Origin of the sequence: Pseudoponticoccus marisrubri (genome assembly GCF_001482405.1) — a bacterium.
Classification (GTDB): Bacteria; Pseudomonadota; Alphaproteobacteria; order Rhodobacterales; family Rhodobacteraceae; genus Pseudoponticoccus; species Pseudoponticoccus marisrubri.
Window position 1 is genome coordinate 109,763 of record NZ_LPXO01000004.1, and the last position, 221,140, is coordinate 330,902.

Below are 221,140 nucleotides of genomic sequence, written 5' to 3' on the forward strand. Positions count from 1 at the left end.
TGTCCAGCTCGTCCTCGGCCCCGGCCCGGTTCGCCAGCTCGCCCATGCGGCCGCCGCGATGCACTAGGTGGCCCCATTCCTCCTCGGTGAAAAAGGTGAAGGAGGCGTTCTGCGTGGCGCGCCGGTCGCCCGGGCGCAGGTGCAGCGAGGTCACGACCGAGGTCCAGGGGTTCACATCCGCCGGCAGCAGGTCGCGCCAGCCGGTCATGGCGTTGACCAGCGTGGTCTTGCCGGCCTTGACCTGCCCGATCATGGTTACGCCCGGCTCGAACGCGGCCAGCTTGCGGCGCAGCTGCCGGGCCTTGTCGGCGATGGCCGGAACCGGCGAGCCGGCGGCTTCGGCCAGGCGCGTGTCCAGCGCGGCCAGCTGCGCAGCCAGCGGGGCGAACCCGGCAAAGGTGGTCTCAAGAAGCGCGTTGGAACGGGTCTTGTCGGTCTGCATCTCGTTGCTCCTGCGGCCGGTGTCAGGCGGCCAGCTCGGTTTCCATCTCTCGGCGCAGCTGGGCCAGCAGCAGCGCCCCTTCGACCGCCTGTTCCGGGCGGGCCTCGATCTGCATCAGCAGGGCCAGCTCGGATGCCTCGGACAGCGCCGCGTCCAGGTCGGGCCAAGTGGCGGCGAAGGAATGTTCGGCCTCGGCCATGTCGCGCAGCCCGTCGAGCAGCCCCGGCAGCGCGTGGGGCAGGCTTTCGCCATCCTCGCGCGCGAGGTCCTCGGCGCCCTGCCGCAACTGCTGGAAAAGCCGCGCCAGCACGGCGCGCGCCTCGGGCGGCACGGGTGGCTCGACCGGAACGGCGGACGCTGGCGGAGGCGTCGGGTCGACCTCTGGCCGGCCCGTCGCTTCGGGCGGTGGAAATTGCGCCAATAGGACGGCTGCCGCATCCATGTCGGCGCCGCGCGCCTCGTCGATCATCGCCGCGACCTGCATTGCAAGCCGCGCCGCGGCCTCGGCGGTCAGCCCCGCGCCCGTGTCGGTCCGCGCCAGTGGGCAGAGCGGCAGCGGCTGCCCCGCCGGATCCCGTGCGGGCGCCTCCAGCGCCTCCGCCCCTTCGGTCGCGGCCAGCAGCGCATGGGTCTGCAGGTGATGCGGGGCCGCCCACCAGATGTCACGCTCGAGCGCCGTCCAGCGCCGGGTGCACCAGATCGCCATGTCGCAGCGCGCGGCGGCCCAGCCCAGCCCCGCGGCCATGTCATCGGGCGCGCCATCGGTGACCACGTCCAGCAGGGTGAAGCGCTCCAGCGCCGCCAGCGGCAGACCCAGCTCGGCAAAGAGCGTGTCCGGCGGCAGCTCCAGCGGGGTGGTCGCCGGGGCGTTACGGATCTGCCCGTCCGGTCCGGTCAGCTGCAACCCGGGCTGGCCTGCGTGACGCAGCAGCAGCGGCGCGCCCGGTCCCTGCGGTGGCAGCACCTCGGCCCCGGCCAGCGCATTCAGCACGGCCGCCTTGCCGCTGCCCGGCAGGCCGAACAACGCGATCCGCACCGGGGCGCCCAGCCGTGCAACCAGCGTCCGCGCGCGGCGCGCGGCGCGGGCCGGCAGCCCGCCGCCCTCCAGCTGCCGCAGCGCGTCGAGGATGGGCGCCGCGTCGGTCATAGCGCTGACCGCCCCGTCAGCACCGCTGCACCCCGGTGCAGCAGGCCCGAAAGCGCCGTGCCGCACAGGTCCGACAGCCGCGGCAGGACTGGCGCACGCGCAGCCAGTCCGGGCTTGATGACGATCAGCGAGACATTGTCCTGGTCCTCGGCCGCCGCCGCGTGCACGGCCTGCATCAGCTCGGCCGCGATGCGCTGGCTGGGTGCGCGGCGATGGCGCCGCAGCAGGCGCGCCAGTTGCGCCTCGGGCAGCACCTCGATCCCGTCGCTGGCCATCAGCACGATATCGCCGGGGCGCAGGGCAAAGGGCTTGGCCGGGCAGTCGACGCGCTGGATATCCGCGCCGACCAGTGCCGAGGTCAGGCAGCCGCGCTGGGGATGGCGGCGCGCGGTGTCGGCATCCATCTCGCCGCGCTGCACCATCAGGTCGATCTGGGGCGCCAGCGAATGCACCTCGTTCAGGCGCACCAGCCGCCCGTCGCGGAACAGCCAGAGGCCGGAATCACCCACCGAGATCCAGCTGAGCGCATCCCCCTGCACCACGCTGAGGATCACCGTGCCGCCCATCCCGACCTGACCCAAACCGGCCTCGACATGGTCGCGCAAGCCGCGATTGGCCGTGCGCACCGCGTGGCGCAGCCGGTCGGGCAGGGGCGGCCCGGGCGTCGTGTCGGAGCGCCCGGTCAGGCTGAAGGCGGCAAAGACCTGCGAGACGATGACCTGCGCGGCCAGGTCGCCATCGTCATGCCCGCCCATCCCGTCGGCCAGCACGGCGAACCCTCCGTCGCCACCATCGGGAAACTGGACGAGCACGGCATCCTCCTGCCGGTCGCGCCGCCCCAGCGCGATGGCCGAGGCCACGTCTGCCAGCGGGTCAGGCACGGTCGCCCGGCCCGTCATCGGGGGTGGTCCAGCTGAAATCCGGGCCGCAGAGCGCGACGAACCGGCAGGTGGTCTTGCCGATCCGGAACTCGTCACCCGAATGCAGCTCGGCCGAGGAGACCAGCGGCTTGCCGTTCACCCGAACGAGGTTGGACTTGCCGCCATGGCCGATCAGGATCGAGTTCTCCTCCTCGTCATAAGCGATCGAGGCATGGGTATCGCGAGAGATGCAGTCATCACCGAAATCCAGCGCGATGGTCTGCGAGGCGTCCCGCCCCAGCGTCGACAGCCCGGCCGACAGGGCAAAGCAGGTGCCACGCCCGGGCCCGTCCACGATCACCACCCAGCCCACCGGGCAGGTCACGTCCAGCCGTGCCGCGGGGGCCGGCGTGCCGTCGAAGACACCCGGCCCCTCGTCATCGGCATGAAAGCCCAGAAGCCGTGTCTTCACCCGCCCGCCTCGTGCGGCGGCCGGCATGCGGGTCTGCAGGGCGGGGGCGGGCTCTGCCGGCATGTCCGGGACGTGCCGCACGGGATCCGTGGCGGGTGTCCGCAGCGGCGGTTCGTCCGGCATGTCGGCGCGCGGCATGGGCGCGTCGGGCTCGAAGGACATGTCGGGGGCGACGCGCGGCACCGGATCGCTGTCGGGGGCAAGATCCCAGATCCGGGCGGCGGGGGTCGGGTCCGGTTCCTCGGCCGGTGCCTTCAGCTGCGCCTCGCCCATGGTGGGGCGGGGCGGCTCGAGCTCCCAGCGTGGCAGCTCCGGCGGGGGCGGCGGCGCATCGAGCAGCCGCGTATGGGCCGGCCGATCCGCGGCCGAGAGCAGCTCGTCCAGCGGCGGCACGGTCTCCTCCTCGGTCTCGGGCGCAGGGGCGCTGTCCTGCGGGGCGGGGCGGCGGCGGGCAATGATGCTTCGGAAACTGGACATGGTCACTCCTTCACGGGGTTCAGGGCGCCCGGCGTGGTCCGGGGGCTGCGCCCGGCAAACAGGGTGCGGACCCAGCCCAGCATGCCGGCCGGGTGGGGCGCGGCCTGCGCGGGGGCGCGCGTGCCGGCACGGTTGCGCGCCTCTTCCAGCGCCTGCTGGCGCTGCCGGGCTTGGTCGCGGTCGATCTCGCTGCGCAGCTCCTCGAGCTCGCGGTTGACCCGCGCCCAGTAGGCCTGTTCGGCCGCGCGCTGCGCCGCGACCGGATCGGGGGCGGCGGGTCGCGCCGGGGCAGGTGCCGGACCGCTGTCCTGCACATGGGCGGAAGTCTCGCTCACGATCTCCGAGATGCGGCGCTGCATCTCGGCGCTCAGCCCGTTCCCGACCGCCGCGGAGGGGGCCGAGATCGCGTCCAGCCAGTCATCGGCGGTGGCCAGCCGGTCCTTGGCAAACAGCGCAAGGCTGCGGTCGATCGCGGCCAGGAAAGCCTCGTCATAGCCCTGAACCTGCCCGGTCAGCGGCACGAACGGGTCGGGCATGTCCTGCGCCACGGCGGCCAGCCGCGCATTGCTGTTGGTTGGCGCCCGCCCGGTGATCAGGTGATACATCGTGGCGGCCAAGGCATAGAGATCGCTGGATTTCTGCTGCGAGCTGCCGGCGAGGTAGAATTCCTGCGGCGAATACCCGTCCTTGACCGTGTGGATCCGCGACAGCACCCGCGTCGCGCGCACCGCCCGTTCGCGAGCCGCCCCGAAATCGATCAGCACCGGCATGCTGCCGGGCGCCAGCAGGATGTTGTCGGGCGAGATGTCGCGATGCAGCATCCCGTTGCCATGCACGTAGGAGAGCGCCCCCAGAAGGTGGCGCAGAATGCGTTCCACCTCCTCGGGCGCGAACATCTCGGGCCGCGTCTCGAGCAGGTCGAACAGGTCGGGCCCGTCGACGAAATCCATTGCCATGTAGGCTGTGCCGTTATCGGTAAAGATCTGGTGCACGCCCACGATATTGGGGTGGTTCAGCTGCGCCAGCGCGCGGGCCTCGCGCTCGAACAGGGCGACCACGCGGTCAAAATCCATCCCGTGCGAGGCCGAGCGCAGCCGCACCGTCCCGCGCGTGCGACAGCACATGGCGCCCGGGAAACATTCCTTGATGACCACCTTCCGGCCAAGGCTGTCATGCGCCAGATAGGTGATCCCGAACCCGCCGGCATTCAGGTAGCGCTGCACCGTGTATTGCCCCTGGCAGAGCACCGTGCCCGGCGGCAGCTCGTCTCCCACCGGTTCGGGATTGGAGACCAACGCCTCGTCCATGATGTGCCGCCTCCTGTTCCTCGGGCCCCCGGGTCACGCCTCTGCGCCACCCCAGAAAGGCCCTCGCATTCGGGCGGAAAAGTGACGCCGGTCCGGCGGCAGGTCGACAAAAGGAGAGGGTTTTAACTGTCTGGATTTGCATAAAATCGTTACGACCGGCGCCGTCATTGCTCCCATGACGGTCTGCCCCGCCGGCAGGCAAACGAGCCGCGCGGTCGGGCGCGGCTCGTCCGGAGAGGCTCAGAGGTCGCCGATGGGGGTCGAGCGGATCTCGGGCCATTTGTCGAAGGCGCCGGAGATGATCGTCTCGGGGTCCTCGAGATACTTGTCGAAGATCGCGCGGTTGACGAAGAGGTAGAGCTTGCCGTCGACGATGTCGGCATAGCGCACGTCGCCGTCCAGCTTCTTGCCGGCATAGACGCCGAAGGCGCAGAAGCCGCCGAACTGGGGCAGCATCGCCGCCGGGTCGGCATCGAAGGCGGCCTTGGTTTCGGCCGTGGCGAAGTAGTAGTCCACGCCCTCATGTGCCGAGATGAACTGCGAGTCGCCGATCTGCGGCGCGTCGGCCTCGAACATCGAGACGGGGTCGAACCCGTGCAGGCCCAGCGGGTGGCCGCCCATGGTCAGCCCGTTGTTCACGTTGTGCTCGTCCGCGGCAAAGGCGGCCGGGGCCAGTGCGATCAGGGCGGCAGAGAGGGCGGCGGTCAGGGTCAGTCTGGTCATGATTTCAGTCCTTTCAGGTCGGGGTTGGGTGGTCTGGGTGCACGGGGCCGTCAGGCGCCGCGCGTGATCCGGGTGACGGCCTCGTCCGTCCACCAGACGGCATTGGCGATCATGCGGAAGTTGATGAGCGCAGCGAGATAGCCATCGCCTTCGGGCACCTTCGCGCCCGCGGTCGCATCGCGCACCACGGCGACCTCGAAGCCGGTCTCCAGCAGCTCGCGCATGTGGCTTTCGACGCAGAGATTGGCCGACATGCCGGCCAAGATGACCTTGTCGATGCCGATCTTGCGCAGCTGCAGCACCAGGTCGTTCTGCTCGGGGCCGTAGACCTTGTGGGGCGAGCAGACGATGGTCTCGCCATCCTCGATGTACTTCTTGTATTGCGGCATCCAGTCGGCGCCCGAGCCCTCGAACCCCTCGAGGTTCAGCGGACCGTTGCGGTCGAACATGTGGATCCCGTGCATGACGCGTTCGAGCGTGCCCTCGAACTGCCACTTGTGGTCCTGCGGATAGTAGTAATGCGGCGAGACGACGACCGGCATGCCGGTGGCCTTGGCCGCGATGAACAGCCGCTCGAGATTGTCGACGACGCCCTGTTCGCTGACGCTTTCGCCGACGACACCCCAGGCCACGCCGCCCTCGTCGAGGAAGTCGACCTGCGGGTCGACCACGACCAGCGCGGTGCGCGCGGGGTCGATCTCCATGTCGATGGCCGGCAGGCCGGGAGTCTCGGGGTCGGCATATTGCGCGCGCGCCTCGGGCGTGGCGGCGGCGGCCTGCGCGCCGGTCAGGGCGGCGGCCCCGGTGGCCGCGGCACCGGCCAGCAGGCGGCGGCGCGGCAGGTTCACCTGCTCGGGTGCGGCAGCGCAGCCGCGGCAGGCGTGATCGTCATGTTGCATGGTCTTTCTCCTTCAGGTCAGGGGTCGGGTCCTGGGGTGAGACAGCGCGGGCGCTGCCAGGGTGGCAGACCTGTCCATCCGGCACGGCCGGGTCCGTCGCGGACGCTAATGCGCCGCGTTGATTGGGACAGGTTGCGGTCCTCGGGGACCCGGGCCGGGCGGCCCGGGAATGGGTCAGTCGCCGTTATGGGCCGGCAGGGTGCAGGTGCAGACCGGCGGCAGTGACAGGGCGCGAAGGCCGGGCCACGGCGCGTCCGGCGGCGTGCCGGGACGGCTGGCATTGGGGCCGGCCGGGGTCTCTGCCCAGCTCTCCAGCCGCGCCTGCCGGGGCAGGAGCGGGGTCTCGGCCGGCTGGGTGGGCGAAGCGTGGACCGGGCCCGACATCATGATCAGCGTGGCCATGCCGCCGGTCAGCAGCGCGCCGGCCGCGGTGGCGATCAGAAGCGAGAGCATCTCGCCCCGGCCGGGCCGCGGGGTCGGCCCGGCGATGCGGCGGGGCGGCGCGCGGCGGATCCGGGCGGCCGGTCGCGTGAAGGTCGAGATCAGTTCCATGGCCATGCGCCTTTCCTCTGTCTGCTGTCGGGGGCGGGCCCCGGTCCCGAGCGCCCTTTGGTGATCGGCGCGTCGTCGTGATGAGAGCAGATTAGACCGCGCCGGCCCGGACCGTATCGGCCCCGCCTGCCATCGCCTTGGCCGAGCCTGCCAGCAGCGCGAGGTCCGGCGCATCCCCGCCCCCGGCATGGGCCGCGCGATACTGTGCCGGGGCCTGCCCGACCCAGCGCTTGAAGGCCCGGCCGAAAGTGCTCTGCTCGGCAAAGCCGGTCAGGAAGGCGACCTCGGCAATGCTGCACGTCGCGCCCTCCAGCAGCTCGCGGGCCAGCTGCATCTGCACCTCGCGGACCACGTCGCGATAGCTGGTCCCCTCTTCGGACAGGCGGCGGAAGAAGGTGCGCTCGCTCAGCCCCATCTCGCGCGCGAGGCTGGCGGCGGGCGGGATCCCGGTGCTGAGCGCCTCGGGCAGGCGCTGCGCCAGCGCGGCGCGCAGCGTGTCGGGGCGCGCGACCTCGTCGAACGCGGCCTGCAGGTGACCGGTCAGGAAGGCCGACAGGGCCGGGTCGCCCAGCCGGTTGGGTGCATCAAGCATGGCGGCCGGCAAGATCAGCGCATCCTGCGCCGCGCCGAATTGCACCGGGCAGCCGAAGAGGCGCGCATGGGCCGCCGGATCGCCCGTGGGGCCATGCCGGAAGCACACGGAGGAGACGACCAACTCGTCCCGGACAACGGCGCGGGCCTTGCGGACCAGCCCGGCCAGCGCGCATTCGTTGCGCAGCGCCAGCGCAGGATGCGCGCCGGTCCGTGCCACGATCCGGAACTGCGCCACGGGCCCCTGACGGTCCAGCCGGTAGACCGCGGTATCGGTCAGCAGGCGGAAATAGCGCTCCATCCGCGACAGCGAGGCGCCAAGCGTCGGTGCAGCCTTCAGCGCCAGCCCCAGCACGCCCAGGTCGTCGAGGTCGATCTCCCCGGCATAGCGCTCGATCAGACCGATCCGGTCGGGGTGATGCGCGGCCAGCCAGGCGATCAGGTCGAAGAACCCGCTGTCATCGACATGCCCGTCGCCGCGCGGGTCAAGACGGGCGATTCGGCGCCCCGAGGACAGGACATCGCCTTGCGGCGTCAGGGTCAGCCGGGCGGCGCGGATCATGGCCTGGGCAAAGGCTGCGGTCACGGTGGGCATGGCAGGCTCCAATTTGATGCGAGAAATTCGATGCGGAAAGAAAAGCGCCGCCCCCGGTGCATCGGGGGCGGCGCGGGGGGGGGTGTCAGCTCTGGCGTCCGAGCGTCTCTTCGAGTTCGGCAATCCGCGCGCGCAGCCGGGCGATCTCTTCGCCGTGCTCGGCCTCGGTGCGGCGCAGGGGGATGTGCTGCGAGCAGTTCCAGTCATGCGCCGCCACGCGGATGACCACGGCGCGCTCGGCCGGCGGCGTGTCAGGCCCCGCCAGCAGCGCGATGACCGAGGGGTCCTCGGTGATCCGAGCGCGGCCCAACAACTTGAGCCGCCGGCGCGCCGCGAAATCGATGGCGAGGATCGAGACGCGGTCATTGCCGCGCAGGTTGCCGGTGCTGATATATTGGCGGTTGCCGCGGTAATCGGCATAGGCGACGGTCTGCGGGTCGATCACCTTCAGGAACCCCGGCGCGCCGCCACGGAACTGGACATAGGGCCAGCCGGTCTCGCCGACCGTGGCCTGGAAGATCCCGTCGCGGGCCTCAAGGAAGGCAGCCTCGCGCGGGCCCAGCCGGGCGCCGTCATTGCGGTCCTTTCCAAGGACCCGGCCATAGATCCCGACCGAGCCGTGGGCGGCCTGCTCGGCGCGCACGGCGGGCGTGAAGGCGAGCGCTGCATAGGCATTGGCCATGGCGTCCTCCTACAGCCCAAGCGCGGTCAGGCCGGGATGCTCCGCGGGCCGGGCCCCCAGCGACCAGTGCATCAGCCGCGCCGCCTCGGTGATCGGCAGGTCGTTGATCGAGGCGATGCGCCGGCGCATCAACCCGTCGGGCGCGAACTCCCAGTTCTCGTTGCCATAGGCACGGAACCACGAACCGCTATCGTCGCGATATTCGTAGGCAAACCGCACTGCGATGCGGGCGCCTTCCTGCGCCCAGAGCTCCTTGATCAGGCGGTACTCATGCTCGCGGTCCCACTTGCGGGTCAGGAAGGCGATGATCGCCTCGCGCCCGGTGAATTGCTCGGCGCGGTTGCGCCATACGCTGTCGGCCGTATAGGCCAGCGCGACCTGCGCAGGCTGGCGACTGTTCCAGGCGTCTTCGGCTAGGCGGACCTTCTGCACCGCGCTGTTGCGGTCGAACGGGGGGATCGGCGGACGGGTCATAGGGGATCTCCTCGGAAAGGGGGGCGTCCCGACCGGCAGGGGAGGCAGCCGGGACGCCCCGGGGCGCGCGCGTCAGGCGACGTCGCGGGTCACGGCGGGGAAGTCGACCGGGGTGCCGAGCGCCTCGTTGAGGTAGTTGGTCAGCGTGTTCAGCGCGACATGGGCGATGATCTCGACGATTTGGGCGTCACTGTAGCCGGCCAGCTTGACGGCCGAGAGTTCGGCCTCGCTGACGCTGCCGCGCGCCTCGACAAGGGCCACGGCAAAGCGCACGGCGGCGGCCGCCTTGGGATCGGTCGAGCCGCCCTTGCGGTTGGCCATGATCTCGGCCTCGTCCAGCTTGGCCAAGTTCTGCGCGATGTAGCTGTGCGCAGACAGGCAGTAGGCGCAGCCATTGCGCTGCGCGACCGCCAGCGCGATCCGCTCGCGCGTGGCGGCCGGCAGCGTGCCCTTGGACAGCGCGCCGTTCAGCTCGAGATAGCCGGCCAGCGCGGCGGGGCTGTTGGCGGTGATGCGGAACAGGTTCGGCACCGAGCCGAGCGAGGTCTTGACCGCTTCAAGCAGCGGCCGGGACGCATCGGGTGCGTCATCGATGGTGGCAGGTAGGGCAATGCGTGTCATGGGTGTGATGTCCTTGTTCATGTCGGGCGCGGGTTTGCGTCCCCTCAATAAAACAGACAGGTCTGTATAAATGTCAAACCCCGATCACCGAAGGGTGACCGGTGCGGACGCAGCCTTGCCATTGTGCCGGCGCGGGATGTGGGTGAGGATGTAGACAGAACTGTCTGACCCGTGGAGCAGAATCCGTGACGACCCGCCGTGACCACCTGGTCGAAACCGCGCTGAAACTTTTTTACATGAACGGCTTCAACGCCACCGGGATCGACCGGATTCTCGCCGAATCAGGCGTGGCGAAGATGACGCTCTACAAGCATTTCCGCTCCAAGGACGAGCTGATCCTTGCCGCGCTGGAGCTGCGCGACCAGCGCTTCCGCACCTGGCTCGAGGCCGAGATCGAGCAGGCCACGGACGATCCCGAGGCGCGGCTTCTGGCGCTGTTCGACGCGCTCGAGACCTGGTTTCGCGGCGAGGCCTTCAAGGAACTGGGCTTTTCAGGCTGCGCCTTCATCAACGCCGCCAGCGAATTCGCCGACCAGTCCCACCCGGCCCACCAGCTTTCCGCGGAGCACAAGCAACGCGTGGTGGACTATCTTGAGCGGTTGTGCCGCGACGCCGGCCTCTCCGACCCCGTCGGCATGGCTGAACAGCTCGCCCTGCTCAAGGAAGGTGCCATCGCCACCGCCCACGTCCGCAACCACCCGGACGCCGCCCGCCGCGCCCGCCAGATGGCCCAGACCCTGATCGCGGCGGCGCGCAGCACATGAAAAACGCGCCCGCTAGGCCGGGCGCGTCACGATCGCTCTAACTGAATTTGGCGCGTCAGCCTCTGGTCCTGACGGTACGCGCAGGGCTCAATGCGTCCATGCTGCGCGGCGGTCGACGGCGAAGTTCTCGGCGTAGCCGCGGGGGCGGATGTTGGCCTTGCGCTTCTTGGGCTCGAAGACCTGCGCGTCGATGCCGTGTTCACGGGCATAGGCCTGCGCGGCCTCCTTGCTGTCGAAGCGCAGGCGGACCTGGCTTTGCGTGTCGTTCGACGAAGTCCAGCCCATCAGCGGGTCCACCTGACGTTTGGAGGCCGGGGCGAATTCGAGGATCCAGTGCTTGGTCTTGCCCTGGCCCGAGGACATGGCCGTCTTGGCCGGCTTGTAGATACGTGCGCGCATGTTCGTCTCCTCGACAGTCCTGCGGGGGCCTCGGGACGTACAGGACTATGTCCCGGGCGGGCCCGCAATCCCACTGATCGGGCATCGTTATCCCGGATTTGCAGCGCCGCGGCAAGCGTCCTCGCGCAGAGAAATTGTCACATCACAGGGGCCCTCGGGGGGATGCAAGCAGGCCGCCTTGCGGCCCGGGACGCGGGGAGCGAGGGGTGGGTGTTGCGTCCACGATCCCCAAGGGGCCTGCTTGCCAGAAAAAAGCTACATATCAGGGATTTGTTTTGGCAAGGATTCATTGTTGCACGGGGGCACCACCGGGGGCAGTCACGGTCCTGCTGATGGGTAAGCTATTGAAAAGCCTGACCGGGCCGATGCGTTGCGCGCGCGCCGGAATTTTGGGCATCGAAGCATTCCCCGCGCGCCGTGCGTCGTGTGACGACGGGGGATTCGCCCTGCCCGGCGCAGCAGGCCTTGCGGCATCGGCGGTCGGGCGCGCGTGGCGCGACTGGCGCGTTGCGGGGCAGGGCGCGGCTGGGCTAGCCTCGCGCCGGGCAGCAGGAGCGAAGCGGGCATGACACTGGATCGGCGGGCATTTTCACTGGGGATCGCGGCGCTTGTCGCCGGATGCGGCGGCACGCGCGGGCTGCCGCAAGTGCCGCGGCCGGATCCCGCGCTCGAACCCGGGCTGCGGCCACAGCCGAACCCGGCCTATGACGCCTGGGTGACCGCGTTCCGGGGCCGGGCCGAGGCGCGGGGCATCACGCGTGCCACGCTGGATGCGGCCTTCCGGGGTCAGGGCTTTCTGCCCGGCGTGATCGAGCGCGACCGCAACCAGACCGAGTTCAACCGCTCGCTCGAGGATTACCTCGCCATCGTCGCCCCCGAGGAAAAGGTCGTCTTCGGCCGGCGCGCCTTTGCCGCGCAGCGCCGTGCGCTGGACGCGGTGGCGGAACGCTACGGGGTGCCCGCCGACGTGCTGGGCGCGATTTGGGGGCTGGAGAGCTATTTCGGCACCAAACGCGGCCGCATCCCGGTGATCTCGGCCACCTCGACCCTGGCCTGGGAGGGGCGCCGGGGCCGCTTCTTCGAGGCCAACCTGATGGACGCGCTGCGCATCGTGCAATCGGGCGATGCGCGTCCCGCGCAGCTGGTGGGCAGCTGGGCGGGCGCGATGGGGCACACCCAGCTGATCCCCAATGCCTACCAGCGCCACGCGGTGGATTTCGACGGCGACGGCAAGCGCGACATCTGGACCGATGACCCGATCGACGCCTTCGCCACGACGGCCAATTTCCTGGCCGAGGCCGGCTGGCGCCGGGGGCAGGGCTGGGGGCTGGAGGTCATCCTGCCCGACGGCTTCGACCCGGGCCTGCTGGGCCGGGGCCGCAAGCGCTCGGTCGCGGACTGGCGGGCGCGGGGCGTGCGCGCGGCGAAAGGCGGCAATCTGCCCGATTTCGGCCCGGCCGCGGTGCTGGCCCCGATGGGGGTGAGCACGCCAGCCTTCCTGACCTTCCGCAACTTCGACATGATCCTGCGCTACAACCCGTCCGAGAATTACGGTCTGGGCGTGGGCTACCTCGCTGACCGGCTGGCCGGGGGCGGGCCGCTGCGCGGCCAATTCGGGCCTGACCGCAACGGGCTGGTGCTGGAGGATCGCAAGGCGCTGCAGCGCGGGCTGACGCGGGCCGGGTTCGACGCGGGGCCAGATGACGGGGTGATCGGCAAGAAGACCGAGGCCGCGATCCGCACCTACCAGCAGGCCAAGGGGCTGCCGGTCACCGGCACCCCGTCGCGCGACCTGCTCGACCGGCTGAGCTGAACGGTCTGGCGCTCAAAGCAGTGCCCGGATCGGCTCCAGCAGGCCCTTCTTGCGCAGAGTGCGCACCGGGTAGGTCTCGTCATTGACCAGCCGGTCGAGGCTGAAGCCCGGCTCGATCTTGCCCAGCTTGGTGGCGATGGCGCGGGCCTTGTCCAGCTGCCCCTCCAGCGCGTAGAGCGCCAGAAGGTGGCGATGCGCCGGGCGCGACAACGGCGCGGCACGCGCGGCGGCCTCGCCCGCCTCGATGGCGTCCTGCGGGCGGTTGCAGGCGATGGCGATGACGCAATGGCCCGTATCCCACCAATGCTTGAAGGGCGATGTGCGCGCGATGTTGCGCGCCCGGGCCGACAGCGCCAGCGCCTCCTGCGGGCGGCCCGCCATCATCAGCGCCTCGGCCATGGAGACCCAGGCATAGGCGCTCGCCGGGTTGGCCTCGACCGCGGTCTTGGCCATCTGGTAGCAGCCCTCGGGATCCTTCATCACGATGCCGCGCACCCGGCTGAGGATCGCGTGCACCAGCGGATTGTCGTTGGACAGCTCGATCGCCTTGAAATGCAGCTCTTCGGCCTCGGCGCGCAGCGCTTCGCGCTCGCGCTCGGCCATCTCGGTCAGCTGGATCATCCGCACGAGGCTGCTCCATGCCAGGTAGATCCCGTTCTCGTCGCGGTCATGGGCCTGTTTCATCAGCCCGTAGGCCTCGCGCAGCCCGTCACGCTCGAAGCTGAACATGCGGTACATGCCCAGCCGCGACAGCGCGGTGGCGCGGGCCTCGGGCCGGGTGGTGTCCAGCGCCTGTGGCAGCTTACCGATGATCTGGTCCGTCGCCTCGAAGATCGTCTTGGCGGTGGCCTCCTCGCTTTCCAGCACGTCTTCCAGTCGGTTCAGGTGGTGCAGCTTGGAATAGAGGATGCGCGCCGAGGGCTTGTGCACCGACTTGATGTAGACCGAATGGCCATCCGTCTCGCGCACCAGCTGGCAGTCGATCTGGATGTCGCTGTCGGGCAGGCTGGCCGCGGGATCGGTGCTGTCGGTGGATTGCCGCCACGCGCGGACCTGCTCGGCGATGCCCTCGCCGATCTGGTTGGCCAGCACCTCGCCCACCATGCGGCCACGCCCGGGCGCCTCGGCGAAGCTGCGGCAATGGATCAGCACGCCTTTCGCCTGTTGCGGGGTGGCGCGGGCGATGCGGCTCTGCAGCTCCTGGCGCTCGATGCGCAGCCAGTCCTCGAATTCCGGGTCGCGGATATCCATGCCCTGCAGCAGCTCGGTGCGCGGGTCCATGGGCACCTCGCCATCCAGCAGGTCGACCCAGATGCCCTCGGGGCCCAGCGTGATCGTGCTGCGGTCGGCCTGCAGCAGGTCGGCCGCCGCGCCCAGCCCGCCGCGCAGCTTGCTGAGCGCCTGGCGCAGGTTGGCACTGGCCTGTTCGGCGCCGAAGGTGCTCCAGAGCTTGTCCTCGATCCAGCGGCGCGGGCGGGTCATGCCGGGGCTGAGCGCCAGCAGCGCCATCAGCGCCTGGTTCTTGGCGCCCTTGGGCGTGACATCCGTCCCCGCGGCATCCGCGACCGAGAAGGGACCGAGCATGCTGATCCGAAGCCTGACTCGTTTTTCCGACATGCCCGCCATCACCAACTGACCCCGAGTGAGGCTAGCACCGCCCCGACGGCGCGACAACCGGCGTGAATTCTGCGTAAATGCCTGCGGGGGCCCGGTGAAAGCTTTGACGCAGGAACCGGCCGTCCCGCAAGAACTGGACAAGACCACGGACGACACGGGGGATGAGGGCATGCCGACATACGGTTGGGAGGGCTGGGAAGGCTGGGAAGGCTGGGAGGGGTGGGAAGGCTGGGAAAGCCGCCCGCGCCGCGCGCCCGCCGCCGCGCTCGGCTCGGCCCGCGACGGCACGGTGGGACATTGGGACGGCTCGGCCGATCGCAGCCCGGTGCAGGCCGGGCGCGACAGCTGGACCGCCTTCCGCAGCATGGGCGCCCGGCCCCGGCGCATCGTGACCGACCGCGCGCTCGGCGACCTCTTCGCCGTGGACCTGGGCGACACGGGGCTTGCCAATGCCGAGGGGCACGTGACCTGCCGGGCCCGGCGCATCGTGACGCTGACCCGGCCCGACGACGCGCTGCTGGCCGAGCACCAGTTGCACTACCTGCGCAGCTATGCCGACCTGCGCCCGGACCGGCTGGGCGAAATCAACAGCCAGATCGGTGATCTGCAATCCTTCTACGCCATGGTCGGCTACATGTCGCCCGAGGCCACACCCTGGACCATCGCGCTGAACCTCGCCGTACTGCGGCTTTGCGCGGCGATCGAGATGCCGCTCAAGCACGGGTTCGACGTGCCCCGCCCGATCGCGATGTCCTACAAGGTCCAGCCGGTGATCCAGACGCCGGGCCACGGGGCCTGGCCCTCGGGACACGCGACCGAGGCCTTCGCCACCGCCACGCTGCTGACACGGCTGTTCTACAATCGCGGCTTCGACCCGGTGGCCGAGATCCATGGCGAGAACGAGCTCTACCGCCACGCCGCGCGCATCGCGATGAACCGGACCGTGGCGGGCGTGCATTTCCCGACCGACAGCATGGCCGGGGCCGTGCTGGGCATCACCCTGGCCGAAGCGCTGGTGCGCCTGCTGGATGCCGAGCCCACGACCCCGGCGCGCCGCTTCCGCGGCGACAGCTATCAAGGGGATTTCAATCTTTTCCTGCTTTCCTCCGCGCTGGGCGATGACGCGGTGATCGAGACGACCAGCGCCCCGTGTGACGGGCCCGCCCTGCCGGCCTGGCTGCGCCGCATGTGGTCCGAGGCGCAGGGCGAATGGTGACAGGTTTAAACGGTGACATGGCGCCAGCCGGTGCCATGTAGGGTGTGAGTGGACCGGGGCCGCCGCGGCGCGCCCCGGCTTCCGTTTTTCTGCGTGGGTATTGCCACCAGAGGTTTCGGATCGCCTGCGCGATCCGACCGGCCGGGGGCTGCGCCCCCGGACCCCCGCTTGAGTATTTTCGGAAAGATGAAAGGGGCCGGGGACAATGACCCGACGTGCACTTTCATCTTTCCACAAATACTCGAAAGCGCGTTTTCCGGCTTGCCGTCCGGTTGGCGTGATGCGCGGCCGGCTGGGTTCTCCGGGTTGCCTCGTATCAGCAGGGCAGGCGCGTGGGGTCGTGGGCCGAGACGATCACGGCGCTCATCCGGTCTGACAGCTCTTGCGGCACGGGGATCAGGGTCACGACCTCCGGATCGAAATCCTCGAGGTGTCCGGAGCCGCCTCGGGGCTGCCCCGAGGTCGCGAGGGAGAGGGCGAGGGCGCGGCTGAGGCGGCCGGCAGCCGCGCTCGTGCCACCTTGGTGCCGCGCCGAGCCGGACAGGGTGCCGCTGCCGAGACTGCCCGGCCGGAAGGGCGGGCCTTCGGCGATGCAGGCGAGGGTGGGGCCTGGCACGGACCACGCCGCGCCCTGCGCGCTGTAGCGGGCGGGGCGAAGGTTCTCGGCAGACATGCCCACGGTGCGCGGAGACCACTGCGCGGCCCCGACGGAAAAGACCTGTCGCGCGGGTGCCGTGACAAGCGCGCTGTGCGAGCCGGCAGGCGTGACGGGGCAGCCGGCGGCATGGCCCGCATGGGACGCGGTCTCGTCCTCCCAGGCATGGGCGGCCGGGTCGTCGAAATAGGATTGGCGGGCCTGCAGGGAGCCACCGCCGCGGCTGTCGTCGCGCTGAATCTGCAACAGGACCTCTGCTGCGTCCGGAGAGGTCAGCCGGGTGTGCACCTGCCAGGCGCCATGCGGGGCGGTGGGCTCGCCCCGGCGCCGGCCAGCCGTGGGCGCGAGCGCCAAAACGTAATGCGCCGGTTGCTGGACGCCCGTGCCGAAATCCCGGGAGGGCACGTGGTAGATCCGCGCGACCGGGCTCTCTCCATCCAAAAGGCTGCGCATCTCGCCGGGCCGCAGAGCATGGAAGCCCGAGCCGGTCCCGTCCGGGGCGGTCAGCGCCACCTGAAGCTGGCCGCTCTCGGCGCCTCTGGGATGGATCTCGACGAAGCTCGCACTGTGGTCATCGGGCTGCACGCGCCATGTCACCTCGCGGTCGGTGGCATGGCGCGGCGCCGCGGCCTCGTAGGGGAAGGCGGCCACCAGCCTGCTGCGCCGGTTGTTGCCGAAGGCCCAGACCAGCCGCACGGGCTGGCCGGTCGCGGCCTCCCAGAGCGATGCCTCGCGGGCCATCTGGTATTCGATGAAGCGGCTGCCATCCTTGGGGCCTGCCACGATGCCGAGCGAGAGATTGACGATCACTGGCGCGGCGGGGTCGACCTTGCGGGCGGCCTGCAGAATCCAGCGCAGCCCCTGCAGCATGTAGCTTTCCAGCCGCGTGCCGGACGTGTCCTCGACCGCCTCGGGGGGCAGTTGCACGCCGAGCAGCGGCCAGCGGGCCGCCGGGGTGTCGGGTGTCTCGGCGTCGGCCCCGGCGGCGAGGTCCAGCACATGGGTGCCGTGGCTGGTGCCGAAATTCGTGGCCCGGCGCGTGCCGCAGGGGAAGAGACGCGCGTTCAGCGCCGCGTAGTGATCGCCCTCGGCGCCGGCCTGCAGCAGGACGTCGATCTCGGGCTTGCCCAGCACATCGCCGGCCAGAACGCGGCGCCTTGCATCATGGCCGCGCTCCTGCGCCTGCAGCCAGATCGCGTGAAAGCGGCTCTCATACCCGCCCGAGGGCAGGCGGCGGCGGAAGCGCGCGTTCAGGAAGCCGATCCCGTCGTCGATCAGCGCGACGATCGGCGCGCCGGGATGGGGGCTGGGCGGGATCTCGGCCGTCTCAACCGGGCCGGCGGGGGCCGTGTCCAGCCAGACCGGGCTGCCCGTGTCGAGAACGGTGAAGAGGTCATGGTGGTCGCTGTCCGGCGTGCCCATTGGCCGGTAGAGCGCGTATTCCTCGGCCAGACCGGGCAGCGGGGCTGGATCGGTCAGCCGCTCATGTTCATGGGCGTCCATCAGCAGCGGGCCTTCGGGATCCTCGACCGCCTGCCGCAGCCGCTGGCGCTGGGTGGCCGGGGCGTGATCCGTGGTCAGCCGGACAAAGATCGGCTCATACTCGATGCCGCGGACCGGTCGGGCCGGGGGCAGGGCGTCGCGCCGCCGCTGCAAGAGGCGCGCCCAGTCGAGATAGGCATCGCGGAAGCCGCCGGTCTCGGGGTCGGTCCAATGCATCGCCATCTCCATCCGCTGCGCGCCTTGGCCGCCAGCAGAGGCGAGGGGGCGCGCCGGGTCAAGCGCCTCGCGCGCCGGGCGGGTCCGATTCACGCTCTGTTTCATGCAAAGGGGCGGGCAGGGGCCGGGATTGACGCAAGTCTTGCGCGGGATTTGCGGCCGCTTTGCGCTGCACTCACGGGGGATGGGCATGGTGCCGTTAACCTATGGTCACTCTCCGCCGACGGGGCGGCACGGATCGGGAAGGGGGATGCATGCAACAGGATGCGAAAGACGGGATGGCCTGCCTGCGGGTCATCGAAGGCGGGGCCGCGGCGCCGGTGCCCGACCGGGCCCTGCCACGGCCCGAGACGCCACGGCCGGGCGCGGCCGAACTGGCCGGCAACATGGCCGAGATGTTCGCCGTGGCGCTGATGGCGCCAGTGCCGCTGGAGGCTTTGGGCGATCCGCATCACCGGATCACGGGACCCGGTCGGGCGCGGCCGGCCTTGTCCGAGGTTCTGGGCGCCCTGCGCAGCCTGGCCTGGTTCGACGGGGCGGCCCTGCCGGACGGGACGTTGGGGGCCGCCGAGACACGGCGGCGCCGGCTGGCCTGGAACGGGCAGGGGCAGTTGACCCTGTCCACTTTGCTGGCCTCGGGCGTGCGGGCGCACGCCTTGGGCGGGCCGGTCTCGCGACTGTGGCGGGTCGATCACGTCGTGGGCACGCCGCAGCCGGGCGCGGGCCGGCCCGGCGAGGATGCGCCCATGTCCGACTGGATCCGCTGGTGCGCCCGGCACAGCGGGGCGGGGCTTGCCCTGCCGGGACGCAGCGCGGCGGCGGCGCGTCCCGCAACGCTGGGCGCGCTCTCGGCCCATGCGCTGGCCGCCCCGCCATCTCGCCCCTTTCACAACGTGGCGCTTTCGGCGCTGGCCAAGGGCGTGCCGCTGGCACTGGAGGCCGCCGGGATCCGGGGCGGGGCGCGTCTGCTGGCGCTGATGGCCGAGGCAGAGGCCCGCGCGGCCCACGTCGCCTTCGGCGCGGCCGGGCGCGGCGACCGGCTGGCGCGCCCGGCGGTCACCGCCGCGCGGATGAGCGTCTGGCTGGCGCAGGGCGAGCGGGGGGCGGCGCCTGCGACCCATCGCGCCGCCGCGGCCGAACTGGCCGAGAGCGCCCCCGAACTGCTGGGATGGATGACCGCCGCGCATGACGGGCTGCGCCGCCGTCCGCGCTGCCGGCCGGCGCTGTTCCTGCCGCTGGCGCCGCGCGACGCGCTGCCGGCACATCCCGCGGATTGCGCCTCTCACGCGGTGGTGGCGGGGGCGCTGGCCACGCTGCTCAAGGCCATGCTGGACACGCGCGCCCCGGCGGTGCTCGAGCTTGGCCCGCGTCCCGGCCCGGCGCTCGACCTTGGCATCGAGCTCGACCGGCTGGCCGCCGACATCGCCCGCGCCCGGCTGAGCGCGGCGACCCATCGGCCGGCCGAGAACATCCATGATCTGCGCACCGGCGAAGCCATCGCGCTGCAGGTGCTGCGCGACGCGGTGGAGACCGGGAATCGCGATACGGTGCTGGAGCTGCGCGATTTCGACGGGCGGGCGCTGCGCCTTGTGGGTCATGCGCGGCATGTCGGCCGCGGGCGCGCGACGCTGCAGGTGGATCGCCAGGCCGCCTGCTGGCCGCAACAGGCCGCGCCCCCGGCGGCGCATCTGACGGCCGTGGTCTGAGCGGCTACTCGGCGCGGGCCATGCGGCGGGCCGGCTCGCGCCCCGAGATCTCGAGGATCAGCTTCCGCTTGACCGCCTCGGCAAAGGAGGCGCGGTTCTCGGCGGTGACGACGAAGGCGCCGGGCCCGCCGACGATCAGCTCTTCGTAGCGCGCCTCCAGCCCGCCATGCGCGCGGCCGGGATCGGTGGGGCGCAGGATGGGCAGGGCGTTGATCGTGACGCCGGCGGCCAGGACCTGGTCGCGCGCCTCGCGGATCGGCGGGCCGGAATAGGAATTGGCGCTGTCGCCCGAGAAATCGATCACCCGTCGCCAGCCGTCATGCGCATTGGTGTCCATCAGGCGCAGCGCGTCCAGCAGGGCCGACCCGATGGCGTTGCGCCCGTAGGCCTGTCGCGGCTTGTCCAGCAGGCTGGCGGCAAAGGCGGCTGCCGTCTCGGCGCTGTCGATCTTTTGCCAATCGGCGACCACCGCGGTATTGGCGGCCCACTCCACATAGGTCACCGCGATCGAGCCGTAAGCGGTGTTGGCGATGGCTGCCAGCACCTCGGGATCGGTGATCGCGCTGGCATAGCCCTGACGCTGAAAGGCGATCTCGGTCGCGTCGATGCTGCCCGAGGCATCGGCCAGCAGCACCAGTTCGAGATCCGTGTCCTGCGCCGCGGCCGTCCCGGCCCAGAGCCCCGCCGCCAAGATCATCCACCGCATGACACCCTCCTTGCTAGTATGCGCTTTACCTTAGGGCAGCGGCGGCGCGCTTCCAGCGATTGACGCGGATCAATGTTCCGGCAGGGTTTCCCTGCCACTCTGACATGCAGGGAAACCGCGGAGGATCCGATGCGCCTTGTTCTTGCCCTTTCACTGGCCGTGCTGGCCGCGCCGACGCTGGCGCAGGATGCCGATATCGGCCGGTCGCATTACCACACGCATTGCGCCACCTGCCATGGGCTGGAGGGGCGCGGCGACGGCCCCATGGCCGGCGTGCTGATGATCAAGCCGGTCAACCTGACCGAGCTGGCCGCCCAGAATGGCGGCACCTTCCCGCTGGAGCGCGTGATCAAGCGGATCGACGGGCGCGACCCGCTGGTCAGCCACGGCTCGCCCATGCCGGTCTACGGCGATTTCTTCGAGGGCAGCTACGACGTGCCGATGAAGGCACCCTCGGGCCAGCCGGTGCTGGCCTCGCAGCCGGTCGTGGACCTCGTGACCTACCTGCGCGAGATCCAGCGCCAGGAGTGAACGCGGGAACCTTGCCCCGCCCCCGACGGTTGGTCCGTTGAAGATCAACCGAACGGGAGAGATCACGATGAATTGGGACCAGATCGAAGGCAGATGGGAACAGCTCAAGGGCCGTGCCCGCGAACGCTGGGGCGAGATGACCGAGGACGAGGTGCAGAAGGCCCGCGGCGACCGCGAGCAGATGATCGGCCTCATCCAGGAGAAGTACGGCCGCACCCGCGAAGAGGCCGAGCAGGAGCTGGCCAAGTGGCAGAACGACGTTCTGTCCGACGAGAAGTCCCAGTGACAGAACCAGTGACACGACCGGCCCGGGCACGTCGCCCGGGCCGTTGTCTTATCGGCAGATGCCCTCGGTCTCGGCGCCGGCCCATGGCAGCCGCACGCGCGGCCGGGTGATTGCCGCATCCAGCCCCGCGATGGGCATTTCCTTCGAGATCATCGCCCGCAGCCGCGCCGTCCGCGGCGCCTCGGGGTCCAGCAACCGGCAGCAGACATATTCCTCGACGATGCTGCCCTGCTGTTCATACCCGTAATCCAAGAAATTGCCGGTCGTGTCGGGATCGAACAGGTAGGGATCGGGGCTGGCCCCGTGTTCTGCCAGCGCCTTCAGCGGGGTATAGCCCGTGCGATGCCGGTTCTGCCATTGCCAGACATGCACCGCCTCGTGCGCGAGCAGCATGGCCTGGAACAGGTCGATCCGGTCCGGCCAGCCGGCCATCATGTCGTCGCTGTAGATATCCTTGCGCAGCAGCACCGTGTTGAACACCACCGTGGCGGCGGGCGAGACCTCGACCGTCTTCGCCTCGTCCAGGGGCGGCCAGAGCCGTTCCTGGCAGGTCGTGCGCGGCCGTACCGGGATGTGATACCTGATCGAGCCGGCGAAATGCCCGTCATGCAGCCGCACCTTCGAGGCATCCAGCTGATCGCCCTTGAGCGCCTGCAGATAGGCGGTCTCGTTCGAGGTGAGCGGCCGGCCACAGGCCGCTGCGAGGACTAGGAAAGCAAGCAGGATCAGGCGCATGGGACGGACGATAGGCCGGAGCGTGGCACAAGGGAAGCGCTTCCCGGCAGGGTGCACCGTATCGGCGCATTAACCCTCTTGCCGATTCTTCTTGCCGCAACCGCCCCTGAAGGCCGAAACTGTTAACGCAGGGTTAATGCGCCGGCCGAGTCGCGAGATCGTGAGGCGCGTGGCCCGTTTACGGCAGTGCTGCCACTGGGGGTTGAAATGAAAGCTATTGTCTTGAGCCTGGCCTTGGCCGGGCTGGCCGCGCCGGCCTTTGCCTGGACCGCGGGCGAGGTGCATATCAGTTGTTTCCGCGGGCCGTGGAAAGAGGTCATCTGGGACCGTCCCAACCCGGAATTCATCGACAGCCTGGTGAATCAGGGCTACTCGCTGACCACCGCGACCGATCTCGCCCACCGCATCTGCCGCGACCCGGGCCTGGTGAACAACCGCGGCGCGCTCAGAAGCGAGACCGTCCGCATCATCAACCGCACCCCGCGCGATTCCGGCTACGGGTACTGAACAAGGCGGCTGAGGCGTGGCCCTGTGCTGAAGCGCAGGGCGGCGCGGCCAGCGCTTGCCGTGCGCCCAAGATCGGGGCAGCATGTCGCGTAGATCTGGTTGATGAATTACGGTTTCCCATGGGTTCTTTTCTGACGCGGTATTCTTCCGCTCTGCTCCCCGTTTGGTTCTGCTGGCTGTTCCAAGGCGTCGCATGGGCGCAGGAGCGCCCGGTGTTTCTCGATCCGAACTGGCACTTCGTTCAACGCGACATGCTGTTCGAGATCCGTAAATATGACGAGGTCACCAACGGCTGCTGGCGGAACACGCAGACCTCGGTGGACCGGGTGAGCCTCGAACTCGTGCGCAGCCAGGCCTCGATCGTCGAAGTTCAGTTGCGCGCGGCAACCGTTGTCATCACGGCGCTGGGCTACGAGATCAATTCCACCAACTGTGCCGTGACGGTCCGCACCGAGGTCTACGCGCCGCACCGGGTGGATGCCTCGGTCGACGGCTATCCGATCACCGCCGTCTTTCCATCCTTGCTGTGGGAGCAGACGGCCATCCTGACGGGCCCCAAGCGCACGATGAGTGGACGGGTCGCGGAGACCCATACCAAGCATATCCGCAAGTTCCTGATAGAGCTCAGCCAGAAGGCACGGGAGTTGCGGACGACCGCACTTGGCACCCGCTGAGGCTCAGACGTCCAGTTCCTCGACGAAGCGCGCGTTTTCCTGGATGTACTGGAAACGCAGCTCGGGTTTCTTGCCCATCAGGCGCTCGACCAGGTCGCCGGTCTCGCCCGGTTCGTCCTCGTCGATCGTGACCCGGATCAGGGTGCGCGTGGCCGGGTCCATTGTGGTTTCCTTGAGATCCTTGGCGTCCATCTCGCCCAGACCCTTGAAACGCTGCACGTCGATCTTGCCCTTGCCGCCAAGCCCCTTGGTCATGGCGGCCTCTTTGGCGGCGTCATCAGCCACGTAGATGCGGCGCGCGCCCTGCGTCAGCCGGTAGAGCGGCGGCTGTGCCAGGTAGAGATGGCCGCCGTCGATCAGCGGCCGCATCTGGGTGAAAAAGAAGGTCATCAGCAGCGAGGCAATATGTGCCCCGTCGACATCTGCGTCGGTCATGATGATGATCTTGTCATAGCGCAGGTCGTCGATATTGAACTTGCTGCCCAGCCCGACACCCAGCGCCTCGCACAGGTCGCGGATTTCGGCATTGGAGCCCAGCTTGGACGAGGCCGCGCCCAGAACGTTCAGGATCTTGCCCTTGAGCGGCAGCAGCGCCTGCGTCTCGCGCGAGCGGGCGCCCTTGGCCGAGCCGCCGGCCGAATCGCCCTCGACGATGAAGAGCTCTGTGCCCTCGCGCTCTTTCGAGGTGCAGTCGGTCAGCTTGCCCGGCAGGCGCAGCTTCTTGGTGGCCGACTTGCGCGCGGTTTCTTTTTCCTGCTTGCGGCGCAGCCGTTCCTCGGCGCGCAGCACGAGGAAGTCGAGGATCGCGCCGGCCGATTTCGTGTCCGAGGCCAGCCAGTTGTCGAAATGGTCTCGCACCGCGTTCTCGACCAGTTTCGCGGCCTCGGTCGTGGCCAGCCGGTCCTTGGTCTGGCCGACGAATTCCGGCTCGCGGATGAAACAGGAGACGAGCGCACACCCGCCCGCGGCCAGGTCGTCGCGGGTGATCTGCGCCGCCTTGCGGTTGCTGACCAACTCGCCATAGGCGCGGATGCCCTTGAGGATCGCCGCCCAGAACCCGGCTTCGTGCGTGCCGCCCTCTGGCGTGGGCACGGTGTTGCAATAGGACTGGATGAAGCCGTCGCGCGAGGGCGTCCAGTTGATCGCCCATTCCACCTTGCCCGGCGTGTTGAACTTCTCGCGGAAATCGACAGTGCCCGAGAAGGGCCGCTCGGCATAGGTGCTGGCCCCGCCCAGCGTCTCGGAGAGGTAATCCGCCAGCCCGCCGGGGAAATGGAAGCTGGCCTCCATCGGGGTTTCGCCATCCTCGATCTCGGACTTCCAGCGGATCTCGACCCCCGAGAAGAGATAGGCCTTGGAGCGGACCATCTTGAACAGCCGCGCCGGCTTGAACCGGTGATGGCCGAAGATCTGCTCGTCGGCATGGAAGGTGACCGAGGTGCCGCGCCGGTTGGGCGCCGCGCCCACCTTTTCCACCGGGCCGAGCGGCAGCCCGCGCGAGAAGCGCTGCTCGAACAGTTCCTTGTTGCGCGCCACTTGCACCACCATGCTGTCGGACAGCGCGTTCACCACCGAGGCGCCGACGCCGTGCAGGCCGCCCGAGGTCTCGTAGGCCTTGCCCGAGAACTTGCCGCCGGCATGCAGCGTGCACAGGATCACCTCGAGCGCGGATTTGTCCGGGAACTTGGGATGCGGGTCGATCGGGATGCCACGGCCGTTGTCGCGGATCTCGATGGCGTAATCGGCATGCAGGATGACCTCGATGCGGTTGGCATGGCCGGCCACCGCCTCGTCCATCGAGTTGTCCAGCACCTCGGCGACCAGGTGATGCAGCGCACGCTCGTCCGTGCCCCCGATATACATGCCGGGGCGCTTGCGCACCGGTTCCAACCCCTCCAGCACCTCGATGGAGGAAGCATCGTAGTCGCCGGGCTCGGTGGAGCTGAGAAGATCGTCGGCCATGGGTGGGTGCTCGGTTTGTTCTTGGTTGACCGTCAGTATGACAGAGCCACCCGATGGTGCAAGCCATGAGCCCGACGCGGCCGCGCCGGGGTGGTTCGACGGCCGTCAAAGTGCCTCCGCAAATTCCGTGTACGGAATTTGCAAATTTCATCCGATGAAATTTGCCGCCTCATTCCCCCGGGCGTTTGAGGGAGAACTTCTCGCGCACGACCGTGTAGTCGCGGTAGCCCATGCGGGAGAGGGGGTTGAAGCGCAGCACGTCGAACATCCCGTCCACGAGGCAGTCGTCGCGCATGTGCACGCCCGTCACCTCGCCCAGCACCAGGAAGTTGGCCGCGCCTTCCAGCGGCACGATCTGCGTCAGCCGGCATTCCAGGTTGGCGGGCGCGTTCGCCACGCGGGCGCAGTCGATCGTCTCGCAGGCGGCCTTCTCGATGTCGGCCAGGTCGAACTCGTCCACGTCCCTGTCCCAGGATCCCGAGGTCGTGTTCATCGCGTCGCGCATCGCGTATTCCACGATGTTTACGCAAAACACGCCCGTCTCGCGGATCTGCGCGACGCTGTCCTTGGTGTCGCCGCGGTCCGGCTTGGCCGAGGTCGAGGCGAACATCACCTGCGGCGGCACATAGGCGACCGCGTTGAAGAAGGAATAGGGCGCGAGATTGTCATGCCCGTCACTGCCCCGTGACGAGATCCAGCCGATCGGGCGCGGCGTGACGATGGCGTTGAACGGGTTGTGGGGCAGGCCGTGGCCGTTCTCGGGGCGGTAGAACATCGGGTCTTTCTCCGGTTTGCGCAGGCGTTTGCCGCGTGATAGGCGAAGCGGCGCGAATTTGCACGGGGGCGCAACTGTTCACGCTTGCACAGGAAACTGGCGCGGACTGGTGGGAGGTCGAGGCGCTGTTCGACACCGCCTTCGCGCCGGGGCGCGGCGCGCTGTCCTCGTACCGCCTGCGCGAGGGCGTGGCGCCTGTTGCCGCGCTCTGCCGCGTGGCGCGCGATTCCGAGGGCATCCTGGGCGGAGCGATCCGGTTCTGGCCGGTCTGCGTGGGCCCGCATCCAACGCTGCTTCTGGGGCCCGTGGCGGTGCACCCCACGGCACAGGGCGAGGGGCTGGGCGCCGCGCTGATCCGGGACACGCTGGCCCGCGCCGCCGAACTGGGCCATGCGCGCGTGCTGCTGGTGGGCGATGCACCCTATTACGCGCGGTTCGGCTTCCACCGGCTGGAGGGGGTCGAGATGCCGCCGCCGACCAATCCCGACCGCATCCTCGGGGCCGCTTTGCGTCCCGGGGCATGGGACGGTGTCACGGGGGTCGTGGCGCGGGCGGCTTGAAGCCATGCACCCGGGGACACATCTTTCCTCAAGGCCACCCGGAGGACACGCGATGACCCAGACCACCCTGCCCACTGCCTCGCTCGATGCCGAGATCGCGGCGCTCGGCGCGCGGCACCAGGCAGCGCACAATGTCGGGATGCAGGTTCTGAACCTGGTCGGCAGCCAGGCCGAGAACCTGCTGGAGCGCCTGCCCGACAGCGTCAAGGACCGGCTGGAAGAGACCACGCGCGGCGCGCTGGAACTGGCCTTCCGCGCGGCGCGCCAGTCGCGCGGCGTGGTGCCGGACCAGAAGGGCTGGCTGAACACCGCGGTTGCCACGGCGATGGGGGCGGCCGGCGGGGCCGGGGGGCTGCCCTCGGCGCTGGCCGAGCTGCCGGTGACCACCACGGTGCTGTTCCGCGCCATCCAGGGCATCGCCACTGAATACGGCTATGACCCGGCCGATCCGCAGATCGCCAAGGAATGCCTGACCGTCTTCGCCTCGGCCGGCCCGCTCAGCCAGGATGACGGGGCCGAGCTGGCCTTCCTGTCGGCGCGTGTCACGTTGACCGGGTCCACGGTGCACGGGGTGATCGCCAAGGTGGTGCCGCGCCTGTCCACCGTCTTGGGGCAGAAACTGGCCGCGCAGACCGTGCCTGTGATCGGCGCCGCGGCGGGGGCGGCCACCAACTATGCCTATACCAGCTATTACCAGCAGATGGCGCATGTGCATTTCGGCCTGATGGCGCTGGCCGAGCGGACGGGCCGGCCGCGCGCCGCGCTGGTCGAGGACCTTCGCGCGGCTTTGAAACAAAACCATTTCAATTAACCGCGGCTTAGGGCGAATCCCCTAGACAGGATCCCGGAACGGGCGGAAGCCCCGTCAACGGAAACCGGACCCGCCCGGATGTCGGAGACGACGCGCCTCGAACGGGCGCAGATGGGCGGGACACCCGGGAACAGGTGCGCAGAAGGTGCACCGGAATGCCTCTGGCCAGAACGGCGGGGGCCTTGGAACTGATCGCCATGGACCTTGTCCCGGCCGCGGCTGATTGCCGTGGCCGGGTTTTTTTGCGGGCCATCCTGCCCGGATCAGGCGGCGCTGTCGGTGCCGTCCAGCTGCTCGAGGCCCGGGCGCGGCACGCGGGACAGGATGCGGGCGACCTCGGCGCGGCATGCCTCGCCCGACCAGCCCTCGGGGTAGAACTCGCGCGGCACCTCGGGATGTTTCAGCACCAGCCGGCGCCAGTTATGCACCACCAGCATGCGCAAGGTCGCGGCCTCCAGCGGCGCCAGCACGGGCGCGGGGCCAAGGCTCTCGGCCACTTCGCGCAGCGCGTCGTGCAGCCGGTCATAGGCGGCGCGCAGATCGGCAGGGAAGACGCGCTCGCGCGCCCAGTCGGGCACCCCGAACCGCGCGGTGTCGAAGGACAGCAGGTCGGCGCAGCCCTCGGGCACGGGGCCCGGGCCCAGCGCGGCCTGCGGCGAGACCGAGATGTAGTCGCCGGTCAGCAGCACCGCGTCCAGCGCCTCGCGGGCGGCCTCCTCGCCGCCGGCGATCAGCACGTGCCAGCGGGCGGGCGGGTCGATTCGCTCGGCATAGATGCGCGGCGTCGCCTCGGCGCTGAGCGCGCGGCCGAAGGCGGTCAGCCGGTGATGGCTGAGCCGCCCGACCCGGGCGCTCTCGATCCAGCCATCCTTGCGCAAGCGGTGCAGCGCCACGCGCTGCGCCTCGGGCTTGATGCCGGCCAGCTCGGTGATCCGCGACAGCACGGCGCCCGAGATCGTGTCGCCGGGCGCCTGGGCCAGGTCGCCGAAGATCGTGATGATCACCGACCAGACCCGCGGCTGGCGCGGCCCGGCCAGCGCCGCGGCGCAGGCGGAAAAGACGGGGGAGGTCTCGCTGTGCATGTCTCCTTTTAGAAAAGAGGCGCGCCCGGCACCATCCCCCGCGTGGCCGACTAGTAGGCGTTCATGGTCAGCAGCTCGTATTCCGCGACCTGCGCGTCGTCCTGGTTGGTCAGGGTCACGTGCCAGCGCACCTCGCCATATTCCTCGGTGCGGCCGGTCTTGGCCTTGACGGTCAGGCGCACCTTGACGCGGTCGCCCGGCACGACCGGCTGCATGAAGCGCAGCCCGTCCAGCCCGGTATTGGCCAGCACCGGCCCCTCGTCCGGCATCACGAACTGGCCCGCGGCGAAGGAGAGCAGCAGGTAGCCATGCGCCACCCGGCCGGGGAAGAACGGGTTCCGGGCCGCGGCCTCCTCGTCCATGTGGGCATAGAAGGTGTCGCCGGTGAACTCGGCGAAATGCTCGATATCCTCCAGCGTGACCTCGCGCGGCTCGGTATGCAGCGTCTCGCCGATCTGCAGCTCGCCGAAGCGGCGGGTGAAGGGATGCGCGGGCGCGGGGATCTCGGTCGCGCCGGGCACCCAGCGATTGCCGATGGCCGAGAGCATGTCGGGGCTGCCCTGGATCGCGGTGCGCTGCATGTAATGCATCACGCCGCGCACGCCGCCCAGCTCCTCGCCGCCGCCGGCCCGGCCGGGGCCGCCATGCACCATGTGGGGCAGGGGAGAGCCGTGGCCGGTGCTTTCCTTCATCGACACGCGGTCATTGATGTAGATCCGCCCGTGATAGGCGCCCGACCCGATCGCCACGTGGCGCGCGACCTCGGGGTCATGGGTGATGACCGAGGCGACGAGGCTGCCCTCGCCGCGATTGGCCAGCGCGACGGCGTGGTCGAGATCGCGGTAGCCCAGCACGGTCGAGACCGGGCCGAAGGCCTCGGTGTCATGGACGCGCAGCGCGCTGTCGGGATCGGCGCAGTGGAACAACATGGGCGGCAGGAAGGCGCCCTTCTCGGCATCGGCGCCCTGTACCTCGAAGGCGTCGGGGTCACCGAAGACGCGGGTCGCCTCCTGCCCGAGGATGGCAGCCTTTTCCAGCACGTCGCGGCGCTGCGCGTCCGAGACCAGCGCGCCCATGCGCGTCGCCTCGTTGCGGGGATCACCGATCACCGTCTTGCCCAGCCGGGCCGAGAGCGCTTCGATCAGGTCGCCGGTGCGCTCGGCCGGGGCGATGACGCGGCGAATCGCCGTGCATTTCTGCCCCGCCTTGGCGGTCATCTCGCGGCAGACCTCCTTGACGAAAAGGTCGAATTCCGGCGTGCCGGGCACCGAGTCGGGGCCGAGGATCGAGGCGTTCAGGCTGTCCTGCTCGGCCACGAAGCGCACCGAGCGTTCCATCAGCAGGCGATTCGAGCGCAGCTTGAGCGCGGTGTCGGCCGAGCCGGTAAAGCTGACCACGTCCTGGCAGCCCAGGTGGTCCAGCATGTCGCCAAGCCCCCCGGTCACCAGTTGCAGCGCGCCCTCGGGCAGCAGGCCGCTCTCCAGCATCAGCCGCACGCAGGCCTCGGTCACGTAGCAGCTGGCCGTGGCCGGCTTGACGATGGCCGGCACGCCCGCCAGCAGGGTGGGGGCCAGCTTTTCCAGCATGCCCCAGACGGGGAAGTTGAAGGCGTTGATGTGCACAGCCACCCCCTGCAGCGGCGTGCAGATATGCTGGCCGAGGAACTGCCCGGTGCGGCCCAGCTGCTCGACCCCGCCATCGAGATAGACATGCCCGTCCGGCATCTCGCGCCGGCCCTTGGAGGCGATGACGAACATCGTGCCGATGCCGCCGTCGATGTCGATCAGGTTGTCGGCCTGCGTCGCGCCGGTGTCGAAGGACAGGTCATACATCGCCTGCCGGTTCTGGTGCAGATGCGTGGCCAGCGCCTTGAGCATCTTGGCACGCTGGTGGAACGTCATCTGCCGCAGCGCCGGGCCGCCTGTGTCGCGGGCAAAGCCCAGCATGGCCTGCACGTCCAGCGCGTCGTTGCCGGCGGTGGCGATCACCTCGCCGGTGATGGCGCTGGCGATCTGCCGTGCGCCGGCCCCCGGTGCCAGCCACTGGCCCGCGGCGAAACTGTGGATCTGTTGAACACTCATGCGCTCTCCCCCCGATTGGCAATCTTCCGGCCGCTGTGGCCGCCTGCATTAATAATTGACCGTCCGGTTGGTTTATGCAAGTTTAATCTTGGTTTGAGGAGGAGAGCCGCAGCGATGACCGACACGATTCTGGTGCAGGATCACGGGACCTGGACCGAGATCACGCTCAACCGGCCGGACCGGCTGAACAGCTTCAACGACGAGATGCACCTTGCGCTGCGGGCGGCGATCGAGGCGGCGCGCGAGGGCGGGGCGCGGGCGATCCTGCTGACCGGTGCCGGGCGCGGCTTCTGCGCGGGGCAGGACCTGGGCGACCGGGACCCGTCCAAGATGGACGGCCCGCCGGACCTGAGCCGCGCCCTGACCGAGTTCTACAACCCGCTGGTTCGGTTGATCCGCGGCCTCGATTTCCCGGTGGTCTGCGCGGTGAACGGCGTGGCGGCGGGGGCGGGGGCCAACGTGGCCTTCGGCAGCGACATCGTGCTGGCCGCGGAAAGCGCGAAGTTCATCCAGTCCTTCGCCAAGGTCGGGCTGGGCCCGGATGCCGGCGGCTCCTACCACCTGACACGGCTGCTGGGCGAGGCGCGCGCCAAGGCGCTGGCCCTGACGGCCGAGCCGCTGCCCGCAACGACCGCCGCCGAATGGGGCCTGATCTGGAAGGCGCTGCCCGATGATGCGCTGATGGACGAGGCCCGCGCCCTGACCGCGCGGCTGGCCGAGGGGCCGACGCTGGGGCTGGGCCGGATCAAGCACCTGATCCACGCCGCCGCGACAAACGATCTGGATACGCAGCTGGACGAAGAGGCGCGCTCGCAGAAGATCTGCGGCGAGAGCCCGGATTACGCCGAGGGCGTCAGCGCCTTTCTGAACAAGCGCGCGCCGCGCTTCACGGGGCGCAAGCCATGACCCCGAAGGAGCGCGCCGAGCGCAGCGCAGCGGCCATGTGGGACAGCGACGGCGCCTCGCAATGGCTGGGGATGGAGCTGGTCTCGGTCGACGAGGGGCAGGCCGAACTGCGCCTGACCGTGCAGCGCCACCATGCCAACGGTCACGGGGTCTGCCATGGTGGCATCACCTTCGCGCTGGCCGACAGTGCCTTTGCCTTTGCCTGCAACAGCCGCAACCGCTCGACGCTCGCCCAGCACAACCTGATCAGCTACCTCGCGCCGGGGCAGGTGGGCGACGTGCTGACCGCGACCGCGCGCGAGGTCTCGCTGACCGGGCGCAGCGGCATCTACGACGTGACAGTGACCAACCAGGACGGCCGCGCGATCGCCGAGTTCCGGGGCTTTTCCCGGCAGATCCAGGGCCAGCTTTTCGACGAGACGTGAGGGGAGGACATCATGAAAGACCTGACACCGCAGGCCGGGGACCTTGAGCCGATCGAGACCGCCTCGATCGACGAGATCCGCGCGCTGCAGCTGGACCGGCTGAAATGGTCGCTGCGCCATGCCTATGACAACGTGCCGATGTATCGCGAGCGCTTCGAGGCCGCCGGCGTGCATCCCGACGACGTGACCAGCCTGGCGGACCTGGCGAAATTCCCCTTCACCTACAAGAACGACCTGCGCGACCACTACCCGTTCGGCCTGTTCGCGGTGCCGCGCGATCAGATCCTGCGGGTGCATGCCTCCTCCGGCACCACCGGCAAGCCGACCGTGGTGGGCTATACCAAGGGCGATATCGACATGTGGGCCGACATGCTGGCGCGCAGCCTGCGCGCCTCGGGCCTGCGCGCCGGCGACATGGTGCACAATGCCTATGGCTACGGGCTGTTCACCGGCGGGCTGGGCGCGCATTACGGGATCGAGCGGCTGGGCGCCACGGTGGTGCCCATGGGCGGCGGGCAGACCGAGAAGCAGGTCGGGCTGATCACCGATTTCAAGCCCGACGGCATCATGGTCACGCCCTCCTACATGCTCAACATCCTCGAGCAGTTCCACAAGCAGGGGCTCGACCCGCGCGCGTGCTCGCTCAAGGTGGGGGTGTTCGGCGCCGAGCCCTGGACCGATGCCATGCGCCGCGAGATCGAGGCCGCTTTCGACATGCATGCGGTGGACATCTACGGGCTATCCGAGATCATGGGCCCGGGCGTCGCCAATGAATGCGTCGAGACCAAGGACGGGCTGCATGTCTGGGAGGATCACTTCTATCCCGAGATCATCGACCCCGAGACCGGCGAGGTGCTGCCCGATGGCGAGATGGGCGAGCTGGTCTTCACCACGCTGACCAAGGAAGGCCTGCCGATGATCCGCTACCGCACGCGCGACCTGACGCGGCTCTTGCCGGGCACGGCGCGCTCGATGCGGCGGATGGAGAAGATCACCGGACGCTCGGACGACATGATCATCCTGCGCGGCGTCAACGTCTTCCCGACCCAGATCGAGGAACAGGTGCTGGCCACCGGCGGGCTGGCCAACCATTTCCAGATCGAGCTCTACCGCGCCGGGCGGCTGGACGCGATGCGGGTGCACGTGGAATGCGCGCCCGATTCGACGGACGAGGCCTCCAAGACCGCGGCGGCACGCATGCTGACCAAGCGGATCAAGGACATCGTCGGCATCTCGACCGAGATCGACATCCGCGATCCCGGCGAGGTCGAGCGCAGCCAGGGCAAGGCCAAGCGCGTCGTCGACAACCGCCCCAAGGAGTGACGCTTGGCCCGGACCATCGCAAAGGACCATGACGCCAAGCGCGGTCAGATCGTCTCCTGCGCGGCAAAGATCTTTGCCGAGCAGGGGTTCGACCGCGCGTCGATGAACCAGGTCGCGCGGGAAGTCGGGATCTCGAAGGCCAATATCTATCACTATTACGGCAGCAAGGACGCGATCCTCTACGACCTGCTGGACGGCTACCTGCAGGATTTGCGCGACGAGATCTGCGGCAAGGACGACCCGGACCTGCCGCCCGAGACGCGGCTGCACCAGGCCGTGGCGCGGATCCTGCTGGCCTACCAGGGCGCCGATAACGAGCACAAGGTCCAGATCGGCGCCATGTCGGCCCTGCCCGAGGACCAGCAGCGCGTGCTGCGTGGCTACCAGCGGGACATGGTCACCCGGATGAGCGACATCCTCGCCGCCGTCGCGCCCGAGGTCTTCGCGCAGGACGCGGCCCGGCTGCGCGCCACGACCATGTCGGTCTTCGGCATGCTGAACTGGTACTACATGTGGAATGGCGGGGCCGGGACCCAAGCGCGCGAGGACTACGCGCGGCTGGTCACCGACCTGACGCTGAACGGGCTCCGGGGGCTCTAGCCCGCCGGAGCTGGCGGACCGGCGCGTCGCCGGTCCGGTCCTGTCTCAGGCCGCGCGGCGGCGGCGCGGGCGACGGCCCTTCGAGGGGGCGGCCGATGCCGGCTTGCCCTGGCCGCGATTGCCGCGGCGCTGGCCGCCCGGGCGGCGCCCGGTGCCGGCCCCGGCCTCGCCCTCGGGGAAGGTGCCGCTGGCCACCGGCACCTCAGTCTTCATGACCTTCTGGATCTGGCGCAGCAGATCGCCCTCGTCCGGGGCGCAGAAGGCGATCGCCTCGCCCTCGCGCCCGGCGCGCGCGGTCCGGCCGATCCGGTGCACGTAATTGTCGGGCGTGTCGGGCAGGTCATAGTTGATGACATAGGCCACGCCGGGAATGTCGATCCCGCGCGCCGCCACATCCGTCGCCACCAGCACCGAGATGTCGCCCGCACGGAAGCCCTTGATGGCGCGGTCACGCTGGCCCTGGCTCTTGTTGCCGTGGATCGAGGCGGCATTGTAGCCATCTGCCACCAGACCCTTCATCAGCTTCTCGGCCCCGTGCTTGGTGCGCGAAAAGACCAGCGTTAGCGCGCCGGGATCGCGGTCGAGAATCTCGCGCAGCTTGCCGGGCTTCTCGGCCTTGGGCAGGAAATGCACCGATTGCGTGATCTTGTCGGCCGCCTTGCCCGGCGGGGCGACCTGCACGCGCTTGGGATCCTTCAGATAGGCGCGCGACAGCTCTTCCATCTGCTTGGGCATGGTGGCCGAGAACAGCATGGTCTGGCGCGGCGTGCCCAGACGGGGCGCGATCTTCCGCAGCGCGTGGATGAAGCCCATGTCCAGCATCTGGTCGGCCTCGTCCAGCACGAGGTGACGCACCTCGCCCAAATCGACGGCGCGACGATCCATCAGGTCGATCAGCCGCCCCGGCGTGGCGACAAGGATGTCGGTGCCCCGGGCCAGCAGGTTGATCTGGCGGCCGATGGACTGCCCGCCCACCACGGTGGCGATGCGCAGCTTGGAGCCGGCGACCAGCGGGCGCAGGCTCTCGGCGATCTGGTTGACCAGCTCGCGCGTGGGCGCCAGCACCAGCGCCTTGGCGGTCTTGGGGGCAGGCTTGCCCGGCTCGGCCAGCAGGTGGTCGATCAGCGGCAGGCCGAAGGCCAGCGTCTTGCCGGTGCCGGTCTGGGCCAGGCCCATGATGTCGTGGCCCGCCAAGGCCAGCGGAACGGCCTGGTTCTGGATCGGCGTGGGCTGTGTGAAGTTTGCGTTCTGCAGCGCGGTATTCAGGCTTGGCGACAGGCCGAGCATATCGAAGTCGAACAAATTCTATCCTTTGCGGGGCGCGCCGGAGCTTCGGACGCGGCCGCGTGCTTGCCGCCCGGCGGGCAGCGGGTGAGGGTCCGCGCGGCCTCTGGACGGGCGGGCGTGTCCCGCGCCATCCGGCCGTCGCGTCAGGAACCCTGCGTGATGGGGAACTGAGATCGGTGTGCGCTGATGGCCCGGACCGGGCACGGCATGCTCACGCGGCAGCGCAGCGCTGCGGGACAGATGCATGTTCGGTGCGGCAATGTCAAGCCTTGGCACGGATCGCCCGCCCCGGCGGGGGCGGGCCGGGGGGATGGCTCAGCGCAGGATGTCCAGCGCCTCGCCCCCCATCGCGGTGTTCAGATCCTCGATGGAATCATAGAGCAGCTCCAGCGCATAGGGCGGGTTATGCGCGAAGTTGCCCGGATCGGCGGTCACCAGCTTCCAGTTATAGGCCGTGCGCAGGCTGCGCGGGGTCCAGGCGTCATAGGCCACCGGCTTGCCGTCGGTCATGTCGGCCCGGCCGTCGCCATTGGCGTCGGTGAAGAAATACGGATAGCGCCCGCCATCATAGACCACCGGCACGCCGGCCACCTCGGCGGTATAGGCCTCGATCAGGTCCATCAGCCGCGCCGCGTTGGCCGCGATGTCCGAGCGGATGCCGACCGAGGTGTTGCCGCTGCCGTCATAGCTTTGCCGGGCGATGCGGATCGCCTCGGGGCTGTCGGCCTGGTGACAGGTCAGGCAGGGCTCGAAGGCCACTTCCAGCGTGTGCGGCTCGTGGCAGGAATTGCAGGTCGAGACCGGTCGCGCGTGGAAGAACCGGCCTGAATAATCCTGCCCCTCGTACTGGTAGCCGGCCCCGCCATAGCCGCCCAGCCAGGTCGCCGCGGCGGTGGCGTAGTGCGGGTTGATGAAGCGCAGCGACGGGTCGGTCGTGTCCAGCGGCTTGTCCGCGATGGCCGCCATCACGTCGGTGCCGGCCGTGCGGCCCTGGTGGCAGGTCATGCACGAGGCCTCGACCCCGGTGACCGGATGGTTGAGCCCGCTGGGAAAGGTCACGGTCTCGATCTCGGCCAGCCCCGAATGGTGGCAGGTGCCGCAATCCACCACGCCGCCCGGCTCGATCGGGCCGTCGACCATGCCGGCCTGCGTGCCGTCCAGCCCGTGGAAATCGCGGAAGCCCTCGCCGGAATGGCAGGTGGCGCAGGCGGGGCGGATCTCTTCATCCTCGTCCCAGTGGCGGAACGCCTCGGCCGCCGCATCGGCATGGGCCGAGCGGAACCAGTCGCTGATCGCCTTGTTGTTGTCGATCGAGATCTCGGCCGGCGTGAAGGGCCCGGCCTGCGGCAGGGCAAAGGGAATCTCGGTCCCGTCCTCCGGCGCGTCGACGCTGTCCTGCGCCCGGGCCGGTTCGCTGCCCGTGAGCAGCACGAGACACGCGGCGGCGGTAATCGTGATCAAAGAAAATGCAGATTGTTTGCGCATGTTCCCACCCCTGATGAAAATGCGAAATGGACGCTTTCAAGAAAGCATATACATGCTAAGATTGCACGTAATTTCGGGCCGGAGCCGTGGTCCACAAATGTGATTGTAGCGTAACGGGGAAGGCATGATCAGTCTCGCGGTCCGCGCCGGTCTGAGCCCGGGGTTTTCGCCCACACCACCCGATGACAGCGCGATCGAGGAGGTCGTGACCGCCGAGGCCGGGCTGCGGCCGCCTGCACATGTGACGTTGCGCGTGACCCCGCTGGTCGAGGAAGACGCCTGCGTGCCCCGTGGCGCCCCGGTCGCCTGCCTGCGCGACGCACCCGACATCTGCCTTGTCGCGCCCATGCCGGCCCGGGTGGCCCGGATCACCCTGCAGCCCGGGCGCAAGCTGACGGAGATCGTTCTGTTCCACGACGAGGGCGGTGGCGTGCAGCGCCACGACGTCTCGGGCTCCAGCAGACCGGCCGGGCTGCGCGCGCTGATGCAGCGGGCCGGGCTCTGGCCCTGGCTGCGCCGGCGGCCCTTCGGCGGCATGCCCGCGGTGGACGAGGTGCCGGCGGCGATCCTCGTGATGGCGGTCGACACCCGCCCCGCGGCACCGGATCCGCTGGTCGCCATCGCCGGGCGCGAGGAGTCCTTCGAACGCGGGCTGCGGGCGCTGAAACGGCTGACCGAGGGGCCCGTGCTGGTCTGCCACGCTGCCGGCCGCGAGGACGCGATCCCGGCCATGGGCGTGCGCGTGCAGCCCGTGCCCGTCGGGCCGCGCCATCCGCAGGGCGCGGCCGGGATCCGGCTGCACGAGGCGTGGCCCGCCGGCCTGGACGCCCCGGTCTGGGACCTGCATGCCGAGGACGTGGCCGCGCTGGGACGACTGCTCGAGACCGGCACCCTGCCGATGAACCGGCTGGTCAGCGTTGCCGGTCCCGCCCTGCGCGCGCCGCGGCTGGTGCGCACGCAGCCGGGCGCCTCGCTGCGGGGGCTGAGTTTCCACGATCTGCACCCGGGCGCGCATGTCCTTTTGTCGGGCGATCCGCTGGGCGGGCACCCGGCCGAGTGGCTGGCCCCGCGCGACCGGCAGGTCAGCGCCTTGTCGCGGCCCGAGGCGGCCGCCCCGCCGCATTGGCTGATCCGCGCGCTGACCCGCTCGGCCCGGCCGCGCCCGGTCATCCCCACCGCCGCGCTGGACCAGGCCTTTGGCGCGCAGATCCCCGCCGCCGCCTTCGTGCGCGCGCTGAGTGCCGGCGATGACGAGATGGCGATGAAGCTGGGCGCCCTGTCGCTTCTGGAAGAGGACGTGGCGCTGGCCGATTACGTGCTGGGCGGCGAGGCCGACCTGCAGGGCATGCTGCGCGTCATGCTGGACCGCATCCGCACCGAGTTCGCGGCATGATCCGGGGGCTCTGGACGCGCGAGACCGTGGCTCTGATGCTGCTGGCCGCCTACCTGCCGCTGGCGGTATTCTGGCTGGGCCATGGCGGCGGCGCTGCGGCGCTGCGCCTGGCGCTGGCCGTGCTGGTCATCGCGGGCTGGAACCTCGTCTTCATGCTGGCCCGGGCGCAGCCGCCCTCGGCCGCGGCGCTGGTCACCGCGCTGGCCGTGGCCATGCTGGCACCCGAGGGGCTGAGCGTGGTGCAGATGGTGCTGGGGATCAGCTTCGGCACCGTCATGGGCGAGCTGGTCTTCGGCGGCTGGGGGCGCAACGTGGTCAACCCGGCCACGGTCACGCTGTCCTTCCTGGGCTTCGGCTTTCCCGGTGCGCCCTGGCCGGATTTCGTCGACCCGGTGGCCTGGGCCGCGATCCCCGCCGCGCTGATCGGCCTGGCCAGTGGCACGCTGCCGGGCGCGCTGCTGGTCTCGGCCGCGCTGGCCGGGGGCGGGCTGGCCTGGGCCGGGCTGCTCGACCCCGATGTGCTGCCGGCCGCGGGCATCGTGCTGGTGCTGCTGGTGGCCGACCCGGTGACCAGTGCCGCCACCACGCTGGGGCGCTGGCTGAACGGCGCGCTCTACGCGGGCCTGATGGCGCTTTTCGCCACCGGCTGGGCGGGCGCCGCGCCGGTGCAGATGGCCGTGGCCGCCGCGCTGCTGGCGGCGCTGGCCGCGCCGCTGCTGGACGAGACCGCCCTGACAATCTGGTTTGCCCGACGCAGGAGACGCCATGGCCGGCTCTGAGTGGAACCCCTGGCGGCGCTTCCTCGCGCTGCCCAATGACAGCCGCACCAAGACGATCGGCATGGCCTTCCTCGTCTCGGCGCTCTGCGCGGTGATGGTCAGCGGCGCGACGGTCGTCCTACGCCCGATCCAGGCCGCCAACCGCGCGCAAGAGGAACAGGCCAGGATCGAGGCGCTGGTGCGCGGCATTCCCGGCATGGCGCCGCTGCTCGAGGCCTCGGGCGGGGCGCTCAGCACCGTGGTGATCGACCTCGACACCGGGCGCGCGGCTGAGGATGTCAGCCCCGCCACGCTGTCCACCGCGCTGGACGATCCCGCGAATTGGACCGCGCTGGACCCCGGGGCCGACCCGGCCGGGCTGGGCCGGCGACCCGACCTTGCGCAGATCTTCCTGCTGCGCGAGGGCGACGCAGTGTCGCTGGCGCTGCTGCCGGTGACCGGCACGGGTTATGGCGGGCGCATCGACGCGATCCTTGCGCTGTCGGGCGACATGAACACCGTGGCGGGCATCGCCGTCACCAGCCATTCGGAGACGCCGGGCCTGGGCGGGCGCATCGACGAGCGCGCCTGGCAGCTGGATTTCGCGGGCACCGAGATCCGCGACGAGACCGGCGAGATCCGCTTCCAGGTGGCGCATGGCGCGGCCACCACGCCCTACGAGGTCGACGGCATCACCGGCGCCACGCGCACCGGGGGCGGCGTCACACGGATGGTGCGGTTCTGGCTGGGCCCCGAGGGCTACGGGCCGTTCCTGCGCGCGGTGCAGCGCGGGGAGTTCTGAGCCATGGCCACCGATTACCGCGCCATCCTGACCGACCCGCTGATCCGGCAGAACCCGGTGACGCTGCAGATCCTCGGCATCTGCTCGGCCTTGGCGGTGACCACCTCGCTGGCCACGGCGCTGACCATGTCGGTCTCGCTGACCGTGGTGCTGACGCTGGCCGCCGGCATCATCAGCGCGATCCGGCGCCACATCCCCGACAGCATCCGGCTGATCGTGCAGATCGTTATTGTCGCCTCGCTGGTCATCGTCATCGACGAGATCCTGCAGGCCTACCTGGCCGAGATCAGCCGCGCCCTGTCGGTCTATGTCGGGCTGATCACTACCAACTGCCTCGTGCTGGGCCGGACCGAGGCCTATGCCCGCCACAATGCCCCGCCCGCGGCGATGGTCGACGCCTTCGGCAACGGGCTGGGCTATTCGCTGGTGCTGATCGTGATCGGCGGGCTGCGCGAGCTCTTTGGCAAGGGCGAGCTGTTCGGCATCCAGGTGCTGCCGCTGGCCGAGGCAGGCGGCTGGTTCACGCCGCTCAGCCTGATGCTGCTGGCGCCCTCGGCCTTCTTCCTGCTGGGCGGGCTGGTCTGGGCGGTGCGCAGCCTCTGGCCCGCGCAGGCCGAGGCGCCCGAGCACACGCCGCCCCTGCGCAACGAGCCCGCGGAATGAGCGATCTGTGGTCCCTCTTCCTGTCGGCCGCCTTCGTCGACAACATGCCGCTGGCGCTGTTCCTCGGCCTGTGCACCTTTCTTGCCCTGTCGCGCCGCACCGAGAGCGCGCTGGGTCTCGGCATCGCGATGACCGGCGTGCTGGGCGTGACCGTGCCGCTGAACCAGCTGATCCATGACGGGCTGCTGGCCCCCGGCGCCTGGGCCTGGGCCGGGCTGCCGGATCTCGACCTGTCCTACCTCGCGCTCATCGCCTTCATCGGGGTGATCGCGGCCACGGTGCAGCTGCTGGAGATGGTGCTCGACCGCTTCTTCCCGGCGATCCACGCGGCTTTCGGGGTCTTCCTGCCGCTGCTGACGGTGCAATGCGCGATCCTCGCCGGCAGCCTCTTCATGGTCGAACGTGACTATACGCTGGCGCAATCGGCGGTGTTCGGGCTGGGCAGCGGGGCGGGCTTTGCCGTCGCGGTCGTCATGCTCAGCGCGATCCGGGCGCGGCTGGCCTATGCCGACCTGCCCGACGGGTTGCGGGGCCTCGGCATCGCCTTCGTGCTGGCCGGGCTGATGTCGCTGGGCTTTGCCGCCTTCGGCCAGATGGCGGCGGGCCAATGACCGAGGTGCTGGTCGGATGCGCCATCATCGCGGCGCTGGTGGTCGGGCTGACCGTGCTGTTGCTGCTGGCGCGGCGCGGGTTGATCCCGCAGGGCGGCATCATGGTGACGGTCAACCGCGCCATGCCCGTGGCGGCCAAGCGCGGTGACAAGCTCTTAGGCGTGCTGCACGGGGCGGGCGTGGCGATCCCGGCGGCCTGCGGCGGATCGGGCACCTGCGGGCTCTGCCGCGTTACCGCCACGGGCGAGGGGGCAGGTGCCCCCCAGGCGACCGAGCGCGGCGTGCTGTCACCGCGCGAACGCCGTGACCACGTGCGGCTGGCCTGCCAGACCACGCTGCGCGGCGATTGCGCGGTCGAGGTGCCCGATGACATCCTCAGCGCGGGCGGGGGGTATGTCGCCACCGTCGCCGCGACCCGGATGCTGGCGCCGCTGATCCGCGAGATTGTGCTGGACCTGCCGCCCGAGCGGCCCGCGACCTTCCATGCCGGCGACTTCATGCAGATCACCGCGCCGCCTTTCACGCTGGATTTCGCCGCGCTGGACCTGCCCGAGGCCTTCCGCGAGACATGGCACGCCAATGGCTGGCGCACGCTGCGCGCGCAGTCCGAGACCTCGGTCACCCGGGCCTATTCGCTGGCCACACGGCCGCAGGATACGGGGCGCGCAGTGTTCAACATCCGTCTCGCCGTGCCGCCCGCGGGGCATGAGCACGAGCTGCCGCCGGGCGTGGTGTCCTCGTGGCTCTTCTCGCTGCAGCCGGGCGATCCGGTCACCGTGTCCGGCCCGTTCGGAGAGTTCCACGTCCAGCCCACCGAGCGCGAGATGGTCTTTGTCGGCGGCGGGGTCGGCATGGCGCCGCTGCGCGCGATGATCCACCAGCAGCTGGACCGCGGGACCGGGAGGCGCATCCGCTATTTCTATGGCGCGCGCAGCGGCGCCGACCTGTTCTATGTCGAGGAGTTCGAGGCGCTGGCCCGGCAGCATGGGAATTTCACCTTCACCCCGGCCCTGTCGGACCCGGCGCCGGGCGACCAGTGGCGCGGGGCGACGGGCTTCATCCACCAGACGCTGCGCGCCGAGATGGCCGGCCACCCCGCGCCGGAGGAGTGCGAGTACTACCTCTGCGGGCCGCCGGTGATGATCTCGGCGGTGCTCTCGACGCTCGACCGGCTGGGGGTCGAGCCCAGCTCCATCTTCTACGACGATTTCGGGACCTGAGCCATGCGTGACCTTCCTCTCTCCCTCTCCCGACGCCGCGCGCTGGGCCTTGCTGGCGCTGCCGCGCTGTGCCCGAAGGCCGCGCTGGCCGAGGGGCTGGAGCATCTTTCCGGCCGGGCCTTCGGCACCTCCTGGCAGATCGTCGCGCCGCGGGGCGCCGGGCTGGCCCGGTTGCGGCCCGGGATCACGGCGCTGTTCGACGCGATCGATGCCGAGATGTCGCCCTGGCGGGCCGACAGCACCCTGTCGCGCTTCAACGCCGCACCGGTCGGCACACATGCCACGGGGCCGGGGCTGCGCGCGGTCACGGAGGCCGCGCTGCAGATCGCGCGGGCCAGCGACGGCGCTTTCGACCCCACGGTTGGCCCGCTCGTGGCGCGCTGGGGCTTCGGGCCGATCCCGGGTGCGGGGGCAGGCGACTGGCGCGCGCTGCACGTGGCGCCGGGCGGGCTGGCCAAGGGAGAGGGCGCGGGCACGCTGGATCTCTGCGGCATCGCCAAGGGCCACGCGCTGGACCGCGCGGTGGAATTGGCCGCGGCGGCGGGCGTGACCTCGGCGCTCTTCGATCTGGGGGGCGAGCTGAAGACGCTGGGCCATCACCCGTCCGGGCGCGACTGGCGCGTCGCGGTCGACACCCCGGCCGGTGCCGCGCGCATGGCACTACGCCTGCCCCCGGGCCGGGCCGTCGCCACCTCGGGGCAGGCGGCGCAGGGCTATGTGCTGAACGGTGTGCTCTACAGCCACATCATCGACCCCGCCGCCGGGCAGCCGGCCCGCAGCGCGCTGCACGGCGTCACCGTCACCGGACCGGACGCGATGGTGGCGGATGGCTGGGCCACGGCGCTCTTTGCCGCGGGGGCCGATCGCGGCACGGCGCTGGCCCGGTCGCTTGGGCTGGCCGCGCTCTTTGTGCCGGCCGATCCGGCGCGCGCACCGGTCGCCACCGGCGCCATGAAGGAGGTACTTCTGTGATCGAGATGCTCTTTGCCATCGGGATCTTCGCGCTGGGCGCCGCTGGGCTGGGCCTCGGGCTTGCGCTGGGGCGCGATGCGCCGCGCACCTCCTGCGGGGCGGCCGCGCGCCATGCCGGGGCGCGCTGCGCCGATTGCCCGCTGCGCCATGCGGGCGATGCGGAGCCGGGGTCATGAGCGCGATCCCCATCCAGTCCATCATGCGCCGTGACGTGCCCTTCGTGATGCCCGGTGACCCGATCCGCCGCGCCGTGGCCCAGCTGGTCGCGGCGGACAGCCCGGTCGCCGTGGTGCGCGACGCGGGCGGTGCGATGGTCGGCCTGCTGACGCAGAAGGACTGCTTCCGCCCTGTGCTGCATGCCGGCTATTATCAGGAATGGACGGGCCAGGTGGCCGATTTCATGTCGCCCGAGGTCGTCTCGGTCGCGGCCGACGAGGACCTGATGCACGTGGCCGAGATGTTCCAGGCGCACCCGCACCGGGTCTTCCCGGTCCTGTCCGCGGGGCAGGTCGTGGGGCTGGTCCATCGCTCCGACGTGCTGGCCCGCCTGCTGCGCGAGGGCTGAGCGCCCCTCTGGCCATTCCCGCGCGCCCGGTCGATACTGCCGCCAAGGGCAGGATGGGAGGACGACCCCGATGGAGAGCAGGAAAAGCGCGCTGGTGATCAGCGCCCATGCGGCCGATTTCGTCTGGCGCTGCGGCGGGGCCATCGCGCTGCATGCCGAGAAGGGCATGGATGTCACCGTGGTCTGCCTGTCCTTCGGCGAGCGTGGCGAAAGCGCCCGGCTGTGGAAGGAGGGCAGGACCCTGGACGAGGTCAAGGCGATCCGCCGGGCCGAGGCCGAGGCGGCCGCCGCGGCGCTGGGTGTGCATCGGCTGGACTGTTTCGACCTTGGCGACTACCCGCTGGAGCTGACCCGCGCCGACAAGGACCGCCTCGTCGCGCTGATCCGCGAGGTGCAGCCCGCCTTCATGCTCAGCCATTCGCAATACGATCCCTACAACACCGACCACATGTACACCACGCAGGTGGCGCTGGAATGCCGCATGATCGCGCAGGCCTGGGGGCACGAGCCCGGCCAGCAGGTGCTGGGCGCGCCGCAGCTCTACCTGTTCGAGCCGCACCAGACCGAGCAGATGGGCTGGAAGCCCGACACGTTCCTCGACATCACCCCGGTCTGGGAGCGCAAGCGCGCCGCGATGGAGGCGATGCAGGGGCAGGTCCACCTGTGGGACTACTACACCCGCGTGGCCGAGCAGCGCGCCAACCATTTCAAGCGCAATTCCGGCGGGCAGGCGGGCGGGCGCGACTGCCGCTATGCCGAGGCGTTCCAGTCTGTCTTTCCGCGCACCGTGGACGCGCTCTGACCTCGTCACGAAAGGAGATCCCATGGCCGTTGTCGTGCAGACCCCCGACCGCGCCGCACCCGATCTGGTCGCCCGGCTGGGCGCCGCGGGCGTGGCCACCGTGCACGAGGCGCAGGGCCGCACCGGGCTGATGTCGGCGCGCATGCGCCCGATCCAGCAGGATTTCGGCCTGGCCGGCACCGCCGTGACGATCAGCGCACCGCCCGGCGACAACTGGATGGTGCATGTGGCGATCGAGCAGCTGCGCGACGGCGACATCCTTGTCCTCGCGCCCACCGCGCCCTGCGACATGGGCTATTTCGGCGACCTGCTGGCCAGCTCGGCCATGGCGCGGGGCTGCCGGGGGCTGGTGATCGACGCGGGCGTGCGTGACACCCGCGAGTTGCGCGCTATGGGTTTTGCCGTCTGGTCCACCGCGATCTCGGCGCAGGGCACGGTCAAGGAGACGCCGGGCTCGGTCAACGTGCCGGTGGTCTGCGCGGGGGCGCTTGTGCATCCCGGTGACGTGATCGTGGCCGATGATGACGGGGTCTGCGTGGTCCCGCACGCGCAGGCCGCTACGGTGGCCGAGGCCGCCGAGGCGCGGCTGGACGCCGAGGCCGCCAAGCGCGCCCGACTGGAGGCGGGCGAGCTGGGGCTCGAACTCTATGACATGCGCGGAAGGCTGGCCGAGAAGGGCCTGCGCTATGAGTGACGGGGTCCGCTGCATGTGGATGCGCGGCGGCACCTCCAAGGGGGGCTATTTCCTGGCCGGTGACCTGCCGGCCGACCCGGCGGCGCGCGACGCGCTGCTGCTGGGGATCATGGGCTCGCCCGATCCGCGCCAGATCGACGGCATGGGCGGCGCCGATCCGCTGAGCTCCAAGGTGGCGGTGGTGCGCCCCTCTGCGCGGGAGGGGGTCGATCTGGACTATCTCTTCCTCCAGGTCTTCGTCGACCGGGCCGTGGTCTCGGACGCGCAGAACTGCGGCAACATTCTTGCCGGCGTCGCACCCTTCGGGATCGAGCGCGGGCTGGTCGTGGCGCGGGACGGCGAGACGCCCGTGACCATCCACATGGAAAACAGCGGCCAGACCGCCGTGGCGCGCGTGCAGACCCCGGGCGGACGGGTCAGCTATGATGGCACGGCCCGGATCGACGGCGTGCCGGGCCAGGCCGCGCCGGTGCCAATCGCCTTTCGCGACACGGCGGGCGCCAGCTGCGGCGCGCTCTTCCCCACGGGCCATGTCATCGACCGGATCGAGGGGGTGGAGGTCACGCTGATCGACAACGGCATGCCCTGCGTCCTGCTGCGTGCCGCGGATCTCGGGCTGCGCGGCGACGAGGCGCCGGAGGTGCTGGAGGGTGATGCCAAGCTGCGCGCCCGGCTCGAGGCGATCCGCCGTGCCGCTGGACCGATGATGGCCCTGGGCGATGTCACGGATGCCTCGGTGCCCAAGATGACGCTGGTCAGCCCGCCCCGCGCGGGCGGGGCGATCGCAACCCGGACCTTCATCCCGCATCGCTGCCACAAGGCGATCGGCGTGCTGGGCGCGGTCAGCGTGGCCACGGCCTGCCTGACACCGGGCGCCGTTGGCCACGACATGGCCGCGATCCCCGAGGGGCCGGTCAAGGCGCTGCCGATCGAGCATCCGACCGGGGAAATGACGGTGCTGGGCCACGTGGAGGACGGCGAGGTCCGGCTTGCGGAGGTGCTGCGCACGGCGCGCAAGCTGATGGACGGCGTGGTCTTTCCCGCGCCGCCGCGGTGAGACAGGGGGACAGGGACATGCGGATCGCGTTCATCGGGCTGGGCGAGGCGGCCAGCGCCTTCATCACCGGCTGGGGGCCGGAGCGCGCCGGGCAGATCACGGCGTTCGACCGCAAGACGGCCGATCCGGCCACGGCGGAGGAAATCACGGATCGGGCCGCGTCGCTGGGCGTGACCGCCTGCGCCAGCCCGGCCGAGGCGCTGGCAGGGGCCGAGCTGGTCTTCTCGACCGTCACCGCCGATCAGGCCATCGCCGCGGCCGAGGCCTGTGCCCCGCACCTGCCGGAGGGCGCGCAATGGTGCGACCTGAACAGCTGCGCGCCGGCCTCCAAGGTGCATGCGGCGGGGCTCATCACCCGAGCCGGCGGGCGGTATCTCGACGTGGCGGTCATGGCGCCGGTGCATCCCCGGCTGAACATGGTGCCCTGCCTCGTCTCGGGGCCCGAGGCGCGGGCCATGGCGCCGGTGCTGGACGGTTTGCCCATGGCGCTGCGCGTGGTGGGCGACGCGGTCGGGCGTGCGTCCTCGATCAAGATGGTGCGTTCGATCATGGTCAAGGGGCTGGAGGCGCTGACCGCGGAATGCACGCTGGCCGCGCAGGCCGCGGGGGTGGCGGACGAGGTGTTTCCCTCGCTGGCCGCCGCCTCGCCGCCCATCGACGTGCCCGCCCGCGCCGCCTACAATTTCGAACGCAGCCTGCGCCACGGCGCCCGGCGGGCCGCCGAGATGGACGAGGTCGCTCGGATGCTGCGCGACCTCGGCCTGCCCGATGCCATGGCGCGGGCCACCTCGGAGTGGCAGGCGCGGCTGGCCGCGACCGGCGTGACCCCGCCCGAGGGCGCGGATTTGCCTGACCATGACTGGTTTGCCGAGGCGATCCTGCAGGCCTTCGGACGAAAAGGCTGAGCGCCGGCTCAGCCGCTTAAGGCGCGCGAGACAAAGCCGTCCTGCAAGGCCTCGGCCACGAAGGCGTCCAGCGCGGTGATAGCCGGATTGTCCGGGCCGGGCAGGACCATGGCCTGCTCCACCCGGGTCAGCACGCCGGGCAGGATGCGGATCTCGGGACCCTCTGCGAAGAAACGGTCCAGCGAGGCGCGCACGCCAGCCACGACATCTGCCCGCCCGTCGCGGAAGGCGGCGAAGCTCTCGGGCGGGGTGCCGAAACGGTCCAGCGTCGCGTCGCGCAGGTTGGCGGTCAGGTACATGTCATAGGCCGAGCCGATCGAGGTCAGCACGCGCAGCCCGGGCCGGTCGATCTCGTCGACGTCGCGGATCGGTGCGTCGGCGCGCACCGCGCAGGTTGCCTCGATCACGTGGTAGGGGCGGGTGAAGCTGACACGCGCGGCTCGCAGCGGGTCGATGGCGAGGAAGGCCACGTCCCACCGGTCCTGCAGCGCATCGTCGAAGACGCGGCCCGCGCCGGGATAGACCACCGGCTCCAGCCGCGCGCCGATCCGCTCGGCCAGCCGCGCCGCCAGCGCCGGGCTGACGCCGCCCAGCTGCGCGCCCTCGACCCGGACCAGCGCCCGGTTCCCGGTGTTGATCGCGGCGCGCAACACGCCGTTGCGCGCGAGGCCGTGCAGGGCGCTCATGTGCCGCCCATCCGCGCCACGAGTCGCGCCGCAAAGCCCGAGGTCGTGCCTTGCCCGCCAAGGTCGGGCGTGCGCGCCTCCGGTTCGGCCAGCACCGAGTCCAGCGCCGCCGCGATCTCCTGCGCGGCCTCGTGAAAGCGGGCTTGTCCAGAGCGCGTGCCCAGCCAGTCCAGCAGCATCGCCGCCGAGCCGATCAGCGCCGCCGGGTTCGCCCGGTCCTGCCCGGCAATGTCAGGCGCCGAGCCGTGCTGGGCCTGCGCCATGGCGCGGGCTTCCCCGGCGTTCAAAGAGGAGGCCACCCCGAGGCTGCCCGACAGTTCCGAGGCGAGGTCGGACAGGATGTCGCCATACATGTTCGTGGTCACGATGACGTCGTAGCGCTCGGGCGCGCGCACCAGATGCGCGGCCATCGCATCGACCAGCACCTCGTCATAGGTGATGCCGGGACAGCGCGCGGCGACCTTGCGGGTCTCTTCCAGGAACAGCCCGTCGGACAGGCGCAGCACATTGGCCTTGTGCACCGCCGTCACATGGGCCGCCGGGCGGGTGGCCGCGGCGGCAAAGGCGGCCTCGGCAATCCGGGCCGAGGCGCGGCGGGTGATCTTGCGCAGGGCCAGCGCCATGTCCGGGTCGGGCATCACCTCGCCCGGGCCCGTGGCCATGTTGCGGTCGGCATAGAAGCCTTCGGTGTTCTCGCGGAAGATCACCAGGTCGAAATCCGTGCGCGCCGGGGCGGGCAGGGCGGCACGGGTGCGGGCGGGGCGGATATTGGCGAAGAGGTCCAGCCGGATGCGCAGCGCGCCCGAGGGGTTCACCCCGCCCTCGGCCACCGGCGGGTAGGCATTGTGAGAGACCGGCCCCAGCACCACGCCATCGGCCGCCAGGGCCTGCGCCACAACCGCGTCGGACAGGGTGGTGCCGTGGCGCTCCAGCGCGGCAAAGCCGATCGCTGCGGTCTCGAAACGCAGGCCAAGGCCGTGGCGCGCATCGGCTGCCTCCAGCACGGTGCGGGTGGCGGCGACGATCTCGGGGCCGATCCCGTCGCCGTCGAGCATCAAGAGCCGTGTCATGTGGCATCTCCCGTTCGCAATTGCCGCAGCCGCGCGCGATGCGCCGCCTCGATATGGGCGCGCATGCTGGCCTCGGCCCGGTCGCCGTCGCGGGCGCGCAGCGCGTCCAGAAGCGCCGCGTGCTCTTCCATGGCGCGCTCGGCGCGGTCGCCTTCCTCCATGGTCGAGGGGCCGAGGATCAGCATGGTCTTCTGCAGGCTGTCCACGGATTTCACCAGAAAGCGGTTGCGCGCGGCGTTCAGCAGCACCCGGTGAAACTGGCGGTTGGCCTCGTAGAGCTGCGCCGTGTCGCGCCCGGCGCGCATCTCGTCATTGATGGTGGCCAGCTCCGACAGCTCGATCTCGGAGGCCGCGCGGGCGGCAAAGCGCGCCGCCGTGCCCTCCAGCACCGAGCGCATCTCGTAGAGCTCGGTGATCTCGGCATAGTCCAGCCGCCGCACCGTGGCGCCCGAGCGGGGCTGGTGGCTGACCAGCCCGTCGGATTCCAGCTGGCGGATCGCCTCGCGGATCGGCGTGCGCGAGATGCCAAGCCGCTTGGCCAGCTCGGTCTCGATCAGCCGCGCGCCGGGCTTCAGCTCGCCCGCGCGGATCGCCTCGACCAGCCGGTCATGGGCATCCTGCCCCTGCCGCGTGACCCCCTTGTCCTGTCCGGCGGTCATTTTCGCCTCTCCCTCTTTCGTTTATGGATACACGTGTATACACTCGAATGCAATCCACCCGGACAGAGGAGGGCGACAGGATGGACCCTTGGCCGCGATGACGCCGCTTTCGACCGGTGCGAAACGCGCCATGACCGTTGCGCTGGCCGCGGCCGGCACCGCGCTGTTCTGGGCGCTGTCGCTGCCGCTGCCCTTCCTCTTCGGCCCGCTGGCCGCCTGCCTGATCGCCGCACTGGTGGGGGCGCCCTTGCGCGGGCTGGGGCAGGTCAGCACCGGGATGCGCACCATCCTCGGCGTGGCGGTGGGGGCCTCCTTCACGCCCGACGTCGTCAGCCAGCTTCCGCAGATGGCGGCCTCGGTCGCGCTGATCCCGCTCTATATCGGGGTGATCGGGCTGGTCGGCGTGCCCTATTTCCGGCGGGTCTGCGGGTTCGACTGGGCCACCTCGTGGTACGCGGCCATGCCCGGCGGGCTGCAGGACATGATCCTCTTCGGGCAGGAGGCCGGCGGCGACGTGCGTGCGCTGTCGCTGATCCATGCCACGCGCGTGCTGATCATCGTGACGCTGGCGCCGGTGATCCTGGTACAGGGCTTCGGCAGTTCGCTCGACAACCCGATCGGCGCCCCGGCGGCCGAGCTGCCCCCGGGCGAGCTGGTGCTGATGGTCGCCGCGGCGCTGATCGGCTGGAAGGGAGGCGAGCGGATCGGGCTGTTCGGCGCCTCGATCCTCGGGCCGATGATCCTGACCGGGGCGCTGGCGCAGCTGGGCCTGATCCATTTCCGCCCGCCGGCCGAGGCGATCCTTGCGGCGCAGTTCTTCATCGGGATCGGCATCGGCGTGGGCTATGTCGGCGTGACCCTGCACGAGATCCGCCGCGACGTACTGGCCGGTCTGGTCTTCGTGGTGATCCTCGCCGCGCTGGCCGCCGTCTTCACCGAGGTCGTCGTGGCCTTCGGCATGGCCGGCCCGGTCGAGGGGTTCCTGGCCTTCGCGCCGGGCGGGCAGGCGGAAATGACGGTGCTGGCGATTATCGTCGGCGCCGATCTGGGCTATGTCATCGTGCATCACCTTTCGCGCGTGCTGCTGGTGATCACCGGGGCGCCCATTGCGGCGCGGCTGCTGCGCGTCAAGACACGGACAGACGAGGAAGACAGATGACGTTCACGACCCGACCCGAGTTGCAGGGCACCTACGGCATGACGGCCTCGACCCATTGGATCGCCTCGGCCGTGGGGATGAAACTGCTGGAAGCGGGCGGCACCGCCAGCGACGCGGCCGTCGGCATGGCCTTCGTGCTGAACGTGGTGGAGCCGCATCTGAACGGGCCGCTGGGCGACATGCCGGCGCTGGTCTGGCCGGCCGGGGCCGAGGCGCCCACCGTCTATTGCGGGCAGGGCACCGCGCCGGCCGGCGCCACCATCGCGCATTACCGCGCCGAGGGGCTGGAGATCGTCCCGGGCTCGGGCCTGCTGGCCACCGTGGTTCCGGGGGCGTTCGATGCGCTGATGCTGATGCTGCGCGATCACGGGCGGCTGTCGCTGCGCGAGGTCATGGAGCCGGCGATCCACTATGCCGCGCATGGCCACCCGCTGCTGGCCCGCGTTGCCGCCGAGATCGACCAGCTGGCGCCGGTCTTCCGCGACGAATGGCCCAGCTCGGCGCCGGTCTGGCTGCCTGGCGGGTCCGTGCCGCAAGCGGGCGAGTTGTTCCGCAACCCCGACCTGGCCGCCTACTGGACCCGGCTGGTGGACGAGGCCGAGGCGGCCGAGGGTCGCGAGGCGCAGATCGAGGCCGCCCGGCGCACCTTCTACGAGGGGTTCGTGGCCGAGGCGATCGACGATTACCTGCGCGAGGCCTGCGTGATCGACGCTACGGGCGGGCATCGCAAGGGCGTGCTGACCGGGCAGGACATGGCCGCGTGGCGTGCCTCGACCGAGGATGCGCTGGCTGCCGACACCCATGGCGCGCGGGTATTCAAATGCGGGCCTTGGACGCAGGGCCCGGTGCTGATCCAGGCGCTGCGCATCCTCGAGGACGTGCCGCTGGGCGAGATGGACCCCGATGGCGATGCCTTCGTGCATCACGTGGTCGAGGCGCTGAAGCTCGCCTTTGCCGACCGCGAGGCCTATTACGGCGATCCCGATTTCGCGGAGATCCCGCTGGAGACGCTGCTGTCGTCGAAGTACGCGCAGGCGCGCCTTGCGCAGATCGGCGAAGAGGCCTCGCTCGACCAGCGGCCGGGCGCGCTGCCGGGTCTGGAGCATCTTGCGCAGGCCTTCCTGGAGCGCGCCGCGCGCACCGTCGCACCGGATGCCGGGATCGGCACGGGCGAGCCGACCATGGCGCACCTGACCAACCAGGACCGCGACACGGTGCATATCGACGTGGTCGACCGCTGGGGCAACGCGGTCTCGGCCACGCCCTCGGGCGGGTGGCTGAAATCCAACCCGGTGATCCCCGGTCTTGGCGTGCCGCTGAACAGCCGGGCGCAGATGTTCTGGCTGGACGAGGGGCTGCCCAGCTCGCTTGCGCCGGGGCGGCGGCCGCGCACCACGCTGTCGCCCTCGATGGCGCGGATGCCGGACGGCACGCGGCTGGCCTTCGGCACGCCGGGCGGTGACCAGCAGGACCAGTGGCAGCTGGCCTTCCTGCTGCGCCACCTGCATCACGGTCACAACCTGCAGGAGGCGATCGACGCGCCGTTGTTCCACACCGCGCATCTACAGGCCAGCTTCTTCCCGCGTGGCACGCGGCCGGGGCACCTGGCGATCGAGCCGGCCATCGGCGACGAGACCATCGCCCGGCTGCGCGCCCGCGGGCACCGGGTCGAGGTCACCGCGCCCTGGGCGGCCGGCCGGCTGAGCGCCGCCAGCCGTCGTCCCGACGGGCTGCTGCGCGCGGCGGCCACGCCGCGGCTGATGCAGGCCTACGCGGTCGGGCGCTGAGCCGCCGCGGGCAGGCGCAGCCGGACCGTCAGACCAGGACCCGCGGCATCGAGGTCCAGCGCGCCGCCATGGCGCCGGGCCACCGCCTCGGCGATGGACAGACCCAGCCCGCTGCCTTCGCCCGGGCTGGCCTGCCCGAAACGGGCCAGCACGACGGGCACCTGTTCCGGGGTCACGCCGGCGCCGTCATCGCTCACCGCGATCTCGACCACGCGGTTGCGGCGGCTGACCGAGACCGTAATCCGCGAAAGCTCCGGCCCGCCATGGCGCAGCGCGTTGTCCACGAGGTTGGCCAGCGCTTCGCGCAGCATCACCGCGTCACCGGGGATCACCGCCGGCATGCGGTCGAGACGGGCGCCCAGCGTCACGCCGCGCGCCGCGGCCGCCTGTTCGTGGCTGTCCACCACCTCGCGCACCACCCCGTCCAGCGCGACAGGGTCGGTGGGCAGGGCGTCGGGATCGGCGCGCAGCCGCTCCAGCGTCAGCAGCTTGTTGGCAAGGTCGGCGGCGTGGCGCGCGGTGCCCACCAGCTCGCCCGCGCGGCGCTGCGCGGCGGCCGGGCTGGGCGCGGCCTCCACCGCCTCGGCCATGGCCAGCACGCCGGCGATCGGGTTGCGCAGCTGGTGCGCGGCGTTCGAGATGAACTCGTTCTGCCGCTCCATCGCCTGTTCCACCTGCGCGAAGAGCGAATTCAGCCGGCTGACCAGCCCCATCGTCTCGGCCGGGACCTTGCGGCGGATCGGGCGGAGGTCGGTGGAACTGCGCGCCGAGATCGCGTCCTCGAGATCCAGCAGCGGGCGCAGGCCGCGATTGACGCCGAACCACACGACCAGCGCCACCGTGCCGATCAGCGCCGCCATCACCACCAGCGACCGGTTCGACAGGTCCTGCACGAAGGCCTCGCGCAGGGCGACATCCTGCCAGACCGTGTAGGTGAACTCGCCCGTGACACGGTCGATCGTGGTCACGTCGCGCAGGGTCAGCACCCGCACCTCGCGCCCGTAATAGAGCGCGTTGTAGACGGCGATCTCGGCATCGGGATCGGGTCGGGTGCCCACCGGCACTGGCGGGGTGGCATAGCCGGTGACAAAGACCCCGTCGGGCGCGTAGGCATGGTAGAAGACCGGCCCGCCCGAGGTATCGGCCAGCAGGTCGCGCGTCTCGATCGACAGCGCGTCCCCGTTCGAGCGCGCGACGTCGGCCGAGATCGCCAGCGCGATGGACAGCAGCGTGCGGTCGAAGAGATCCGCCGCCTGCCGGCGCGCGTCCTGCGCCTGCCAGATGCCCACGGCCACGGCGATCACCAGCAGAGGCACGAGGATGATCAGCGTCAGCCGCAGGCGCAGCGAGGCCGCGGTCATGGCGCGGGCTCCTCCGGGGACAGGCTGTAGCCCAGCCCGCGCTGCACGCGGATCGCCAGCCCGTGCGGCCGCAGCCGCTTGCGCAGCCGCGAGATCAGCACCTCGATGGCGCTTTCCTCGACATCGGCGCCCACGCCGTAGGTGTGATCCAGCAGATCGGCCTTCGAGACGGTGCGCCCCTCGGCCGAGAGCAGCAGCTCCAGCACGCTGACCTCGCGCCGTGGGAAAGTCTGGGGATCGCCGTCGATCTCGATCTGGCGCGAGCCGAGATCCAGCTCCAGCGGGCCGAGACGCAGGCTGTCGCGGATCTCGCGCGGCTTGCGCCGGGCCAGTGCGCGCACCCGCGCTTCCAGCTCGGCCATGGCGAAGGGCTTGGCAAGGTAGTCGTCGGCGCCGCTGTCCAGCCCCTGGACCAGTTCCTCGGTGCCCGAGCGCGCGGTCAGCAGGATCACCGGGCGCTGGTCGCCGCGCTCGCGCATCCGGCGCAACAGGCTCAGCCCGTCCAGCCCGGGCAGGTTGATGTCGAGGATCACCACGTCGCCGCCATCGCTTTGCAGATGGGCATCGGCCTGCAACCCGTCATCCAGGATGTCGACCGCGTGACCGGCATCCTCGAGCCGGTACGAGATGCCCTTTGCGAGCCCCGCGTTGTCCTCGACCAATACAATGCGCAAAACGACCCGCTCCGTGATAGGTTGCCGCAAGGTTCACAGCGTAACTGAACCTCACTCAACGGGGAATCCCCCCGATTTGTGTCGAACAGCGCGGAGGAGACCGCGCACATGGGAGGACAACATGACCGATATCGAAACCACGCGCCGCGCGGCGCTGGGTGTGCTTGGCGCATCCGCACTGGCCTTTGCCGCAGCCCCGGCCACCGCCGGTGGCCATGGCGGCGTCGACATGAGCGGCAAGACCGTCGAATGGGTGATCCCGTTCTCGGAATCGGGCGGCTCGGCCCGCTGGGCGAACTTCTACGCGCCGCTCCTGAGCGAGCAGCTGCCCGGAAACCCTACCGTGGTGGTGCGCTACCGTCCCGGCGCGGGCTCGACCGCCGGCGCCAACTGGTTCCAGGAGCAGGACACCGCGGATGGCACGCTGGTCTTCGGCACCTCCGGCTCGACCCAGTTCCCCTACCTGCTGGGCGATCCGCGCGTGCGCTACGAGTACAATGACTGGCAGGTCGTGCTGGCCTCGGGCGTGGGCGGTGTCGCCTACCTGCCGCCGGACCTGGCCGGCATGATGGACGGGCTGGACGCCACGCCGCTGCAGGACACCGATTTCCTGTGGGGCAGCCAGGGCGCAACGCGCCTGGACCTGGTGGCCAACCTGGCCTGGAAGATGCTGGGCATGACCGTCGACCCGATCTTCGGCATCGAGGGGCGCGGCGACGGCCGCCTGATGTTCGAGCGCGGTGAGGCCAATATCGACTACCAGACCTCGCCCGCCTACCTGCGCTCGGTCGTGCCGATGGTCGAGGACGGGCTGGCCGTGCCGATGATGACCTGGGGCGCGCTGGACGATGACGGCAACATCGTGCGCGACCCGACCTTCCCGGACATCCCGACCTTCAAGGAGGTCTGCGAGGCCACCCCGGCCTGCGAGACCGAGGGCGACGCATGGGATGCGTGGAAGGCGTTCTTCATCGCCGGCTTCCCGGCGCAGAAGATGGTCTTCCTGCCCGCCACGGCCGATGCGGACGTGGTCGCGACCTTCGACAAGGCGTTCAAGGACGTGATCGCGCAGCCCGACTTTGCCGAGAAGGCGGCCACCACGCTGGGGATCTACCCGCAGATGACCGGCCAGGCGGCCGAGAACGCCAAGTCGCTGGCCACCGAGGTACCGGACAGCGCCAAGGCCTTCGTGGTCGACTGGCTGCAGGAGGCCTACGGCGTCTCGCTGGACTGAACCGACCTGATCCCGAACATCGGTCCGGCGCCCACGGGCGCCGGACCCGCACAGCAGGAAGTCCCGTCTCATGGATATCATGGCCACCGCGCTGCCCGCCCTGGGTGAAGCGCTGTCCCTCATCTTCCAGCCCGCGCAGCTGATGTACCTCGTGATCGGGGTGCTGCTGGGCCTGTCGGTCGGGGTGTTCCCCGGGCTCGGCGGGATCGCCGGCCTGTCGCTGGTGCTGCCCTTCATGTTCGGCATGGACCCGGTCTCGGGCCTGGCCCTGATGGTCGGGCTGATCGCGGTGGTGCCGACCTCGGACACCTTCGCCTCGGTGATGCTGGGCATCCCCGGATCCACCGCCAGCCAGGCCACCGTGCTGGACGGGTTCCCGCTGTCCAAGAAGGGCGAGGCGGCGCGCGCGCTGTCGGCGGCCTTCATCTCGTCGCTGTTCGGCGGGTTGATGGGGGCGGTCATCCTGACCTTCTTCCTGCTGATCGCGCGGCCGCTGATCCTGGCCTTCGGTCTGCCCGAGATGCTGCTGATCACCGTCCTGGGCCTGTCCATGGTGGCGATCCTCGCCGGGCGCATCCCGCTCAAGGGTGTCGCCGCCGCGGGGCTTGGACTGATGATCGGCACGATCGGCGAATCCGACGCGTCGGGCAGCCTGCGCATGGCGACCTATGACATTCCCTATCTGGTCGACGGGCTGAAGCTGGTCATCGTCGGCCTCGGCATCTTCGCGGTGCCCGAGATCGTGGCGCTGCTGCGCCAGGACCGGGCGATCTCCAAGACCGGCGGTCTGGGCTCGGGCTGGCTGCGCGGCATCCGCGACTGGGCGGCCAATATCTGGCTGTCGATCCGTTCCGCCTGCATCGGCGTGATCGTCGGCGTGATCCCGGGCCTCGGCGGGTCGGTCGTGGACTGGATCACCTACGGCTTCACCGTGCAGGGCGCCAAGGACAAGTCCCAGTTCGGCCAGGGCGACATCCGCGGCGTGATCGGGCCGGAAAGCTCGAACAACGCCAAGGAGGGCGGGGGCCTCGTGCCGACGCTGATCTTCGGCATTCCCGGCTCGGGCTCCATGGCGGTCTTTCTCGGCGGCATCGCGCTGCTGGGCTATGATCCGGGCCCGCACATGGTGCGCCACAATCTCGACATCACCTACACGATCGTCTGGTCGCTGGCGCTGGCCAACGTGGTGGGCGCGGGGCTGTGCATCCTGCTGTCCAACCAGATCGCGCGGGTCACCACGATCCGCTTCACGCTGGTGGCGCCCTTCCTGTTCACCATCATCGCCTTCGCCGCCTTCCAGTCCAGCCAGACGCTGGAGGATCTCGCGGCGCTGATCGCGATCGGCATCATCGGCATCATGCTGCGCCGGTTCGAATGGTCGCGCCCCGCCTTCCTGATCGGCTTCGTGCTGTCCAGCCAGGCGGAATCCTTCGCCAACCAGGCGGTGCAGATCGCCACGGTGCGCTTCAACCGCGGCTTCTGGGACGGCATGGAATACATCGCCTCGCCGGTGAGCATCGGCATCCTCGCGCTGACCATCATCTCGATCGTGGTGGGCGTCCGGCAGGGCAAGCAGATCCTCGGTTCGGGCACGCCACCGGTGGCGGGACGCCGCGCGCCGCTGATCTTCCTGCTGGCGGTGACCGCCTATGTCGCCGTGGCCGTCTGGGACGCCTCGCAGATCTCGATCATGCGCGACAAGATCTTCCCCGTGACCATCGGGCTGGTGACCCTGGCCGCCTGCGCCCTGCTCTTGCTGCGCATGTCGCGCGCGCCGGCCGGCGATCCGGTCTATGCCGATCTCGAGGCCGGCGAGGAGGACGGGCAGGCGCCCCACGGGCTGTGGGGCACGCTGGGCTGGTTCGCCCTGCTGCTGGGGCTGTCGGCCCTTCTGGGCTTCATCCTGGCGCTGGGGATCTTCTTCATCCTGTTCCTGCGCGAACGCGCCGGGCTGGGCTGGACCCGGACCCTGATCCTGACCGCCGCGGCCATTGGCCTGATGTGCTTCCTCGGCGGCGTGCTCGGCCGCGACTTCCCGCCGGGCCTCCTGCAATCCTACTTCGACCTGCCATGGCCCCTGACATGACCCAGAGAGCAATCCCCTTCCACTTCATGCGCGGCGGAACCTCGCGCGGGCCCTATTTCCGGCGGAGCGATCTGCCGGAGGACCTCGACACCCTGTCGCGGGTGCTGTCCCACGCGGTGGGCGCCGGCCATCCCAACAATATCGACGGGCTGGGCGGCGGCGTGGCGGTGACCACCAAGGTGGCGATTCTGAACGCCTCCGAGGATGCGTCGGCCGATGTCGACTATTTCTTCGCGCAGGTCTCGGTCGACGAGGCAAAGGTCGACTACAAGCCCACCTGCGGCAACATCCTGGTGGGCGTCGGCCCGGCGGCGATCGAGATGGGGCTGGTCGAGGCGACCGACCCCGTCACCCGCGTGCGCATCCGCGCCGTGAACACCGGCGCGCTGGTCGAGGCCGAGGTCCAGACCCCGGGCGGGCGGGTCAGCTACGAGGGCGACGAGGCGATCGACGGCGTGGCGGGCACCGCCGCGCCGGTGGGGCTGAATTTCCTCGACGTGGTCGGCTCGCGCACCGGGGCGCTGTTTCCCACCGGCCAGCCGAAGGACGAGATCGAGGGGATCGAGGTCTCCTGCGTCGACGTGGCCATGCCGATGATGATCGCGCGGGCCGCGGATTTCGGCGTGACCGGCTATGAGAGCCGCGACGAGTTGGAGGCGAACAAAGCGCTGTTCGAGCGGATGGAGCGGATCCGGATCGAGGCCGGGCGCCGCATGGGGATGGGCGATGTCTCGGGCTCGGTCACGCCCAAGATCGGCTTGATCGCGCCGCCGCGCGCCGGTGGCCACTTCGCCACGCGCTACTTCATGCCCTGGTCGACGCATCCGACGCTGGCGGTGACCGGCTCGCAATGCCTCGCCGCCTGCGCCATGGCCCCCGGCACCGTGGCCGAGGGGCTGGTGGCCCCGGTCGACCCCTCGCCGGCGGTGATCCGCATCGAGCACCCGATCGGCCAGATGGAGGTGACGGTCACCTATGCGCAGGGCGCGGACGGCTTCGCCTTCCACTCGGCCGGGCTGGTGCGCACGGCGCGGCTGATCGCGCGGGGCGAACTGATGATCCCCGAGGCCGCCTTCTCATGAGCGGGCCCGGGCCCAAGGTCTTCGACATCCTCGCCCGGAGCGTCCGGCAGGAGGGAGTCGAGACCTGTTTCGCGCTGTTGGGCGACGCCAACATGAACTTCGCCACGCGGCTGGCCGAAACCGGCTGCCGCATGATCCACGTCCGGCACGAGCATTGCGCGGTGGCTGCCGCCATGGCCCATGCCCGCAAGGCCGGCACGGTCGGCATGGCCACGGTCACCTGCGGCCCGGGCCTGACCCAGCTGATGACGGCGCTGCCGGCGGCGGTGCGGGCGCATCTGCCGCTGGTGGTCTTCGCTGGCGAGGCGCCGCTGAAATCGGGCTGGTACAACCAGGCCATCGACCAGGCGCCCTTCGTCACCGCGACCGGGGCGGCCTATCACAGCCTGCACCACCCCGAGCGCATGCCCACGGCGCTTCGCGACGCCTTTCTGCAGGCGCGGGTGGAGCGGCGGCCGGTGGTGCTGGGCGTGCCTTTCGATCTGCAGAACCGCGACTGGACGGGCCCCGAGGCGCTGCCCGAGCCTTCGGCCGCGTTGTTGCCGCAGGTCTCGCCCCTGCCGCCCCATCCCGACGATCTCGCGCAGGCGGTGTCGCTGGTGCAGGGCGCGCGCCGCGTCGTTGTCATGGCCGGGCTTGGCGCCGTCGAGGCCGGCGCCGGGCCGGCCTGCCGCGCGCTGGCCGAGGCCTGCGATGGGCTGCTGGCGACCACCCTGCCGGCGCGGGGGCTGTTTCACGACGATCCCTACTCGATCGGGATCGCGGGGGGCTTTTCCACCGATCTCGCCCGCGCCTGCCTGGCCGAGGCGGACCTCGTCATCGCGGTGGGCGGCTCGCTGGCGCATCACAATTCCGATGCGGGCAAGCTCTGGCCCGGGGCGCAGGTCCTGCAGATCGACACGCACCCCGTTGCGGTCAGCCAGGGCCGGGTGGCCGCCCGGGCGCATCTGCGTGCCGATGCCCGGTTGGGGGTCGAGGCGCTGAGCGCCGCGCTGTCGCCCCGGCCCGCGGACTGGCGCAGCGCCGATCTGGCTCGGCGCATCGCGACCGAGCCGCCCTATGGCGCCGATTTCCCGGCCGAGCCCGGTGTGCATGACCCGCGCGAGGTGGTGGCCGCGCTCGAGGCCGCGCTGCCCGGTGACTGGGAGATGGTCAATTCCTCGGGGCATTGCTCGTTCTTCTTCGCGCAGATGCCCTCGCGCCCGCAGTCGCATTTCCTGACGATCCGCGAGTTCGGCGCGATCGGCAACGGCATCTCGTTCGCGATGGGCGTGGCCGCGGCGCGGCCCGACAGCACCGTGGTGCTGTTCGACGGCGATGGCAGCCTGCTGATGCATGTGCAGGAGTTGGAGACGATCCGGCGGACAGGCATGAACATCCTGATCGTGGCGATGAATGACGGCGCCTATGGCTCCGAGATCCACAAGCTGCGCGCCGAGGGGCTGGACGATGCGGGCGCGGTCTTTGGCCGGACGGACCTTGCGTCCATCGCGCGCGGCTTCGGCATCGGTGGCGAGACAATCACCGACCTGTCCGCCATCCCCGAGATGGTGGCGCGCTTTGCCGTGACGGGCGGGGCGGCGGTTTGGGACATCCCCGTCTCGGACCGCGTCTACTCCCCCGTCATCGCGCGGGCCCATCCCGAGATTGCCGACAGGGGCTGAGCTTTCGCTGGCCAGCGGGTGTCATGCTTGGTATGCAAAGGTATACAGGTATGAGGGTGAGCCATGGACAGCGTTGAGACGGCCCGCGGCAAAGACCACGTCACCGGGCACGGGGCCAGCGCATGATCGCCGGGCTGTCGGTGATCCCCGAGGGGCTGGACCAGTTGGTGGTGCTGACCCTGCTGGCCACCAGCTTTGCGTCCTCCTTCATTACCGTGGCCTTCGGGATCGGCGGCGGCGCACTGCTATTGGCGGTGATGGCCACGCTGGTGCCCATCGCCGCGCTGATCCCGGTGCACGGGCTGATCCAGCTGGGCTCCAATGCGGGGCGCATGGCGCTGCTGCTGCGCGCCGTCTCCTGGCCGGCGTTGCCGGGCTTTGCGGCCGGATCGGTGGCCGGCTGCCTGCTGGGCGGGGTGATGGTGGTGGAACTGCCCGCCGCCATCGTGCAGGTCGGCGTGGGCGCCTTCGTGATCTGGTCGGTCTTTGCGCGCCCGCCGCGCTGGCTGCGCAACATGCCCGTGGTGACAGGCGCGATCTCCAGCTTTCTGACCATGTTCTTCGGCGCCACGGGCCTGTTCGTCGCCAGCTATACCAAGTCGCTGTCCCTGCCGCGGCACGGCCATGTCGCGACCCACGCGGCGCTGATGACCCTGCAGCACGGGCTGAAGGTGGCGGTGTTCGGCCTGCTGGGCTTTGCCTTTGCCGAATGGGGCCTGTTCGTGCTGGCGATGATCCTGGCGGGGCTGGCGGGCACCGCCTCGGGGCGGCTGTTCCTCGACCGGCTGGACGATGCGCTGTTCCGGCGGGCGCTGGACGTGCTGCTTGTGCTGATCTCGTTGCGGCTGATCCTGGGCGGGCTGGGCGTGATCTAGCACTGCTGCGCGGTTCTGCGCGCTTGCCCCGGGTGACGGGCCCGCGCAACGATGGCGCGCAGGGCATCAGCAGGGGGCGCCGCCATGAGCAACCGCATCGACACGCTGCTGGCACGGATCGACGCGCTGACGGACGAGCTCGAGGACGAGATCGCACAGCGCCGCAAGGTCTTTGCCTACCGGATGGAGGGGCGACGCGCCCGGTTCGAGGCCGGCGTGCTGCAGCGCCACCGCGCGATCCGGCAGGGCTGGCTGAGCTTCCTCGCCCGGGCGCGCCTGTCCCATGTGATCACCGCGCCGGTGATCTACTCGCTGATCGTGCCTTTCGTGCTGCTGGATCTCTGGGTCAGCCTCTACCAGGCGATCTGTTTCCGCGCCTACGGCATCCCGCGCGTGCGGCGCGCCGATCACATCCGCATCGACCGGCACCGGCTGGCCTATCTGAACGCGTTGCAGAAGCTGAACTGCATCTATTGCGGCTATTGCAACGGGCTGATCTCTTACGTGCGCGAGATCGCCTCGCGGACCGAGGCCTTCTGGTGCCCGATCAAGCATGCCGGCCCGGTGCGCCACCCGCACCGGCGCTATGCGCAGTTCATGGATTACGGCGATGGCGAGGGGTTCCACGAAGGTCTGGCCGCCTCGCGCAAAGACGTCACGCGCCCCGACCCGCCCGGCGCAGCACGCGCGGGTGACGAGGGCTGAAGGGACCGAGTGTGCCTATTTGCGCCGCAGCCGGATCACCACCTCGACCGAGGCGATCTCGGTCCCCTCAGGCGGTTCGGGCACGCGCACGATCTGCAGCTCGTCCGAGGGCGCGTCGGTCAGGGCGTGATCGTCTTCCCAGAAGAAATGCGGGTGGTCATGGGTGTTGGTGTCGAAATAGCTTTTCGACCCGTCGACCGTGACCTCCTGCATCAGCCCGGCGTCGCAGAACGCCTTGAGCGTGTTGTAGACCGTCGCGAGCGAGACGGGCTCGCCCCGCTCCTTGGCGGCGGCAAAGAGGCTTTCTGCGGTCACGTGCCGGTTCTGGCCGTCGCCCACCAGAAGCGCGGCCAGCGCGATGCGCTGGCGGGTCGGGCGCAGATCGCTGCCGCCCAGCCAGTCCTTGCCACGGTCGATCGCTTCAGACTTGATCATTTGACTCTGCCATTGCGTAGTACCTGTCATATAATGCGTCCGGTGGGCGTTTTTCAAACGAATTTGCCGCGCGCGGGCCGCTGCGGCGGCGGGTGCGACCTCCTGACCCGACCCTTGCATGCCGCGAAGGCCGGGTGATAGAGGATTGCGGACCGCAACGGACAACAGCAAAGGGGCAGGGCTGCATGGCCGATTACCCGACCAGCTTCGGCAAGGACGACCTACTGAAATGCGCGCGCGGCGAGCTGTTCGGCCCGGGCAACGCGCAACTGCCCGAGCCGCCCATGCTGATGATGGACCGCATCACCGATATCTCGGGCGATGGCGGGGTGCATGGCAAGGGCCACGTGCTGGCCGAATTCGACATCCATCCCGACCTGTGGTTCTTCGAATGCCACTTTCCCGGCAACCCGATCATGCCGGGCTGCCTGGGCCTGGACGGGCTGTGGCAGCTGACCGGGTTCAACCTGGGCTGGCGCGGCTGGCAGGGCCGCGGCTATGCGCTGGGCGTGGGCGAGGTCAAGCTGAAGGGCATGGTGCGCCCCGACCGCAAGATGCTGACCTACAAGGTGGACTTCACCAAGGCCGTGCAGACCCGCCGGCTGACCATGGGCGTGGCCGACGGCATCGTCGAGGCCGATGGCGAGGTCATCTACGAGGTCAAGGACATGAAGGTCGCGCTGAGCGAAAGCTGAGCGCCGCCTCAGGGGGCAAACCCGCCCCGACAGTTGCGTCAACCGCGGAATCTCGCCGGTGCCGCTTGGCACCGCGGGGTTTCTGTCCGATATTGTGCAAGAGCGACAGGACACGAAACGCGCAAACCCTCCGGGCGCCGCTGCCATTAGATGCCGGCCCCGAACGGAGGGAAAGGACGGATACATGCGGAATGACCGCATCGCTGCGCCGGATCATCTGGATCTGGCCATCTTCATGGACTCCCTGCCGGACGAGGTTGCCATTCTTGATTCCGACGGGGTCGTCGTGGCCGCCAACGCGGCCTGGCGCCGGTTCAGTCAGGAGAACGGGGGCGATCCCTCGCATTACCTTGGCGTGAACTACATCGATGTCTGTCGTGGTGCGGCGGGCGAATCGAGCGTCGAGGCCGGGCTGATCCCCGACGGGCTGCTGGGCACGCTTCAGACGGGTGAGCCGTTCTTCTGCGAGTATCCCTGCGACAGCCCCTCGGTCAAACGCTGGTTCGAGATGAGCGCCACGCGCATCATGGTCAACGACCACGCCTACCTGACCGTCCAGCACCGCAACATCACCACGCGGCGCGTGAACCAGGACGCGGTGGAGCAGGCCTTCATCGACAACAGCGCCATGTCGGCGCTGGTGGCCGGCACCTCGGACGCGATCCTGACCTATGACCTGAACGGCTGCATCACCACATGGAACCCGGCGGCCGAGAAGCTCTACGGCTATCCCGCCGAGGAGATCATCGGCCAGAGCCTCGAGGTCCTCTACCCGCCGGACTGGCCGCACGGGGTGGCGCATTACCGCGACGAGATCGTGGCCGGCCGGCTGGAGCGGTTCGAGGCGACCCGCATGGCCCGTGATGGCCAGATGCACGAGGTCTGGATCAGCTGCGCCCCGATCCGGTCGTCGCGCGGCGACGTGGTGGCGATCTCGAACATCCACCGCGACGTGACCGATCTGCGCAAGGCCGAGAAGGCGCGCGAGACCATCGCCCGCGAGGTCATCCACCGCGCCAAGAACATGCTCAGCATCGTCTCGGCCATCCAGCGCCAGACCGCGCGCAGCGCCGGGTCGCTGGACGAGTTCAACCGTGCTTTCGGCGCGCGCATCAAGGCGCTGTCCAAGTCGACCGACATGCTGGTCGACGGCGCCTGGACCACGGTGCGGCTGGGGGATTTGCTGCGCGATCACCTGTCGCCCTTCATCCCCGAAGGCGACCCGCGGGTCGAGATCGCGGGTCCTTCGGTCGAGCTGGTGCCGCAGGCGGTGCAGACGCTGGGCATCGCGGTGCACGAGCTCGCCACCAACTCGGCCAAGTACGGCGCGTTGGCCCATCCGCACGGGCGCATCACGCTGCGCTGGCAGCTGGTCGCCAGCGATGCGGGCGGACGGGTGCTGGACCTCGTCTGGGACGAGCAGGGGCTGGCGACCATGCCCAGCACCGACCAGAGCGGGTTCGGCAGCACCGTGCTGATGTCGCTGGCGCCCTCGATGCTGGACACCAGCTCGGCGCTGGAGATCGGCGAGGATGCCGTGCGCTGGCAGATCGGCGTGCCCGAGTCGCATTTCGACCCCGCCCCCTGACGCGGCGGCGTCGGCCACCCCCTGTGGGGCGCCGCCTTGCGCCTGCCGCCCCGGATGCCCTAGTAAGGCAGGGCAACTTGAAGGGAGGCCGCATGCGCCGTGTCGTCGTTACAGGATTGGGGATCGTGTCCAGCATCGGCAACTCTGCCGACGAGGTGCTCGACAGCCTCAAGGCAGGCCGGTCGGGCATCACCGCAAACGAGGATATGAAGGAGCACGGGTTCCGCAGCCAGATCGCGGGCGCGATCGACCTCGACGTGAGCCAGCATATCGACAAGCGGACCCTGCGCTTCATGGGGCCGGGCGCGGCCTATGCGCATATCGCCATGCAGCAGGCCATCGCCGATAGCGGGCTGGAGGAATCCGACATCGTCAACCCGCGCACCGGGCTGGTCGCGGGATCGGGCGGGCCGTCCACCTCGGCCATGCTGGCCGCGCATCAGACCGTGCTGAAGACCGGCGGGACCAAGCGGGTCGGCCCCTTCGCGGTGCCGAAATGCATGTGCTCGACCGTCAGCGCCAACCTGTCCACCGCGTTCCGCATCAAGGGGATCAACTACTCGATCACCTCGGCCTGCTCGACCAGCCTGCATTGCATCGGCAACGCGGCCGAGCAGATCATGCTGGGCAAGCAGGACGTGATGTTCGCCGGCGGCGGGGAAGAGCTCGACTGGACGCTCTCCTGCCTGTTCGACGCGATGGGCGCGATGTCGTCCAAGTTCAATGACACGCCCGACAAGGCCAGCCGCGCCTTCGACGCGGCGCGGGACGGCTTCGTGATCTCGGGCGGCGGCGGCATCGTGGTGCTCGAGGATCTCGAGCACGCCAAGGCGCGGGGCGCCAAGATCTATGCCGAGGTCACGGGCTACGGCGCCACTTCGGACGGCGCCGACATGGTGGCCCCCTCGGGCGAGGGCGGCGAACGCGCCATGCGGCTGGCGCTGGGCACGCTGCCCGAGGGCCGCAAGGTCAGCTACATCAACGCGCATGGCACCTCGACCCCGGTGGGCGACGTGGGCGAGATCGAGGCCGTGCGCCGCGTCTTCGGCGAGGGCACGACCCCGCCGGTCAGCTCGACCAAGTCGATGACCGGCCACAGCCAGGGTGCGACCGGCGCGCAGGAGGCGATTTACTGCCTGCTGGCACTGCAGCATGATTTCATCATCCCCTCGATCAATGTCGAGACGCTCGACCCGGCGCTGAAGCCGGAGGAGATCGCCACCGCGCGCGTCGACGCGGCAGGGCTGGATTCTGTGATGACCAACTCCTTCGGTTTCGGCGGCACCAACGGGTCGATGGTGCTGTCGAAACATCGAGACTGAGACGCGCGGCTGATCGGCGCACGTATCGCTTGTGACCCCGTAAAGATCACAGGTTCTGCGTGATCGCGCCATCATACCCGGCGAAACTGAGCCCCGAAAGAGTTCTGAGGGGCCGTATCATGCGGAACACAAGGCCAATCACCTGGTTGGAGAGCAAGGCCATCGGATTTCTGGCGGTGGCCTTGCTGGCTGCCGACATGGGGGCCGCCGCGTCACACACCTCCCTGCGGCAGTATGCGGATACCTATACCGACTATCACTTTGTGGCCGAAACGCCGCTGACCGACCCGCAAGGACTGTCCCAAAGCCTGTGCGTCGTCTACGAGCGCTCGAACCTCGCCAACGGGTACACGGTCAAGGGCTATGCGCTTTCGTCCAATCGCTGCCGACCGGTGACCCGCCTGCTGGGGCTGTTGCACTACCCGGATCCGTCGATTGTGACCTTGTCGATGGCGGATGTGACACGCATGCAGGTGCGCGGCGAACTACCGGAAGACCTGTCTGGCAGCCCCGGGCTTTCGCTCAAAGCGCGGATCCGGGCGAATTTCGTGCTGTACATGACGGGTGCGTTCGTCGCTCTGATCCTGACCGGTGCGATCTGGGCCTCGTGGCGTGAGCGGCGTAACCGACGGCAGCCTTCGGCCCGGCAGAAACTGACGTTCCAAGCAGCGCGACAGGTTGCACATCAGCGCGAAGACGAGACGCGCCCATGAGGGAAAACGCCGTTGTCTGGGTCAGTGCCCTGTTGCACGACACACGCAATTTCGCGGCCTTCGAAGGGGTCGAGCCGGACAAGGACATGCCAGCTCTGATGCGGGTCAAGGCGTTGAATGAAAGCGGGCGCCCGCTTGTGGCCGACGCGTTCTTCACCACAACCCGGGCCAAGACACGGCGCGCTCCGAAACTGTCTGATCTGATGCTGATCACGGACGGGTTCGTTCTGGTCTCTGCAAGGCTGATGGCGGTGCTGTCCCGTTTTGACCTGGTCGATGGTGGGTTTCACGCCACACGCCTTTTGGCGGCCGAGGGTGATACCCAGTTGGCCAATGGCTACGCCTACTGGAATTTCGGAAACCACAAGAAGACCTTCGTTCCGGACCAAAGCCCGGCGGTCACGCCGAGTCTCAATGGTCCGGACAAGTCGCAGCCAACGTCATGGTTTCCGCCCGCGTCGATACGCGATCACGAAATTACCCTCTCGGCACAAGGCTGCGCCGGACCCGATGTCTGGACAGAATGGCGCCTGCGCGGATGCGTTTTTTTCTCGGACCCGCTGGTTCAGGCCCTGCGCGATGCGGACCTGGACGCACCGTTCGGTTTTCGGGCCTGCCGGATCGTCTGAGCGCTCCAGCTTGACCTCTTCCCGCATTCCAGTCAGTTAAGAACAAAACGCCGGAGAGGGTCAATGACGATTTCACTGAACGGCAAGCGCGGGCTTGTGATGGGCGTGGCCAATGAACGCTCGATCGCCTGGGGCATTGCCAAGGCCTGCGCCGAGGCGGGCGCAGAGCTGGCCTTCACCTACCAGGGCGAGGCCTTCGGCAAGCGGCTGGAGCCGCTGGCCGCCTCGGTGGGCAGCGATTTCATGGTCGACGTGGACGTTACCGACGATGCCTCGCTCGACGCTGCCTTCGAGGCTCTGGGCGCGCGCTGGGACAGCCTGGATTTCCTCGTCCATGCCATCGCCTATTCCGACAAGTCCGAGCTGCAGGGCCGGTTCATCAATACCAGCCGGGCGAATTTCAAGAACTCGCTCGACATCTCGGTCTACAGCTTCATCGAGGTGGCGCGCCGCGCGCATCCGCTGATGGTCGAGGGGGGCGGCACGCTGCTGACCCTGACCTACCAGGGGTCGAACCGCGTGGTGCCCAACTACAACGTCATGGGCGTGGCCAAGGCGGCGCTGGAATCGGCGACCCGCTACCTGGCCAATGACCTCGGCCCCGAGGGGATCCGCGTCAACGCGATCAGCCCGGGTCCGATGAAGACGCTGGCCGGGGCCGCGATCGGCGGCGCACGGCGCACCTACAAGCACACCGACATGAACGCGCCGCTGCGCGCCAATGCCACGCTCGAGGCGGTGGGTGGCACCGCGGTCTGGCTGGTCTCGGATGCCGGGTCCTGCACCACGGGCGAGGTAATTCTGGTCGATGGCGGGTATCACGTGCTAGGAATGCCTCAATACGATAATCTTTGAGGATATTTCCGATGCTGCGCCTGGTCCTGATCGCGTCCCTGGGGTTTTCGGTCGGAGGCTGCGGCATCGGCGGTGGGGGCGGGGACGGCTTCCAGCCCTTCGCCTTTCTGCGCGGCGGCGGCGGTGCGGCAGAACCCGCCTCGCCGGCCTCGATGGACAACCCGCCGCGGCGCACCGGCGACAATGTCGCCCGCAAGCTGACCCCCGGCGTGACCAAGCCCGAGGTGGACGTGGCGCTGGGCAACGATGCCGGCTATGAACGCAACCCCGCCGATTTCGACGAGGCCTGCGCCAGCTACAATTACGGCACCGCGGACAGCCCGAAATACGTGCACGCAGTGTTCCGCAACGGCCAGTTGCAGCGCGCCACGGACGGCCACCTTGTGCTGTGCAGCTATGACAGCGCCGCCGGGGCCGAGAGCTGAGCCTGACCGCGACCGCCATGCGACACGATTGCGACCGTTCCGACCGTGACGGGGGCCGCCCGTGATCGAAAGGCTGCGGGCCCGGATGCGCGCGCGGCCCTGGCTGAGCCTGGGCTTTGCGCTGGCCATCGGGCTGACGGCCTTCTTTGCCGGGCGGGCGGTGCTGCACAGCGTCTACTGGGCCGATGCGCGCCATCTCGACCAGCCGATCGAGGGCTGGATGACGCCGGGCTATGTCGCGCATTCCTGGCGGGTGCCCAAATCGGTGATGATCGAGGTGCTGGGCCCGCCCGAGGAGCCCGGTGACCGGCCGACCCTCAAGGAGATCGCCGCCGCGCGCGGCATCCCGCTGGAGCAGCTGGTGGCCGAGATCCGCGCCGCGATCGCGCTTCACCGGGCCGGGGCGTCATGACCGAGACGCTCTTTGCGCTTGTGCCGGTCTATGGCGGCTGGATTCTGCTGGTGGGCACCTACCTGTCCTGCCTTGCCCTGCCGATCCCCGCCTCGCTCTTCATGCTGACCGCGGGCGCCTTTGCCGCGGCCGGGGACCTGGCCCTGTCCAGCAGCGCCGGTGCGGCACTGGCCGGCGCCATCGCGGGCGACCAGACCGGTTTTGCCATCGGGCGGCGAGGCGGCACGCCGCTGGTGCGGCGGCTCAAGGCGCGGCGGCGTACGGGCAGCACCGTGCGGCAGGCCGAGGCGATGCTGGACCGGCACGGGGTCGCCGCCGTCTTCCTGACGCGCTGGCTGTTCAGCCCGCTGGGCCCCTGGGTCAATTTCATCGGCGGCGCGCTGTCGCTGGGCTGGGCCCGGTTCACGCTGGGCAGCGTCGCGGGCGAGACGGTCTGGGTCTGCGTCTATGTGGGCCTCGGCTTTGCCTTTGCCGGCCAGATCGCGCTGGTGGCCGAGCTGGCGGCCGATTTCGCCGGGCTGCTGGCGGCCGGGGCGGTGGCGGTCCTGCTGGGCCGGCTGCTGTTTCGTCGCAGCTGAGCCGCGGAACCTCTGTCCGGGCGGGGCGTTGGGCCGCGAAACCAGACGGAGAGACGATGACCCACCAGTTGACGCTGCACGCGATCGAGCCGGTGACGCATGACACGCATCACCTGATCTTCGACAAGCCCAAGGGCCTGTCCTTCACCCCCGGGCAGGCCGTGGACCTGGCGCTGGACCGCGACGGCTGGCGCGAGGCCAAGCGGCCCTTCACCTTCACTAGCCTGCCATCCGAGGATCAGCTGCATTTCGTCATCAAGTCCTATCCCGACCATGACGGCGTGACCGAGCAGATCGGGCAGATGCGCGCCGGCGACACGGTGCTGGTCGACGATCCCTGGGGCGCGATCGAGGACAAGGGCGACGGCGTCTTCATCGCCGGTGGCGCCGGGGTCACGCCCTTCATCGCCATCCTGCGCCAGAAGCTGCGCGACAAGGGCACGCTGAAGGGCAACACGCTGGTCTTTTCCAACAAGTCCGAGAAGGACATCATTCTGCGCGACCATTTCGAGGCGATGGCCGGGCTGTGCTGCATCTGGACCGTGACGGACGAGCCCGACAGCACGCTGGCGCGCGGCCAGATCGACGCGCAGATGCTGAAGGATGTCGTCGATCCTTCGCGCGACGTCTGCTACATCTGCGGCCCTGACCCGATGGTCGAGGAGATGCCGCGCGTGCTGGACGGGCTGGGCGTGCCCGAGGGTCGTATCGTCACCGAGGAATTCGACTGACCCGCGCGGGCCCGGTCAGAACCACTGACCGGGCTCCATCAGGCCCAGGTCCAGCAGCTGGCGCGAATGCCACTCGAACGGGGTGGAATTGTGCCAGCGAAAGCTGTGGATGTCGAAGGTGCTGCCCGGGTTGCGCTTGAGCGCCTTGGCCGTGCGGAAGGACGCGATGGCTGCCGTCAGGTTGTTGTGCCACGGGCAGGCATAGGTGTTGTATTCCTCGTCCGAGAAGGTGTGATCGGCCCGCAGGGTCAGGTCGGGCTTGGCCCGGAACAGCCCGATCCGGTCAATCTTGCGCCGGTCGCTGGGCACGTGTTCCTCGTGCCGCCAGCGCAGCCCGCCGAAGAAATCCAGCTGCCGCTCTTTTGGATAGTTGTGATTGTCCGGGTCGGGCCGGGCCAGCGCGTAATACCCCGAGCGATCCAGGTAAGCCGCGTCCAGCGACACCGCGTCGGGGTAGCGGTCCAGATCCCCGGCATAGAGATCCACCACGTAAGTCAGCATCGCGTCGCGCCGTTCCTCGGTGTGGAAGCCCAGCAGCTCGCCCACGGTGCGCGTCTCGCAGAACGGGTAGAACAGGTATTCCGCGTTGAAGCAGTAATAGAGCCAGGTGCCGGTCGCGGCCTCGATGATGCGGTTGACGGTGGTCTGTACCACCGCCTCCTGTGTCATGTCGGTGGTGATGCGGTGCACCTTGTCGTGCAGGTCGGCCGGCATGTCATAGCGGTCGTCGACAAAGCACAGCACCGCGCGAAAGCCCAGGTGCCGGTGATGGCGCAGGGTGGTGTCCAGCTCCACGTGATCCTCGGCAAAGACCAGCGCGACCGGGCCCTTGGCCAGCACGGCACGCCCGCGATCGAGGAAGTCCTTGAGTGTCCGGTACTGCATGCCGTGCCTCCCTCCGTGTTTTTGGCCGAGAATCGGTGAAAAACTCGTGCATTGCAAGACGCGGGCCGAATGCGGTATCTGCGGCGCCTGACACCGGGTCGGGGCATTGCCGGCCCAAGCGGAGGGCAGGGACCATGACCGGCACGAAAAAGCTCTACATCAAGACCTATGGCTGTCAGATGAACGTCTATGACAGCGAGCGCATGGCCGAGGCCATGGGCGGGCAGGGCTATGAAGAGGTGTCCTCGCCGGAAGAGGCGGACATGATCCTGCTCAACACCTGCCATATCCGCGAGAAGGCGGCCGAGAAAGTATATTCCGAGCTTGGCCGTTACAAGGGACTGAAGGCCGAGAAGCCCGACCTGACCATCGGCGTCGCGGGCTGTGTCGCGCAGGCCGAGGGGGCCGAGATCATGCGCCGCCAGCCCATGGTCGACCTCGTGGTCGGCCCGCAAAGCTATCACAAGCTGCCACAGCTTGAGGCGCGCGCCCGCGAGGGGCACAAGGCGCTGGACACCGATTTCCCCGAAGAGGACAAGTTCGACCATCTCAAGCGGCGCCCCAAGGCGCGGCGCGGGCCCACCGCCTTCCTGACCGTGCAGGAGGGCTGCGACAAGTTCTGCGCCTTCTGCGTGGTGCCCTATACCCGCGGCGCCGAGGTCTCGCGCCCGGCGGCGCGGATCATGGATGAGGCGCGCGACCTGGTCGAGCGGGGCGTGCGCGAGATCACGCTGCTGGGCCAGAACGTCAACGCCTATCACGGCCATGATGGCGGGCTGGCGGGGCTGATCCGCGAGCTGGCGACGATTGACGGGCTGGCGCGCATCCGCTTCACCACCAGCCACCCCAATGACATGGACGACGCGCTGATCGCCGCGCATGGCGAGGTGGACAAGCTGATGCCCTACCTGCACCTGCCCGTGCAGGCCGGCAGCGACCGCATCCTCAAGCGGATGAACCGCCAGCACACGGCCGAGCAGTATATCCGCCTGATCGAGCGGCTGCGCGACGCGCGCCCCGACCTGCACCTGTCGGGCGACTTCATCGTGGGCTTCCCCGAAGAGACCGAGGCCGATTTCCAGGCCACGCTCGACCTGATCGAGGCGGTGCGTTACGGCTCGGCCTTCTCCTTCAAGTATTCCGAGCGTCCCGGCACGCCGGCGGCCGAGCGCCCGCAGGTGGACGAGGCGGCCAAGGATGACCGGTTGCAGCGCCTGCAGGCGCTCCTGACCCGGCAGCAGCGCGAGTTGCAGGACGCCATGGTCGGCCGCGAGGTCGAGGTGCTGTTCGAAAAGCCCGGCCGACTGCCCGGCCAGATGGTCGGAAAGTCGGAATACCTGCACGCGGTGCATGTTCACGATGAGAGAATCGCTCCCGGAGATCTGGCGCGCGTGCGAATCGATCATTCGGGCCCGAACTCGCTCAGGGGCGTGGAAGCCGTGCTCCAAAAGCCTCAGTGAAGCCTTTGTTCGCAAAGGCAGTCCCGAATTATCCACATAAAACCAACGATCTTGCGGGAATTGTTTCCGATTTCGGCACAATGGCAGCTCCTTTTCGCTTCACACACGAACAGGAATTGCTAATGTGTTGATTATAGTAAATTTGCGCGCCCCGCTGCCAAACCGGGCGCGCACTGGGGGAAACATGAACCAAGGGACAGAGGCTGTGGCGAACCGCATCACCAAGGCCGTCGGCGCGATTGCGCTTGCTGCTCTCGCAGGTCTGTCGGCCATGTCGCCGGCCATGGCTGACGAGGCTGGACAGAACGCACCTTTCATCTCGACGCAGAACACGCGGACGATCGTGGGGGAGCAGTACATCCCCGGGATCTGGGTCGACCCCGACGGGTGCGAGCACTGGGTCATGGATGACGGGGTCGAGGGCTACATGACGCCGCATGTCGACCGCAAGGGCATCCCGGTCTGCAACCGCGGCAATGTCTGCGGGGTCATGAACACCGACCAGTTCTTTGCCACCGACAGCCACCGGATCTCCAAGCACGGCCGCCACCGGCTGGCCGAGTTCTTCCGCAGCGCCTCGGCCACGGCCTACATCATCGCCGGCCATACCGACAGCCGGGCCTCGGACGCCTATAACATGAAGCTCAGCTACAACCGCGCGCTGGCCGTGGCGGGCGTGGGCAAGTCGATCGGCGCCAATATCGTCGACGTGCGCGGCTATGGCGAACGCCAGCCCGTGGCCAGCAACGCCACCCATGACGGCATGGCCCGCAACCGCCGCGTCGAAATCATCTGCATCCGCTAAGGCCCGGGGGACATACCGATGCAATTTACCAAGATCTTCCTCGCCCTCGCCGCCGCGGGCAGCCTTGCCGGCTGCGTCGACGTGCCGATCGGCCCGGACAAGAGCCAGGACGTCAACCTGATCGACCGCGACGACCTGACCGGCATGAAGGCCGGCATCTGGGTCGACCCGAATGGCTGCGATCACTGGATCATCGATGACGGGGTCGAGGGCTATCTCTCGGCACGGCTCGACAAGTACGGCAAACCGGTCTGCTCGGGCACCGCGCCCCCGACCATCGCCACGGGCGATTTCAAGGGCGGCTCGACATCGGTGATCGGCGACCCGCTCTAGGCCCGGCCACAGGACATGACGGGACCGCGCCGGTGTGCTGCCGGCGCGGTCCTTTTTTGTCTCAGGCGGGTGACATTTTCGCGCCGAGCCTTGCGTGACCCCGCCCGGCTTGGCACCATATCTTGTAACAGCGCTGTCCGGTCGGATTCGACGCGTCGCGGTCTGCCCGGATCGGGCCGCGACAGCCGTGTCGGGCCGGGCAGGCGCGCACCGCTTCTTGCGCCGGAGACATGCGTGACCACAGGCACCCTGACCAATGCCGTTCTCGAATTTCCAGACAACCGACTGCTGATCGACCTGTGCGGCGAGTATGACCGCAACCTGACCGATATCGAAAGCCGCACCGGCGTGCAGATCCTGCGCCGCGGCAACCAGCTGGCGGTGCACGGAACCGAAGAGACCATCGCCGCCGCGACCGAGGTGTTGCAGGCGCTCTACGAACGGCTGGAGCAGGGCCGCGACGTGGATCCCGGCGATATCGACCGCGAGTTCCGCATGGGCGAGGAAGCGCAGCTTGACGACCAGCTCGAGATGTTCGGCGCCGGCCCGGTCGAGATCAAGACCCGCAAGAAGCTGATCGAGCCGCGCACCGACGCGCAGAAGGCCTATGTCACGGCGCTATTCGCCAACGAACTGGCCTTCGGCATCGGCCCGGCCGGCACCGGCAAGACCTACCTCGCCGTGGCGGTGGGGGTGAACATGCTGATCACCGGGCAGGTCGACAAGATCATCCTGTCGCGCCCCGCGGTCGAGGCCGGCGAGAAGCTGGGCTATCTACCGGGTGACATGAAGGACAAGGTCGATCCCTACATGCAGCCGCTCTACGATGCGCTGAACGATTTTCTGCCGGGCAAGCAACTGGCCCGCATGCTCGAGGAGAAGGTGATCGAGATCGCGCCGCTGGCCTTCATGCGCGGGCGCACCCTGTCCAATGCCTTCGTGGTGCTGGACGAGGCGCAGAACGCCACCTCGATGCAGATGAAGATGTTCCTGACCCGCCTGGGCGAGGGCTCGCGCATGGTGATCACCGGGGACCGCACGCAGGTCGACCTGCCGCGCGGCGTGCCCTCGGGGTTGGCGGACGCGGAACGGCTGCTCGACCGCATCAAGGGCATCTCGTTCAACTACTTCACCGGCAAGGACGTGGTCCGCCACCCGCTGGTCGCCGCCATCATCGAGGCCTACGAGGCCGATATCGCGCGCTCGTCCTGAGCGCGCGTCCCGCCGGCGGTGATTCGTCCCGCGGCTGCGCGGTTGTCGCGCCTTCGGTCACAATGTCCGCGGAAGCGCCCGGGCTGTTTCCGCAGGCGCAACGACCTCCGGGTATTCCGAATATCCCTGCCATGATCCCGCCGCCTTCGGGTTAACGTTGCGGCAGCCAGTACGCTGTCACGCGCGCGCAAGGGGACAGGACCATGCCGGAACTCTCGACGGGCGGAGCCCTTTCGATCGTCGCCCACCAGGACGATGACATCCTCTTCATGAACCCCGATATCGACGCCAGCATTGGCGCGGGCGAGGCCAACACCACGGTCTTCGTGACCGCAGGCGATGCCGGGCTTGGCGCTGCGTATTGGGGCGGGCGCGAGACCGGGGCCAAGGCCGCCTATTCGCTGATGACTGGTGTGGAGGACTGGGTCGACGAGCTGGTGCCGGTCGAGATCGGGGGCCGCACGGTGGAGCTGGCCAGCAGCCATCCCGAGGGGATGCCCGAGGTGCGGCTCTACTTCATGCGCCTGCCCGATGGCGGCGGCAACCTTGCCCCGGATGACCAGCAGCAGCTGGCCCGGCTCGAGGCCGGCACGCTTGAAACCGTCACCGCTGTGGATGGCAGTGCCAGCTATGACCGCGACGAGCTGGTCGAGACGATGACCGCGCTGCTTGACCTGCACGCGCCAAACGAGGTGCGCCTGCAGATCGCCGACGGCGCGAATGCCGCGGGCGAGCATACCGATCATGTCAGCGCCACCCGTCTGGCCGAGGAGGCGCTGGAGGATCACGCGGGCGAGTCCTTTACCGTCACGCAATACGTGCAATACGCCTCGCGCGACATGCCGGCCAATCTCGACCCGGCCGAGGCCGCCCGGTCGCTGGCGATCATGGAGGCTTATGCCGAACATGATCCCGGCGTCTTCGACAGCAGCGGTGCGATGGCGCAGGTCTATGTCGACTGGACGGCGCGCCAATATATCGACCGGGTGGTCGAGGTCGATCCCGACAACCCGTGGACCGTGGACGATACGGTGATCGACGCGCCGGAACTGCCCGAAGACGATGGCGCGGGGTTCGCGCTTTCCGGGCCCGACGGCTATCTTTTTGACGTGAACGGCAGCGGAGAGATCACGCCGAAGGACTGGTTCACGCCCTCGCTCGACGATGCCTGGGACCGGAACGACGATTACATCTACGAGGTCACGCGCATCCGCATCGACGAGGATGGCAGCCGCACCGAGGAGGCGCTGCGCTTCGACACGGTGGCAGAAGGCCGGCTGGCCCTGATGGACGGGGCGGAGGATGACGCCGATCCGGTGGAGCCCGATCCCGTCGATCCTGACCCGGTCGACCCCGTAGAGGCGGACCCGGTCGATCCGGACCCATTGCCGTTGTCCTACAGCCTTGACGGGCCCGATGCCTTCCTCTTCACCATTGATGGCACCAGCGGGCAGATCGCACCGCAGGACTGGTTCACGCCGTCGCTGGACGATGCCTGGGACGCGGACGAGGATCACGTCTACGAGCTGACCCGCATCGCCACCGCCGAGGATGGCAGCCGCTCTGAAACAGCGCTGTCCTTCGAGACCACCGCCGAGGGCGAACTGACGCTGCGGGGCGAGGCCGCGATCGATCCCGCGCTTGACCCCGATCCCACGCCCGAACCGGACCCGGACACCGACCCCGACCCGGGTGACAGCCCCGCGACCTACTCGCTGGACGGGCCGGATTCGCTGCTCTTCACCATTGCCGGGCAGACCGGCGAGATCGGCACCAAGGACTGGTTCATCCCCAGCTACGACGATGCCTGGGACCGGAACGAGGACCATGTCTACGAGATCGCGCGCGTGGCCACCTATGAGGACGGCGCGTCCACCGCGGAAGAGCTGCGCTTCGAGACGCTGCCGAATGGCCGCTTCGTGCCCCTGACGGACGGGGCAGGCGAAGAGGCGGCGGCCGCGCTGATGTCCCTGATCGCCCTGCCCGGGGAGGGCGACATGCCGCCCGAGGACGCGGAAGAGGCGGACGAGACCATGGACCTCGCGCTGTGAAGCGGGTACCGCACCGGCGCTGATCCCGTCCGGAGACCCGAATGCTGACCGAAACCCTCTGCGAGGACGACCGCTGGCAGGCGGCCGACCTGCCAAGGCTGGCCGAGACCGGCGCGCAGGCGGCGCTGCGCCATCTGGGCCTCGACCCCGCCGAATTCGAGATCGCCGTGCTGGGTTGCGATGACGCGCGCATTGCCGAGCTGAACGGCGATTTCCGGGACAAGCCGCGGGCCACCAACGTGCTCAGCTGGCCCTCCGAGGATCTGGCCCCCGACACGCCCGGCGCCGCGCCACACCCGCCCGAACCGGACGGGTTCGGATCGCATCATCTGGGCGATCTGGCGCTGGCCTTCGACACCTGTGCGCGGGAAGCCGCCGACCTGGGCTTGCCCCTGGGCGACCATGTCACACATTTGACGGTTCACGGGGTGTTACATCTTCTGGGTTACGACCATATGCGTGACGCGGAAGCCACGTTGATGGAACGGTTGGAGGGCGAGATACTTGGCAAATTGGGCCTCTCCGACCCATATAGGGACTAGAAGGGCCGGATGGCTCGTGATTGGTACGGATTGATGGGCGAAACGGACGGATCGTCTAACGCGGCGCAGGGCGCGCCGACCGATGACATCGAAAGCGAAGAGGCACGGCCTCCGGGTATGTTCCGGCGGTTCGTGGGGTTGTTCAACGGGGGCGACGGGAACGGCGCCGAGGGCGATGACGACGCCCCGCGGCTCGAGCGCCCCTCGCACGGGTTGATCAATCTGCGACGCATGCGGGTCGAAGACGTGGCCATCCCCAAGGCCGAGATCGTCGCCGTGCCCGACACCATCACCAAGGACGACCTGGTCAAGGTGTTCCGCGAAAGCGGGATGACCCGCCTGCCGGTCTATGACGGCACGCTCGACACGCCCGTGGGCATGGCGCATCTCAAGGATTTCGCGCTCAGCCACGGCTTCAACGGCACGTCCAGCCGATTCAACCTCAAGCGCATGGTGCGTCCGCTGCTCTTCGTGCCGCCCTCGATGCCGATCGGGGTGCTGCTGACCAAGATGCAGACCGAACGGCGGCACATGGCGCTGGTCATCGACGAATATGGCGGCGTGGACGGGCTGGTCACGATCGAGGACCTGATCGAACAGGTTATCGGCGAGATCGAGGACGAGCACGACACCGACGAGGGGGTGAACTGGACGCGCGAGCGGCCGGGCTGTTACCTCGCGCAGTCGATCACCCCGCTGGAAGAGTTCGAGGCCGAGCTTGGCATGGACCTGACCAGCCACGAGGAGATCGACGGCGAGGAGATCGACACGCTGGGCGGGCTGGTCTTCATGCTGGCCGGCCGCGTGCCCGCCCGGGGCGAGGTCGTGCCGCACCCGGCCGGGGTGGATTTCGAGGTGGTGGATGCCGATCCGCGCCGCATCAAGCGGCTGCGCGTGCGTCTGCCCGGCGCCGCCCGCCCGATGCTGGCCCCGCCGCAACCCTCGCGCGCGGAGCATGCCTGACAGCCTGCGCCTGCCGCGCCGCCTGACGGGCGCGGCCCTGTCGGGCTGGGCGCGTCTGCCGGTCGCAGTGCTCTGCGGTGTCGCCATGGGGCTGGGGCAGGCGCCCTATGATCTCTGGCCCGTCGCCTTTCTTGGATATGTCGCCTCCATCTGGCTGTTCCTGGTGACGCCGGGCGGCGTGCGCGCCGCGGGCACCGGCTGGGCCGTGGGGCTGGGCTATTTCGGCTTCGGGTTGGGCTGGATCGTCGAGCCGTTCTTCGTCGATGCCGCCGCGACTGGCTGGATGGCGCCCTTCGCGCTGGTGGGGCTGGGCGGCGGGCTGGGCCTGTTCTGGGCGCTGGCCTTCTGGGGCGCAGCGCAGGCGCGACGCTGGCCGCTGGCCGCGCTGGTCGTGGCGTGGAGCGCGGCGGAACTGGCCCGGGCCTACGTGCTGACCGGCTTCCCCTGGGCGCTCGTGTCCTATCTCTGGGCTCCGGTGCCGCCGATCCAGTGGGTCGCCCTGATCGGCCCGCACGGTCTGACCCTGCTGACGCTGACACTGGCGGCCACGGCCGCCCGCCTGCTGGTCCTGCCGGCGCGCCGCCCGGCATTGCTGGGGCTCTGGGGCGCGGCGATGGCGGGTTTCTGGGCCGTCGGGCTGGCCCTCGTGCCGCCCCTGCAGGAGCTCGAGGGCCGGCCCGTCGTGCGCCTGATCCAGCCCAACGCGGCGCAGCACGAGAAATGGGACCCCGCCAAGATCCCGCTCTTCTACCAGCGCCAGCTCTCCTTCACGCAGGCCCCGCCGCAGCGCGACGGTAATCCGCCCGCGCTGGTGGTCTGGCCCGAGACGGCGCTGCCCATGCTGCTGCACCGCGCCGGCGACGCGCTGGGTCAGGTCGCCCATGCGGCGGGCGAGGCCGGCGTGATCGTGGGTCTGCAGCGCAGCGACGGGGGGCGCTACTACAATTCTCTAGTGCAGCTCGATGCCAGTGGCGGGCTGGTGCAGGTCTATGACAAGCACCACCTCGTGCCCTTCGGCGAGTACATGCCCGCCGCCGCCGTCTTTGCGCGCTGGAACATCGCCGGGCTCGCCGCGCGGGCCGAGGGCGGCTACACGCCCGGGCCCGGCCCGCAGGTGCTCGATCTCGGCCCGCTGGGCCTCGCCCTGCCGCTGATCTGCTACGAGGCGGTCTTTCCGCAGGATGTCTACCGCGCACCGGTCCGGCCCGACATGCTGCTGCAGGTCACCAATGACGCGTGGTTCGGCCAGTTCTCGGGCCCGTTCCAGCATCTCGCCCAGGCGCGGATCCGGGCCATCGAACAGGGCCTGCCGCTGCTGCGCGCGGCCAATACCGGCGTGTCGGCGGTGATCGACGGGGGCGGGCGCATCCTGGCGCAACTGCCGCTGGGCGAGGCGGGCTATGTCGATGCCGCGCTGCCGCCGCCGCTGCGCCGGACGCCTTATGCGCGGGTCGGGGACCTGCCGGTGCTGGTGGTGCTGATGCTGAGCGGTTTGGCGCTTTTCGCGGCCGGCCGGGTGTTTCGCAATTGACGTGCCGCCTGCGCTTCCATAGGGCAGGTTGATCGAAAAATCCCGTCACAACGGCTTCCTGGCGTGGCGGCGAAACCCAATGGAGCGCTCATGTCCCGACAGAACTACATCTTCACCTCCGAGTCCGTGTCGGAAGGCCATCCGGACAAAGTCTGCGATCGCATCTCGGATGCCGTGCTCGACGCCCTTCTGGCCGAGGACCCGATGGCCCGCGTCGCCTGCGAGACCTTCGCCACCACCAACCGCGTGGTGATCGGCGGCGAGGTCGGGCTGACCGACCAGGACAAGCTGGCCGAGTACATGGAGCGCATCCCCGATATCGCGCGCGCCTGCATCAAGGATATCGGCTACGAGCAGGACAAGTTCCACCACGCCACCTGCAAGATCTCGAACCTGCTGCACGAGCAGTCGGCCCATATCGCGCAGGGCGTCGTGGGGCAGGGCAACCGTGACGAGGGCGCCGGCGACCAGGGCATCATGTTCGGCTATGCGACGGACGAGACCGACGCGCTGATGCCCGCGCCGATCCAGTTCAGCCACGCGATCCTGCGGCGGCTGGCCGAAGTGCGCAAGTCGGGCGCCGAGCCGCTGCTGCGCCCAGATGCCAAGTCGCAGATCTCGGTGCGCTACGAGGATGGCAAGCCGGTCGGCGTGACCTCGATCGTGCTGTCGACGCAGCACGAGAGCGAAGCACAAAGCTCGGACGACATCCGCGACATCGTGGAGCCCTATATCCGCGAGGTGCTGCCCGAGGGCTGGATCCTGCCCGAGACCGAATGGTGGGTGAACCCGACGGGCACCTTCGTGATCGGCGGGCCGGATGGCGATGCGGGGCTGACCGGGCGCAAGATCATCGTGGACACCTATGGCGGCGCGGCGCCGCATGGCGGCGGGGCCTTCTCCGGCAAGGATCCGACCAAGGTCGACCGCTCGGCGGCCTACGCGGCGCGCTACCTGGCCAAGAACGTGGTGGCTGCGGGGCTGGCCAAGCGCTGTACCGTGCAGCTGTCCTACGCGATCGGCGTGGCCAAGCCGCTGTCGATCTATGTCGACACGCACGGGACCGGCGATATCGAGGCGCGCGCCATCGAAGCGGCGATCCCGCAGGTGATGGATCTCAGCCCGCGCGGCATCCGCACCCACCTGGACCTGAACCGGCCGATCTATGCCCGCACGGCGGCCTATGGTCATTTCGGCCGCGCCCCCGAGGCCGATGGCGGCTTCTCCTGGGAGCGCACGGACCTGGTCGATGCGCTGAAGGGCGCCGTCTGACACCGGCACGCGGGCCGGGCTGGCCGCGCAACCGTGCCAAGGGGCAAGGCCGTTCGAACGGCCTTGCTGCACGCGATTTGCAAATCGCGTCCAAGCGGCTTTGAAGCCGCTTTAAGGAAGCCGCTTCGAAGCGGCTTCCCCCGCCAGGAGCCCACGGTCACGCTCGGCGCCGGGGCGGTCGGCCCCCTCCGATCCCACCTCTGCGCCTTTCCTTTTCCCCGTGCGGACTATTTGTCGCATATCCGGACAAGACAGGGAGACACGGGATGTTCCGCACTGCTTTCGCCATCGCCGCGCTGGGCGCGACCACCGCCGGCGCCGAGATCGTCGCCGATTACCATCGCTACACGGTCGGCGAGACCGAGTTCGAGGGCTATGTCGCCACGAATTCCGCCATCGAGTCCAAGGGCACCGTGCTGATCGTGCATGACTGGGACGGCATGACGGCCTACGAGGAGCGCCGCGCCGAGATGCTGGCGGCGCTGGGCTATACCGCCTTCGCGATCGACGTCTACGGGGCCGAAACCAATCCGCAATCGGTGGACGAGTACCGCGCGCTGTCGGGCGGGCTCTATGGCGACCGCGAGCTGTTCCGGGAACGCCTGATGGGCTCGATCGAGGCGGCGGCCGACATTCCCGGCGCCACCGACAACATGGTGATCCAGGGCTATTGCTTCGGCGGTGCGGCGGTGCTCGAGGCGGCCCGCGCAGGCGCCGAGCTCAACGGCTTTGTCAGCTTCCATGGCGGGCTGGGCACGCCCGAGGGGCAGGACTACGCCGCGGCGCAGGGGCCGATCATGCTGTTCCATGGCAGCGCCGACCCGGTCTCGGGCATGGCCGACCTGGCGTCGCTGCTGGACGAGCTGCAGGCGGCCGGCGTCGATCACGGGGCGCAGGTCTTTGGCGGGGCGCGGCACAGCTTCACCGTCTACGGCTCCAGCGACTACGACCTGGCCGCCGACCAGGGCAGCTGGAACGGCCTGCTGGAGTTCCTCGACGAGACGCTCTGAGATGTGGGCACGGCTCTGCCTGGTCCTCGGCCTGCTCTGGCCGGGGATCCTGGCGGCCGATGACTGGCAGGCCTTCGACACGCCCGGCGCCTTCGCGGTGATGCGTCACGCGCTGGCGCCGGGCACGGGCGATCCGGCCGGCTTCGATGTCGCCGACTGTGCCACGCAGCGCAATCTTGACGCGCGCGGACGGGCGCAGGCGGCGCGGATCGGGGCCGCCTTTCGCGACCGCGACATCGCCTTCGACCGGGTGCTGTCCAGCCAATGGTGCCGCTGTCTCGACACGGCGCGGCTGCTGGATCTCGGCCCGGTCGAAGAGGTGCCGGCGCTCAACTCCTTCTTCGGCAATTTCTCGGCGCGGGAGCGTCGCACGGAGGCGGCGCTGGCGCGGCTTGATGCGGCAGAGGGGCGGGTTTTCGTGGTCTCGCACCAGGTCAATATCCGCGCGCTGACCGGCCGGACGACCCGCTCGGGGGAGGTGTTGGTGGTCAGGCGCCGCGCCGAGGGGCTTGAGGTGCTGGGCAGCGTCCTGCTCGATCCCTGAGGCCCGGCGGAAAGGCTTGCCCGCCGGGCCCGCGCGCGCTTCCATGGCCTCGCGATTCCCGCGGGAGGCAGGGGCAGATGTGGCGGATGATACTGGTGGCGGCGCTGTCCCTGGCAGCCCCTGCCGCGTCAGAAGAGGACGGGGCCGGGCGCGAGAAGTTCCGGCTGGAGGGTCCTGTGCTGGTCTATGACACCGAGGCGGCGGAGGACGAACGGGAGCGCGAGATCCGCAACGCGGATCTGGACATCCTGATCGCGCTGCTGCGTGACACGCCCGGGATCACCACGCTGAAGCTCAACAGCAGCGGCGGCAGCGTCTTGGCGGGGCAGGAAATGGCCCGCGTGGTGATGGACTTCGAACTCGACACGATCGTGGATGGCGAATGCTCCAGCTCCTGCGTCACGGTCTTTCTGGGCGGGGCGCGGCGACAGCTGACCCGGGGTGGCAAGCTGGGCTTTCACCAGCTGAGCTGGTCGCCCGGGGCCATCGAATCCTATTACGAGACCTGGCGGGAGGAGCATGGCTGGCAGACGCCGTTCGATTTCGCCTCGTGGGTCTACAAGGACACGCAGACCGAGGTGCACAAGGAGCTGCGCTTCATGATCGCGCGCGGGGTCGATCCGGATTTCGCCATCGAGACCAAGCGGCTGCGCTCGGGCACGTGGTTTCCGCCGCGCGCGACACTGCTGGACGCGGGCGTGCTGACCGAGTGAGCGGGCGCATTGCGCGGGGCGCGGCACCGCGCTAAAGGGCGGCGCCATGACCACGTCGAACAAGCATCCCGGGGCGCCCTGGCGCAATTTCTACGGCCGGATCCGCGGCAAGGGCCTGCGCAAGGCGCAGGAGGCCTACCTGGACGAGGATCTGGGCCGGCTGTCGCCGGGCCCGGTGGGCTGGGACGTGAATCCCGAGCGCCACCCGCTGGACCTGCAGGCGCTGTTCGGCGGCGCGCCGGTCTGGCTGGAAGTGGGCTTTGGCGGCGGCGAGCACCTGGTGCACCAGGCCCGCTCCAATCCCGGGATCGGGATCATCGGCTGCGAGCCCTATATCAACGGCGTCGCCATGCTGCTGGGCAAGATCCGCGAGGCCGGCGTGACCAACCTGCGGGTCTTCCCGGGCGATGCGCGCGACCTGTTCGACGTGCTGCCGCCGGGCTCGGTCTCGAAGGCCTTCCTGCTCTATCCCGATCCCTGGCCGAAGAAGAAGCATCACCGGCGCCGCTTCGTCACGCCCGAGCATCTGGACCCGCTGGCCCGGGCCATGGCGCCGGGCGCGGCGTTCCGGCTGGCCACCGACATTCCCGACTATGTCCGGCAGGCGCTGATCGAGGTGCCGAAGGCCGGGTTCGACTGGGACGCCACGCGGCCCGGGGACTGGCGCGCGCCCTGGGCGGACTGGCTGTCCACGCGCTACGAGCAGAAGGCGCTGCGCGAGGGGCGCGTGCCGCATTACCTGAGCTTCACCCGGCGCTGAGCGCGCGGGGGGCCGGGACCGGCGCTCCTGCTGCGCAGATCGCCCCGCCCGCCGTCCCGCGGGGCGCGAGGCGGGGCCGTTTCGCGCGGGCTGGCCGGCCGGGCCGCCTCCGGCGGGAGTATTTGCCGGAAAGATGAAAGACATGCGGTCGCCCGGTGCATGGACAGGGGCCGGTTGTCGGGGTATCTGCGCTCACGACATTTGCAGGAGGTTCCCACATGTCCGGCCATGGTGCCCCCATCCCGATGACCGCGCGCCGGTCCGGCCCGCTGAGCGGCACGGCCGAGGTGCCGGGCGACAAGTCGATTTCGCATCGTGCGCTGATCCTGGGCGCGCTGGCGGTGGGCGAGACGCGGGTGACCGGGCTGCTCGAGGGGCAGGACGTGCTGGACACGGCCGGCGCGATGCGGGCTTTCGGCGCGTCGATCACCCAGCGTGACGGCACCTGGCATGTGCAGGGCGTGGGCGTGGGCGGGTTCGCCGAGCCCGACCAGGTGATCGATTGCGGCAATTCCGGCACCGGCGTGCGGCTGATCATGGGGGCCATGGCGACCACCGGGATCGCTGCGACCTTCACCGGCGATGCCAGCCTGAACAAGCGGCCCATGGCGCGGGTCACCGATCCGCTGGCGCTGTTCGGGGCGCGCGCGCATGGACGGTCGGGCGGGCGGCTGCCGCTGACGCTGATCGGTGCGGCTGATCCGCTGCCGGTGCGCTATGCCACGCCGGTGCCCTCGGCGCAGGTGAAATCGGCGGTGTTGCTTGCGGGGCTGAACGCGCCGGGCGAGACCGTGGTGATCGAGCGCGAGGCGACGCGCGACCATTCCGAGCGCATGCTGGCGGGGTTCGGCGCCGAGGTGGTGAGCGAGGACACGGAAGAGGGGCGGGTCATCACCCTGACCGGCCGGCCGGAGCTGCGTCCGCAGACCATCGTGGTGCCGCGCGACCCGTCCTCGGCAGCCTTCCCGGTCTGTGCCGCGCTGATCGTCGAGGGCTCGGACGTGCTGGTGCCGAATATCGGGCTCAACCCGACGCGGGCGGGGCTGTTCACCACGCTGCGCGAGATGGGCGCCGACCTGACCTATGAGAATGCCCGCGAGGAGGGCGGCGAGCCGGTGGCGGATCTGCGCGCCCGTTTCTCGCCCGATCTGAAGGGGATCGAGGTGCCGCCCGAGCGCGCCGCGAGCATGATCGACGAATACCCGGTGCTGTCGGTCGTGGCCGGCTTTGCCGAGGGCAAGACCCACATGCCGGGCGTCCGGGAGTTGCGCGTCAAGGAGAGCGACCGGATCGACGCCATGGCGCGCGGGCTGCGCGCGGCGGGGCTGCGTGTCGACGAGGGCGAGGATTGGTGGAGCGTGCATGGCGCGGGTCCTGGCGGGGTCGCCGGCGGCGCCACGGTGGAGAGCTTTCTCGATCACCGCATCGCCATGTCCTTCCTCGTGATGGGGCTGGCGGCCAATGCGCCCATGTCCGTCGATGATGGCGGGCCGATCGCGACCTCCTTCCCGATCTTCGAGCCGTTGATGGCCGGGTTGGGCGCGACGATCACGCGGGACGACGCCTGAGGCGCGTCAGGGCCAGACAGGGAGGGCCGGACATGAGTTTCACCATCGCCATCGACGGGCCGGCGGCCAGCGGCAAGGGCACGATCAGCCGGGCCGTGGCGCGCGCCTTCGGCTTCGAGCATCTCGACACCGGGCTGCTCTACCGGGCCGTGGGACGGCGCCTGCTGGACGGGGTGGAGCCGCTGGAGGCAGCGCAGACCCTGACCGTGGACGCGCTGGACGAAAGCGTGTTGCGCACGCCCGAGGTGGCCGAGGCGGCCTCCAAGGTGGCGGCCATCCCCGAGGTGCGCGCCGCGCTGCTGGATTTCCAGCGCGCCTTCGCGCAGCGCGCCGGCGGCGCGGTGCTGGACGGGCGCGACATCGGCACGGTGATCTGCCCCGAGGCGCATGTGAAGCTGTTCGTCATCGCCAGTGCCAAGGTGCGCGCCGAACGCCGCCACAAGGAATTGCGCGCGGCGGGCCATGATGTCAGCCTCGAGGAGGTGCTCGAGGATGTGCGTGCCCGCGATGCGCGCGACATGGGTCGCGCCGATGCGCCGTTGCGGCCCGCCGAGGATGCCGAGACGCTGGACACCACCGCGATGGACATTGCCGAGGCCGTGGCGCGCGCCGTGGCGCTGGTCGAGGCGCGGCTGCCTGCAGAGTGGCCGCGGCCCGCATCGCAATGACGGACAGCAGGCAAGGGGGCGGATCATGAGACAGATCAGGCTGGGCGGCACCGAGGTGTCCTGCATCGGGGTGGGGGCGATGTCCTTTTCGGATTTCTACGGGCCCACCACCGAAGAGAACTCTTTTGCCATCCTCGATGCCGCGCGCGAGCTGGGGGTGAGCCATGTGGACACCTCGAATGTCTACGGCATGGGGCGCTCGGAGACGGCGATCGGGCAATACCTGCGCGACCGCCCCGGGGCGCGCGACGCCTTCCACGTTGCGACCAAGGCCGGGATCACCCGTGATGCCGATGGCAACCGGGCCTTCGACAACAGCCCCGCGCATCTGGAGGCCGAGCTGGACGGCTCGCTGTCGCGCATGGGGATCGAGTGCGTCGACCTGTTCTATGTCCACCGGCGCGATGCCGCCGTGCCGATCGAGGAGGTGGCCGGCACGCTGGGCCGCCTCGTCGAGGCCGGAAAGTGCCGCAGCGTGGGCTTCTCGGAGATCGCGCCCGCCTCGCTGCGCCGCGCCCACGCGGTGCATCCCGTGGCCGCGGTGCAGTCGGAATACTCGCTGGCCACCCGCGCGCCCGAGCTGGGGCTGGTGCAGGCCTGTGCCGAGCTGGGCACCGCGCTGGTCGCCTTCTCGCCGGTCTTCCGTTCGATGCTGACCGATACGCCCGTCACGCCCGAGCGGCTGGGCGCGCTGAGCTTCCTGTCCGGCAATCCGCGCTTCCAAGAGCCGAATTACAGCGCCAACCGGCAGCAGGTCGAGCGGTTCCGCGCGCTGGCCGCGGGGATGGGCGTGCCCACCGCGGCGCTGGCCATCGCTTGGCTGCTGCATCGCGGCGCCCATGTCCTGCCGATCCCGGGCACCCGGTCGGTGGCGCATTTCCGCGAACTGGTCGCGGGGACCGAGATCCGGTTGACGCAGGACGACATGGCGCGGATCGAAGAGGTCCTTCCGGTGGGCTGGGCCCATGGCGACCGCTATTCCGACGCGCAGTGGATCGGGCCGGAACGGTTCTCGTAGGATCGGCCGAAACGCGGCGTCAGTCCGCCGGTGCCGCGGCGTCCGCCGGCTTGCGTCGGGCCGGGCTTGCCCGCACACTGCGCCGGCGAGCAGATGGGGAGGAGAGGCGCGCATGAGCTATGCGGGTATGGCGGATCGCGACGCGATCGAACAGGAAATGCCGTGGGCGGAGCGTGACCTGCCGGCGACGCTCTGGGCCCAGCTGAGCCGCACCGCCGAGCGTTTTCCCGACCGGCCCGCGATCAGCTACCAGCTGCTCTCGGGCGCCACGGACAAGGCCGAGACGCTGAGCTGGGCTGAGCTGCGCGACCGCACCGCGCAGGCGGCCAACCTGTTCCGCAGCCTCGGCATCGGCGAGAGGGATGTCGTCGCCTACGTGCTGCCCAATTGCAACGAAACGGTGGCCACGCTGCTGGGCGGGGCGGTGGCGGGAATCGTGAACCCGATCAACCCGCTGCTCGAGCCCGAGCAGATCGGCGCCATCCTGCGCGAGACCGGCGCCAAGGTCGTGGTCACGCTGAAACCCTTTCCCAAGACCGACGTGGCGCAGAAGGTGACCGAGGCGGTGCGCCACGCGCCCGCCGTGCACACCGTGCTCGAGGTCGACCTGAACCGTTACCTGACGCCGCCCAAGAAATGGCTGGTGCCCTTCCTGCGGCCCAAACTGACCGGCCCGCGCCATGCCGACTATCTCGATTTCACCGCCGAGGCGGCGAAACAGCCCCGAACCCTGCAATTCGCCGACAGCGCCGGTGACCGGGTCGCGGCCTATTTCCACACCGGCGGCACGACCGGCATGCCCAAGGTGGCGCAGCACACCTATGAAGGCATGCTCTACAATGGCTGGCTGGGCCACCGGCTGCTCTTCTCGGAAACCGACACGGTGATCTGCCCGCTGCCGCTGTTCCACGTCTTCGCCTGCCACGTGATCCTGATGTCCATGGTCTGCTCGGGCGCGCATGCGGTCTTCCCGACCCCGGCGGGCTATCGCGGCGAGGGCGTGTTCGACAATTTCTGGAAGCTCTGCGAGCGCTGGCGCGTGACCTTCATCATCACCGTGCCCACCGCCGTCTCGGCCCTGATGCAGCGCAAGGTCGATGCCGACATCTCCTCGGTCAGGACCGCCTTCTCGGGCTCGGCGCCGATGCCGCTGGAGCTGTTCAAGCGTTTCGAGAGCGCCTGCGGCGTCACCATCTGCGAGGGCTACGGGCTGACCGAGGCCACCTGCCTGGTCTCGGTGAACCCGGTGGACGGGCTCAAGAAGGTGGGCTCGATCGGCATTCCCTTCCCCTATACCGACGTCAAGGTGATGCGGCTCAAGGACGGCGCGCCGGTGGAATGCGCCACCGACGAGATCGGCGAGATCTGCGTGGCCAATCCCGGCGTGCATGCCGGCCACACCTATACTGAGGCCGACAAGAATGCCGAGCTGTTCCATTTCGGCACGCATCTGCGCACCGGCGATCTCGGACGGCTGGACGCGGATGGCTATCTGTGGATCACCGGCCGCGCCAAGGATCTCATCATCCGCGGCGGCCACAATATCGACCCCGCCGAGATCGAGGAGGCGCTGCTGGCCCACCCGGCCGTGGCCTTCGCTGGCGCGATCGGCCAGCCCGACGCCCATTCGGGCGAGCTGCCCTGCGCCTTCGTGGAACTCGTCGAAGGGGCCGAGGTGACCGAGGAGGCGCTGATGGAGCATGCCCGCGTGCATGTCCATGAACGCGCCGCGCATCCCAAGCACATGACCATACTGCCCGAACTGCCCAAGACCGCCGTCGGCAAGGTGTTCAAGCCCGAACTGCGCAAGCAGGCCATCACCCGGGTCTATAACGGCGCGCTGGAAAAGGACGGCTGCCCGGCCCGCGTGGTCTCGGTCATCGACGACAAGACGCGCGGCCTCGTCGCCCAGGTCGACCCCCACGGCGCGACCGAGGCCCAGGTCTCCGCCGTCCTCGGCGATTTCGTCCGCCCCTGGGAATGGGCCGACACCGAACAGGCCGCCTGACCCGTCTTGTCCCGCAGGGGCGCCGTCCCAGCCCTTGCTTTCATCTTTCCAGAACTACTCAAAAAATCGCCGGGGACGTCGTACGGCGCTTGTGCCTGCGGCACCTCGCCCCGCCCACCGTCCCGCGGCGCCCGGACCGGGCCGTCAGCCGAGGATGCCCGGCCAGTTCGCGCGGCCCTTCGCGATATTGCCGGGCACGTCGCGCAGCCAGAGCTCGCGTGCGCGTAGGCTGGCGTTCAGGAAGATCTGGCCGTCATGCAGCGTCCACGCCTTTGGGATGGTGGGGGCGAGATAGCCGCGCGAGGCGGCATAGGCGCAGTAGCCGCCGAACTGCGGTGCATAGCGGTCCGGCGCGGCGCGGAACGCCTCGGCGTTGGCCGCACTGGCAAACCGCCATTCCGCGCCGTTCCATGACAGGGCGTGCTCTGCCATGCCACGCACCGGGCCTTTTGCATCGAAATAGGCGACCGGGTCGGAGCCGTTGATGGCAAGACCATCCTCGGTATAGATTTCGGGCTCTTTCGCGGCGGCGCGCCGGGCAAAGCTGACAAGCGCGGGCGCAGAGAGAAGAAGGCCGAGGCTGGTGCGGCGGGTCAGGCGGGTCATGGGCTGGGCTCCCTCGGAGGTTTGCTGCGACGATGAGATGAGTATGCGAACGGCCGTGACGTTGCGGAAGCAGGGGTCAAGGCCCTGTGATCGCGCGTGTGCCGTGTTGCGGACCCGCATGAGCAGACCCTCAGACTATCTGGATCGGGCCGCGCCATGCCGCATGTGTCCCGCAAATGCCGACCCCGGCGGCCGCCTCAGCTCGGGGCCCACACGCTGATGCCCCCTCCTTGGGCAGCCCCCCCCACAAGCCGCCCGATCCGGCCCGTCGCGCACACCCCTGCTTTCATCTTTCCAAAAATACTCGAAAGACCCCGCCGCGGCCGGGCACCGGCACCTGGACTCGCGCGCCGACCTCGTCGCCCGTCCCGGCAGGCACCGGAAATCACGGCGAAATCCGGAAAGGTCCACACGAATAAATTGACTCGCCACGTCGCGCTGGTAGCTTGGCAAAAAAGCTTCCGCGTTTTGCATCACCTAGGGGGATACCATGCGTTTTGTGCTTCGAACGGCCGCTGCGGCGGCGCTTTGCCTTTCCGGGACGGCCGCCCTGGCCTGGGGCGACATGTACATGGGGGACGGCACGCATAACCCCAATTCCAACATGCTTGTCCATGCCTACCCGGCGCCGAACTACTGTCCGGCGGGGCTGCAGCCGGTGATGGCCGGGGGCGTGATCTGCTGCGGCGTGCCGAATGCGGGCCCCTATGTCGACCGGCCCGGCAAGGTGAAGAAGGTCCATCACCCGCGGCCCCGTCAGCACTACGCACCGCGCCGCCATGCGCCCGTGGGCGAAAAGGGCGTGGTCTACCGCTGATCCCCGCGCCGGCCGCGTCTCGCGGGTCTTGGCATTCCCGGTCGGGCCGCGTATACGCGCGGCCTGATCGCATTCCAGCCACCACCGCGGGGACTCTTTGCCATGCAGGGCAGCGCCAATCTCAACATCATGATGAAGGCCGCGCGCAAGGCGGCCCGGTCGCTCGTCAAGGATTTCCGCGAGGTCGAGAACCTGCAGGTCTCGATGAAAGGGGCGGGCGATTTCGTGAGCCGCGCCGATCTGGCTGCCGAGAAGATCCTGCGCGACGAGCTGCGCGGCGCCCGGCCGACCTATGGCTGGGTGGCAGAGGAGAGCGGGGAGGAGCCGGGCGAGGATCCGACCCGGCGCTGGATCGTCGATCCGCTGGATGGCACCACCAATTTCCTGCACGGGCTGCCGCATTGGGCGGTCTCGATCGCGCTGGAGCACAAGGGGCAGATCGTGGCAGGCGTGGTCTATGACGCGGCCAAGGATGAGATGTTCTATGCCGAGCGCGGCGCGGGCGCCTGGCTGAACGACAGCAAGCGGCTGCGCGTTTCGGGCCGCGCGCGCATGGTCGAGGCGGTCTTTGCCACGGGCGTGCCCTTTGCCGCCAAGCGCACCCTGCCGGCGACGCTGAAGGATTTTGCACGGCTGATGCCGGAATGTGCCGGCGTGCGGCGCTTCGGCTCGGCGGCGCTGGACCTGGCATACGTGGCCGCGGGCCGCTACGAGGGTTACTGGGAGCGCGAGTTGCATATCTGGGACATCGCCGCGGGCCTGCTGATCGCCAAGGAGGCCGGCGCGCTGGTCGAGGGCGTGCGCGTGGGGCAGGATCCGCTGGAGAGCGGCAGCATCCTCTGCGCCAACAACGCGATCTTCAACGGTTTCGCGAAGATCATCCGCGAGGGCTGACCCGCGGCCTCCGGCGGGAGTATTTTCGGAAAGATGAAAGGCAGGCCCCGTCTCAGCCGTCGGAAGGGTGGTTGATGCCGTCGACCCAGGGCACGGGCTCGACATCCCCGGGCAGCGCGCCGTCGATCGTGTAGAGGTTGACGCCGAATTCGTTCGGGTTCGACCGGCGCCGGTGGAACATGTAGATGCCGCAGATCCGGCAGAAGTGATGTCGGGCAGTGTGGGTGCCGAAGCTGTAGCGGGTCAGCGCGGCCTCGCCGCGCAGGATCTCGAGCCCGTCCAGCGGGGCCGAGACGGCGGGCGCGCCGCGGCGGCGGCAGAAGGAGCAGTCGCAGCGCCGGGCGGTGCGCAGCCCGTCCGAGAGGGTCACGCGCAGCGCGACGGCGCCGCAATGGCAGGTGGCGGTGACGGTCATCGGCGCGGGATCCTCGGGATGCGGGTGGTCGCGCGCTGGTAGCGGGCGGGGCGATGCGGCGGGTGGCCGTGATGGCGCCGCCAGAAGCGCGGCCCGCCCTGCCGGAGCCAGATCGGCACGGTCAGCAGCAGCCCGATCACGAAGCCGCCGGCATGGGCCCAGTAGGCGACCCCGCCCTCGTCCGGCGCGGCGCCCCAGCCCCCCAGCACCTGCATCCCGAACCAGAGCGCCAGCATCAGCCAGGCCGGGATCGGCAGGATCCGGATGATCACCACGAGGAAGATCAGGATGTCGACGCGGGCGCGCGGGAAGAGCAGCAGGTAGCCGCCCATGACCCCGGCAATGGCGCCCGAGGCGCCCACCGTGGGCACGACCGAGTAGGGCGCCGAGAACACGTGCACCAGACCCGCCCCGACCCCGGCGGCGAGGTAGAAGAGCGCGAAGCCCAGATGCCCCAGCTCGTCCTCGATATTGTCGCCGAAGATGAACAGGAACAGCATGTTGCCGCCCAGATGCAGCAGCCCGCCATGCAGGAACATCGAGGTGACCAGCCCCGAGAAGCCGTAGCCATCCGACAGGAAGGCCGGGACCAGCGCGAAATCGGCATAGAAGGCCAGCAGCGCGCGGGGCGACTGGCTGAGCTCCCACGTGGCGAAATAGATCGCGATATTGGCCGCGATCAGCGCGTAGGTCACGAAGGGCGTGCGGCCGGAGGGGTTGTGATCACGGATCGGGAACATGGACAGAAGCTTGGCATCGCGCGGCCCCGCGTCAAGGTCGCGCGGCGCATTGCCCTGCCCGGTACGGGGCCCGGGCGGCCCCGGGGCGGCGTCAAGGGGGAAGGCGGCGCGCGCTTTCCCCCTGGTGTTCCCCGGGCTCTCCGGCTCAGTCGCGCCCGGCCAGCAACGCGGCATTGCCGCCGGCCGCGGTGGTGTCGATGCAGACATGCCGCTCGGCGCGGACATGGCCGGCATCAGGGTGCCCGGTGATCAGCGGCAGGATCGGCCCGGCGCGCAGCGCCAGTTCCTGCCGCAGGGCGCGGGCCGTGTCGGCATCGCCCCACCAGATCGCCCCGGAGAAGCCCTGCAAGCTGACCAGCGCCTCGGGCGCCAGCCCCTGGGGGATCTCGCAGGGCTGGCCGCCCAGGGCGCGGACGGCCTCGGCCTGCGCGTTCGCAGCCGCCGTACCGGGGCCGAGGCAGAGCACCGGCGCGCGGGACAGGGTGCTGTACTGGTTGGCCTCGCCGGTCGGGCCGGGCAGGTCGCGGCGCTCGGGCGCGGGCGGCGGACCCATGCGCTTGAGCTTGTCGGCGGCGCTGCGGGCGGGCAGGGGCTGGGTCCCTTCGGGCGCGGCCTGCTGCACCGGGGCGGGATGGGCGCGGAACCGGTCGAGATAGAGCGGCCCGCCGGCCTTGGGCCCGGTGCCCGACAGCCCCTCGCCGCCGAAGGGCTGGCTGCCCACGATGGCACCGATCTGGTTGCGGTTCACGTAGACATTGCCGGCATGGATGCGGTCGGCCACGTGCTGGACCCGGTCGTCGATCCGGGTCTGCAGTCCTAAGGTCAGCCCGTAGCCGGTGCCGTTGACGGCGTCGATCACCGCGTCGATGCGCTCGGCCCGGAAGGTGGCCACGTGCAGCACCGGGCCGAAGATCTCGCGCTCGAGATCCTCGATCCCGTCGACGCGGATCAGGGTGGGGGGCACGAAATGGCCCGTCCCGGGCATGGGCGCGGTCTTGAGCACCCGGCCCTCGGCGCGGGCGGCCTCGATATGGGCCAGGATGCCGGCACGCGCCTCGGCGTCGATCACCGGCCCGAGGTCGCAGGCCGGGTCCCACGGGTCGCCCATGACCAGCGTGTCCATGGCGCCGGTCAGCATGGTCAGGAACTCGTCGGCGATGTCCTGCTGCACGTAGAGGCAGCGCAGCGCCGAGCAGCGCTGGCCGGCCGACTGGAAGGCCGATTCGAGGATCGCCTGCACGGCCTGTTCGGGCAGTGCGGTGCTGTCGACGATCATCGCGTTCAGCCCGCCGGTCTCGGCGATCAGGGGCGCGCCGGGGTCGAGATGCGCGGCCATGGCGCGATGGATGATCTGCGCCGTCTCGGTCGAGCCGGTGAAGGCCACCCCGTCCACGCCCGGGTTCGAGGTCAGCGCGGCACCGACCTCGCCCGCGCCGGGCAACAGCTGCAGCGCGGTGGCGGGCACCCCGGCTTCGTGCAGCAGCTGCACCGCGCGATGCGCGATCAGCGGGGTCTGCTCGGCCGGCTTGGCCAGCACCGCGTTGCCGGCGGCCAGCGCGGCCGAGACCTGCCCGGTGAAGATCGCCAGCGGGAAGTTCCAGGGCGAGATGCAGGCGAAGGTGCCGCGCGGCCCGGCGGGGCTGTCGCCATGGGCGGCGTAGTAGCGCAGGAAATCCACCGCCTCGCGCAGCTCGGCCACGGCATCCATCAGCGACTTGCCGGCCTCGCGGTGCAGCAGGGCGAAGAGCTCGCCGAAATGCGCCTCGTAGAGATCGGCGGCCCGGTTCAGGGTCTCGGCCCGGGCGGGGGCGGGGGCGTCCCAGCGTTCTGCCGCCGCGACGGCGGCCGCCACGGTGTCGGGCGTGGCCCAGGTGACGCGGCCCACCACGTCGCGGGGATGCGCGGGGTTGATCAGCTCGGCACTGTCGCCCTTGGCTGCCGCGCTGTCGGCCACCAGCGGCGCCGCGGTCCAGGAATGGGTCTTGTAGGCGCCGCGGGCGCTGTCGATCGCCGCCAGCTCGGGCCGGTCGCGCAGGTCGAAGCCGCGGGAATTGGGCCGCTCGGGGCGGAACAGCTCGGTGCCGGGGGTGAGCCGCGCGGGCAGGGGCATCTGGAACGGGTCGGCGGCCACGGTTTCGGGCGCGACTTCCTCGTCGACGATCTGGTTCACGAAAGAGGAGTTGGCCCCGTTCTCCAGCAGGCGCCGCACCAGGTAGGCCAGCAGGTCGCGATGCGCGCCCACCGGCGCGTAGATGCGGCAGCGCGTGCCGTGCGTGTCCTTGACCAGCCCGTGCAGCGTCTCGCCCATGCCGTGCAGGCGCTGGAACTCGAAACTATCCGTGTCATTGCCGGCCATGTGCAGGATCGCCGCCACCGTATGCGCGTTATGCGTGGCGAATTGCGGGTAGATCCGGTCGGTCATGCCCAGGAGCTTGCGCGCATTGGCGATGTAGGAGATGTCGGTCGCCGATTTCGAGGTGAAGACCGGGAAGCCGGGCACGCCCATGACCTGCGCCTTCTTGATCTCGCTGTCCCAGTAGGCGCCCTTGACCAGCCGCACCATGATGCGGCGATCCAGCCGCCCGGCCAGCGCGTAGAGCCAGTCCAGCACCGCGCCGGCGCGCTGGCCATAGGCCTGCACCACCACGCCGAACCCGTCCCAGTCGCGCAGCGCGGGATCGGCCAGCACCTCGGCGATCACGTCCAGCGAGAGCGACAGGCGGTCGGCCTCCTCGGCGTCGATGTTCAGCCCGATCCCGGCGCTGCGCGCCAGCCCGCACAGCGTGCGCAGGCGCGGCACCAGAACGGCCCGCGCGGCCTCGGCCTGCAGCTCGTCATAGCGCGGGTGCAGCGCCGAGAGCTTGACCGAGATGCCGGGATTGTCGCGGATGTCCGACGAGGTCGCGGCCTCGGAAATCGCAGAGATCGCCTTGGAATAGGACAGGTGGTAGCGGCGGGCATCCGCCTCGGTGCGCGCGGCCTCGCCCAGCATGTCGTAGCTGTAGGCATAGCCCTTGGCCTCCATCTTGGCGCCGCGCTTCATCGCCGCCTCGATGGTCTCGCCCAGCACGAATTGCGCGCCCATCTCGCGCATGGCCCGGCCCACCGCCTTGCGGATCACCGGCTCGCCCAGCCGCTTGAGCGCTCCGCGCAGGTGCGTCACCGGGCCGGGCGGCGTGTCCTCCAGCACCTTGCCGGTCAGCATCAGCGCCCAGGTCGAGGCATTGACCAGCGGCGAGGTCGAATGGCCCAGGTGCCGGCCCCAGTCGGAGGGCGCGATCTTGTCCTCGATCAGCGCGTCGATCGTGCCGGGATCGGGCACGCGCAGCAGCGCCTCGGCCAGGCACATCAGCGCGATGCCCTCGTCGGTGGACAGCCCGTACTCGGCCAGGAAGACCTCCATCAGCCCGGGCCGGGTCGCGCCGCGGATGTCGCGCACCAGCGTCGCCGCATCCGCCGAGATCCGCTGGCGGTCCGCCTCGGACAGGGCCGCCTCGGCGCGCAGCGCCTCCAGCACCGCCTCCTCGTCCGCATAGGTCTGGCGGTCGATCCGGGCGCGCAGGTCGCTCAGCGTGTCATGATGCATCGGTGCAATCCCCGTCTGGTGCGTTTCGGGCAGTCTACACGCAAGGCAACAGGCAAATTGACCGAATGACGCCCGCCATGTTACCGTTCGTCTTGAATAACCGGGGTGCGGCCATGCAAAACGAACAGTCCGGCCTCGACCGGTTCGACCAGGCGATTCTCACCGTGCTGGCCGCCGAAGGGCGGATCTCGATCACCGAGCTGGCCCGCCGCATCGGGCTGTCGAAATCGCCGACCCAGGCGCGGCTGCGCCGGCTGGAGGAGGACGGCGTGATCGTGGGCTACCGCGCGCTGCTCGACCCGATCCGGCTGGGCATGGATCACGTGGCCTTTGTCGAGGTGCGCATGGTCGACACACGCGAGGACACGCTGGCCGCCTTCAACGCCGCCGTCGTGCAGATTCCCGAGATCGAGCAGGCCCACCTGATCGCGGGGAATTTCGACTACCTGCTCAAGGTGCGCACGCAGGACATGCCCAGCTATCGCCGCGTGCTGGCCGAGCATGTCTCGACCCTGCCGGGCGTGGCCTCGACCTCGACCTACGTGGCGATGGAGGCGGTCAAGGAGATGGGTCTCGCAGACGTGACTTGATCGGGCGGGGCGCTCGGGCAGAGTGGAGCCATGCGACATCTCGTGACCGTGCTGCCCGTTGCCCTGTCCGTTGGCTCGCCGTTGCAGGCGGATGGCTGCCCCGAGGCGCCCGACATCTCGGGTCAGATGGCGCCGCTCTACCAGCAGCTGCGCAACGCGCCCGACGCGATGGCCGCGCGCCAGATCACCGCGCAGATGTGGGCGCTGTGGGATGACGCGCCGGACGAACCCAGCCAGGCGATGCTGGACGAGGGGATGCGCGCCCGGGCCCAGTTCGACTTCCTGCGCGCGCTCGACCGGTTCGACGCGCTGGTCGGCTACTGCCCGTTCTATGCCGAGGGCTACAACCAGCGCGCCTTCGTCAACTACCTGCGGCAGGACTATGCCGCGGCGCTGCCCGATCTGGACCGCGCGCTGGAACTGCGCCCGCGCCACGTGGGCGCGCTGTCGGGCCGCGCGCTGACGCTCCTGGCGCTCGGGCGCGAGGCCGAGGGGCAGGCCGCCCTGCGCGCCGCGCTCGAGATCAACCCGTGGCTTTCCGAACGCGCCCTGCTCAAGCCGCTGCCGGGTGAAGAGCTCTAGGCGCGCAAACACCTCCGTTTGACACTGTCTTGCCCCGGACCGCCGGGATCTTGCCGCTTTTTGCGGCAGCAGCGGCCTGTGGCGCAAGAATCCGGCATCTTCCGAAATTTTACCGATTGATAAAATTTTCAGACGTGGCACTCTTTCTTCAAAACCGCTGAAGGGAGGCGTGATGACCAGCCCGTTGACACCAGGGATCGCCGCAGGGCGGCTGCCGGCCGAGGAGATCGCCCGGAATTTTGCCGATCTGCACCCCGCCTATGACGATCACGAGGCGCAGGTCGCCGCGGATCGCTGCTATTTCTGCCACGATGCGCCCTGCATCACGGCCTGTCCCACCGATATCGACATCCCGCTCTTCATCCGGCAGATCCAGACCGGCATGCCCGAGGCGGCGGCGCGCACGATCCTCGAGCAGAACATCCTCGGCGGCATGTGCGCCCGGGTCTGCCCGACCGAGACGCTCTGCGAAGAGGCCTGCGTGCGCGAGCTGGCCGAGGGCAAGCCGGTCGAGATCGGCCGGCTGCAGCGCCACGCCACCGACAGCCTGATGGCGCGGCAGGGACACCCCTTCACCCGCGCGCCCGAGACGGGCAAGCGCGTCGCCGTGGTCGGGGCCGGCCCGGCGGGTCTGGCCTGTGCGCACCGGCTGGCGATGAAGGGTCATGCGGTCGACCTCTACGATGCGCGCGACAAGCCCGGCGGGCTGAACGAATACGGCATCGCCGCCTACAAGACGCCGCAGGATTTCGCCGCGCGCGAGGTCGAGTGGCTGATGGGGATCGGCGGCATCACCTGGAAGGGCGGGCAGTCGCTGGGCCGCGAGCTGGCGCTGGAGACGCTGCGCGCTGAGTATGACGCGGTCTTCCTGGGCGTGGGCCTTGGCGGCGTGAACGACCTCGGCGTCGAGGGGGCCGAGCGTGACGGGGTGACCGACGCCGTGGGCTTCATCGCTGATCTGCGACAGGCCGACGACCTGTCCGCGCTGCCCGTCGGGCGCAACGTGGTGGTGATCGGCGGCGGCATGACCGCGGTGGACGTGGCCGTGCAATCCCGCCTGCTGGGCGCCGAGAACGTGACCATCGCCTATCGCCGCGGCCGCGACCGCATGGGCGCCAGCCGGTTCGAGCAGGATCTCGCGACCTCCAAGGGGGTGCGGATCATCGACAATGTCATGCCGGTCGCCGTGCATGGCAACGGCGCGGCCGTCGAGATCGAGCTGGAATACACCGCCGAGCGCGACGGGCGGCTCGAGGGCACGGGCGAGCGCCTGCGCCTTCCCGCCGACCAGGTCTTCCGCGCCATCGGGCAAAGCCTCGTGCCGGTGGAGGGCCCCGAGATGGACGGGCGCAAGATCGCCGTGACCGGCCCGGGGCGCACCTCGCTCGACGGGGTCTGGGCCGGGGGCGACTGCACCGCCGGCGAGGACCTGACCGTGGTCGCCGTGGCCGAGGGGCGCGATGCGGCCGAGGACATCCATGCGCGCCTGACCGCGTGACGGGCCCGGGGCGCGCGCGCGCCGCCCCCGGCCCCACCAGCTGCGGCGGACCGATCCGGGCCCCGCGCATCACATTTTTCCGGAGGAGAGCTGAAAATGGCCGACCTGACGACCGACTTCCTGGGCATCAAGAGCCCCAACCCGTTCTGGCTGGCCTCGGCGCCGCCCACCGACAAGGAATACAATGTGCGCCGCGCCTTCGAGGCGGGCTGGGGCGGCGTCGTCTGGAAGACGCTGGGCGCCGAGGGCCCGCCCGTGGTCAACGTGAACGGGCCGCGCTACGGCGCGCTCTACGGGGCCGACCGGCGGCTCTTGGGGCTCAACAATATCGAGCTGATCACCGACCGCCCGCTCGAGGTGAACCTCGAGGAGATCGCGCGGGTCAAGGCGGATTACCCCGACCGGGCGATGATCGTGTCGATCATGGTGCCCTGCGAGGAGGCGGCCTGGAAGGCGATCCTGCCGCGCGTGGCCGAGACCGGCGCCGACGGGATCGAGCTGAATTTCGGCTGCCCGCACGGGATGAGCGAGCGCGGCATGGGCTCGGCCGTGGGTCAGGTGCCGGAATATATCGAGATGGTCACCCGCTGGTGCAAGACGTATTACGACCGCCCCGTGATCGTGAAGCTGACGCCCAACATCACCGATATCCGCAAGCCGGCCGCGGCGGCAAAGAACGGCGGGGCCGACGCGGTCAGCCTGATCAACACGATCAACTCGATCACCGCGGTCGATCTCGACAGTTTCGCGCCCGAGCCGACCATCGACGGCAAGGGCAGCCATGGCGGCTATTGCGGCCCGGCAGTCAAGCCCATCGCGCTGTCCATGGTGTCGGAGATCGCCCGCGATCCCCAGACGCATGGCCTGCCGATCTCGGGGATCGGCGGCGTGACCACGTGGCGCGACGCGGCCGAGTTCATGGCGCTGGGCTGCGGCACCGTGCAGGTCTGTACCGCAGCGATGACCTACGGCTTCAAGGTGGTGGAAGAGATGAAGCGCGGCCTGTCGGGCTGGATGGACGAGAAGGGCTATCGCGCGGTGTCGGATTTCGTGGGCCGTGCGGTGCCCAACGTGACCGACTGGCAGTATCTCAACCTCAACTACGTGACCAAGGCGCGCATCGACCAGGATGCCTGCATCAAGTGCGGGCGCTGCTACGCGGCCTGCGAGGATACCAGCCACCAGGCCATCGACATGTCGCCCGAGCGGGTCTTTACCGTGAAGGATGATGAATGCGTGGCCTGCAACCTCTGCGTGGATGTCTGCCCGGTCGAGGATTGCATCACCATGGAGCGGCTGCCCGAGGGAGCGGTCGACCCGCGCACCGGCCGGACCGTGTCCGACGAATATGCCAACTGGACGACCCATCCCAACAACCCGATGGCGCAGGCGGCCGAGTAGGGCGCGCTGCTTTCACACGGGGCCAAGCCCGTTCGAACGGGCTTGGTCAACGCGGTTGCAACCGCGTTCGGAAAGCGCCTTGCAAGGCGCTTGGACCAAGCCGCTTCGAAGCGGCTTTCACCGCGGGGCCAGCAGCCGGGTGAAGACCGTCTCCAGGTGCGTGGCGGCACCGTCGAACGGGTCGTCGCCGCCCAGCACCGCGCAGATCTGCACGTCGAAATCCGCATAGTGCTGGGTCAGTGCCCAGATCGAGAAGATCGTGTGTTTGGGATCGACCGGGGCCAGCCGCCCCTCCGCGATCCAGCCGCGCAAGACGGCGGCGGTCTGGTCCACCAGCGCGCGCAGATCCCCCGACAGAAGATCGCCCAGGTTCGGCGCGCCGCGCAGGATCTCGTTGGCGAAGAGCCGGCTTTCGCGGGGAAAGTCGCGTGACAGGTCCAGCTTGCGCCGCACATAGGCCAGCATCTCGTCCAGCGGCTCGCCCTCGGGGTCGATCGCACGGAGCGGGTCCAGCCAGGTCGACAGAAGACCGGTCAGCAGCTCGGCATAGATCGCCTCTTTCGACGGGAAGTAATAGAGCAGGTTCGGCTTGGACAGGCCCGCCGCCGTGGCGATCCGGTCCAGCGTCGCACCGCGGAACCCGTCCTGCGAAAAGACATCCAGCGCCGCCTCGAGAATGGCCTGCCGCTTGGCCTTCTGGATGCGGGTGCGCCCGCGCCCCGATTGCGGCTCTGCCGGGATTTCAGCCATGCGCGTCCTTTCCTGCCCGCATCTTGTGCAATCGCCCAGCCTTGCAGCGCATCGCTTGACTGACCCCGCGCCTCTGGTAGCGTGTCTTTGACCGATTGGTCAAATGAATGCTGCGACGCATCCGCGCGTCGCGCCGGCACGGTGGAGAGACAGGCGTGGCCCGACCCGAAGACGACCAGCACGCGACGCCCCGCGCAGGGCAGGCGGGTCTGTCCCGCTCCGGCGCGGGCCGTGTGCCGGGACGGGTGGGCGCGCCGGCCTCTGGCATCGCAGCCCGACAGAGATAGGAGAGATCATGGCAGCCCCCGGCGAGAACCTGAGGATCAACAGCGAGCGGCTGTGGGACAGCCTGATGGAGATGGCCAGGATCGGCCCCGGTGTCGCGGGGGGCAACAACCGCCAGACCCTGACCGATGCCGATGCCGAGGGCCGCGCGCTGTTCCAGAGCTGGTGCGAGGCGGCGGGCTGCACCATGGGGCTCGACACGATGGGCAACATGTTCGCCCGCCGCGAGGGCACCGATCCGGATGCGCTGCCGGTCTATGTGGGCAGCCATCTCGACACCCAGCCCACCGGCGGCAAGTATGACGGGGTGCTGGGCGTGCTGGGCGGGCTGGAGATCCTGCGCTCGCTAAACGACCTGAACATCCGCACGAAGCATCCGATCGTGGTCACCAACTGGACCAACGAGGAAGGCACCCGCTATGCGCCGGCGATGCTCTCCTCGGGCGTCTTTGCGGGCGTGCATGCGCAGGACTGGGCCTATGACCGGGTCGATGCCGAGGGCAAGCGTTTCGGCGACGAGCTGGAGCGCATCGGCTGGAAGGGCGAGGAAGAGGTCGGCGCGCGCAAGATGCATGCCTTCTTCGAGCTGCATATCGAGCAGGGCCCGATCCTCGAGGCCGAGGGCGTCGATATCGGCGTCGTGACCCATGGCCAGGGCCTGTCCTGGACGCAGGTCACCGTGACCGGCAAGGACAGCCATACCGGCTCCACCCCCATGCCGATGCGCCGCAATGCCGGGCTGGGCATGGCGCGGATCCTCGACAAGGTCGACGAGATCGCCTGGAGCCACAAGCCCCACGCGGTGGGCGCGGCGGGCCATATCGAGGTCCATCCCAACTCGCGCAACGTGATCCCGGGCAAGGCCGTGTTCACGGTCGATTTCCGGTCGCCCGAGCTGGCGGTGATCGAGGACATGGAGGCCCGGTTGCGCACCGAGGCACAGGCGATCTGCGACGAGATGGGGCTGGAGGTCGCCTTCGAGAAGGTGGGCGGGTTCGACCCGGTCGCCTTCGACGAGGGCTGCGTGGCCGCGGTGCGCGCCGCCGCCGAGCGGCTGGGCTATTCGCATCGCAACATCATCTCGGGCGCGGGGCACGACGCCTGCTGGATCAACCAGGTGGCGCCCACGGCGATGGTGATGTGCCCCTGCGTCGACGGGTTGAGCCACAACGAGGCCGAGGAGATCAGCAAGGACTGGGCGCGGGCCGGCGCCGACGTGCTGTTCCACGCCGTGGTCGAGACGGCGGAGATCGTGGAGTAGGGGGCGCTGCCCCCTCGCCCTGCGGGCTCACCCCCGGGATATTTCCCGACCAAAGATGGGGGAGCCGGGGGCGCTTCGGCAGGTCGGGCGGGGGCAGGGACACGGCGAGGATATTGCCGGCGCAAGACCGGCGCGCCCGAGGGGCGAGACAAGGGAGACAAGACCATGACCACAGTGATCAAGAACGGCACCGTCACGACGCATGACCGCAGCTACAAGGCGGATGTGCTGATCGACGGCGGCAGGATCATCGAGATCGGCGAGGGCCTGACGGGTGACGAGGAGCTGGACGCCACCGGCTGTTACGTGATGCCGGGCGGGATCGACCCGCATACGCACCTGGAGATGCCCTTCATGGGCACCTATTCCACGGATGATTTCGACAGCGGCACGCGGGCGGCGCTGGCCGGCGGCACGACGATGGTGGTGGATTTTGCGCTGCCCGCGCCCGACGGGCAGGGGCTGCTGGATGCGCTGCAGATGTGGGACAACAAGTCCGGCCGGGCGCATTGCGACTATTCCTACCACATGGCGGTGACCTGGTGGGGCGAGCAGGTCTTCGACGAGATGAAGACCGTGATCGAAGAGCGCGGCATCAACACCTTCAAGCATTTCATGGCCTACAAGGGCGCGCTGATGGTGAATGATGACGAGATGTTCTCGTCCTTCAAGCGGTTGGGGGAGCTGGGCGGCATCGCCATGGTGCATGCCGAGAACGGCGACGTGGTGGCCGAGCTGCAGGCCAAGCTGATGGCCGAGGGCAATACCGGCCCCGAGGCGCATGCCTATTCGCGCCCCACCCAGGTCGAGGGCGAGGCGGCGAATCGCGCCATCATGATCGCCGACATGGCGGGCGTGCCGCTCTATATCGTGCATGTCAGCTGCGAGGAGGCGCATGAGGCGATCCGGCGAGCGCGCCAGCAGGGCAAGCGGGTCTGGGGCGAGCCGCTGATCCAGCACCTGACGCTGGACGAGAGCGAGTACATGAACAAGGACTGGGACCACGCCGCGCGGCGCGTGATGTCGCCGCCCTTCCGTAACCTCAAGCACCAGGAGAGCCTCTGGGCCGGGCTGCAGGCGGGCTCGTTGTCGGTGGTTGCCACCGATCACTGCGCCTTCACCACGGAACAGAAGCGCTATGGCGTGGGCGATTTCACCAAGATCCCCAACGGGACCGGCGGGCTCGAGGACCGGATGCCGATGCTCTGGACCCACGGGGTGGAGACCGGGCGGCTGACGCCCGAGGAATTCGTCGCGATGACCTCGACCAATATCGCCAAGATCCTGAACTGCTACCCGAGGAAGGGGGCGATCCTGCCCGGGGCGGATGCCGATATCGTGGTCTGGGATCCGCAGAAGGAGAAGACCATCACCGCCGCCACGCAGGTCTCGGCCATCGATTACAACGTCTTCGAGGGCAAGACGGTGAAGGGCCTGCCGCGCTTCACCCTGACCCGCGGCCATGTTGCCGTGCATGATGGCGAGCTGCGCTCGCGCGAGGGGCATGGCGAATTCGTCAAGCGCGCCGGCAACACGCCGACCAACAAGGCGCTGTCCAAGTGGAAGGACCTGACCGCGCCGCGCCCGGTGCAGCGCTCGGGCATTCCGGCCAGCGGGGTCTGAGATGACGGAAGGGGCGCTCGGGACGGAAGGCCGTTCGAACGGCCTTGGTCACGCGCTGTGCACAGCGCGTGGCAAGCGGGTTGCAACCCGCTTGGCGCAAGGCGCTTCGAAGCGGCTTGGCCCCCGGCGCCCCGGCCGTGTGACAGGGTCGGAGGGGGCGTCATGATCGCCCCGACCGGCGTGCTGGAGGCAGCGCTCTATGTCGATGACCTCGACGCGGCCGAGGCCTTCTATGGTGGCGTGATCGGCTTGGACCGGATCACGCGGGTCGACGGGCGTCACGTGTTTTTCCGCTGCGGCGAGGGGGTCCTGCTGACCTTCATCGCCGCCGCCACCGAAGTGCCGCCCGATCCCGACGCGCTGCCCGTCCCGCCGCATGGCGCCCGCGGGCCGGGTCACGTCTGTTTCGCGGTCCCCGCCGAGCGCCTCGATGCGTTGGCCCGTCACCTCGCGGCGCATGACGTCGCCATCGAAAGCGATTTCCACTGGCCGCATGGCCCCCGTTCGATCTACGTGCGCGACCCGGCGGGCAATTCCGTCGAATTCGCCGATCCCGCCCTCTGGAGCTCCACCGCATGACAGCACGCCCGGTCATCCAGGCCAGCCAACTCGATCTCACCTTCGTGACCGCCGACGGTCCGGTCCACGCGCTGCAGGATGTCAGCCTCGACGTCCCGCCCGGCGCCTTCGTCAGCTTCATCGGCCCCTCGGGCTGCGGCAAGACCACGCTTTTGCGCTGCATCGCGGCGCTCGAGACGCCGACCGGCGGCAAGCTCAGCGTCAACGGCATGACCGCGGATGAGGCGCGCCGCGCCCGCGCCTATGGCTATGTCTTCCAGGCGGCCGGGCTCTACCCCTGGCGCACGATCGGGCGCAACGTTGCCCTGCCGCTCGAGATCATGGGCTACTCGAAACGCGACCAGGCCGAGCGCGTGGCGCGCGTGCTGGAGCTGGTCGAGCTGGCGGGGTTCGAGCAGAAATACCCCTGGCAGCTGTCGGGCGGCATGCAGCAGCGTGCCTCGATCGCCCGGGCGCTGGCCTTCGACGCCGACATCCTGCTGATGGACGAGCCCTTCGGCGCGCTGGACGAGATCGTGCGCGACCGGCTGAACGAGGAGTTGCTGCGGCTCTGGGCCCGCACGCAGAAGACCATCTGCTTCGTCACCCATTCGATCCCCGAGGCCGTCTACCTGTCCACCCATATCGTGGTGATGAGCCCGCGCCCGGGCCGGATCACCGACGTGATCGAAAGCCCGCTGCCCGCCGAGCGCCCGCTCGACATCCGGGACACGCCCGAGTTCATCGAGATCGCGCACCGGGTGCGCGAAGGCCTGCGCGCGGGGTACGAGGAATGAGCCGACCCATGCGCTTCCCCCTGCTGCCCGGCCGGGTCGGCCTGCCATCCGGTGCGGCCCGCCGGACATCGGGCGCCCTCTGCCCGGCGGGACCGTCCCTTGCTTTGGGGAGAGACAAGGGCACCTCTTTCACCTTTCGCGGTCATCGGCTCTCCAGCCTGTACCGCGGGAGAAGGACACCACGAAATCCTTTCATCTTTCCTAAAATACTCGAAATCCTGCGCCATCCGCTGGCGGGGCGCCATGAGTATTTGGAGAAAGATGAAAGCAGGGTCGGGGGATGAGCATGCGACGTCTGTCTCCGGTTCTTGTCATGGTCGCTGGCCTGATCGGGCTGTGGTACCTCGCGGCGGTTCCGATGAACGTGCACGAGGTGCTGACCGCGGCCGAGCGCGGCGGGGCCGAGGTGTCGCCGCCGAGCGCCATGGAGCGGCGCGACATGGGCAACTGGGCGCTGGTGCTGCGCAATCCCGAGCATCTGGGCGCGAGCTGGAGCAGCCAGCGGCCGCGCCTGCCGGCACCGCATGTGGTGCTGGTCGAGCTCTACGAGTCTACCATCGACGAGGAGTTGAACGGCCGGCGCGGTCTCGTCCGCTCGGGCAGCCTGTCGAACCGCAGCCTTGTCTATCACGGGCTGGTCACGCTGAACGCGACCTTCGTGGGCTTCCTGATCGGGGCGGGGCTCGGGATCCTGTTGGCGGTGGGGATCGTGCACAGCCGGGTCATGGACATGAGCGTCATGCCCTGGGCGATCGTCAGCCAGACCATCCCCATCGTCGCGCTGGCGCCGATGATCATCGTGGTGCTCTATTCCATCGGAGTGCAGGGGCTGCTGCCCAAGGCGGTGATCTCGGCCTACCTGTCCTTCTTCCCGGTGGTCGTGGGCATGGTGAAGGGGCTGCGCAGCCCCGACGGGATGCAGCTGGACCTGATGCGCACCTATAATGCCGATGCGGCCACGGTATTGTGGAAGCTGCGCCTGCCAGCCTCGGTGCCCTATCTCTTCGCCTCGCTGAAGATCGCCATCGCGGCGAGCCTGGTGGGGGCGATCGTGGGTGAATTGCCGGTGCAGCAGGGCGGGCTGGGCGCGCGCATGCTGGCGGGCAGCTATTACGGGCAGACGGCGCAGATCTGGGCCGCGCTTCTGGTGGCCGCCGCCCTGGCGGCGGTGCTGGTCTGGGCGATCGGTGCCGCCGAGCGGCGCGCCCTGCGGCGGATGGGGATGATGGCATGAGCGGCGTGGTTGCAGCACTCGGGGTCTGGGCGGCCGGGTTCGGGCTGAACCTCTGGCTGGCCAACGGGCCGGTGCGCGAGGCGCGGGCCACGCGTCTGGCGGTGCCCCTGATCTTCGGCCTGACGCTGCTGGCCATGTGGGAGCTGCTGGTGCGCGGGCTGGGCGTGCCTGCGGTGATCCTGCCGCCGCCCAGCCAGATCGCGGCGACCTTTGCCGGGAACCTGCCGCTGCTCTGGCGCGATTTCGTGCAGACCATCCTGAAAGGGGCGCTGGGCGGCTACGTGATCGGCTGCAGCGCGGCCTTCCTGACGGCCCTGCTGGTCGACCGCTACGACTACCTGCGCCGGGGCCTGCTGCCCCTGGGCAATTTCATGGCGGCCCTGCCCATCGTGGGCACCGCGCCGATCCTGGTGATGTGGTTCGGCTTCGGCTGGCAGTCTAAGGCGGCGGTGGTGGTGCTGATGGTGTTCTTCCCGATGCTGGTCAACACGGTGGCCGGGCTGTCGGAGACCAGCGCCATGCAGCGCGACCTGATGCGCACCTACGCGGCCGGCTGGGGCCAGACCCTGCGGCACCTGCGCCTGCCCGCCGCCATGCCCTTCGTCTTCAACGGTTTGAAGATCTGCACCACGCTGGCGCTGATCGGGGCGATCGTTGCCGAGTTCTTCGGCTCTCCGACGCTGGGGCTGGGCTTTCGCATCTCGACCTCGATCGGACAGCTTGACCTTGGCATGGTCTGGTCGGCCATTCTGGTCGCGGCGCTGGCGGGGACCTTCTTCTACGGGCTCGTGTCGCTGATCGAGCGGCGCGTCACCTTCTGGCATGCCTCGCAGCGGGGCCACTGAATCCAAGACCGGCGGCGCAGACCGCCCAACATCGACAGGGAGACTGGAGACATGAAACAGACCGGATACGCATTGGCCGCAAGCCTTGCCATGGCCACCCCGGCGCTGGCCGCCGACGAGGTGACGCTGCAGCTGAAATGGGTCACGCAGGCGCAGTTCGCGGGCTATTACGTGGCGCTGGAGAACGGCTATTACGACGAGGCCGACCTGGACGTGACGATCCTGCCGGGCGGGCCCGACATCGCGCCGACGCAGGTGATCGCGGGCGGTGGGGCCGACGTCATCGTCGAGTGGATGCCGGCGGCGCTGTCGGCGCGCGAGAACGGGCTGCCGCTGGTCAACATTGCCCAGCCCTTCAAGTCCTCGGGCATGATGCTGACCTGCTGGAAGGATGCCGGCATCTCGGAGCCGGCCGACCTGGACAACCGCACGCTGGGGGTCTGGTTCTTCGGCAACGAGTTTCCCTTCCTGGCCTGGATGAGCCAGCTGGACATCGCCACCGATGGCAAGGCCGAGGGCTCGGTCGAGGTGCTCAAGCAGGGGTTCAACGTCGATCCGCTGCTGCAGCGCCAGGCGGATTGCATCAGCACCATGACCTATAACGAGTACTGGCAGGTGATCGATGCCGGCGTCTCGGCCGAGGAGCTGGTGACCTTCAAATACGAGGACCAGGGCGTGGCGATGCTCGAGGACGGGCTCTACGTGCTGGAGGGCGATCTGGAGGATCCGGCCTTCGTCGACAAGATGGAGCGCTTCGTGGCCGCCTCGATGCAGGGCTGGAAATGGGCCGAGGAGAACCCCGAGGAGGCCGCGATGATCGTGCTCGACTATGATGAGACCGGCGCGCAGACCGAGGGGCACCAGATCCGCATGATGGGCGAGGTGGCCAAGCTGACCGCCGGCTCGAACGGGGCGCTGGACCCGGACGACTACCAGCGCACGGTGGACACGCTGCTGGCCGGCGGCTCGGACCCGGTGATCACCCGCGAGCCCGAAGGGGCCTGGACCCACGTGATCAGCGATGCCGCGCTGAACTGAGGACTTCGGGGCCGGGGGTGGAAGGGGGCGCTGCCCCCTCGGCCTTCGGCCTCACCCCCGGAGTATTTCCCGGAAAGATGAAAGAGCGCCACGGGCGGTCCGGGCCTGTTCCGCTGGCCCGGGGTCGGGCCCGTCGGCAGCAGGGGGAGGCGGATGACGCCCGAGGAATTCGAGACATGGTCGCGCCGCGCGGCGGAGTGGGGCGTGGCCTATCGCCGGAGCCTGGCGGAGCGGCCGGTGCGCGCGCAGACCGCACCGGGCGAGATCTACCACGCCGTGCCGGAGGCGGCGCCCGAGCAGGGCGAGGCGATGGAGGCGATCTTTGCCGATTTCGAGCGGCTGATCCTGCCCGGCATGACCCATTGGCAGCATCCCCGCTTCTTTGCCTATTTCCCGGCCAATGCCGCGCCGGTCTCGGTCGTGGCCGAGCACCTGGTCAATGCCATGGCCGCGCAATGCATGCTGTGGCAGACCTCTCCGGCGGCGACCGAGCTTGAGACGCGGGTGATGGAGTGGCTGCGCGATGCGCTGGGCCTGCCGGCCGGGATGTCCGGCGTGATCCAGGACAGCGCTTCTTCGGCGACCTTGGCGGCGGTGCTGGTGATGCGCGAGCGCGCGCTGGACTGGCAGGGCAACACGGCCGGGCTGAAACCCGGGCCGCAGCTGCGGATCTACTGCTCGGGCGAGGTGCATACATCCATCGACCGGGCGCTCTGGGTGTCGGGGATCGGCACGGACAACCTGGTGCGCATTCCCGTGACCGGGCCGCTCAGGGGCATGGACGCGCAGGCGTTGCGCGCGGCCATCGCGGCGGACCGGGCGGCGGGGCACCTGCCGGCGGGGGTGATCGCCTGCACGGGCGGCACCTCGACCGGGGGCAGCGACGATCTGCGCGCCGTGCTGGGGGTGGCCCGGGACGAGGGGTTGTTCTCGCATGTGGATGCGGCCTGGGCGGGGGCGGCGATGATCTGCCCCGAGTTCCGGGATCTCTGGGACGGGGTCGCGCTGGCGGATTCGGTGGTCTTCAACCCGCACAAGTGGCTGGGCGCGCAGTTCGACTGTTCGGCGCATTTCCTGCGCGATCCCGAGGCGCTGGTGAAGACGCTGGCGATCCAGCCCGAGTACCTGCGCACCCATGGCGCGGACGGGGTGATCAACTACTCGGAATGGTCGATCCCGCTGGGCCGGCGGTTCCGGGCGCTCAAGCTGTGGTTCCTGCTGCGCTTTCACGGGCTCGAGGGGCTGCGCGGGATGATCCGCGACCATGTACGCTGGAGCCGGGGGCTTTGCGAGCGGCTGCGCGAGACTCTTGGCTTCGAGATCGTGACCGAGCCGGTGCTGTCGCTCTTCACCTTCCGCCACGGGCCGGAGGATGCGCACAACCTCGCGCTGGTCGAGGCGATCAATGCCGACGGGCGCATCTACCTGACCCAGACCCGGGTCGACGGCCGCGTCGCGATCCGTTTCCAGGCGGGCCAGTTCGAGATGACCGAGCGTGATGCCGAGACCGCCTACGAGGTGATCACCGAGATCGCCGCGCGGGTGTGAAGCGGCTCATGGCGCGGGGGCGATCTGCAGGGTCTGGCGCAGCTTGCCGGTGGCGCGATCGAAGATCAGGATCTCGTCCGTGGCGGTGACCACGGCATACCAGTCGGGGCCTTGGGTATAGGCCGTGGCCTCGGCGCCCGAGGGCAGGGTGATGACCTCTGGCAGCGGCGCGCGCGCATTGCTATAGCGGTGCCAGATCAGGCCGAGGATCCCCGTGATCCCGGCGATCATCACGGCCGTGAGCACCGTCACCAGCACGCGCAGCAGGCGCAGCGAGGGCGGCTCGGGCAGGTCCTCGGGCTCGGGAGCGGACATGTCGATCCTTCGTGTCATCATCGCGGCCGATCCGCCGCCGCGTCTTGATAAGGCGCTGGCGCGCGATGTGCCAGAGGCGGCGGCCCTGTCGCGCACGCGGCTGGCGCGGCTGATCGCCGAGGGCGCGGTGTCGCGCGCGGGTGTCGTGCTGGCCGATCCCAAGGCGCGCGTGGCCGAGGGGGACGCAATCGAGATCGCCGTGCCCGCGGCGCAATCCTATGACGTGACGGCGCAGGACATCCCGCTGGCGGTGGTCTTCGAGGATGACGACCTGATCGTGATCGACAAGCCGGCGGGCATGGTGGTGCATCCCGCGCCGGGCTCGCCCGACGGGACACTGGTCAACGCGCTGCTGCACCATTTCGGCGGCCGGCTGTCGGGCATCGGCGGCGAGAAGCGGCCCGGCATCGTGCACCGCATCGACAAGGACACCTCGGGCCTGCTGGTGGTGGCCAAGTCCGACCGGGCGCATCACGGGCTGGCCGCCCAGTTCGAGGCGCACAGCGCGCGGCGCGCCTATCGGGCCGTGGTGCATGGCGTGCCCGACCGCGCCGATCCGCGGCTGATGGGCACGCGCGGCGTGTCCTCGCGCGGGGCGGGCGAGATCACGATCACCTCGGGGCTGGCGCGGCACAAGACCGACCGGCAGCGGCAGGCAGTCTATTTCGACGGGCAGGGGCGGCACGCGATCACCCATGTCAAGCTGCTGGAGCGTTTCGGCACGCCGCCCTGCCTGTCGCTGGTCGAATGCCGGCTGGAGACCGGGCGCACCCACCAGATCCGCGTGCACATGGCGCATGCCGGCCATGCACTGGTGGGCGACGCGGTCTATGGCGGGCGGCGCAAGCTGCCCGGCTCGGCGCTGCGGCCGCAGGCGGCCGCGGCGGTGCAGGGCTTCGGCCGGCAGGCGCTGCACGCGGCCGAGCTGGGCTTCGACCACCCGGTGACGGGCGCCGCGCTGCTGTTCGAGGCGCCGCTGCCCGCCGACATGGCCGCGCTGCTGGAGGCCCTGCAGGGCGGGGCCTGAGGCGTTCGTCCCGCCCGCGGGACCGGCGGGGTGCGCTGGCGCACAGGCGGGTCGGCCTTGACAAACTTCAATGCAAATGTGTATACACCCCTCCCGGTTCTTGAAGGAGGGCTGCGGATATGCATGGACACACGCCGGCTGACACATGCCGCACATGGATGTGAGAGCGCTGTAATCCGGGTTTCGCCGACGGGAAGAAACCTTAGCTTCGTATCAACGGTTGACTGTCAGAGGACTTGAAACCTGCCCGGGCTGCAACCATCTGGATGTTAAGCCCCGTAACATTGGAGGGACAGGGACGTGAGCAATTATGCAAACCTGCCGGCGCCGTCGCCGGAAGCGGGGTTGAGCCGCTACTTGCAGGAGATCCGGAAGTTCCCGCTTCTGGAACCCGAAGAGGAATACATGCTGGCCAAGCGCTGGGTCGAGGATGGCGATACCGAGGCCGCGCATCGCATGGTCACCAGCCACCTGCGCCTGGCCGCCAAGATTGCCATGGGCTATCGCGGCTACGGCCTGCCGCAGGCCGAGGTGATCTCGGAGGCGAATGTGGGCCTGATGCAGGCGGTCAAGCGCTTCGACCCCGAAAAGGGGTTCCGGCTGGCCACCTATGCCATGTGGTGGATCCGCGCCTCGATCCAGGAATACATCCTGCGCTCCTGGTCGCTGGTCAAGCTGGGCACGACCTCGGCGCAGAAGAAGCTGTTTTTCAACCTGCGCAAGGCCAAGAGCCGGATCGGCGCGCTCGAGGATGGTGACCTGCGGCCCGAGCACGTGCACAAGATCGCCACCGATCTCGGCGTGACCGAGGACGAGGTAATCAGCATGAACCGGCGCCTGTCGGGTGGCGACGCCTCGCTGAACGCGACCGTCGGCTCCGAGGGCGAGGGCACGATGCAATGGCAGGACTGGCTCGAGGATGAGGATGCCGACCAGGCCGAGGATTATGCCGAGCGTGACGAGCTGCAGGCCCGCCGGGCCCTGCTGGCCGAGGCGATGGACGTGCTGAACGACCGCGAGAAGGACATCCTGACCCAGCGCCGCCTGTCGGACAAGCCGGTCACGCTGGAGGATCTGTCGGCCGTCTACGATGTCAGCCGCGAGCGGATCCGCCAGATCGAGGTGCGCGCCTTCGAGAAGTTGCAGAAGCGCATGCGCGATCTGGCGCGCGACCAGGGCCTGCTGACCCGCGCCTGAGCGGGCTTGCTTCAGGGCGCGGCGGGAGGGCCCTGCCGCGCCTGTCCCCGGGCGTCAGGCCGGAAGGCACGGGTCCGGAAAGCGGTTGCGCCGCGGGATCGGTCCGATAGGCTTTCCCCAAACCAAGAACGGGGGAGAGACGCATGACCGATCATCTGCGATGGGGCATCCTGGGCGCGGCGCAATTCGCGCAGAACCACATGGGGCCCGCCATCCACATGGCGCGGCGGGGCCGGTTGGCCGCGCTGGCCACCTCCAGCGCCGACAAGGCCGCGCCTTTCGCGGCCTTCGCCCCCGGGCTGCAGGTCTTCGACAGCTACGAGGCGCTGCTGGCCGATCCCGATATCGATGCCGTCTACATCCCGCTGCCCAATCACCTGCACGTGGAATGGGCGGTCAAGGCGCTGGAGGCCGGCAAGCACGTCTTGGTGGAAAAGCCGCTGGCGATGCAGGCCGACGGGTTCGACCCGGTGATCCGGGCGCGCGATGCCTCGGGCAAGCTGGCGGCCGAGGCCTACATGATCGTGCATCACCCGCAATGGCAGAGGGCGCGCGCGCTTGTGTCCGAGGGCGCGATCGGCAAGCTGGTCCGCGTCTCGGCCGCCTTTTCCTTTGACAACCGCGATGGCGACAACATCCGAAACCGGCCCGAGACGGGTGGCGGCGCGATCCCGGATATCGGCGTCTACATCTACGGTGCGACGCGTTTCGTGACGGGAGAGGAGCCGGAAGCGATCCTGTCGACCGAAATCCGGCGCGAGAACGACGTGGATGTCTGGTCGCACGTGACCGCGCGCTTCCCGTCGTTCCACTATACCGGCGTGGTCTCGATGCGCATGGCGCCCTGGCAGGAAGTGGTCTTCCACGGCGAGGGCGGGGTGCTGCGCCTGACGACCCCGTTCAACGCGCAGGTCTATGGCGAGGCGCGGGTCGAGTTGCAGGCCGCCGACCTGACCGTGACCAGCTGGCGCTTCCCGAGCGTGAACCACTACGTGCAGCAGGTCGAGAATTTCAATGCGAGCGTGCTGGACGGCGCGGCCTATCCCTGCCCGCTGGAGTTCAGCCGCGGCACGCAGGAGATGATCGACATGGTCTGGGCGAAGGACGCGGGCTGACGCGCGCCTCCGGACGCCCCGGCTGTCCCCGGCCGTCCCCTCTGCGGGGGACACCCGCGGACAGCGGCCCGCCCTCCAGCCCGCGCCCGCGCGTCAGGGATCGGCGATGGTGATCACGACCTTGCCGGTGGACTTGCGGTCCTTGAGCAGGGCCATGCCCTCCAGCGCGCGGTCGAGCGGCAGGTCGTGGCTGATATGCGGGCGGATGCGGCCCTGCGCGTGCCAAGCCATCAGCTGCGACAGCGAGCCGGTCAGCACCTCGGGGCGGAACCCGAGGTAGCCGCCCCAGTAGAGCCCCATCACGGTCAGGTTCTTGACCAGCAGGTGGTTGGCCTTGATCTGCGGCACCTCCCCGCTGGCAAAGCCGATGGTCAGGATCCGCCCCTCGGGCCGGCAGGCGCGGAAGGCGGCAGTGAACTGCGCCCCGCCCACCGGATCATAGACCACGTCCGCGCCCCCCAGCGCCTTCACCTCGGCGCGGATGTCCTGTGTCGACGCGTCGATCAGGTGATCGGCGCCGGCCGCCTGCGCGGCGGCCAGCTTGTCGGCCCCGCGCGCGCAGGCGACGACGCGGGCGCCCATCAGCTTGCCGATCTCGACCGCGGTCAGCCCGACGCCGCCGGCCGCACCCAGCACCAGCAGCGTCTCGCCCGGGGCCAGCCGCGCGCGGTGGTCGAGCGCGAGGTGGCTGGTGCCGTAGGCGATCTGGAAGGCCGCGGCGTCCTGCCAGCCCATGGTCTCGGGCAGGCGCACGGCGCGATCGGCCGGAAAGCAGCCCATCTCGGCCAGCCCGCCCTGGCCGCCATAGACCGCCACGCGGTCGCCCACGGACAGGCCGGTCACGCCGGGGCCGACCGCGTCGATGCGGCCCGACACTTCCAGCCCCAGCACGAAGGGCGGCTCCGGTGTGTCCTGGTACGTGCCCTTCGCCATCAGCAGATCGGCGAAGTTCAGGCCGCAGGCAGCGATGCGCAACCGGATCTCGCCCGGGGCCGGGACGGGCTCGGGACGGTCGGCCAGGGCCGGCGGCGCGTCGAAGGAGGAGAGGAGCAAGGCGCGCATGGGAAAGATCTCCGTTATTTCCCCGGCATCTGCGCAAAACGCGGCGCGGCTGTCAAACGCTGCCGGGCGGCCTTGTTTTGTTGGGGGAATCGAGGACAGTCTTGAAGTTTACTCAACTCTGTGTTGTTTTTGGAAATGGTTTACCATCATTGATTGGTTGAATCACTTGATTTTAAGTCTCGATATGATGTAGCTATCCAAGCTATATTACGTGGAGGACGCGCTTCGGCCAGACCGGAAGATCCGTCCGGCTACGGCACATGAGAACAGGAATGGATCAGATGGCGCACCCCGTGGATGTTCACGTCGGCAAGAGAATCCGTCACCGCCGCTGGCTGGTAGGCATGACGCAACAACAACTGGCGGAACGGGTCGGCATCAAGTTTCAGCAGATCCAGAAATACGAGACCGGCGCCAACCGCGTCAGCGCCTCGCGGCTTTGGGACATTGCTGATGCGCTGGATGTCCCGGTCAGCTTCTTCTTCGAAGGGATCGAGACCGAGGGCGAGGACCAGCCCAAGGCCGAGAACGTGCCCGCCGACATCCTTGGCGACAAGGAGGCGCTGGACCTCGTGCGCTCCTATTACGCGATCCCAGAGAACCAGCGCCGGCGTCTCTTCGAACTGGCCCGGGTGCTGTCCGACGTCGCCTGAAAGCGCTGACGGCTGCGGGCCGAGCAGAGCGGGGAACGCTTGCACGATATCGATGCGGAACTGGCTGCCGATCTCTGGCAGACGGCCGAGGCCATGGCCGATGCGGCGGGGCAGGCGATCCTGCCCCATTTCCGTGCGCCCGGCCTGTCGGCCGACAACAAGGATGCGGGCGGGTTCGACCCTGTTACCGTGGCCGATCGCGCGGCCGAGGCCGCGATGCGCGAGATCCTGGCCGTGCGGCGCCCGCAGGATGCCATCCTGGGCGAGGAATACGGCACGCAAGCCGGGCAGAGCGGGCTGACATGGGTGTTGGACCCGATCGACGGCACGCGCGGCTTCCTCTCGGGCACGCCGACCTGGGGCGTGCTGATCGCCCTGTCCGATGAGACCGGCCCGCGCATGGGCCTGATCGACCAGCCCTATACCGGAGAGCGGTTTCGCGGCGGGCTTGGCACGGCCCGCTGGCAGGGGCCGCAGGGCGCGGCGGCGCTGCAGGTCCGCGCCACCGATGCGCTGGAGCAGGCGATCCTCTTCACCACCTTCCCAGAGATCGGCAGCGCGGCCGAGCAGGCGGCCTTCCGGCGCGTGGCCGGGCAGGTCAAGCTGGTCCGCTACGGGATGGATTGCTACGCCTACGCGCTGCTGGCCGCCGGCCAGATCGACCTGGTGATCGAGGCCGGGCTACAGGCCTATGACATCCAGGCGCCCATCGCGGTGATCGAGGCCGCGGGCGGCCTCGTGACCGACTGGCAGGGCGGGCCCGTCCATGACGGGGGCAACGCGCTGGCCGCCGCAACGCCCGCGCTGCACGCCGCGGCGCTGGCCTTGCTGGGGCAGGCAGGCTAGCCCGCCGGGGACAGCCGCGCGCACTTCCCTTTTCCGGCGCGGTTGACCGTCCTTGACCGAAAAGGGTGTCGCGAGGAGGCCGCGCATGACGCGATCCGACATCCTGATCCGCAATGCACGCAACGTGCTGACCATGAACGATGCCGGTGACGAGCTGGCCGGCACCGATATCCGCCTCAAGGACGGGGTCATCGCCGAGATCGGCCCGAACCTGCCCGCCTCGGGCGAAGTGATCGAGGCCGAGACCTGCGTGGTGACGCCGGGGCTGGTGAACACGCATCATCATCTCTACCAGACGTTGACCCGGGCCGTGCCGGGCGGTCAGGACGCGCTGCTCTTCGGCTGGCTCCAGACGCTCTACCCGATCTGGGCGCGCTTCGGCCCGGAAGAGATCTTCACCTCGGCCCAGATCGGCCTGGCGGAGCTTGCGCTGTCGGGCTGCACCACCAGCGCCGACCATCTCTACCTGTTTCCCAACGGTGCGCGGCTCGAGGACACGATCCATGCCGCGGCCGAGGTGGGCCTGCGCTTTCATCCCACCCGCGGCGCGATGAGCATCGGCGTCTCGCAGGGCGGGCTGCCGCCCGACAGCCTGGTCGAGGCCGAGGCCGCGATCCTCGAGGATTCCATCCGCGTGGTCGACGCCTTCCACGACCCGGGCGAGGGCGCGATGGTGCGGGTCGGGCTGGCGCCCTGTTCGCCCTTCTCGGTCAGCCGCGAGCTGATGCGCGATGCCGCGCTTCTCGCCCGCGACAAGGGGGTGATGCTGCACACGCACCTGGCCGAGAATGACGAGGATATCGCCTATTCGCTGGAAACCTTCGGCTGCCGCCCCGGACAATATGCCGAAGACCTCGGCTGGACCGGGCCGGATGTCTGGCACGCCCATTGCGTCAAGCTGGATGCGCCCGAGATCGCGCTGTTTGCCCGCTCGCGCACCGGCGTGGCGCATTGCCCCTGTTCCAACTGCCGTCTGGGCAGTGGCATCGCCCCGGTGCGCGCCATGCGCGATGCGGGCGTGCCGGTGGGGCTTGGCGTCGACGGCTCGGCCAGCAATGACAGCGGCAACCTCATGGCCGAGGCGCGGCAGGCCATGCTGCTGCAGCGGGTCACACGCGGGGCCGACGCAATGAGCGCGCGCGAGGCACTGCGCCTCGCCACCCGGGGTGGGGCCGAGGTGCTCGGCCGCGACGATTGCGGCCAGATCGCGGTGGGCAAGCGCGCCGATCTGGCGCTCTGGGATGTCTCGGGGATCGAGAGCGCGGGCAGCTGGGATCCCGCAGCGCTGCTGCTGGCCGGGCCCATGCAGGTGCGGCACCTGCTGGTTGAGGGGCGGCAGGTGGTGTGCGACGGGCAGATCGTGACTTTCGACTTGCCAAAGGCCGTCGTTAAGCAGAATCAGCTAGCACGGGCCTTGGCCGACAATTTCTGACCTTGATTAATCCGGGGGATCTTCATGCGCGCCATGACGAGCGTCCTGCTCCTGTTTTTCCTGATGGCCCCACAGGTGGGCGAGGCGCAGCAGGTGCGCCAGTTGCTGAACGGGCTGCGCGGCGAGGCGGGGCTGGGCCCCGTCACGCCCTCGCCGCGGCTGGAAGAGGCCGCCATGGCCCATGCGCTGGACATGGCGCGCAATGATTTCCTCGCGCATGAGGGGTCGGATGGCAGCCTCGTGGCCGATCGGGTGCAGCGGGCGGGCTACGGCGCCTGCGTCGTGGCCGAGAACATCGCCCGCGGCCCGGGCGACCCGCGCGAGATTCTGGGTGACTGGGCCCGAACGCAGGACAGCCGGCGCAACATGCTGATGGCAGAGATCACCGATTACGGCCTGGTGCGCGCCCGCGGCGGGTTCTGGGTGCTGGTGCTGGGCCGCGACGGCTGCTAGGCGGGCGCGGCCCGCGCGCCGGCCACGTAGGTCGCCGCGATGGCCCGGTCGTCGCCCAGCATGATCGTGGCAAAGAGCGCCTCCCAGATGTCCCCGGCCCGCGCGCTGCGCTGCGCGATGGCGGGGGTGGAGGCAAGATCCAGCACGGTGAAATCGGCCTCCAGCCCGGGGGCGAGATTGCCGATCCGATCCGCTGCATGCAGCGCGCGGGCCGAGCCCTGCGTGCCCAGCCAGAGCAGTTCCGCCGCGTGCAGCGCCCGGCCGCGCAGCTGGCCGATCTCGTAGGCCGCCGCCATCGTGCGCAGCATCGAGAAGCTCGACCCGCCGCCGGTATCGGTGGCCAGCGCCACGCGCTGCCCCTCGGCCATCAGCCCGTCCATGTCGAACAGGCCCGAGCCGATGAAGGTGTTCGAGGTCGGACAATGCACCAGCGCCGCCCCGGTCTCGCGCAGCCAGTCGCGCTCGCGCGGCTCAAGGTGGATGGCATGGCCGTACAGCCCGCGCGCGCCCAGGAGCCCGTGCTGCTCGTAGGTGTCCAGATAGTCGCGCGCCTCGGGGAACAGGTCCCGCACCCAGGCGATCTCGTCGGTCTGCTCGCTCAGATGGGTCTGCATCAGGCAGTCGGGATGCGCCGCCCAGAGCGCCCCCAGCGCCTCCAACTGCTCCGGCGTCGAGGTGGGGGAAAAGCGCGGCGTGATCACGTAGCCCGCGCGCCCCCGCCCGTGCCAGCGCTCCAGCAGCGCAAGGCTGTCGTCATGCGCGCTTTGTACCGTGTCGCGCAGGCCGTCGGGCGCGTTGCGGTCCATGCAGGTCTTGCCCGCGAAGACCCGCATGTTGCGCGCCGCCGCCGCGTCGAACAGCGCATCGACCGAGGCGGGGTGGATCGTGCAGTAGCTGCAGACGCTGGTCGTGCCATTGGCCAGCAGCAGGTCCAGATAGGCGCTCGCCACCTCGGCCGCATAGGCCGGGTCGCCAAAGCGCATCTCCTCGGGGAAGGTGTAGCTGTTCAGCCAGTCGATCAGCCGCTTGCCCCAGCTCGCGATGATGCGGGTCTGCGGGTAATGCGCATGGGCATCTATGAGGCCGGGCACGATCAGCGCCGTGCCGTGATCGACCCGGTCGGCCTGCGGATGCGCCGCCTTCAGCGTCTCGGCCGGGCCGATCGCGGCGATGTGCCCGTCCTGCACCAGCAGCGCGCCGTGCCGGTCGTGCCGCACCGCGCCCAGCCCGTCCTCGAAGGGCGATCCGTCAAAGGACAGGGTCTGTCCCAGGTGCAGGCGGGCGGTGGTCATGGGCGCGGTCCGTCTTGTGTCGCGGCCAACCTAGGTGGCGTGCGGGCAAAGGTAAATCACCTCTCCCCCCTGTTGCTGCCCGGGCGCTTGTCCTAGTCTCCGACACGGGCAGACGGAGGGCAGGCATGGCAAACGAATCCGACACCGTCGTCGCGGAGGCCGAGCGCGACGACGCCTACGTGCTGGACCGCAAGGCGGTCAGCCAGATCCTCTATGCCGTCGATGTCGAGGACCGCGACCAGCTGGTCACGTTGATGGAGCCGCTGCACGCGGCCGACATCGCCGACCTGCTGGAACAGGTGAACGCCTTCGACCGGATGCGGCTGATCCGGCTCTACGGGCAGGAATTCGACGGCGACATCCTCTCCGAGCTGGACGAGACGCTGCGCGAGGAGGTGATCGGCATCCTGCGCCCCGAGGTGCTGGCCGAGGCCGTGCGCGAGCTGGACAGCGACGACGTGGTCGACCTGATCGAGGATCTGGGCGACACCGAGCGCGACGCAATCCTCGGCGCGCTCGAGGCCGGCGACCGGGCCGCGGTGCAGCAATCGCTCTCTTACCCAGAGTTCTCGGCCGGCCGCCTGATGCAGCGCGAGGTGGTGATGGCGCCCGAGCACTGGAACGTGGGCGATGCCATCGACTACATGCGCAATGCCGACCACCTGCCCGAGCAGTTCTACCACATCGTGCTGGTCGACCCGAAACTGCGCCCGGTGGCCAATGTCACGCTGGGCCGGCTGATGGCCTCGCGCCGTGACGTGCTGTTGCGCAGCATCGCCGAGGAGACGTTCCACACCATCCCGGCCACCCGCGACGAGGGCGAGGTGGCCTATGCGTTCAACCAGTACCACCTGATCTCGGCCCCCGTGGTGGACGAGAACGAGCGGCTGGTCGGCATGATCACCATCGACGACGCCATGGCCGTTCTGGACGAGGAGAACGAGGAGGACATCCTGCGCCTTGCCGGCGTGGACGAGGAAAGCCGCCTGTCCGACACGGTGGTCGACACGACCAAGCGCCGCTTTCCGTGGCTGGCGGTGAACCTCGTGACGGCCGTCATGGCCAGCCTTGTCATCGCCCAGTTCGAGGCGGCGATCGCGCAGGTCGTGGCACTGGCCGTGCTGATGCCGATCGTGGCCTCGATGGGCGGCAATGCCGGCACGCAGAGCCTGACCGTCGCGGTGCGCGCGCTGGCCACCAAGGACCTGACCGGCGCCAATGTCTGGCGCGTGGTCCGGCGCGAGGTCGCGGTGGGACTGGTCAACGGCATCGCCTTTGCCATCATCATGTCCATCGTCGGCATCGTCTGGTTCGGCTCGCTCGCGCTGGGCGGGGTGATCGCGGCGGCGATGATCATCAACCTCGTGGTGGCCGGGCTGGCCGGCATCGTCATCCCCGTCGCGCTGGAGAAGCTGGGCGTCGACCCGGCGCTGGCCTCGGGGGCCTTCGTGACCACGGTGACCGACGTGGTGGGCTTCTTCGCCTTCCTCGGCCTCGCCGTGATCGTCCTGCTGTAGGGGAGGGGCAGATGGAGCTGGCAGAGCGCAAGACCGCGGCGCGCAAGGCGGCCTTCGAGCGGCGCAAGACGGCATTCGACGCGCAGGCGCCCGGCGCGGCCGGCAAGCTGAGCGAGATCCTCGCCGGCCATCGCGGTGTGCCCTGTTCGGGCTTCCTGCCGATCCGGACCGAGATCGACCCCCGTCCCGCCATGGAAGAGGCGGCGGCGCATGGCCCGGTCGGCGTGCCGGTGATCCAGGGCCGCGGCCAGCCGCTGCGCTTTGCCCGGTGGGAGCCGGGCATGGCGCTGGTCGATGGCCCGTTCGGCGCGCGCATCCCCGAGGCGCCCGAGTATTTCGAGCCCGAGCTGCTGATCGTGCCGCTGGTGGCCTTCACCCGGGCCGGCGCGCGGCTGGGCTATGGCGGCGGGTTCTACGACCGCACGCTGCAGCAGCTGCGCGCCCGCCGCCGCACCCTGGCGGTGGGCTTTGCCTTCGCCGCGCAGGAGGCGGAGGCGCTGCCGCTCGAACCGACCGACCAGCCGCTCGACATGATCGTGACCGAGCGCGAGGTGATCCTGCCCGCCTGAGGAACCCTTTCCCTGTCCGGGCCGTTGCGTCTGCGCGGACAAGGGGATGTCATGAAGCCATCGCAGGATCACAGGTTGCACGAACGCGGCGGGCTGCTGCTGGCCTGTGGTGCGTTGGGCTGCGTCGGCACGCTGGCCCCGATCGTTGCCATGGCGCTGGCCCTGACGACGGCCGAGCATGACATCATCGCCGACACGATTTCGGATCTCGGACGTGGTCCGCATCACGAGATCATGGATACCGGCTTCTACATGGCCGCCTGCGGGCTGATCGGCCTCGCCATCGGGGCGGCGCATGCGCATCTGGGCCGCTGGGCGTGGTCGCTGGGCCTGTTCTGCCTCGCCGCGCTGGCGCTGATCGTCACGCTGCTGGGGATCTGGGACGCGTTTCACGACACGCTCGACGGCGAGAAGTCGATGACCGTGCACACGCGGCTGACCTTTGCGCTGGGCCCGCTCTACCTGGCCGGCCCGTTGCTGATGGCGCAGGGGGCGGCCAACATGAACGGGCTGTACCGGCGGCTCTTCATCCTGTCTGCCGGGCTCTGGACGGTGTTTGCCGTGGCCTTCAAGCTGGCGCCGGACGGCTATGACGGGCTGCTCGAGAAGATCGCTGTCACGGCCACGCTGCTCTGGACCCTGCCGCTGGGCTGGATGCTGCTGCGCCGCGGGCAGGCGCGTCTGCCGCACCCGGCGCCGGAGACCGGCGGGGACTGACCGTCGCGCCTAGGCGTCGTCCCACCGCGCCAGCCGTGCCGGCAGCTCTGTCGCCGTGCAGGCGGGGCGCGCGGCCCAAGGCACGGTGGTCGCCATCACGGCGCCGCCGAACAGCACCAGCAGCCCCACGGGGATGGCCGCGCCGATCAGCCGGTCGGTCGAGACGCCGCTGGCCAGCGCACCGAAAAAGATCGCCAGCGCGATCAGCACCGAGACGGCGCCCATCCCGAACATCACCCAGCGCACCCGCCCGCCCTCGCCAAGATGAACGGGCAACTGGGGCTGGTGCTTGGCCAGCTGCGCGGCGATGGCCCGGCAGAGCGCGAGATGCGCCCTGCGGTCGGGCTGCTCCGGCCCGGCGCTGCGGGGCACGTTGATCGCGATGCGCGTACGCCCCTCGGGAAAGGACAGGTCCAGCCGGCGCAGCAGGATCCCGCGCACCGTGCTCTGCACCAGCCGGGCGCCCTGCAGGGTCGAGAGGTCGCGCCAGCCCTCCGGCGTCAGCAGCCGATCCCCCTCCAGCCGCCAGTCGACGGCGCCGCGCAGGCTGGCCGGGCGGAAGGAGAAGACCTCAGCCAAGCGCGCGCCATCCGATGTCGCGGCGGTAGACGCCCTGCGGCCAGTCCACCGAGTCCGCCATGGCATAGGCCCGGTCGCGCGCCTGCTGCAGCGAGGCACCGCGCGCGGTGGCGTTCAGCACGCGCCCGCCACTGGCCACGACCGCGCCGCCCTGCCGCGCCGTGCCGGCATGGAACATCATGTGGAAACTGTCCTCGGGCAGGCTGTCCAATCCGCGGATTTCGGTGCCCTTTTCGTACGAACCGGGATAGCCCTCGGCGGCCAGCACCACGGTCATGGCGTGATCCCCGGCCCAGGTCACCTGCGCCTCGTCCAGCCGCCCTTCGGCGCAGGCATGGATCAGGTCGAGCGCCTGCGCGCCCAGCCGCAGCATCAGCACCTGGCATTCGGGATCGCCGAAGCGGGCATTGTATTCGACCAGCCGCGGCGCGCCGTCCTCGATCATCAGCCCGGCATAAAGCACCCCCTGGTAAGGCGTGCCGCGCCGCGCCATCTCGGCCATGGTGGGGCGGATGATCTCGTCCATCGCGCGGGCCGCCACGGCTTCGGTCATCACCGGGGCGGGGGAATAGGCGCCCATGCCGCCGGTATTGGGGCCTGTGTCGCCCTCGCCGATGCGCTTGTGGTCCTGCGCGGTGCCGATGGGCAGGCAGGTCTCGCCATCGACCAGCACGAAGAAGCTGGCCTCCTCGCCGGTCATGAACTCCTCGATCACCACCTCGGCGCCGGCCCCGCCGAAGGCGCCGCCGAACATGTCGTCGATCGCCGCGCAGGCCTGCTCGACCGTCTCGGCGATGATGACCCCCTTGCCGGCGGCCAGCCCGTCGGCCTTGACCACGATGGGCGCGCCTTGGGCGCGGACATGGGCCTTGGCGGCCTCGGCCTCGGTGAAATGGCCATAGCCGGCCGTGGGCGCGCCGGCCGCGTCGCAGATCTGCTTGGTGAAGCTTTTCGACGCCTCCAGCCGCGCCGCCGCGGCCGAGGGGCCGAAGACAAGGAAGCCCGCCTCGCGCAGCCGGTCGGCCACGCCCGCGGCCAGCGGCGCCTCGGGTCCGATGATGACGAGGTCGATGGCATGCTCGCCGGCAAACTCGACCACCGCGCCGCGATCCTCGATGTCGAGGCGGGCGCATTCCGCGATCTCGGCGATGCCGGCATTGCCGGGCGCCACGATCAGCTTGTCGCATTTGGGGTTCTGCAAGGTGGCCCAGGCCAGGGCATGCTCGCGCCCGCCGCCGCCGAGAATGAGGATGTTCATGTCTGGTCTCCTGTGCCGCCGGCGTCGCGGGGGCCGGTCCGTCGCCATTGTCGCTCGGACCAATTGCGCGTCAATGGCAACTCCGGGGATATTTCCGGACCAAAGACGGGCGTGGTTTCGCTTTGCCTTGGCGCCGTTTAAGGTCGGCGCGTGGCAAGGGCAAGAGAGGCGGCATGGACCTTCTTGATGACGAACCGGGCAACACGCCGGAATTCACGGTGTCCGAGCTGTCGGGCGCGGTCAAACGCACCATCGAGGGCGAGTTCGGCTTCGTCCGCGTCAAGGGCGAGATCGGGCGCGTCAGCCGGCCGCGTTCGGGGCATGTCTATCTCGACCTCAAGGATGACCGCGCGGTGATCTCGGGCGTGATGTGGAAGGGCGTCGCCGCCCGCCAGCAGACCCAGCCCGAGGAAGGGATGGAGGTGGTGGCCACCGGGCGCATGACCACTTTCCCCGGTCAGTCCAAGTACCAGATCGTGATCGAGGACATCCGCCCGGCCGGCATGGGCGCGCTGATGGCCATGCTGGAGAAGCGCAAGGCGCAGCTGCAGGCCGAGGGGCTGTTCGACCCCGCGCGCAAGCAGCCCTTGCCCTACCTGCCCGAGATCATCGGTGTGGTCACCTCGCCCTCGGGCGCGGTGATCCGCGACATCCTGCACCGCCTGCGCGAGCGGTTTCCCCGCAAGGTGCTGATCTGGCCCGTGGCCGTGCAGGGGGCTGCCTGCGCGCCCGAGGTCGCCCGCGCCATCGAGGGGTTCAACCGCCTGACTCCGGGCGGCGCGCTGCCCCGACCCGACCTGCTGATCGTGGCGCGCGGCGGTGGCTCGGTCGAGGATCTGTGGGGCTTCAACGAAGAGGTGGTGGCGCGGGCGGCGGCGGCCTCGCAGATCCCGCTGATCTCGGCCGTGGGGCACGAGACCGACACCACGCTGATCGATTTCGTCTCGGACCGGCGGGCGCCGACGCCCACCGCTGCGGCCGAGCTGGCCGTGCCGGTCCGCGTCGACCTGATGGCGCAGGTGGCCGACCAGGGCGCCCGGATGACGCGGGCCATGTCGCAGCGCCTCGAGACGCGCGGGCAGCGGCTGCGCGATCTGGCCCGTGTCCTGCCGCGCCCCGAGGAGCTGCTGGACGGGCCGCGCCAAAGGCTCGACGTGCTGGGCGAAAGGCTGCCGCAGGCGCTGGTCCGCTTGGTGGACCGCAAGCGGCTGCGGCTGAGCGAACAGGCGGGCAGCCTGCGCCCGACGCTGCTGTCGCGGGCCATCGCGGCTGAGCGGGCCCGCGTGGCCGATCGCGGCGCGCGGCTGGCCCCGGCGCTGCAACGGCTGGTCGAGACCCGGCAGGTGGCGCTGGCGCATCGCGCCGAACGCCTGTCGCTGCGCCCCATCCGGCGCGAGATCACCACCGCGCGCGAGCGGCTGGAGGCGCTGTCGCACCGGCTGGACGAGGCGCAATCGGCCCGCGTCTCCGAGGCGCGCCGCCGGCTGGACGCGCTGGAGCGGCTGCGCGAGACGCTGGGCTACCGCGAGACGCTGCGCCGCGGCTATGCGGTGGTGCGCGGCGACGGGCATCTGGTCTCGACCAAGACCGCCGCCGAGGATGCCACCGGGCTGGAGATCGAGTTCGCCGACGGGCGGCTGAAACTGGGCGGCGGCAAGGCCCGGAAGACGTCGAAACCCGCCAAGCCGGAACAGGGCTCGCTCTTCTGATCGGGCGGGTGCAGGTGCAGAATGCTGCGCTTTCGCTGCGCAGCATTGCACGGGTTCCCTTTTCTTCTGCACTCGCATAAGCTTTGCTGCATTGCATCATGACCAGGGGAGGGGAGCCTTTGGCCGAACCGGAAAAGCCGCTGCTGATCAAGCGCTACGCAAGTCGCCGGCTCTACAATACCGAGACCTCGGATTACGTGACGATGGAGGACATCGCCGGGTTCATCCGGGACGGCCGCGAGGTGCAGATCGTCGACCTGAAATCGGGCGACGACCTGACGCGGCAATACCTTCTGCAGATCGTGGCCGAGCATGAGAGCAAGGGCGAAAGCGTCCTGCCGATCAACGTGCTGACCGATCTGGTGCGGTCCTACACGACCCATGCCACCAGCGCCGTGCCGCAATTCCTGGCCGCCAGTTTCGAGATGTTCCGCGACAGCCAGTCCAAGTGGCTGGAGAACGTGAACTCGATGAACCCGATGGCCAAGAGTTTCGAGGCGATGCAGGCGCAGCAGGAAGCGTTCCTCAAGGCGATGTCGGGCCGCATGGCCGGCACCGGGCCGGACACGCCCGGGCAGGAGGACGAGAGCGAGGATTTGGACGCGATAAAGCGCCAGGTCGCCGAGCTTCAGCAGAAGCTCGCCAAGCTGGAAAAGTAAGCCGGAGGGGCGGCGCGGGCCGCCCCCTGGTCGGGCGCGGGGCCTCAGGTGCCGTAGGCGCGCGGACGGCCCATCACCGCATCCATCGCCCGCAGCAGGGCGTCGGCGACAAGATCGCACTCCGCCACCGTCAGCCGGGCGGGCAGGCGGGTGTCGCAGGCCCGCATCAGCATCGCCCGCGTGGCCGGCAGGTCGCGGGCCTCGGGCAGGAACTTCCAGTTCCAGAAGGCCCGCGCATTGTCGCGGCTCAGCCCGAAGACCTGTACCTTGACGCCTTCATCGGCGGCCGCTGCCACGAACGCGGTCACCTCGTCCTCCGTCAGCCCGTCAAGGTTGAACTGCAACGAATCCGGGGCGCGCTGCTCGGGCGGCAGGGGGGAGGGCACCGAGATCCACGGGCTCTGCGCGATGCGCGCGGCCACGTGGTCGTGGTTGCGCCGGCCATCCGCCACGCGGCGCGGGATCTGCGCGATCTGCGGCCGGATCACCGCCGCCGAGAGGTTGGACATGCGCAGGTTGTAGAGCGGCAGCCGGTTCTGCCAGCGAGCAAAGGCCTGTTCCAGCGCGGCATCCGCGCCGGCCACGTGGCCGCGCCAGTTGTGTTCATAGGCGCCCGAGAGGATCACCGCGCGGGCCACGATCTCGGGGTCGTCGGTGATCAGGATGCCGCCCTCGCCGGCATTGAGCAGCTTGTAGCTCTGGAAGCTGAAACAGCCCACCGCGCCCAGCGTGCCGATCTGCCGGCCGCTCCAGGTCGTGCCCAGCGAATGGGCCGCATCCTCGACCACCGGCAGGCCCCGCGCGGTGCAGAGCGCCAGGATCCGGTCCATGTCCGAGGTGTGGCCGCGCATGTGGCTGACGATCACCGCCTGCACGCCGTCCAGCTGCGCCTCGAAATCGGCCATGTCGATGCGGTAATCGGCGCCGACCTCGCAGAGCACGGGCACGCAATCGGCATGGATCACCGCCGAGGGCACGGCGGCGAAGGTGAAGCCCGGCACCAGCACGCGCGCATCGCGGGGCAGGCCGAGCGCCTTGAGCGACAAAAACAGCGCGGCCGAACAGCTGGACACCGCCAGCGCGTAGGCGACCCCCATATGCGCCGCGAATTCCCGCTCCAGCAGGGTGACCGGCGAGCGGTCGGGCGTGGTGTAGCGAAAGAGGTCACCCGACTGCAGAAGGCGGTCGATCTCTTCGCGGGCCTGCTCGGGGATCGGCTCGGCATCATGCATGTTTGGCAGCATTGATTTCATCTTTCTGAAAGCGGCGTTTCGGAAAAGGTAAAACAAGGGGGTCGGCAAGGCAAAAGAAACCTGTGCCCTGCGGGGCGCGTGGAGGGGCGGCCTGTGGCCGCGGCGCGACAGGATGGGGCGCCGTCCGGCGGCGTGGCCGGGTGTCGGATCGAGTATTTATGGAAAGATGAAAGAGCGGGTCAGAACCCCAGCCGGTCGCGCAGGGCGAACCAGCTCATTGCGAGGACGAGCAGGGGGGTGCGCAGCGCGCCACCGCCGGGGAAGGGGGCGGCGGGCAGGGCGCGGAACGTGTCGAACCCGTCGGACTGGCCGCGCAGCGCCTCGGCCATCAGCTTGCCCGCCTGCACCGCGTTGCCGACGCCATGGCCGGAATAGCCCGAGGCGCTGAGCACGTTCGGGGCGAGCCGCGCGAGATAGGGCATGCGCGCGCGGGTGATGGCCAGCGTTCCGCCCCAGGCATAGTCGAGCGGCGTGTCGGCGAGATGCGGGAAGACGCGCAGCATGGGCTTGCGCACCGCCGCGCGGATGTCCGAGGGAAAGCGGTAGCCATAGCTTTCGCCGCCGCCGAAGAGCAGCCGCCCGTCGCGGCTCAGCCGGAAATAATTGACCACGAAACGGTCATCGCTGACGGCGATGTCGCGGGTCAGCACGCGGGCGGCCTCGGCGCCCAGGGGCTGGGTCGCGACGATGAAATTGTTGATCGGCATGACCTTCGCGGCCACCTGTCGGTCGAGCCCGCCGAGATAGCCGTTGCAGGCGAGGATCAGCTGGTCTGCCTCGACGCGGCCGGCATCGGTCTGCACCACCAGTTTCGATCCGTGCCGGACGTGGTGCACATGGCTGCCCTCGAAGAGCTGCGCGCCGGCAGCCTCGGCGGCGCGGGCGAGGCCCAGGGCCAGTTGCAGCGGATGCAGGTGGCCGGCGCCGGGGTCGAAGAGCCCGCCGCGATAGGCGGGCGAAGGGCAGAGCGCGGCAAAGGCGTCGCGGTCGAGCGCCTCGAGCGGGTAGTCGTAGTGCTCGGCCATATGCGCAGCATAGGCGTGCAGGTCGCGCACCGAGGCGTCAGAGCCGCCCGCCCAGGCCAGCCCATGGGTGAGGTCGCAGGGGATGTCGTGCCGCGCCACGAGATCGGCGACCAGCGCCTTGGCCTCCTGTCCCAGCGCCCAGAGCCGCTGCGCGGTCTCGCGCCCGTGCCGTTTCTCGAGCGTGACCTGGTCCTGCCGCTGGCCCGAGCCCAGCTGCCCGCCATTGCGCCCCGAGGCGCCGAACCCGGCCCGATGCGCCTCGAGCAGCACGACCGAGCGGCCGGCCTCGGCCAGGTGCAGCGCGGCGGAGAGCCCGGTATAGCCGCCGCCCACCACGCAGATATCGGCCTTTGCCGTCCCCCTGAGCGGCGGGCGCGGCGCGGGCGGATTGGACGTCGCGGCATACCAGCTGTCGGGATAGCTGCCGCGGCGGTCGTTGGAAAAGAGCAGGTCCATGGCCAAGCCTCGCCCGGGTCCGTGTCGGTTGGGCCCTTGCGGGCGATCAGACGTTGAGCAGCAGGTGTTCGCGTTCCCAGGGCGAGATCACCTGCAGGAACTCCTCGTACTCGGCGCGTTTCACGATGGCGAAGACGCGGGCGAATTCGGGGCCCAGCACCTCGTGCAGGGCGGTGGCATCCTCGAAAAGGTCCAGCGCCTGGCCCAGCACGCGGGGGAAATCGCCCTCGCCCTCGTAGGCGTCGCCGCGGAACTGGCGTGTGGGGCGGCGTTCCTCCATCAGGCCGAGATAGCCGCAGGCCAGCGAGGCGGCGATACCGAGATAGGGGTTGCAATCCATGCCGGCCAGCCGGTTCTCGACCCGCCGTGCCTGCGGCTCGGAGAGCGGGATGCGGATGCCGGTGGTGCGGTTGTCGCGGCCCCATTCGAGATTGATCGGCGCGGCGTGATCCTTGACGTAGCGGCGGTAGGAATTGACGTAGGGCGCCAGCACCGCGATGGCCGAGGGCAGGTGGTGCTGCAGCCCGCCGATGAAATGGTAGAAGGCATCCGTCTCGCCGCCCTGCGGGCCGGAGAAGAGGTTCTCGCCCGTCTTCGCATCCAGCATCGAGTGATGGATATGCATGGCGCTGCCCGGCTCGTCGGCGATGGGCTTGGCCATGAAGGTGGCAAAGCAGTCATGGCGCAGTGCCGCCTCGCGGATCAGCCGCTTGAAGTAGAACACCTCGTCGGCCAGCTTGACCGGGTTGCCATGGCGCAGGTTGATCTCCAGCTGCCCGGCGCCGCCTTCCTGGGTGATGCCGTCGATCTCGAAGCCCTGCGCCTCGGCGAAATCGTAGATGTCGTCGATCACCGGGCCGAACTCGTCCACGGCGGTCATGGAATAGGCCTGGCGCGCGGCGGCCGGACGGCCCGAGCGGCCGACCATGGGCTCGATATCCTTGGCCGGGTCGAGGTTGCGGGCGATCAGGAAGAATTCCATCTCGGGCGCCACCACCGGCTTCCAGCCCTGCGCCTCGTAAAGCGCGACCACGCGTTTCAGCACGTTGCGCGGCGCATAGGCGATCGGCGCCTCGCGCCGGTCGAAGGCGTCATGGATCACCTGCAGCGTCCAGTCCCCGGTCCAGGGGGCGGCGGTCGCGGTGGTCATGTCGGGGCGCAGGATCATGTCCTTCTCGATGAAGCCGTCCTCGTCCGCGGCCTCGCCCCAGTCGCCGGTGATGGTCTGGAAGAAGATCGAATCGGGCAGGTGGAAATGCTTCTGCCGGGCGAACTTGGAGGCCGGTACCGCCTTGCCCCGGGCGATGCCAGGCAGGTCGGCGATGACGCATTCGACCTCGTCGAGGCGCCGCCCCTCGAGATAGCCGCGTGCCGCGTCGGGCAGGGTGTCGAGCCAGTCGGTCATGATATCCGCCTTTCGCGAAAGAAGCGTTCGAACTGGTCGGCCAGCAGGGCGCTGTCGAGCGGCTGGCCCAGCCCGGCCCGGGCGGCGTCCAGCTGATCATCGGGCACCACGCCGGGGCCGCGTTTCTCGATCAGCCCGCCGACAGTGGCATCGTCGAACTCGGGATGGGGCTGCACCGAGTAGGCGCGCCCGGGATAGAGCAGCGCCGCATGGGCACAGAAATCGCTGCGGGCCACGGTCTGCGCGCCCTCGGGCGGCGTGATGACCTGGTCCTGGTGCCAGGCCTGCAGCCGGCGGCGCCCCCCGGGGAAATCGTAATCCTGCGGGCCCACGGACCAGCCGCCGGCGAATTTCTCGACCCGGCCGCCCAGGGCCTGGGCGATCACCTGGTGGCCGAAGCAGACCCCGACCAGCGGGCGCCCGGCGGCGGTGATGTCGCGGATCAGCTGCTCCAGCGGGGGCAGCCACGGGTGGTCCTCGTAGACCCCGTGGCGCGAGCCGGTGATCAGCCAGCCCTCGGCCGCCTCGGGGCCGTTGGGGAACTGCTCCTGCACCACCGACCATGTCTCGAAGTCAAAGCCGCGCCCGGCCAGCAGCCGTTCGAACATCTGCGGATAGGTTCCGTGTCTCTCGGCCAGTTCGGGCACCAGCAGCCCGGTTTCCAGAATGCCGATCTTCATGTCTCACCCTTCTGCGGCGACCTGCCTGTCGCGCCGCGCCTGCAGTTCAGACCGTATCGAGATAGATGTCGACCCGCTCGCTGTCGGTCAGCTCGGCCATGTCGCGGATTTCCTGCCGCTTGGTCAGCAGCAGGTTGTCGATCAGCTGCCGCGGGAAGATGCGCGGCATCACCTGCGAGCTGGCAAAGGCGTCGATCGCCCCCTGCCAGTCGGTCGGGATGCGCGGCAGCTCCAGCGCATAGGCATTACCGGTGATCGGCTCGGGCGGGTCGATGCCGTCCTCGATCCCGTTCAGCGCGGCGCCCAGGATCGCGGCGAGCGCGAGATAGGGGTTCACGTCGCCGCCCGAGACACGGTGCTCGATCCGCCGTGCCGCCGGCGCCCCCGAGGGCACGCGGATCGCCGCGGTGCGGTTCTCGTAGGCCCAGCACAGCCCCGAGGGGGCGTGCGCCTCGGGCACCAGCCGGTCATAGGAATTCAGATGCGGCGCGAAGATCAGCGTGCTGTCATGCATCGCGCCCAGGCAGCCGGCGATGGCGTGGCGCAGCGTGTCGGTGCCGCGCGGGCCGCCATCGTCGAAGATGTTTCGCCCGGCCTCGTCCAGCACCGAGAAATGCGCATGCATCCCGCTGCCGGCGTAATCCTCGTAGGGTTTCGCCATGAAGGAGGCGGCAAAGCCGTGCCGCCGCGCCAGCCCCTTGACCAGCATCTTGAACAGCCACGCATCGTCGGCTGCCTTCAGCGCGTCATCCACGTGGTTCAGGTTGATCTCGAACTGGCCCAGCCCGGCCTCGGAGATGGCGGTGTCGGCGGGGATCTCCATCGCCTCGCAGCCATCGTAGAGATCGGTGAAGAACGTGTCGAAGGCGTCCAGCGCACGGATCGACAGGATCTCGGCCGCCTTGCGCCGCTTGCGCGAGCGCGGGCTGATCGGCACCTGCAGGTTGCGGCCGCTGTCGTCGATCAGGAAGAATTCCAGCTCGACCGCCACCACGGGGCGCAGGCCGCGCGCGGCGTAGCGCGCCACCACTTGCGCCAGCGCGTGGCGCGGATCGCCGTCATAGGGCCGGCCGTCCTCGTGATACATCCACAGCGGCAGCAGCGCGGTCGGCGCCTCCAGCCAGGGCATCGGGGTGAAGCCGCGCTCGGTCGGCAGCAGCAGTCCGTCGCGATCGCCGGTCTCGAAGACCAGCGGGCTGTCCTCGATATCCTCGCCCCAGATGTCGAGGTTGAGCACCGACATGGGAAAGCGCGTGCCATCGGTCAGTACCTTGCGGGCCGAGGGGATGGGCATGCGCTTGCCGCGGGCCACCCCGTTCAGGTCGCAGGCGGCGGCGCGAATGGTGCGGACAAGCGGATGGGCGGGAAGCCAGTCGGCGCTGGGGGCGGGCATGGAAGCGACTCTTTCGGAATTTGATCAAATTGATGCCCGAAGCCGCGCCCGCGCGCAAGGGGATCTCAGCGCAGCAAGGTCGGCCGGAAGACCAGTTTGCGGCGCCGCTCCTGCGGCAGGTGCCGGTTCAGCCGCCGGTTGACCAGCCCAAAGAGCCCGATGATGACCAGCGTCAGCGCGATGAAATAGCCCGCGAGGATCGGGTAGGGGATGAACGGGTTGAAGGTCTTGTCGGCAAAGTAATTGGCGTAATACAGCGCGTCGCCGCGCTGCTGCCAGGCCGGAAAGCCCGAGAAATAGACCAGCGTGGTGGCGTGGAACAGAAAGATCGCCTCGTTGGTATAGGCCGGCCAGGCCAGCCGCAGCATGGTGGGCCAGGTGATCTTGCGGAACTTGGTCCAGCCGGCAAAACCATAGGCATCCGCCGCTTCCAGGTCGCCGCGCGGCACCGATTGCAGCGCACCGTAGAAGATCTCGCCGGAATAGGCGGCGGTGTTCAGGAACAGCACGATCAGCGCGCCCAGCCAGGCCGCGGTGAACGGATCGAAGAAGGGCGCCACGGATTTCAGCGACAGGAAGGCGAAATAGGCAAAGAAGAACTGGATGAAGAGCGGCGAGCCCCGGAACACAAAGATGAACCACGTGCTGGCCTTGCGCAGGACCGGGCTCTGCGCCGCCTTGCCCAGGGCCACGGCGGTGGCCAGGAAGAACCCCGACAACAGCGCCAGCGTGCCGAAATAGATGTTCCAGATCATGCCCGAGCCGATCAGCGTGAACTGCTGGCACAGGGTGAAATTGTCCCGCGGCAGCAGCCGCTCGCCGATCCCGACCGAGCGCAGCCCGTAATCGATCACCGTCTCCCAGCAGCTCATGACGCCCTCCGGGCGGGCCATGCCCCCTGTTTCATCTTTCCGAAAATACTCCGGGGGTGAGGCCGCAGGCCGAGGGGGCAGCGCCCCCTGACAGGGGATGTCACGCTCATGGCGCCGCCCCCTGCGTGCCGCCCAGCGTGGCCTGCCCGCGGGTCAGCCGGGCCATGATCCGGTCCAGCACCAGCTCGGACACGCGCGTGAAGGCCAGGTAGAAGATCAGCAGGACCAGGAAATACCACATGCGCCAGTCGCCATGCGGGTAATCGGTGAAGCGCGGCGTCTTGGCCCCGCCCAACTCGCGCGCCCAGAAGACGATATCCTCGACCCCCAGCAGGAACAGCAGCGGCGTGGCCTTGATCAGCACCATCCACAGGTTGGACAGGCCCGGCAGCGCATAGACCCACATCTGCGGCACGAGGATCCGCCAGAAGGTCTGGCGCGGGCTCATGCCATAGGCCTCGGCGGTCTCCAGCTGCGCGCGCGGCACGGCGCGCATGGCGCCGAACAGCACGTTGGCCGCGAAGGCGCCGAAGACGATGGCGAAGGTCAGCACCGCCAGCGAGAAGCCATAGGTCTCGTGCACCCATTGCGGCGCATTGCCCAGCGGCAGCTTGGCGGCGGTGCAGACCACGAAATCGTTGCCTTGCCGGATCGGGTCCTCCCAGTCGGGGCATTTCAGCTGGTGGCGCAGCCACTCGAACCCCTGGTCCAGCGCGATGACGAAGAACAGGAAGAAGGCGATGTCGGGCACGCCGCGCACGATGGCGATATAGCCGCGCCCGAACCAGCGCAGCGGCAGGATGCGCGAGCGCGCCGCGATGGCGCCGCCGAAACCGAAGGCCAGCGCCACGGGCGCGGTGATCGCCAGCAGCAGCAGCACCGTGCCGAACGAGACGTAGAAGGCCATGTGCTTGCCCGTGGTCAGGTAGCACGACAGCCAGGCCAGGCCGTTCAGCGTCTCGGGATCAGCGCAGTAGGAGAAAATCGTTCTTGCCTCCGGCGCGGCAGGGCAGGCCCCGCCGCGCCAAAAGGGCGGGGATCACCCCGCCGAAACCGCTCAGAAGCGCGGCGAATCCTCGCCCAGCCACTCGATGATGAGCTCGTTCAGCGAACCGTCATCCTTCATCGACTGGATCGCGGCGTCAAATTTCTCGCGCATCTCGGGATCGGATTCGCGGAATGCCATGCCGATGCCGCCGCCCAGCGGGATGTCCTCGCCCACGAACATCATCTCGCCGCCCGATTCCTCGACCACCGGGATCAGGAAGTCCTTGTCGGCCAGCACCGCGTCGGCCTCGCCGGCGCGCACGGCGGCAACGGTCTCGTCGGGGTTCGGGAACTCGACCAGCACCGCATCCTCCATCGAGGCGATGTGGGCCGCCTGGATGGTGCCGGTCTGCGCCGCGACGATGGCGGTCTCGAGGTCGATGCCGTCGCTCATGGCGACATAGGCCGAGGGCGAGGGCGGGGTGTAGTTCTGGGTGAAGTCCACCACCTCGTCCCGCTCGGGCGTGATCGACATGCCGGCGATGATCGCGTCGTAATTGCCGCTGACGAGGTTCGGAATGATCGAATCCCAGTCATTGGTGACCCATTCGCAGGTCAGCTCGGCGCGGGCGCAAAGCTCGTCGCCCAGCACGCGCTCGAACCCGGCGACCTCGCCCGAATCGTCGAGATAGTTGTACGGAGGGTAGGCGCCCTCGGTGCCCAGGCGGACGACCGAGTGGCTTTCGGCCAGTGCGGCCGAGGCAAGGGCCGTCGCGGCGGCAGCGCAGATCAGGATCTTGTTCATCTGTTTACTCCCTGTGTCTTGTGGCGGGGATCCCCGCCTATGTGCGGGCAGGATGGTCTGCCATCCTACGCGTGCACGGTCGACTGCAGGAACCCCTGCAGCCGCTCCGATTTCGGCGCGCCGAACAGCGTCTCCGGCGCGCCCTCTTCTTCGACCAGGCCCTTGTGCAGGAACACGACGTGGTCGCTGACGTCATGGGCCATCTTCATGTCATGGGTCACGATCAGCATGGTGCGCCCCTCGGCGGCGAGGTCCTTGATGACGCGCACCACCTCCTGCTCCAGCTCGGGGTCCAGCGCGCTGGTGGGCTCGTCGAATAGCAGCGCCTCGGGCTCCATGCAGAGCGCGCGCGCGATGGCGGCGCGCTGCTGCTGGCCGCCCGACAGCTGCGCGGGATAGGCGTCGCACTTGTCGCCAATCCCCACCTTGTCGAGATAGCCGCGCGCGGCGTCTTCGACCGCGGCACGCTCGCGCCCCAGCACGGTGAGGGGCGCCTCCATCACGTTCTGCAGGATGGTCATGTGGGCCCACAGGTTGAACTGCTGGAATACCATGGACAGGTTCGTGCGGATGCGCAGCACCTGCTTGGGATCGCCCGGCCGGCGGCCATGCCCGGTGCCCTTCCAGTGCACCGGCTCGCCCTTGAACAGGATCTCGCCCTGCTGGCTGTCCTCGAGCAGGTTGCAGCAGCGCAGCAGCGTTGACTTGCCCGAGCCCGAGGAGCCGATGAGCGAGACCACGTCGCCCCGGCGCGCCATGATGTCGACGCCCTGCAGCACTTCGAGCGACCCGTAGGCCTTGTGCAGGTTGCGGATCTCGATCACGGGGTCTCGGTCAGACACGTCTCACCAGCGCGTTGCTCATACTGGCGCGCAGGATGGCGCGAAACGCGCGGACGATGCAATGCGCAATCCGCCCGCACCGCCCTGCAAATCGGCAGCGTGACGAAAGGTCAGCCTGTTTCCGCGGCAACCGGGCCGGTGTCGGCGCGCAGCATGTCGAACGCGTCGGCTGCCAGCTGCACCAGCGCGACCGGCCCTCCCATGTCGGCGCGGGCCGCCTCGGGCAGCGTGGTCAGCGCATTGGCCAGCGCGGCGCGCATCGGCGCGGGGTCGGTGCCGCGTGCGGCGATCAGCGGCAGGCCGGGGGTCGGCACGCTGTGGCCGTGCACCTGCAGCCCGGCGACCAGATCCGGCAGAACGCGGGTCAGGATGCGCAGCGTAACCGCGTCGATGAAGGCGATGTCGGCCCGCCCCTCGATAATGGCACGTGCCGAGTTCACATGCGCGCCCGTGGCCAGCGTGGCGGTGAACCCGGCCGGGTGGGTCATCCGCGCGGCGCCCCAGCCGGATTGGCTGTCATCGGAATTATAGGCCAGCGTCAGCTCGGACCAGGGGGGCTGCTCGCCTTGTCGGGTCACGATGGCCGAGCGGTAATAGCCCGGCGGCGTGCCCGGCAGGTCGAAATCGAAATGGCCCACATAGGTGACGTCCTCCGACAACCCGCGCGCATAGGGCAGGCCGCAGAGATGCGACAGCGCAAGATCGGGCGCGCGCCAATGCCTGTACCAGTCGGCCGGCAGGTCCTCGGCTGCGGTCAGGTCGGGCAGCTGCGGCAGCTGCGCCTGCACCGCGCGCCAGAACAGGCGCCAGGACGCGGCCGTTTCGGGCCGCCAGTACATCGGCAGTGCGGCGATCACGTCTCGCGCTCCACCCGTTGACGGGCCAGCGCGCTGTCGCGGTCGCTGATGCCCAGCAGGTTCGAGACCAGCCGCAGCAGCGCATCCTCCTGCGCGTCACGCGCGCCGTCGGCCAGCGCCACCTGCCAGAGCGATTCGATCACCGCGATCCGGTCCTCGTAGCGCACGGCGTCCTTGATGGCGCGGGTGAAGCGCACCGTGTCGGGCGCCTCGGCTTCCAGCTGCTCGGCATCGGCGCGCAGCCGTGCCCCCTCGAAGGGCGAGAGCCCGTAGCGGGTGCAGACGATCCGGTCGATCCGGGTCGATTCGTACTCGTCATAGACCCCGTCCGAGCGCGCCACGCGCACCAGCAGCGCGGTCAGCGCCAGCCGGGCATCGGCATCGGGCAGGGTTTCGGGCTCGGGCGCGGTCAGCCGCTTCAGGAAATCTGCAAACATGGGGTGGATATAGGGCCGGGGGCCGCGCCGCTCAATCGCAAAGCGCGACGGCGCCGGTCAGGGGATCACGGCGGCGGCGCGCGCGGCCTCGGAATCGCGGCGCTCCACGCCCAGCACCTCCTCGACCAGTTCGACCAGCGCCGCCTCGCGGTCATCGGTCACGCCATCGGCCAGCGAGACGCGCCAGAGCGCCTGCACCTTCTCGCGGCGGTGGTCGTACTCGACCGACTCGCGCACCAGCGCGGCCAGCTTCTGGTCGTCGGTGACCTTCGTGGCCAGCTTCTCGCAAGTGGCGCGCATCTTGGCCGCCTCGATCGGGTTCAGGTCATAGGCCGCGGCGAGGATGCGGTCGATCTGCTCGATCTCCTCGAAGAGATAGGCCTTGTCCGCCATGGCGACCCGCACCAGCAGGGTGCCAAGCGCCAGCCGTGCATCGGGCTCGGGCAGGGGGGTCTCGGTCGGGGTCTTGCGGTGGAAGAACGCGGTCAGCCGTTCCAGCATGGCGGGCTCCGGGATGGGTCTGTCGCGCTGTCCCTAGCATGGCCGGCCGGCCGCGGGAAACGGGGAAAGCGCCACGCCCGGGCTCAGCCGCGCAGCGCCTTGAAATGGCCGTCCAGCTCGGTGGCGGCCCGGTCCAGCCCCCAGGGCGGGTTCAGCACGAACAGCCCCGATCCGACCATCCGGTGCCCCTTGCGCACCGGCGGAAAGCGCACCTCGTGGCGCAGCGCGTCGGGGTGGTCGCGCATCAGCGCCGCCAGCATGGGCGCGTGGGGCGCATCCGCCAGCAGCGGGTACCACAGCATGACGATGCCCACGTTCCACTTGCGCGCCAGCGCCGTGATCACGCGGGGCAGGGTGGCATATTCGGATTTCACCTCCCAGCTGGGATCGAGCAGGATCAGCCCGCGGCGCGGCTCGGGCGGGCAGAGGCTCTGCGCCATCTCCAGCCCGTCCTGCCGGTAGAGCCGCAGCTCGCGCCCGCGCACGGCCGTGCGCAGCGCCGCGTGTTCCTGCGGGTGCAGCTCGGCGAGGTGCATCCGGTCGCCGGGGCGCAGCAGCGTCTGCGCGATCAGCGGCGAGCCGGGATAGGCCGTGTCGCCATGCTGCGCGCGCACGGCGGCCAGCGCCCTCGCATAGGGGTGATCGGACCCGAACCAGGCCTCGGCCCGCGCGATCCCCTGCGCCGCCTCGCCGGTCTTGCGCGCCGGCGCGTCCGACAGGTCATAGAGCCCGCGCCCGGCATGGGTCTCGAGATAGCTGAGCGGCTTGTCCTTGCGCGTCAGGTAGTCGAGCGCGACGGCCAGCAGCGCGTGCTTGTGCACGTCGGCAAGGTTCCCGGCATGGTAGGCGTGTTGATAGGACAGCATGGCAATTCCGGCAGCGCGAAGGAGCAGGATGCCCCTAGCAGCCCCGCCCGGCAAGGTCACGCCTTGCGACCCCGGCCCGTTCCGCTAGTCTGACAGCGATTTTCAGCGACCGCGATCGAGACCCGTTTCATGACTGCCCTCACCGACCGCGACGCGCGCGAGAAGGAGCTGCTGGAATACCTGCGGGTCTTCGTCATGGTCTGGCAGAAGATCGACTTCATCTGGGGGATGTTCGTCACCTCCTACATCCCGCTCTTCGGCTTCCTGCATTTCTACCAGGGCCAGATCGACGGCTCGTTCGGAATGCTCTTCGCCGTGGCCATCGCGGCCTTCACCTGGATCAACGGCACCGCCTTGGTGACCCATTACGACATCGCCGCCACGATGAGCCGCGAGTACCGCCGGCTGAACAAGGCCTTCCCCGATCTGAACGCGGCGCTGAGCCGGCGCGGGATCGAACGGCGCGGCCGGCTGGTCTATTTCACCCACACGCTGGCCTTCGCGGGCTTCCTCTACATGATGGGCGAGCGCGTGGGCGAGACGCTCTGCTCCGATCGTTCGGGCTGGGGCTGTCTCTGGGCGGTCCTGGTCGGCTGAGGGGCGTGTCTCAGGCCGGGCGCAGGCGCCGCGCGCGCCGGAACCACAGCTCCAGCGCGGCCAGGTAGGGCAGGTAGAAGGCCCAGACCATCGCGCGGTCGAAAGCGCCGTGGAAGTCTTCGACGCCGATCCCGCCGGTGGCCATGAACCACAGCCCGTAATGCACCCGGTAGAGGAACGAGGCCACGGCCAGCACCATCAGGCGCAGCGCCCAGCGGCGGTGGCGTGCAAAATCGCGGTTGCGGGCATGCCGGACCGTGGCAACCGCGGCAAGGATCATCAACAGGCCGTAGAGCCCGAACCAGAACGACATCCACGGCCCGCCGATCGTGCCTTTCAAGGCAATATAGACCAGCCCCGCGATGCCGGTCACCAGCGCGAGCCCCGCAAGGAGGTAACCCGAGACCCGATGCAGCCGCGGCGCCCGCCGGCGGATCACCGGCAACAACTGCAACGGCACCAGCAGCGTGATCACCCCGCCGCTCAGCATGTGGCCATAGATCGCCCCGTTCGCGAGCCACGCCCCGGGATGAAACAACCGCCCCAACGCCTCCGCCTCCCCCGCCAGCGCCAGGACCGGCCGGCTGAGCGCATGCGCCACGAAGGGCAACGTCAGCAAGGCCAGAAGCACCAGCAAGGCAGAGGGGGCGAGACGGCGTATCATACCGGCAAGGGTAGGGCGGTTCCGTCCGTGCGGGAAGGGGACGCGGGACCGCGGTTGGTCGTCGGGCGGCATCCGGACCTTGCCATCAAACCGCCATGACCCTCACTTCGACAGGTCGGACAACCGCCTCGGCCCGTTCGATGGCAAGAAAGCGAAGAGCGTCCGGTGCAGGGCCCGAAGAGTCGCTCGGGCATCCCAGATCGGCCGCCGGTGAGGGCGGAGCGACACGCGGAGCAAGCCCCCGCGTCACACCAACCGCGACACTTCTTTCGCCGCGCGGACGAAGTCCCGAAATAGCCGGCCCCCACCCTGACAGCGGCGTGATCGCGTGTGAAGCCTCTGCTGCGCCGGTATTTCGGGCGTCAGCTCAGGGGCTTGCCGCATGTGCGAAGATGCTTCTGGCCCTGACTTGATCCTCCGCTGCCGCGTCGTGCCGGAGATTTTTCTTGCGGTATATGATATATCATATACCAATGTGCCGATGGAGCAAGACATGACGCAACCCACAGCACAGAACGATGGCCATGCGCGCAAGAAGCTTTCGGAGCAGGCGCGCGACTGGATCCGGGACAGGATCATGTCCGATGCCTTTGCCTTCGGGCGGACGCTGCGCGAGGCCGAGCTGTCGGTAATGCTGGACATGAGCAAGAGCCCGATCCGAGAGGCTCTGGTCGAGCTGGCGCAGGAAGGTCTGGTGGTCATGTCGCCCAACCGCTCGGCCCGGGTCATCTCGCTGTCGAGCGAGGATGTCTCGGACCTGGGCCACCTGCGCGAGATCCTCGAGACGCAGGGTGTCCGGCTGGCCATCGCGCGTGATGCGACCGGGCTGGCCCGGGCGCTCGAGGTCTTCACCCAGCGCGGGGCCGAGGCGCTGGAGGCCAATGACATCGACGCCTTCGCCCGGGCCGACCACCAGTTCCATCTCGAGATCTTCCGCCGCTGCGGCAACCGCTATCTCGAGAAATCCTTTGTCACCATCGCCTCGCGCATCCAGTCCATCCGCACGCGACTGACCGGCGACCGGGGGCGCATCACCCGCTCGCATGCCACGCATCTGGCCCTGGTCGAGGCGGTGCGTGACGCCGATCCCGATCGCGCGGCCGATCTTCTGGGCCAGCACATCCGCAGCAATGTGGCGGATTACGCGGCGTTGCAAACCAGCCGCAGCAGTGCCGGCGGGCGCCGCCGCGTGCCGCTGGAGGAGATGGAGCGCTTTGCCCGCGCCGCGCTGCAGGCGGTTCAGGCCGATGCCGAAACGGTGGAGGCGGTCACCCGCGCGCTCAGCCATGCCTCGCTGCACGGGGTGGACAGCCACGGTTATCGCCTGCTGCCGCATTACCTGTCAGGGCTGGAGCGCGGCCGCCTGAACCCCCGCCCCGAGATGAAACTGGTGCATGACACCGGCTCGGCCGCGGTGCTGGACGCCAATGACGCGCATGGCGCGCGCGCCACCTATGCCGCGGCCGAACGCGCCATCGAGATGGCGCGCAAAATGGGCGTGGGCGTGGTGGCGATCCGCAACTCCTCGCATTTCGGGGCCGCGGGGGCCTATGCCAAGGCCATCGCCGAGGCCGGCATGGCCGGGCTCTGCGTCTGCAATTCCGACCCGTTCGTGCGGCTGCATGGCGGGGCCGAACGCTTCCACGGCACCAACCCGATCGCCTTCGCCGCCAGCGCCGGCCCGGACGAGCCGGTCTGGCTGTTCGACATGGCGACCAGCGCGATCCCCTTCAACAAGGTCCAGCTGGCGCGGTCGCTGGGACTGACCCTGCCACCGGGCACCGCGTCGGACGTGGACGGGATCGACACCACCGCGCCCGCGCATTGCGAGATGCTGGCCCCTCTGGGGGGCGATTTCGGCTACAAGGGCGCGGGCCTCGCCGGCATCCCCGAGATCCTGTCCACCGCGCTGTCGGACGCACCGCTCAGCCGCGAGATCGCGCCGATGATCTCGGACGACATGGAGACGCCGCGCGGCATGGGGGCCTTCGTGCTGGCGCTCGACCCCGAGGCCTTCATGGGCCGCGCGATCTTCGAGGGCGTGATCCGGCGCTACCGCGACGGCATCCGCGCCTCGGCCGCGGCGCCGTCGGATTCGGTCATGGCCGCGGGCGACCGCGAATGGGCCGAGGCGGACCGGCGCCGCCGGGACGGGCTGGTGCTCGACCAGACCACCGTCACGGCCCTGGACGCCTTTGCCGAGGGCCGGGACATCCCGCCGCTTGCCTGCCTGGAGGAGGCGGCCGAGCGGTAAGGGAAAGACTTCAACCAAGGGAGGACGTACGAGTGACTATCGACAAGACTTTCAAGATCGCACTGGCGGCAACCACGGCCATGGGCCTCGCCCTGCCGGCGGCGGCGCAGGAGGCCGACCGCGTGCTGAAATGGGCGCATGTCTACGAATCCAGCGAGCCCTACCACACCTGCGCGGTCGAAGCCGGCGACAAGCTGGCCGAGGCGACAGACAACCGGCTGGGCATCGAGGTGTTCCCGGCCTCGTCGCTGGGCAAGGAGGTCGACATCAACGAGGGGCTCGGCCTCGGCACGGTGGACATCATCTGGACGGGCCAGCTTTTCGCGGGCCGCTCCTACGGTCCCATCGCCATCGGCGGCGCGCCCTTCATGTTCCGCGACTACGACCACTGGGACGCCTATCGCAACAGCGACCTGTTCCAGGAGATGCTGGACGGCTACGAGAACGCGACCGGCAACCACCCGGTGACGCTGGCCTATTACGGCGCGCGCCACACCACCTCGAACGAGACCATCTCGGAGCCCGCCGACATGGAGGGCATGAAGCTGCGCGTGCCGAATGCGCCGCTCTACATGATGTTCCCGCGCGCGGTCGGCGCCAACCCCACGCCCATCGCCTTTGCCGAGGTCTACCTGGCACTGCAGCAGGGCACGGTGGACGGGCAGGAGAACCCGCTGCCCACGATCCAGGCCAAGAAGTTCTACGAGGTGCAGTCCGACATCAACCTGACCGGGCACATCGTCGACTCGCTTCTGGGCATCGTCGGCGGGCCGACCTGGAACAGCCTCGACGAAGGTGACCAGGAGACGCTGGCCACCGTGATCGAAGAGACCTCGGATTGCGTCACCACGCAGATCCGCCAGTCCGAGGCCGAGCTGGCCGACTGGTTCCGCGAGCAGGGCGTGAACGTCAACGAGGTCGACATCACCCCGTTCCGCGAGGCGGTGATGGAGATGCATAACGGCGACATGGCGACCTGGGACCAGGAAACCTATGACCGCCTGCAGGCGATCGGCGCCGACGGCTGATCCCGCTTTCCCTGTCGAACGAAACGAGGCCGCGCGGTTGCGCGCGGCCTCCCCGCATGCCTTGGCCTGACCACTCGAAAAGGACCTGTCGATGTCGAAGATCCAGGACGAACTCCAGACGGCCAAGATCGAGGTCGAGGATGACGAGGATTACGACCTGTCGGACGTGTCGGCGACCGACATCCCCGTGCTCGTCATCTTCTGGATCCTCGCCTTCGTGGTCTTCCTGCAATTCTTCACCCGCTACGTGCTGAACAATTCGCTGGGCTGGACCGAGGAGATCGCGCGCTTCCTGCTGATCGCGGTCACCTTCACGGGCGCCGTCATGGCGACCCGCAAGAATTCGCATATCGCGGTCGAGTTCATCTATCGCTACCTTCCCCGCCCGGTGCGCCGCGTGGCGCAGCTGCTGATCGACGTGCTGTCGACCGCCTTCTATGCCGGCATGGTCTACCTGACGCTGCAGCTGGCGGGACGGACCGGGCAGCTGATGGTCTCGATCGAGGTGCCCAAGTCGTATCTCTACTACTACGTCGCCATCTGCTTCGCGGCGATGACGCTCTACGGGCTGTGGAACACCGTGAAGCATCTTCGCACGGGCACCAGCCGCCTGATCGATCCCGATGATCACGGCGATCTCAAAGGAGCGGACTGATCCCATGACCATCGCATTGCTCTTCCTCATCCTCGGGCTGATGCTGCTCTTCGGTGTGCCCGTGGCCATCGCGCTGGCCGGCGCCTCGGCGCTGTTCATCATGACCGGCCACGTGCCGCCGATGGTGGTGGCCCACCGGGTCATCAACGGCGTGGACAGCTTCCCGCTGCTGGCGGTGCCCTTCTTCATCCTTGCCGGCAACCTGATGAACAGTGCCGGCATCACCGAACGGATCTTCAGTTTCGCCCTCGCCCTCGTGGGCTGGATGCGCGGCGGGCTGGGCCATGTGAATGTCGGCGCCTCGGTCATCTTCGCGGGCATGTCGGGTGCCGCGGTGGCCGATGCCGGCGGGCTGGGCTCGATCGAGATCAAGGCGATGCGCGATGCCGGCTACGACCCGGGCTTTGCCGTGGGCGTCACCGCCGCCTCCTCGACCATCGGCCCGATCATCCCGCCCTCGCTGCCGATGGTGATCTACGGCGTCGTCTCGGGCGCCTCGATCGGCCAGCTCTTCGCGGCGGGCTTTCTGCCGGGGCTCGTCATGGCGGCCTCTCTGATGCTGATGATCGCCTATTTCGCCCGGGTGCGCGGTTTCAAGCGTGACCAGCCCTTCGCGCTCAAGCTGCTGCAAGTGACCTTCGCGCGCGCCTTCCTGTCGCTGCTGACCCCGGTCATCATCGTGGGCGGCATCCTGTCGGGCGCCTTCACCCCGACCGAGGCGGCCGTCGCGGCCTGTGCCTACGCGCTGTTCCTGGGGCTCGTGGTCTACCGCACCCTGTCGCTCAAGCGGTTCCTGCGGGTCAGCTACGATACGATCGAGACCACTGCCGTGGTGCTCTTCGTGGTCGCCGCCGCTTCGATCTTTGCCTGGATCCTCACCTCGAACCGCGTGCCCGAGGCCGCCGCCACGCTGCTGCTGTCGCTCTCGGACCGGCCCTGGGTCATCCTGCTGCTGATGAACGTCGTGCTTCTGGTGGTGGGCTGCTTCATGGAGACGGTCGCTGCGATCACCATCCTCGTGCCGGTGCTGCTGCCCGTCGCGGTCGAGCTGGGCGTCGACCCGGTGCATTTCGGCGTGATCATGGTGCTCAACCTGATGCTGGGGCTGCTGACACCACCGGTGGGCATGGTGCTCTACGTGCTCAGCCGGGTCTCCGGCGTCCCGTTCGAGCGCTGCGTCGTCGCCACCGCCCCTTTCCTGATCCCGCTGGTGCTGTGCCTGCTGCTGATGACCTTCATCCCGGGCATCGCCATGTGGCTGCCGACGCTGATCTACCGCTAGGGCTCCGGCCCCGCTTCCCGAACCGGCCCCCGCGTGTCGTCGCGGGGGCCGGATTGTGTTTTGCGCTGGTCAAGCGGCTGCAGCGACGCCCGACCGAGCGGTCATGAAAAGCGGTTTGCGAAGCGCCTGGGGAGACGTTCGGGATGACCATGCTGACAGGATACAGCCCGATGGAAGCCCGGGGACGCGGTCGCGGGCGATCGACCTGTACGCGAAAGCAATCGGTCCAAGCGTCCGCAGCAATTGGCATCAGTCTATGCATCGATCCGAAGAGTCGCGCGGGCATCCCAGATCGGCCGCCGGTGAGGGCGGCGTGACACGCGGAGCACGCTCCCGTGTCACACCAGCCGCGACACCTCTTTCGCCGCCCTGACAAAATCCCTGAACAAGGGATGCGGGTCGAAGGGTTTGGACTTCAGCTCGGGGTGGAACTGGACGCCGATGAACCAGGGGTGGTCGGGCCATTCGATGATCTCGGGCAGCTTGCCGTCCGGCGACATGCCCGAGAAGCACAGGCCTTTTTCCTCGAGCGTCTTGCGATAGGTGATGTCCACCTCGTAGCGGTGGCGGTGGCGTTCGTCGATGGCGGTGCGGCCGTAGATCTCGGCCACGCGCGAGCCCTTGGACAGCACCGCGTCATAGGCGCCCAGCCGCATCGTGCCGCCCTTGGCGTCATCGGGGCGGCGGTTGACCTTCTCGTTGCCCTGCACCCATTCCTTGAGGTGGTAGACCACCGGCTCGAAGCGCTTCTCGCCGGCCTCGTGGTCGAACTCTTCCGAGCCCGCCTTGGCGACGCCGGCCACGTTGCGCGCCGCCTCGATCACCGCCATCTGCATGCCGAGGCAGATGCCGAGATAGGGGATGTCGTTCTCGCGCGCGTATTGCGCGGCCTTGATCTTGCCCTCGGTGCCGCGCTCGCCAAAGCCGCCGGGCACGAGGATCGCATCGTATTGCTCGAGATAGGGGGCCGGGTCCTCGCGCTCGAAGAGCTCGGCATCGACCCATTCCACCCGCACCTTGACGCGGTTGGCCATGCCGCCATGGGTCAGCGCCTCGGCGATGGACTTGTAGGCGTCTTCCAGCTGGGTGTACTTGCCCACGATGGCCACGGTGACCTCGCCCTCGGGGTTGAAGATGCGGTCGTTCACATCCTCCCACTTGTCGAGGATCGGCTTGGGCGCGGGATGGATCTGGAAGGCGTCCAGCACGGCCTGGTCCAGCCCTTCGCGGTGATAGGCCAGCGGCGCCTCGTAGATCGAGCGCAGGTCCTGCGCGGCGATCACGCTGTCGGGGCGCACGTTGCAGAACAGCGCCAGCTTCTCGCGCTCCTTCTGGGGGATCGGCCCCTCGGAGCGACAGACGAGGATGTCGGGCGCAAGGCCGATCGAGCGCAGTTCCTTGACCGAGTGCTGGGTGGGCTTGGTCTTGAGCTCTCCGCTGGCCTTGATCCAGGGCAGCAGGGTGAGATGCATGAAGATGCACTGCCCGCGCGGCTTGTCCTGGCTGAACTGACGGATCGCCTCGAAGAAGGGCAGCCCCTCGATGTCGCCCACCGTGCCGCCGATCTCGCAGAGCATGAAATCGACCTCGTCCTCGCCGATCGAGATGAAATCCTTGATCTCGTTCGTGACGTGCGGAATCACCTGGATCGTCTTGCCCAGATAGTCGCCGCGGCGCTCCTTCTCGAGCACGTTGGTGTAGATCCGCCCCGACGAGACGGAATCGGTGCGCCGCGCCGGCACGCCGGTGAAGCGCTCGTAATGGCCGAGATCGAGATCGGTCTCGGCGCCATCGTCGGTGACGAAGACCTCGCCATGCTCGAACGGGGACATGGTGCCGGGATCGACGTTCAGGTAGGGGTCGAGCTTGCGCAGCCGAACCGAGAAGCCGCGCGCCTGCAGCAGCGCGCCGAGCGCCGCCGAGGCCAGCCCCTTGCCGAGCGACGAGACCACACCGCCGGTGATGAAGATGAAACGTGCCATGTGGCCAAACCCCGTGAATTGTCCTGAAAGCCAGCCTGCCGGCGGCCGGTCCAAAGCTGTCCCGCCGCCCTGACGGACGGCAGCATCACGGGATTCAAGCCTTAGCGGATTCGCATGAAATTGTCCAGCCGACCGCAAGATGCTGTTGCGGTCGGTTGCATCTCTGCAAGTTCTTGTAGGTGTGTCAGTCGGCGCGCGGCACGAGCGGCGCATCCTCGGCGGCGCCGTCGGTAGCCGAGGGCGGGGGCAGCAGCGCATCGGTGTCGATGCCGCCGGTGCCCGGCGTCTCGGTCTCGGCCGCCGGGGTCGAGCCGCCCAGCCGGTCGAGGATCGAGCTGCCCGAGGCGTTCTGCGCGGCGATCACCGTCAGCGTCATCGAGGTACAGATGAAGGCGATCGCGACCGCCCAGGTCAGCTTGCCCAGGGCCGTGGCCGCCGACCGCTGGCTCATGGCGCCACCGCCGCCGCCGCCCATGCCCAGCCCGCCGCCTTCGGAGCGCTGCAGGAGCACGATCCCGATCAGCGTGAGCGCGAGAAGAAGATGGATGATCAGGATGACGTTTTCCATGGGCCCTGCAACGTGTCGGTGTTTGCGACCATGTAGGGGATGCGTCGCGCCGGTGCAAGCAGGATGGCCGGCGGGTCGGCGCTCGTCTGCGACCTCGCCCCGCCCACCGTCCCGTGGGGCGCGCGATCAGCCGTGACGCGTGGGCCGGAGAAGGGGGGCATTGCGGCCTGCGGTGGACCCGGGGGCTCGGCTCGTTCGCGGCGTGATCTCTCCCCCGGAGAGATCATCCGGCTTTGCCGGACCCGGGGGCTCCGCCCGTGATCGGGACACTCGCTCCCCCGGCGGGCCCGCCGCTCACTCCTCGACATCGTCCATGTCGACCTGGCCCGACAGGCGCCGGCGGATGATCGACCAGCTCAGCCCCACGCCCAGCACGAGCGATAGCGCGAAGATCCCCACCCAGGTGGCCAGCTTGGGATCGCTCAGATCCATCAGCCCGAGATCGCGCAGCACCCAGAGGATCGCGCCGACCAGCGCCAGCACCAGCAGCATGCCGAACCCGCCGATCGAGCGCAGCGTCGCGCGCAGGTAGATGACATAGCCGATCAGCAGCACCAGCCCCAGCAGCACCACCACCGAGAGCCGCGTCTCGTAATGGGCCATGCTCCAGCGGATGAAGTTCCACTGGGTCGGGTTGTAGGTGGCGGCAAGCAGAAGGAAGGCGAACAGCCAGCGCAGGACGAAACTCATGGGACCTCCGGAACGGACATGCCCTGCACCTGCCCGCAAACCCCGCCCCTGTCCAGCGCCCAGATGCGCAGTTTGCGGTTTCGCGCCCGCCATGGCAGCGATATACCGGCACGGGTTTGACGACGTGAGAGGACCGAGATGGCGAACGTGGTGGTCGTGGGCGCCCAGTGGGGCGACGAGGGCAAGGGCAAGATCGTGGACTGGCTGTCCAGCCGGGCCGACGTGATCTGCCGCTTCCAGGGGGGCCACAATGCGGGGCACACGCTGGTCGTGGAGGGCGAGGTCTACAAGCTGCACGCGCTGCCTTCGGGCGTGGTGCGGCGCGGCAAGCTGTCGGTGATCGGCAACGGGGTCGTGCTGGACCCCTGGCACCTCGTGGACGAAATCGAGACGGTGCGCGCGCAGGGCGTGGAGATCACGCCCGAGACGCTGATGATCGCCGAGAACACGCCGCTGATCCTGCCGATCCATGGCGAACTGGACCGCGCGCGCGAGGCCGCGGCCTCTTCGGGCACCAAGATCGGCACCACCGGGCGTGGCATCGGCCCGGCCTATGAGGACAAGGTCGGCCGGCGCGTCGTGCGCGTGGCCGACCTGGCCGATGACGCCACGCTGGAGGCGCGGGTCGACCGGGCGTTGCTGCATCACGACGCGCTGCGCCGCGGGCTGGGGCTCGAGCCGGTGGACCGCGACGCGCTGCTGGCGGCTCTGCGCGAGGTGGCGCCCAAGATCCTGCCCTATGCCGGGCCGGTCTGGAAGGTGCTGAACGAGCGCCGCCGCGCCGGCGAGCGGATCCTGTTCGAGGGCGCGCAAGGCGCGCTTCTGGACATCGATTTCGGCACCTATCCCTTCGTCACCTCCTCGAACGTGATCGCGGGGCAGGCGGCCACGGGCACCGGCGTCGGCCCCGAGGCGGTGGGCTTCGTGCTGGGCATCGTGAAGGCCTATACCACCCGCGTGGGCGAGGGGCCCTTCCCGACCGAGCTGGAGGATGCCGACGGCCAGCGGCTGGGAGAGCGCGGGCATGAATTCGGCACCACCACCGGGCGCAAGCGGCGCTGCGGCTGGTTCGACGCGGTGCTGGTGCGCCAGACCTGCGCGACCTCGGGGGTGAACGGCATCTCGCTGACCAAGCTGGACGTGCTGGACGGGTTCGAGACGCTGAGGATCTGCGTCGGCTACGAGCTGGACGGCGTGCGCATGGATTACCTGCCCACCGCGGCGGATGCGCAGGCGCGCTGCACGCCCATCTACGAGGAAATGGAGGGCTGGTCGGCCTCGACCGAGGGGGCGCGCAGCTGGGCGGACCTGCCGGCCGCGGCCATCAAGTACGTGCGCCGTGTCGAGGAACTGATCGGCTGCCCCGTGGCGCTGCTCTCGACCTCGCCGGAACGCGAGGACACGATCCTTGTCACCGACCCGTTCGCGGACTAACTGCGCCTCATGGCACTGAGTTACAAAGCACGGCGACGCTGGTCGCTGGTCATCCTCCTGGTCGGTCTGCCGGTCTATGTCGTGGTCTGCGTCAGCGTGATCAACTGGCTGGGGCGCCCGCCGCTCTGGGTGGAATTCCTCGTCTACGTCGTGCTGGGTTTCCTCTGGGCCTTGCCGTTCAAGTTCATCTTTCGCGGGGTCGGCCAGCCCGATCCCGACGAGAAGGGATGAAGGCCGGGCTTGCCTGTCGTCCCCCGTGCATCTGACACATGAAAACGGCGCCCCCGGGGCGCCGTCTTTTCATTGGTCCGGATCTCAGCCGGCCGCCTTGTCGGGCTTGAAGCTGATCCGGGGCGAGGCGGTGAAGCGGCCGCCGCTGGTCTTCTCGATCTTGCCCTCGCGCAACAGTTGGCCGAAGCTTCGCAGCCGGTCCTCGCGGCTGCTTTCGGTCTGCTCGGCCTGCCGCACGGTGGTCATCAGCTGGGGGCGCGAAAACTGGTCCCGGCCTTCCACGAACGACATGTAGGCCGCGGCGGCCTCGAGAAGCTCGGGGAGCTGCGTCGCGCCCATCTCGGCGGCATAGGCGGCGAAGCCCTCGCCATCGGCCTCGGGCTCGGGCGTCGGGGTGTCGCGCGTGGGCAGTTCCGACGCGGTGGCGCGGCGCACACGGCGCGGGCGGACCGGCGTCACGCGGGGCAGGTCGGCCTGCGGCGCGGCCTCTGCCGGGGCACCGGCCACCCGCTGTTCGGCCACCAGCTTGAGCGGCGCGGGGCGTGCCGGCTCGGTCACGGGGCGTTCGGTCCGGGGGGCGCCGGATTGCGGGCGGCGCGGGCGCACCACGTCGGCCAGGTCCTCGCGATAGGCCTCGGTGCCGTCCTCCTCGCCGGTCTTGCGGCTGAGCAGGCGGTCGGCCTTGGTGGCGGCGACCGCGGCGCGCAGATGGGCGATGGCCGAGCGGCGACGGTTGCCCTCGGGCTCGTTCATCTCGGTATCGGCCTTGTCGATCAGGCGCGAGGTGTCATCGTCCACGTTGCTCTGTTCGGTCAGCATGGCGCGGGCCGGGCTGGCCATCTTGACGGTCTTGCGGGCGGTATCCTCGACCAGCGCATCGACGGGGTCCTCTTCGCCGCGCGGCGCCGAGACCGGGTTGTCGAGCCGGAACGGTGCGTCTTCCTCGGCCGTGTCGTCCTCGGCCGTGTCGTCCTCGTCGTCGTCCCAGTCGAAATCCTCGGCCAGCTCGGCCTTGACGGCGGCCAGCTCGCGGGCCAGCTCGTCCTCCTCTTCGGGAGAGAGGCTGCTGTCGGTGGCCAGCGGCACGCGCGGCGCGACGGGCTCCGGGGCCGGCGGGGGCGTGTCCTCGACCTCTTCGAGCCGGCCTTCCTCGACCGCCTTGTCGAAGACGGCGCGCTTGACCTTGACCACGCGGGCACGCACCGGGGTGGGGGCGGGACGCTCGGACGGGATCTCGGCGGGCTCGGCCGTGGCTGCGGGCTGCTCGTCAAGCTCCGGCGCGTCGGACGCGGCGCCGAGGTCGATCTCGTCGCTGCGGGGATCGTGCTCGGGCGCGGCCAGGGGGGCGGCCTCTGCGATCGGCTCGGGCGCCTCTGCGCCTTGTTCCGATCCGGGCAGGACCGTCTCGGCGGCCACAAGGCTCGCGATCGTGTCGCTGAAGAGGTTGTCCTCGTCCCCCGACATGTCCTCGTCGAGATCGTCCACGACGGGCTCGGCCGGCGTCATTTCCGGCGCCTCGTCCCGGCCGAAAGCAGCAAGCATGGCGTCGAGCGCGGTATCGTCCAGCTCGTCGGCCTCCGTCTCGGCGACGGGGGTGTCCTCTTCGGGCTCCGCCACCTCTTCGGACAGGCTGTCGGACAGGGCGGCGATCGGGTCGGCGGGCTCGGGCTGGGCGGCATTGTCGGCCACGACGGCGCGGATCCGTTCCAGCTTGTCGGCCACGCTGGAAGAGGGTGCGGCGGGACGTGGAGCAGGCACGTCACCGGCCGCGTCGAACGCGGACATGGCAGTGTCCGCCTCGATCTCGTCGCCGGTCTCGGGCTCGGGGGCGGCGTATGCTGCCCCGGCCAACGGCTCCGGCGTCTCTGCCGTGTCCGGTGTTGCGGCGTCGAGGTCAAGGCCGGAAAGGTCGATCTCGGGCGCATCCGGGGTGACGGGGTTCTCATCGGCAACAGGTGCCTCGGCCATCGGCAGGTCGGGCATATCGGCGTCGTCTTCCGCCGCTTCGGCCGGGGCGTCCGCGACCTCTGTCGCCATCTCCTGCTCGGCCTGCGCTTGGCGCGCGGCCTCGGCCGCCTCTTCCAGCGCGGCGGCCTGGGCGGCGGCGTCGAGCACGTCGTCATCGGGCAGGTCGCGGGCCGGCTCCTCCGCCCGGGGGCGGGCGGGGCCGGCCTCCAGCGCGGCGGCCAGCGCCCCGGAGGAGGATGCGGCCGTGGCGCCGGGCACTCCGAAGCTCAGCCTGGCATCGCTTTCCTCGGCGGCCAGCCGGTCGCGCAGCATCTCGGAGGCAAGCTCGGCATCGAATTGCGGCGGTTCGGCGCCGAAGAAACGATCCTCGTTGACCACATGTCGGAAGAAATGCGTCGTCTCCTTCATCACCGCCAGCGGATCCTCGAACCCTTCGGCGGTGCAAGAGAACGTGCCATACGAGACCGTCAGAATCTTGCTGGAACTCACCATCGTGCTGCTCACTTTCATTCGTCCTGCAAGGAGATGTTTACCATGCCCCCCGCGACGAAAGCTGACCGAATCTGTGCCGGTCAGCGTATCATTTCGTGACCTGATTGTGATCTGTTTCGCAAACGGCCATTAATCCGACATGAATACTAAAATTGTTGAGAGCTCGGGGCCGGTTCTGCTGGTTGGCGGCGGCGATTGTGCACCGGACGTGCTGCGCGCGGCGCTGGCCGAGGCGGATCGTGTCGTGGCCGCGGACAGTGGCGCCGAGAAGCTGCTGGCGCTGGGGCGGGTGCCCGATGCCGTGATCGGTGACATGGACTCGCTGTCCCGGGCGGCGCAGGCGCAGCTGCCCGCGGGTGTCATCCACCGGATCGCGGAACAGGACAGCACGGATTTCGACAAGGGGCTGCGCCATATCGCGGCGCCGCTGGTGCTGGCCTACGGCTTTCTGGGCGACCGAGTGGATCATCAGCTGGCCGCGATGCATGTGCTGGTGACCCGGCCCGACCGGGCCTGCGTGCTGGTCGGCCCCGAGGACGTGGTCGCGCTGGTCCCGCCCGAGCTGTCGCTGGAGCTGGCGCCGGGCACGCGCTTCTCGCTCTTTCCCTTCGGGCCGGTCACCGGGCGCTCCACCGGGCTGCGCTGGCCGATCGACGGGATGTCCTTCGCGCCCGACCTGCGGATCGGCACCTCGAACATCGTGGACGGGCCGGTGCGGCTGTCCGTCGACCGGCCGGCGATGCTGGTCATGTTGCCGGTGGCGTGCCGGAATGCGTTGCTTGCGGGGCTGGCGGCGGCACCGCGCCGATGGCCCGCTCGCGCATGACGATGTAGAGCCCCGAGCCCATGGTGATCGCGATGCCGAGCGCGGCCAGAGGCCCGGGCAGGTCGGCGAAGATCAGGTAGCCCACCAGCGTGGCGAAGGGGATTTCCAGGTATTGCATCGGGGCGAGCGTGGCCGCGGGCGCATAGCGCAGCGACCATGTCATCAGCAGGTGTGCCGCGGTTCCTGCGCAGCCCATCAGGGTGATCAGCCACCAGCCGCGCGCACTGGGCGCCACCCAGTCAAACGCCCCGACGCTGCCGGCTGGGGTCAATGCCATGACCGGGATCATCAGCGCCAGCGCCATCAGGGCCGAGACCGCCTGCATGCCCACCGGGTCGGTCACATGGGCGATGCGCCGCGTGACCAGCATGAACAGCGCGAAGACCAGCGCCACGCCCAGCGGCAGAAGCGCGGGCCAGCCGACATCCTCGAAGGCGGGCTGGATCACCAGCAGCGTGCCACCGAAGCCCACGGCGCAGGCCGCCAGCCGCCGCCAGCCGACCTCTTCGTCGAGAAAGAGCTTGCCCAGCAGCAGCAGGATGAACGGCATGACATAGGCGATGGCGATGGCATCGGCGAGCGGCAGGTAGAGCAGCGCGGTGAAGACCAGCGTGATTCCCGCGATGTGCAGCAGCGTGCGCAGCGCCACGAAGACCAGAACGCGCCCGTCCATCCGCCAGGCCCGCCCGGTGGCCAGGGTCAGCGGCACCAGGATCAGCGCCTGGAAGGCAAAGCGCAGCGTGACCAGCTGGCCCACGGCCATCTCGGGGCCGAGCAGCTTGGCCAGCGCATCCGCGAAGGGCGCCAGCAGGCAGAAGCCGAGCATCAGCGTGATGCCGAGAAGGGGACGATCCTGGGACATGGGGGCACCCTAGCGGCGCGGCGCCGCGCGTGAAACCGCGAAACGGTGCGGTCTCGGGGCGGTGGTATCAGGGCGGCGGGGCGGGGGCCTTGGCCCGCGCCTCGAGCCGCCGCTCGCGTTCGAAGACATAGAGCCCCGCGGCCACGATGATCGCGATCCCGACCCAGGTCAGCGGCGTGGGGAAATCGCCGAAGGCGAGGTAGCCGATCAGCGTGGCGCCGACGATCTCGAGATATTGCAGCGGCGCGATGGTCCCCGCCGGCGCCAGCCGCAGCGCGAAGGTCAGGAACAGGTGCGAGATCGTGGCCACCACCCCCACGCCCAGCAGCGTCCAGCGGGCGCGGCCCTCGGGCCAGACCGGGTCGAACAGCGTCGCACCGCTGCCGTCCAGCCAGATCAGCGGCGGGATCACCAGCACGCAGGCCGCCAGCGCCGTGTGGCCCTGCAGCACCAGAGGCGACAGGCGCTGCGACATGCTGCGCGTCATCAGCATATAGACGGCAAAGAGCGCGGCGGTGGCCAGCGGCAGCAGGCTGACCGCGCCCAGATCGGCAAAGCTGGGCCGGATCACCAGCAGCGCGCCGCCGAACCCCACCGCGCAGGCGGTCAGGCGGCGCCAGCCCACCGGCTCGGACAGGAAGAGCGCGCCGAGCAGCGTCAGGATGAAGGGCTCGACGAAGAAGATCGAGATCGCGTCGGCGATCGGCATGTAGCGCAGCGCCGTGAAGAAGAAGCCCGTGGCCACCAGCACCGTGCCCGCGCGGGCCAGGTGCAGCGCCGCGTCGCGCCATGTGACCCGCAGCGCCAGCCCCATCGCGGCGGCCAGCGGCAGCAGGATCACCACCTGGATGGCAAAGCGGAAGGCGAGGATCTGCGGCACCGGCACGATCTCGGGCGTGGCCTTGGCAAAGGCGTCCATCACCGGGGCAAGGATGCAGAAGCCCAGCATCAGGACAATGCCGAGTGTCGTCTGGTCGGTGCGGGTGGTCATGCGGGCCTCGTGTCGTGTCGCGCCCCATCTGTGTCAGGTCGCGCGCCGGATGGCGACCCGGAAATGCCCCGCTCAGGGCAGCAGCGACAGCCAGACCCAGGCGGTCAGCACCGACAGCGCCGTGGCAAACAGCACGCCCGAGGCGGCGACCCGCTTGGCTCGGCCATACATGTTGGCAAAGACATAGGTGTTGATCCCCGGCGCCATGGCGGCGGTCAGCACGGCCGAGCGGAACTCGGCCACGCTCAGCCCGGTCAGGCTGCCCAGCGTCCAGGTGATCGTGGGGTGCAGCAGCAGCGAGACGGCGCAGATATAGGCGATCACGCGCCCGTCGCCCTGCGGCCGATAGCGGCAGAGCACGCCGCCCATGCCGAACAGCGCCGCCGGCAGCGCCGTGCGCACCAGCATGTCCAGCGCGTCGGTCACCGTCTCGGGCAGGCTGAGGTTCAGCAGGTTGGCCACCAGCCCCAGCCCGATGCCGATTACCAGCGCGTTGCGGAACATGGCGCCGCCCACCTTGGCCGGTAGGGTCGCGGCCGGAGCGCCAGAGGCGCGGGCGCGGGCGATCTCCATCGCGGTGATGCCGATGCCGTAGCAGAAGGGCGAATGCAGCGCGACGATGACGTAATTGGCCTGCAGCGCATCGGCGCCGTAGGCCCGTTCGGTGATCGCGAGCCCGATCATCACCGAGTTGGCGAAGAGACAGCAGAAGCCGATCGCCACCGAATCCTCCCAGTCGCGGCCGAAGAGGTGGCGCGCGCCCAAGAGCCCCGCGGCGAAGCCGCAGGCCGAGCCGGTATAGAAGGAGACGAGCAGCCACGGGTTGAACTCGGCGCCCAGTTCCAGCGTCCAGATCGCGCGGAAGAGCAGGGCGGGCACGGCGATGTTCTGCGTGAAGGCCATCAGCCCGTCGACGCCGGTCTCGGAGATCCAGCCCCGCCAGGTCGCGAGGTAGCCCGCGCCGATCACCAGGAAGACCGGCAGGATGACGTCGAGCAGCGCCTGCATCTCAGGCCATGCGGGACATGTGGGGGCGGGCGGGCCCTGGCCCGGCGCTGCACAGGTGGCGCCGCCGGACGCCTTCGGCGAGAGTATTTGGGGAAAGATGAAAGAGGGGGTGTCTCGCCGTCCGGGGCAGGGACGCCTCAGAGTTCATAGCGCAGCACGAGCCCGTCATGGGCCGGCACGATGTGATCCGGTGTCTCGGCGGCCACGGTCGCGTAGTCGAGGTCGATATGCATGTTGGTCAGCACCGCGCGGCGCGGCGCGGCGCGGGCGATCCAGTCCAGTGCAAGGTCCAGATGCGCGTGGGTCGGGTGCGGCGTGCGGCGCAGCGCGTCGAGGATCCAGCAGTCCAGCCCCTGCAGGTGCTGCCAGGCGTCCTCGGGCATCTGCGCCACGTCGGGCAGGTAGGCGAGGTCGGCGATGCGGAATCCCAGCGCATCGATGGCGCCGTGATTGACCCGGAAGGGCGTGAAGGGGATGGCGCCGCCGGGGCCCGTGATCTCGAAGGGGCCGTCGATCGTGTGCAGGTTCAGGATCGGCGGGTAGGGCGAACCCTCGGGCTGGACGAAGGCATAGCCGAAGCGCGAGAGCAGGTCGGACTGGGTGTCGCCATCGGCCCAGACATCCAGCCGCTGGCGCGTGTTGAAGACGATCTGGCGCAGGTCGTCCAGCCCGTGCAGGTGGTCGGCATGGGCATGGGTCCAGACCACCGCGTCGAGCCGGCCGATCCCGGCATCGAGCAGCTGCGCGCGCATGTCGGGCGAGGTGTCGATCAGCACGCTTGTCGTGCCCTCGGTGCTTTCGCGTTCGACCAGCAGGGAACAGCGCCGGCGGCGGTTCTTGGGGTTGTCCGGGTCGCACTCGCCCCAATGGCCGCCGAGGCGCGGCACGCCGCCGGAGGAGCCGCAGCCGAGGATCGTGAAACGCAGCTCGGAGTTCATGCGGCAGGTGTCCATTGCGCGGCCTTGGTGAAGAGCCGGTCGAAATTGGCCTCGGTCGCGTCGGCGAACTCGGCCTGCGACAGGCCGAAGATCTCGGCCCCCTTGGCGGCGGTATGCACCACGTAGGAGGGTTCGTTGCGCTTGCCGCGATAGGGCGGCGGGGCGAGATAGGGGCTGTCGGTCTCGACGAGGATGCGGTCGAGCGGGGCGGCGGCGAAGATCTCGCGCAGCGCGTGCGATTTCGGGAAGGCGGCGATGCCCGACATGGACAGGTAGAAGCCCAGGTCCAGCGCGGCGCGGGCCAGCCCGGCCCCGGAGGAGAAGCAATGCATGACGCAGGTATAGGGCCCGGCGCGGTAGCCCTCGGTCAGGATGCGGGCCATGTCCTCGTCCGCGTCGCGGGCATGGATGATCAGCGGCAGGCCGGTCTCCTGCGCCGCCTCGATATGGGTGCGCAGCGAGCGTTGCTGCACCTCCGCGCTGTCGGCGGTGTAATGGTAGTCCAGCCCGGTCTCGCCGATGCCGACCATCTTGGGGTGGCGGGCGAGCGCGACCAGCGCGTCGGTGGTGGCCAGCGGCTCATCGGCGGCGCTCATCGGGTGGGTGCCGGCGGCGTAGAAGACCGGGTCATGCGCCTCGGCGATGGCGCGAACCTGCGGCTCCTGCCGCAGCCGGGTGCAGATCGTCACCATGCGGTGCACGCCGGCCTCGACCGCGCGGGCGATCACCTCGGCGCGGGTCTCGTCGAAATCCGGGAAGTCGAGGTGGCAATGGCTGTCGGTGATGGGGCTGTGGGACATGTCGCCTCCTTTGCTGGGAGGTATAGGGATGGTGTGGCGGGGGTCAAGCAACTGGCCCGGCGGCTCAGCGGACGCGGACCTGCACCTGCAGGGTCAGTGCGCGCAGGTCCAGCCCGGCGGGAGCGGCGGGAAAGCGAGCCTCGCGGAGCTGTGCCAGCGCCTGCGCGTCGAGCGCGGGATTGCCCGAAGAACGCACGATTTCGGCCCGGGCGAGGCTGCCGCTGGCCGAGACGGTCAGGCGCAGCAGGATCGGCCGGTCGGCGCTGCTGGCGCGCCGGAGGCGCAGGGCGGATTGCACGGCGCCGATGATGTCCCGCGCCCAGCGATCCTGCGCGCCGGGATCGACCGGTGCGGTCGTGGCGGCCGGCGCGGGGCGGCGCGCGGCGGGGGTGGGGGCCAGGCCTTCGGGTCGCAAGCGCGGGCGCAGCGAGGCGGTGGGCGCGTAAGGCGAGAGCGAGCGGTCGGTCGGGCGCGCACGGGGCCGCAGCGAATGCAGCGGGGGCAGCACGCTGTCCGGCATCGTGGTCAGGAAGGCGCGGGACAGGGCGACCGGCGCGCCGCGGAGGCTGCGCGTGCGCTGCGGGCGGGTCGCGGGCGCTTGGTCGATCTCGGGCAACGCGTCGGCGCGCGCGGCGGGTGGTGCCGGGCGCTGGAGGGCTGTGCGGCGCGGCGCGGGATCTGTTTTCGGGAGCGACGTTATGGCGCTACCAATGCCGGGCGCGGAGAATTGCCCGGGCACTGTCGTTTGGTCGGGGCGTTGCAGCGTGACGGTGTCGGGCTGCGGTGCCGTGACCGGGTCGGCGGGCTGTCCGGGCCGCTCCGGGCGCGCCCGTGCGACCGACCTGTCCGGTGTGGTCTGCAGGGACGGCGCGCGGTCCTGCCCGGCCGTGAAGGCCGGGGCGCCGGGCGCGGCGGCGCGCACGCCTTCGGGTGCGGGCAGGCGGTTCGTCGCTGCGGGAGAATGGTCGGGCCCGGGCGCGGTCATCGCGGCCGGTGACTGGCGGTCCGGTGGGGACGCGCCATGCGGGGCCGCGGTGATGTCGCGCGTGTCGGAGGGGGCAGGCGGGTCCGGCTGGCGCGGCGTGTCATCCTCGATCCCGTCCGGGGCGGGCAGAGCTGCGTCGCGCCGGTAGGGCCTGTCGGGCGATGGCAGTGCAAGCGCCGTCGGGCGGGCCGGGCGCGCGGCGGGGCGGGACAAGGCCTGCGGGAGGCGCGCGCCGGAGGACGGGGCCGGGGCAGAAAGGCCGGAGGGCGCGCGGACGGTCACGCTCGGGCTGGGCGTCGTGGCGTTGATCCCCTGCGGCAGGGCGGGGGAGCTGGTGTCCGGCCGGGCCAGTGCCTCGCTTCGATGCGCGCGCTGGTGGCGGCGCTCGGCCCCGGGGCGCCTTGGCGCAGGATCGGCCGACAGGGGCGCCGGCGCGGCCGGGGCCGGGCCGGTCTGCGGGCTGCTTTGCCAGCGTGCCACGAGATCCTGCAGGCTGGCATCCGGCGGGCGCAGCGCCACCGGGGTGGCGCGCTCCGGCGGGGCGGGTTGCGGCGTGGGCAGGGGCAGCATGGCCAGCAGGGCCAGGTGCACGCCTCCGGCCAGCGCGAGGAAGAAACTGCCCTCGAGCAGTCTCATGGCCGCCGCTCCAGCGAGATCAGCGCGACCTCCTGCGCGCCCGCGGCCGCCAGCCGGGCAAGCACTTGCGCCAGCAATGCGGCCTCGGCCCGCGCGTCGGCCTGCAGGCGGACCGGACCGGCGGCCACGGCGGCGGTCAGCGCTTCCTCTCCGCGGGTGGTACCGAAGGCCAGCGCGCCGTCACGCGACAGGTAGAGCGCGGCGCCTTCGGGCGCGACGCGGCCTTCCTCGGTATCGGGCAGGGCGAGGCTGAACGGGTCCGGCGGGGCCAGCCGCGCGGTCATCACGAAGAAGATCAGGAGCAGGAGCGCGACGTTGATCATCGGCACGACCGGCTCGGTGATCGAAGGGCGCCGTGCGGGCGGCAAGACGCGCCAGCGGGCCTGCGACGCGCGCATGGCCTATTCCACCAGCGCGATCCGGGTCAGCCCGGCCGCGCTGAGCAGGTCGATCACGTCGGAGAGGCGCTGCACGTCGGCCCCGTCGCGGGCGCGCAGCACGACGATGTCGCGGTTGTCCCGCATCAGCTCGGCCAGCGCGGCGGGCAGGTCGGTGACCGGGCGCCCGTTCAGCTGCAGGCTGTCGGGGCCGATCTCGACCAGCCGGGGCGGTCCGCGATAATCAGACGCGCTGCCGGCCTCGGGCAGGGTCAGCGGCTGGGACAGGGGCAGGCCGAAGCGGGCGGCCAGCATGAAGAAGACCAGCAGCAGGAAGACCACGTCGATCATCGGCGTCAGCGAGGGGCGCCGGCGGCGCGGGCTGGCGGGCAGGTCCAGCATCACGCGGCGTCCAGCCCGGCGCTCTGGGCGCGGGCCACGGGCGCGGTAAAGACCTGTGCGGCGAGATCCTCGAGGTCGTGACCCAGCGCCTCGGCCACCCCGTCGAAGGCGGTCAGCGCGATCGAGGCGGGGATCGCCACACCCATGCCCGCGGCGGTGGTCAGCAGCGCCTCCCAGATGCCGCCGGCCAGGGCCGAGGCCTCGGCCCGATTGCCGGTGGCCTGCAGCGCCTGGAAGGCGTCGATCATGCCCAGCACGGTGCCCAGCAGGCCCAGCAGCGGCGCGATGGTGACGATCAGTTCCAGCGCGCGCAGCCCCTCGCGGGTCTGCAGCACTGCAGCGCGGGCGTGGCGGGCGGTCTCTTCGCGCGCCTCCTCGTCGCCCAGCGACATGCGGGCCTGCATGGTGTTGAGCAACACGTGGGCGCGCAGGCTGCGCGTGCCGAGCGACAGCTCGGACATGGCCTGGGTGGGCTGGCCCGCGACCCAGTGGGACAGCGCGATCTCGACCTGGCGCCGGCGCCAGACCCCGTGCCGGACCAGCCGCCACAGCTTCCACAGGATCAGTGCCAGTGTCAGGACCGACAGCGCCGCGATGGCCCAGAGCGCCGGGCCGCCACGGTTCAGGAACTCGGGTATCTCGCTCAAAAGGGTTCCTCCGCGACGATCCTTTGTCGTGAAAGGTGAGGGTGCGGGGGCGCCACGTCAATGTCTCAGGTCGGGAGATCTTCCCGAAATCGGACGCATTGCGGGTATCCAGTCGGGGCGGGTGGGCCAGCCTTTGTGCCGGTTTCCATGATTTATGGAGATTTTTCAGTAAATTGCCGGAAGCCGGCTTTCCGGCGGCACCGCTGTCATGCGGAGCCCGCCTTGCGGCGGGCGCCGGATCTCTCGCCCACCGCCTCTGGCGGCAGGCTCGCAGCCCCGTGGCCGGCGTGACGCGCCGGACAAATGGCGCGCATGTGGGGTGTGGCGGTCCCGGGGGCGGCCCCCGGGACCGCCACGGGTCAGGCCGCGTCCTGCGCGCCCGGGGCGAAGCGGCGGTAGAAGCTTTGCGTCTTCGCCGCCATGTCGCGTAGCAGGTCGGGGCAGGCGAAGCGCGGGCCGTAGCGCTCGGCCAGCTGGTCGCAGCGCTCGGCCGCGTAGGGCGTGCCGATCATGTCGAGCCAGGACAGCGGGCCGCCCGACCACGGCGCGAAACCCCAGCCGAGGATCGCGCCGACATCGCCCTCGCGGATATCCATCAGCACGCCCTCTTCCAGCGCGCGCACGGCCTCGAGGCTTTGCACGAAGAGCAGGCGGTGCTGCACATCCGTCAGATCGGGCTGCGCCTCGGCCTGCGGGTAGCGGTCCTTGACCACCTGGGACAAGCCCTGCCGCTTGCCCTTGTCGTCATAGTCGTAGAAGCCCGCGCTGGCCTTGCGGCCCAGCCGGCCCTGCTCTTCCATCCAGAAGATCACCTCGTCCACGTCGCCATCGGGATAGGCCTCGCCCATGGCCGCGCGGGTGGCGCGGGCGATGCGCGCGCCGAGGTCGATCGAGGTCTCGTCCACCAGCTGCAGCGGGCCCAGCGGCATGCCGACCATCTTGGCGGCGTTCTCGATCAGGGCCGGGCTGACCCCCTCGGCGACCATGCGGATGCCTTCGTTGATGTAAGGGATGATGCAGCGGTTGGCGTAGAAGAACCGCGCGTCATTGACCACGATCGGCGTCTTGCGGATTTGGCGCACGAAATCCAGCGCCTTGGCCACGGCCCGGTCGCCGGTCTGCTTGCCGCGGATGATCTCGACCAGCATCATCTTCTCGACGGGCGAGAAGAAGTGGATGCCGATGAACTGCTCGGCATTCTTGGAGGCCTTGGCCAGCTCGGTGATCGGCAGGGTCGAGGTGTTGGTGGCAAAGATCGTGTCGGCATCGGTGACCGCGTCGACCTGGGCGGTGACCTCGGCCTTGATCGCGGGATCCTCGAACACCGCCTCGACGATCAGGTCGCAGCCCTTCAGCGCGGCATAGTCGGTGCTGGGCGTGATCCGCGCCAGCATGGCGTCGGCGGCCTCCTGCGTGGTCTTCTTGCGCGCGACGCCCTTGGCGGCGTAGTCGGCCGCATGTGCCTTGCCCTTCTCGGCGGCGGCCATCTCGCGGTCGAGCAGCACGACCTCGATCCCGGCCTGCGCCGAGACCAGCGCGATGCCCGCGCCCATCATGCCGGCGCCCAGCACGCCGATTTTGCGCACCTTCTGGTCGGGCATGTCGGGGCGGTTGGCGCCCTTCTCCAACGCCTCCTTGTTGATGAAGAGCGACCGGATCATCGCCGACGAGGAGGGGTTGACCAGAACGCTGGTGAACCAGCGCGCCTCGATCTTGAGCGCGGTGTCGAAGGGCACCAGCGCGCCCTCGTAGACCGCGCTGAGCAGCGCCTTGGCGGCCGGGTAGACGCCCTTGGTCTTGCCGTTCACCATGGCCGAGGCTCCGACGAAGGTCATGAAACCGGCGGGGTGATAGGGCGCGCCGCCGGGCATCTTGTAGCCCTTCTGGTCCCAGGGTTTCACGAGATCCGCGTCCTTGGCCTCCAGCACCCAGGCCTTGGCCGTCGCCAGCGGGTCGTCGACCACCTCGTCCACGAGGCCGGCGCTCTTGGCCTTTTTCGGATCGGAGAGCTTGCCCTCGAGCAGGAAGGGCGAGGCCGCCATGGCGCCCATCTTGCGCACCAGCCGGGTGGTGCCGCCGGCGCCGGGGAAGATGCCGACCATGATCTCGGGCAGGCCGATCTTGGCCTTGGGCGCATCGGCGACAAAGATCCGGTGCGTGGCCAGCGGCAGTTCCAGACCGATCCCCAGCGCGGTGCCGGGCAGGGCGCTGGCGATGGGCTTGCCGCCCTTGTTGGTCTTGGGGTCCATGCCGGCGCGCTCGATCTTGCGCAGGAGCCCGTGCACCCGCATGATCCAGTCGAACACCGCCGCCTCGGGCGCATCGCCGCCGCGTTCCTTGACGGCGGCCAGCTCGTTCAGGTCGGCCCCCGCGGCAAAGGTTTCCTTCCCCGAGGTGATCACGATGCCCTTGACCGCGTCATCGGCCAGTGCGGCATCGATCAGCCCGTCCAGCGCCTCGACGCCTTCGGAGCGCAGCACGTTCATCGACTTGCCGTCGACATTCCAGGTGATGACCGCGACGCCGTCGGCATCGGTCTGGCAGGTGAAATCGGTCATGTCTTGGCTCCTTTCAGATAGGGGTGCAGGCCGGTCCAGTGATGGTGGCCCAAAGCATTGAGAATGGCCGACATCTTCCAGCGCCCGTCGCGATGGTGCAGCAGGGCCGAGGCCGTGTAGGGCGGCACCACGCGCGTGCCCCGGCGCAGGAGGTCGGTCTTGTAGGTGGCGATGACGGAATTGTCGTCGCAGCGTTCGAAGCCCAGAGGCACGCGCGACACCAGGTCCAGCTGCATCGCGTCGCGCGCCTCGAGGTAGAGGTGGAAATTCGTCTCGACCGCGGCATCGCTGTCCAGCGTCACTGGCCCGGTCTGCGTGATCAGCGAGAAGGGCAGCAGGATGCGGCGCCGCCACCGCGTGATGTCGCCGGTCATGAACGGCTCGGAGATGTCCTCGAGGAACCGCTCGAACGTGGACTGGTCGAAAGGAACCTCGGTCATGGGCTGCCCAGCGCGGTGCCGTTGCGGCGGGTGTAGCGCATCTCTCCCCCGGTGACCTCGACCTTCATGTCGAGATCGGAGTACCAGCCGGTCTCGTCCGGCGTCCGCGTGCCCACCACGACAAAGGCGGCCTCGGTCTCGCCACGGTTGACCAGGTGATGCCCGTTCGCATCGCCCGCCGGGAAGGCGCAGCAATCACCGGGGGCGAGCGGCGTCTCGCCCGTGTCGTCGACCAGCGTCGGCTGGCCCGCGGTGACCACCAGGAACTCGTCCTGCCGCTCGTGCCAGTGGCGCAGCGAGGACATGGCCCCCGGCGCCAGCCGCACGAGGTTGACGCCGAACTGGGTCAGCCCGGCCGCATCGCCCAGCCGCTGCTGGCGCCGTCCGGCCATGGCCGCCCCGTGCGGCGCGGGGTAGGAGGATCCCGTCCGGATCTCGACGGCCTCGATATCGATCTTCGGCATTTTGGTCATCCCTTTCCCGTGCTCCCGGCGGCGGGCCGTCAGGCCCCGTCGCCCAGTTTCTCGCGCATGATCCGGGCCAGCGTCAGCCGCCCCAGCGGATGCATCAGCGTCGTGGCCCGCCATTCCAGGTCCGCGCCCTGTTCCAGCGACATGGTGCTGACATAGCCGGGCAGGACGAGGCGCGTCCCGCTCAGGATATGGGTGCGGTAGCGGCCATAGATCCGCCGCGTGCCCACCATGTCGGCCCCCTTGACCTGCCGCACCAGGTCAGTGACGCCCAGCACCTCGAACTCGGTCATCGAGCGCGCGAATTCGCGTTCCAGCTCGTCCTCCTCGACGAGGACCGAGGTCGATTCCGAGCCCTGCATGAAGAAGGGTAGGGCGATACCGGCGCGGAACGCTGCGTAGTCCTGCGCCAGCAGCGCCTCGGTCATCCGGTCGAGCGCGCTCTGGAACACGGTCTGGACCGCGTCCATCCGGTCCGCCCCCTCGTCCGGCTCGCCAGGCTCTCCTGTCACGCCTGCCTTGAGCACGGCGGCGCTGTGGGCGCTGGCCTCGCGCAGCGCATATTGGCTGTCCACCACGCGCCAGCCCTCGTCCAGCCGGGCGATCACCGAGCAGCTGGTATAGGGCGCGCGGATCGGGCCCTCGGCCCCGTGCAGCAGGGTGACATGCGCAAAACGGATGATCTCGGGCCCGTCGAACAGCGCCGCCTCCACCTGTCGATCCAGCCGCGTGACACCGCTCTCGGCATAGTGGTCGCAGGCATTGTCGAAGGCCGCGCGCAGGTCCGCCGTGTTCCGCAACAGCCGGATGCCGTCCTCGGTGGCCAGCGTCTTGGGCAGGCGGAAAAAGGCGGCGAAGCTGTCGAAATCGCGCGCGATCAGTGCCGCACCGGTGCGGTCCAGCATGTCCTGCGCGATCCGCGCGGCCTCCTCCGCCTGTCGCTCCACCGGCCCCATGCCGCGCCCCGTCAGACCCGCTCGATGATGGTCGCCGCGCCCATGCCGGAGGCGATGCAGAGCGTGGCCAGCCCCGTGCCCTTGCCCGAGCGTTCCAGCTCGTCCAGCAGGGTGCCGAGGATGATCGCCCCGGTCGCGCCCAGCGGATGGCCCATGGCGATCGCCCCGCCATTCACGTTGACCCGGTCATGATCCACCTCGAAGGCCTGCATGAAGCGCAGCACGACGCTGGAAAAGGCCTCGTTGACCTCGAACAGGTCGATATCGCCGATCTCCATGCCGCTCTCGGCCAGGATCTTCTGCGTCGCGGGCACCGGCCCGGTCAGCATGATGGTCGGATCCGTGCCGATCTTGGCCGTGGCCCGGATGCGCGCCCGCGGGGTCAGCCCGTGCGCCTCGCCAAAGGCCTTGTTGCCGATCAGCAGCGCGCCCGCGCCGTCCACGATCCCCGAGGAATTGCCGGCATGGTGGATGTGGTTCACACGCTCGAGATGCGGGTATTTCATCAGCGCGATCTTGTCGAAGCCGGGCATGGCCTCGCCCATCTCCTTGAAGGAGGGCTTGAGCGCCCCCAGCGCCTGCATGTCCGTGCCCGGGCGCATGTACTCGTCATGATCGAGGATCGGCAGCCCGTTCACGTCGCGCACCGTCAGCATCGACTGCGCGAAGCGGTTGTCCTCCCACGCGGCGGCGGCGCGCTTCTGGCTCTCCACCGCGAAGGCATCGGCATCGTCGCGCGAAAACCCGTACTCGGTCGCGATGATGTCGGCGCTGATGCCCTGGGGGACGAAATAGCTCTCCATGGCCAGGCTGGGATCGACGGCGATCGCCGCCCCGTCCGAGCCCATGGCCACGCGGCCCATCATCTCGACCCCGCCGGCGATATAGCCCGCGCCGGCGCCGCCGCGCACCTGGTTGGCGGCAAGGTTCACCGCCTCCAGCCCGCTGGCGCAGAACCGGTTGATGGCAAGCCCGGGAATGGATTCGTCGAGATCGCTGGCCAGCACGGCCGAGCGCGCAAGGCAGCCGCCCTGCTCACCCACCTGGGTGACATTGCCCCAGATCACGTCCTCGACCGCGTGGCCCTCCAGCCCGCTGCGGTCCTTGATGGCGTTCAGCACCTGCGCCGAGAGCCTCAGCGAGGTCACCTCGTGCAGCGCGCCGTCCTTGCGGCCTTTGCCGCGCGGCGTGCGGACGGCGTCGTAGATATAGGCGTCGGTCATGAGGCCTCCTTTGCGTGTCTCAGGCCCGGTCCGAGGGGTTGCCGGGCATCAGGTCGTATGGGTGTTTCCAGCCGTCCAGCGCCTGGATGTTGGACAGCCAGCGGTCGATCTGCGGAAAGGCCGCGCGGTCAAAGCCGAAGGGCTCGTCGTAGAACAGGTAGCCGCAGCAGGTCAGGTCGGCATTGGTCGGCGCATCGCCGACGATCCAGTCACGCCCCTCGAGATGGGCATCGAGGATCGCATAGGTGCCCTTGAGCCGGCCCTGCATGAAGGCGATCACCTCGGCCGGGCGCTTCTTCTCGGGCAGGAAGTTCATCAGGAAGCGGCAGGGACCGGCCATGCCCGAGAGTTTCTGGTTGTCCCAGATCACCCAGCGCAGGATCTCGTAGCGCTGCGCCTCCGTGCCGCCGAAATGGCCGTAGGTATCGCTGAGATATTGCTGGATCACGCCGGACTGGGTCAGCGTCATCGCGCCATCCACCAGCACCGGGCATTCGCCCATGGCGTTGACCTCGGCGCGGTACTCCGGCGCGCGGGTCGCTCCGTTGAAGAAATCCACCTTGACCGGTTTCCAGTCCAGCCCGGCCAGTTCCAGCGCCAGCGCCGCCTTGTAGGAATGTCCCGATTCACCGAAGCAGTACAGTTTGATGGTCATCGCGTCGCACCTTTCGCTGCGTGTCGTGTCGAGGCCGGAAGCGGGGGCCAGCCCCCGCACCCCCGGAGTATTTCCAAAGAGAAGAAACAGCGGGGGCGTCTCATCCCGGGTAACCGCGCGTTAACGTTAATGCGCGCAAGATGGGGGCGCGGTACAGGCTGGAGAGCCGATGACCGCAAGAGGAGAAGCCCTCGCCCGGCAGAGGCGCAGGCAGGGCAGGAAGGTCGACTGCTGCCCGGATCATGGGTCCGATGTGCGACCTTCCTGCTTCTTCTCTTTGGCAAATACTCATATCCGTCCCGTGCCAGTCGCGCTGCCGTCAGAGGCTGCGCGCGATCAGTTCCTTCATGATCTCGTTGGTGCCGCCATAGATGCGCTGGACGCGGGCATCGGTCCACATCTCGGCGACGGCATATTCCTGCATGTAGCCATAGCCACCATGCAGCTGGAGGCACGCGTCCAGCACCTCTCCCTGCGTGTCGGTCAGCCAGTATTTCGCCATGGCGGCCCTCTCGACGCTGAGCGCGCCCTGCAGATGCGCCTCGATGCAGCTGTCGAGGAAGGCGCGGGCCACGGTGGTCTTGGTCCGGCATTCGGCCAGCTGGAAGCGGGTGTTCTGGAACTGGGTGAGCGGGCCGCCAAAGGCCTCGCGTGTCTTGCAATAGGCGATGGTGCGCTCGACCGCGCCTTCCATGGCACCCACCGCGCCGCAGCCGATGATCAGCCGCTCCTGCGGCAACTGCGCCATCATCTGGTAAAAGCCCTGTCCCTCCTGCTGGCCGAGGATGTTTTCGGGCGGGATCTCGACATCGTCGAAGAAGAGCTCGGAGGTGTCGGCGGCGTGGCAGCCGATCTTCTCGAGGTTGCGGCCGCGCTGGAAGCCCTCGGCACCGTCAGTCTCGACCACGACGAGGCTCACGCCGCGTGCGCCCGCGGCGGGATCGGTCTTGGCGGCCACCACGATCAGGTTGGCGTGCTGGCCATTGGTGATGAAGGTCTTCTGGCCCGACAGCCGGTAGGCATTGCCCTCGCGGATCGCGCGGGTGCGGATCGCCTGCAGGTCCGAGCCGGTGGAGGGTTCGGTCATGGCCAGCGCGCCCACCAGCTCGCCCGAGACCATGCGGGGCAGCCAGCGGCGTTTCTGGTCCTCCGTCCCATAGGCCAGCACGTAATGGGCCACGATGCCGGAATGGATGCCGTGCCCCCAGGAGGCGAGGTTGGCGCGCGCCGCTTCCATCAGGATCACCGCCTCATGGCCGAAATCGCCGCCCGCGCCGCCATATTCCTCGGGGATCGAGGGGCAGAGCAGGCCAAGCGCGCCGGCCTGCGCCCAGGTTTCGCGATCCATCATGCCCTGTTTGCGCCAGCGGTCGAATTGCGGCGCCCACTCGGTCTCGATGAACCGGGCGACGGTTTCGCCCAGCATCGCGTGTTCGTCACTCATCCAGCCCATGCGTGCGGCCTCCCTACCGCTTGCGGTCGTCCAGCTCGGCATTGAACAGGCGCAGCCTATGCGCCAGCGCGTCGCTGTCGGTGACGCTGTCGAAATGCTCGAACAGGAAGGACAGCGCCTCGCCCTCGTCGAGCCCGGCCTCCTGCGCGAAGCGCCGCAGGTTGCGGTAGCCGTCCTCGGTCATGGCGACCGGGAAGCGCCGCGTCAGGCGAAAGCGTTTGGGCATGGCGGGCTCCTGTCCTTTTGGTCCGGTGCGCCCAGCTTCGCTTCAGAACTGCGCCGCCTCAAGCGCCATCACGGGCTCGGCCCCGGATTCGATGCGCTTCAGATGGGTGCCCGTCATCGGCAGCTGGCGCGCCATGTAGTAGCGCCCGGTGGCGATCTTGGTCTCGTAGAAGGCGGTGTCACCATCGCCCGCATCCAGCCGGGCCTGCGCGGCCAGCGCCATGCGCGACCACATCAGGCCAAGGCAGACATGGCCGAAGAGATGCATGAAATCATAGGAGCCGGAGAGCGCGTTGTTGGGGTTCTTCATGCCGTTCTGCATGAAATACATGCCCGCCGCCTGCAGGTCCTTGGAGGCCTGTTTCAGCGGCTCGAGGAACTGCGCGTCGAACGCCTCGTCCCGGCCCTTGTGCTCGGCGATGAAGCCCTTGACCATGTCGAAGAAGCGCATGACATGCTTGCCGCCATCGGCGCCCAGCTTGCGCCCCACCAGGTCGAGCGACTGCACCCCGTTGGTGCCCTCGTAGATCATGGTGATGCGGGCATCGCGCACGAACTGCTCCAGCCCCCATTCACGGGTGAAGCCCGAGCCACCCAGCGTCTGCTGCGCCAGCACCGTGGTCTCGAACCCCTTGTCGGTCAGGAAGCCCTTGATGACCGGCGTCATGAGCGAGATCAGCCCCTCGGCCTTGGCATCCTGGTTGCGATGGGCGCGGTCGATCAGCGCGGCACCCCAGTAGGTGAAGGCGCGGGCGCCTTCGACAAAGGCCTTCTGGTCCATCAGGTTGCGGCGCACATCGGGGTGCACGATGATCGGGTCGGCGGGACCGTCGGGGTTCTTCGTGCCGGTCACGTCGCGGCCCTGAAGCCGGTCCTGCGCGAAGCCCAGCGCGTTCTGGTAGGCCACCGCCCCTTGCGCGAAGCCCTGCAGGCCCACGCCCAGCCGCGCCTCGTTCATCATGGTGAACATGGCGCGCATGCCCTTGTGCTTCTCGCCGACGAGAAAGCCGGTGGCGCCGTCATAGTTCATCACGCAGGTGGCGTTGCCGTGGATGCCCATCTTGCTCTCCAGCCCGCCGCAGCTGACCGCGTTGCGCGCGCCGAGGCTGCCATCCTCGTTGACGAGGAACTTGGGCACGATGAAGAGCGAGATCCCCTTCACGCCCTCGGGCGCGTCCGGCAGCTTGGCCAGCACGAGGTGGATGATGTTGTCGCACATGTCGTGCTCGCCGGCCGAGATCCAGATCTTCTGGCCGGTGATGGCATAGCTGCCGTCGTCCTGCGGCTCGGCCTTGGTGCGGATCAGGCCCAGATCCGTGCCGCAATGCGGCTCGGTCAGGTTCATGGTGCCGCCCCATTCGCAGGTCACCATCTTCGGCAGGTAGGTCTGCTTCTGGTCGTCCGAGCCATGCGCATGAATCGCGTTATAGGCGCCATGGGTCAGGCCGGGATACATGTTGAAGGCCATGTTGGCGGCCGAGAACATCTCGCCCACCGCGGTGGCCACGACGTAGGGCAGGCCCTGACCGCCGTAGTCGGGATCGCAGTCCAGTGCGGTCCAGCCACCCTCGCGCAGCTGGTCGAACGCGTCCTTGAAGCCGGTCGGCGTGCGCACCACGCCGTTCTCCAGCGTGCAGCCCTCGGCATCGCCCACCGGGTTCAGCGGCGCCAGCACGTTCTCGGCCAGCTTCGCGGCCTCGTCGAGGATCGCCTGAAGCGTGTCGCGATCCAGCTCGTCATAGCCGGGAACGTCATCGGCGGACAGCTTCAGCACGTCGTCGAGCACGAAGATCTGGTCCTTCACGGGCGCCGTGTAGATGGGCATGCGGGTCTCCCTGGGGTGGTCGGCGGTCGGGTTACTCGGCCGCGTTCTTCTGGTTCATCGAGGCCAGCACGCGCTCGCCCCATGTCATCTGTTCCTTCAACTCGTCGATCGCGGCGGTCAGCTCGTCGCGCTGGCGTTCCATCTCGGCGAGTCGCTGCCCGGCGATCTCGTAGGTCTTCTGGATCTGCGTGCGCTGCTGGTCGCCCTGGTCGTACAGGTCCAGCAGCTGGCGGATCTCTTCCAGGCTGAAGCCGAAGCGCTTGCCGCGCAGGATCAGCTTGAGCCGCGCGCGGTCGCGCCGGGTGAACAGCCGTCTCTGTCCTTCGCGGATCGGGAAAAGCAGCTCTTTCTGTTCGTAGAACCGCAGCGTGCGCGGCGTCACCTCGAACATGTCGCACATTTCCCGGATGGTCATCAGTTGGTCGTCGCTCATTCGTGTTTCCCCTCGGTCACCGTAGACTAGACGGTCGACTTGCGGGTTCTGTTCCCTGCATACAATGGGAATTTCGGTTGACGTAACTCAGACGCCGCGTCACTTCTTTGTTGACGTAAGATAAGGCAAGGTCAACCCGGGCAATCGGCAACTTTGTTACAAGCGCTTTGGCCGGGTAGCGCGCGGTCTGCGGCCCCCCGGCCAGTGGTGCAACTTTGGCGAGAGTGTGCGGGATCAGGCGAGGCCGAATCCGCTGCGCAGCGCGGGCGACAACTGCAACGCCAGGTAGCCGATATAGAGCGCGAGAAAGATGGCGCCCTCGCGCCGGGACAGACGCCAGCCGGTCACCGCGAAAACCACCAGCAGCGCGGCGGCCAGCAGCATGGCCCAGACGTCCAGAACGATGATCTGGCGCGGCACCTCGATCGGCGAGACCAGCGCCGTGACGCCGCCGATGCCGAGGATGTTGAAGATGTTGCTGCCCACCACGTTGCCGAAGGCCACGTCGGAATGGCGGCGCAGCGCGGCCATGACCGAGGTCACGAGCTCGGGCAGCGAGGTGCCCACCGCGACCAGCGTCAGGCCGATCACCGCCTCGGACAGGCCGAAGCCGCGCGCCAGCACGATCGCCGAGTCGACGAGGAACCCCGCGCCGAAGACCACGCCGGCGATACCGCCGGCGGTCAGGGCCAGCCCGGTCAGCACGCCCATATGGGCCGGGGCGGCGTCATCCGCCTCGGCGCTGCGCCGCTCGGCCGAGGCCGCACCGGCCCGCTCGGCCAGATAGGTCGAGACCGTGTAAGCCCCCAGCAGGGCGATGAAAATGCCCCCGGCCAGCCGGCCCAGCGTGCCGATCAGCGCGACGGCGACCAGCAGCAGGCTGACCGCGATCAGCACGCTGCCATCGCGGCGAAAGGCGTTCCGGCTGGTGGCCATCGGGTAGATCACCGCAGAGGTGCCGAGGATCAGCAGGATGTTGGCGATGTTGGAGCCCACGATATTGCCCACGGCCAGCCCCGGCGCGCCGGCGGAGGCGGCCTGCACGCTGGCCACCAGTTCGGGCATCGAGGTGCCGAAGCCGACCAGTGTCAGCCCGATCACCAGCGGTGACACGCCCAGCCGCGTGGCCACGCCGACGCTGCCGCGGACCAGCGCCTCGCCGCCGGCCAGCAGCAGGACGAGGCCGCCAAGAAGTTCCAACCAGACCATGTCGTCTCCCGTTCTGCGCACCTGCACGACCGGACCGGCCCGCTGCGCCCGCGCTCAGATGGGACGCGGCTGACCCGCGCACAAGGGCGCCGCCTGCAAATCTTGTCGCAACCATGGGGCGAGCCATGCGACCCAAGCGCCGAGACCCTTAAGCGTCGTTGGTCTCCGGGCTCAGCCCCTTCGCCTCAAGCGTCGCCGCGGTCTCGTCCCGAAGCGCCTTGAGCTCGTCCATGGCGTCCTGCAACTGGCACTGCTGCTCGGCCAGTTCCAGCAGCTGGCGGTCGGCCATCTTGATCCAGGCCTGCATCTGGGCGTCGGTGCCGTGCTTCTCGTAGATCAGCAGCCATTGCCGGATCTCTTCCAGCTGGAAGCCGAACTTGCGGCCGCGCAGGATCAGCGTCGTGCGGGCGATCTCGCGCGGGCCGTAGAATCGCGCGCGCCCCTCGCGCTCGGGGGCGAGCAGCTCGATATACTCGTAATAGCGCAGGGTCCGCGGCGTGACGTCGAACCTTGCGCACATCTCCTTGAAGCTCAGACGGGTCTCGGCCATCGTCCCACCCCTGTTACGTGTGCCCCGGCGCTGTATACCAAGGTATGTAACCAGCCGCGCGCTGTCCACCAACCCCCCGGCGAATTGGCGGGTTGCAGCGGATCGGGCCGGTGCCCATAACTGGACCGGTCCGAGGCGCCGCAGGAAGACAGCATGACAGCCGAGAAAGCCCGCATCGCGCGCGAATTCATCGAGAAGATCCCGCATTGCGCGGCGCTCAACATGTCGATCACGCAGATCGGCGAGGGCATGGCGCAGATCGAGATGCCCTATGACGCGCGCTTCATCGGCGATCCCGACACCGGCGTGATCCATGGCGGCGCGGTCTCGGCGCTGATGGACACCTGCAGCGGGGCGGCGGTGATGAGCCATCCGAGATCGCCCGCGGCCACCGCCACGATCGACCTGCGCATCGACTACATGCGCCCGGCCACGCCGGGACAGACCATCGTGGCCCGGGCCGAGTGCTATCACATCACCCGCTCCGTCGCCTTCGTGCGCGCCACGGCGATGGATGACGACGTCGAGCGCCCGGTGGCCACGGCAACCGGCACCTTCACCGTGGAGCAGCGTTCATGAGCCGCGCAGCCCCCGATCCGGTGCAAGTGGTCAAGCAGCGGCGCGACGCGGCGCTGGGCTCGCTCGTCTCGGGCGTGCCCTATATCCAGTACCTGGGCATCCGCTTCGACCGGCGCGGTGACGAGCTGACCGCGATCCTCGCCTATGACGACAAGCTGATCGGCAACCCGGCCCTGCCGGCGATCCATGGTGGCGTGACGGCGGCCTTTCTCGAGATCACCGCGATGATGACGCTGAACTGGACCTGGCTCTGGCCGGATATCGAGTCGGGCGCGCTGGACCCCGATGCGCTGGCCGCGGGCAACCTGCCGCGCCTGCCCAAGACCATCGACTTCACGGTGGACTACCTGCGCTCGGGCCTGCCGCGCGACGCCTATGGCCGGGCGCGGGTGACGCGGCTGGGCCGGCGCTATGCCAGCGTGCAGGCCGAGGCCTGGCAGGACAATCGCGACCGCCCCATAGCGCAGGCCACGGCGCATTTCCTGATGCCCCGCAAGGAGGGCTGAGCCCGGCTTGACGCCCCGGCCGATCCGGTGTCCTGTCCGGCCGACCGCGCCCCGCGCGGGGAGCCGGCCCGACGGGCCGCGGAAAGGACGACCATGAGCACCAGCGAAGCGCCGGAGACGCCGCGCGCCGTCACCCATCGCCGGGTTCTGCGCATCGCGCTGCCCGTCGTCATCTCGAATGCCACCGTGCCGCTGCTGGGCGCGGTGGATACCGGCGTGGTGGGCCAGATGGGGCAGGCGGCCCCGATCGGGGCCGTGGGCATCGGGGCCATCGTGCTGACCGCGGTCTACTGGGTGTTCGGCTTCCTGCGCATGGGCACGACCGGGCTGGCGGCGCAGGCGCGCGGGCAGGGCGACCGGGCCGAGGTCGCGGCGCTGCTGTCGCGGGTGCTGATGATCGGCCTCTCGGCCGGGCTGGCGCTGATCCTCCTGCAGAAACCGCTCTTCTGGGCGGCCTTCACCGTCTCGCCCGCCTCGGACGAGGTCGAGGGGCTGGCGCAGCACTACATGGCGATCCGCATCTGGTCCGCCCCGGCGGCGATCGCGATCTTCGGCATCCTCGGCTGGTTGATCGCGGCCGAGCGCACCGCCGCGGTGCTGGCGATCCAGGTCTGGATGAACTGCATCAACATCGCGCTGGACGTGGTCTTCGTGATCGGGCTGGGCTGGGGCGTGGGCGGTGTGGCCATCGCCACCTTCATCGCGGAGTGGTCGGGGCTGGGGCTGGGGCTGTGGCTCTGCCGCAGCGCCTTCCGCCACCCGTCCTGGCGCGACTGGCCGCGGGTCTTCGACCGTGCCCGGCTGGTGGGCATGGCGCGGGTCAATACCGACATCCTGATCCGCTCGCTGCTGCTCGAGGCGGTGTTCCTGTCCTTCATGTTCCTCGGCTCGGATTTCGGCGATGTCACGCTGGCCGCGAACCAGGTGCTGGTGCAGTTCCTGCATATCACCGCCTATGCGCTGGACGGCTTCGCCTTTTCCGCCGAGGCGCTGGTCGGGCAGGCCTATGGCGCGCGGGCGCTCTCCGGCTTTCGCCGCGCGGCGCTCTTGTCCTCGGCCTGGGGGCTGATGCTGAACCTCGGCCTGGCGCTGGGCTTCTGGGCGCTGGGCCCGGGGATCATCGACCTGATGGCCAAGGATCCGCAGGTGCAGGCGGCGGCGCGGGACTTCCTGCCCTGGATCGTCGCGGCGCCGGTGCTGGGCTTGGGTGCCTGGATGCTGGACGGCATCTTCATCGGCGCCACGCGTACCGGCGACATGCGCAACATGATGCTGGTCTCGGCGCTGATCTACGCGGCCGCCGTGCTGCTGCTGGTCACGCCCTTCGGCAATCACGGGCTCTGGGCGGCGCTGTTGATCTCCTTCGTGGCGCGCGGCGTCACGCTGGGGCTGCGCTACCCGGCGCTGGAGCGCAGCGTGGCCTGAGGTCTTAGGGCGGTATTAACCGGGAATCGGCTGTGATGCGCCCATGGCACAGATACCCGATTACCTCACACCCGAGAAATGGCTGGAGCAGATCACCTCCTGCGGCGAGGCGCACAAGGGCGGCGTCATCAAGCGGCAGATCCGCGACGTGGAGCGTCTGGCGGGGCGCGGGGCCTTTCTCGACATGCTCGACCGCAAGGGCTTCCAGGCGGTGGAGAACGGTCGCCACTTCGTGATCTTCTGCAATGATCTGCCGATCCGGCGGGTCCGGTGAGGAAGGGCCTTCAAAGGCCCTTCCGTCAAGCCGTTTGCAAACGGCTTGGTGACGCGGTTTGGAAACCGCGTGTCGAAGGCGCTTCGAAGCGCCTTCCGCCCGGCCCCGGCGCAGTGCCGCAGCCCCCGGATTCGCTCTGGCCATTGCCGCCGCAAATGCCGTATCCAGTCCCTCAGACTTGGGGAGACACGCGCGATGGACGATCTGGTGAACAGCTTCATGACCGGTCCCGACGAACAGGGCCGGTTCGGCATCTATGGCGGGCGTTTCGTGTCCGAGACGCTGATGCCGCTCATCCTGGAACTGCAGGAGCAATACGAGCGCGCCAAGACCGACCAGTCCTTCTGGGACGAGATGGACTATCTCTGGAAGCACTATGTCGGCCGGCCGAGCCCGCTCTACCACGCCGAGCGCCTGTCCGAGCGGCTGGGCGGTGCAAAGATCTACATGAAGCGCGACGAGCTGAACCATACCGGCGCGCACAAGATCAATAACGTGCTGGGCCAGATCATCCTTGCGCGCCGCATGGGCAAGACCCGCATCATCGCCGAGACGGGGGCCGGCCAGCACGGCGTGGCCACCGCAACGGTCTGCGCCAAGTTCGGCCTGAAATGCGTGGTCTACATGGGCGCCCACGACGTGGAGCGCCAGCAGCCCAACGTCTTCCGAATGAAACTGCTGGGCGCCGAGGTCGTGCCGGTCACATCGGGACGCGGCACGCTCAAGGACGCGATGAACGATGCGCTGCGCGACTGGGTGACCAATGTGCGCGACACGTTCTACTGCATCGGCACCGTCGCCGGCCCGCACCCGTACCCGGCCATGGTCCGCGATTTCCAGTCGATCATCGGCAAGGAGACCCGCGAGCAGATGGAGGAGGCCGAGGGTCGTCTGCCCGACACGATCATCGCCGCGATCGGCGGCGGGTCGAACGCGATGGGGCTGTTCTACCCATTCCTCGACGACAAGGAGGTCAGCATCATCGGGGTCGAGGCCGGCGGCAAGGGCGTCAATGACAAGATGGAGCATTGCGCCAGCCTGACCGGCGGCCGGCCCGGCGTGCTGCATGGCAACCGGACCTACCTGCTGCAGGACGACGACGGGCAGATCCTCGAGGGGTTCTCGATCTCGGCCGGGCTCGACTATCCCGGCATCGGGCCCGAGCACAGCTGGCTGCACGATACCGGCCGCGCGCAATATGTCTCGATCACCGATGCCGAGGCGCTCGAGGCGTTCCAGCTCTGCTGCGAGACCGAGGGCATCATCCCCGCGCTGGAGCCCAGCCACGCGCTGGCCCATGTCATGAAGATCGCGCCGCAGCTGCCCGCCGATCACATCATCTGCATGAACATGTGCGGGCGGGGCGACAAGGACATCTATACCGTTGCCAAGCACCTGGGCGCCGACATGACCGGCACCGAGGGGCGCGAGATGGACTGACCGCCGGCCCGCCGGTCACGGAGAGACAGAACGCCCCGCGGATCCCGGTCCGCGGGGCGTTTTTTCCTTCGTCGTGCGGACCGGGCCTATTCGGTCATGCGGGCGTCATGCTCCTGCAGCACGCTCAGCGGCACGATATCCAGCGCGCGTTTATGCGTCGCGGCCAGGTGCACGCGCGGGGCGCAGCCCTCTTCATGCGCCTGCAGGAAGCGCGAGGCGCAGAGGCACCACTGGTCCCCGGGCTTCAGACCGGCAAAACCGAATTCCGGCCGTGGCGTCGACAGGTCGTTGCCCACGTATTTCGAGAAGGCGAGGAACTCGGCGGTCATGACGGCGCAGACCGTGTGGCTGCCCTGGTCCTGCGCGCAGGTGTTGCAATGTCCGTCGCGGAAGAACCCGGTCACCGGATCCTGCGAGCACAGCGCCAGCGGCGCGTCCAGCACGTTGATTTCCGGTTCTTTCTGGATCATGGCGTCTCTCCGTTCCTTGCGGCGATGGCGCGCAGCATGCCCAGCGCGTCGCCATACGCTCCGGCCTCGCGAAAGGCACGATCGGCGGCGTTGACCGCCACGACCGTACCGCTCTGCCGGCCGATATAGACGTATTGGCCGTAAACGCCACGCGCGAGAAACTCGCCCGTCCGCGCATCGGCCGGGATCCACCATTGATAGCCATAGCGGATCGCGCCGGGATCCGTGGGGGCCGAGGGCGCGGTGCTGGCCGCGACCCAGTCCGCCGGCACGATCTGGCGCCCGTCGAACCGGCCGCCCTGCCGGAATAGCTCGCCCATGCGGGCATAATCGCGGGTGGTCAGGTTCAACCCGCCAAGCGCAAAGGCCACCCCGTCACCATCGGTGACGTAATAGGGCGCGGCGCGGGTGCCCAGCGGGCCCAGCAGATGCGTGCCCATCAGCTCGGTCAGGCTCTGCCCCGTCGCACCGCGCAGCACCATGGCCAACACATGCGTGTCGATCGAGACATAGGCCCAGTCCTGCCCCGGCGGGCCGGTGCGCGCCTCCAGTCCTGCGGCAAAGGCGTCCATCGATCCGCCCAGCGCCAGAACGCGACCCATCTTGTTGATGTCGCTCCAGAAATCGAGGTAGTCCTCGTCGAACTCCACGCCCGAGGCCATCTGCAGCACGTGGCGGATGCTGACCCCGTCATAGGCGCTGCCGGCGAGGTCGGGCGCGTATTTCGTGACCGGGTCGTCGAGGCTGTCGATATGGCCCTGCTGCATCAGGATGCCGAACAGGCCCGACAGGTAGGACTTGGCGACGGACCACGAGATCCGCAGGTCCTCGGGCCCGGTGCCCAGACGATACGCCTCATGTACCACGGCGCCGTCGCGCAGCACCACGATGCCGGTCACTGCGCGCCGGGCCAGCCAGGCGTCATAGCCCCGCGGCATGGGCAGGGGGTTGCCCGCGGGCAGCGGATCGGCCGGGGCGCCGACGGGGATGGGCGCGGTTTCGAACAGCGTGCCCATATGGCTGAAATTGTGGACGATCCGGTCCTCGGCAAAGAGCGTGTTGACCGCGTTCAGGCGCAGCAGCGCTTCGCGCTGCCACAGCGCCAGCGCGGCCAGCACGACCAGAAGCCCCAGCAGCGCCAGGCCGAGACGGCGCAGCCGTGGTGTCACCGGAACTTGTCCACGAGCTTCTGCAAGGGATTGCGGCTGTCCTCTTCGGGCGGAGCCGCAGCCGCGGGGGCCTCGGCCTTGGGCGGGGGCGCGGGTTTCGACGGGCGTGCCGGGGCCATGCGCTGCGCCACCGCGTTCTGAAAGCGCGACTGGTCGCCCTCTGCCAGGTGCGGCGCACCATCGGCCAGCCCGCGCATCAGGTCGTCCAGCCACTCGGCATCGCCACGCGCGAAATCATGCAGCACGTAGCCCGCGACCAGCTCCTTGCGGCCCGGATGGCCGATTCCCAGCCGCACCCGGCGATAGGCCTCGCCGATATGGGCATGGATCGAGCGCAGCCCGTTATGGCCCGCATGGCCGCCGCCCGTCTTGACCCGGCACTTGCCGGGCGCGAGGTCCAGCTCGTCGTGAAAGACGGTCACGTCGCCCGGCGCCAGCTTGTAGAAGCGCATCGCCTCGCCCACCGACTGGCCGGAGAGGTTCATGAAGGTCTCGGGCTTGAGCAGCAGCACCTTGTCGCCGCCCAGCCGTCCCTCCGAGATCGCGCCCTGGAACTTGGATTTCCACGGGCCGAACCCGTGCGCCTCGGCGATCCGCTCCACGGCCATGAAGCCGATATTGTGCCTGTTCTGCGCGTATTTGGCCCCGGGATTGCCGAGCCCGACGAAAATCTGCACCTTCGCCTCCATGACTGGGGTTCTGCGCCTATGTAGCGTGACAGAAGACAGGATCACAACGGGAGAGGGCGATGTACCTGACGATGAACCGGTTCCGCGTGGTAAAGGACCAGGCCGCGGCCTTCGAGGAGCTCTGGACCAGCCGCGACAGCCATCTCAAGGAGGTGCCGGGCTTCCGCAGCTTCGCGCTGATGAAGGGGCCGGAGCGGGACGACCACATCCTCTATGCCTCGCACACGATCTGGGAGGACGAGGCGAGCTTTGTCGCCTGGACGAAATCCGAGGCCTTCCGCAAGGCGCATGGCGGCGCGAAATCCTCGGCCGACATGTACCAGGGCGCGCCGGAACTCGAGATCTTCGAGGCGGTGCAGGTGCTGGACTGACGCCGCGGTCCAACGCAAAAGGCCCTGACACGCAGGTCAGGGCCTTCCGGAAACGGTATGGACCGGTCTTCAGACCGTGTCGTCGTTCTGGTTGATGACCTCGGTCTCGGTCTCTTCCTCGTCGTCCTTCTGCGAGGCAAGGCCCGAGGGGGCCGAGATGTTGCAGATCACGAAGTCGCGGTCGATCGTCGGCTTGGTGCCGGCCGGCAGGGTGACGTCCGAGATGTGGATGATGTCACCGATATTCATGCCGCCCAGGTCCACGACAACCTTCTCGGGGATGTCGCCGGCGGTCACGACCAGCTCGATCTCGGGGCGGACCACGGTCAGCACGCCACCCTTCTTGATGCCCGGTGCGGTGGTCTCGTTCAGGAACTCGACCGGGATGAAGAGGTTGATCTTGGTCGTGCGGCGCAGGCGCAGCAGGTCCACATGGGTCGGAAGGTCCTTGACCACGTCGCGCTGCACGTCACGGCAGATCACGCGCACGTCTTCATGACCGTCGACCTTCAGGTTGAAGAGCGTCGACTTGAAGCGGCCGGCCTTCAGGCGCTGCATCAGCTTGTTGAAGGGAAGATTGATCGGCAGAGGGTCTTTGTCGCCACCGAACACAATCCCCGGAACCATCCCGTCGCGGCGGGCCTGACGAGCGGCGCCCTTGCCTGTCCCCGTCCGTTCCAGGGCTTCGAGATCAGGAATCTCACCAGCCATTTGATATCTCCATGTAATCGGGCAGGGTGCCTCCAAGGCTGTCACCCCGCGTGAAGCGTGGCCTTTAGGACGGATCGCCGGCCTTGGCAAGGGGATTCGCGCCCGGCTCGGCGGCTGTGTCGCGCCGCGCGCCCCACCACGTGCGATGGGCGAATTGCGGGCTGTTGATCCGGGCGAAGATGGTGCCGCCCTGTACCGCCACGAACACGGCATAGGCCAGCCAGTCCGGCTCGGTCAGCAGGAAGGTGAGGACCGAGACCCCCTCGGGCGCGTCACGCCATGCCAGCGCGAGGACCAGCAGGGTGGGGCAGAACATGCCGGCCATGTAGAGCGGCACGGCCAGCGGTCCCACGCGGTCAAGAACCCAGCCCTCGCCGATCTCGTAATATTCGCCCAGCACCGGCACGATGCGCGCCCAGAAGGCCGCCACGCCCGAGCAGATCACCAGCGCGCCGAGGAAGGCCGGCAGCTGCGCAAGGTTGCGGCCCAGCGTGTCATTGGCCGAGCCGGGCGCGGGGATGAACTCGCCCATCAGGATGTAGAACACGCCCTGCGTGGCAGCGGCAAAGACCAGCATCCCGGCATACCAGGTGAACAACCCGATCAGCAGAGCCGCCACGGGGCGGATGATGAAAGTGCCGAACAGGCTGCCAGCCAGCTTGGGATAGCCCATGCAGGCCTGGATCAGCCAGAAGGTCAGCCCCGTCGCCGCCCCGAGGGCCGCGTCGAAATCGCGATCGTCCTGGTATTGCCGCCGGGCATCGGCGCGCGCATTCTGCTCGGCCTCGGCCCGGGTCGCGCCGTAACCGACGCCTCTGTATTCCGCCATGTCGGGAATCCTCACTTGAAATATGAGGCTCCCGGATCGCGCCCGGATACGGCCCCTTCGCGGCCGCTCCGTGTCATTTCAGGGGCACCCGACCCGACCGGCCGGGCGCTTTCTGCGCGTGGCGCCGCTCAGGCCCAGTTGCCCGAGAAATCCTTGGGAACCATCAGGATGTCGCGGTCGACCTTTTCGATATCGGTGTGCCCGCAGAGCGCCATGGAGGTGTCGAGCTCCTTCTGGATGATCTCCAGCGCCTGTTTCACGCCCTTCTGACCCATCGCCCCCAGCGCGTAGATATAGGCGCGGCCGATCCAGGCTGCCTTGGCGCCCATGGCCCGCGCCTTGAGCACGTCCTGGCCCGAGCGGATGCCGCTGTCGATATGCACCTCGATCTTGTCGCCCACCGCGTCGAGGATCGGCTCCAGCGCGCGGATCGAGCTGAGCGCGCCGTCCAGCTGCCGCCCGCCATGGTTCGACACCACGATGGCGTCCGCGCCAACGTTGCAGGCCTCCAGCGCGTCGCGCGGGTCCATGATGCCCTTGATGATCAGCGGGCCGTCCCACATCTTGCGGAACTCGCGGATCCGGTCCCAGTTCAGCGACTGGTCGAAGGCCTGCGCGGTCCAGGTGGACAGCGAGGACGGGTCGCTGACGCCCTTGGCATGGCCCACGATATTGCCGAAGAAGCGCCGCTTGGTCGACAGCATGCCCATGCCCCAGCCGATCTTGGTCATCATGTTTGCGACCGAGGCCGGGGTCAGTTTCGGCGGGGCCGACAGGCCGTTCTTGAGATCGCGATGACGCTGGCCCAGCACCTGCAGGTCCACGGTGATCACAGCGGCGGAACATTTCGCCTCTTTCGCGCGGTCGAAGAGGTTCTTCATGAACGCGTCGTCCTTGAGCGTATAGACCTGCATCCAGAACGGCTTGGAGGTGTTGCGCGCCACGTCCTCGATCGAGCAGATCGACATGGTCGACAGGCAGTAGGGCACGCCGAAACGCTCGGCCGCGCGGGCGGCCAGGATCTCGCCGTCATAGTGCTGCATGCCGGTCATGCCGACCGGGGCCAGCGCCACGGGCATCGCCACGTCCTGCCCGATCATCTGGCTTTTCGTCGAGCGGCCGGCCATGTCCACGGCAACGCGCTGGCGCAGGTAGATCTCGTCGAAATCCGAGGAATTCTCGCGGAAGGTCTGTTCGGTCCAGCTGCCCGACTCGCAGTAGTCGTAGAACATCTTGGGAACCCGCCGGCGATACAGGCGCTTGAAGTCCTCGATTTCGGTGATGACGGGCATGGCGGTCTCGCTGCTGACTGGATTGGTAAGATGTGATTACCAATACAGTGATTTCCTCGCAATGCGACGGTTTTTCTGCCCGCGCATTAAGCCGTCTTTCACGGCTGTGGCCTAGCGCTGGGGGCGGGCAACGTGCTGGAGGGCCGCGTGAAGGGAATGGTGTTTACCGAGTTGCTGGACATGGCCGAACGCGTCATCGGCGAGGACGGCGTGGACGAGGTTCTGGACAGCCTGGACCTGGACAGCGGCGGTGCCTATTCGGCGGTGGGCAATTATCCCTGCCGCGAGCTGATGCAGATCGTGGGCGCGCTCAGCGACCGCACCGGGCTGGCCGGCGACGATCTGCAGCGCCAGTTCGGCGGCTGGATGCTGCAGCGCTTCTCGCGCTCCTACCCGCAGTTCTTCGCCGACAAGACCTGCCCGCTGCAGATGCTGGACGCGATCGACAACGAGGTTCATGTCGAGGTGCGCAAGCTCTACCCCGACGCCGAACTGCCGCGCTTCGTGACCGAGTGGCTGGGCCCCGAACACATGCGCATGACCTACCGGTCGGAACGGCCGCTGATGGCCTTCTGCCACGGGCTGATCGAGGCCTGCATGGCCCATTTCGACGCGCGGGCGCGCATCGAGGTGCTGGCCGCTGAGACCGGCAAAGCGGCCGTGTTCGATATCCGTCTGGAGCGATGAGCCGTGGCCGATGCCGCGGTGCCACGCAGGGAGGACCATGTCTCGCGCCGGCGCTACGAGCGTGAACGCCGCGCCCGGGAAGAGGCCGAAACCCTGCTGGAACAGAAGAGCCGCGAGCTTTACGACGCCAATATCGCGCTGACCATGCAGGCCTCGGAACTGGAGAAATCGGTCGAACGGCGTACCGCCGAGCTGCAGCGCGCCAAGACCGAGGCCGAGCGCGCCAATGCCGCCAAGAGCGATTTCCTTGCCATGATCAGCCACGAGATCCGCACCCCCCTGAACGGGGTGCTGGGCATGGCCACGGCCCTGTCCGAGACCGAGCTTGCCGCCGACCAGCGCGAGATGGCCGACACGATCCTGTCCTCGGGCAACGCGCTCCTGGGGCTGCTGAACGACATCCTCGACCTCGCCAAGATCGAGGCGCAGCAGATGGAAATCGACGAGGTTGATTTCGACCTGGCCGCGTTGGTCGGCGACGTGGTGCGCGTCTACTCGGTGCAGGCGCGCGACCGGGGGTTGACCTTCGATGCGCGGGTCGCGCCAGAGGCCTCGGGCCCGGTACGGGGCGATCCGACGCGGCTGCGACAGGTGATGTTCAACCTGCTCTCCAACGCGCTGAAATTCACCGAGCGGGGCGGCGTGACGCTGGAGGTGACCCGGCAGGCCGGGCTGTGGCACCTGCGCGTGCGCGACACCGGCGTCGGCGTGCCGCCCGACAAGCAGGCGCGGCTGTTCAAGGCCTTCTCGCAGACCGACGTGTCCGTGACGCGCAATTACGGCGGCACCGGGCTGGGCCTGGCCATCGCGCGGCGCATGTGCCGGCTGATGGGCGGCGACCTGGTGTTCGCGCCGGCGCCCGGCGGCGGGTCGGATTTCACCGCCTCGGTCCGGCTGCACGCCGCCGCGCCGGGGCACAAGCGGCCCCGCCCGCAGCGCGACGAGGCGCTGGGCGTGTTGCAGGCCCGGCCCTGGCGCGTGCTGGTGGCCGAGGATTCCGAGACCAACCAGAAGGTGCTGCGCCTGCTGCTGCGCGGGCTCGGCCTGCGGCTGGAGCTGGTGTCCAATGGCGAGCGCGCGGTCGAGCGGCATTGTCACGACCCGTTCGACATCATCCTGATGGATGTCAACATGCCGGTGATGGACGGGATGGAGGCGGCGGGCCTGATCCGGCAGGCCGAATGCGCCCATGGCCTGCCGCGCGTGCCCATCGTGGCGCTGACCGCCAACGCCATGACCCACCAGGTGGCCGATTACCTGAGGCAGGGCATCGATGCCCATGTCGCCAAGCCGGTCCGCAAGGAGGACCTCGTCTCGGTGATGGCCGAGCTGCTCTCGGATCAGGCGGCGTGAGCGCCCTCGGCCAGGGCGCGGACGAAGCCCAGCACCTCTTCGACCGGCTTGCCCGAGGCCAGATCGCCCACGATGGCCGAGCCCACGACGCAGCCATCGGCCACGCCCGCGATCGCCTGCGCGCTGTCGCGCGTGCGGATGCCGAAGCCCACGATCACGGGCAGGTCGGTGGCCGCCTTGATGCGCGCGACCTCGGGCGCCACGTCGCCGGCCTCGGCCGCGGCCGACCCGGTGATGCCGGTGATCGAGACGTAGTAGACGAAGCCCGAGGTGTTCTGCAGCACGCGCGGCAGCCGCTTGTCATCGGTGGTCGGCGTGGCCAGCCGGATGAAGTTCAGCCCGGCCTTCTGCGCGGGGATGCAGAGCTCGTCATCCTCCTCGGGCGGCAGGTCGACGATGATCAGCCCGTCGATCCCGGCCGCCTTGGCCTGCTCGAGGAACCGGTCGACCCCGCGCGAATAGATCGGGTTGTAATAGCCCATCAGCACGATCGGCGTGCTGTCGTCACCCTCGCGGAAGTCGCGGACCATCTGCAGCGTGCGGTCCAGCGTCATGCCGCCCTCCAGCGCGCGCTGCCCGGCGGCCTGGATGGTCGGGCCGTCGGCCATGGGGTCGGTGAAGGGCAGGCCCAGCTCGATCACGTCGACGCCGGCCTCGGGCAGGCCGCGCATCAACTCGAGCGAGGTGTCCACGTCCGGGTCGCCCGCCATGATATAGGCCACGAAGGCTTTCTTTTCTTCCTTTGCCAGTTGGGCGAAGGTGCTCTCGATGCGAGTCATGGCGGTCTCCGGTCAGCGTTCACGCTCTGTTGCCGGAAGCGCCGCGGAAAATCAATGGGAGGTGATCATGCGCATTCTGTTCACGGGCGGCGCCGGCAAGGCCGGGCGCCATGTCGTGCCCCAGCTGGTGGCGCAGGGCCATCGGGTCCTCAACCTCGACCTCGTCCCGCTGGAGGCCGAGGGGGTCGACAACCTGATCGTGGACCTGGCCGATGCGGGGCAGGTGTTCAGCGCGATGCAATCCTATGCCGGGTTCGACGAGCTGGAGCCGGGCACCGGCCTGCCCGCCTTCGACGCGGTGGTGCATTTCGCCGCGGTGCCGCGCATCCTGATCAAGCCGGATTCCGAGACCTTCCGGATCAACACGCTGTCGACCTACAACGTGATGGAGGCGGCGATGAAGGCGGGGATCCGCAAGGTGATCTTCGCCTCGTCCGAGACCACCTATGGCGTCTGCTTTGCCGATGGCACGCGCAAGCCCGATTACCTGCCCGTGGACGAGGACCACCCCACTGTGCCCGAGGATGCCTATGCCTGTTCCAAGACCTGCAACGAGGCGACGGGCCGCTCCTTCCACGCGCGCTGGGGGGCGGATATCTACGGGCTGCGGATCAACAACGTGATCGAGCCGCATGAATATGCCGAGATGTTCCCGGCCTTTCTCGAGAATCCCGCCCTGCGCGAGCGCAACATCTTTGCCTATATCGACGTGCGCGACCTGGGCCAGATGGTCGAGCGCTGCCTCGCCACGGACGGGCTGGGCTACGAGGTGTTCAACGTCTCCAATGACGACCTGTCGGTGGGGCTGAGCAATGCCGAGGTTCGTGCGCGGTTCTATGAGGGCGTGCCGGTCAAGCGCGAGATGGGCGCCAACGAGACCTTCTATGCCAATGCCAAGGCAAGGGAGATGCTGGGCTTCCGCCCTGCGCATTCGTGGCGCGACGTGCTGGAGGGCTAAGCGCCGGGGGGCGGACGGGCGTGCAGGCGCGGATCGCCCCGGCCACCGTTTTTTTTGCCGCGGGGCGCGATTGGTAACGGTTTCTTGACACGGCTCAAGGACAAGGGGGGTGCAAGGCGGGCAGAGTCGGGGCGACCCGCGAGAGACAGGAGACCGCATGACTTCGCTTCCCCCCGCCGCCAAGACCGAGACCGCAACCAGTGCCGTGACCGAGGACGTGGTCGAACTGCCCGTGCCCGGCCCCGACGCCGGGCCGCAGCCCGAGGCGCCCCGGCGCGCCCCGGCCCGCGCCCATCCCGGCCCGGACGAGATCCGCCGCGCCTTCGAGACCGGTGAATACCCCTATGACACCAAGCTGTCGCGCCGCGCCTACGAGCGTCAGAAGGCACGGCTGCAGGCCGAGCTTCTGAAGGTGCAGCTCTGGGCGCAGGAGACGGGCCGCAAGTTCGTGCTGCTCTTCGAAGGGCGCGACGCGGCTGGAAAAGGCGGCACGATCAAGCGCTTCACCGAGCATCTCAACCCGCGCACGGCCCGGGTGGTGGCGTTGAACAAGCCCACCGAGGAAGAGCGCGGCCAGTGGTATTTCCAGCGCTACATCCAGCATCTGCCCACGGCGGGCGAGATCGTGCTTTACGACCGGTCCTGGTACAACCGCGCCGGGGTGGAGCGGGTCATGGGGTTCTGCGAGCCCAATGACTACCTGGAGTTCATGCGCCAGACGCCCGAGATGGAGCGGATGCTGGTGCGCTCGGGCATCCATCTCTACAAGTACTGGTTCTCGGTCACCTGCGAGGAGCAGAAGCGGCGGTTCCAGAGCCGCGAGACCGACCCGCTGAAACAGTGGAAACTGTCACCGATCGACAAGGCGAGCCTGTCGAAATGGGATGATTACACCGAGGCGAAGGAGGCGATGTTCTTCTACACCGACACGGCCGACGCGCCCTGGACGGTGGTGAAATCCGACGACAAGAAGCGCGCGCGGCTGAACTGCATGCGCCATTTCCTGTCGACGCTGGACTACCCGGGCAAGGACCCGCGCATCGCCACGCCGCCGGACCCGCTGATCGTGGGCGGGGCGAGCCACGTGATCCACCGCTCGGACCATATCCTGGGTACTGCGCTGCATCCCGGTACGCGTCACGTGGGCGACACCCCCGAGTGAGCGGCGGGACGGGGGCGGACGCTCGTGCATGCGCACATCGCCCCGCCCACCGTCCCGTGGCCGCCCCTGCCCGGCGACGCGCCGGGGCGGTCAGATCATCTGCGCCAGCCAGCGCGCCAGCGGCGACAGCCGGTCGAAGGCGCGTTCGAGCGCGCGGCGCGGATCCTCCTGCAGCGCCGCGTCGAGATCGTCCTGCCAGGCCACGAAGCCCTTGTAGCGCAGCAGGTGCTCGCGCGGGTGATCGGCCGGGTAGGGCGGCGGCACGCGCTTGAGCGCGGGCGGATCGACGCGCCAGTCCGACGCGTCGAGCATCTCGGCCAGCGCCTCGCCCGGCGCGCCATCGACCGCCGCGCGCCAGGCTTCGACCTGGCGGCGGTCGAAGCTCATGATGCCCATGCCTGCCGTGGCATAGTCGGGCGCGAGGCCGAAGAACCAGCCGCGCCCGTCGGGCAGCGACCACAGCAGGTGCAGATGGGTGTGATACGGGGTCTTGTCCTCGGAAAAGCGCACGTCGCGATGCGGACGGAAGAGCTTGGTGCGCGGCGCCTCGCCGGTCTCGGCCTCGATCCACGGCGCCATGTCGGCCAATAGCCGCTCGCCGGGGCGTTTCAGCTGACTGTCATAGCGCGCCTTGTGGGCATTGAACCACGCGCGCGTGTTGTTCTGCGACAGCGCCTCGAGGAACGCCCGGGCGTCGGGCAAGAGGCGGGAAAGATCGACCGGTTCGGCCATGTCATGTCTCCGGCGCCACGGCGCGTATGCCCGGCACTCTAGCACGGTTCCGGCAAAAAAGCGCGGCTGCTCTTTCGTCGCGGCGCTTGCCAGCCGCGGGGGGCGCGCATAAGGGCAGGGGATGAGCGCCGCGACCATGACATATGCCGCCCATGCCCGGGCGATCCTGAGCCTCGGCCTGCCGCTGGTCGGCGGCCATCTTGCGCAATTCGCCATCGGGCTGACCGACACGGTGATGATCGGCTGGTACGGGGTCGAGGAACTGGCGGCGCTGACCATCGCCGCGATGTATTTCTTCACCCTGTTCCTGTTCGGCTCGGGCTTTGCCTGGGCAGTGATGCCCATGGTGGCCGCCTTCGCCGCGCAGCAGGACGAGGTGCTGATCCGCCGCGCCACGCGCATGGCGCTGTGGTGGTCGATCCTGTACTCGGCGCTGGTGCTGCCGATCCTGTGGTTCTCGGGGCCGATCCTGCTGTGGCTGGGCCAGACCGAGGCCGTGGCCGGGCTGTCGCAGGCCTACCTGCGTGTCGCCGGCTGGGGCATGCTGCCCGCGCTCTGGGTGATGGTGCTCAAGAACTACCTGGCCGGGCTGGAGCACACGCGCGTGGTGCTGTGGATCACCTTGGTGGCCGCGCTGGCCAACGCGGCGGCGAATTACGTGTTGGTCTTCGGTCATTTCGGCGCGCCCGAGCTGGGCATCATCGGTGCGGCGCTGGCCTCGCTGCTGGTGCAGATCGTGTCGATCATCCTTGTCGTGCTCTACGCGCTGCGCAAGCTGCCCGAGCACCAGCTTTTCGTGCGCTTCTGGAAACCCGATGCCGAGATGTTCCGCCGGGTCTTTGCGCTGGGCCTGCCGATCGGGCTGACCACGCTGGCCGAGGTGGCGCTCTTCGCGGGCTCCTCGGTAATGATGGGCTGGCTGGGCACGATCCCGCTGGCCGCCCATGGCATCGCGATCCAGATCTCGACCGCGACCTTCATGGTGCAGCTGGGCCTGTCCAACGCCGCCACCGTGCGGGCGGGCACGGCGCTGGGCCGGCGCGATGCCGATCACCTGCTGCGTGGGGCCCGCGTGGTGGTGGCGCTGGGCGGGGCAGGGGTGGCGGTGTCGATCCTCGCCTTCCTCGCCGTGCCGGACCTGCTGATGACCGGTTTCCTCGACCCCGAGGATCCCGCCCGCGCGGCGATCCTGCAGGCCGGGCGGGGATTCCTTGCCATGGCGGCGCTGTTCCAGCTGGTGGACGCGGCGCAGGTGTTGCACCTGGGCCTGCTGCGCGGGCTGCAGGACACGCGGGTGCCGATGCTGATGGCGGCGCTGTCCTACTGGGGCGTGGGCATGCCGGCGGCCTGGGTCTTCGGCTTTCCGCTGGGCTGGGGCGGCATGGGCGTGTGGTTCGGCCTCGCGCTGGGGCTGGCCGTGGCGGCGGCGCTGATGATGGCGCGGTTCTGGCGGCACGGCGCCGCCATGGTGCCGGGCGATGCGGCGGGCAGCCGCCGCGCGGCCTGAGCGGGTCTGCGCGGGCTGGAGGAATACCCGACCCCGGCGCGGCCACTTTGCCATTGCGGGCCGGGGCCGCGGGATGTTTCCTTGGGCGCAGGGGCCGCGCCCGAGGGCCGGCCCGGTTCACGCATCACCTTTGACCGGAGACAGGAATTATGAGCGCAATGGATATGGAGGCCTCGTCGGGCTATCGCCGCGATGTCGGCTACGGCGAAGCCGTTCAGTTATTCTTTAGCAATTACATCAATTTCGAGGGCCGCTCGAATCGCGGTGAATACTGGAAGGCGGTGCTCTGCCTGATCGGGGTCTCGATCCTGCTGAGCCTGATCGACGCGATGCTGTTCTCGAACATGCAGCTGCTCAGCAGCCTCTTCTCGCTGGCGACGCTGGTGCCCGGTATCGCCATCGGCGTGCGCCGGCTGCACGATATCGGCAAGTCGGGCTGGTGGTACCTGCTGATCCTCGTGCCGGTGATCGGCGTGATCGTGCTGATCGTCTGGTTCGCCAAGACGCCCGAGCCGGGCCCCAACCAGTACGGCTGAGCCGACCGGCCCGTGGCGGGGCGCTGTCTTGCGTTCCGCCGCGCCCCTGCCTATAGGGCGCGGGACGCAAGGAAAGGGGCTGTCGGATGGGATTTCGCATGGGGATCGTGGGGCTGCCGAATGTCGGCAAATCCACACTGTTCAACGCGCTGACCCGCACGGCGGCCGCGCAGGCGGCGAACTTCCCGTTCTGCACGATCGAGCCCAATGTGGGTGACGTGGCGGTGCCGGATGCGCGGCTTGACCAGCTGGCCGCGATGGCCAAGTCGAAGCAGACCATCCCGGCGCGGATGACCTTCGTCGACATCGCGGGTCTGGTGAAGGGCGCCTCCAAGGGCGAGGGGCTGGGCAACCAGTTCCTGGCCAATATCCGCGAGGTCGACGCCATCGCACACGTGCTGCGCTGCTTCGAGGACGAGGACGTGACCCATGTGGACGGGCGCGTCGACCCGGTGGCCGATGCCGAGACGATCGAGACCGAGCTGATCATCGCCGACATGGAATCGATCGAGAAGCGGTTGCAGAACATCGTGCGCAAGGTGCGCGGTGGCGACAAGGAGGCGGTGCAGCAGGAACGGCTGATGAAGGCCGCCATGGCCGCGCTGGAAGAGGGCAAACCCGCCCGCAGCGTCGAGGTGGCCGAGGATGACCTCAAGGCCTGGCGCATGCTGCAACTGCTGACCACCAAGCCCGTGCTCTATGTCTGCAATGTCGATGAGGGCGACGCGGCCGAGGGCAATGCGCTGTCGGCCCGCGTGGCCGAGATGGCCGCGGCGCAGGGCAACAGCCACGTGGTGATCTCGGCCCAGATCGAGGAAGAGATCAGCCAGCTCGACGCCGAGGAAGCGCAGGAATTCCTCTCCGAGCTGGGGCTCGAAGAGGCCGGGCTCGACCGGTTGATCAAGGCGGGCTATGCGCTGCTGGGGCTGCAGACCTATTTCACGGTCGGCCCCAAGGAGGCACGCGCCTGGACCATCCCGGAAGGCACGCTCGCCCCGCAGGCCGCCGGCGTGATCCACGGCGATTTCGAGAAGGGCTTCATCCGCGCCGAGACCATCGGGTTTGCCGATTACGTGGCCGCCGGCAGCGAGGCGGCGGCCAAGGAGGCCGGCAAGATGCGCGCCGAGGGCAAGGCCTACGAGGTCAAGGACGGCGACGTCCTGCATTTCCTGTTCAACACCTGAACCCTCCCGCGCGGGCAAATTCCATGCATGGAATTTGGAAAAGTCTTTCATGAAGACTTTTTGCCCTTGGCAACGGTCGTCACGCGCCGGCGGGGCGGGGAGATGGCATTCGGTGCGACATCCCGTCCGGGCCCGGGGGCATGGAGCCGATGCCCGGGCCTTGACCTTCCAGTGGCTGGAACCCCCATATGCAAGTGCACCACGCTTGCAATGGAGAGTTCCATGACCGAACCACGCAGCCTGACCCTGTCGGTCGAGGGCATGTCCTGCGCCTCCTGCGCGGGCCGCGTGACCCGGGCGCTGGGCGCGGTGGAGGGGCTGCACGATGTCTCGGTGAACCTCGCCGATGACAGTGTCCGCCTCACTGCCGCCTCGCCCGAGGCGCTGTCGGCCGGGCTGGCCGCGCTGGACGAGGCGGGCTACCCGGCCCGGGCCGCCACCACCCGCCTGCAGGTCGAGAAGCTGAATTGCGGCTCTTGCGTGGGCCGCGTCGACCGGGCGCTGCGGGCCGTGCCCGGGGTGCGCGAGGTCTCGGTCAACCTTGCCGACGGGACCGCGCAAGTCAGCCATGCGCAGGGCGCGACCACGCCCGAGGCGCTGGCCGCCGCGAGCACCGCCGCCGGCTACCCGGCACAGGTCGCCGAGGCCGACGCGCCGCTCGATCCGGACGGGCGCCGGGATGCCGAGGCCGAGGCGCTGCGCCGGTCCACCTGGATTGCAGCGCTTCTGGCCCTGCCGGTCTTCCTGGTCGAGATGGGCGGCCACGCGGTGCCCGCGCTGCATCACTGGATCGCCGCCACGATCGGGCTGCAGGACAGCTGGATGCTGCAGGCCGCGCTGACCGCCGCGATCCTTGCCGGGCCGGGGCGGATCTTCTTCCGCCGCGGCGTGCCGGCCCTCTTGCGCGGCGCGCCCGACATGAACAGCCTCGTCGCGCTCGGCGCGGGCGCGGCCTTCACCTATTCGATGGTCGCGACCTTCCTGCCGGGCCTGCTGCCCGAGGCGGTACGTGCCGTCTATTTCGAGGCCGCGGCGGTGATTGTCGTGCTGATCCTCTTGGGCCGCACGCTCGAGGCGCGCGCCAAGGGCCGCACCGGCGCGGCGATCCGCAAGCTCCTGGGCCTGCGCGCGAACACCGCCCGCGTCCTGCGCGACGGCCAGCCCGAAGAGCGCCCGATCGCGCAGCTCCAGCCCGGCGACCTGATCCTCGTCCGCCCGGGCGAACGCATCGCCACCGATGGCGAGGTGGTCGACGGCCAGAGCCATGTCGACGAAAGCATGCTGACCGGCGAGCCGTTGCCGGTGGACAAGGCGGCCGGCGACGCGGTCACCGGCGGCACGGTGAACGGCGCGGGCAGCCTGACCTTCCGCGCCACGCGGGTCGGCGCCGACACGGTGCTGGCCCAGATCGTGCGCATGGTGCAGGAGGCGCAGGGCGCGCGCCTGCCGATCCAGGGGCTCGTCGACCGCATCACCCTGTGGTTCGTGCCCGCCGTCCTGGCGACGGCGGCGCTGACCGTTCTGGCCTGGCTGGTCTTCGGCCCCGACCCGGCGCTGACGCTGGCTCTGGTGGCCGGGGTCTCGGTGCTGATCATCGCCTGCCCCTGCGCCATGGGGCTGGCCACGCCCACCTCGATCATGGTGGGCACCGGCCGCGCCGCCGAGCTGGGCGTGCTGTTTCGCAAGGGCGACGCGCTGCAAGCCCTGTCCGGCGTGGGGATCGTCGCGCTGGACAAGACCGGCACGGTGACCGAGGGCCGCCCAGAGCTGACCGACCTCATCTGCGCCGAGGGGCAGGATCGCGCCCGCATCCTCGGCCTCGTCGCCGCGGTCGAGGCGCGCTCGGAACATCCGGTGGCCCGGGCCATCCTGCGCGCGGCAGAGCGCGAGGACGTGCCGCGCCGGACGGCCAGCGATTTTACCTCCGCGCCCGGCTTCGGCGTGGCCGCCCAGGTCGACGGGCAGCGCGTCATCGTGGGCGCCGCCCGGCTGATGGCGCGCCACGGCATCGAGCTCTCCGCGCTCGCAGGCGCGGCCGATGGGCTCGCGGCACGCGGGCGCACCGCGCTCTTCGTGGCCGTCGACGGGGTGGCGGCGGCCGTGCTCGGCGTGGCCGACCCGGTCAAGCCTTCCAGCCGCGCTGCCATCGCGGCGCTCAAGGCCAGCGGGATCGAGGTGGCGATGATCACCGGCGACCGGGCCGAGACCGCGCGCGCCATCGCCGCCGAGACCGGCATCGACCATGTTCGCGCCGACCTGCTGCCCGAAGGCAAGGTGGCGACGCTGCGCGACCTGGCCGGCAGCGGCCGCAGGCTGGCCTTCGTGGGCGACGGGATCAACGACGCGCCGGCGCTGGCGCAGGCGGATGTGGGCATCGCCATCGGCACCGGCACCGATATCGCCATCGACGCGGCGGACGTGGTGCTGATGTCGGGCGACCTGCGCGGCGTGGCCAACGCGGTCGAGATCTCGCGCCGCACCATGACCAATATCCGCCAGAACCTGTTCTGGGCCTTCGCCTACAATACCGCGCTGATCCCGGTGGCGGCGGGCCTGCTCTATCCCGCGACAGGGCTGCTGCTCTCGCCGATGCTCGCGGCGGGCGCCATGGCGCTCTCCTCGGTCTTCGTGCTCAGCAACGCGCTGCGTCTGCGCCGCGTCGCGCCGCTCCTGCCCGAGGCAGAGACCGCCGCGCCGGCCCCGGACGGGCTGCGCGCCGCCCCGGCCGAATGAAAGGAGACGTCATGAATATCGGCGACGTGGCCCGGGCCTCGGGCCTGCCGGCCAAGACCATCCGCTACTACGAGGAGATCGGCCTCGTCACCCCGCGCCGCGGCGCCAACGGCTATCGCAGCTTTCGCGACAGCGACCTGCACAAGCTGACCTTCCTCGGTCGCGCCCGGGCGCTCGGCTTCTCGATCGAGGATTGCCGCACGCTGCTCGCGCTCTATGAGGATGACCACCGCGAAAGCGCACAGGTCAAGCAGGTGGCCGAGGATCACCTCGCCCGGATCGACGACAAGATCGCACAGCTGCAGGGCATGCGCGCCACGCTCGCGCGCCTCGTCGAGGCCTGCAGCGGCGATCACCGCCCCGACTGCCCGATTATCGAGGATCTGGGCCAGCCCGGCCGCTGAGCCGAAGGGCACCGTCCCGCTCTTTCATCTTTCCACAAATACTCCGGGGGAGGCGCGCAGCGCCGGGGGCAGCGCCCCCATCCGCCGGTCCCGGTTTGCACCGCGCCTCGGGGCCGGGCTAGAACGGGGCAACCGCGACGGAGCTGCCCCATGACCCCTCTCGACGACCCCTACCAGGACATCCGCGACGGCGTGCGCGCGCTCTGCGCCGAGTTCCCGCCCGAGTATCACCGCAAGGTCGATACCGAGCGCGGCTACCCCGAGGCCTTCGTCGATGCGCTGACCCGCGCGGGCTGGCTGGCGGCGCTGATCCCCGAGGACTATGGCGGCTCAGGGCTCGGCCTGACCGAGGCCAGCGTGATCATGGAAGAGATCAACCGCGCCGGCGGCAATTCCGGCGCCTGCCACGGCCAGATGTACAACATGACCACGCTGGTCCGCCACGGCTCCGAGGCGCAGAAGGCGCGCATCCTGCCGCGCCTGGCCAGCGGCGAGATCCGCCTGCAGAGCATGGGCGTGACCGAGCCCACCACCGGCACCGACACCACCCAGCTCAAGACCACCGCCGTCCGGCGCGGCGACCGCTGGGTGGTGAACGGGCAGAAGGTCTGGATCAGCCGCGTGCAGCATTCCGACTACATGATCCTGCTGGCCCGCACGACGCCGATCACCGACGTGGCCAAGAAATCCCACGGCCTGTCGATCTTCCTCGTCGACGTGGCCGAGGCGATGGCTAGTGGCATGCAGGTCAAGCCCATCGCCAACATGGTCAACCACGAGACCAACGAGCTGTTCTTCGACAATCTCGAGATCCCCGAAGAGAACCTGATCGGCGAAGAGGGGCAGGGCTTCAAGTACATCCTGACCGGGCTCAATGCCGAGCGCGCGCTGATCGCGGCGGAATGCATCGGCGACGGCTACTGGTTCACCGACAAGGTCACCGCCTATGTCAGCGAACGGCAGGTCTTCGGCCGGCCCATCGGGCAGAACCAGGGCGTGCAGTTCCCCATCGCCGAGGCCTATATCGAGACCGAGGCCGCCAGCCTGATGCGCTTCCGCGCCTGCGCGCTCTACGATGCCGGCCAGCCCTGCGGCGCCGAGGCCAACATGGCCAAGTACTTGGCGGCCAAGGCCAGCTGGGAGGCGGCCAATGCCTGCCTGCAATTCCATGGCGGCTTCGGCTTTGCCACCGAGTACGACGTGGAGCGCAAGTTCCGCGAGACGCGGCTCTACCAGGTGGCGCCGATCTCGACCAACCTGATCCTGTCCTACGTGGCCGAGCACGTGCTCGGCCTGCCGAGGTCCTTCTGATGCGCGCGCTCGAGGGGTTGGAGGTGGTGGCCGTGGAACAGGCGGTCGCCGCCCCCTTTGCCAGCGCGCGGCTGGCCGATGCCGGCGCGCATGTGGTCAAGGTGGAACGCCCCGAGGGCGATTTCGCCCGCGGCTACGACACGGCCGCCGCCGGGCAGTCGAGCTATTTCGTCTGGCTCAACCGCGGCAAGGAAAGCGTGGCGCTCGACCTTGCGTCCGAGGCGGGCCGCGCCCCGCTGGCCGAGCTGATCGCCGGGGCCGACGTTCTGATCCAGAACCTCAAGCCCGGTGCGCTGGGCCGGCTGGGCTTCGATCTCGACCGTCTGCACGCCGCTGATCCGCGGCTGATCTCCTGCTCGATCTCGGGCTATGGCGAGGACGGGCCGATGGCCGAGCGCAAGGCCTATGACCTGCTGATTCAGGCCGAATCCGGGCTCTGCTCGATCACCGGCGGTCCGGAGGAACCCGCCCGTGTCGGGGTCTCGGTCGTCGATATCGCCACCGGCGCCACGGCCCATGCCGCCATTCTCGAAGCGCTGATCCGGCGCGGTGTCACGGGGCAGGGCGCGCGGCTGTCGGTCTCGATGTTCGACGTGATGGCCGACTGGCTGACCGTGCCGCTGCTGAACCACGAGGCGGGGCAAACGCCGCGCCGCGTCGGGCTGGCGCATCCTTCGATTGCACCTTACGGCGTCTTCCACCCCGCAAGCGGCCCGCCGATCCTGATCTCGATCCAGAGCGACCGCGAATGGCGGACGCTCTGCTCCGTGTTCCTGGGCGATGCCGCGCTGGGCACCGATCCGCGCTTTGCCACCAATGTGGCGCGGGTGCAGAACCGCGACCGGACCGACGCGCTGGTCGCCACTGCCTTCGCGCGAATGCGCGCCGAGGACGCGGTCGAGATCCTGGCCGGCGCGCAGATCGCACTGGCCCGGGTCAATGACATGGCGGGGCTCTCGGCCCATCCGCACCTGCGGCGCATCACCGTGGACACACCGAACGGCCCGGTTTCGATGCCAGCGCCCGGCGTGCAGGAGGCCGGTGCGCCCGTGCAGCCCGGCCCGGTGCCCGGCCTGCCCGACGCGACGGGCTGACGGTCCCGGCCCGCAGGCGTCGCGCGCGGGATGGATTCCCCCCCGAATTGCGGTATGGCCGGGGCAAGACAGGGACATGCGGCGGAATGCAGGGATTCGGAGGCGTGCTGGGCGAAGCGGTCGGGCTCATCGCGCGATGGGACCCGGCGCTGGTCGAGATCGTCGGCCTGTCGCTGCGCGTCACCCTGACCTCGGTCGCGCTGGCCTGCCTGATCGGGCTGCCGCTGGGCGCCGTGACCGGCGCCTTCCGCTTTCCCGGCCGCCTGCCGCTGGCGGTGCTGCTGAACGCGCTGATGGGGCTGCCGCCGGTGGTGGTGGGGCTGACCGTCTACCTGCTGCTCTCGGCCTCGGGGCCGCTGGGGCCGCTGCGGCTGCTCTACACGCCGACCGCAATGATCGTCGCGCAGACCATCCTCGTTACCCCCATTGTTGCCGCGCTGACCCGGCAGGTCACCGAGGACCTGATGGGCGAATATGCCGAGCAGTTTGCCTCGATGCAGGTGGGCCCGCTCGACCGGGTGGGTGCGCTGCTCTGGGATGCGCGCTTTGCGCTGATCACCGTGGCGCTGGCCGGGTTCGGCCGCGCCGTGGCCGAGGTGGGCGCGGTGCTGATCGTGGGCGGCAACATCAACCATGTCACCCGAGTGATGACCACCTCGATCGCGCTCGAGACCTCGAAGGGCAACCTGCAGCTGGCGCTGGCGCTTGGCGTGGTCCTGCTGGGGCTGGCGCTGCTGGTCAACGCGCTGGCCATGACCGTCCGGCTGTCGGCGGCGCGCGCGGCCAATGTCTGAAGCCCCTGCGATGCCGGCGCTGCGCGCACGCGGGCTGGTCTATGCGACCGGCGGCCGCCGGCTGGTGGACGGGGTGGACCTGGATATCGCGGCCGGGCAGTGCACCGTGATCCTCGGCCCCAACGGCGCGGGCAAGAGCCTGCTGCTGCGCCTGCTGCACGGGCTGATCCGGCCCAGCGCCGGCCGCGTGACCCGGGCAGGCGGGCGCGAGGCGATGGTGTTCCAACGCCCGGTGATGCTGCGCCGCTCGGTGCGGAGCAACCTGCGCTTTGCCCTCGGCGTCGCGGGGTTCACGGGGGCAGCGCGGCGCGCCCGGATCGACGAGGGGCTGCAGCTGGCCGGTCTGGCCGCGCTGGCCCGTCGCCCGGCGCGGTTGTTGTCCGGGGGCGAGCAGCAACGGCTGGCCATGGCGCGCGCGCTGGTCACCGACCCCGCGGTGCTGTTTCTGGACGAGCCGAGCGCCAGCCTCGACCCCGCCGCCACGCTGGCGGTCGAGTCGCTGGTGCGCGCGGCGCGTGCGCGCGGGGTGACGGTGGTGCTGGTCACCCATGATGCCGGGCAGGCGCGACGGCTGGGCGACCGGGCGGTCTTCCTGCAGGCCGGGCGGGTGGCCGAGGCCGGCCCGGCGGCCGAGCTGCTGAACGCCCCGCGCTCGGCCCCCGCGCAGGCCTGGCTGGACGGGCGGCTCTACGTGCCGCGGGATACGGAATATCGGGACGGAAGGAAGGACTGACATGATCCGACACATGCTGATGGCCCTGCTGGCCGCCACGCTGCTGGCGCGGCCGGCCATGGCGCAGGAGGACGTGATCCTCGTGCAATCGACCACCTCGACGCAGAATTCGGGGCTGTTCGACGCGATCCTGCCCGGCTTCGAGGCGGCGACCGGCATCGAGGTGCGCGTGGTGGCCGTGGGCACGGGGCAGGCGATCCGCAACGCGGCGCGCGGCGATGGCGACGTGCTCTTCGTGCATGCGCGCGCCGCCGAGGAGGCCTTTGTCGCCGAGGGGCACGGGATCGCCCGGCATGACGTGATGTACAATGATTTCGTTATCGTCGGCCCCGCGGATGATCCCGCCGGCATCGCGGGCCTGTCGCAGGCCGGCGCGGCGCTGGAGCGGATCGCGGCGGCGGGTGCGCCCTTTGCCTCGCGCGGGGATGACAGCGGCACGCATATGGCCGAGCAGCGGCTCTGGGCGCCGCTGGAGGTCGATCTGGCCGCCGCCTCGGGCGACTGGTACCGCGAGACCGGTTCCGGCATGGGCGCCACGCTGAACGCGGCGGTCGCCATGGGCGCCTATGTGCTGACCGACCGCGCCACCTGGATCAGCTTTGCCAACAAAAGCGATCACCGTGTGCTGGTCGAGGGCGATCCGGCGCTGTTCAACCAGTACGGCATCATCGCGGTGAACCCCGCGCGCCATCCCGGCGTGCGCGCGGCGGCGGCGCAGCGCTTCGTCGACTGGGTGCTCTCCGAGGCGGGGCAGGCGGCCATCGCGGGCTACCGGGTCGACGGGCAGCAGCTGTTCTTTCCCAACGCCGCCCCCTGAGCCCCCGGGCGGCGCCGCACCCCATGGACAGGCGGCGCCACGTGCGTAGGGTGGCGATCATGCACAGCGTGACCCCATCTTGTCGGCCGGGCACATGACCGGCCCCTCGCTCTGGCAGGACAGCGCCGAGGAGCGGTTTGCCGCCGCGCCGCTGGCCGGCGATCTCGACGTGGACCTTGCGGTGATCGGCGGCGGCTTCACCGGTTGCTCGGCGGCGCTGGCCGCGGCGCGGCGGGGGGCCTCGGTCGCGCTGTGCGAAGCGCAAAGCATCGGGTTCGGCGGCTCGGGGCGCAATGTCGGGCTGGTCAATGCCGGGCTCTGGCTGCCGCCCGACAGCATCGCCGAGGTCATGGGGGAAGAGGCCGGCCACCGGCTGACCGCGGCGCTGGGGGCGGCGCCCGACCGGGTTTTCGACACGATCAAGGCCGAAAACATCGCCTGCGAGCCGGTGCGCGCCGGCACGCTGCACCTGGCCCACAGCGCCGGGGCGGTGTCGGACCTGGCCGAGCGCGCGCGGCAGGGCAACCGCCACGGCGCGCCGATCCGGTTGCTGGATGCGGAGGAGACGGCCGAGCGCGTGGGCAGCCCGGTCTATCATGGCGCGCTGTTCGACCCGCGTGCGGGCACCGTGCAACCCTTGGCCTATTGCGCAGGGCTGGCCCGGGCGGCGCGCGATCACGGCGCGCAGCTCTTCGAACACACGCCCGCCACAGGCGTGGCGCGGCGCGAGGGACAGTGGGAGGTGCAGACCCCCGGCGGGCAGGTACGGGCACGCCGCCTGCTGGTGGCGACCAACGCCTATCATCAGGGGCTGTCCGGGGCGGTGCGCCCGCGCTTCACCACCGTGCATTTCAGCCAGTTCGCCACGGCCCCGCTGAGCGCGGCGCAGCGCGCGCGGATCCTGCCGGGCGGCGAGGGCTGCTGGGATACCGGGCTGATCATGTCCTCGGTCCGGATGGACCGGGCCGGGCGGCTGATCGTGGGCGGCATGGGCAACGTCACCGGGCCCGGCCGCGCCGTGCATGCCGCCTGGGCCGGGCGGCTGCTGCGCCGGCTGTTCCCCGATCTCGGCCCGGTTGGGTTCGGCCATGCCTGGCAGGGGCGCATCGCCATGACCGCCGACCACGTGCCCAAGATCGTGGGGTTCGGGCCGGGCGCCTACGCGGTTTTCGGCTATTCGGGGCGCGGCATCGCGCCGGGCACCGTGTTCGGCATGGCCGTGGCCGAGGCGCTGCTGGACGATTCGCCCGAGGGGTTGCCCGTCGCGCCGGTAGACCGGCATGGCGAGGTCCTGACCGGCCTTCGCAGCGCCTGGGTGGAGTTCGGCGCCACGCTGGTCCACGCCATGGCCGACCGCGGCAGGCGCTGAGCCGCCCGGCTGGGCGGATTCCGGCGCGCGCGGCTGCCGAAGGCGGGGATTCGCGCTTGCATGCCGTAGGGGCGATGGCGCATGAGGGCCGGAACGTTAGGGCTAACATTCACGAAACGAGACCTCACAGCTCGAAAGGGACGCAGATGCCGCAGAATGACGATTGGTGGCGGGGCTCCGTCACGTACCAGATCTATCCCCGCTCCTTCATGGATGCCGACAATGACGGGGTGGGCGACCTGGCCGGGATCACCGAAAAGCTGGAACACGTGGCGTCGCTGGGCGTGGACGCGATCTGGCTGTCGCCGGTCTTCCCCTCGCCGATGAAGGACATGGGCTATGACGTGTCGGACTATACCGGCATCGACCCGGCCTTCGGCACGCTCGAGATCTTCGACGCCATGGTCGAGAAGGCGCATGCGCTGGGGCTGAAGGTCATCATCGACCAGGTGCTGTCGCATTCCTCGGACGAGCATCCCTATTTCGTCGAATCGCGGTCGTCGCGCGACAACCCCAAGGCCGACTGGTATGTCTGGGCCGACCCCAAGCCCGACGGCACGCCGCCCAATAACTGGCTGGCGATCTTTGGCGGCGGCGCCTGGGAATGGGAGCCGCGCCGCCGGCAGTACTATTTCCACAACTTCCTGAAGGAACAGCCCGACTGGAACTTCCACAACCCCGAGGTGCAGGACTTCCTGCTGGAGACCATGCGATTCTGGCTGGATCGTGGCGTCGACGGGTTCCGGCTGGACACGGTGAACTTCTACTTCCACGACAAGCTGCTGCGCGACAATCCCGCCAACTACCTGCCCTGGGCGCAGGACGCGGCAAAGCCCTATGACATGCAGTATTGCCTGTTCGCCAAGAACCAGCCCGAGAACCTGGGCTTCCTGGCGCGGATGCGCGCGCTGCTGGACGAGTACGAGGGCCGCGCCATGGTGGGCGAGGTCGGCGACAGCCATCACTCGATCGAGCTGATGGGCCAGTATACCAGCGGGCATCGCCTGCACATGGCCTATTCCTTCGAGATGCTGGGCCCGGATTTCAGCCCCGCGCATTTCCGCAGCCGGATCGAGGAGTTCTTCTACAAGGCGCCCAATGGCTGGCCGTGCTGGGCCTTCTCGAATCACGACGTGCCGCGCCATGTGGGCCGCTGGCTGAAGCACTCCAAGGACCAGGACGCGCTGGCCAAGCAGGCCGCCGCGATGCTGCTCTCCTTCGAGGGCTCGGTCTGCATCTACCAAGGCGAAGAGCTGGGCCAGGTCGATACCGAGCTGGAATTCCACGAGCTGACCGACCCCGAGGGCATCAATTTCTGGCCCGCCTCCAAGGGCCGCGACGGCTGCCGCACGCCCATGGCCTGGGCCGCCGATGCGCCCAATGCCGGGTTCTCGCAGGCCAACCAGACCTGGCTGCCGGTCAAGGCGCCGCAGGCGGCGCGGGCCGTTTCGGCACAAGGCGATTCGGACAGCGTGCTGAACTTCTACCGCGAGATGCTGGCCTTGCGCCGGCGCGAGCAGGCGCTGCACCTGGGCCGGATGCGCTTCCTCGACATGCCCGAGCCGGTGCTGGCCTACACGCGGGGCGACGACGTGCTCTGCGTCTTCAACCTGTCGGCCGAGTCGGTGAAGGTCTCGCTGACCGGTGCGGCGAAACCGCTTCTGGCGCAGGCGGCGGAGATTTCGGGGAAAACCCTGTCGCTGGGCGCAAACGGTTTCCTGATCGGCCGGCTGACCGACGCGTGAATGCCACAATTCGCGACTTCCGTTAGCGCTAACTGTTGATTTGATCAGCAAGTTGACCGACAGTCGCGTAACGTGACGAAACAAAGTCCCGCGCGGATCCGCGCGGGACCAGACCGGAGACAGCGCCATGACCACCGCAGATCTGCCGCCGCATCTGACGCAAGAGGACATCGCGCTGCTCAAGGAGGCGAGGCACCCGGCGCCCTTCGATGCGTTGGGCAAGCATGTCGTCAAGCGCAAGGCCTATGTCACCGCGATGGTGCCCGACGCCATCACGCTCGAGGCGATCGCCGGGCGCAAGACGGTCGAGGTGCCGCGGCTGGACGGGCCGGTCTTCGGCGGGCAGATCCCCAATTCCAAGGCCGGCTACAAGCTGCGCGCCACGTTCGGCGGTGGGCGGACATGGACCTTCGACGATCCCTATCGCTTCAGCCCCGTGCTGGGCGAGATGGACGAATACCTGATCGGCGAGGGCACGCATCGCCGGCTCTGGGACGTGCTGGGCGCGCATGTGACCGAGATCGACGGGGTTGCGGGCACGCATTTCGCGGTTTGGGCGCCCAATGCGGTGCGCGTCTCGGTCGTGGGCGATTTCAACGTCTGGGACGGGCGGCGCCACCCGATGCGCAGCCGCGGCACCACCGGCGTGTGGGAGTTGTTCGTGCCGGGGATCGAGGAGGGCGCGCTCTACAAGTACGAGATCGCCCCGCAGCACGGCGCCCCATTCCTCAAGGCCGACCCGGTGGCGTTCGGCGCCCAGCACCCGCCCGAGACCTCGTCGGTGGTGCGCGACATCACCGGCTATGGCTGGGAGGATGACGCCTGGATGCAGTCCCGTGCCACGCGGCACCGGCGCGACAAGCCGATCTCGGTCTACGAGGTGCATCTGGGTTCGTGGCGCCGCAATGTCGAAGAGGACCGCCCGCTCAGCTATCGCGAACTGGCCACCGAGCTGGTCGATTACGCGGTCGAGATGGGCTTTACCCATCTCGAATTCCTGCCGGTCAGCGAGTTTCCCTTCGACGGGTCCTGGGGCTACCAGCCGGTGGGGCTCTATGCGCCGACCATCCGCTTCGGCCCGCCGCACGAGTTCCGCGACCTTGTCGAGGCGGCGCACAAGGCCGGGCTGGGCGTGATCCTCGACTGGGTGCCGGGGCATTTCCCCTCGGACGCGCACGGTCTGGCACAGTTCGACGGCACCCATCTCTACGAGCATTCCGACCCGCGCGAAGGCTTCCACCAAGACTGGAACACGCTGATCTACAATTACGGCCGCACCGAGGTGAAGAACTTCCTGACGGCCAACGCGCTCTACTGGCTGGAAGAATACCATGTCGACGGGCTGCGCGTGGATGCCGTGGCCTCGATGCTCTACCGCGACTACTCGCGCCAGGACGGGCAGTGGATCCCCAACCGCGACGGCGGGCGCGAGAATTACGAGGCCATCGATTTCCTCAAGGAAATGAACACGGTGACCTATGGCGCGCATGAGGGGATCATGACCATCGCCGAGGAATCCACCGCCTTTCCCGGGGTCTCGACCCCTGTCGATGCCGGCGGGCTGGGCTTCGGCTTCAAGTGGAACATGGGCTGGATGAACGACACGCTGCGATACATCGAGAAGGACCCGATCTATCGCCAGTACGATCATCACCTGATGACCTTCGGCATCGATTATGCCTTTACCGAGAATTTCATCCTGCCGATCAGCCATGACGAGGTGGTGCACGGCAAGGGCTCGATGCTGTCCAAGATGCCCGGCAATGACTGGGAGAAATTCGCCAACCTGCGCGCCTATTACGGTTTCATGTGGGGCCACCCGGGCAAGAAGCTGCTCTTCATGGGCTGCGAATTCGCGCAATGGGGCGAGTGGAACCACAATGTCTCGCTCGACTGGGACGCGCTGCAGGGCGAGAACCATCGCGGCATCCAGGCGCTGGTGCGCGATCTGAACGCGCTCTACACCGCGACGCCGGCGCTGCATGCGCGCGATTGCGACCCGTCCGGCTTCCGCTGGATCGGCAACGACCCGCAGCATTCCATGTCCAGTTTCATGCGCTTCGGCGAGGAGGGCGACGCGCCCGTGCTGGTGGTGTGCAACTTCACCCCGGTCGACCGCCACGGCGTGCGGGTGGGGGTGCCCATGCCCGGCACCTGGGTCGAGGTGATGAACACCGACGCGGCCGCCTATGGCGGTGGCGACCGTCTGAATGCCGCGCCGCTGACCACGTCGTCGCAGGGATGGGACGGGCTGGAGCAGTCCATAGAGATCGCGCTGCCGCCGCTTTCGGTGGTGATGTTCCAGAAGCAATGACCGGCGCGCGCAGTGACGCCGCCACTTGGGAGGAGAGACCGACATGCAAGACCACAGACGTCTGGGCCAGCGATCCATGGCTTTCGTTCTGGCCGGGGGCCGCGGGTCGCGCCTCAAGGAGTTGACCGACAAGCGGGTGAAACCGGCCGTCTATTTCGGCGGCAAGTCGCGGATCATCGACTTTGCGCTGTCCAACGCGCTGAACTCGGGGATCCGCAAGATCGCGCTGGCCACCCAGTACAAGGCGCACAGCCTGATCCGCCACTGCCAGCGCGGCTGGAGCTTCTTCCGGGCCGAGCGCAACGAGTTCCTCGACATCCTGCCCGCCTCGCAGCGCATGGGCGACGAGGCGTGGTATCGCGGCACGGCCGACGCGGTGACGCAGAACATCGATATCGTGGACAGCTACGACATCGACTACGTGGTCATCCTGGCCGGCGATCACATCTACAAGATGGATTACGAGCTGATGATCCAGCAGCATGTCGAGGCCGGCGCCGACGTGACGATTGGCTGCCTGACCGTGCCGCGCGAAGAGGCCTCGGCCTTTGGCGTCATGGCCACCGATGCCTCGGGGCAGATCACCTCGTTCCTGGAAAAACCCGCCGATCCGCCGGCCACGCCCGAGGATCCCGACAAGGCGCTGGCCTCGATGGGAATCTACGTCTTCGACTGGCGTTTCCTGCGCGAGCTGCTGCTGAAGGATGCCGCCGACGAGGCCTCGAGCCATGATTTCGGCAACGACCTGATCCCCGAGATCGTCAAGAACGGCAAGGCGATGGCGCATCGCTTCGACGACAGCTGCGTGCGCGCCGAGGGGGCCGAGGCCTATTGGCGCGACGTGGGCACGGTGGACGCGTTCTGGCAGGCCAATATCGACCTGACGGATTTCACGCCGACGCTGGACCTGTGGGACCGCAACTGGCCGATCTGGACCTATTCCGAGATGACGCCGCCCGCCAAGTTCATCCATGACGAGGAGGATCGCCGCGGCATGGCGATTTCCTCGATGATCTCGGGCGGCTGCATCATCTCGGGCACCGAGGTGCGCAACTCGCTGTTGTTCACCAACGTGCACACCAATTCCTTCGCGGTGCTCGACCATTCGGTGGTGCTGCCCGACGTGGTGCTGCACCGCTCGGCGCGGCTGCACCGCTGCGTGATCGACCGTGGCGTGGTCATTCCCAAGGGGCTTGTCGTGGGCGAGGACCCGGAAGCGGATGCCAAGCATTTCCGCGTCACCGAGAAAGGCATCACGCTGATCACCCAGCCCATGGTCGACAAGTGGGAGGCCGCCCAGTGAAGAACGTCCTGTCGGTTACCTCGGAATGCGTGCCGCTGGTCAAGACCGGCGGTCTGGCGGATGTGGCGGGGGCCCTTCCGGGGGCGCTGGCCCCGTTCGATGTCCGGATGCGCACGCTGATCCCGGGCTACCCGGCAGTGATCGCCGCGCTGGAGGGGGCGCAAGGCGTGGCCGAGTTCGCCAGCTGTTTCGGCGGGCCGGCCCGGGTGCTGGAAGGGCGGGCCGGCGGGCTGGACCTGCTGGTTCTGGACGCGCCGCACCTGTTCGACCGTGGTGCTGGCATCTACCTGACCGCCGACGGGATCGACTGGCCCGACAACCCCGAGCGTTTCGCCGCGCTCAGCTGGGTCGCCTGCGAGATCGCCAATGGCGCGCTCGAGGGCTGGGTGCCAGACGTGGTGCATGCGCATGACTGGCAAGGCGGGCTGGCGCCCTATTACATCGCCCGCTCGCCCGCCAAGGGGCGGGTGCGCACGGTCATCACCGTGCACAACATCGCCTTCCAGGGGCTGGTGCCGGCCGACCGGATGGCCGCGCTGCGTCTGAACGCGGGCGATTTCCACAGCGACGGGCTGGAATATTACGGGCAGGTCTCGGCGCTGAAGGCGGGGCTGGTGCATGCCGACAAGCTGACCACCGTGTCGCCCACCTATGCGCGCGAGCTGATGACGGACGCCTTCGGCATGGGGCTGCAGGGCGTGCTGCGCGCGCGGGCGGCGGATTTTGTCGGCATCCTCAACGGGATCGACGAAACCGTCTGGTCGCCGGCCGACGACCCGCACCTGGCCAAGCCGTTCAAGGCGCCGCGCGGCAAGGCGGCCAACAAGGCGGCCCTGCGTGACGAATTCGGCCTGGCCGAGGCGCCGGGCCCGCTGGCGGTCGTGGTCTCGCGCCTGACCGAGCAGAAGGGGCTGGACCTGCTGCTGGCCGCGCTGCCGGGATTTCTGGAACGCGGCGGGCAACTGGCGCTGCTGGGCTCGGGCGATCCGGGGCTCGAGGCGGCGTTCCAGCAGGCGGCCAACGATCCCAATGTCGGCGTGAAGCTGGGCTATGACGAGCCGCTCTCGCACCGGATGATGGCCGGCGGCGACGCGATCCTCGTGCCCTCGCGGTTCGAGCCTTGCGGGCTGACCCAGCTCTACGGGCTGCGCTACGGCACGCTGCCGGTGGTGGCGCTGACCGGCGGGCTGGCCGACACGGTGATCCCCGCGACACCCGCCACGATGGCCCGGCAGGTGGCCACGGGGCTGCAGTTCCACCCCGTCACGGCGGATGCGCTGCGCGACGCGCTGGCCGGGCTGTGCGATCTTTACGCCCAACCCAAGCTGTGGTCGAAGATGCAACGCAACGCGATGGCGCATCCGGTGGGCTGGGACCAGTCGGCCGCGGCCTACGCGGCCCTTTATAACAGGCTGACCGGACCCGAATGACCGAGGGATACCAGATGACATCGGGGCGCCCCTACCCGCTGGGCGCCAATTTCGACGGCGAAGGCGTGAACTTCGCCGTCTTTTCGCAACATGCCACCCGCGTCACCCTGTGCCTGTTCGACAAGGCCGGCACCGAGGTGATCGAGATCGACCTCGCCGAGCGCGACGGCCATGTCTGGCACGGCTACATCTCGGGGCTGCGTCCCGGGCAGCAATACGGCTACCGTGTGCACGGCCCCTACGAGCCGCGCCACGGCCACCGGTTCAATCCGCACAAGTTGCTGATCGACCCCTATGCCAAGAAGCTGACCGGCCACCCGATGTGGAACAACGCGCTGTATGGCTACACGATCGGCCATGCCGAGGCCGACCTGTCCTTCGACACCCGTGACAGCGCCCGCTTCATGCCGCGCTCGGTCGTGGTGGACCCGGCCTTTTCCTGGGGCGCCAGCGGCTATGCGCCCGACCGCCCATGGACCGAGACGGTGATCTACGAGGCCCATGTGAAGGGGCTGACGGCCGAACGCTCGGACGTGCCCCATGCGGGCAAGTTCCTGGGCATGGCGTCAGACCCGATCCTCGACCACCTGACCCGGCTGGGCATCACCGCGATCGAGCTTCTGCCCGTGCAGGCCTTCGTCAATGACCGGTTCCTGGTGGAGCGCGGGCTGACGAATTACTGGGGCTACATGACCTACGGCTTCTTCGCGCCCGAGCCGCGCTTCATGTCCGTGGGCGAGATCTCGGAATTCCAGCAGATGGTCGCGCGGTTCCACGCCGCCGGGATCGAGGTCATCCTCGACGTGGTCTACAACCACACCGCCGAGGGCGATCAGATGGGGCCGACCCTGTGCTTCCGCGGCTTCGACAATGCCAGCTATTACCGGCTGACCGACGACCGGCGCTACTATGTCAACGATACCGGCTGCGGCAACTCGCTGAACATGGACCACCCGTTCGTGCTGCGCATGGTGATGGACAGCCTGCGCTACTGGGTCGAGGTCATGCATGTGGACGGGTTCCGCTTCGACCTGGCCAGTACGCTGGCGCGGTCGGGCGGCAGTTTCGACCGCGACGGCCCGTTCCACCGCGCCATCCGGCAGGACCCGGTGCTCAACAAGGTCAAGCTGATCGCCGAGCCCTGGGACGTGGGCCATGGCGGCTACCAGCTGGGATCCTACCCGGCACCGTTCCGGGAGTGGAACGACAAGTACCGCGACCAGGTGCGCAGCTTCTGGCGGGGCGACGCGGACATGGTCAAGAAGCTGGCCAGCCGGGTGGCGGGCTCGTCGCTGCAATTCGACCATGACGGGCGCCGGGCGACCTCTTCGGTCAACTTCCTGACCTCGCATGACGGGTTCACGCTGATGGACACGGTCAGCTATTCGCACAAGCAGAACCACGCTAATGGCGAGGACAACCGCGACGGGCATGATCACAACTGCTCGGACAATTGCGGGGTTGAGGGGGTGACCAAGGATCGCGAGGTGCTGTGGCGTCGCGCCCGTCGGCGGCGCAACATGCTGGCCACGATGCTGTTCAGCCAGGGCACGCCGATGATCCTTGCCGGCGACGAGCTGGGCAATTCCCAGCGCGGCAACAACAACGCCTATTGCCAGGACAACCCGATGGGCTGGGTCAACTGGGACGGGATGGACCCGGATTTCCTCGATTTCTGCCGCCGCGCCATCGCCATGCGCGCGCAGAACCCGATCCTGCGCCAGAAATGGTTCCTGCATGCCAAGCCGCGTCTGGTCGACGGCAAGCCCGACCTGATCTGGCGGCGCACCGATGGCGGCCGGATGGCGGACGAGGACTGGGCCAATCCCGACCTGCGCATCCTTGGCGCCGAGATGCGCATGGCGCGCGAGACGCCGCTCTACGAGCGGCTGCGCGGCGCGCTCTACGTCGTGTTCAATGCCGGCCCGGCCGAGACGGTGACCCTGCCCGAGGCGGGCAAGGGGCAAAGCTGGCGCCGCATCTTCGACACGGCCGACGATGCCTGCGCGGGCGAGCCCTGCACCACGGCCGAGATCCACGCGGAAAGCGTCGTGCTGTTCCGCCTGAATGATTGCGCGCCCGAGCCGGACCCGCAGAATTACTTTGTCCACAGGAGGCCTCGACGATGACGCCCAAAGCCGTTTCCACGCAACCCATCGACGGCCAGAAGCCGGGCACCAGCGGCCTGCGCAAGAAGACCCGCGTCTTCATGGAGCCGAATTACCTCGAGAACTACGTCCAGTCGATCTTTGACGGGATCGGCGGCGTGCGTGGCAAGCGGCTGGTCGTCGGCGGGGACGGGCGGTATTTCAACGCCGAGGCGATCCAGACCATCCTGCAGATGGCCGCCGCCAATGGCGCGGCGCATTGCTGGGTCGGGCAGGGGGGCATCCTGTCCACGCCGGCCGCCTCGCACCTGATCCGCAGCCTCGAGGCCGATGGCGGGCTGATCCTGTCGGCCAGCCACAATCCCGGCGGCATCGACGAGGATTTCGGCCTGAAATACAACGGCCCCAATGGCGGGCCGGCCTCCGAGACCGTCACCGCCAGGATCTTTGCCCGCACCCGCGAGATCGACAGCTACCACGTGGTCGAGGCCGAGCCGGTGGACCTGTCGGCACTGGGGCGCCAAGAGCTGGCCGGCATGACGGTCGAGATCGTCGACCCGGTGGCCGATTACGCCGCGCTGATGGAGACGCTGTTCGATTTCGACGCGCTGCGCGGACTTTTCGCCGGCGGTTTCCGGATGCGGTTCGACGCGATGCACGCGGTGACCGGCCCCTATGCCACCGAGATCCTGGAGAACCGCCTTGGCGCGCCCGAGGGCACGGTGATGAACGGCACGCCGCTGCCGGATTTCGGGCGCGGCCATCCCGATCCGAACCCGATCTGGGCGCGTGACCTGATGAACTGCATGTACGGCTCGGGCGCGCCGGATTTCGGCGCCGCCTCGGACGGGGATGGCGACCGCAACATGATCGTCGGGCGCAAATGCTATGTCTCGCCCTCAGACAGCCTCGCCGTGCTGACCGACCTGGCGCACCTGGCGCCGGGCTATGCCGACGGGCTGGCGGGCGTGGCGCGCTCGATGCCCACCTCGACCGCTGTCGACCGGGTGGCCAAGGCCAAGGGCTTTGCCTGTTTCGAGACGCCCACCGGCTGGAAGTTCTTCGGCAACCTGCTCGACAATGGCGACGTGACGCTCTGCGGCGAGGAAAGCGCCGGCACCGGGTCGAACCACGTGCGCGAGAAGGACGGGCTCTGGGCGGTGCTGCTCTGGCTCAACATCCTCGCCGCGACGGGGAAATCCGTGGCCGAGCTGATGCGCGACCACTGGCAGCGCTACGGGCGAAACTACTATTCCCGCCACGATTACGAGGCCGTGGACAGCGAGGCCGCCCATGCGCTGATGGATGATCTGCGCGGCCGGCTGGCCGAGCTTCCGGGAAAGAGCTTCGGGCCGCTGACCGTCTCGGAGGCGGACGAGTTCGCCTATGACGACCCGGTCGACGGCTCGCGCGCCGAGGGGCAGGGGCTGCGCATCCATTTCACCTCGGGCGGGCGCGTGGTCTTCCGCCTGTCGGGCACCGGCACGCAGGGCGCGACGCTGCGGGTCTACCTGGAACAGCTGGAGACCGCGCCCGACGTGCTGGACCAGGATCCGCAGGCGGCGCTGTCGGACATGATCGCGGCCGCCGACGAGATCGCCGGCATCTCGCGCCGCACCGGGCGCAGCGGCCCGGACGTGGTCACCTGAACGCGCGGGCGGGCGGGGCGATCGCCCCGTCCACCATGCCGGCCGGGGCGATGGCCCCACCCCACCGGGCCGGCCGGCTCAGACGCCCAGGTGATGCTGGGCCAGTTCAGGCGTGATCGCCTCGACCGGCCCGGTCCAGACCGAGCGGCCGCGTTCGAGGATCACCGCGCGGTCGGCCACCTGCCGCAGCTCCTTCAGCGACTTGTCGATGATCAGGATGGCCAGCCCGGTCTCGCGCTTGAGCCGGGCGATGGCGTCCCAGATCTCCTGCCGGACCAGCGGCGCCAGCCCTTCGGTCGCCTCGTCGAGGATCAGCAGCCGGGGGTTGGTCATCAATGCGCGGCCGATGGCCAGCATCTGCTGCTCACCCCCCGACAGGCTGCGCGCCACCTGGCCGCGCCGCTCGGCCAACCGCGGGAACAGCTGCCCCACGCTGTCCTCGGTCCAGGGGCCCGGCCGCGTCGCGGCAGAAAGGTTCTCGGACACGCTCAGATCGGAAAAGCAGCGCCGGCCCTCGGGCACCAGCCCGATCCCCAGCCGCGCCACCCGGTGCGAGGGCAGGGCGTGCAGGTCATGCCCGTCGAAGCGCAGGCCCCCCTGCGCGGGCAGCATGCGGCAGATGCACTTGACCGTGGTGGACTTGCCCATGCCGTTGCGCCCCATCAGCGCCACCACTTCGCCCGCCGACAGCTCCAGCCGGACCCCGAACAGGGCCTGGCTGGCGCCGTAGCGGGCAGTCAGGTCGCGAAGCTCCAACAGGGCGGTCATGCGCTGTCTCCGAGATAGGCCTCGCGCACGGCCGGGTCGCGGCGGATCTCGTCGACCGATCCGCTGGCGATGACCCGGCCATAGACCAGCACGCTGACCCGGTCGGCAAGGGCAAAGACCGCGTCCATGTCATGTTCGACCAGCAGGATCGGCGCCTCGGCGCGCAACCCGTCCAGAAGCCGCGTCAGCCGGGCCGAGCCCTCGGCACCCAGCCCGGCCATCGGCTCGTCCATCACGAAGGCGCGCGGCGCCAGCGTCAGCGCCACGGCGACCTCGAGCTGCCGGCGCTGGCCGTGGCTGAGCTCGGCCGTGCGCGTGGCTGCCTGCGCAGCCAGCCCGACACGTTCCAGCGCCGCCTCGGCCCTCTCGCGCAAGCTTTGGTCCCCCAGTGCCGGGCGCAGGAAGCGCCACGGCCGCCCCGAGGCGCCGAGCGCGCCCAGAAGCGCGTTCTGCAGCACGGTGTCCTCCATCGCCAGCTGGCTGATCTGGAAGGTCCGCGCCAACCCGGCCCGGGCCCGCGCCGGCACGGGCAGGCGCGTTACGTCGCGCCCCATCAGCCGGACCTGCCCGGCATCGGGCACCAGCGCGCCGCAGATCTGCGCGATCAGCGTCGACTTGCCCGCGCCGTTGGGGCCGATGATGGCATGGATCTCGCCGGGGTGCAGCGCGACCGAGACATCCTCGGTCGCCTTCAGCGCGCCAAAGGCCTTGGACAGGCCGCGTGTCTCCAGAACCGGCTCAGTCATGGGTCCGTGCCCGCCCGGCGATCATGCCGATCACGCCGCCCTTGCCGAACAGCACGATGCCCAGCAGAAGCAGGCCGAACCAGATGTGCCAATAGGCGCTGATCCCGCCCAGCCAGTGTTCCAGCGCCACGAAGAGCACCGCCCCCACCACCGGGCCGAAGAGCCGCGCGGTGCCGCCGATGATGATGAAGACGATGAACTCGCCCGAAAGTTGCCAGCTGAACATCGAGGGCGAGACGAAGCGGTTGAGATCGGCGAAGAGCGCGCCGGCCAGCCCGGTGATGGCGCCCGACAGGGTGAAGGCGGCCAGCCGCAGGCGGAACGGGTCCAGCCCCACGGCGCGCACCCGCTCGGGCACCTGCCGCGCGGCGTTCAGCGCCAGCCCGAAGGGCGAGCGCATGAGCGCCGCCGTCAGCGCCAGCGTCAGCACCAGCAGGGTCAGGCAGAGCGCGTAGAACTGGATCGGCACCAGCGTGTTCAGCCCGGGAAAGCCGTTGCGCAGGTAGATCGAGATCCCGTCCTCGCCGCCATAGCGCGCCCAGGAGATGGTGAAGAAGAACAGCATCTGTCCGAAGGCCAGCGTGATCATGATGAAATAGACGCCCGAGGTGCGCAGCGACAAGAGCCCGATCACGAAGGCCGCCAGCGCCGAGGCGACCAGCGCGACCAGCCAGATCACCGGCATGGACTTGGTGCCCTCGATCAGGACAGGTGCCTCCATCAGCGGCGTATAGGTCTGCGCGTGGTAGGCCAGCACCCCCATGGCATAGCCGCCGATGCCGAAGAACACCGCGTGGCCGAGGCTGACCAGCCCGCCGATCCCCAGCGCGATGTTCAGCCCCGCCGCGGCCAGCGCAAGGATCACGGCGCGGGTGGCCAGCGTGATGGTAAAGGGCTCGTCGGCCCAGAGCGCCCAGAGCGGCACGAGCACGAGGCCGGCCAGCATGGTGAGGTTGACAAGGGTCTCGCGGCTCATGCGCGGGCCCCGTAGAGCCCGGTCGGCCGCCAGATCAGCACGCCCGCCATCAGGATGTAGATCGCCATCGAGGCCAGCGCGGCGCCGGTCTGGGTGGCCGCGGCGGGCGCCATGACCAGCTCGAACAGCGCGGGCAGGAAGAGCGCGCCCAGCGTGTCGGTCAGCCCGACCAGTACCGCGCCCACCAGCGCGCCCTTGATCGAGCCGATGCCGCCGATGACGATGGTGACGAAGGCCAGGATCAGCACCGGCTCGCCCATGCCGACCTGAACCGACTGGATCGCGCCCACCAGCGCGCCCGCCAGCCCGGCCAGCGCCGCCCCCAGCGCGAAGACGAAGGTGTAGAGCCGGTCGATATCCACCCCCAGCGCGGCGATCATCTCGCGGTCATTCTCGCCGGCGCGGATCTGCACGCCGATCCTCGTGCGCGCGATCAGCCAGAAGAGCCCCGCCGCCACGGACAGTCCCGCCCCGATGAGGGTCAGCCGGTAGAGCGGATACTGGATGCCGCCGGGCAGGGTGACCGGCCCGGCCAGCGCCTCGGGCACGTCGAGATAGAGCGGGAAGGAGCCGAAGACCCAGCGCGTGCCTTCCGAGAAGATCAGGATCAGCGCGAAGGTGGCCAGCACCTGGTCCAGGTGGTCGCGGGCATAGAGCCGGCGGATCACCAGCAGCTCGATCAGCGCCCCGGCGGCGGCGGCCCCGGCCAGCGCGGCCACGAGGCCCAGCAGGAAGGAGCCGGTGGCGGCGGCGGCCGCCGCCGCGCAGAAGGCCCCGATCATGTAGAGCGACCCGTGCGCGAGGTTGATCAGCCCCATCACGCCGAAGATCAGCGTCAGTCCCGCGGCCAGCAGGAACAGCATAATGCCGAATTGCAGCCCGTTGAGGACCTGTTCGACGAGCAGGATCAGGGTCATTGGGACGGTCCGGGCAATGTGCCCCGCCGGTCGCCAGGCGGGGCAAATTTCATGCATGAAATTTGCAAATTCCGTTCACGGAATTTGGTGGCGCTCACATGTTGCAGTCGGGCCCGTAGGCATCGGTGTGTTCGGTGGCCGCCGTTCCGATGATCCGGTTGGTGACCACGTCACCTTCCTTGACCACTTCGCGCATGTAGATGTCCTGGATCGGGTGGTGGTTGTCGGCGAAGGCGAAATCCCCGCGCACCGACTGGAAATCGGCCGCTTTCAGCGCCGCGCGGAAGGCGTCGGGATCGGAGACATCTGCTGTCTCCACCGCCGATACCAGCAGCAGCCCGGTATCATAGCCCTGCGCCGCGTAGAGCGAGGGCAGCCGACCATAGGCTTCCTCGAAGGCTGCGACGAAATCGGCATTGCCCGGCACGTCGAGATCCTTCGACCAATGCGCGGTGTTCCGCACGCCGAGTGCCGCCTCGCCGATCGCGCCCAGGATCCCCTGGTCGAAGCTGAAGGCCGGGCCCATCACCGGGGTCTCGGCGCCCGAGCCGGAATACTGCTTCATGAAGGAGATCCCCATCCCGCCGGGCAGGAAGTAGAACAGCATCTCTGCCTCCGAGGCGCGGATCTGCGCGATCTCGGCGGCATAGTCGGTCTGGCCCAGCCGTGTGTAGATCTCGTCCTCGACCGTGCCCTCGAAGAAGCGTTTGAAGCCGGTGATGCCGTCCACGCCGGCGGGGTAGTTCGGCGCCATCAGGATGACCGAGCCGATGCCGTTTTCCGAGGCCCAGCTGCCCGCGGCCTCGTAGAAGGCGTCATTCTGCCAGGCGACGTTGAAATAGTTCTGGTGGCAGCCGCGCCCGGCCAGCTGCGAGGGGCCGGCATTGGGCGACAGGTAGAACTTGCCCTGCGCGGTCACGCTGGGCACCACCGCCATGGCGAGGTTCGACCAGATGATACCGGTCAGCACGTCGACCTTCTCGGACTGGACCATCTTGTCGGCCAGCTGCACCGCCACGTCGGGCTTGCGCTGGTCGTCCTCGATCACGACCTCGATATCGTCGCGGCCGGACTGCTCCAGCGCCAGCAAGAAGCCGTCGCGCACGTCCAGCCCCAGCGACGCGCCGCCGCCCGATAATGTCGTGATCATGCCCACCTTCACCTCGGCCAGTGCCGAGGTGGCCAGCGCCGCGGCCGCTGCCGTGGCCAGGGCCAGTCGCTTGAAAGTCATGTGGTCTTCCTCCCTGTCCCGGGGGCCGCCCCTGAGCCGTGCCGGTCGCCCCGCTAGAATGCCCGGAATGTCAGGGTGGTGAGCGTCCGCTCGATCCCCTCGATCCCCAGCAGGTTGTCGTTGATGTAGAGCCCGATATCGTGATCCTCGGGAATGTAGAGCTTGACCAGAAGGTCGTATTCGCCGCTCGTCGAGTAGAGCTCGGAATGGATCTCGCGCAGCGCGATGTCGCCGGCGACCCGGTAGGCCGTGCCGGGCTTGCAGCGGATCTGTACGAAAACGCAGTTCATGTCCGGACTCCCAAATGCTCCGCCGCCCCGAATTGACCGCAAATCCGGGCCCGAATCCACCCCCAACTTTCCCGGGGGCTTGCGAAATTCCCGATCCTGCCCGACCTTGCGCGCGCGGCGGGCGCGGGGTTCCGCCGGACAGGGAAAGGAAAACGGACCATGGGCGAGCAGCGATACACGGATCTCGACGGGGCGTCGGTCTTCATCACCGGTGGCGGTGCGGGGATCGGCGCGGCGCTGACCGAGGGCTTCCTCGAGCAGGGGGCCCGCGTCGCCTTCGTCCAGCGTTCGGACGCGTCGGAATTCTGCGACGAGATGGCGGCGCGGCACGGGTCGCGGCCGCTCTTCCTGCCCTGCGACGTGACCGACACCGAGGCGCTGCGCCGCTGCATCGCCGAGGCCGCCGAGGCGCACGGCCCGATCAGCGTGCTGGTCAACAACGTGGCCAATGATGCGCGGCACGACACGCTGGACATGGAAGAGGCCGACTGGGAGGCCGCGCTGGCGGTCAACCTGCGGCCCTATTTCTTTGCCACCCAGGCCGTGGTGCCGATGATGAAGCGCATGGGCGGCGGTACGATCGTGAATTTCAGCTCGATCAGCTACATGGTCGGCGCCGCCGAGATGCCCGCCTATACCGCGGCCAACGGCGCGATCACGGCGCTGACGCGCGGCCATGCCCGCGAGTTCGGCCGCGACGGCATCCGCGTCAACGCGGTGGCGCCGGGCTGGGTGCTGACCGAGCGGCAGATGCGGCTCTGGGCCTCGCCCGAAGCGCTGGGCGCCTTTCTCGAGCGGCAATGCATCGGCCGGCACCTGACGCCGGTCGACATGGTCGGGCCGGTGCTGTTCCTGGCCTCCTCGGCCTCCAGCGTCATCACCGGGCAATGCATCGCCGCCGATGGCGGGGTGGTGACTGTCGCCGCCTGACGCGCTAAGCCGGGCGCGAGGACCCGCCGCGCGGCGCGGGCGAGGAGGGAGAACACGCGATGACCACCGCCATCCTGTCGCAGACGAAATGCCAGCTGGGCGAGGGGCCGCTCTGGCATCCCGAGCGCGGCACGCTGTTCTGGTTCGACATCCTGTCGCACAGGCTTTTCGAACATGACGGCACGGCCGAGCGGCACTGGCAGTTCGACCGCGCCGTCTCGGCCGCGGGCTGGGTGGATCGCGACCGCCTGCTGGTGGCCTCCGAGCGCGATCTCTTCGTCTTCGACCTCGAGACCGGGGCCGAGGAGCATATCGTCGATCTGGAGGCCGACATTCCCGGCAACCGCTCCAATGACGGGCGCGCCGACCCGTTCGGCGGGTTCTGGATCGGCACGATGAGCTATGATGCAGCGCCCGGGGCGGGGGCGATCTATCGCTATTATCGCGGCGAGTTGCGCCGCATCCTGTCCGACATCACCATCACCAACGCGATCTGTTTCGCGCCCGACGGCAGCACCGCCTATTTCGCCGACACGGTGACCGACGAGATCCGCAAGGTCGCGCTGGATGCCGAGGGCTGGCCTTCGGGCGCGCCCGAGCGGTTCGTGGACCTGACCGACAATGGCTGGCACCCGGACGGCGCCGTGGTCGATGTTCAGGGCAACCTGTGGAACGCGCAATGGGGCCATTCGCGCGTGGCCTGCTATGCGTCCGATGGCACATTCCTGCGCGCCGTGCCCTTCCCGGCCACCCAGATCAGCTGCCCCTGTTTCGGCGGCCCGGATCTGGGCCGGCTGTTCGCCACCTCGGCCGCGGTCGGCACGGGGGCCGAGGATCCGCAGGCGGGGCTGACCTTCGTGGCCGATCTGGACGGTCTGCGCGGGCAGGCCGAGCACCGGGTCATCCTCTGACCGGCGGGGCGAGATGGCACGCAGCGCAGATATCCTGATCATCGGCGGCGGCATGGCCGGGGCGAGCCTTGCCGGGCGCATCGCACCCGAGGCGCGGGTGATCCTGCTCGAGGCCGACCCACGGCCGGGCATGCAGGCCTCGGGGCGGTCGGCGGCGCTCTTCGTGCGCAATTACGGCAATGCCACGATCCGCGCGATCAATGATCTCGCCGCCCCCTTCCTGGCCGCGCCGGACCTGCTAGACGAGCCCTCGTTCCTGTCGCCGCGCGGCGTGCTCCACATCGCCGGGCCCGACGAGGCCGAGCGGCTGGACCGCGGCGTGGCCGAGGCCGCCGGGGTCGAGAAACTGAGCCCGGGCGCGGCGCTGGACCGTGTGCCCATCCTGCGCCCCGACAGCGCGGCCTCGGCCTGGCTGGAGCCCGGCGCACAGGATATCGATGCCGACCGGATGCTGGCCGCCTTCCTGCGGCGCGCTCGGCGCTTCGGGGCCGGGATCGAGACCAATGCCCGCGTCACCGCCATCGCGCATGACGGCGACTGGCAGGTCACCGCGGGGGGTGAGACCTACAGCGCGCCGGTTCTGGTCAACGCGGCGGGCGCCTGGGCCGACGAGGTGGCGGCGCTGGCGCGGGCACGGCCGCGCGGGCTGCAGCCGCTTCGGCGCAGCGCCGCGCTGCTGCCGGTGCCGGAGGATCTGCGGATCGACGACTGGCCCATGGTGCTGCCGGTGGGCGAGACATGGTATGCCAAGCCCGATGCCGGCAAGCTGCTGGTCTCGCCCGCCGATGCCGATCCGGTCGCGCCGATGGATGCCTGGCCGGATGACATGGTGCTGGCCGAGGGGCTGCACCGGTTCGAGCAGGCCGTGACCCTGCCGGTGACCCGCGTCTCGCACAGCTGGGCCGGGCTGCGCACCTTCGCACCCGACAAGACCCCGCTGGTCGGCTTCGACGCCGCGGCCGAGGGGTTCTTCTGGCTGGCCGGGCAAGGCGGCTATGGTATCAAGACCGCGCCGGTCCTTGCCTCCATCGCCGCCGCGCTGCTGCAAGGCCGGGCACCTGACGAGCCCGCGACGATCACGACGGCGCTGGACCCCAACCGGCTCTGAGGCTTGATCCGCGGCAGCGCAGCGCGCAGTCTGGTCCCATGACACAGGACACCGAACCCAGCGATCCGGGCGAGGCGCGGATCGAGGCACCGCTGACGGCGGATGCGCATGTGGTCTTCATCGGCCGCCTGCGCACGCCCTTTGCCCGTCCCGAGGATTGCCCCCGGCAGGGCGATATCGAGGCCGGGCCCGAATGCCGCGCGGTGCTGGACCCGGTCTACCTGCCGGCGCTGCAAGGGCTGGAGCCGGGCGCGACGCTCGACCTGCTCTACTGGCTCGACCGGTCGCGGCGCGACCTGCTGACCCAGTCGCGCAAGTCCGACGGCGCGCCGCGCGGCACGTTCTCGCTGCGCTCGCCGGTGCGGCCCAACCCGATCGGCCTGTCGCAGGTGCGGCTGCTGCGGCGCGAGGGGGACGCGCTGGTGCTGCGCGGGCTGGATTGCGTGGACGGCACGCCGCTTCTGGACATCAAGCCTGCCAAGTGCCCCAACGCCTGAGCGTCAGCCGGTGAACAGCGCTTTATAGGTCTCGCGCAGCGCGGCCTTCTGCACCTTGCCCATCGTGTTGCGCGGCAGCGCGTCGACCACGACCATGTGGCGCGGATGCTTGAAGCGCGCGAGCGCGGTTGTCACAGTCGTTTTGATCGCGTCCAGATCGGGCGTGGCCCCCGCCTCGGGCACCAGCACGGCGACCGGCGTCTCGCCGAAATCGGGATGCGGCACGCCGATCACCGCGGATTCCAGCACGCCCGGCTGGTCGTCCAGCAGGCTCTCGATCTCCTTGGGGTAGATGTTGTAGCCGCCCGAGATGATCAGGTCCTTGTTGCGCCCGACGATGGTGACATAGCCCTCGGCATCCTGCTGGGCGAGGTCGCCGGTGATGAAGAACCCGTCGGCGCGCAGCTCTTCGGCGGTCTTCTCGGGCATCTGCCAGTAGCCCTTGAACACGTTGGGCCCGCGCACCTCCAG

At 69.2% G+C, this 221,140-nt stretch carries 221 protein-coding genes and 1 riboswitch (2 of these 222 cut by a window edge); of the genes, 127 read left to right on the forward strand and 94 right to left on the reverse strand.

All coding sequences use genetic code 11. The annotated features are described in order from the left end of the window. The 12 genes from AVJ23_RS08520 to AVJ23_RS08575 all read right to left on the reverse strand — a co-directional run. Window positions 1–442, reverse strand: the beginning of a protein-coding gene (locus AVJ23_RS08520) for a dynamin family protein (protein WP_058861756.1). The gene continues 1,538 nt to the left of window position 1, outside the view; 442 of the gene's 1,980 nt are visible here — the first part of the coding sequence; its start codon is at window positions 440–442; its stop codon lies off the left edge, out of view. Window positions 443–464: 22 nt separating this feature from the next. Beyond that, entirely contained in the window at window positions 465–1,589 is a 1,125-nt protein-coding gene (locus AVJ23_RS08525) for a P-loop NTPase family protein (RefSeq protein WP_058861757.1), read from the reverse strand. Then, entirely contained in the window at window positions 1,586–2,470 is an 885-nt protein-coding gene (locus AVJ23_RS08530; RefSeq protein ID WP_157772646.1) for a PP2C family protein-serine/threonine phosphatase, read from the reverse strand. Before AVJ23_RS08530 ends, AVJ23_RS08525 begins: the two co-directional genes overlap by 4 nt. Continuing rightward, window positions 2,463–3,398 (reverse strand): FHA domain-containing protein, encoded by a 936-nt coding sequence (locus AVJ23_RS08535; protein ID WP_058861759.1) that lies wholly within the window; start codon window positions 3,396–3,398, stop codon window positions 2,463–2,465. Before AVJ23_RS08535 ends, AVJ23_RS08530 begins: the two co-directional genes overlap by 8 nt. Before the next feature lie 2 nt (window positions 3,399–3,400). Then, a complete protein-coding gene (locus AVJ23_RS08540; protein ID WP_058861760.1) occupies window positions 3,401–4,705 on the reverse strand; it encodes a serine/threonine-protein kinase in 1,305 nt (434 codons plus the stop codon). A 240-nt stretch (window positions 4,706–4,945) separates the two neighbouring features. Next, entirely contained in the window at window positions 4,946–5,428 is a 483-nt protein-coding gene (locus tag AVJ23_RS08545) for a YHS domain-containing (seleno)protein (protein ID WP_058861761.1), read from the reverse strand. A 50-nt stretch (window positions 5,429–5,478) separates the two neighbouring features. Continuing rightward, window positions 5,479–6,327, reverse strand: a complete 849-nt coding sequence (locus AVJ23_RS08550) for a cysteine hydrolase family protein (RefSeq protein WP_058861762.1) — start codon at window positions 6,325–6,327, stop codon at window positions 5,479–5,481. Between the two features lie 174 nt (window positions 6,328–6,501). After that, window positions 6,502–6,885 carry a hypothetical protein gene (locus AVJ23_RS08555; RefSeq protein WP_058861763.1) on the reverse strand — a complete coding sequence of 128 codons (384 nt, stop codon included), beginning with the start codon at window positions 6,883–6,885 and terminating at the stop codon, window positions 6,502–6,504. An 85-nt stretch (window positions 6,886–6,970) separates the two neighbouring features. Next, window positions 6,971–8,065 carry an AraC family transcriptional regulator gene (locus AVJ23_RS08560; protein ID WP_058861764.1) on the reverse strand — a complete coding sequence of 365 codons (1,095 nt, stop codon included), beginning with the start codon at window positions 8,063–8,065 and terminating at the stop codon, window positions 6,971–6,973. A gap of 85 nt (window positions 8,066–8,150) precedes the next feature. Further along, a complete protein-coding gene (locus tag AVJ23_RS08565; RefSeq protein WP_058861765.1) occupies window positions 8,151–8,747 on the reverse strand; it encodes a pyridoxamine 5'-phosphate oxidase family protein in 597 nt (198 codons plus the stop codon). A gap of 9 nt (window positions 8,748–8,756) precedes the next feature. Then, window positions 8,757–9,221, reverse strand: a complete 465-nt coding sequence (locus AVJ23_RS08570; protein WP_058861766.1) for a nuclear transport factor 2 family protein — start codon at window positions 9,219–9,221, stop codon at window positions 8,757–8,759. Window positions 9,222–9,293: 72 nt separating this feature from the next. Beyond that, on the reverse strand, window positions 9,294–9,842 hold the full coding sequence (locus AVJ23_RS08575; RefSeq protein ID WP_058861767.1) for a carboxymuconolactone decarboxylase family protein: 549 nt from the start codon (window positions 9,840–9,842) through the stop codon (window positions 9,294–9,296). A gap of 185 nt (window positions 9,843–10,027) precedes the next feature. Here AVJ23_RS08575 and AVJ23_RS08580 point away from each other — a divergent pair, with 185 nt between their 5' ends. Further along, window positions 10,028–10,606, forward strand: a complete 579-nt coding sequence (locus AVJ23_RS08580; RefSeq protein WP_084794392.1) for a TetR/AcrR family transcriptional regulator — start codon at window positions 10,028–10,030, stop codon at window positions 10,604–10,606. Between the two features lie 87 nt (window positions 10,607–10,693). Here the strand turns inward: AVJ23_RS08580 and AVJ23_RS08585 are convergent, their stop codons facing one another. After that, window positions 10,694–11,005 (reverse strand): ETC complex I subunit, encoded by a 312-nt coding sequence (locus tag AVJ23_RS08585; protein WP_058861768.1) that lies wholly within the window; start codon window positions 11,003–11,005, stop codon window positions 10,694–10,696. Between the two features lie 565 nt (window positions 11,006–11,570). Here AVJ23_RS08585 and AVJ23_RS08590 point away from each other — a divergent pair. Beyond that, window positions 11,571–12,818 carry a lytic murein transglycosylase gene (locus AVJ23_RS08590; RefSeq protein ID WP_058861769.1) on the forward strand — a complete coding sequence of 416 codons (1,248 nt, stop codon included), beginning with the start codon at window positions 11,571–11,573 and terminating at the stop codon, window positions 12,816–12,818. A 12-nt stretch (window positions 12,819–12,830) separates the two neighbouring features. Here AVJ23_RS08590 and AVJ23_RS08595 read toward each other — a convergent pair whose 3' ends face one another. Continuing rightward, a complete protein-coding gene (locus AVJ23_RS08595; protein WP_240484569.1) occupies window positions 12,831–14,402 on the reverse strand; it encodes an AfsR/SARP family transcriptional regulator in 1,572 nt (523 codons plus the stop codon). A 202-nt stretch (window positions 14,403–14,604) separates the two neighbouring features. On the opposite strand from AVJ23_RS08595, the gene AVJ23_RS08600 reads away from it, so the two are divergent. Then, window positions 14,605–15,651, forward strand: a complete 1,047-nt coding sequence (locus tag AVJ23_RS08600) for a phosphatase PAP2 family protein (RefSeq protein WP_084794418.1) — start codon at window positions 14,605–14,607, stop codon at window positions 15,649–15,651. 316 nt (window positions 15,652–15,967) lie between these two features. On the opposite strand, the gene AVJ23_RS08605 is transcribed toward AVJ23_RS08600, so the two are convergent. Beyond that, a complete protein-coding gene (locus AVJ23_RS08605) occupies window positions 15,968–18,130 on the reverse strand; it encodes a S8/S53 family peptidase (RefSeq protein ID WP_240484570.1) in 2,163 nt (720 codons plus the stop codon). Between the two features lie 149 nt (window positions 18,131–18,279). Here AVJ23_RS08605 and AVJ23_RS22605 point away from each other — a divergent pair, with 149 nt between their 5' ends. Further along, window positions 18,280–19,731, forward strand: a complete 1,452-nt coding sequence (locus tag AVJ23_RS22605; RefSeq protein ID WP_157772647.1) for a phosphatase PAP2 family protein — start codon at window positions 18,280–18,282, stop codon at window positions 19,729–19,731. A 4-nt stretch (window positions 19,732–19,735) separates the two neighbouring features. Here AVJ23_RS22605 and AVJ23_RS08615 read toward each other — a convergent pair whose 3' ends face one another. Beyond that, window positions 19,736–20,437, reverse strand: a complete 702-nt coding sequence (locus tag AVJ23_RS08615) for a DUF1194 domain-containing protein (RefSeq protein ID WP_058861772.1) — start codon at window positions 20,435–20,437, stop codon at window positions 19,736–19,738. Window positions 20,438–20,566: 129 nt separating this feature from the next. On the opposite strand from AVJ23_RS08615, the gene AVJ23_RS08620 reads away from it, so the two are divergent. Both AVJ23_RS08620 and AVJ23_RS08625 read left to right on the forward strand, forming a co-directional pair. Next, window positions 20,567–20,968 carry a c-type cytochrome gene (locus AVJ23_RS08620; RefSeq protein ID WP_058861773.1) on the forward strand — a complete coding sequence of 134 codons (402 nt, stop codon included), beginning with the start codon at window positions 20,567–20,569 and terminating at the stop codon, window positions 20,966–20,968. A gap of 67 nt (window positions 20,969–21,035) precedes the next feature. Then, entirely contained in the window at window positions 21,036–21,254 is a 219-nt protein-coding gene (locus tag AVJ23_RS08625; RefSeq protein ID WP_058861774.1) for a CsbD family protein, read from the forward strand. Window positions 21,255–21,302: 48 nt separating this feature from the next. Here the strand turns inward: AVJ23_RS08625 and AVJ23_RS08630 are convergent, their stop codons facing one another. Continuing rightward, the gene (locus AVJ23_RS08630; protein WP_058861775.1) at window positions 21,303–21,989 is read right to left on the reverse strand and encodes a hypothetical protein; all 687 of its coding nucleotides are present in this window, start codon (window positions 21,987–21,989) and stop codon (window positions 21,303–21,305) included. 222 nt (window positions 21,990–22,211) lie between these two features. Here AVJ23_RS08630 and AVJ23_RS08635 point away from each other — a divergent pair, with 222 nt between their 5' ends. Next, window positions 22,212–22,496: a hypothetical protein gene (locus AVJ23_RS08635; RefSeq protein WP_058861776.1), complete on the forward strand. Its 285-nt coding sequence runs from the start codon at window positions 22,212–22,214 to the stop codon at window positions 22,494–22,496. Window positions 22,497–22,615: 119 nt separating this feature from the next. Further along, window positions 22,616–23,170 (forward strand): hypothetical protein, encoded by a 555-nt coding sequence (locus AVJ23_RS08640; protein ID WP_157772648.1) that lies wholly within the window; start codon window positions 22,616–22,618, stop codon window positions 23,168–23,170. Between the two features lie 3 nt (window positions 23,171–23,173). On the opposite strand, the gene parE is transcribed toward AVJ23_RS08640, so the two are convergent. Together parE and AVJ23_RS08650 are read right to left on the reverse strand one after the other, a co-directional pair. Beyond that, window positions 23,174–25,132, reverse strand: a complete 1,959-nt coding sequence (parE, locus tag AVJ23_RS08645; RefSeq protein ID WP_058861778.1) for a DNA topoisomerase IV subunit B — start codon at window positions 25,130–25,132, stop codon at window positions 23,174–23,176. 169 nt (window positions 25,133–25,301) lie between these two features. Continuing rightward, window positions 25,302–25,907, reverse strand: coding sequence for a flavin reductase family protein (locus AVJ23_RS08650; RefSeq protein WP_058861779.1), 606 nt, complete (start codon window positions 25,905–25,907; stop codon window positions 25,302–25,304). Between the two features lie 74 nt (window positions 25,908–25,981). Between AVJ23_RS08650 and AVJ23_RS08655 the strand changes: the two genes are divergently transcribed. Continuing rightward, window positions 25,982–26,467 carry a GNAT family N-acetyltransferase gene (locus tag AVJ23_RS08655; protein WP_058861979.1) on the forward strand — a complete coding sequence of 162 codons (486 nt, stop codon included), beginning with the start codon at window positions 25,982–25,984 and terminating at the stop codon, window positions 26,465–26,467. Window positions 26,468–26,519: 52 nt separating this feature from the next. After that, a complete protein-coding gene (locus AVJ23_RS08660; RefSeq protein ID WP_058861780.1) occupies window positions 26,520–27,278 on the forward strand; it encodes an EcsC family protein in 759 nt (252 codons plus the stop codon). 263 nt (window positions 27,279–27,541) lie between these two features. Here AVJ23_RS08660 and AVJ23_RS08665 read toward each other — a convergent pair whose 3' ends face one another. Continuing rightward, the gene (locus AVJ23_RS08665) at window positions 27,542–28,360 is read right to left on the reverse strand and encodes a PaaX family transcriptional regulator C-terminal domain-containing protein (protein ID WP_058861781.1); all 819 of its coding nucleotides are present in this window, start codon (window positions 28,358–28,360) and stop codon (window positions 27,542–27,544) included. A gap of 50 nt (window positions 28,361–28,410) precedes the next feature. Next, window positions 28,411–30,441: a phenylacetic acid degradation bifunctional protein PaaZ gene (gene paaZ / locus AVJ23_RS08670; RefSeq protein ID WP_058861782.1), complete on the reverse strand. Its 2,031-nt coding sequence runs from the start codon at window positions 30,439–30,441 to the stop codon at window positions 28,411–28,413. A 114-nt stretch (window positions 30,442–30,555) separates the two neighbouring features. Between paaZ and paaG the strand changes: the two genes are divergently transcribed. The 4 genes from paaG to AVJ23_RS08690 are packed head-to-tail and all read left to right on the forward strand — an operon-like array spanning window position 30,556 to window position 33,695. After that, window positions 30,556–31,347 carry a 2-(1,2-epoxy-1,2-dihydrophenyl)acetyl-CoA isomerase PaaG gene (paaG, locus tag AVJ23_RS08675; protein WP_058861783.1) on the forward strand — a complete coding sequence of 264 codons (792 nt, stop codon included), beginning with the start codon at window positions 30,556–30,558 and terminating at the stop codon, window positions 31,345–31,347. Further along, window positions 31,344–31,772: a hydroxyphenylacetyl-CoA thioesterase PaaI gene (gene paaI, locus AVJ23_RS08680; protein ID WP_058861784.1), complete on the forward strand. Its 429-nt coding sequence runs from the start codon at window positions 31,344–31,346 to the stop codon at window positions 31,770–31,772. Before paaG ends, paaI begins: the two co-directional genes overlap by 4 nt. Before the next feature lie 12 nt (window positions 31,773–31,784). Further along, window positions 31,785–33,095 (forward strand): phenylacetate--CoA ligase PaaK, encoded by a 1,311-nt coding sequence (paaK, locus tag AVJ23_RS08685; protein WP_058861785.1) that lies wholly within the window; start codon window positions 31,785–31,787, stop codon window positions 33,093–33,095. Window positions 33,096–33,098: 3 nt separating this feature from the next. Further along, a complete protein-coding gene (locus AVJ23_RS08690; RefSeq protein WP_058861786.1) occupies window positions 33,099–33,695 on the forward strand; it encodes a TetR/AcrR family transcriptional regulator in 597 nt (198 codons plus the stop codon). A gap of 45 nt (window positions 33,696–33,740) precedes the next feature. Here AVJ23_RS08690 and AVJ23_RS08695 read toward each other — a convergent pair whose 3' ends face one another. Next, entirely contained in the window at window positions 33,741–34,997 is a 1,257-nt protein-coding gene (locus tag AVJ23_RS08695; RefSeq protein WP_058861787.1) for a DEAD/DEAH box helicase, read from the reverse strand. 300 nt (window positions 34,998–35,297) lie between these two features. Continuing rightward, window positions 35,298–36,413: a cytochrome c3 family protein gene (locus AVJ23_RS08700; protein WP_099045490.1), complete on the reverse strand. Its 1,116-nt coding sequence runs from the start codon at window positions 36,411–36,413 to the stop codon at window positions 35,298–35,300. A 178-nt stretch (window positions 36,414–36,591) separates the two neighbouring features. On the opposite strand from AVJ23_RS08700, the gene AVJ23_RS08705 reads away from it, so the two are divergent. From AVJ23_RS08705 to AVJ23_RS08765, 13 genes are all read left to right on the forward strand, one after another. Further along, window positions 36,592–37,860 carry a Na(+)-translocating NADH-quinone reductase subunit A gene (locus tag AVJ23_RS08705; protein ID WP_058861789.1) on the forward strand — a complete coding sequence of 423 codons (1,269 nt, stop codon included), beginning with the start codon at window positions 36,592–36,594 and terminating at the stop codon, window positions 37,858–37,860. Further along, window positions 37,857–38,639, forward strand: coding sequence for an RnfABCDGE type electron transport complex subunit D (locus AVJ23_RS08710; RefSeq protein ID WP_058861790.1), 783 nt, complete (start codon window positions 37,857–37,859; stop codon window positions 38,637–38,639). Before AVJ23_RS08705 ends, AVJ23_RS08710 begins: the two co-directional genes overlap by 4 nt. Then, entirely contained in the window at window positions 38,626–39,420 is a 795-nt protein-coding gene (locus AVJ23_RS08715) for an FMN-binding protein (RefSeq protein ID WP_058861791.1), read from the forward strand. Before AVJ23_RS08710 ends, AVJ23_RS08715 begins: the two co-directional genes overlap by 14 nt. Before the next feature lie 3 nt (window positions 39,421–39,423). Next, the gene (locus AVJ23_RS08720; protein ID WP_058861792.1) at window positions 39,424–40,083 is read left to right on the forward strand and encodes an NADH:ubiquinone reductase (Na(+)-transporting) subunit D; all 660 of its coding nucleotides are present in this window, start codon (window positions 39,424–39,426) and stop codon (window positions 40,081–40,083) included. Then, window positions 40,080–40,694, forward strand: a complete 615-nt coding sequence (gene nqrE, locus AVJ23_RS08725) for an NADH:ubiquinone reductase (Na(+)-transporting) subunit E (protein WP_058861793.1) — start codon at window positions 40,080–40,082, stop codon at window positions 40,692–40,694. The genes AVJ23_RS08720 and nqrE overlap by 4 nt, the downstream gene beginning before the upstream one ends. Further along, window positions 40,691–41,914, forward strand: a complete 1,224-nt coding sequence (gene nqrF / locus AVJ23_RS08730; RefSeq protein ID WP_058861794.1) for an NADH:ubiquinone reductase (Na(+)-transporting) subunit F — start codon at window positions 40,691–40,693, stop codon at window positions 41,912–41,914. Before nqrE ends, nqrF begins: the two co-directional genes overlap by 4 nt. Before the next feature lie 3 nt (window positions 41,915–41,917). After that, window positions 41,918–42,886 (forward strand): FAD:protein FMN transferase, encoded by a 969-nt coding sequence (locus AVJ23_RS08735; protein ID WP_058861795.1) that lies wholly within the window; start codon window positions 41,918–41,920, stop codon window positions 42,884–42,886. Then, window positions 42,883–43,062, forward strand: coding sequence for a hypothetical protein (locus AVJ23_RS08740; protein ID WP_058861796.1), 180 nt, complete (start codon window positions 42,883–42,885; stop codon window positions 43,060–43,062). Before AVJ23_RS08735 ends, AVJ23_RS08740 begins: the two co-directional genes overlap by 4 nt. Further along, on the forward strand, window positions 43,059–43,451 hold the full coding sequence (locus tag AVJ23_RS08745; RefSeq protein ID WP_058861797.1) for a CBS domain-containing protein: 393 nt from the start codon (window positions 43,059–43,061) through the stop codon (window positions 43,449–43,451). The genes AVJ23_RS08740 and AVJ23_RS08745 overlap by 4 nt, the downstream gene beginning before the upstream one ends. Before the next feature lie 70 nt (window positions 43,452–43,521). Then, a complete protein-coding gene (locus AVJ23_RS08750) occupies window positions 43,522–44,253 on the forward strand; it encodes a PIG-L deacetylase family protein (protein ID WP_058861798.1) in 732 nt (243 codons plus the stop codon). Window positions 44,254–44,275: 22 nt separating this feature from the next. Continuing rightward, window positions 44,276–44,947, forward strand: a complete 672-nt coding sequence (locus tag AVJ23_RS08755; RefSeq protein WP_058861799.1) for a 4-carboxy-4-hydroxy-2-oxoadipate aldolase/oxaloacetate decarboxylase — start codon at window positions 44,276–44,278, stop codon at window positions 44,945–44,947. After that, on the forward strand, window positions 44,940–46,004 hold the full coding sequence (locus AVJ23_RS08760) for a 4-oxalomesaconate tautomerase (RefSeq protein ID WP_058861800.1): 1,065 nt from the start codon (window positions 44,940–44,942) through the stop codon (window positions 46,002–46,004). Before AVJ23_RS08755 ends, AVJ23_RS08760 begins: the two co-directional genes overlap by 8 nt. Window positions 46,005–46,021: 17 nt before the next feature. Beyond that, window positions 46,022–46,909 (forward strand): DUF1932 domain-containing protein, encoded by an 888-nt coding sequence (locus AVJ23_RS08765; protein WP_058861801.1) that lies wholly within the window; start codon window positions 46,022–46,024, stop codon window positions 46,907–46,909. A gap of 8 nt (window positions 46,910–46,917) precedes the next feature. On the opposite strand, the gene AVJ23_RS08770 is transcribed toward AVJ23_RS08765, so the two are convergent. From AVJ23_RS08770 to AVJ23_RS08780, 3 genes are read right to left on the reverse strand one after another with little or no spacing between them, the layout of a single operon-like run. After that, window positions 46,918–47,595 carry a transporter substrate-binding domain-containing protein gene (locus AVJ23_RS08770; protein WP_084794398.1) on the reverse strand — a complete coding sequence of 226 codons (678 nt, stop codon included), beginning with the start codon at window positions 47,593–47,595 and terminating at the stop codon, window positions 46,918–46,920. Then, on the reverse strand, window positions 47,592–48,665 hold the full coding sequence (locus AVJ23_RS08775; protein ID WP_058861802.1) for an isocitrate/isopropylmalate dehydrogenase family protein: 1,074 nt from the start codon (window positions 48,663–48,665) through the stop codon (window positions 47,592–47,594). The genes AVJ23_RS08770 and AVJ23_RS08775 overlap by 4 nt, the downstream gene beginning before the upstream one ends. Continuing rightward, the gene (locus AVJ23_RS08780; RefSeq protein ID WP_058861803.1) at window positions 48,662–49,324 is read right to left on the reverse strand and encodes a GntR family transcriptional regulator; all 663 of its coding nucleotides are present in this window, start codon (window positions 49,322–49,324) and stop codon (window positions 48,662–48,664) included. The genes AVJ23_RS08775 and AVJ23_RS08780 overlap by 4 nt, the downstream gene beginning before the upstream one ends. Before the next feature lie 97 nt (window positions 49,325–49,421). On the opposite strand from AVJ23_RS08780, the gene AVJ23_RS08785 reads away from it, so the two are divergent. Both AVJ23_RS08785 and AVJ23_RS08790 read left to right on the forward strand, forming a co-directional pair. Then, window positions 49,422–50,483, forward strand: coding sequence for an AbrB family transcriptional regulator (locus tag AVJ23_RS08785; RefSeq protein WP_058861980.1), 1,062 nt, complete (start codon window positions 49,422–49,424; stop codon window positions 50,481–50,483). After that, window positions 50,480–52,270, forward strand: a complete 1,791-nt coding sequence (locus AVJ23_RS08790; protein WP_058861804.1) for a gamma-glutamyltransferase family protein — start codon at window positions 50,480–50,482, stop codon at window positions 52,268–52,270. The genes AVJ23_RS08785 and AVJ23_RS08790 overlap by 4 nt, the downstream gene beginning before the upstream one ends. Here AVJ23_RS08790 and AVJ23_RS08795 read toward each other — a convergent pair. Then, window positions 52,252–53,631, reverse strand: a complete 1,380-nt coding sequence (locus AVJ23_RS08795) for a sensor histidine kinase (protein WP_058861805.1) — start codon at window positions 53,629–53,631, stop codon at window positions 52,252–52,254. The genes AVJ23_RS08790 and AVJ23_RS08795 overlap by 19 nt on opposite strands. Next, window positions 53,628–54,305 (reverse strand): response regulator transcription factor, encoded by a 678-nt coding sequence (locus AVJ23_RS08800; protein ID WP_058861806.1) that lies wholly within the window; start codon window positions 54,303–54,305, stop codon window positions 53,628–53,630. The genes AVJ23_RS08795 and AVJ23_RS08800 overlap by 4 nt, the downstream gene beginning before the upstream one ends. Window positions 54,306–54,426: 121 nt before the next feature. Between AVJ23_RS08800 and AVJ23_RS08805 the strand changes: the two genes are divergently transcribed. From AVJ23_RS08805 to AVJ23_RS08830, 6 genes are all read left to right on the forward strand, one after another. Continuing rightward, complete coding sequence (locus AVJ23_RS08805) at window positions 54,427–55,539, forward strand: type 2 periplasmic-binding domain-containing protein (RefSeq protein WP_058861807.1); 1,113 nt, start codon at window positions 54,427–54,429, stop codon at window positions 55,537–55,539. Between the two features lie 70 nt (window positions 55,540–55,609). Continuing rightward, a complete protein-coding gene (locus AVJ23_RS08810; RefSeq protein ID WP_058861808.1) occupies window positions 55,610–57,625 on the forward strand; it encodes a tripartite tricarboxylate transporter permease in 2,016 nt (671 codons plus the stop codon). Beyond that, window positions 57,622–58,707 carry a 4-oxalomesaconate tautomerase gene (locus tag AVJ23_RS08815; protein WP_058861809.1) on the forward strand — a complete coding sequence of 362 codons (1,086 nt, stop codon included), beginning with the start codon at window positions 57,622–57,624 and terminating at the stop codon, window positions 58,705–58,707. The genes AVJ23_RS08810 and AVJ23_RS08815 overlap by 4 nt, the downstream gene beginning before the upstream one ends. Then, window positions 58,704–60,371 (forward strand): thiamine pyrophosphate-binding protein, encoded by a 1,668-nt coding sequence (locus AVJ23_RS08820; protein ID WP_058861810.1) that lies wholly within the window; start codon window positions 58,704–58,706, stop codon window positions 60,369–60,371. Before AVJ23_RS08815 ends, AVJ23_RS08820 begins: the two co-directional genes overlap by 4 nt. Before the next feature lie 122 nt (window positions 60,372–60,493). Continuing rightward, on the forward strand, window positions 60,494–61,246 hold the full coding sequence (locus AVJ23_RS08825; protein WP_058861811.1) for a sulfite exporter TauE/SafE family protein: 753 nt from the start codon (window positions 60,494–60,496) through the stop codon (window positions 61,244–61,246). An 84-nt stretch (window positions 61,247–61,330) separates the two neighbouring features. Next, window positions 61,331–61,951, forward strand: a complete 621-nt coding sequence (locus AVJ23_RS08830) for a hypothetical protein (RefSeq protein WP_058861812.1) — start codon at window positions 61,331–61,333, stop codon at window positions 61,949–61,951. A 15-nt stretch (window positions 61,952–61,966) separates the two neighbouring features. On the opposite strand, the gene irr is transcribed toward AVJ23_RS08830, so the two are convergent. Then, window positions 61,967–62,386 carry a Fur family transcriptional regulator Irr gene (gene irr, locus AVJ23_RS08835; RefSeq protein ID WP_058861813.1) on the reverse strand — a complete coding sequence of 140 codons (420 nt, stop codon included), beginning with the start codon at window positions 62,384–62,386 and terminating at the stop codon, window positions 61,967–61,969. A 185-nt stretch (window positions 62,387–62,571) separates the two neighbouring features. Between irr and fabA the strand changes: the two genes are divergently transcribed. The 10 genes from fabA (at window position 62,572) to AVJ23_RS08885 (ending at window position 70,334) form a co-directional block, all read left to right on the forward strand. After that, complete coding sequence (gene fabA / locus AVJ23_RS08840; protein WP_058861814.1) at window positions 62,572–63,081, forward strand: bifunctional 3-hydroxydecanoyl-ACP dehydratase/trans-2-decenoyl-ACP isomerase; 510 nt, start codon at window positions 62,572–62,574, stop codon at window positions 63,079–63,081. Window positions 63,082–63,265: 184 nt separating this feature from the next. Further along, complete coding sequence (locus AVJ23_RS08845) at window positions 63,266–64,669, forward strand: PAS domain-containing HWE histidine kinase family protein (protein WP_058861815.1); 1,404 nt, start codon at window positions 63,266–63,268, stop codon at window positions 64,667–64,669. 92 nt (window positions 64,670–64,761) lie between these two features. Continuing rightward, complete coding sequence (fabB, locus tag AVJ23_RS08850; protein WP_058861816.1) at window positions 64,762–65,991, forward strand: beta-ketoacyl-ACP synthase I; 1,230 nt, start codon at window positions 64,762–64,764, stop codon at window positions 65,989–65,991. 146 nt (window positions 65,992–66,137) lie between these two features. Next, complete coding sequence (locus AVJ23_RS08855) at window positions 66,138–66,704, forward strand: hypothetical protein (RefSeq protein WP_157772649.1); 567 nt, start codon at window positions 66,138–66,140, stop codon at window positions 66,702–66,704. After that, window positions 66,701–67,333 (forward strand): hypothetical protein, encoded by a 633-nt coding sequence (locus AVJ23_RS08860; protein ID WP_058861818.1) that lies wholly within the window; start codon window positions 66,701–66,703, stop codon window positions 67,331–67,333. Before AVJ23_RS08855 ends, AVJ23_RS08860 begins: the two co-directional genes overlap by 4 nt. A gap of 63 nt (window positions 67,334–67,396) precedes the next feature. Beyond that, on the forward strand, window positions 67,397–68,188 hold the full coding sequence (locus AVJ23_RS08865; RefSeq protein WP_058861819.1) for an enoyl-ACP reductase FabI: 792 nt from the start codon (window positions 67,397–67,399) through the stop codon (window positions 68,186–68,188). Window positions 68,189–68,199: 11 nt separating this feature from the next. Beyond that, window positions 68,200–68,613: a hypothetical protein gene (locus AVJ23_RS08870; RefSeq protein WP_058861820.1), complete on the forward strand. Its 414-nt coding sequence runs from the start codon at window positions 68,200–68,202 to the stop codon at window positions 68,611–68,613. A gap of 61 nt (window positions 68,614–68,674) precedes the next feature. Next, complete coding sequence (locus AVJ23_RS08875; protein WP_157772650.1) at window positions 68,675–69,025, forward strand: hypothetical protein; 351 nt, start codon at window positions 68,675–68,677, stop codon at window positions 69,023–69,025. Then, on the forward strand, window positions 69,022–69,603 hold the full coding sequence (locus AVJ23_RS08880; protein WP_058861822.1) for a DedA family protein: 582 nt from the start codon (window positions 69,022–69,024) through the stop codon (window positions 69,601–69,603). Before AVJ23_RS08875 ends, AVJ23_RS08880 begins: the two co-directional genes overlap by 4 nt. A 56-nt stretch (window positions 69,604–69,659) precedes the next feature. Then, window positions 69,660–70,334, forward strand: coding sequence for an FAD-binding oxidoreductase (locus AVJ23_RS08885; RefSeq protein WP_058861823.1), 675 nt, complete (start codon window positions 69,660–69,662; stop codon window positions 70,332–70,334). 15 nt (window positions 70,335–70,349) lie between these two features. Here AVJ23_RS08885 and AVJ23_RS08890 read toward each other — a convergent pair whose 3' ends face one another. After that, window positions 70,350–71,219, reverse strand: coding sequence for a glycosyltransferase family 2 protein (locus AVJ23_RS08890; RefSeq protein ID WP_058861824.1), 870 nt, complete (start codon window positions 71,217–71,219; stop codon window positions 70,350–70,352). 134 nt (window positions 71,220–71,353) lie between these two features. Between AVJ23_RS08890 and miaB the strand changes: the two genes are divergently transcribed. From miaB to AVJ23_RS08975, 17 genes are all read left to right on the forward strand, one after another. Continuing rightward, complete coding sequence (miaB, locus tag AVJ23_RS08895; protein WP_058861825.1) at window positions 71,354–72,679, forward strand: tRNA (N6-isopentenyl adenosine(37)-C2)-methylthiotransferase MiaB; 1,326 nt, start codon at window positions 71,354–71,356, stop codon at window positions 72,677–72,679. A 205-nt stretch (window positions 72,680–72,884) separates the two neighbouring features. Beyond that, window positions 72,885–73,484 (forward strand): OmpA family protein, encoded by a 600-nt coding sequence (locus AVJ23_RS08900; protein WP_240484571.1) that lies wholly within the window; start codon window positions 72,885–72,887, stop codon window positions 73,482–73,484. Between the two features lie 18 nt (window positions 73,485–73,502). Next, window positions 73,503–73,817, forward strand: a complete 315-nt coding sequence (locus AVJ23_RS08905; protein ID WP_058861826.1) for a hypothetical protein — start codon at window positions 73,503–73,505, stop codon at window positions 73,815–73,817. A 234-nt stretch (window positions 73,818–74,051) separates the two neighbouring features. Beyond that, a complete protein-coding gene (locus AVJ23_RS08910; RefSeq protein ID WP_058861827.1) occupies window positions 74,052–75,029 on the forward strand; it encodes a PhoH family protein in 978 nt (325 codons plus the stop codon). Window positions 75,030–75,232: 203 nt separating this feature from the next. Continuing rightward, entirely contained in the window at window positions 75,233–77,080 is a 1,848-nt protein-coding gene (locus AVJ23_RS08915; protein ID WP_058861828.1) for a PIG-L family deacetylase, read from the forward strand. A 41-nt stretch (window positions 77,081–77,121) separates the two neighbouring features. Continuing rightward, the gene (gene ybeY / locus AVJ23_RS08920) at window positions 77,122–77,622 is read left to right on the forward strand and encodes an rRNA maturation RNase YbeY (RefSeq protein ID WP_058861829.1); all 501 of its coding nucleotides are present in this window, start codon (window positions 77,122–77,124) and stop codon (window positions 77,620–77,622) included. A 33-nt stretch (window positions 77,623–77,655) separates the two neighbouring features. Then, window positions 77,656–78,585, forward strand: a complete 930-nt coding sequence (locus AVJ23_RS08925; protein ID WP_058861830.1) for a hemolysin family protein — start codon at window positions 77,656–77,658, stop codon at window positions 78,583–78,585. After that, on the forward strand, window positions 78,578–80,116 hold the full coding sequence (lnt, locus tag AVJ23_RS08930) for an apolipoprotein N-acyltransferase (protein ID WP_058861831.1): 1,539 nt from the start codon (window positions 78,578–78,580) through the stop codon (window positions 80,114–80,116). The genes AVJ23_RS08925 and lnt overlap by 8 nt, the downstream gene beginning before the upstream one ends. Before the next feature lie 39 nt (window positions 80,117–80,155). Beyond that, window positions 80,156–80,203: riboswitch (SAM-SAH riboswitch) on the forward strand. Between the two features lie 3 nt (window positions 80,204–80,206). Further along, window positions 80,207–81,388: a methionine adenosyltransferase gene (gene metK / locus AVJ23_RS08935; protein WP_058861832.1), complete on the forward strand. Its 1,182-nt coding sequence runs from the start codon at window positions 80,207–80,209 to the stop codon at window positions 81,386–81,388. A gap of 266 nt (window positions 81,389–81,654) precedes the next feature. Beyond that, a complete protein-coding gene (locus tag AVJ23_RS08940; protein ID WP_058861833.1) occupies window positions 81,655–82,398 on the forward strand; it encodes a dienelactone hydrolase family protein in 744 nt (247 codons plus the stop codon). A gap of 1 nt (window position 82,399) precedes the next feature. Beyond that, entirely contained in the window at window positions 82,400–82,942 is a 543-nt protein-coding gene (locus tag AVJ23_RS08945; RefSeq protein ID WP_058861834.1) for a histidine phosphatase family protein, read from the forward strand. Window positions 82,943–83,019: 77 nt separating this feature from the next. Beyond that, window positions 83,020–83,655: a COG3904 family protein gene (locus AVJ23_RS08950; RefSeq protein ID WP_058861835.1), complete on the forward strand. Its 636-nt coding sequence runs from the start codon at window positions 83,020–83,022 to the stop codon at window positions 83,653–83,655. Window positions 83,656–83,701: 46 nt separating this feature from the next. Then, a complete protein-coding gene (gene trmB, locus AVJ23_RS08955) occupies window positions 83,702–84,415 on the forward strand; it encodes a tRNA (guanine(46)-N(7))-methyltransferase TrmB (protein WP_058861836.1) in 714 nt (237 codons plus the stop codon). A 218-nt stretch (window positions 84,416–84,633) separates the two neighbouring features. Beyond that, on the forward strand, window positions 84,634–85,983 hold the full coding sequence (gene aroA / locus AVJ23_RS08960) for a 3-phosphoshikimate 1-carboxyvinyltransferase (RefSeq protein ID WP_058861837.1): 1,350 nt from the start codon (window positions 84,634–84,636) through the stop codon (window positions 85,981–85,983). Window positions 85,984–86,015: 32 nt separating this feature from the next. Beyond that, a complete protein-coding gene (locus tag AVJ23_RS08965) occupies window positions 86,016–86,651 on the forward strand; it encodes a (d)CMP kinase (protein WP_058861838.1) in 636 nt (211 codons plus the stop codon). A 25-nt stretch (window positions 86,652–86,676) separates the two neighbouring features. Further along, entirely contained in the window at window positions 86,677–87,669 is a 993-nt protein-coding gene (locus tag AVJ23_RS08970) for an aldo/keto reductase (RefSeq protein WP_058861839.1), read from the forward strand. A gap of 112 nt (window positions 87,670–87,781) precedes the next feature. After that, entirely contained in the window at window positions 87,782–89,677 is a 1,896-nt protein-coding gene (locus AVJ23_RS08975; RefSeq protein WP_058861840.1) for an acyl-CoA synthetase, read from the forward strand. Between the two features lie 144 nt (window positions 89,678–89,821). On the opposite strand, the gene AVJ23_RS08980 is transcribed toward AVJ23_RS08975, so the two are convergent. Next, entirely contained in the window at window positions 89,822–90,283 is a 462-nt protein-coding gene (locus AVJ23_RS08980; RefSeq protein WP_058861841.1) for a YHS domain-containing (seleno)protein, read from the reverse strand. 490 nt (window positions 90,284–90,773) lie between these two features. Here AVJ23_RS08980 and AVJ23_RS08985 point away from each other — a divergent pair, with 490 nt between their 5' ends. Together AVJ23_RS08985 and AVJ23_RS08990 are read left to right on the forward strand one after the other, a co-directional pair. Beyond that, window positions 90,774–91,100, forward strand: coding sequence for a hypothetical protein (locus AVJ23_RS08985; RefSeq protein WP_058861842.1), 327 nt, complete (start codon window positions 90,774–90,776; stop codon window positions 91,098–91,100). 102 nt (window positions 91,101–91,202) lie between these two features. Next, on the forward strand, window positions 91,203–91,994 hold the full coding sequence (locus tag AVJ23_RS08990) for an inositol monophosphatase family protein (protein ID WP_058861843.1): 792 nt from the start codon (window positions 91,203–91,205) through the stop codon (window positions 91,992–91,994). A gap of 52 nt (window positions 91,995–92,046) precedes the next feature. Here AVJ23_RS08990 and AVJ23_RS08995 read toward each other — a convergent pair whose 3' ends face one another. The 3 genes from AVJ23_RS08995 to putA all read right to left on the reverse strand — a co-directional run bounded on the left by AVJ23_RS08995 (window position 92,047) and on the right by putA (window position 96,735). Beyond that, the gene (locus AVJ23_RS08995; RefSeq protein WP_058861844.1) at window positions 92,047–92,409 is read right to left on the reverse strand and encodes a GFA family protein; all 363 of its coding nucleotides are present in this window, start codon (window positions 92,407–92,409) and stop codon (window positions 92,047–92,049) included. After that, window positions 92,406–93,149: a rhomboid family intramembrane serine protease gene (locus tag AVJ23_RS09000; RefSeq protein WP_058861845.1), complete on the reverse strand. Its 744-nt coding sequence runs from the start codon at window positions 93,147–93,149 to the stop codon at window positions 92,406–92,408. Before AVJ23_RS09000 ends, AVJ23_RS08995 begins: the two co-directional genes overlap by 4 nt. A 145-nt stretch (window positions 93,150–93,294) precedes the next feature. After that, a complete protein-coding gene (gene putA, locus AVJ23_RS09005; protein WP_058861846.1) occupies window positions 93,295–96,735 on the reverse strand; it encodes a bifunctional proline dehydrogenase/L-glutamate gamma-semialdehyde dehydrogenase PutA in 3,441 nt (1,146 codons plus the stop codon). A 113-nt stretch (window positions 96,736–96,848) separates the two neighbouring features. On the opposite strand from putA, the gene AVJ23_RS09010 reads away from it, so the two are divergent. From AVJ23_RS09010 to preA, 4 genes are all read left to right on the forward strand, one after another. Continuing rightward, window positions 96,849–97,325, forward strand: coding sequence for an Lrp/AsnC family transcriptional regulator (locus tag AVJ23_RS09010; protein WP_058861847.1), 477 nt, complete (start codon window positions 96,849–96,851; stop codon window positions 97,323–97,325). A gap of 30 nt (window positions 97,326–97,355) precedes the next feature. Next, entirely contained in the window at window positions 97,356–97,907 is a 552-nt protein-coding gene (locus AVJ23_RS09015; RefSeq protein WP_058861848.1) for a tetratricopeptide repeat protein, read from the forward strand. Between the two features lie 172 nt (window positions 97,908–98,079). Beyond that, window positions 98,080–99,405: an NAD(P)-dependent oxidoreductase gene (locus AVJ23_RS09020; protein ID WP_058861849.1), complete on the forward strand. Its 1,326-nt coding sequence runs from the start codon at window positions 98,080–98,082 to the stop codon at window positions 99,403–99,405. Between the two features lie 96 nt (window positions 99,406–99,501). Next, window positions 99,502–100,806: an NAD-dependent dihydropyrimidine dehydrogenase subunit PreA gene (gene preA, locus AVJ23_RS09025; protein WP_058861850.1), complete on the forward strand. Its 1,305-nt coding sequence runs from the start codon at window positions 99,502–99,504 to the stop codon at window positions 100,804–100,806. A gap of 117 nt (window positions 100,807–100,923) precedes the next feature. On the opposite strand, the gene AVJ23_RS09030 is transcribed toward preA, so the two are convergent. Next, window positions 100,924–101,556 (reverse strand): TetR family transcriptional regulator C-terminal domain-containing protein, encoded by a 633-nt coding sequence (locus AVJ23_RS09030; RefSeq protein WP_058861851.1) that lies wholly within the window; start codon window positions 101,554–101,556, stop codon window positions 100,924–100,926. 295 nt (window positions 101,557–101,851) lie between these two features. Here AVJ23_RS09030 and AVJ23_RS09035 point away from each other — a divergent pair, with 295 nt between their 5' ends. The 8 genes from AVJ23_RS09035 to AVJ23_RS09070 all read left to right on the forward strand — a co-directional run bounded on the left by AVJ23_RS09035 (window position 101,852) and on the right by AVJ23_RS09070 (window position 110,745). After that, a complete protein-coding gene (locus AVJ23_RS09035; RefSeq protein ID WP_058861852.1) occupies window positions 101,852–103,102 on the forward strand; it encodes a Zn-dependent hydrolase in 1,251 nt (416 codons plus the stop codon). A gap of 165 nt (window positions 103,103–103,267) precedes the next feature. Continuing rightward, on the forward strand, window positions 103,268–104,725 hold the full coding sequence (hydA, locus tag AVJ23_RS09040) for a dihydropyrimidinase (RefSeq protein WP_058861853.1): 1,458 nt from the start codon (window positions 103,268–103,270) through the stop codon (window positions 104,723–104,725). Between the two features lie 162 nt (window positions 104,726–104,887). Next, window positions 104,888–105,304, forward strand: coding sequence for a VOC family protein (locus AVJ23_RS09045; protein ID WP_099045485.1), 417 nt, complete (start codon window positions 104,888–104,890; stop codon window positions 105,302–105,304). Continuing rightward, window positions 105,301–106,080 carry an ABC transporter ATP-binding protein gene (locus AVJ23_RS09050; RefSeq protein WP_058861854.1) on the forward strand — a complete coding sequence of 260 codons (780 nt, stop codon included), beginning with the start codon at window positions 105,301–105,303 and terminating at the stop codon, window positions 106,078–106,080. The genes AVJ23_RS09045 and AVJ23_RS09050 overlap by 4 nt, the downstream gene beginning before the upstream one ends. A 286-nt stretch (window positions 106,081–106,366) precedes the next feature. Beyond that, a complete protein-coding gene (locus AVJ23_RS09055) occupies window positions 106,367–107,314 on the forward strand; it encodes an ABC transporter permease (protein WP_058861983.1) in 948 nt (315 codons plus the stop codon). Next, window positions 107,311–108,159 (forward strand): ABC transporter permease, encoded by an 849-nt coding sequence (locus AVJ23_RS09060; protein WP_058861855.1) that lies wholly within the window; start codon window positions 107,311–107,313, stop codon window positions 108,157–108,159. The genes AVJ23_RS09055 and AVJ23_RS09060 overlap by 4 nt, the downstream gene beginning before the upstream one ends. 51 nt (window positions 108,160–108,210) lie before the next feature. Next, window positions 108,211–109,197: an ABC transporter substrate-binding protein gene (locus AVJ23_RS09065; RefSeq protein ID WP_058861856.1), complete on the forward strand. Its 987-nt coding sequence runs from the start codon at window positions 108,211–108,213 to the stop codon at window positions 109,195–109,197. Between the two features lie 153 nt (window positions 109,198–109,350). Next, window positions 109,351–110,745, forward strand: coding sequence for a pyridoxal phosphate-dependent decarboxylase family protein (locus AVJ23_RS09070; protein WP_058861857.1), 1,395 nt, complete (start codon window positions 109,351–109,353; stop codon window positions 110,743–110,745). Window positions 110,746–110,751: 6 nt separating this feature from the next. Here the strand turns inward: AVJ23_RS09070 and AVJ23_RS09075 are convergent, their stop codons facing one another. Continuing rightward, window positions 110,752–111,060 (reverse strand): DUF6476 family protein, encoded by a 309-nt coding sequence (locus AVJ23_RS09075; protein WP_058861858.1) that lies wholly within the window; start codon window positions 111,058–111,060, stop codon window positions 110,752–110,754. Here AVJ23_RS09075 and AVJ23_RS09080 point away from each other — a divergent pair. The 3 genes from AVJ23_RS09080 (at window position 111,059) to AVJ23_RS09090 (ending at window position 114,399) form a co-directional block, all read left to right on the forward strand. Further along, window positions 111,059–112,087 carry an RluA family pseudouridine synthase gene (locus AVJ23_RS09080; RefSeq protein WP_058861859.1) on the forward strand — a complete coding sequence of 343 codons (1,029 nt, stop codon included), beginning with the start codon at window positions 111,059–111,061 and terminating at the stop codon, window positions 112,085–112,087. The two genes, AVJ23_RS09075 and AVJ23_RS09080, sit on opposite strands and share 2 nt — an antisense overlap. A gap of 300 nt (window positions 112,088–112,387) precedes the next feature. Then, on the forward strand, window positions 112,388–113,284 hold the full coding sequence (gene rpoH, locus AVJ23_RS09085; RefSeq protein WP_058861860.1) for an RNA polymerase sigma factor RpoH: 897 nt from the start codon (window positions 112,388–112,390) through the stop codon (window positions 113,282–113,284). A gap of 143 nt (window positions 113,285–113,427) precedes the next feature. Continuing rightward, window positions 113,428–114,399 carry a Gfo/Idh/MocA family protein gene (locus AVJ23_RS09090; RefSeq protein ID WP_058861861.1) on the forward strand — a complete coding sequence of 324 codons (972 nt, stop codon included), beginning with the start codon at window positions 113,428–113,430 and terminating at the stop codon, window positions 114,397–114,399. A 93-nt stretch (window positions 114,400–114,492) separates the two neighbouring features. On the opposite strand, the gene AVJ23_RS09095 is transcribed toward AVJ23_RS09090, so the two are convergent. Continuing rightward, window positions 114,493–115,461, reverse strand: a complete 969-nt coding sequence (locus AVJ23_RS09095) for an NADPH:quinone oxidoreductase family protein (RefSeq protein WP_058861862.1) — start codon at window positions 115,459–115,461, stop codon at window positions 114,493–114,495. A gap of 281 nt (window positions 115,462–115,742) precedes the next feature. Here AVJ23_RS09095 and AVJ23_RS09100 point away from each other — a divergent pair, with 281 nt between their 5' ends. From AVJ23_RS09100 to AVJ23_RS09115, 4 genes are all read left to right on the forward strand, one after another. Then, a complete protein-coding gene (locus AVJ23_RS09100; protein ID WP_058861984.1) occupies window positions 115,743–116,114 on the forward strand; it encodes a helix-turn-helix domain-containing protein in 372 nt (123 codons plus the stop codon). A 39-nt stretch (window positions 116,115–116,153) separates the two neighbouring features. Next, window positions 116,154–116,960, forward strand: coding sequence for a histidinol-phosphatase (hisN, locus tag AVJ23_RS09105; protein WP_367576925.1), 807 nt, complete (start codon window positions 116,154–116,156; stop codon window positions 116,958–116,960). Window positions 116,961–117,045: 85 nt separating this feature from the next. Continuing rightward, window positions 117,046–118,392, forward strand: a complete 1,347-nt coding sequence (locus AVJ23_RS09110; protein ID WP_058861863.1) for an 8-oxoguanine deaminase — start codon at window positions 117,046–117,048, stop codon at window positions 118,390–118,392. A 24-nt stretch (window positions 118,393–118,416) separates the two neighbouring features. Beyond that, a complete protein-coding gene (locus tag AVJ23_RS09115; RefSeq protein ID WP_240484572.1) occupies window positions 118,417–118,845 on the forward strand; it encodes a CAP domain-containing protein in 429 nt (142 codons plus the stop codon). On the opposite strand, the gene guaD is transcribed toward AVJ23_RS09115, so the two are convergent. Beyond that, complete coding sequence (gene guaD, locus AVJ23_RS09120) at window positions 118,842–120,137, reverse strand: guanine deaminase (RefSeq protein WP_058861864.1); 1,296 nt, start codon at window positions 120,135–120,137, stop codon at window positions 118,842–118,844. The two genes, AVJ23_RS09115 and guaD, sit on opposite strands and share 4 nt — an antisense overlap. Window positions 120,138–120,262: 125 nt before the next feature. On the opposite strand from guaD, the gene mgtE reads away from it, so the two are divergent. Genes mgtE through AVJ23_RS09135 form a run of 3 tightly spaced genes read left to right on the forward strand, consistent with a single transcriptional unit; the run spans window position 120,263 to window position 122,940 of the window. Beyond that, window positions 120,263–121,654 (forward strand): magnesium transporter, encoded by a 1,392-nt coding sequence (gene mgtE / locus AVJ23_RS09125; protein WP_058861865.1) that lies wholly within the window; start codon window positions 120,263–120,265, stop codon window positions 121,652–121,654. 11 nt (window positions 121,655–121,665) lie between these two features. After that, window positions 121,666–122,223, forward strand: a complete 558-nt coding sequence (locus tag AVJ23_RS09130; RefSeq protein WP_058861866.1) for a 5-formyltetrahydrofolate cyclo-ligase — start codon at window positions 121,666–121,668, stop codon at window positions 122,221–122,223. A 51-nt stretch (window positions 122,224–122,274) separates the two neighbouring features. Beyond that, window positions 122,275–122,940: a DUF998 domain-containing protein gene (locus tag AVJ23_RS09135; RefSeq protein WP_084794400.1), complete on the forward strand. Its 666-nt coding sequence runs from the start codon at window positions 122,275–122,277 to the stop codon at window positions 122,938–122,940. 9 nt (window positions 122,941–122,949) lie between these two features. Here the strand turns inward: AVJ23_RS09135 and AVJ23_RS09140 are convergent, their stop codons facing one another. Both AVJ23_RS09140 and purD read right to left on the reverse strand, forming a co-directional pair. Beyond that, complete coding sequence (locus AVJ23_RS09140) at window positions 122,950–123,519, reverse strand: hypothetical protein (protein WP_058861868.1); 570 nt, start codon at window positions 123,517–123,519, stop codon at window positions 122,950–122,952. After that, entirely contained in the window at window positions 123,512–124,777 is a 1,266-nt protein-coding gene (gene purD / locus AVJ23_RS09145; protein ID WP_058861869.1) for a phosphoribosylamine--glycine ligase, read from the reverse strand. The genes AVJ23_RS09140 and purD overlap by 8 nt, the downstream gene beginning before the upstream one ends. A gap of 173 nt (window positions 124,778–124,950) precedes the next feature. Between purD and xseA the strand changes: the two genes are divergently transcribed. Together xseA and phaR are read left to right on the forward strand one after the other, a co-directional pair. Then, window positions 124,951–126,486: an exodeoxyribonuclease VII large subunit gene (gene xseA / locus AVJ23_RS09150; RefSeq protein ID WP_058861870.1), complete on the forward strand. Its 1,536-nt coding sequence runs from the start codon at window positions 124,951–124,953 to the stop codon at window positions 126,484–126,486. A 119-nt stretch (window positions 126,487–126,605) separates the two neighbouring features. Beyond that, entirely contained in the window at window positions 126,606–127,145 is a 540-nt protein-coding gene (gene phaR / locus AVJ23_RS09155; RefSeq protein ID WP_058861871.1) for a polyhydroxyalkanoate synthesis repressor PhaR, read from the forward strand. A 44-nt stretch (window positions 127,146–127,189) separates the two neighbouring features. Here the strand turns inward: phaR and AVJ23_RS09160 are convergent, their stop codons facing one another. From AVJ23_RS09160 to AVJ23_RS09220, 13 genes are all read right to left on the reverse strand, one after another. Next, the gene (locus tag AVJ23_RS09160; RefSeq protein WP_058861872.1) at window positions 127,190–128,398 is read right to left on the reverse strand and encodes a DegT/DnrJ/EryC1/StrS family aminotransferase; all 1,209 of its coding nucleotides are present in this window, start codon (window positions 128,396–128,398) and stop codon (window positions 127,190–127,192) included. A 179-nt stretch (window positions 128,399–128,577) separates the two neighbouring features. Next, complete coding sequence (locus tag AVJ23_RS09165; protein WP_058861873.1) at window positions 128,578–129,879, reverse strand: NAD(P)/FAD-dependent oxidoreductase; 1,302 nt, start codon at window positions 129,877–129,879, stop codon at window positions 128,578–128,580. A 46-nt stretch (window positions 129,880–129,925) separates the two neighbouring features. Continuing rightward, window positions 129,926–131,284, reverse strand: coding sequence for a glutamine synthetase family protein (locus AVJ23_RS09170; protein WP_058861874.1), 1,359 nt, complete (start codon window positions 131,282–131,284; stop codon window positions 129,926–129,928). Next, window positions 131,281–131,964, reverse strand: a complete 684-nt coding sequence (locus tag AVJ23_RS09175) for a type 1 glutamine amidotransferase (RefSeq protein WP_058861875.1) — start codon at window positions 131,962–131,964, stop codon at window positions 131,281–131,283. Before AVJ23_RS09175 ends, AVJ23_RS09170 begins: the two co-directional genes overlap by 4 nt. A gap of 46 nt (window positions 131,965–132,010) precedes the next feature. Further along, on the reverse strand, window positions 132,011–133,357 hold the full coding sequence (locus tag AVJ23_RS09180) for a glutamine synthetase family protein (RefSeq protein ID WP_058861876.1): 1,347 nt from the start codon (window positions 133,355–133,357) through the stop codon (window positions 132,011–132,013). Between the two features lie 65 nt (window positions 133,358–133,422). Continuing rightward, window positions 133,423–134,229 carry an ABC transporter permease gene (locus tag AVJ23_RS09185; protein ID WP_058861987.1) on the reverse strand — a complete coding sequence of 269 codons (807 nt, stop codon included), beginning with the start codon at window positions 134,227–134,229 and terminating at the stop codon, window positions 133,423–133,425. A gap of 106 nt (window positions 134,230–134,335) precedes the next feature. Beyond that, window positions 134,336–135,214, reverse strand: coding sequence for an ABC transporter permease (locus AVJ23_RS09190; protein WP_084794402.1), 879 nt, complete (start codon window positions 135,212–135,214; stop codon window positions 134,336–134,338). 72 nt (window positions 135,215–135,286) lie between these two features. Beyond that, a complete protein-coding gene (locus tag AVJ23_RS09195) occupies window positions 135,287–136,021 on the reverse strand; it encodes a transporter substrate-binding domain-containing protein (RefSeq protein ID WP_058861878.1) in 735 nt (244 codons plus the stop codon). Window positions 136,022–136,086: 65 nt separating this feature from the next. Beyond that, window positions 136,087–136,863 (reverse strand): ABC transporter ATP-binding protein, encoded by a 777-nt coding sequence (locus tag AVJ23_RS09200; RefSeq protein ID WP_058861879.1) that lies wholly within the window; start codon window positions 136,861–136,863, stop codon window positions 136,087–136,089. 110 nt (window positions 136,864–136,973) lie between these two features. Then, entirely contained in the window at window positions 136,974–137,720 is a 747-nt protein-coding gene (locus AVJ23_RS09205; RefSeq protein WP_058861880.1) for a phosphate/phosphite/phosphonate ABC transporter substrate-binding protein, read from the reverse strand. After that, window positions 137,717–138,157 (reverse strand): tellurite resistance TerB family protein, encoded by a 441-nt coding sequence (locus AVJ23_RS09210; protein ID WP_058861881.1) that lies wholly within the window; start codon window positions 138,155–138,157, stop codon window positions 137,717–137,719. The genes AVJ23_RS09205 and AVJ23_RS09210 overlap by 4 nt, the downstream gene beginning before the upstream one ends. A gap of 57 nt (window positions 138,158–138,214) precedes the next feature. Beyond that, window positions 138,215–138,658, reverse strand: a complete 444-nt coding sequence (locus AVJ23_RS09215) for a tellurite resistance TerB family protein (RefSeq protein WP_058861882.1) — start codon at window positions 138,656–138,658, stop codon at window positions 138,215–138,217. An 83-nt stretch (window positions 138,659–138,741) separates the two neighbouring features. After that, window positions 138,742–139,524 carry a 23S rRNA (adenine(2030)-N(6))-methyltransferase RlmJ gene (locus AVJ23_RS09220; RefSeq protein ID WP_058861883.1) on the reverse strand — a complete coding sequence of 261 codons (783 nt, stop codon included), beginning with the start codon at window positions 139,522–139,524 and terminating at the stop codon, window positions 138,742–138,744. A 129-nt stretch (window positions 139,525–139,653) separates the two neighbouring features. Here AVJ23_RS09220 and AVJ23_RS09225 point away from each other — a divergent pair, with 129 nt between their 5' ends. Next, entirely contained in the window at window positions 139,654–140,121 is a 468-nt protein-coding gene (locus AVJ23_RS09225; RefSeq protein ID WP_058861884.1) for a hypothetical protein, read from the forward strand. A gap of 10 nt (window positions 140,122–140,131) precedes the next feature. Here AVJ23_RS09225 and AVJ23_RS09230 read toward each other — a convergent pair whose 3' ends face one another. Beyond that, window positions 140,132–140,752: a DUF2306 domain-containing protein gene (locus AVJ23_RS09230; protein WP_240484579.1), complete on the reverse strand. Its 621-nt coding sequence runs from the start codon at window positions 140,750–140,752 to the stop codon at window positions 140,132–140,134. 526 nt (window positions 140,753–141,278) lie between these two features. Here AVJ23_RS09230 and AVJ23_RS09235 point away from each other — a divergent pair. The 4 genes from AVJ23_RS09235 to AVJ23_RS09250 all read left to right on the forward strand — a co-directional run bounded on the left by AVJ23_RS09235 (window position 141,279) and on the right by AVJ23_RS09250 (window position 146,004). Continuing rightward, entirely contained in the window at window positions 141,279–143,039 is a 1,761-nt protein-coding gene (locus tag AVJ23_RS09235) for an Ldh family oxidoreductase (RefSeq protein WP_058861886.1), read from the forward strand. Between the two features lie 32 nt (window positions 143,040–143,071). Further along, window positions 143,072–144,067 (forward strand): sialic acid TRAP transporter substrate-binding protein SiaP, encoded by a 996-nt coding sequence (locus AVJ23_RS09240; protein WP_240484574.1) that lies wholly within the window; start codon window positions 143,072–143,074, stop codon window positions 144,065–144,067. Window positions 144,068–144,158: 91 nt separating this feature from the next. Beyond that, window positions 144,159–144,722, forward strand: a complete 564-nt coding sequence (locus AVJ23_RS09245) for a TRAP transporter small permease (protein WP_058861887.1) — start codon at window positions 144,159–144,161, stop codon at window positions 144,720–144,722. Window positions 144,723–144,726: 4 nt separating this feature from the next. Then, complete coding sequence (locus tag AVJ23_RS09250) at window positions 144,727–146,004, forward strand: TRAP transporter large permease (protein ID WP_058861888.1); 1,278 nt, start codon at window positions 144,727–144,729, stop codon at window positions 146,002–146,004. 338 nt (window positions 146,005–146,342) lie between these two features. Here the strand turns inward: AVJ23_RS09250 and pyrG are convergent, their stop codons facing one another. The 3 genes from pyrG to AVJ23_RS09265 all read right to left on the reverse strand — a co-directional run bounded on the left by pyrG (window position 146,343) and on the right by AVJ23_RS09265 (window position 149,244). Then, window positions 146,343–147,986 carry a CTP synthase gene (gene pyrG, locus AVJ23_RS09255; protein ID WP_058861889.1) on the reverse strand — a complete coding sequence of 548 codons (1,644 nt, stop codon included), beginning with the start codon at window positions 147,984–147,986 and terminating at the stop codon, window positions 146,343–146,345. Window positions 147,987–148,170: 184 nt separating this feature from the next. Then, window positions 148,171–148,554 carry a preprotein translocase subunit SecG gene (gene secG, locus AVJ23_RS09260; RefSeq protein ID WP_058861890.1) on the reverse strand — a complete coding sequence of 128 codons (384 nt, stop codon included), beginning with the start codon at window positions 148,552–148,554 and terminating at the stop codon, window positions 148,171–148,173. Window positions 148,555–148,848: 294 nt separating this feature from the next. Beyond that, window positions 148,849–149,244 carry a DUF6524 family protein gene (locus AVJ23_RS09265; RefSeq protein WP_058861891.1) on the reverse strand — a complete coding sequence of 132 codons (396 nt, stop codon included), beginning with the start codon at window positions 149,242–149,244 and terminating at the stop codon, window positions 148,849–148,851. Between the two features lie 138 nt (window positions 149,245–149,382). Here AVJ23_RS09265 and AVJ23_RS09270 point away from each other — a divergent pair, with 138 nt between their 5' ends. Beyond that, window positions 149,383–150,678, forward strand: coding sequence for an adenylosuccinate synthase (locus AVJ23_RS09270; RefSeq protein WP_058861892.1), 1,296 nt, complete (start codon window positions 149,383–149,385; stop codon window positions 150,676–150,678). A 9-nt stretch (window positions 150,679–150,687) separates the two neighbouring features. Then, window positions 150,688–150,909, forward strand: a complete 222-nt coding sequence (locus AVJ23_RS09275) for a DUF2842 domain-containing protein (RefSeq protein ID WP_058861893.1) — start codon at window positions 150,688–150,690, stop codon at window positions 150,907–150,909. Window positions 150,910–150,993: 84 nt separating this feature from the next. On the opposite strand, the gene AVJ23_RS09280 is transcribed toward AVJ23_RS09275, so the two are convergent. Continuing rightward, entirely contained in the window at window positions 150,994–153,381 is a 2,388-nt protein-coding gene (locus AVJ23_RS09280; RefSeq protein ID WP_157772651.1) for a hypothetical protein, read from the reverse strand. Between the two features lie 127 nt (window positions 153,382–153,508). Here AVJ23_RS09280 and AVJ23_RS09285 point away from each other — a divergent pair, with 127 nt between their 5' ends. Further along, the gene (locus AVJ23_RS09285) at window positions 153,509–154,195 is read left to right on the forward strand and encodes a thiamine diphosphokinase (protein ID WP_058861895.1); all 687 of its coding nucleotides are present in this window, start codon (window positions 153,509–153,511) and stop codon (window positions 154,193–154,195) included. Here AVJ23_RS09285 and AVJ23_RS09290 read toward each other — a convergent pair. The 21 genes from AVJ23_RS09290 to AVJ23_RS09390 form a co-directional block, all read right to left on the reverse strand. Next, complete coding sequence (locus tag AVJ23_RS09290) at window positions 154,116–155,057, reverse strand: DMT family transporter (protein WP_058861896.1); 942 nt, start codon at window positions 155,055–155,057, stop codon at window positions 154,116–154,118. The genes AVJ23_RS09285 and AVJ23_RS09290 overlap by 80 nt on opposite strands. Window positions 155,058–155,124: 67 nt before the next feature. After that, window positions 155,125–156,048 carry a DMT family transporter gene (locus tag AVJ23_RS09295; protein ID WP_058861897.1) on the reverse strand — a complete coding sequence of 308 codons (924 nt, stop codon included), beginning with the start codon at window positions 156,046–156,048 and terminating at the stop codon, window positions 155,125–155,127. A gap of 72 nt (window positions 156,049–156,120) precedes the next feature. Continuing rightward, a complete protein-coding gene (locus tag AVJ23_RS09300) occupies window positions 156,121–157,056 on the reverse strand; it encodes an AEC family transporter (protein WP_058861898.1) in 936 nt (311 codons plus the stop codon). 137 nt (window positions 157,057–157,193) lie between these two features. Then, window positions 157,194–157,994 carry an MBL fold metallo-hydrolase gene (locus tag AVJ23_RS09305; RefSeq protein ID WP_058861989.1) on the reverse strand — a complete coding sequence of 267 codons (801 nt, stop codon included), beginning with the start codon at window positions 157,992–157,994 and terminating at the stop codon, window positions 157,194–157,196. Continuing rightward, complete coding sequence (locus tag AVJ23_RS09310) at window positions 157,991–158,794, reverse strand: TatD family hydrolase (protein ID WP_058861899.1); 804 nt, start codon at window positions 158,792–158,794, stop codon at window positions 157,991–157,993. The genes AVJ23_RS09305 and AVJ23_RS09310 overlap by 4 nt, the downstream gene beginning before the upstream one ends. A gap of 64 nt (window positions 158,795–158,858) precedes the next feature. After that, window positions 158,859–160,415 (reverse strand): TonB family protein, encoded by a 1,557-nt coding sequence (locus AVJ23_RS09315; RefSeq protein WP_058861900.1) that lies wholly within the window; start codon window positions 160,413–160,415, stop codon window positions 158,859–158,861. Continuing rightward, window positions 160,412–160,813 carry an ExbD/TolR family protein gene (locus tag AVJ23_RS09320; protein ID WP_058861901.1) on the reverse strand — a complete coding sequence of 134 codons (402 nt, stop codon included), beginning with the start codon at window positions 160,811–160,813 and terminating at the stop codon, window positions 160,412–160,414. Before AVJ23_RS09320 ends, AVJ23_RS09315 begins: the two co-directional genes overlap by 4 nt. A 3-nt stretch (window positions 160,814–160,816) precedes the next feature. After that, window positions 160,817–161,194: an ExbD/TolR family protein gene (locus tag AVJ23_RS09325; RefSeq protein WP_058861902.1), complete on the reverse strand. Its 378-nt coding sequence runs from the start codon at window positions 161,192–161,194 to the stop codon at window positions 160,817–160,819. Further along, a complete protein-coding gene (locus AVJ23_RS09330; RefSeq protein ID WP_058861903.1) occupies window positions 161,194–161,841 on the reverse strand; it encodes a MotA/TolQ/ExbB proton channel family protein in 648 nt (215 codons plus the stop codon). Before AVJ23_RS09330 ends, AVJ23_RS09325 begins: the two co-directional genes overlap by 1 nt. 359 nt (window positions 161,842–162,200) lie before the next feature. Then, entirely contained in the window at window positions 162,201–164,399 is a 2,199-nt protein-coding gene (locus tag AVJ23_RS09335) for a 3-hydroxyacyl-CoA dehydrogenase NAD-binding domain-containing protein (protein ID WP_058861904.1), read from the reverse strand. After that, the gene (locus AVJ23_RS09340; protein WP_058861905.1) at window positions 164,396–164,839 is read right to left on the reverse strand and encodes a hypothetical protein; all 444 of its coding nucleotides are present in this window, start codon (window positions 164,837–164,839) and stop codon (window positions 164,396–164,398) included. Before AVJ23_RS09340 ends, AVJ23_RS09335 begins: the two co-directional genes overlap by 4 nt. Continuing rightward, window positions 164,836–165,303 (reverse strand): cupin domain-containing protein, encoded by a 468-nt coding sequence (locus AVJ23_RS09345; RefSeq protein WP_058861906.1) that lies wholly within the window; start codon window positions 165,301–165,303, stop codon window positions 164,836–164,838. Before AVJ23_RS09345 ends, AVJ23_RS09340 begins: the two co-directional genes overlap by 4 nt. 38 nt (window positions 165,304–165,341) lie before the next feature. After that, complete coding sequence (locus tag AVJ23_RS09350) at window positions 165,342–166,265, reverse strand: hypothetical protein (RefSeq protein ID WP_058861907.1); 924 nt, start codon at window positions 166,263–166,265, stop codon at window positions 165,342–165,344. Between the two features lie 11 nt (window positions 166,266–166,276). Next, entirely contained in the window at window positions 166,277–167,488 is a 1,212-nt protein-coding gene (locus AVJ23_RS09355) for an acetyl-CoA C-acetyltransferase (RefSeq protein ID WP_058861908.1), read from the reverse strand. 19 nt (window positions 167,489–167,507) lie between these two features. Further along, a complete protein-coding gene (locus AVJ23_RS09360) occupies window positions 167,508–168,143 on the reverse strand; it encodes a glutathione S-transferase family protein (RefSeq protein WP_058861909.1) in 636 nt (211 codons plus the stop codon). A 319-nt stretch (window positions 168,144–168,462) separates the two neighbouring features. After that, window positions 168,463–169,596: an acyl-CoA dehydrogenase family protein gene (locus tag AVJ23_RS09365; RefSeq protein WP_058861910.1), complete on the reverse strand. Its 1,134-nt coding sequence runs from the start codon at window positions 169,594–169,596 to the stop codon at window positions 168,463–168,465. A 13-nt stretch (window positions 169,597–169,609) separates the two neighbouring features. After that, window positions 169,610–169,822, reverse strand: coding sequence for a hypothetical protein (locus AVJ23_RS09370; protein ID WP_058861911.1), 213 nt, complete (start codon window positions 169,820–169,822; stop codon window positions 169,610–169,612). A 42-nt stretch (window positions 169,823–169,864) separates the two neighbouring features. Further along, window positions 169,865–171,646, reverse strand: a complete 1,782-nt coding sequence (locus AVJ23_RS09375) for an acyl-CoA dehydrogenase C-terminal domain-containing protein (RefSeq protein ID WP_058861912.1) — start codon at window positions 171,644–171,646, stop codon at window positions 169,865–169,867. A 31-nt stretch (window positions 171,647–171,677) separates the two neighbouring features. Then, a complete protein-coding gene (locus AVJ23_RS09380; RefSeq protein ID WP_058861913.1) occupies window positions 171,678–172,079 on the reverse strand; it encodes a MerR family transcriptional regulator in 402 nt (133 codons plus the stop codon). Window positions 172,080–172,313: 234 nt separating this feature from the next. Then, complete coding sequence (locus AVJ23_RS09385) at window positions 172,314–173,288, reverse strand: calcium/sodium antiporter (protein WP_058861914.1); 975 nt, start codon at window positions 173,286–173,288, stop codon at window positions 172,314–172,316. A gap of 148 nt (window positions 173,289–173,436) precedes the next feature. Further along, complete coding sequence (locus tag AVJ23_RS09390) at window positions 173,437–173,838, reverse strand: MerR family transcriptional regulator (protein ID WP_058861915.1); 402 nt, start codon at window positions 173,836–173,838, stop codon at window positions 173,437–173,439. 153 nt (window positions 173,839–173,991) lie between these two features. Here AVJ23_RS09390 and AVJ23_RS09395 point away from each other — a divergent pair, with 153 nt between their 5' ends. The 5 genes from AVJ23_RS09395 to trpB all read left to right on the forward strand — a co-directional run bounded on the left by AVJ23_RS09395 (window position 173,992) and on the right by trpB (window position 178,062). Beyond that, window positions 173,992–174,417: a PaaI family thioesterase gene (locus AVJ23_RS09395; protein WP_058861916.1), complete on the forward strand. Its 426-nt coding sequence runs from the start codon at window positions 173,992–173,994 to the stop codon at window positions 174,415–174,417. After that, window positions 174,414–174,923, forward strand: coding sequence for a PaaI family thioesterase (locus AVJ23_RS09400; RefSeq protein WP_058861917.1), 510 nt, complete (start codon window positions 174,414–174,416; stop codon window positions 174,921–174,923). The genes AVJ23_RS09395 and AVJ23_RS09400 overlap by 4 nt, the downstream gene beginning before the upstream one ends. Before the next feature lie 93 nt (window positions 174,924–175,016). Then, a complete protein-coding gene (locus tag AVJ23_RS09405; RefSeq protein ID WP_058861918.1) occupies window positions 175,017–176,348 on the forward strand; it encodes an MATE family efflux transporter in 1,332 nt (443 codons plus the stop codon). 43 nt (window positions 176,349–176,391) lie between these two features. After that, window positions 176,392–176,622 (forward strand): hypothetical protein, encoded by a 231-nt coding sequence (locus AVJ23_RS09410; RefSeq protein WP_058861919.1) that lies wholly within the window; start codon window positions 176,392–176,394, stop codon window positions 176,620–176,622. Between the two features lie 195 nt (window positions 176,623–176,817). Continuing rightward, window positions 176,818–178,062 carry a tryptophan synthase subunit beta gene (gene trpB / locus AVJ23_RS09415; protein ID WP_058861920.1) on the forward strand — a complete coding sequence of 415 codons (1,245 nt, stop codon included), beginning with the start codon at window positions 176,818–176,820 and terminating at the stop codon, window positions 178,060–178,062. An 86-nt stretch (window positions 178,063–178,148) separates the two neighbouring features. Here the strand turns inward: trpB and AVJ23_RS09420 are convergent, their stop codons facing one another. Genes AVJ23_RS09420 through pth form a run of 3 tightly spaced genes read right to left on the reverse strand, consistent with a single transcriptional unit; the run spans window position 178,149 to window position 180,378 of the window. Further along, complete coding sequence (locus tag AVJ23_RS09420; RefSeq protein ID WP_058861921.1) at window positions 178,149–178,532, reverse strand: DUF2237 family protein; 384 nt, start codon at window positions 178,530–178,532, stop codon at window positions 178,149–178,151. Next, window positions 178,529–179,701: a serine hydrolase domain-containing protein gene (locus tag AVJ23_RS09425; protein WP_058861922.1), complete on the reverse strand. Its 1,173-nt coding sequence runs from the start codon at window positions 179,699–179,701 to the stop codon at window positions 178,529–178,531. Before AVJ23_RS09425 ends, AVJ23_RS09420 begins: the two co-directional genes overlap by 4 nt. After that, window positions 179,698–180,378, reverse strand: coding sequence for an aminoacyl-tRNA hydrolase (pth, locus tag AVJ23_RS09430; protein WP_058861990.1), 681 nt, complete (start codon window positions 180,376–180,378; stop codon window positions 179,698–179,700). Before pth ends, AVJ23_RS09425 begins: the two co-directional genes overlap by 4 nt. A gap of 71 nt (window positions 180,379–180,449) precedes the next feature. Between pth and hmuQ the strand changes: the two genes are divergently transcribed. After that, the gene (hmuQ, locus tag AVJ23_RS09435) at window positions 180,450–180,761 is read left to right on the forward strand and encodes a heme-degrading protein HmuQ (RefSeq protein ID WP_058861923.1); all 312 of its coding nucleotides are present in this window, start codon (window positions 180,450–180,452) and stop codon (window positions 180,759–180,761) included. Window positions 180,762–180,830: 69 nt separating this feature from the next. Here hmuQ and AVJ23_RS09440 read toward each other — a convergent pair whose 3' ends face one another. The 3 genes from AVJ23_RS09440 to AVJ23_RS09450 form a co-directional block, all read right to left on the reverse strand. Next, window positions 180,831–181,472 (reverse strand): 50S ribosomal protein L25/general stress protein Ctc, encoded by a 642-nt coding sequence (locus tag AVJ23_RS09440; protein WP_058861924.1) that lies wholly within the window; start codon window positions 181,470–181,472, stop codon window positions 180,831–180,833. A gap of 64 nt (window positions 181,473–181,536) precedes the next feature. Continuing rightward, window positions 181,537–182,301, reverse strand: coding sequence for a hypothetical protein (locus AVJ23_RS09445; protein ID WP_058861925.1), 765 nt, complete (start codon window positions 182,299–182,301; stop codon window positions 181,537–181,539). A 128-nt stretch (window positions 182,302–182,429) separates the two neighbouring features. After that, window positions 182,430–183,593 (reverse strand): alpha-hydroxy acid oxidase, encoded by a 1,164-nt coding sequence (locus AVJ23_RS09450; protein ID WP_058861926.1) that lies wholly within the window; start codon window positions 183,591–183,593, stop codon window positions 182,430–182,432. Between the two features lie 156 nt (window positions 183,594–183,749). Here AVJ23_RS09450 and AVJ23_RS09455 point away from each other — a divergent pair, with 156 nt between their 5' ends. Continuing rightward, entirely contained in the window at window positions 183,750–184,280 is a 531-nt protein-coding gene (locus tag AVJ23_RS09455; protein ID WP_099045486.1) for a heme NO-binding domain-containing protein, read from the forward strand. Window positions 184,281–184,283: 3 nt separating this feature from the next. Beyond that, window positions 184,284–185,633: an ATP-binding protein gene (locus AVJ23_RS09460; protein WP_058861927.1), complete on the forward strand. Its 1,350-nt coding sequence runs from the start codon at window positions 184,284–184,286 to the stop codon at window positions 185,631–185,633. Here AVJ23_RS09460 and trpA read toward each other — a convergent pair. Continuing rightward, on the reverse strand, window positions 185,621–186,412 hold the full coding sequence (trpA, locus tag AVJ23_RS09465) for a tryptophan synthase subunit alpha (protein WP_058861928.1): 792 nt from the start codon (window positions 186,410–186,412) through the stop codon (window positions 185,621–185,623). The two genes, AVJ23_RS09460 and trpA, sit on opposite strands and share 13 nt — an antisense overlap. Before the next feature lie 67 nt (window positions 186,413–186,479). Between trpA and AVJ23_RS09470 the strand changes: the two genes are divergently transcribed. Both AVJ23_RS09470 and ppk2 read left to right on the forward strand, forming a co-directional pair. After that, window positions 186,480–187,370: an NAD-dependent epimerase/dehydratase family protein gene (locus tag AVJ23_RS09470; protein ID WP_058861992.1), complete on the forward strand. Its 891-nt coding sequence runs from the start codon at window positions 186,480–186,482 to the stop codon at window positions 187,368–187,370. Window positions 187,371–187,527: 157 nt separating this feature from the next. Further along, the gene (gene ppk2 / locus AVJ23_RS09475) at window positions 187,528–188,532 is read left to right on the forward strand and encodes a polyphosphate kinase 2 (RefSeq protein WP_084794404.1); all 1,005 of its coding nucleotides are present in this window, start codon (window positions 187,528–187,530) and stop codon (window positions 188,530–188,532) included. Window positions 188,533–188,622: 90 nt separating this feature from the next. On the opposite strand, the gene AVJ23_RS09480 is transcribed toward ppk2, so the two are convergent. Beyond that, complete coding sequence (locus AVJ23_RS09480; RefSeq protein ID WP_058861929.1) at window positions 188,623–189,264, reverse strand: TIGR02453 family protein; 642 nt, start codon at window positions 189,262–189,264, stop codon at window positions 188,623–188,625. A 121-nt stretch (window positions 189,265–189,385) separates the two neighbouring features. Here AVJ23_RS09480 and AVJ23_RS09485 point away from each other — a divergent pair, with 121 nt between their 5' ends. The 17 genes from AVJ23_RS09485 to AVJ23_RS09565 all read left to right on the forward strand — a co-directional run bounded on the left by AVJ23_RS09485 (window position 189,386) and on the right by AVJ23_RS09565 (window position 212,295). After that, window positions 189,386–190,771, forward strand: a complete 1,386-nt coding sequence (locus tag AVJ23_RS09485) for an MATE family efflux transporter (RefSeq protein ID WP_058861930.1) — start codon at window positions 189,386–189,388, stop codon at window positions 190,769–190,771. A 149-nt stretch (window positions 190,772–190,920) separates the two neighbouring features. After that, entirely contained in the window at window positions 190,921–191,307 is a 387-nt protein-coding gene (locus AVJ23_RS09490; protein WP_099045487.1) for a DUF805 domain-containing protein, read from the forward strand. 86 nt (window positions 191,308–191,393) lie between these two features. Next, the gene (gene ychF / locus AVJ23_RS09495; RefSeq protein WP_058861931.1) at window positions 191,394–192,491 is read left to right on the forward strand and encodes a redox-regulated ATPase YchF; all 1,098 of its coding nucleotides are present in this window, start codon (window positions 191,394–191,396) and stop codon (window positions 192,489–192,491) included. 222 nt (window positions 192,492–192,713) lie between these two features. Continuing rightward, window positions 192,714–195,224 carry a heavy metal translocating P-type ATPase gene (locus AVJ23_RS09500; protein ID WP_058861932.1) on the forward strand — a complete coding sequence of 837 codons (2,511 nt, stop codon included), beginning with the start codon at window positions 192,714–192,716 and terminating at the stop codon, window positions 195,222–195,224. Between the two features lie 11 nt (window positions 195,225–195,235). Beyond that, complete coding sequence (gene cueR / locus AVJ23_RS09505; RefSeq protein WP_058861933.1) at window positions 195,236–195,628, forward strand: Cu(I)-responsive transcriptional regulator; 393 nt, start codon at window positions 195,236–195,238, stop codon at window positions 195,626–195,628. Window positions 195,629–195,778: 150 nt separating this feature from the next. Continuing rightward, on the forward strand, window positions 195,779–196,939 hold the full coding sequence (locus tag AVJ23_RS09510; RefSeq protein WP_058861934.1) for an acyl-CoA dehydrogenase family protein: 1,161 nt from the start codon (window positions 195,779–195,781) through the stop codon (window positions 196,937–196,939). Continuing rightward, a complete protein-coding gene (locus AVJ23_RS09515) occupies window positions 196,939–198,033 on the forward strand; it encodes a CaiB/BaiF CoA transferase family protein (RefSeq protein ID WP_058861935.1) in 1,095 nt (364 codons plus the stop codon). Before AVJ23_RS09510 ends, AVJ23_RS09515 begins: the two co-directional genes overlap by 1 nt. An 86-nt stretch (window positions 198,034–198,119) precedes the next feature. Continuing rightward, a complete protein-coding gene (locus AVJ23_RS09520) occupies window positions 198,120–198,827 on the forward strand; it encodes an ABC transporter permease (protein ID WP_058861936.1) in 708 nt (235 codons plus the stop codon). After that, a complete protein-coding gene (locus AVJ23_RS09525) occupies window positions 198,820–199,560 on the forward strand; it encodes an ATP-binding cassette domain-containing protein (RefSeq protein ID WP_058861937.1) in 741 nt (246 codons plus the stop codon). The genes AVJ23_RS09520 and AVJ23_RS09525 overlap by 8 nt, the downstream gene beginning before the upstream one ends. Window position 199,561: 1 nt before the next feature. Beyond that, entirely contained in the window at window positions 199,562–200,377 is an 816-nt protein-coding gene (locus tag AVJ23_RS09530; protein WP_058861938.1) for an ABC transporter substrate-binding protein, read from the forward strand. A 94-nt stretch (window positions 200,378–200,471) separates the two neighbouring features. Then, window positions 200,472–201,746 (forward strand): NAD(P)/FAD-dependent oxidoreductase, encoded by a 1,275-nt coding sequence (locus tag AVJ23_RS09535; protein WP_058861939.1) that lies wholly within the window; start codon window positions 200,472–200,474, stop codon window positions 201,744–201,746. A gap of 146 nt (window positions 201,747–201,892) precedes the next feature. After that, window positions 201,893–203,491 (forward strand): alpha-amylase family glycosyl hydrolase, encoded by a 1,599-nt coding sequence (locus AVJ23_RS09540; RefSeq protein WP_058861940.1) that lies wholly within the window; start codon window positions 201,893–201,895, stop codon window positions 203,489–203,491. A gap of 127 nt (window positions 203,492–203,618) precedes the next feature. Continuing rightward, window positions 203,619–205,805, forward strand: coding sequence for a 1,4-alpha-glucan branching protein GlgB (gene glgB, locus AVJ23_RS09545; RefSeq protein WP_058861941.1), 2,187 nt, complete (start codon window positions 203,619–203,621; stop codon window positions 205,803–205,805). A 43-nt stretch (window positions 205,806–205,848) separates the two neighbouring features. Continuing rightward, window positions 205,849–207,108 (forward strand): glucose-1-phosphate adenylyltransferase, encoded by a 1,260-nt coding sequence (gene glgC / locus AVJ23_RS09550; RefSeq protein WP_084794411.1) that lies wholly within the window; start codon window positions 205,849–205,851, stop codon window positions 207,106–207,108. After that, window positions 207,105–208,538 carry a glycogen synthase GlgA gene (gene glgA / locus AVJ23_RS09555; RefSeq protein WP_099045488.1) on the forward strand — a complete coding sequence of 478 codons (1,434 nt, stop codon included), beginning with the start codon at window positions 207,105–207,107 and terminating at the stop codon, window positions 208,536–208,538. Before glgC ends, glgA begins: the two co-directional genes overlap by 4 nt. Further along, complete coding sequence (gene glgX / locus AVJ23_RS09560) at window positions 208,535–210,667, forward strand: glycogen debranching protein GlgX (protein WP_084794413.1); 2,133 nt, start codon at window positions 208,535–208,537, stop codon at window positions 210,665–210,667. The genes glgA and glgX overlap by 4 nt, the downstream gene beginning before the upstream one ends. Continuing rightward, entirely contained in the window at window positions 210,664–212,295 is a 1,632-nt protein-coding gene (locus AVJ23_RS09565; RefSeq protein WP_058861944.1) for an alpha-D-glucose phosphate-specific phosphoglucomutase, read from the forward strand. The genes glgX and AVJ23_RS09565 overlap by 4 nt, the downstream gene beginning before the upstream one ends. Before the next feature lie 78 nt (window positions 212,296–212,373). Here the strand turns inward: AVJ23_RS09565 and AVJ23_RS09570 are convergent, their stop codons facing one another. The 6 genes from AVJ23_RS09570 to AVJ23_RS09595 all read right to left on the reverse strand — a co-directional run bounded on the left by AVJ23_RS09570 (window position 212,374) and on the right by AVJ23_RS09595 (window position 217,223). After that, the gene (locus AVJ23_RS09570; protein ID WP_058861945.1) at window positions 212,374–213,063 is read right to left on the reverse strand and encodes an ABC transporter ATP-binding protein; all 690 of its coding nucleotides are present in this window, start codon (window positions 213,061–213,063) and stop codon (window positions 212,374–212,376) included. Next, complete coding sequence (locus AVJ23_RS09575) at window positions 213,060–213,809, reverse strand: ABC transporter ATP-binding protein (protein WP_058861946.1); 750 nt, start codon at window positions 213,807–213,809, stop codon at window positions 213,060–213,062. Before AVJ23_RS09575 ends, AVJ23_RS09570 begins: the two co-directional genes overlap by 4 nt. Continuing rightward, entirely contained in the window at window positions 213,802–214,785 is a 984-nt protein-coding gene (locus tag AVJ23_RS09580) for a branched-chain amino acid ABC transporter permease (RefSeq protein ID WP_058861947.1), read from the reverse strand. Before AVJ23_RS09580 ends, AVJ23_RS09575 begins: the two co-directional genes overlap by 8 nt. Then, entirely contained in the window at window positions 214,782–215,702 is a 921-nt protein-coding gene (locus tag AVJ23_RS09585; RefSeq protein WP_058861948.1) for a branched-chain amino acid ABC transporter permease, read from the reverse strand. Before AVJ23_RS09585 ends, AVJ23_RS09580 begins: the two co-directional genes overlap by 4 nt. Before the next feature lie 94 nt (window positions 215,703–215,796). Beyond that, window positions 215,797–216,933, reverse strand: coding sequence for an ABC transporter substrate-binding protein (locus AVJ23_RS09590; protein ID WP_058861949.1), 1,137 nt, complete (start codon window positions 216,931–216,933; stop codon window positions 215,797–215,799). A 53-nt stretch (window positions 216,934–216,986) separates the two neighbouring features. Continuing rightward, entirely contained in the window at window positions 216,987–217,223 is a 237-nt protein-coding gene (locus tag AVJ23_RS09595) for an Lrp/AsnC ligand binding domain-containing protein (RefSeq protein ID WP_058861950.1), read from the reverse strand. Between the two features lie 159 nt (window positions 217,224–217,382). On the opposite strand from AVJ23_RS09595, the gene AVJ23_RS09600 reads away from it, so the two are divergent. Genes AVJ23_RS09600 through AVJ23_RS09615 form a run of 4 tightly spaced genes read left to right on the forward strand, consistent with a single transcriptional unit; the run spans window position 217,383 to window position 220,669 of the window. Further along, window positions 217,383–218,153 carry an SDR family NAD(P)-dependent oxidoreductase gene (locus tag AVJ23_RS09600; protein WP_058861951.1) on the forward strand — a complete coding sequence of 257 codons (771 nt, stop codon included), beginning with the start codon at window positions 217,383–217,385 and terminating at the stop codon, window positions 218,151–218,153. Window positions 218,154–218,212: 59 nt separating this feature from the next. Beyond that, the gene (locus tag AVJ23_RS09605; RefSeq protein WP_058861952.1) at window positions 218,213–219,064 is read left to right on the forward strand and encodes an SMP-30/gluconolactonase/LRE family protein; all 852 of its coding nucleotides are present in this window, start codon (window positions 218,213–218,215) and stop codon (window positions 219,062–219,064) included. Between the two features lie 13 nt (window positions 219,065–219,077). Further along, a complete protein-coding gene (locus AVJ23_RS09610; protein WP_058861953.1) occupies window positions 219,078–220,172 on the forward strand; it encodes an NAD(P)/FAD-dependent oxidoreductase in 1,095 nt (364 codons plus the stop codon). 38 nt (window positions 220,173–220,210) lie between these two features. After that, the gene (locus AVJ23_RS09615) at window positions 220,211–220,669 is read left to right on the forward strand and encodes an SAM-dependent methyltransferase (RefSeq protein WP_058861954.1); all 459 of its coding nucleotides are present in this window, start codon (window positions 220,211–220,213) and stop codon (window positions 220,667–220,669) included. A gap of 3 nt (window positions 220,670–220,672) precedes the next feature. Here AVJ23_RS09615 and AVJ23_RS09620 read toward each other — a convergent pair whose 3' ends face one another. Further along, window positions 220,673–221,140 carry the end of a malonate--CoA ligase gene (locus AVJ23_RS09620; RefSeq protein WP_058861955.1) on the reverse strand. The gene runs 1,044 nt beyond the window's last position, so only the last 468 of its 1,512 coding nucleotides appear in the window; its start codon lies beyond the right edge, outside the window; the stop codon is at window positions 220,673–220,675.

Bases quoted from the DNA above. Each gene is read 5' to 3' on its own strand.
- AVJ23_RS08525 (WP_058861757.1), bottom strand. From the start codon at position 1,589: ATGACCGACGCGGCGCCCATCCTCGACGCGCTGCGGCAGCTGGAGGGC.
- AVJ23_RS08535 (WP_058861759.1), bottom strand. From the start codon at position 3,398: ATGTCCAGTTTCCGAAGCATCATTGCCCGCCGCCGCCCCGCCCCGCAG.
- AVJ23_RS08540 (WP_058861760.1), bottom strand. From the start codon at position 4,705: ATGGACGAGGCGTTGGTCTCCAATCCCGAACCGGTGGGAGACGAGCTG.
- AVJ23_RS08545 (WP_058861761.1), bottom strand. From the start codon at position 5,428: ATGACCAGACTGACCCTGACCGCCGCCCTCTCTGCCGCCCTGATCGCA.
- AVJ23_RS08550 (WP_058861762.1), bottom strand. From the start codon at position 6,327: ATGCAACATGACGATCACGCCTGCCGCGGCTGCGCTGCCGCACCCGAG.
- AVJ23_RS08555 (WP_058861763.1), bottom strand. From the start codon at position 6,885: ATGGCCATGGAACTGATCTCGACCTTCACGCGACCGGCCGCCCGGATC.
- AVJ23_RS08560 (WP_058861764.1), bottom strand. From the start codon at position 8,065: ATGCCCACCGTGACCGCAGCCTTTGCCCAGGCCATGATCCGCGCCGCC.
- AVJ23_RS08565 (WP_058861765.1), bottom strand. From the start codon at position 8,747: ATGGCCAATGCCTATGCAGCGCTCGCCTTCACGCCCGCCGTGCGCGCC.
- AVJ23_RS08570 (WP_058861766.1), bottom strand. From the start codon at position 9,221: ATGACCCGTCCGCCGATCCCCCCGTTCGACCGCAACAGCGCGGTGCAG.
- AVJ23_RS08575 (WP_058861767.1), bottom strand. From the start codon at position 9,842: ATGACACGCATTGCCCTACCTGCCACCATCGATGACGCACCCGATGCG.
- AVJ23_RS08585 (WP_058861768.1), bottom strand. From the start codon at position 11,005: ATGCGCGCACGTATCTACAAGCCGGCCAAGACGGCCATGTCCTCGGGC.
- AVJ23_RS08590 (WP_058861769.1), top strand. From the start codon at position 11,571: ATGACACTGGATCGGCGGGCATTTTCACTGGGGATCGCGGCGCTTGTC.
- AVJ23_RS08595 (WP_240484569.1), bottom strand. From the start codon at position 14,402: ATGCTCGGTCCCTTCTCGGTCGCGGATGCCGCGGGGACGGATGTCACG.
- AVJ23_RS08600 (WP_084794418.1), top strand. From the start codon at position 14,605: ATGCCGACATACGGTTGGGAGGGCTGGGAAGGCTGGGAAGGCTGGGAG.
- AVJ23_RS08605 (WP_240484570.1), bottom strand. From the start codon at position 18,130: ATGAAACAGAGCGTGAATCGGACCCGCCCGGCGCGCGAGGCGCTTGAC.
- AVJ23_RS22605 (WP_157772647.1), top strand. From the start codon at position 18,280: ATGCAACAGGATGCGAAAGACGGGATGGCCTGCCTGCGGGTCATCGAA.
- AVJ23_RS08615 (WP_058861772.1), bottom strand. From the start codon at position 20,437: ATGCGGTGGATGATCTTGGCGGCGGGGCTCTGGGCCGGGACGGCCGCG.
- AVJ23_RS08620 (WP_058861773.1), top strand. From the start codon at position 20,567: ATGCGCCTTGTTCTTGCCCTTTCACTGGCCGTGCTGGCCGCGCCGACG.
- AVJ23_RS08625 (WP_058861774.1), top strand. From the start codon at position 21,036: ATGAATTGGGACCAGATCGAAGGCAGATGGGAACAGCTCAAGGGCCGT.
- AVJ23_RS08630 (WP_058861775.1), bottom strand. From the start codon at position 21,989: ATGCGCCTGATCCTGCTTGCTTTCCTAGTCCTCGCAGCGGCCTGTGGC.
- AVJ23_RS08640 (WP_157772648.1), top strand. From the start codon at position 22,616: ATGGGTTCTTTTCTGACGCGGTATTCTTCCGCTCTGCTCCCCGTTTGG.
- parE (WP_058861778.1), bottom strand. From the start codon at position 25,132: ATGGCCGACGATCTTCTCAGCTCCACCGAGCCCGGCGACTACGATGCT.
- AVJ23_RS08650 (WP_058861779.1), bottom strand. From the start codon at position 25,907: ATGTTCTACCGCCCCGAGAACGGCCACGGCCTGCCCCACAACCCGTTC.
- AVJ23_RS08660 (WP_058861780.1), top strand. From the start codon at position 26,520: ATGACCCAGACCACCCTGCCCACTGCCTCGCTCGATGCCGAGATCGCG.
- AVJ23_RS08665 (WP_058861781.1), bottom strand. From the start codon at position 28,360: ATGCACAGCGAGACCTCCCCCGTCTTTTCCGCCTGCGCCGCGGCGCTG.
- paaZ (WP_058861782.1), bottom strand. From the start codon at position 30,441: ATGAGTGTTCAACAGATCCACAGTTTCGCCGCGGGCCAGTGGCTGGCA.
- paaG (WP_058861783.1), top strand. From the start codon at position 30,556: ATGACCGACACGATTCTGGTGCAGGATCACGGGACCTGGACCGAGATC.
- paaI (WP_058861784.1), top strand. From the start codon at position 31,344: ATGACCCCGAAGGAGCGCGCCGAGCGCAGCGCAGCGGCCATGTGGGAC.
- paaK (WP_058861785.1), top strand. From the start codon at position 31,785: ATGAAAGACCTGACACCGCAGGCCGGGGACCTTGAGCCGATCGAGACC.
- AVJ23_RS08705 (WP_058861789.1), top strand. From the start codon at position 36,592: ATGATCAGTCTCGCGGTCCGCGCCGGTCTGAGCCCGGGGTTTTCGCCC.
- AVJ23_RS08710 (WP_058861790.1), top strand. From the start codon at position 37,857: ATGATCCGGGGGCTCTGGACGCGCGAGACCGTGGCTCTGATGCTGCTG.
- AVJ23_RS08715 (WP_058861791.1), top strand. From the start codon at position 38,626: ATGGCCGGCTCTGAGTGGAACCCCTGGCGGCGCTTCCTCGCGCTGCCC.
- AVJ23_RS08720 (WP_058861792.1), top strand. From the start codon at position 39,424: ATGGCCACCGATTACCGCGCCATCCTGACCGACCCGCTGATCCGGCAG.
- nqrE (WP_058861793.1), top strand. From the start codon at position 40,080: ATGAGCGATCTGTGGTCCCTCTTCCTGTCGGCCGCCTTCGTCGACAAC.
- nqrF (WP_058861794.1), top strand. From the start codon at position 40,691: ATGACCGAGGTGCTGGTCGGATGCGCCATCATCGCGGCGCTGGTGGTC.
- AVJ23_RS08735 (WP_058861795.1), top strand. From the start codon at position 41,918: ATGCGTGACCTTCCTCTCTCCCTCTCCCGACGCCGCGCGCTGGGCCTT.
- AVJ23_RS08745 (WP_058861797.1), top strand. From the start codon at position 43,059: ATGAGCGCGATCCCCATCCAGTCCATCATGCGCCGTGACGTGCCCTTC.
- AVJ23_RS08750 (WP_058861798.1), top strand. From the start codon at position 43,522: ATGGAGAGCAGGAAAAGCGCGCTGGTGATCAGCGCCCATGCGGCCGAT.
- AVJ23_RS08755 (WP_058861799.1), top strand. From the start codon at position 44,276: ATGGCCGTTGTCGTGCAGACCCCCGACCGCGCCGCACCCGATCTGGTC.
- AVJ23_RS08760 (WP_058861800.1), top strand. From the start codon at position 44,940: ATGAGTGACGGGGTCCGCTGCATGTGGATGCGCGGCGGCACCTCCAAG.
- AVJ23_RS08765 (WP_058861801.1), top strand. From the start codon at position 46,022: ATGCGGATCGCGTTCATCGGGCTGGGCGAGGCGGCCAGCGCCTTCATC.
- AVJ23_RS08770 (WP_084794398.1), bottom strand. From the start codon at position 47,595: ATGAGCGCCCTGCACGGCCTCGCGCGCAACGGCGTGTTGCGCGCCGCG.
- AVJ23_RS08775 (WP_058861802.1), bottom strand. From the start codon at position 48,665: ATGACACGGCTCTTGATGCTCGACGGCGACGGGATCGGCCCCGAGATC.
- AVJ23_RS08780 (WP_058861803.1), bottom strand. From the start codon at position 49,324: ATGACCGCCGGACAGGACAAGGGGGTCACGCGGCAGGGGCAGGATGCC.
- AVJ23_RS08785 (WP_058861980.1), top strand. From the start codon at position 49,422: ATGACGCCGCTTTCGACCGGTGCGAAACGCGCCATGACCGTTGCGCTG.
- AVJ23_RS08790 (WP_058861804.1), top strand. From the start codon at position 50,480: ATGACGTTCACGACCCGACCCGAGTTGCAGGGCACCTACGGCATGACG.
- AVJ23_RS08795 (WP_058861805.1), bottom strand. From the start codon at position 53,631: ATGACCGCGGCCTCGCTGCGCCTGCGGCTGACGCTGATCATCCTCGTG.
- AVJ23_RS08805 (WP_058861807.1), top strand. From the start codon at position 54,427: ATGACCGATATCGAAACCACGCGCCGCGCGGCGCTGGGTGTGCTTGGC.
- AVJ23_RS08810 (WP_058861808.1), top strand. From the start codon at position 55,610: ATGGATATCATGGCCACCGCGCTGCCCGCCCTGGGTGAAGCGCTGTCC.
- AVJ23_RS08815 (WP_058861809.1), top strand. From the start codon at position 57,622: ATGACCCAGAGAGCAATCCCCTTCCACTTCATGCGCGGCGGAACCTCG.
- AVJ23_RS08820 (WP_058861810.1), top strand. From the start codon at position 58,704: ATGAGCGGGCCCGGGCCCAAGGTCTTCGACATCCTCGCCCGGAGCGTC.
- AVJ23_RS08825 (WP_058861811.1), top strand. From the start codon at position 60,494: ATGATCGCCGGGCTGTCGGTGATCCCCGAGGGGCTGGACCAGTTGGTG.
- AVJ23_RS08830 (WP_058861812.1), top strand. From the start codon at position 61,331: ATGAGCAACCGCATCGACACGCTGCTGGCACGGATCGACGCGCTGACG.
- irr (WP_058861813.1), bottom strand. From the start codon at position 62,386: ATGATCAAGTCTGAAGCGATCGACCGTGGCAAGGACTGGCTGGGCGGC.
- fabA (WP_058861814.1), top strand. From the start codon at position 62,572: ATGGCCGATTACCCGACCAGCTTCGGCAAGGACGACCTACTGAAATGC.
- AVJ23_RS08845 (WP_058861815.1), top strand. From the start codon at position 63,266: ATGCGGAATGACCGCATCGCTGCGCCGGATCATCTGGATCTGGCCATC.
- fabB (WP_058861816.1), top strand. From the start codon at position 64,762: ATGCGCCGTGTCGTCGTTACAGGATTGGGGATCGTGTCCAGCATCGGC.
- AVJ23_RS08860 (WP_058861818.1), top strand. From the start codon at position 66,701: ATGAGGGAAAACGCCGTTGTCTGGGTCAGTGCCCTGTTGCACGACACA.
- AVJ23_RS08865 (WP_058861819.1), top strand. From the start codon at position 67,397: ATGACGATTTCACTGAACGGCAAGCGCGGGCTTGTGATGGGCGTGGCC.
- AVJ23_RS08870 (WP_058861820.1), top strand. From the start codon at position 68,200: ATGCTGCGCCTGGTCCTGATCGCGTCCCTGGGGTTTTCGGTCGGAGGC.
- AVJ23_RS08880 (WP_058861822.1), top strand. From the start codon at position 69,022: ATGACCGAGACGCTCTTTGCGCTTGTGCCGGTCTATGGCGGCTGGATT.
- AVJ23_RS08885 (WP_058861823.1), top strand. From the start codon at position 69,660: ATGACCCACCAGTTGACGCTGCACGCGATCGAGCCGGTGACGCATGAC.
- AVJ23_RS08890 (WP_058861824.1), bottom strand. From the start codon at position 71,219: ATGCAGTACCGGACACTCAAGGACTTCCTCGATCGCGGGCGTGCCGTG.
- miaB (WP_058861825.1), top strand. From the start codon at position 71,354: ATGACCGGCACGAAAAAGCTCTACATCAAGACCTATGGCTGTCAGATG.
- AVJ23_RS08905 (WP_058861826.1), top strand. From the start codon at position 73,503: ATGCAATTTACCAAGATCTTCCTCGCCCTCGCCGCCGCGGGCAGCCTT.
- AVJ23_RS08915 (WP_058861828.1), top strand. From the start codon at position 75,233: ATGCCGGAACTCTCGACGGGCGGAGCCCTTTCGATCGTCGCCCACCAG.
- ybeY (WP_058861829.1), top strand. From the start codon at position 77,122: ATGCTGACCGAAACCCTCTGCGAGGACGACCGCTGGCAGGCGGCCGAC.
- AVJ23_RS08925 (WP_058861830.1), top strand. From the start codon at position 77,656: ATGGGCGAAACGGACGGATCGTCTAACGCGGCGCAGGGCGCGCCGACC.
- lnt (WP_058861831.1), top strand. From the start codon at position 78,578: ATGCCTGACAGCCTGCGCCTGCCGCGCCGCCTGACGGGCGCGGCCCTG.
- metK (WP_058861832.1), top strand. From the start codon at position 80,207: ATGTCCCGACAGAACTACATCTTCACCTCCGAGTCCGTGTCGGAAGGC.
- AVJ23_RS08940 (WP_058861833.1), top strand. From the start codon at position 81,655: ATGTTCCGCACTGCTTTCGCCATCGCCGCGCTGGGCGCGACCACCGCC.
- AVJ23_RS08945 (WP_058861834.1), top strand. From the start codon at position 82,400: ATGTGGGCACGGCTCTGCCTGGTCCTCGGCCTGCTCTGGCCGGGGATC.
- AVJ23_RS08950 (WP_058861835.1), top strand. From the start codon at position 83,020: ATGTGGCGGATGATACTGGTGGCGGCGCTGTCCCTGGCAGCCCCTGCC.
- trmB (WP_058861836.1), top strand. From the start codon at position 83,702: ATGACCACGTCGAACAAGCATCCCGGGGCGCCCTGGCGCAATTTCTAC.
- aroA (WP_058861837.1), top strand. From the start codon at position 84,634: ATGTCCGGCCATGGTGCCCCCATCCCGATGACCGCGCGCCGGTCCGGC.
- AVJ23_RS08965 (WP_058861838.1), top strand. From the start codon at position 86,016: ATGAGTTTCACCATCGCCATCGACGGGCCGGCGGCCAGCGGCAAGGGC.
- AVJ23_RS08970 (WP_058861839.1), top strand. From the start codon at position 86,677: ATGAGACAGATCAGGCTGGGCGGCACCGAGGTGTCCTGCATCGGGGTG.
- AVJ23_RS08975 (WP_058861840.1), top strand. From the start codon at position 87,782: ATGAGCTATGCGGGTATGGCGGATCGCGACGCGATCGAACAGGAAATG.
- AVJ23_RS08980 (WP_058861841.1), bottom strand. From the start codon at position 90,283: ATGACCCGCCTGACCCGCCGCACCAGCCTCGGCCTTCTTCTCTCTGCG.
- AVJ23_RS08985 (WP_058861842.1), top strand. From the start codon at position 90,774: ATGCGTTTTGTGCTTCGAACGGCCGCTGCGGCGGCGCTTTGCCTTTCC.
- AVJ23_RS08990 (WP_058861843.1), top strand. From the start codon at position 91,203: ATGCAGGGCAGCGCCAATCTCAACATCATGATGAAGGCCGCGCGCAAG.
- AVJ23_RS08995 (WP_058861844.1), bottom strand. From the start codon at position 92,409: ATGACCGTCACCGCCACCTGCCATTGCGGCGCCGTCGCGCTGCGCGTG.
- AVJ23_RS09000 (WP_058861845.1), bottom strand. From the start codon at position 93,149: ATGTTCCCGATCCGTGATCACAACCCCTCCGGCCGCACGCCCTTCGTG.
- putA (WP_058861846.1), bottom strand. From the start codon at position 96,735: ATGCATCATGACACGCTGAGCGACCTGCGCGCCCGGATCGACCGCCAG.
- AVJ23_RS09010 (WP_058861847.1), top strand. From the start codon at position 96,849: ATGCAAAACGAACAGTCCGGCCTCGACCGGTTCGACCAGGCGATTCTC.
- AVJ23_RS09015 (WP_058861848.1), top strand. From the start codon at position 97,356: ATGCGACATCTCGTGACCGTGCTGCCCGTTGCCCTGTCCGTTGGCTCG.
- AVJ23_RS09020 (WP_058861849.1), top strand. From the start codon at position 98,080: ATGACCAGCCCGTTGACACCAGGGATCGCCGCAGGGCGGCTGCCGGCC.
- preA (WP_058861850.1), top strand. From the start codon at position 99,502: ATGGCCGACCTGACGACCGACTTCCTGGGCATCAAGAGCCCCAACCCG.
- AVJ23_RS09030 (WP_058861851.1), bottom strand. From the start codon at position 101,556: ATGGCTGAAATCCCGGCAGAGCCGCAATCGGGGCGCGGGCGCACCCGC.
- AVJ23_RS09035 (WP_058861852.1), top strand. From the start codon at position 101,852: ATGGCAGCCCCCGGCGAGAACCTGAGGATCAACAGCGAGCGGCTGTGG.
- hydA (WP_058861853.1), top strand. From the start codon at position 103,268: ATGACCACAGTGATCAAGAACGGCACCGTCACGACGCATGACCGCAGC.
- AVJ23_RS09045 (WP_099045485.1), top strand. From the start codon at position 104,888: ATGATCGCCCCGACCGGCGTGCTGGAGGCAGCGCTCTATGTCGATGAC.
- AVJ23_RS09050 (WP_058861854.1), top strand. From the start codon at position 105,301: ATGACAGCACGCCCGGTCATCCAGGCCAGCCAACTCGATCTCACCTTC.
- AVJ23_RS09055 (WP_058861983.1), top strand. From the start codon at position 106,367: ATGCGACGTCTGTCTCCGGTTCTTGTCATGGTCGCTGGCCTGATCGGG.
- AVJ23_RS09060 (WP_058861855.1), top strand. From the start codon at position 107,311: ATGAGCGGCGTGGTTGCAGCACTCGGGGTCTGGGCGGCCGGGTTCGGG.
- AVJ23_RS09065 (WP_058861856.1), top strand. From the start codon at position 108,211: ATGAAACAGACCGGATACGCATTGGCCGCAAGCCTTGCCATGGCCACC.
- AVJ23_RS09070 (WP_058861857.1), top strand. From the start codon at position 109,351: ATGACGCCCGAGGAATTCGAGACATGGTCGCGCCGCGCGGCGGAGTGG.
- AVJ23_RS09080 (WP_058861859.1), top strand. From the start codon at position 111,059: ATGTCGATCCTTCGTGTCATCATCGCGGCCGATCCGCCGCCGCGTCTT.
- AVJ23_RS09075 (WP_058861858.1), bottom strand. From the start codon at position 111,060: ATGTCCGCTCCCGAGCCCGAGGACCTGCCCGAGCCGCCCTCGCTGCGC.
- AVJ23_RS09090 (WP_058861861.1), top strand. From the start codon at position 113,428: ATGACCGATCATCTGCGATGGGGCATCCTGGGCGCGGCGCAATTCGCG.
- AVJ23_RS09095 (WP_058861862.1), bottom strand. From the start codon at position 115,461: ATGCGCGCCTTGCTCCTCTCCTCCTTCGACGCGCCGCCGGCCCTGGCC.
- AVJ23_RS09100 (WP_058861984.1), top strand. From the start codon at position 115,743: ATGGCGCACCCCGTGGATGTTCACGTCGGCAAGAGAATCCGTCACCGC.
- AVJ23_RS09110 (WP_058861863.1), top strand. From the start codon at position 117,046: ATGACGCGATCCGACATCCTGATCCGCAATGCACGCAACGTGCTGACC.
- AVJ23_RS09115 (WP_240484572.1), top strand. From the start codon at position 118,417: ATGCGCGCCATGACGAGCGTCCTGCTCCTGTTTTTCCTGATGGCCCCA.
- guaD (WP_058861864.1), bottom strand. From the start codon at position 120,137: ATGACCACCGCCCGCCTGCACCTGGGACAGACCCTGTCCTTTGACGGA.
- mgtE (WP_058861865.1), top strand. From the start codon at position 120,263: ATGGCAAACGAATCCGACACCGTCGTCGCGGAGGCCGAGCGCGACGAC.
- AVJ23_RS09130 (WP_058861866.1), top strand. From the start codon at position 121,666: ATGGAGCTGGCAGAGCGCAAGACCGCGGCGCGCAAGGCGGCCTTCGAG.
- AVJ23_RS09135 (WP_084794400.1), top strand. From the start codon at position 122,275: ATGAAGCCATCGCAGGATCACAGGTTGCACGAACGCGGCGGGCTGCTG.
- purD (WP_058861869.1), bottom strand. From the start codon at position 124,777: ATGAACATCCTCATTCTCGGCGGCGGCGGGCGCGAGCATGCCCTGGCC.
- xseA (WP_058861870.1), top strand. From the start codon at position 124,951: ATGGACCTTCTTGATGACGAACCGGGCAACACGCCGGAATTCACGGTG.
- AVJ23_RS09160 (WP_058861872.1), bottom strand. From the start codon at position 128,398: ATGAAATCAATGCTGCCAAACATGCATGATGCCGAGCCGATCCCCGAG.
- AVJ23_RS09165 (WP_058861873.1), bottom strand. From the start codon at position 129,879: ATGGACCTGCTCTTTTCCAACGACCGCCGCGGCAGCTATCCCGACAGC.
- AVJ23_RS09170 (WP_058861874.1), bottom strand. From the start codon at position 131,284: ATGACCGACTGGCTCGACACCCTGCCCGACGCGGCACGCGGCTATCTC.
- AVJ23_RS09175 (WP_058861875.1), bottom strand. From the start codon at position 131,964: ATGAAGATCGGCATTCTGGAAACCGGGCTGCTGGTGCCCGAACTGGCC.
- AVJ23_RS09180 (WP_058861876.1), bottom strand. From the start codon at position 133,357: ATGCCCGCCCCCAGCGCCGACTGGCTTCCCGCCCATCCGCTTGTCCGC.
- AVJ23_RS09185 (WP_058861987.1), bottom strand. From the start codon at position 134,229: ATGAGCTGCTGGGAGACGGTGATCGATTACGGGCTGCGCTCGGTCGGG.
- AVJ23_RS09195 (WP_058861878.1), bottom strand. From the start codon at position 136,021: ATGAACAAGATCCTGATCTGCGCTGCCGCCGCGACGGCCCTTGCCTCG.
- AVJ23_RS09210 (WP_058861881.1), bottom strand. From the start codon at position 138,157: ATGTTTGCAGATTTCCTGAAGCGGCTGACCGCGCCCGAGCCCGAAACC.
- AVJ23_RS09215 (WP_058861882.1), bottom strand. From the start codon at position 138,658: ATGCTGGAACGGCTGACCGCGTTCTTCCACCGCAAGACCCCGACCGAG.
- AVJ23_RS09220 (WP_058861883.1), bottom strand. From the start codon at position 139,524: ATGCTGTCCTATCAACACGCCTACCATGCCGGGAACCTTGCCGACGTG.
- AVJ23_RS09225 (WP_058861884.1), top strand. From the start codon at position 139,654: ATGACTGCCCTCACCGACCGCGACGCGCGCGAGAAGGAGCTGCTGGAA.
- AVJ23_RS09235 (WP_058861886.1), top strand. From the start codon at position 141,279: ATGACGCAACCCACAGCACAGAACGATGGCCATGCGCGCAAGAAGCTT.
- AVJ23_RS09245 (WP_058861887.1), top strand. From the start codon at position 144,159: ATGTCGAAGATCCAGGACGAACTCCAGACGGCCAAGATCGAGGTCGAG.
- AVJ23_RS09250 (WP_058861888.1), top strand. From the start codon at position 144,727: ATGACCATCGCATTGCTCTTCCTCATCCTCGGGCTGATGCTGCTCTTC.
- pyrG (WP_058861889.1), bottom strand. From the start codon at position 147,986: ATGGCACGTTTCATCTTCATCACCGGCGGTGTGGTCTCGTCGCTCGGC.
- secG (WP_058861890.1), bottom strand. From the start codon at position 148,554: ATGGAAAACGTCATCCTGATCATCCATCTTCTTCTCGCGCTCACGCTG.
- AVJ23_RS09265 (WP_058861891.1), bottom strand. From the start codon at position 149,244: ATGAGTTTCGTCCTGCGCTGGCTGTTCGCCTTCCTTCTGCTTGCCGCC.
- AVJ23_RS09270 (WP_058861892.1), top strand. From the start codon at position 149,383: ATGGCGAACGTGGTGGTCGTGGGCGCCCAGTGGGGCGACGAGGGCAAG.
- AVJ23_RS09275 (WP_058861893.1), top strand. From the start codon at position 150,688: ATGGCACTGAGTTACAAAGCACGGCGACGCTGGTCGCTGGTCATCCTC.
- AVJ23_RS09285 (WP_058861895.1), top strand. From the start codon at position 153,509: ATGAATACTAAAATTGTTGAGAGCTCGGGGCCGGTTCTGCTGGTTGGC.
- AVJ23_RS09290 (WP_058861896.1), bottom strand. From the start codon at position 155,057: ATGTCCCAGGATCGTCCCCTTCTCGGCATCACGCTGATGCTCGGCTTC.
- AVJ23_RS09295 (WP_058861897.1), bottom strand. From the start codon at position 156,048: ATGACCACCCGCACCGACCAGACGACACTCGGCATTGTCCTGATGCTG.
- AVJ23_RS09300 (WP_058861898.1), bottom strand. From the start codon at position 157,056: ATGCAGGCGCTGCTCGACGTCATCCTGCCGGTCTTCCTGGTGATCGGC.
- AVJ23_RS09305 (WP_058861989.1), bottom strand. From the start codon at position 157,994: ATGAACTCCGAGCTGCGTTTCACGATCCTCGGCTGCGGCTCCTCCGGC.
- AVJ23_RS09310 (WP_058861899.1), bottom strand. From the start codon at position 158,794: ATGTCCCACAGCCCCATCACCGACAGCCATTGCCACCTCGACTTCCCG.
- AVJ23_RS09315 (WP_058861900.1), bottom strand. From the start codon at position 160,415: ATGAGACTGCTCGAGGGCAGTTTCTTCCTCGCGCTGGCCGGAGGCGTG.
- AVJ23_RS09320 (WP_058861901.1), bottom strand. From the start codon at position 160,813: ATGCGCGCGTCGCAGGCCCGCTGGCGCGTCTTGCCGCCCGCACGGCGC.
- AVJ23_RS09325 (WP_058861902.1), bottom strand. From the start codon at position 161,194: ATGCTGGACCTGCCCGCCAGCCCGCGCCGCCGGCGCCCCTCGCTGACG.
- AVJ23_RS09335 (WP_058861904.1), bottom strand. From the start codon at position 164,399: ATGACCGATTTCACCTGCCAGACCGATGCCGACGGCGTCGCGGTCATC.
- AVJ23_RS09340 (WP_058861905.1), bottom strand. From the start codon at position 164,839: ATGACCGAGGTTCCTTTCGACCAGTCCACGTTCGAGCGGTTCCTCGAG.
- AVJ23_RS09345 (WP_058861906.1), bottom strand. From the start codon at position 165,303: ATGCCGAAGATCGATATCGAGGCCGTCGAGATCCGGACGGGATCCTCC.
- AVJ23_RS09350 (WP_058861907.1), bottom strand. From the start codon at position 166,265: ATGGGGCCGGTGGAGCGACAGGCGGAGGAGGCCGCGCGGATCGCGCAG.
- AVJ23_RS09355 (WP_058861908.1), bottom strand. From the start codon at position 167,488: ATGACCGACGCCTATATCTACGACGCCGTCCGCACGCCGCGCGGCAAA.
- AVJ23_RS09360 (WP_058861909.1), bottom strand. From the start codon at position 168,143: ATGACCATCAAACTGTACTGCTTCGGTGAATCGGGACATTCCTACAAG.
- AVJ23_RS09365 (WP_058861910.1), bottom strand. From the start codon at position 169,596: ATGGGCTGGATGAGTGACGAACACGCGATGCTGGGCGAAACCGTCGCC.
- AVJ23_RS09370 (WP_058861911.1), bottom strand. From the start codon at position 169,822: ATGCCCAAACGCTTTCGCCTGACGCGGCGCTTCCCGGTCGCCATGACC.
- AVJ23_RS09375 (WP_058861912.1), bottom strand. From the start codon at position 171,646: ATGCCCATCTACACGGCGCCCGTGAAGGACCAGATCTTCGTGCTCGAC.
- AVJ23_RS09380 (WP_058861913.1), bottom strand. From the start codon at position 172,079: ATGAGCGACGACCAACTGATGACCATCCGGGAAATGTGCGACATGTTC.
- AVJ23_RS09385 (WP_058861914.1), bottom strand. From the start codon at position 173,288: ATGGTCTGGTTGGAACTTCTTGGCGGCCTCGTCCTGCTGCTGGCCGGC.
- AVJ23_RS09390 (WP_058861915.1), bottom strand. From the start codon at position 173,838: ATGGCCGAGACCCGTCTGAGCTTCAAGGAGATGTGCGCAAGGTTCGAC.
- AVJ23_RS09395 (WP_058861916.1), top strand. From the start codon at position 173,992: ATGACAGCCGAGAAAGCCCGCATCGCGCGCGAATTCATCGAGAAGATC.
- AVJ23_RS09400 (WP_058861917.1), top strand. From the start codon at position 174,414: ATGAGCCGCGCAGCCCCCGATCCGGTGCAAGTGGTCAAGCAGCGGCGC.
- AVJ23_RS09405 (WP_058861918.1), top strand. From the start codon at position 175,017: ATGAGCACCAGCGAAGCGCCGGAGACGCCGCGCGCCGTCACCCATCGC.
- AVJ23_RS09410 (WP_058861919.1), top strand. From the start codon at position 176,392: ATGGCACAGATACCCGATTACCTCACACCCGAGAAATGGCTGGAGCAG.
- trpB (WP_058861920.1), top strand. From the start codon at position 176,818: ATGGACGATCTGGTGAACAGCTTCATGACCGGTCCCGACGAACAGGGC.
- AVJ23_RS09420 (WP_058861921.1), bottom strand. From the start codon at position 178,532: ATGATCCAGAAAGAACCGGAAATCAACGTGCTGGACGCGCCGCTGGCG.
- hmuQ (WP_058861923.1), top strand. From the start codon at position 180,450: ATGTACCTGACGATGAACCGGTTCCGCGTGGTAAAGGACCAGGCCGCG.
- AVJ23_RS09440 (WP_058861924.1), bottom strand. From the start codon at position 181,472: ATGGCTGGTGAGATTCCTGATCTCGAAGCCCTGGAACGGACGGGGACA.
- AVJ23_RS09445 (WP_058861925.1), bottom strand. From the start codon at position 182,301: ATGGCGGAATACAGAGGCGTCGGTTACGGCGCGACCCGGGCCGAGGCC.
- AVJ23_RS09450 (WP_058861926.1), bottom strand. From the start codon at position 183,593: ATGCCCGTCATCACCGAAATCGAGGACTTCAAGCGCCTGTATCGCCGG.
- AVJ23_RS09455 (WP_099045486.1), top strand. From the start codon at position 183,750: ATGGTGTTTACCGAGTTGCTGGACATGGCCGAACGCGTCATCGGCGAG.
- trpA (WP_058861928.1), bottom strand. From the start codon at position 186,412: ATGACTCGCATCGAGAGCACCTTCGCCCAACTGGCAAAGGAAGAAAAG.
- AVJ23_RS09470 (WP_058861992.1), top strand. From the start codon at position 186,480: ATGCGCATTCTGTTCACGGGCGGCGCCGGCAAGGCCGGGCGCCATGTC.
- ppk2 (WP_084794404.1), top strand. From the start codon at position 187,528: ATGACTTCGCTTCCCCCCGCCGCCAAGACCGAGACCGCAACCAGTGCC.
- AVJ23_RS09480 (WP_058861929.1), bottom strand. From the start codon at position 189,264: ATGGCCGAACCGGTCGATCTTTCCCGCCTCTTGCCCGACGCCCGGGCG.
- AVJ23_RS09485 (WP_058861930.1), top strand. From the start codon at position 189,386: ATGAGCGCCGCGACCATGACATATGCCGCCCATGCCCGGGCGATCCTG.
- AVJ23_RS09490 (WP_099045487.1), top strand. From the start codon at position 190,921: ATGAGCGCAATGGATATGGAGGCCTCGTCGGGCTATCGCCGCGATGTC.
- ychF (WP_058861931.1), top strand. From the start codon at position 191,394: ATGGGATTTCGCATGGGGATCGTGGGGCTGCCGAATGTCGGCAAATCC.
- AVJ23_RS09500 (WP_058861932.1), top strand. From the start codon at position 192,714: ATGACCGAACCACGCAGCCTGACCCTGTCGGTCGAGGGCATGTCCTGC.
- cueR (WP_058861933.1), top strand. From the start codon at position 195,236: ATGAATATCGGCGACGTGGCCCGGGCCTCGGGCCTGCCGGCCAAGACC.
- AVJ23_RS09510 (WP_058861934.1), top strand. From the start codon at position 195,779: ATGACCCCTCTCGACGACCCCTACCAGGACATCCGCGACGGCGTGCGC.
- AVJ23_RS09515 (WP_058861935.1), top strand. From the start codon at position 196,939: ATGCGCGCGCTCGAGGGGTTGGAGGTGGTGGCCGTGGAACAGGCGGTC.
- AVJ23_RS09520 (WP_058861936.1), top strand. From the start codon at position 198,120: ATGCAGGGATTCGGAGGCGTGCTGGGCGAAGCGGTCGGGCTCATCGCG.
- AVJ23_RS09525 (WP_058861937.1), top strand. From the start codon at position 198,820: ATGTCTGAAGCCCCTGCGATGCCGGCGCTGCGCGCACGCGGGCTGGTC.
- AVJ23_RS09530 (WP_058861938.1), top strand. From the start codon at position 199,562: ATGATCCGACACATGCTGATGGCCCTGCTGGCCGCCACGCTGCTGGCG.
- AVJ23_RS09535 (WP_058861939.1), top strand. From the start codon at position 200,472: ATGACCGGCCCCTCGCTCTGGCAGGACAGCGCCGAGGAGCGGTTTGCC.
- AVJ23_RS09540 (WP_058861940.1), top strand. From the start codon at position 201,893: ATGCCGCAGAATGACGATTGGTGGCGGGGCTCCGTCACGTACCAGATC.
- glgB (WP_058861941.1), top strand. From the start codon at position 203,619: ATGACCACCGCAGATCTGCCGCCGCATCTGACGCAAGAGGACATCGCG.
- glgC (WP_084794411.1), top strand. From the start codon at position 205,849: ATGCAAGACCACAGACGTCTGGGCCAGCGATCCATGGCTTTCGTTCTG.
- glgX (WP_084794413.1), top strand. From the start codon at position 208,535: ATGACCGAGGGATACCAGATGACATCGGGGCGCCCCTACCCGCTGGGC.
- AVJ23_RS09565 (WP_058861944.1), top strand. From the start codon at position 210,664: ATGACGCCCAAAGCCGTTTCCACGCAACCCATCGACGGCCAGAAGCCG.
- AVJ23_RS09570 (WP_058861945.1), bottom strand. From the start codon at position 213,063: ATGACCGCCCTGTTGGAGCTTCGCGACCTGACTGCCCGCTACGGCGCC.
- AVJ23_RS09575 (WP_058861946.1), bottom strand. From the start codon at position 213,809: ATGACTGAGCCGGTTCTGGAGACACGCGGCCTGTCCAAGGCCTTTGGC.
- AVJ23_RS09580 (WP_058861947.1), bottom strand. From the start codon at position 214,785: ATGAGCCGCGAGACCCTTGTCAACCTCACCATGCTGGCCGGCCTCGTG.
- AVJ23_RS09585 (WP_058861948.1), bottom strand. From the start codon at position 215,702: ATGACCCTGATCCTGCTCGTCGAACAGGTCCTCAACGGGCTGCAATTC.
- AVJ23_RS09590 (WP_058861949.1), bottom strand. From the start codon at position 216,933: ATGACTTTCAAGCGACTGGCCCTGGCCACGGCAGCGGCCGCGGCGCTG.
- AVJ23_RS09595 (WP_058861950.1), bottom strand. From the start codon at position 217,223: ATGAACTGCGTTTTCGTACAGATCCGCTGCAAGCCCGGCACGGCCTAC.
- AVJ23_RS09600 (WP_058861951.1), top strand. From the start codon at position 217,383: ATGGGCGAGCAGCGATACACGGATCTCGACGGGGCGTCGGTCTTCATC.
- AVJ23_RS09605 (WP_058861952.1), top strand. From the start codon at position 218,213: ATGACCACCGCCATCCTGTCGCAGACGAAATGCCAGCTGGGCGAGGGG.
- AVJ23_RS09610 (WP_058861953.1), top strand. From the start codon at position 219,078: ATGGCACGCAGCGCAGATATCCTGATCATCGGCGGCGGCATGGCCGGG.
- AVJ23_RS09615 (WP_058861954.1), top strand. From the start codon at position 220,211: ATGACACAGGACACCGAACCCAGCGATCCGGGCGAGGCGCGGATCGAG.